The organism is Pseudomonas sp. W15Feb9B (assembly GCF_000828175.1).
Lineage (GTDB): Bacteria > Pseudomonadota > Gammaproteobacteria > Pseudomonadales > Pseudomonadaceae > Aquipseudomonas > Aquipseudomonas parakoreensis.
This window is the reverse complement of record NZ_JTKF01000045.1, coordinates 1-162,872: the sequence shown is the minus strand read 5'-3', so window position 1 is coordinate 162,872 and position 162,872 is coordinate 1. Positions and strand designations below refer to the sequence as shown.

At 61.2% G+C, this 162,872-nt stretch carries 150 protein-coding genes and 3 pseudogenes; 76 read left to right on the top strand and 77 right to left on the bottom strand.

All coding sequences use genetic code 11. From position 1 onward, the window contains the following. Positions 1–103: 103 nt before the first annotated feature. The gene (gene ftrA, locus OC71_RS22540; RefSeq protein WP_041073553.1) at positions 104–1,078 is read right to left on the bottom strand and encodes a transcriptional regulator FtrA; all 975 of its coding nucleotides are present in this window, start codon (positions 1,076–1,078) and stop codon (positions 104–106) included. Positions 1,079–1,180: 102 nt separating this feature from the next. Between ftrA and OC71_RS22535 the strand changes: the two genes are divergently transcribed. From OC71_RS22535 to OC71_RS22520, 4 genes are all read left to right on the top strand, one after another. Beyond that, positions 1,181–1,609, top strand: coding sequence for a rhodanese-like domain-containing protein (locus OC71_RS22535; protein WP_041073551.1), 429 nt, complete (start codon positions 1,181–1,183; stop codon positions 1,607–1,609). Between the two features lie 316 nt (positions 1,610–1,925). Then, a complete protein-coding gene (locus OC71_RS22530; protein WP_041073548.1) occupies positions 1,926–2,705 on the top strand; it encodes an ABC transporter substrate-binding protein in 780 nt (259 codons plus the stop codon). 186 nt (positions 2,706–2,891) lie between these two features. After that, positions 2,892–4,004: a succinylglutamate desuccinylase/aspartoacylase family protein gene (locus OC71_RS22525; protein ID WP_041073546.1), complete on the top strand. Its 1,113-nt coding sequence runs from the start codon at positions 2,892–2,894 to the stop codon at positions 4,002–4,004. A gap of 175 nt (positions 4,005–4,179) precedes the next feature. After that, positions 4,180–4,896 (top strand): alpha/beta hydrolase, encoded by a 717-nt coding sequence (locus tag OC71_RS22520; protein ID WP_041073544.1) that lies wholly within the window; start codon positions 4,180–4,182, stop codon positions 4,894–4,896. 3 nt (positions 4,897–4,899) lie between these two features. Here the strand turns inward: OC71_RS22520 and OC71_RS22515 are convergent, their stop codons facing one another. Both OC71_RS22515 and OC71_RS22510 read right to left on the bottom strand, forming a co-directional pair. After that, on the bottom strand, positions 4,900–5,466 hold the full coding sequence (locus OC71_RS22515; RefSeq protein ID WP_041073542.1) for a hypothetical protein: 567 nt from the start codon (positions 5,464–5,466) through the stop codon (positions 4,900–4,902). Between the two features lie 75 nt (positions 5,467–5,541). Further along, positions 5,542–6,336, bottom strand: a complete 795-nt coding sequence (locus OC71_RS22510; RefSeq protein WP_041073540.1) for a hypothetical protein — start codon at positions 6,334–6,336, stop codon at positions 5,542–5,544. Between the two features lie 133 nt (positions 6,337–6,469). Between OC71_RS22510 and OC71_RS22505 the strand changes: the two genes are divergently transcribed. Next, positions 6,470–7,006 carry a chalcone isomerase family protein gene (locus OC71_RS22505; RefSeq protein WP_041073562.1) on the top strand — a complete coding sequence of 179 codons (537 nt, stop codon included), beginning with the start codon at positions 6,470–6,472 and terminating at the stop codon, positions 7,004–7,006. A gap of 143 nt (positions 7,007–7,149) precedes the next feature. After that, positions 7,150–8,469: an Nramp family divalent metal transporter gene (locus tag OC71_RS22500; protein WP_041073538.1), complete on the top strand. Its 1,320-nt coding sequence runs from the start codon at positions 7,150–7,152 to the stop codon at positions 8,467–8,469. 249 nt (positions 8,470–8,718) lie between these two features. Here the strand turns inward: OC71_RS22500 and OC71_RS22495 are convergent, their stop codons facing one another. From OC71_RS22495 to OC71_RS22485, 3 genes are read right to left on the bottom strand one after another with little or no spacing between them, the layout of a single operon-like run. Then, positions 8,719–9,900 carry an acetyl-CoA C-acetyltransferase gene (locus OC71_RS22495; RefSeq protein WP_041073536.1) on the bottom strand — a complete coding sequence of 394 codons (1,182 nt, stop codon included), beginning with the start codon at positions 9,898–9,900 and terminating at the stop codon, positions 8,719–8,721. Between the two features lie 11 nt (positions 9,901–9,911). Beyond that, entirely contained in the window at positions 9,912–10,577 is a 666-nt protein-coding gene (locus OC71_RS22490; protein WP_041073534.1) for a CoA transferase subunit B, read from the bottom strand. A 24-nt stretch (positions 10,578–10,601) separates the two neighbouring features. Further along, complete coding sequence (locus tag OC71_RS22485; protein WP_003226174.1) at positions 10,602–11,300, bottom strand: CoA transferase subunit A; 699 nt, start codon at positions 11,298–11,300, stop codon at positions 10,602–10,604. Between the two features lie 265 nt (positions 11,301–11,565). Here OC71_RS22485 and OC71_RS22480 point away from each other — a divergent pair, with 265 nt between their 5' ends. Further along, on the top strand, positions 11,566–12,441 hold the full coding sequence (locus OC71_RS22480) for a LysR family transcriptional regulator (RefSeq protein WP_041073532.1): 876 nt from the start codon (positions 11,566–11,568) through the stop codon (positions 12,439–12,441). 118 nt (positions 12,442–12,559) lie between these two features. Here the strand turns inward: OC71_RS22480 and OC71_RS22475 are convergent, their stop codons facing one another. The 6 genes from OC71_RS22475 to OC71_RS22450 form a co-directional block, all read right to left on the bottom strand. Continuing rightward, positions 12,560–13,402, bottom strand: a complete 843-nt coding sequence (locus OC71_RS22475; protein WP_041073530.1) for an NAD-dependent protein deacetylase — start codon at positions 13,400–13,402, stop codon at positions 12,560–12,562. 153 nt (positions 13,403–13,555) lie between these two features. Next, positions 13,556–14,602: a class I SAM-dependent methyltransferase gene (locus tag OC71_RS22470; RefSeq protein WP_041073528.1), complete on the bottom strand. Its 1,047-nt coding sequence runs from the start codon at positions 14,600–14,602 to the stop codon at positions 13,556–13,558. Between the two features lie 276 nt (positions 14,603–14,878). Then, on the bottom strand, positions 14,879–15,907 hold the full coding sequence (locus OC71_RS22465; protein WP_041073526.1) for an NAD(P)/FAD-dependent oxidoreductase: 1,029 nt from the start codon (positions 15,905–15,907) through the stop codon (positions 14,879–14,881). Next, positions 15,894–18,074: a hypothetical protein gene (locus OC71_RS22460; protein ID WP_041073524.1), complete on the bottom strand. Its 2,181-nt coding sequence runs from the start codon at positions 18,072–18,074 to the stop codon at positions 15,894–15,896. Before OC71_RS22460 ends, OC71_RS22465 begins: the two co-directional genes overlap by 14 nt. Before the next feature lie 241 nt (positions 18,075–18,315). Next, entirely contained in the window at positions 18,316–19,629 is a 1,314-nt protein-coding gene (locus OC71_RS22455; RefSeq protein ID WP_041073522.1) for a HAMP domain-containing sensor histidine kinase, read from the bottom strand. Next, a complete protein-coding gene (locus tag OC71_RS22450; RefSeq protein ID WP_041073520.1) occupies positions 19,626–20,366 on the bottom strand; it encodes a response regulator in 741 nt (246 codons plus the stop codon). The genes OC71_RS22455 and OC71_RS22450 overlap by 4 nt, the downstream gene beginning before the upstream one ends. A gap of 297 nt (positions 20,367–20,663) precedes the next feature. Here OC71_RS22450 and OC71_RS22445 point away from each other — a divergent pair, with 297 nt between their 5' ends. The 3 genes from OC71_RS22445 to OC71_RS22435 all read left to right on the top strand — a co-directional run bounded on the left by OC71_RS22445 (position 20,664) and on the right by OC71_RS22435 (position 22,234). After that, positions 20,664–20,927, top strand: coding sequence for a DUF2790 domain-containing protein (locus OC71_RS22445; protein WP_041073518.1), 264 nt, complete (start codon positions 20,664–20,666; stop codon positions 20,925–20,927). 191 nt (positions 20,928–21,118) lie between these two features. Continuing rightward, entirely contained in the window at positions 21,119–21,391 is a 273-nt protein-coding gene (locus OC71_RS22440) for a DUF4242 domain-containing protein (RefSeq protein ID WP_041073516.1), read from the top strand. A gap of 30 nt (positions 21,392–21,421) precedes the next feature. Further along, positions 21,422–22,234 (top strand): class I SAM-dependent methyltransferase, encoded by an 813-nt coding sequence (locus OC71_RS22435; RefSeq protein WP_041073515.1) that lies wholly within the window; start codon positions 21,422–21,424, stop codon positions 22,232–22,234. A 137-nt stretch (positions 22,235–22,371) separates the two neighbouring features. On the opposite strand, the gene pcsA is transcribed toward OC71_RS22435, so the two are convergent. Continuing rightward, positions 22,372–23,094, bottom strand: coding sequence for a phosphatidylcholine synthase (pcsA, locus tag OC71_RS22430; protein ID WP_041073513.1), 723 nt, complete (start codon positions 23,092–23,094; stop codon positions 22,372–22,374). 250 nt (positions 23,095–23,344) lie between these two features. Here pcsA and OC71_RS22425 point away from each other — a divergent pair, with 250 nt between their 5' ends. Then, entirely contained in the window at positions 23,345–24,115 is a 771-nt protein-coding gene (locus OC71_RS22425) for a tellurite resistance TerB family protein (RefSeq protein WP_041073561.1), read from the top strand. Positions 24,116–24,208: 93 nt separating this feature from the next. On the opposite strand, the pseudogene OC71_RS27215 reads toward OC71_RS22425, so the two are convergent. Next, positions 24,209–24,663, bottom strand: a pseudogene (locus OC71_RS27215) (transposase). Between the two features lie 325 nt (positions 24,664–24,988). Here OC71_RS27215 and OC71_RS22420 point away from each other — a divergent pair. From OC71_RS22420 to ligD, 3 genes are read left to right on the top strand one after another with little or no spacing between them, the layout of a single operon-like run. Continuing rightward, positions 24,989–26,368, top strand: a complete 1,380-nt coding sequence (locus tag OC71_RS22420; protein WP_041073511.1) for an iron-containing redox enzyme family protein — start codon at positions 24,989–24,991, stop codon at positions 26,366–26,368. A 10-nt stretch (positions 26,369–26,378) separates the two neighbouring features. Continuing rightward, positions 26,379–27,332 carry a class I SAM-dependent methyltransferase gene (locus OC71_RS22415; protein ID WP_041073509.1) on the top strand — a complete coding sequence of 318 codons (954 nt, stop codon included), beginning with the start codon at positions 26,379–26,381 and terminating at the stop codon, positions 27,330–27,332. 17 nt (positions 27,333–27,349) lie between these two features. Continuing rightward, positions 27,350–29,935 carry a DNA ligase D gene (gene ligD / locus OC71_RS22410; protein ID WP_041073507.1) on the top strand — a complete coding sequence of 862 codons (2,586 nt, stop codon included), beginning with the start codon at positions 27,350–27,352 and terminating at the stop codon, positions 29,933–29,935. Here ligD and OC71_RS22405 read toward each other — a convergent pair whose 3' ends face one another. Together OC71_RS22405 and OC71_RS22400 are read right to left on the bottom strand one after the other, a co-directional pair. Further along, positions 29,936–30,358 carry a hypothetical protein gene (locus OC71_RS22405; RefSeq protein ID WP_041073505.1) on the bottom strand — a complete coding sequence of 141 codons (423 nt, stop codon included), beginning with the start codon at positions 30,356–30,358 and terminating at the stop codon, positions 29,936–29,938. A 68-nt stretch (positions 30,359–30,426) separates the two neighbouring features. Next, a complete protein-coding gene (locus tag OC71_RS22400; RefSeq protein WP_025111286.1) occupies positions 30,427–30,741 on the bottom strand; it encodes a DUF2388 domain-containing protein in 315 nt (104 codons plus the stop codon). 186 nt (positions 30,742–30,927) lie between these two features. Between OC71_RS22400 and OC71_RS28820 the strand changes: the two are divergent. The 3 genes and pseudogenes from OC71_RS28820 to mqo form a co-directional block, all read left to right on the top strand. Then, a pseudogene (locus OC71_RS28820) lies at positions 30,928–31,686 on the top strand (MCP four helix bundle domain-containing protein); the annotation flags it as partial. After that, positions 31,678–32,541: a methyl-accepting chemotaxis protein gene (locus tag OC71_RS28815; RefSeq protein WP_371260450.1), complete on the top strand. Its 864-nt coding sequence runs from the start codon at positions 31,678–31,680 to the stop codon at positions 32,539–32,541. The pseudogene OC71_RS28820 and the gene OC71_RS28815, both read left to right, overlap by 9 nt. A 392-nt stretch (positions 32,542–32,933) precedes the next feature. Continuing rightward, the gene (gene mqo / locus OC71_RS22390) at positions 32,934–34,577 is read left to right on the top strand and encodes a malate dehydrogenase (quinone) (protein WP_041073501.1); all 1,644 of its coding nucleotides are present in this window, start codon (positions 32,934–32,936) and stop codon (positions 34,575–34,577) included. A 70-nt stretch (positions 34,578–34,647) separates the two neighbouring features. Here mqo and OC71_RS22385 read toward each other — a convergent pair whose 3' ends face one another. Further along, positions 34,648–35,079: a nuclear transport factor 2 family protein gene (locus OC71_RS22385; protein WP_041073499.1), complete on the bottom strand. Its 432-nt coding sequence runs from the start codon at positions 35,077–35,079 to the stop codon at positions 34,648–34,650. Positions 35,080–35,596: 517 nt separating this feature from the next. Here OC71_RS22385 and OC71_RS22380 point away from each other — a divergent pair. After that, the gene (locus tag OC71_RS22380) at positions 35,597–36,808 is read left to right on the top strand and encodes a helix-turn-helix domain-containing protein (protein ID WP_041073497.1); all 1,212 of its coding nucleotides are present in this window, start codon (positions 35,597–35,599) and stop codon (positions 36,806–36,808) included. A 31-nt stretch (positions 36,809–36,839) separates the two neighbouring features. Continuing rightward, complete coding sequence (locus tag OC71_RS22375) at positions 36,840–37,472, top strand: PQQ-binding-like beta-propeller repeat protein (protein WP_041073494.1); 633 nt, start codon at positions 36,840–36,842, stop codon at positions 37,470–37,472. Between the two features lie 130 nt (positions 37,473–37,602). Here OC71_RS22375 and OC71_RS22370 read toward each other — a convergent pair whose 3' ends face one another. Both OC71_RS22370 and OC71_RS22365 read right to left on the bottom strand, forming a co-directional pair. After that, positions 37,603–38,469 (bottom strand): CAP domain-containing protein, encoded by an 867-nt coding sequence (locus OC71_RS22370; protein ID WP_041073492.1) that lies wholly within the window; start codon positions 38,467–38,469, stop codon positions 37,603–37,605. A 174-nt stretch (positions 38,470–38,643) separates the two neighbouring features. Then, positions 38,644–39,417 (bottom strand): alpha/beta hydrolase, encoded by a 774-nt coding sequence (locus OC71_RS22365; protein WP_041073490.1) that lies wholly within the window; start codon positions 39,415–39,417, stop codon positions 38,644–38,646. Positions 39,418–39,529: 112 nt separating this feature from the next. Here OC71_RS22365 and OC71_RS22360 point away from each other — a divergent pair, with 112 nt between their 5' ends. Next, complete coding sequence (locus OC71_RS22360; RefSeq protein WP_177327928.1) at positions 39,530–40,489, top strand: aldo/keto reductase; 960 nt, start codon at positions 39,530–39,532, stop codon at positions 40,487–40,489. Here the strand turns inward: OC71_RS22360 and OC71_RS22355 are convergent. Further along, positions 40,446–41,387 (bottom strand): LysR family transcriptional regulator, encoded by a 942-nt coding sequence (locus tag OC71_RS22355; protein WP_052510613.1) that lies wholly within the window; start codon positions 41,385–41,387, stop codon positions 40,446–40,448. The two genes, OC71_RS22360 and OC71_RS22355, sit on opposite strands and share 44 nt — an antisense overlap. Before the next feature lie 198 nt (positions 41,388–41,585). On the opposite strand from OC71_RS22355, the gene OC71_RS22350 reads away from it, so the two are divergent. After that, a complete protein-coding gene (locus tag OC71_RS22350; RefSeq protein ID WP_041073486.1) occupies positions 41,586–42,008 on the top strand; it encodes a cupin domain-containing protein in 423 nt (140 codons plus the stop codon). 181 nt (positions 42,009–42,189) lie between these two features. Here OC71_RS22350 and paoC read toward each other — a convergent pair whose 3' ends face one another. From paoC to OC71_RS22330, 4 genes are all read right to left on the bottom strand, one after another. Continuing rightward, entirely contained in the window at positions 42,190–44,385 is a 2,196-nt protein-coding gene (gene paoC, locus OC71_RS22345; RefSeq protein WP_041073484.1) for an aldehyde oxidoreductase molybdenum-binding subunit PaoC, read from the bottom strand. Further along, on the bottom strand, positions 44,382–45,338 hold the full coding sequence (locus tag OC71_RS22340; protein WP_041073483.1) for a xanthine dehydrogenase family protein subunit M: 957 nt from the start codon (positions 45,336–45,338) through the stop codon (positions 44,382–44,384). The genes paoC and OC71_RS22340 overlap by 4 nt, the downstream gene beginning before the upstream one ends. After that, the gene (gene paoA, locus OC71_RS22335) at positions 45,335–45,958 is read right to left on the bottom strand and encodes an aldehyde dehydrogenase iron-sulfur subunit PaoA (protein WP_041073480.1); all 624 of its coding nucleotides are present in this window, start codon (positions 45,956–45,958) and stop codon (positions 45,335–45,337) included. Before paoA ends, OC71_RS22340 begins: the two co-directional genes overlap by 4 nt. Positions 45,959–46,231: 273 nt before the next feature. Next, the gene (locus OC71_RS22330; protein ID WP_041073478.1) at positions 46,232–47,986 is read right to left on the bottom strand and encodes an L-lactate permease; all 1,755 of its coding nucleotides are present in this window, start codon (positions 47,984–47,986) and stop codon (positions 46,232–46,234) included. 244 nt (positions 47,987–48,230) lie between these two features. Here OC71_RS22330 and OC71_RS22325 point away from each other — a divergent pair, with 244 nt between their 5' ends. Continuing rightward, positions 48,231–48,437 (top strand): hypothetical protein, encoded by a 207-nt coding sequence (locus OC71_RS22325; protein ID WP_041073476.1) that lies wholly within the window; start codon positions 48,231–48,233, stop codon positions 48,435–48,437. A gap of 45 nt (positions 48,438–48,482) precedes the next feature. Here OC71_RS22325 and OC71_RS22320 read toward each other — a convergent pair whose 3' ends face one another. Further along, positions 48,483–48,755, bottom strand: coding sequence for a hypothetical protein (locus OC71_RS22320; protein WP_041073474.1), 273 nt, complete (start codon positions 48,753–48,755; stop codon positions 48,483–48,485). Between the two features lie 372 nt (positions 48,756–49,127). Between OC71_RS22320 and OC71_RS22315 the strand changes: the two genes are divergently transcribed. Together OC71_RS22315 and OC71_RS22310 are read left to right on the top strand one after the other, a co-directional pair. Further along, positions 49,128–50,207, top strand: a complete 1,080-nt coding sequence (locus OC71_RS22315; RefSeq protein ID WP_041073472.1) for a hypothetical protein — start codon at positions 49,128–49,130, stop codon at positions 50,205–50,207. 2 nt (positions 50,208–50,209) lie between these two features. Next, on the top strand, positions 50,210–50,563 hold the full coding sequence (locus OC71_RS22310) for a DUF1428 domain-containing protein (RefSeq protein ID WP_041073470.1): 354 nt from the start codon (positions 50,210–50,212) through the stop codon (positions 50,561–50,563). 118 nt (positions 50,564–50,681) lie between these two features. Here OC71_RS22310 and OC71_RS22305 read toward each other — a convergent pair whose 3' ends face one another. Further along, positions 50,682–50,876, bottom strand: a complete 195-nt coding sequence (locus OC71_RS22305) for a hypothetical protein (protein ID WP_041073468.1) — start codon at positions 50,874–50,876, stop codon at positions 50,682–50,684. A 105-nt stretch (positions 50,877–50,981) separates the two neighbouring features. Between OC71_RS22305 and thpR the strand changes: the two genes are divergently transcribed. After that, positions 50,982–51,521, top strand: a complete 540-nt coding sequence (gene thpR / locus OC71_RS22300) for an RNA 2',3'-cyclic phosphodiesterase (protein WP_041073466.1) — start codon at positions 50,982–50,984, stop codon at positions 51,519–51,521. 303 nt (positions 51,522–51,824) lie between these two features. Here the strand turns inward: thpR and OC71_RS22295 are convergent, their stop codons facing one another. From OC71_RS22295 to OC71_RS22275, 5 genes are all read right to left on the bottom strand, one after another. Further along, positions 51,825–52,922, bottom strand: a complete 1,098-nt coding sequence (locus OC71_RS22295; protein ID WP_041073464.1) for a polyamine ABC transporter substrate-binding protein — start codon at positions 52,920–52,922, stop codon at positions 51,825–51,827. A 169-nt stretch (positions 52,923–53,091) separates the two neighbouring features. After that, positions 53,092–53,967 (bottom strand): ABC transporter permease subunit, encoded by an 876-nt coding sequence (locus tag OC71_RS22290; protein WP_041073462.1) that lies wholly within the window; start codon positions 53,965–53,967, stop codon positions 53,092–53,094. Beyond that, complete coding sequence (locus OC71_RS22285; RefSeq protein WP_371260449.1) at positions 53,964–54,845, bottom strand: ABC transporter permease subunit; 882 nt, start codon at positions 54,843–54,845, stop codon at positions 53,964–53,966. The genes OC71_RS22290 and OC71_RS22285 overlap by 4 nt, the downstream gene beginning before the upstream one ends. Positions 54,846–54,874: 29 nt before the next feature. After that, positions 54,875–56,017: a polyamine ABC transporter ATP-binding protein gene (potA, locus tag OC71_RS22280; protein ID WP_041073459.1), complete on the bottom strand. Its 1,143-nt coding sequence runs from the start codon at positions 56,015–56,017 to the stop codon at positions 54,875–54,877. A 367-nt stretch (positions 56,018–56,384) separates the two neighbouring features. Next, positions 56,385–57,146, bottom strand: coding sequence for a gamma-glutamyl-gamma-aminobutyrate hydrolase family protein (locus OC71_RS22275; RefSeq protein WP_041073457.1), 762 nt, complete (start codon positions 57,144–57,146; stop codon positions 56,385–56,387). A 282-nt stretch (positions 57,147–57,428) separates the two neighbouring features. Here OC71_RS22275 and OC71_RS22270 point away from each other — a divergent pair, with 282 nt between their 5' ends. The 5 genes from OC71_RS22270 to OC71_RS22250 all read left to right on the top strand — a co-directional run bounded on the left by OC71_RS22270 (position 57,429) and on the right by OC71_RS22250 (position 63,887). Continuing rightward, complete coding sequence (locus OC71_RS22270; protein ID WP_041073455.1) at positions 57,429–58,805, top strand: glutamine synthetase family protein; 1,377 nt, start codon at positions 57,429–57,431, stop codon at positions 58,803–58,805. A gap of 257 nt (positions 58,806–59,062) precedes the next feature. Beyond that, positions 59,063–60,553 carry an aldehyde dehydrogenase gene (locus tag OC71_RS22265; protein WP_041073453.1) on the top strand — a complete coding sequence of 497 codons (1,491 nt, stop codon included), beginning with the start codon at positions 59,063–59,065 and terminating at the stop codon, positions 60,551–60,553. Positions 60,554–60,604: 51 nt separating this feature from the next. Beyond that, positions 60,605–61,888, top strand: coding sequence for an FAD-binding oxidoreductase (locus tag OC71_RS22260; protein ID WP_041073451.1), 1,284 nt, complete (start codon positions 60,605–60,607; stop codon positions 61,886–61,888). A gap of 357 nt (positions 61,889–62,245) precedes the next feature. Next, a complete protein-coding gene (locus tag OC71_RS22255; RefSeq protein WP_011333561.1) occupies positions 62,246–62,794 on the top strand; it encodes a cupin domain-containing protein in 549 nt (182 codons plus the stop codon). A gap of 643 nt (positions 62,795–63,437) precedes the next feature. Then, positions 63,438–63,887, top strand: a complete 450-nt coding sequence (locus tag OC71_RS22250) for a hypothetical protein (protein ID WP_041073447.1) — start codon at positions 63,438–63,440, stop codon at positions 63,885–63,887. 54 nt (positions 63,888–63,941) lie between these two features. Here OC71_RS22250 and OC71_RS28575 read toward each other — a convergent pair. After that, positions 63,942–64,052 (bottom strand): annotated as a pseudogene (locus OC71_RS28575) (fructose-bisphosphate aldolase); the annotation flags it as partial. Between the two features lie 220 nt (positions 64,053–64,272). Between OC71_RS28575 and OC71_RS28095 the strand changes: the two are divergent. After that, positions 64,273–64,947 (top strand): hypothetical protein, encoded by a 675-nt coding sequence (locus OC71_RS28095; protein ID WP_152620464.1) that lies wholly within the window; start codon positions 64,273–64,275, stop codon positions 64,945–64,947. Positions 64,948–65,278: 331 nt separating this feature from the next. Here OC71_RS28095 and OC71_RS28570 read toward each other — a convergent pair whose 3' ends face one another. Then, on the bottom strand, positions 65,279–65,548 hold the full coding sequence (locus OC71_RS28570; RefSeq protein WP_041073445.1) for a hypothetical protein: 270 nt from the start codon (positions 65,546–65,548) through the stop codon (positions 65,279–65,281). A 588-nt stretch (positions 65,549–66,136) separates the two neighbouring features. Between OC71_RS28570 and OC71_RS28565 the strand changes: the two genes are divergently transcribed. From OC71_RS28565 to OC71_RS22210, 7 genes are all read left to right on the top strand, one after another. Then, complete coding sequence (locus OC71_RS28565) at positions 66,137–66,562, top strand: hypothetical protein (RefSeq protein ID WP_041073444.1); 426 nt, start codon at positions 66,137–66,139, stop codon at positions 66,560–66,562. 70 nt (positions 66,563–66,632) lie between these two features. After that, complete coding sequence (locus OC71_RS22235) at positions 66,633–67,064, top strand: hypothetical protein (RefSeq protein WP_041073442.1); 432 nt, start codon at positions 66,633–66,635, stop codon at positions 67,062–67,064. An 80-nt stretch (positions 67,065–67,144) separates the two neighbouring features. Further along, positions 67,145–67,483, top strand: a complete 339-nt coding sequence (locus tag OC71_RS22230) for a hypothetical protein (protein ID WP_041073440.1) — start codon at positions 67,145–67,147, stop codon at positions 67,481–67,483. A gap of 131 nt (positions 67,484–67,614) precedes the next feature. Beyond that, the gene (locus OC71_RS22225; protein ID WP_041073437.1) at positions 67,615–68,028 is read left to right on the top strand and encodes a hypothetical protein; all 414 of its coding nucleotides are present in this window, start codon (positions 67,615–67,617) and stop codon (positions 68,026–68,028) included. Positions 68,029–68,230: 202 nt separating this feature from the next. Further along, positions 68,231–68,611, top strand: a complete 381-nt coding sequence (locus OC71_RS22220; RefSeq protein WP_041073435.1) for a hypothetical protein — start codon at positions 68,231–68,233, stop codon at positions 68,609–68,611. A 15-nt stretch (positions 68,612–68,626) separates the two neighbouring features. Then, positions 68,627–69,049, top strand: a complete 423-nt coding sequence (locus OC71_RS22215) for an HD domain-containing protein (RefSeq protein WP_041073433.1) — start codon at positions 68,627–68,629, stop codon at positions 69,047–69,049. A gap of 143 nt (positions 69,050–69,192) precedes the next feature. Further along, positions 69,193–70,212 carry an AbrB family transcriptional regulator gene (locus OC71_RS22210; RefSeq protein ID WP_041073431.1) on the top strand — a complete coding sequence of 340 codons (1,020 nt, stop codon included), beginning with the start codon at positions 69,193–69,195 and terminating at the stop codon, positions 70,210–70,212. A 160-nt stretch (positions 70,213–70,372) separates the two neighbouring features. Here OC71_RS22210 and OC71_RS22205 read toward each other — a convergent pair whose 3' ends face one another. After that, positions 70,373–71,149, bottom strand: a complete 777-nt coding sequence (locus OC71_RS22205) for an NAD(P)H-dependent oxidoreductase (protein WP_041073429.1) — start codon at positions 71,147–71,149, stop codon at positions 70,373–70,375. 84 nt (positions 71,150–71,233) lie between these two features. Between OC71_RS22205 and OC71_RS22200 the strand changes: the two genes are divergently transcribed. Together OC71_RS22200 and OC71_RS22195 are read left to right on the top strand one after the other, a co-directional pair. Then, the gene (locus OC71_RS22200; RefSeq protein WP_177327926.1) at positions 71,234–72,127 is read left to right on the top strand and encodes a LysR family transcriptional regulator; all 894 of its coding nucleotides are present in this window, start codon (positions 71,234–71,236) and stop codon (positions 72,125–72,127) included. Between the two features lie 252 nt (positions 72,128–72,379). Further along, a complete protein-coding gene (locus OC71_RS22195) occupies positions 72,380–73,165 on the top strand; it encodes a DeoR/GlpR family DNA-binding transcription regulator (protein ID WP_041073425.1) in 786 nt (261 codons plus the stop codon). A gap of 128 nt (positions 73,166–73,293) precedes the next feature. On the opposite strand, the gene OC71_RS22190 is transcribed toward OC71_RS22195, so the two are convergent. The 4 genes from OC71_RS22190 to OC71_RS22175 all read right to left on the bottom strand — a co-directional run bounded on the left by OC71_RS22190 (position 73,294) and on the right by OC71_RS22175 (position 78,917). Beyond that, positions 73,294–74,577 carry an FAD-binding oxidoreductase gene (locus OC71_RS22190; protein WP_041073557.1) on the bottom strand — a complete coding sequence of 428 codons (1,284 nt, stop codon included), beginning with the start codon at positions 74,575–74,577 and terminating at the stop codon, positions 73,294–73,296. Between the two features lie 146 nt (positions 74,578–74,723). Continuing rightward, positions 74,724–76,088, bottom strand: a complete 1,365-nt coding sequence (locus tag OC71_RS22185; protein ID WP_041073423.1) for a glutamine synthetase family protein — start codon at positions 76,086–76,088, stop codon at positions 74,724–74,726. A 526-nt stretch (positions 76,089–76,614) separates the two neighbouring features. After that, positions 76,615–77,958, bottom strand: coding sequence for a chromate efflux transporter (gene chrA, locus OC71_RS22180; RefSeq protein ID WP_041073421.1), 1,344 nt, complete (start codon positions 77,956–77,958; stop codon positions 76,615–76,617). Positions 77,959–78,023: 65 nt separating this feature from the next. Further along, entirely contained in the window at positions 78,024–78,917 is an 894-nt protein-coding gene (locus OC71_RS22175) for a LysR family transcriptional regulator (protein ID WP_041073420.1), read from the bottom strand. Positions 78,918–79,200: 283 nt separating this feature from the next. On the opposite strand from OC71_RS22175, the gene moaB reads away from it, so the two are divergent. Together moaB and glp are read left to right on the top strand one after the other, a co-directional pair. Beyond that, positions 79,201–79,740 (top strand): molybdenum cofactor biosynthesis protein B, encoded by a 540-nt coding sequence (moaB, locus tag OC71_RS22170; RefSeq protein ID WP_041073418.1) that lies wholly within the window; start codon positions 79,201–79,203, stop codon positions 79,738–79,740. Next, positions 79,737–80,942, top strand: coding sequence for a gephyrin-like molybdotransferase Glp (glp, locus tag OC71_RS22165; protein WP_041073416.1), 1,206 nt, complete (start codon positions 79,737–79,739; stop codon positions 80,940–80,942). Before moaB ends, glp begins: the two co-directional genes overlap by 4 nt. A gap of 177 nt (positions 80,943–81,119) precedes the next feature. On the opposite strand, the gene OC71_RS22160 is transcribed toward glp, so the two are convergent. The 3 genes from OC71_RS22160 to OC71_RS22150 form a co-directional block, all read right to left on the bottom strand. Next, positions 81,120–82,019 carry a bestrophin family protein gene (locus OC71_RS22160; RefSeq protein ID WP_041073414.1) on the bottom strand — a complete coding sequence of 300 codons (900 nt, stop codon included), beginning with the start codon at positions 82,017–82,019 and terminating at the stop codon, positions 81,120–81,122. A 35-nt stretch (positions 82,020–82,054) separates the two neighbouring features. Then, positions 82,055–83,053 (bottom strand): GTP 3',8-cyclase MoaA, encoded by a 999-nt coding sequence (gene moaA, locus OC71_RS22155; protein WP_041073412.1) that lies wholly within the window; start codon positions 83,051–83,053, stop codon positions 82,055–82,057. 262 nt (positions 83,054–83,315) lie between these two features. Next, positions 83,316–84,167, bottom strand: a complete 852-nt coding sequence (locus OC71_RS22150) for a CAP domain-containing protein (RefSeq protein WP_041073409.1) — start codon at positions 84,165–84,167, stop codon at positions 83,316–83,318. A gap of 199 nt (positions 84,168–84,366) precedes the next feature. On the opposite strand from OC71_RS22150, the gene OC71_RS22145 reads away from it, so the two are divergent. After that, positions 84,367–84,987 carry a cell wall hydrolase gene (locus tag OC71_RS22145; RefSeq protein WP_041073408.1) on the top strand — a complete coding sequence of 207 codons (621 nt, stop codon included), beginning with the start codon at positions 84,367–84,369 and terminating at the stop codon, positions 84,985–84,987. On the opposite strand, the gene OC71_RS22140 is transcribed toward OC71_RS22145, so the two are convergent. Beyond that, a complete protein-coding gene (locus OC71_RS22140) occupies positions 84,984–85,871 on the bottom strand; it encodes a LysR family transcriptional regulator (RefSeq protein WP_041073406.1) in 888 nt (295 codons plus the stop codon). The two genes, OC71_RS22145 and OC71_RS22140, sit on opposite strands and share 4 nt — an antisense overlap. 103 nt (positions 85,872–85,974) lie before the next feature. On the opposite strand from OC71_RS22140, the gene OC71_RS22135 reads away from it, so the two are divergent. Next, positions 85,975–87,363: an MFS transporter gene (locus OC71_RS22135; RefSeq protein ID WP_041073404.1), complete on the top strand. Its 1,389-nt coding sequence runs from the start codon at positions 85,975–85,977 to the stop codon at positions 87,361–87,363. On the opposite strand, the gene OC71_RS22130 is transcribed toward OC71_RS22135, so the two are convergent. Beyond that, positions 87,311–88,024: a murein L,D-transpeptidase catalytic domain family protein gene (locus tag OC71_RS22130; protein WP_041073402.1), complete on the bottom strand. Its 714-nt coding sequence runs from the start codon at positions 88,022–88,024 to the stop codon at positions 87,311–87,313. The two genes, OC71_RS22135 and OC71_RS22130, sit on opposite strands and share 53 nt — an antisense overlap. Positions 88,025–88,174: 150 nt before the next feature. On the opposite strand from OC71_RS22130, the gene OC71_RS22125 reads away from it, so the two are divergent. The 3 genes from OC71_RS22125 to OC71_RS22115 all read left to right on the top strand — a co-directional run bounded on the left by OC71_RS22125 (position 88,175) and on the right by OC71_RS22115 (position 92,579). Further along, a complete protein-coding gene (locus OC71_RS22125) occupies positions 88,175–89,791 on the top strand; it encodes a murein L,D-transpeptidase (protein ID WP_041073401.1) in 1,617 nt (538 codons plus the stop codon). 176 nt (positions 89,792–89,967) lie between these two features. Then, positions 89,968–90,876, top strand: a complete 909-nt coding sequence (gene glsB / locus OC71_RS22120; RefSeq protein ID WP_027611723.1) for a glutaminase B — start codon at positions 89,968–89,970, stop codon at positions 90,874–90,876. Positions 90,877–91,076: 200 nt separating this feature from the next. Beyond that, positions 91,077–92,579 carry an aldehyde dehydrogenase family protein gene (locus tag OC71_RS22115; protein ID WP_041073399.1) on the top strand — a complete coding sequence of 501 codons (1,503 nt, stop codon included), beginning with the start codon at positions 91,077–91,079 and terminating at the stop codon, positions 92,577–92,579. Between the two features lie 128 nt (positions 92,580–92,707). On the opposite strand, the gene OC71_RS22110 is transcribed toward OC71_RS22115, so the two are convergent. The 3 genes from OC71_RS22110 to cynS all read right to left on the bottom strand — a co-directional run bounded on the left by OC71_RS22110 (position 92,708) and on the right by cynS (position 94,166). Then, the gene (locus tag OC71_RS22110; RefSeq protein WP_041073397.1) at positions 92,708–93,367 is read right to left on the bottom strand and encodes a carbonic anhydrase; all 660 of its coding nucleotides are present in this window, start codon (positions 93,365–93,367) and stop codon (positions 92,708–92,710) included. Positions 93,368–93,379: 12 nt separating this feature from the next. Then, a complete protein-coding gene (locus OC71_RS22105; RefSeq protein ID WP_041073394.1) occupies positions 93,380–93,616 on the bottom strand; it encodes a DUF2790 domain-containing protein in 237 nt (78 codons plus the stop codon). A gap of 82 nt (positions 93,617–93,698) precedes the next feature. Continuing rightward, positions 93,699–94,166 carry a cyanase gene (cynS, locus tag OC71_RS22100; RefSeq protein ID WP_041073392.1) on the bottom strand — a complete coding sequence of 156 codons (468 nt, stop codon included), beginning with the start codon at positions 94,164–94,166 and terminating at the stop codon, positions 93,699–93,701. Between the two features lie 120 nt (positions 94,167–94,286). Here cynS and cynR point away from each other — a divergent pair, with 120 nt between their 5' ends. After that, positions 94,287–95,171: a transcriptional regulator CynR gene (cynR, locus tag OC71_RS22095; RefSeq protein WP_041073391.1), complete on the top strand. Its 885-nt coding sequence runs from the start codon at positions 94,287–94,289 to the stop codon at positions 95,169–95,171. Between the two features lie 73 nt (positions 95,172–95,244). On the opposite strand, the gene OC71_RS22090 is transcribed toward cynR, so the two are convergent. From OC71_RS22090 to OC71_RS22080, 3 genes are all read right to left on the bottom strand, one after another. Beyond that, on the bottom strand, positions 95,245–95,574 hold the full coding sequence (locus tag OC71_RS22090; RefSeq protein ID WP_041073389.1) for a hypothetical protein: 330 nt from the start codon (positions 95,572–95,574) through the stop codon (positions 95,245–95,247). A 511-nt stretch (positions 95,575–96,085) separates the two neighbouring features. Then, a complete protein-coding gene (locus OC71_RS22085) occupies positions 96,086–96,589 on the bottom strand; it encodes a GNAT family N-acetyltransferase (protein WP_041073387.1) in 504 nt (167 codons plus the stop codon). Between the two features lie 172 nt (positions 96,590–96,761). After that, positions 96,762–98,693 carry a DNA topoisomerase III gene (locus OC71_RS22080; RefSeq protein ID WP_041073385.1) on the bottom strand — a complete coding sequence of 644 codons (1,932 nt, stop codon included), beginning with the start codon at positions 98,691–98,693 and terminating at the stop codon, positions 96,762–96,764. A gap of 279 nt (positions 98,694–98,972) precedes the next feature. On the opposite strand from OC71_RS22080, the gene OC71_RS22075 reads away from it, so the two are divergent. Continuing rightward, positions 98,973–100,379, top strand: a complete 1,407-nt coding sequence (locus OC71_RS22075; protein ID WP_041073383.1) for a serralysin family metalloprotease — start codon at positions 98,973–98,975, stop codon at positions 100,377–100,379. 228 nt (positions 100,380–100,607) lie between these two features. After that, entirely contained in the window at positions 100,608–100,976 is a 369-nt protein-coding gene (locus tag OC71_RS22070) for a DUF427 domain-containing protein (protein WP_041073381.1), read from the top strand. Between the two features lie 184 nt (positions 100,977–101,160). On the opposite strand, the gene OC71_RS22065 is transcribed toward OC71_RS22070, so the two are convergent. Both OC71_RS22065 and OC71_RS22060 read right to left on the bottom strand, forming a co-directional pair. Next, the gene (locus OC71_RS22065) at positions 101,161–102,783 is read right to left on the bottom strand and encodes an MFS transporter (protein ID WP_041073379.1); all 1,623 of its coding nucleotides are present in this window, start codon (positions 102,781–102,783) and stop codon (positions 101,161–101,163) included. Between the two features lie 134 nt (positions 102,784–102,917). Further along, entirely contained in the window at positions 102,918–104,579 is a 1,662-nt protein-coding gene (locus OC71_RS22060; RefSeq protein ID WP_041073377.1) for a GMC family oxidoreductase, read from the bottom strand. Positions 104,580–104,712: 133 nt separating this feature from the next. Between OC71_RS22060 and OC71_RS22055 the strand changes: the two genes are divergently transcribed. From OC71_RS22055 to hcnC, 4 genes are all read left to right on the top strand, one after another. Further along, positions 104,713–105,603, top strand: a complete 891-nt coding sequence (locus tag OC71_RS22055; protein WP_041073375.1) for a LysR family transcriptional regulator — start codon at positions 104,713–104,715, stop codon at positions 105,601–105,603. A 250-nt stretch (positions 105,604–105,853) separates the two neighbouring features. After that, on the top strand, positions 105,854–106,168 hold the full coding sequence (locus OC71_RS22050; RefSeq protein ID WP_041073555.1) for a (2Fe-2S)-binding protein: 315 nt from the start codon (positions 105,854–105,856) through the stop codon (positions 106,166–106,168). Continuing rightward, positions 106,165–107,574 carry a cyanide-forming glycine dehydrogenase subunit HcnB gene (gene hcnB, locus OC71_RS22045; RefSeq protein ID WP_041073373.1) on the top strand — a complete coding sequence of 470 codons (1,410 nt, stop codon included), beginning with the start codon at positions 106,165–106,167 and terminating at the stop codon, positions 107,572–107,574. The genes OC71_RS22050 and hcnB overlap by 4 nt, the downstream gene beginning before the upstream one ends. Continuing rightward, positions 107,567–108,826: a cyanide-forming glycine dehydrogenase subunit HcnC gene (hcnC, locus tag OC71_RS22040; protein WP_041073371.1), complete on the top strand. Its 1,260-nt coding sequence runs from the start codon at positions 107,567–107,569 to the stop codon at positions 108,824–108,826. Before hcnB ends, hcnC begins: the two co-directional genes overlap by 8 nt. Positions 108,827–109,019: 193 nt before the next feature. On the opposite strand, the gene OC71_RS22035 is transcribed toward hcnC, so the two are convergent. Beyond that, entirely contained in the window at positions 109,020–110,828 is a 1,809-nt protein-coding gene (locus OC71_RS22035) for a monovalent cation:proton antiporter-2 (CPA2) family protein (protein WP_041073369.1), read from the bottom strand. 239 nt (positions 110,829–111,067) lie between these two features. Between OC71_RS22035 and OC71_RS22030 the strand changes: the two genes are divergently transcribed. After that, a complete protein-coding gene (locus OC71_RS22030) occupies positions 111,068–111,982 on the top strand; it encodes a LysR family transcriptional regulator (protein WP_041073367.1) in 915 nt (304 codons plus the stop codon). Here the strand turns inward: OC71_RS22030 and OC71_RS22025 are convergent. Together OC71_RS22025 and OC71_RS22020 are read right to left on the bottom strand one after the other, a co-directional pair. Further along, positions 111,972–112,739, bottom strand: coding sequence for a substrate-binding domain-containing protein (locus tag OC71_RS22025; protein WP_041073365.1), 768 nt, complete (start codon positions 112,737–112,739; stop codon positions 111,972–111,974). The genes OC71_RS22030 and OC71_RS22025 overlap by 11 nt on opposite strands. 11 nt (positions 112,740–112,750) lie before the next feature. Continuing rightward, a complete protein-coding gene (locus OC71_RS22020; protein WP_041073363.1) occupies positions 112,751–114,043 on the bottom strand; it encodes an MFS transporter in 1,293 nt (430 codons plus the stop codon). A 425-nt stretch (positions 114,044–114,468) separates the two neighbouring features. Between OC71_RS22020 and OC71_RS22015 the strand changes: the two genes are divergently transcribed. Continuing rightward, entirely contained in the window at positions 114,469–114,777 is a 309-nt protein-coding gene (locus OC71_RS22015) for an RcnB family protein (RefSeq protein WP_027613230.1), read from the top strand. 10 nt (positions 114,778–114,787) lie between these two features. On the opposite strand, the gene OC71_RS22010 is transcribed toward OC71_RS22015, so the two are convergent. Next, complete coding sequence (locus tag OC71_RS22010) at positions 114,788–115,867, bottom strand: sensor domain-containing diguanylate cyclase (protein ID WP_041073361.1); 1,080 nt, start codon at positions 115,865–115,867, stop codon at positions 114,788–114,790. Positions 115,868–116,030: 163 nt separating this feature from the next. On the opposite strand from OC71_RS22010, the gene OC71_RS22005 reads away from it, so the two are divergent. The 3 genes from OC71_RS22005 (at position 116,031) to dmeF (ending at position 118,094) form a co-directional block, all read left to right on the top strand. Beyond that, positions 116,031–116,369 carry an FKBP-type peptidyl-prolyl cis-trans isomerase gene (locus tag OC71_RS22005; RefSeq protein ID WP_041073359.1) on the top strand — a complete coding sequence of 113 codons (339 nt, stop codon included), beginning with the start codon at positions 116,031–116,033 and terminating at the stop codon, positions 116,367–116,369. 507 nt (positions 116,370–116,876) lie between these two features. After that, positions 116,877–117,152 carry a metal/formaldehyde-sensitive transcriptional repressor gene (locus tag OC71_RS21995; RefSeq protein WP_003223990.1) on the top strand — a complete coding sequence of 92 codons (276 nt, stop codon included), beginning with the start codon at positions 116,877–116,879 and terminating at the stop codon, positions 117,150–117,152. A gap of 12 nt (positions 117,153–117,164) precedes the next feature. Next, positions 117,165–118,094, top strand: coding sequence for a CDF family Co(II)/Ni(II) efflux transporter DmeF (dmeF, locus tag OC71_RS21990; RefSeq protein WP_041073355.1), 930 nt, complete (start codon positions 117,165–117,167; stop codon positions 118,092–118,094). Here the strand turns inward: dmeF and OC71_RS21985 are convergent. Beyond that, a complete protein-coding gene (locus OC71_RS21985; protein WP_041073353.1) occupies positions 118,091–119,194 on the bottom strand; it encodes a cytochrome P450 in 1,104 nt (367 codons plus the stop codon). The genes dmeF and OC71_RS21985 overlap by 4 nt on opposite strands. Positions 119,195–119,272: 78 nt before the next feature. Between OC71_RS21985 and OC71_RS21980 the strand changes: the two genes are divergently transcribed. The 3 genes from OC71_RS21980 (at position 119,273) to OC71_RS21970 (ending at position 122,193) form a co-directional block, all read left to right on the top strand. Then, on the top strand, positions 119,273–120,031 hold the full coding sequence (locus tag OC71_RS21980) for a helix-turn-helix transcriptional regulator (RefSeq protein WP_041073351.1): 759 nt from the start codon (positions 119,273–119,275) through the stop codon (positions 120,029–120,031). A 123-nt stretch (positions 120,032–120,154) separates the two neighbouring features. Beyond that, positions 120,155–121,375, top strand: a complete 1,221-nt coding sequence (locus tag OC71_RS21975; RefSeq protein ID WP_041073349.1) for a putative DNA modification/repair radical SAM protein — start codon at positions 120,155–120,157, stop codon at positions 121,373–121,375. After that, positions 121,372–122,193 carry a TIGR03915 family putative DNA repair protein gene (locus OC71_RS21970; RefSeq protein WP_041073347.1) on the top strand — a complete coding sequence of 274 codons (822 nt, stop codon included), beginning with the start codon at positions 121,372–121,374 and terminating at the stop codon, positions 122,191–122,193. Before OC71_RS21975 ends, OC71_RS21970 begins: the two co-directional genes overlap by 4 nt. 149 nt (positions 122,194–122,342) lie before the next feature. Here the strand turns inward: OC71_RS21970 and OC71_RS21965 are convergent, their stop codons facing one another. The 5 genes from OC71_RS21965 to OC71_RS21945 all read right to left on the bottom strand — a co-directional run bounded on the left by OC71_RS21965 (position 122,343) and on the right by OC71_RS21945 (position 128,560). After that, complete coding sequence (locus OC71_RS21965) at positions 122,343–123,362, bottom strand: branched-chain amino acid aminotransferase (RefSeq protein WP_041073345.1); 1,020 nt, start codon at positions 123,360–123,362, stop codon at positions 122,343–122,345. Positions 123,363–123,605: 243 nt separating this feature from the next. Beyond that, positions 123,606–124,979 (bottom strand): dihydrolipoyl dehydrogenase, encoded by a 1,374-nt coding sequence (gene lpdA / locus OC71_RS21960; RefSeq protein ID WP_041073343.1) that lies wholly within the window; start codon positions 124,977–124,979, stop codon positions 123,606–123,608. A gap of 4 nt (positions 124,980–124,983) precedes the next feature. After that, the gene (locus tag OC71_RS21955; RefSeq protein WP_041073341.1) at positions 124,984–126,264 is read right to left on the bottom strand and encodes a dihydrolipoamide acetyltransferase family protein; all 1,281 of its coding nucleotides are present in this window, start codon (positions 126,262–126,264) and stop codon (positions 124,984–124,986) included. Beyond that, positions 126,265–127,323: an alpha-ketoacid dehydrogenase subunit beta gene (locus OC71_RS21950; protein WP_041073339.1), complete on the bottom strand. Its 1,059-nt coding sequence runs from the start codon at positions 127,321–127,323 to the stop codon at positions 126,265–126,267. A gap of 1 nt (position 127,324) precedes the next feature. Next, positions 127,325–128,560, bottom strand: coding sequence for a 3-methyl-2-oxobutanoate dehydrogenase (2-methylpropanoyl-transferring) subunit alpha (locus OC71_RS21945; protein WP_041073337.1), 1,236 nt, complete (start codon positions 128,558–128,560; stop codon positions 127,325–127,327). A 185-nt stretch (positions 128,561–128,745) separates the two neighbouring features. Here OC71_RS21945 and bkdR point away from each other — a divergent pair, with 185 nt between their 5' ends. Then, a complete protein-coding gene (bkdR, locus tag OC71_RS21935) occupies positions 128,746–129,234 on the top strand; it encodes a Bkd operon transcriptional regulator BkdR (RefSeq protein ID WP_027613216.1) in 489 nt (162 codons plus the stop codon). Positions 129,235–129,327: 93 nt separating this feature from the next. Here the strand turns inward: bkdR and OC71_RS21930 are convergent, their stop codons facing one another. Next, complete coding sequence (locus OC71_RS21930; RefSeq protein ID WP_041073334.1) at positions 129,328–130,191, bottom strand: MBL fold metallo-hydrolase; 864 nt, start codon at positions 130,189–130,191, stop codon at positions 129,328–129,330. A gap of 91 nt (positions 130,192–130,282) precedes the next feature. Between OC71_RS21930 and OC71_RS21925 the strand changes: the two genes are divergently transcribed. The 3 genes from OC71_RS21925 (at position 130,283) to OC71_RS21915 (ending at position 132,848) form a co-directional block, all read left to right on the top strand. Beyond that, on the top strand, positions 130,283–130,624 hold the full coding sequence (locus tag OC71_RS21925; protein WP_041073332.1) for a helix-turn-helix transcriptional regulator: 342 nt from the start codon (positions 130,283–130,285) through the stop codon (positions 130,622–130,624). 169 nt (positions 130,625–130,793) lie between these two features. Then, positions 130,794–132,038, top strand: coding sequence for an FAD/NAD(P)-binding oxidoreductase (locus OC71_RS21920; protein WP_041073330.1), 1,245 nt, complete (start codon positions 130,794–130,796; stop codon positions 132,036–132,038). A 9-nt stretch (positions 132,039–132,047) separates the two neighbouring features. Further along, on the top strand, positions 132,048–132,848 hold the full coding sequence (locus OC71_RS21915; protein ID WP_027613213.1) for a sulfite exporter TauE/SafE family protein: 801 nt from the start codon (positions 132,048–132,050) through the stop codon (positions 132,846–132,848). An 85-nt stretch (positions 132,849–132,933) separates the two neighbouring features. On the opposite strand, the gene OC71_RS21910 is transcribed toward OC71_RS21915, so the two are convergent. Further along, positions 132,934–133,860, bottom strand: a complete 927-nt coding sequence (locus OC71_RS21910; protein WP_041073328.1) for a polysaccharide deacetylase family protein — start codon at positions 133,858–133,860, stop codon at positions 132,934–132,936. Between the two features lie 248 nt (positions 133,861–134,108). Here OC71_RS21910 and OC71_RS21905 point away from each other — a divergent pair, with 248 nt between their 5' ends. Beyond that, positions 134,109–135,764 (top strand): MFS transporter, encoded by a 1,656-nt coding sequence (locus OC71_RS21905; protein ID WP_041073326.1) that lies wholly within the window; start codon positions 134,109–134,111, stop codon positions 135,762–135,764. After that, positions 135,761–136,903, top strand: coding sequence for an HlyD family secretion protein (locus OC71_RS21900; RefSeq protein ID WP_041073324.1), 1,143 nt, complete (start codon positions 135,761–135,763; stop codon positions 136,901–136,903). Before OC71_RS21905 ends, OC71_RS21900 begins: the two co-directional genes overlap by 4 nt. 111 nt (positions 136,904–137,014) lie before the next feature. On the opposite strand, the gene copD is transcribed toward OC71_RS21900, so the two are convergent. Then, on the bottom strand, positions 137,015–137,872 hold the full coding sequence (gene copD / locus OC71_RS21895) for a copper homeostasis membrane protein CopD (protein ID WP_041073322.1): 858 nt from the start codon (positions 137,870–137,872) through the stop codon (positions 137,015–137,017). 3 nt (positions 137,873–137,875) lie between these two features. Beyond that, a complete protein-coding gene (gene copC, locus OC71_RS21890; protein WP_041073319.1) occupies positions 137,876–138,238 on the bottom strand; it encodes a copper homeostasis periplasmic binding protein CopC in 363 nt (120 codons plus the stop codon). A 138-nt stretch (positions 138,239–138,376) separates the two neighbouring features. On the opposite strand from copC, the gene OC71_RS21885 reads away from it, so the two are divergent. After that, positions 138,377–138,997 carry a TetR/AcrR family transcriptional regulator gene (locus OC71_RS21885; protein WP_027613201.1) on the top strand — a complete coding sequence of 207 codons (621 nt, stop codon included), beginning with the start codon at positions 138,377–138,379 and terminating at the stop codon, positions 138,995–138,997. Between the two features lie 141 nt (positions 138,998–139,138). Here OC71_RS21885 and preA read toward each other — a convergent pair whose 3' ends face one another. From preA to hydA, 3 genes are all read right to left on the bottom strand, one after another. After that, positions 139,139–140,413, bottom strand: a complete 1,275-nt coding sequence (gene preA / locus OC71_RS21880) for an NAD-dependent dihydropyrimidine dehydrogenase subunit PreA (RefSeq protein WP_041073316.1) — start codon at positions 140,411–140,413, stop codon at positions 139,139–139,141. Then, positions 140,414–141,781, bottom strand: a complete 1,368-nt coding sequence (locus OC71_RS21875; protein ID WP_041073314.1) for an NAD(P)-dependent oxidoreductase — start codon at positions 141,779–141,781, stop codon at positions 140,414–140,416. Between the two features lie 166 nt (positions 141,782–141,947). Continuing rightward, positions 141,948–143,387, bottom strand: coding sequence for a dihydropyrimidinase (hydA, locus tag OC71_RS21870; RefSeq protein ID WP_041073312.1), 1,440 nt, complete (start codon positions 143,385–143,387; stop codon positions 141,948–141,950). A 625-nt stretch (positions 143,388–144,012) separates the two neighbouring features. On the opposite strand from hydA, the gene OC71_RS21865 reads away from it, so the two are divergent. After that, entirely contained in the window at positions 144,013–145,497 is a 1,485-nt protein-coding gene (locus OC71_RS21865; protein ID WP_041073310.1) for an NCS1 family nucleobase:cation symporter-1, read from the top strand. Between the two features lie 154 nt (positions 145,498–145,651). Continuing rightward, on the top strand, positions 145,652–146,935 hold the full coding sequence (locus tag OC71_RS21860; RefSeq protein WP_041073308.1) for a Zn-dependent hydrolase: 1,284 nt from the start codon (positions 145,652–145,654) through the stop codon (positions 146,933–146,935). Between the two features lie 114 nt (positions 146,936–147,049). On the opposite strand, the gene OC71_RS21855 is transcribed toward OC71_RS21860, so the two are convergent. The 9 genes from OC71_RS21855 to OC71_RS21815 all read right to left on the bottom strand — a co-directional run bounded on the left by OC71_RS21855 (position 147,050) and on the right by OC71_RS21815 (position 156,914). After that, on the bottom strand, positions 147,050–147,259 hold the full coding sequence (locus OC71_RS21855) for a hypothetical protein (RefSeq protein WP_041073306.1): 210 nt from the start codon (positions 147,257–147,259) through the stop codon (positions 147,050–147,052). 220 nt (positions 147,260–147,479) lie between these two features. Continuing rightward, the gene (locus tag OC71_RS21850; protein WP_041073304.1) at positions 147,480–148,868 is read right to left on the bottom strand and encodes an amidohydrolase family protein; all 1,389 of its coding nucleotides are present in this window, start codon (positions 148,866–148,868) and stop codon (positions 147,480–147,482) included. Between the two features lie 13 nt (positions 148,869–148,881). After that, positions 148,882–150,237, bottom strand: coding sequence for a nucleobase:cation symporter-2 family protein (locus OC71_RS21845; RefSeq protein WP_041073301.1), 1,356 nt, complete (start codon positions 150,235–150,237; stop codon positions 148,882–148,884). Between the two features lie 192 nt (positions 150,238–150,429). Next, complete coding sequence (locus OC71_RS21840) at positions 150,430–151,470, bottom strand: GTP-binding protein (RefSeq protein WP_041073299.1); 1,041 nt, start codon at positions 151,468–151,470, stop codon at positions 150,430–150,432. 75 nt (positions 151,471–151,545) lie between these two features. Beyond that, a complete protein-coding gene (locus tag OC71_RS21835) occupies positions 151,546–152,160 on the bottom strand; it encodes a UbiX family flavin prenyltransferase (RefSeq protein WP_174377240.1) in 615 nt (204 codons plus the stop codon). Between the two features lie 11 nt (positions 152,161–152,171). Continuing rightward, the gene (locus OC71_RS21830; RefSeq protein ID WP_041073295.1) at positions 152,172–153,557 is read right to left on the bottom strand and encodes a UbiD family decarboxylase; all 1,386 of its coding nucleotides are present in this window, start codon (positions 153,555–153,557) and stop codon (positions 152,172–152,174) included. A gap of 289 nt (positions 153,558–153,846) precedes the next feature. Then, positions 153,847–154,752 (bottom strand): amidohydrolase family protein, encoded by a 906-nt coding sequence (locus OC71_RS21825; RefSeq protein WP_003224037.1) that lies wholly within the window; start codon positions 154,750–154,752, stop codon positions 153,847–153,849. A gap of 4 nt (positions 154,753–154,756) precedes the next feature. Then, the gene (locus OC71_RS21820; protein WP_007965237.1) at positions 154,757–155,686 is read right to left on the bottom strand and encodes an amidohydrolase family protein; all 930 of its coding nucleotides are present in this window, start codon (positions 155,684–155,686) and stop codon (positions 154,757–154,759) included. A 337-nt stretch (positions 155,687–156,023) separates the two neighbouring features. Continuing rightward, positions 156,024–156,914: a LysR substrate-binding domain-containing protein gene (locus tag OC71_RS21815; RefSeq protein ID WP_041073293.1), complete on the bottom strand. Its 891-nt coding sequence runs from the start codon at positions 156,912–156,914 to the stop codon at positions 156,024–156,026. 118 nt (positions 156,915–157,032) lie between these two features. On the opposite strand from OC71_RS21815, the gene OC71_RS21810 reads away from it, so the two are divergent. The 5 genes from OC71_RS21810 (at position 157,033) to OC71_RS21790 (ending at position 162,686) form a co-directional block, all read left to right on the top strand. After that, positions 157,033–157,497 carry a (2Fe-2S)-binding protein gene (locus tag OC71_RS21810; protein WP_041073291.1) on the top strand — a complete coding sequence of 155 codons (465 nt, stop codon included), beginning with the start codon at positions 157,033–157,035 and terminating at the stop codon, positions 157,495–157,497. After that, positions 157,497–159,710, top strand: a complete 2,214-nt coding sequence (locus OC71_RS21805) for a xanthine dehydrogenase family protein molybdopterin-binding subunit (RefSeq protein ID WP_041073289.1) — start codon at positions 157,497–157,499, stop codon at positions 159,708–159,710. The genes OC71_RS21810 and OC71_RS21805 overlap by 1 nt, the downstream gene beginning before the upstream one ends. A gap of 6 nt (positions 159,711–159,716) precedes the next feature. After that, positions 159,717–160,610, top strand: a complete 894-nt coding sequence (locus tag OC71_RS21800) for a LysR substrate-binding domain-containing protein (RefSeq protein ID WP_041073287.1) — start codon at positions 159,717–159,719, stop codon at positions 160,608–160,610. A gap of 187 nt (positions 160,611–160,797) precedes the next feature. Next, on the top strand, positions 160,798–162,294 hold the full coding sequence (locus tag OC71_RS21795; protein WP_041073285.1) for a helix-turn-helix transcriptional regulator: 1,497 nt from the start codon (positions 160,798–160,800) through the stop codon (positions 162,292–162,294). A gap of 134 nt (positions 162,295–162,428) precedes the next feature. Continuing rightward, positions 162,429–162,686 (top strand): DUF1652 domain-containing protein, encoded by a 258-nt coding sequence (locus OC71_RS21790; protein WP_041073283.1) that lies wholly within the window; start codon positions 162,429–162,431, stop codon positions 162,684–162,686. Positions 162,687–162,872: the final 186 nt, after the last annotated feature.

Genomic DNA, 162,872 nt, shown 5'->3' with positions numbered 1-162,872 from the left:
TAAGACAGTTGCTCCCACAGGTTTTCGGGTTGAGACAAGGTGGTGTGTACGACGCCAAACCTGTGGGAGCTGGCTTGCCAGCGAAGGCGTCCGGAAATTCACCTCAAGATATCGCTTTGACCCCACGCCCAAACCGCTCCCGATACACCGAAGGCGGCACCCCGACCACGCTGCGAAATGCCACGCGAAAGCTTTCCACCGATCGGTAACCACAGCGCTCGGCAATCTGTTCGCTGTTGTGTGCTGTGCTTTCCAGCAGTTCCCGCGCCCGCGCCAGGCGTTCGTGTTGCAGCCACGCCTTGGGCGATTGCCCGCTGGCATCGCTGAATCGCCGCAGAAACGTGCGCTCGCTCATCGCCGCTTCGCTCGCCAGATCGCGCACTTCCAGCGGTTGGTGCAGACGCTCGCGAGCCCACTGCATCACCCGTGACAAATCGTTGCGCGGCGTCGGGCTGACAGGCGTGGGAATGAATTGCGCCTGGCCGCCGGTGCGTTGCGGCGACATCACCAACCGCCGCGCCACCGAATTGGCGACCTGAGTACCAAAGTCGCGGGCCACCAGATGCAGACAGGCATCGATCCCGGCGGCACTGCCGGCCGAGGTGATCAACTGACCCGAGTCGACGTACAGCACATCCGGATCCACCGCTATCGCCGGGAAGCGCCGCGCCAGTTCATCGCTGTAGCGCCAGTGGGTGGTCGCACCGTGGCCGTCGAGCAAGCCGCTGGCGGCCAGCACGAACACCCCTGAACAGATCGATAACAGCCGCGCACCGTGGGCGTGGGCCTGACGCAATGCGCCAAGCAGGGCCGGTGGCACCGGGGCTTCGCGATCACGCCAACCGGGAATGATGATGGTGCGTGCCTGCGCCAGCAGCTCCATTCCGCCGTCGGCCAGGACTTGAATGCCGCCCATGGCGCGCATCGGCCCTGCGTCGACGGCGACGATGCGGTGCTCGTACCACGGGAAATCGAACTCCGGCCGGGCGAGGCCGAAGATTTCCACGGCAATCCCGAACTCGAAGGTACAGAGGCCGTCGTAGGCCAGAATCGCGACCAATCCAGGTGAATCAGGCATTTGGCGGAAAGTTCCCGGTGAGTGTCTTGCGCGCCACTGTAGCGCCAAGTGACGGCCCGATAAAGTCTGTTCACACCCCAACATATGAAGGAGCCACACAACATGACCAGCCTGGTTCGCGACATTCCTGCCGCACCGTCGGCCATTGCCCTGATGCATTTCAGCAACCGTCTGACGTTTGAAACCGATTGTTCTGACGTGTACAGCAGCCAGGAGGCCGGTGAAGTCGATTTTGTCCTGGTCGATGTGCGCGGGCCTTTGGCGTTCGAGCGCGGTCACGTGCCGGGCGCGATCAACATTCCGACCCGCTTGCTGACCGCCGAAGGCCTGGCGGAGTATTCGACGAGCACGTTGTTCGTGGTCTATTGCGCCGGCCCGCACTGCAACGGCGCCAACAAGGCTGCGGTGAAACTGGCGGCGTTGGGTTACCCGGTCAAGGAGATGATCGGCGGCGTGACCGGCTGGCTGGATGAGGGCTTCAGCTTGAGTACTACTCAAGCCGCCAAGGCGCCTATTGGATGTGAATGCTGAATGCTTTTGTAGGAGCTGCCGCAGGCTGCGATCTTTTGACTTTCAAGAGCAAAAGATCGCAGCCTGCGGCAGCTCCTGCAAAGGCAAATTTTGTCGTTTTCAAAGATTTGTCCTACAGTCTTTGCACCATGTCGGCGCACCGTTGATCCCGGTCAACGCGTGCGCCGATGTTCTGTAAGTATTTGTCGCCTAAACACAATTTACCCTGTGCGCGCCGCCATAGACTGCCGTCCACTTCGGTTTTTGCTACTTCATAGCCATGGCCGAACGCCAATCGAAAGCTGCCAATAAAAGCCTCCGCACACAGGAGTAATAAATGAAGAAGCTAGTGATGTTCGGTGCCCTGGCACTGTCGATGTTGTCCCTGACCGCTGTGGCTGAGGACGCCAAACCGATTCGTCTGGGAATCGAAGCCGCTTACCCGCCATTCTCGATGAAAACCGCTGACGGCAAACTCACCGGGTTCGACGTCGATATCGGCGATGCGCTGTGCAAACAGATGGACGTTAAATGCGTGTGGGTCGAGCAGGAGTTCGATGGCCTGATCCCGGCACTCAAAGTGAAGAAGATCGACGCGATCCTGTCCTCGATGACCATCACCGACGACCGCAAGAAGAACGTCGATTTCACCATCAAGTACTACCACACCCCGGCGCGCTTCGTGATGAAGGAAGGCTCTGGTGTCAAAGACCCGCTGACCGAGCTCAAGGGCAAGAAAGTCGGCGTACTGCGCGCCAGCACCCACGACCGTTATGCCACTGAAGTGCTGGTTCCGGCCGGGATCGAACTGGTGCGTTACGGCTCGCAACAGGAAGCTAACCTTGACATGGTCTCCGGTCGTATCGATGCGATGCTGGCCGACTCGGTCAACCTCAGCGACGGTTTCCTGAAGACCGACGCCGGCAAAGGTTTCGAATTCGTCGGCCCGACCTACGAAGACGCCAAGTACTTCGGTGGCGGCGCCGGCATTGCGGTGCGCAAGGGCGATACCGAGCTGGCCGAGAAATTCAACAAGGCCATCACCGAAATCCGCGCCAATGGCGAGTACAAGAAAGTCCAGGACAAGTACTTCGACTTTGACGTGTACGGCCATTAATACGCTGTAGAAAAAAGTGGTCCCGTTTGCGCGGTGGCCACTTTTTTTGTGCCCATGATTTATTCTGCCAACACCTATCCAATGTAGGAGCTGCCGCAGGCTGCGATCTTTTGATCTTGATTCTGAAAAGCAAGATCAACAGATCGCAGCCTGCGGCAGCTCCTACAGGTTTATCGGAGTTTTCCCATGCAACGCATCGACCATGTCCTGCCCTGGAGCCACTTGGGCAGCGAACGTTCCCTCAGCGTCTTCCGTTACGGCGCGGGCAGCCGCAAGGTCTACATCCAGGCCAGTCTGCACGCCGACGAACTGCCGGGCATGCGCACCGCATGGGAACTCAAGCAACGCCTCAACGCGCTGGAGCAGCAGGGCCGTCTGCAAGGGGTGATCGAGTTGGTGCCGGTGGCCAACCCGATCGGGCTCGATCAGCATTTGCAAGGCAGCCACATGGGCCGCTTCGAGCTGGGCAGCGGGAAGAATTTCAACCGCGCGTTTGTTGAACTCAGTGCGCCGGTGGCGGCGCGAATCGGCGAGCAACTGGGCAGCGACGCCGAGGCCAACATCGCGCTGATCCGCCAGACCATGGGCGAGGTGCTCGATGAGTTGCCAGCCCCGGCCTCGCAACTGGAAGCGCTGCACCGCTTGCTGCTGCGCCATGCCTGCGACGCCGACATCACTCTGGATCTGCATTGCGATTTTGAGGCGGCGATTCACCTCTACGCGCTGCCGCAACACTGGCCGCGCTGGCAATCGCTGGCGGCGCGACTGCAGGCCGGCGTTGCGCTGTTGTGTGAAGACTCCGGCGGCAGTTCGTTCGACGAGTCGTGCTCATCGCCTTGGTTGCGTCTGGCGCGGGCGTTTCCGAACGCGGCGATTCCCCCGGCAAACCTTGCCACCACCCTGGAACTGGGCAGCATGGGCGACACCCGGGTCGATCAGGCGCAGGCCAATTGCGAAGCGATACTCGGCTTTCTCGCCGAGCAGGGTTTCATCAGCGGCGAATGGCCGGCGGCCCCGAACGAGTGCTGCGAAGGCATGCCGTTCGAAGGCACCGAATACCTGTTCGCGCCGCACCACGGCGTGGTCAGTTTCCTGCGTAATGCCGGGGAATGGGTGGAGAAGGGCGATGCGCTGTTCGAGGTGGTGGATCCGTTGAATGACCGCCTCACCACTGTCCGCGCCGGTACCAGTGGCGTGCTGTTTGCGATTGATCGTGGGCGTTATACCCAGCCGGGGATCTGGCAGGCCAAAGTGGCAGGGCGTGAACCGATCCGGGTGGGCAAGTTGATCAACGACTGACAGATCTTCCGTGTTTTTGCTGGCCTCATCGCTGGCAAGCCAGCTCCCACAGGTTTTGTGAACACCACCGATCACTGTGGGAGCTGGCTTGCCAGCGATGGCGGCATCCGCGACACCACAACGTTCAGACAATGTTAGGCTGCCCCGAACCCGACACTCCGCGAAGGAAGGCTCTATGTTGAAGGCGTTTGCCCTGTTAACCCTCCTGGCGTCCAGCGCCGTCCACGCGCAAACCACGCTGCAAAGCGACTTGCCACTGAAATACATCGAACAGGTCCACCCGGACGCGAACACTCGACCACTGGTAATTTTCCTGCACGGCTACGGCAGTAACGAAGCCGATCTGATCGGTATGAAATTTCAGCTGCCGGCGCAGTACAACTACCTCTCGGTGCAGGCGCCGCTGGCGTTGGGCGAAGGGCGTTTCCAGTGGTTTCGCAAGAAGGGCGAAGGGGCCTACAACGGTGAGACCGATGATCTGCAGGCCAGCGGCCAGAAGTTGCGGGAGTTCGTCGCGCAGGCGGCGCAGAAATATCACGCCAGCCCGGACAAGGTATATCTGATCGGTTTCAGCCAGGGCGCAATGATGACCTACGAAGTGGGCCTGCGTCCGCCCGTGGCGATCGGCGGTATCGCAGCACTGAGCGGACGCCTGTTGCCGGTATTGAAAACCGAGCTCAAGGCGCAGCAGCCACCGTTGCCGCTGAAGGTCTTCATCGGCCACGGCACCGCCGATGATCGAGTGCCGTATCGCGACGGCACCGAAGCCAATGCGCTGCTGCAGAAACTCGCCTACACCCCCGAGTTTCACGCTTATCCCGGTGTCGGCCACAGCATCAGTTCCGCCGAACTGCGCGACTTGAACGCCTGGCTGCAGCAGCTCAACCCGTAGGGATCACTTGTCCTTGAGGATGGTTTTCACCAGCGCATCGTGACCGCTTTTGTCGCTGGCTCGGGAAATCACCTGGACCAGCGCCATGCGCTTGCCGGAGGCGGCGAGCAGGGTGGTATTGAGTGTCTGGCCGCCGCCTTGGGTGGCAGTGCTGTCGACCTGACGCACGCCGAGGCCGCTGCTTTTCTGGGTCAGACTCTTTTCTGTGAGCTTGTTGAAGTCCGGCAGCGCCTTGCGCTGGTCATCGATGAAACTTGCCAGGCTGCCGTCGAGAAATTCGTTGTCGTTGTCTTTGACACTGGTGCCACCGGCGATCTGGTTTTCCGCAGCGATGACCACGGTCTTGGTCGCCTGATTGGTGTACATCGTGCCTTTGGCACCGGTCGGGCCGGCCGGCAGCGGGTCGGCGGTGAAGCCTTTGGGCAGGACGAAGGTGAACTTGCCGTCGAGCATCGACACGTTGTTGGTCGAGGCCTTTTCCTTGGGCTTGGCTGCCTGGGCGTTGAGGGCGCCGAGAGCGGCGACCGCCGCCAGCAATAGGACGACGGCTTTCTTGCTGAGCAATGACATGTGAATCTCCGAGGGATGGTCGCGCCAGGGCGGCGATGATCCCACGGAGCATGCCCGGCATTCCAGCGCGGTTTGTCAGGTGTTGACATCCGCCTCGGGAATACGGTTTTTTGCCGGAACAGGTCGGGCCAGCAGTTTGCGGGTGACCCCGAGCATGGCCACCGACACCGCGACACCGACGATGAAACCGCTGAGGCCGAGGCTTGGCAGGGTCAGCGCCGACACCAGACAAAACGCCGAAAACGAGTACATGCCCGTCGCCGTCGCCCGTAGCAATGCCGCAGTAAACGCCGGGCCACGGGTCTGCTGAGAAAACACCGCCATCACACTCCCGAGCACCGGGAACACCGCGAGCAGACCGCTCCAGCGCTCGCCCACGGTACTCGCGAGCATCGTCACCAACAGCGTCAGCGCCGCGCCGGCAATCATTCGCCAGAGCAGTTTGTCCGACTTCGGTGCCGGACCGTTCAGCACCGGTTGCACGTTGGGGAACAGATACGGCGCGGCGAGCAGGGCAGTGGCCGCCGCCGCGACCGAGAACGTCAGTGACGACGGAATCAGCGACAACATTAGCGCCAGCACCGCCCAAACCGTCAGGGAAATCGTCAGCGCCAACGGCCAGTTCGCCCGCTGCGCCACCTGCGCGTAGGTGACGCAGAAGGCGATCATGGCGAACATCGCCGACAGCGCCGCGACCGCCGACTGCGCAGCAAACGATGGCCCCTGTTCGATGGCGAGGAAAAACAGAATCGGCCCGACCACTACCGGCAGCCCCGACAGCCAACCGGCGACGCTCGGTCCCCAGCGCTTGCCGGCGAGGGAAATCAGCAGCAGAAAACCGGGGATCAGCAGTAATTTGAGGATCAGCACGCGGGAGGCCTCCGGGGATGGAACGGCCAAGGTAACCGATTGGTGCGTTGATCGACAAACATTGTATACAAAGCGCTGGGCGGACATCCGCTATGCTCTGGCTATCAGGGTTCAAGCGGGAGTTATGGCGGCGATGAGCAAACCATCGAAGTTGCTGCGTGGGTGCTGTGGCATCGGCTTGTGGGCGTTGTTACTCACGCCGACCTGGGCCAATTGGCAGGACGCGGTGCCCGGTGCGCAAATCATCGGCACCGGCGATTTCAGTGTGTTCGGCTTCGACGTCTACAACGCCCGGTTGTGGAGCGCGGCACGCCCGTTGTCGACCGAACAGCCCTTTGCCCTGGAGCTGATCTACCGGCGCAAGATCTCGCGCGATGATCTGGTGCAGGCCAGTGTCGATGAAATCAAACGGCTGGCAGGCTCCGGCGTCAGCCCCGCGCAGTTGGCCAAGTGGCAAGGACAAATGCAGCAATCGTTCGTCGATGTGCAGGCGGGTACGCGGATTACCGGCGTGTACCTGCCGGGGCAGGGCGCGCGGTTTTTTGTCGGTCAGCAGTTGCAGCATGAAATCGATGATCCGCAGTTTGCCCGGGCGTTTTTCGATATCTGGCTGGATCCGCGCACCCGTAATCCCGAATTGCGCGAGCAGTTACTGGGTGTGAGTCGTTAAGATCAAAAGATCGCAGCCTTTGGCAGCTCCTACAGGATATGCATTCCAATGCAGGAGCTGCCGAAGGCTGCGATCTTTTGCTCTTCAAGGGTTCAACTGAAACGTCTAAGCTGCGTCTTTCGAACTTGTTTCTGGATGTGTGCGTGAAATTCAGCTTACCCAAAATCGCCACTGCGCCGTTCTGCCCGCCAGAAGTAGCCGGGAGCGTCGCGGTCGATCCGAACGCTTCGTTCTTCAAACGCGTGCTGCGTTTTGCCGGTCCCGGCCTGTTGGTGTCGATCGGCTACATGGATCCCGGCAACTGGGCGACCGCCATCGAGGCCGGTTCGCGTTTTGGTTACAGCCTGCTGTTCGTGGTGTTGCTGGCAAGCCTGGCGGGGATGGTTGTGCAATGCCTTTGCTCGCGCCTGGGCATCGCCACCGGTCGCGATCTGGCGCAATTGTCCCGCGAGCGCTACAGCACCCCGACCGCACGCCTGCAATGGGTGCTGGCGGAAATCTCGATCATCGCCACTGATCTGGCCGAAGTGCTCGGCTGCGCCCTGGCGTTTCACTTGTTGCTTGGCTGTTCGCTGACCTTCGGCATTGCCCTGACCGCCTTCGACACGCTGCTGGTGCTGGCCTTGCAGAACCGTGGCTTCCGTCGGCTGGAGGCGATCATGCTGGTGCTGGTGGCGACCATCGGCGTGTGTTTCTTCGTTGAGCTGGTGCTGATCAAACCTTACTGGCCGCAGGTGTTCGCCGGATTCAAACCGTCGCTCTCGGCGATCAGCGATGCTGCGCCGCTGTACCTGGCGATCGGCATCCTTGGCGCCACGGTGATGCCGCACAACCTTTACCTGCACACCTCGATTGTGCAGACGCGGATGATCGGCAAGGATCTGGCCAGCAAGCAGGACGCGGTGAACCTGGCGCGGATCGATACCATCGGTTCGCTGGCATTGGCGCTGCTGGTCAACGCGGCGATCCTGATTCTGGCGGCGGCTGCCTTTCACCAGTCCGGGCATACCGACGTGGTCGACATTCAGGACGCCTACCACCTGCTCGACCCGCTGGTCGGCGGCGCGCTGGCCAGTGTGCTGTTCGGCGTCGCGTTGCTGGCGTCGGGGCAGAGCTCGACGTTCACCGGGACCATCGCCGGACAGGTGATCATGGAGGGTTATCTGAACCTGCGGATTCCCTGCTGGCAGCGGCGTTTGATAACCCGTGGGCTGGCGCTGATCCCGGCGTTCATCGGCGTGTGGCTGATGGGCGATAACGCGGTGGGCAAGTTGCTGGTGTTGAGCCAGGTGGTGTTGAGCCTGCAACTGCCATTCGCGCTGTATCCGTTGATCCGTATGACCAGCGACAAACAACTGATGGGGCCGTTTGTGAATCGGCTGCCGACCCGGGTGCTGGCGTGGGGATTGTTTGTGGTGATCAGTGGGGCGAATGCCTGGTTGATTCTGCAGATGGTGGTGTGAGCCATGTTTTGTGCTGCCTGAACCGGCCTCATCGCTGGCAAGCCAGCTCCCACAGTGATTGAGGGTGGATTCAAATTCTTTGTACACCCCAAGACCCTGTGGGAGCTGGCTTGCCAGCGATGGGGCCCTGAAGATCGACACAAAATTCAGGCAAAAAAAACCGGTGCAACGCAAGTCGCACCGGTTTTTTTGTAGCCAGCGAGCAGTGGATGTCGTGGATCCGTCCGCCGCCTGTATTGCTCCTCTGGGTTAACCGCGTTCCAGCGCCAGCGCCACACCCTGACCGCCGCCGATGCACAAGGTCGCCAGACCTTTTTTCGCATCACGCTTGAGCATCTCGTGCAGCAAAGTCACCAGCACCCGGCAGCCCGACGCACCGATCGGGTGACCGAGGGCGATTGCGCCGCCGTTGACGTTGACCTTGTCCAGATCCCATTGCAGATCTTTGGCCACCGCCAGCGATTGTGCGGCGAAGGCTTCGTTGGCTTCGATCAGGTCCAGTTGGCCGATGTTCCAGCCTGCCTTGTCCAGGCAGCGACGGGTGGCCGAGACCGGACCAATGCCCATGATCGCCGGGTCCACACCCGCATTGGCGTAAGCAGCGATTTTCGCCAGCACCGGCAGGCCCAGGGCCTTGGCTTTCTCGGCGCTCATCAGGATGACGGCGGCGGCGCCGTCGTTCAGCGAAGAGGCGTTGCCGGCGGTGACGCTGCCATCCTTCTTGAACGCCGGACGCAGTTTCGCCAGCGACTCGGCGGTGGTATCGCCACGCGGTTGCTCATCAACCTTGAACGCCACCGGATCACCTTTGCGCTGCGGGATCAGAATCGGGGTGATTTCATCGACGAAACGCCCGGCTTCGATGGCTGCGGCGGCCTTGCGCTGCGAAGCGGCGGCGAAGGCGTCCTGCTGTTCGCGGCTGATCTCATATTTATCGACCAGATTCTCGGCGGTGATGCCCATGTGGTAATCGTTGAACGCATCCCACAGGCCGTCGCTGATCATGGTGTCGACGATTTGCGCGTGACCCATGCGCAGACCGGTGCGAGCACCCGGCATCACGTAGTTGGACAGGCTCATGTTCTCCTGACCGCCAGCGATGATCACCTCGGCATCGCCACAACGAATCGCCTGCGCGCCCAGGTGCAGGGCCTTCAGGCCCGAGCCGCAGACCTTGTTCAGGGTCATGGCCGGCACGGCGTGGGGCAGGCCAGCCTTGATCGCCGCCTGACGCGCCGGGTTCTGCCCAGCGCCGGCGGTCAGCACCTGGCCCATGATCACTTCATCGACCTGCGCACCGTCCAGACCGGTCTGTTCGAGCAGTTGGCGGATCACCGCAGCGCCCAGATCCACCGCGGACACGCTGGCCAGCGACCCTTGGAAACTGCCGATCGCGGTGCGGGTGGCGGCAACAATTACGACGTCTTGCATTTTCGAATTCCTCACTGGGCAGCGAACTGCATTTCCGGTACGTGATCCGGGACGATCAGTTTACCAGCGGTTTTGGCGACGATTTCCTCGACGCTGACGCCAGGTGCGCGTTCCTTGAGGACAAAAGCGCCATTTTCGATTTCCAGATAGGCGAGGTCGGTCAACACGCGCTTGATGCAGCCGGCGCCGGTCAGCGGCAGGCTGCATTTGCTCAGCAGTTTGGATTCACCGTCCTTGGAGGCGTGGGTCATGATCACGATGATGTTATCGGCACCGGCCACCAGATCCATCGCGCCGCCCATGCCCTTGACCAGTTTGCCGGGAATCATCCACGAGGCGATGTTGCCTTCGACGTCGACCTCGAACGCGCCGAGCACGGTCAGGTCGACATGGCCGCCACGGATCATCGCGAAGGATTCGGCGGAGTTGAAGATCGATGCGCCGATGCGCGCGGTGACGGTCTGTTTGCCGGCGTTGATCATGTCGGCATCGATGGTGTCTTCAGTCGGAAACGGGCCCATGCCGAGCAGGCCGTTTTCCGATTGCAGCATGACTTCCATGCCTTCGGGAATGTAGTTGGCGACCAGGGTCGGAATGCCGATACCGAGGTTCACGTAGTAGCCGTCCTGCATTTCGCGGGCGACGCGCTGAGCCATTTGTTCGCGGGTAAGTGCCATGTTTTTATTCTCCGTCAGCCTGAATTATTTGCGGATGGTGCGCTGTTCGATGCGCTTTTCGAACGTGCCGCAAATGACCCGGTCGACGTAGATGCCGGGGGTGTGGATCTGCGACGGATCCAGCTCGCCGGGCTCGACGATTTCTTCGACTTCGACCACGGTGATCTTGCCGGCGGTGGCCGCCAGCGGGTTGAAGTTCTGCGCGGTGTGACGGTAGATGACGTTGCCGAAATGGTCGGCTTTCCAGCCTTTGACGATGGCGAAGTCGCCGGTGATGGACTCTTCCATCAGGTACTTGCGCCCGTTGAATTCACGCACTTCTTTGCCTTCGGCAACCGGGGTGCCGACGCCGGTGGCGGTGAAGAAGGCCGGGATACCGGCGCCGCCTGCGCGCATTTTCTCGGCGAGGGTGCCTTGCGGGGTCAGGATGACTTCAATGTCGCCCTTGAGCAGTTGCTCTTCGAACAGTTTGTTTTCGCCGACGTAGGAGGCGATCACTTTGCTGATCTGGCGGTCGGTCAGCAGCACACCGAGGCCGAAACCGTCGACGCCGCAGTTATTGGAAACCACGGTGAGGTCGCGGGTGCCCTTGCGCTTGATCTCGGCGATCAGGTTTTCCGGAATGCCGCACAGGCCGAAGCCGCCGGCGATCACGGTCATGCCATCTTCAAGACCGGCCAGAGCTTCCTCGTAGGAACTCACGCGCTTGTCGAAACCTGCCATATGCACCTCTTTTATTGTTTGTCGGGCGGCTGGCTAGCCGAATGACTGGAGTGTCTCGCTGGAGGATATATTTGTTAAGTTGATTTTTAAGGTTGATTAATAGATAAAACTCAATAATTTTGACTGTTACCTGTAGGAACTGCCGCAGGCTGCGATCTTTTGATGTTGTTTTTTAGGATCAAGATCAAAAGATCGCAGCCTGCGGCAGCTCCTACAGTGGGTACGGTGTTTATCCGGCAATATCGCTAACAGGGCGTTATCCAGTATGACCATCAAACAGATCCGCGCCTTCCTCGCCGTGGCCCAGAGCCTGAGTTTCGCCGTGGCCTGCGAGCGTCTGCACCTGTCGCAATCGGCGCTGAGCCTGACCATCAAGGCGCTGGAGGAGGGGCTGGGCGGGCGGCTGTTCAGCCGCAACACGCGCAATGTGGCGCTGACCGCCGAGGGCGAATCGCTGCTGCCGCTGGCTCGGCGCCTGATCGCCGATTGGGACAACGCCGAAGACGAAATGCGCCAGCGTTTCAGCCTGCAACGCGGGCGGGTGACGCTGGCGGCGATGCCGTCGTTTGCCGGCAACCTGTTGCCGCCGATCCTCAAGACGTTTCGCGCGCGCTATCCGAACGTCAATGTCACGGTCAACGACGTGATCAACGAGCAAGTGCTGGAAATGGTGCGCGACCGCCACGTGGAACTGGGTGTCGCGTTCGAGCCGATGCAGAACACCTCGCTGACGTTCACCCCGTTGTACATGGACCGCTTTGTCGCGGTGGTGCCGCAAGATTCAGCGCTGGCCAGGCTTGGCGAAATCGACTGGCAGACCTTGCTGCAGGAACCGTTCATCACCCTGCAACGGCCGTCGACAGTGCGGGTGATGCTCGAAGAACACTTGCAGGCGCGGGGCATGAAGCTCCCGGTGGAGTTCGAAAGCCATCAACTGGCAACCGTCGGGCGCATGGTCGCCAGTGGGCTGGGAGTGAGTGCAGTGCCGGCGTTGTGTGCCGAGCAGATGCTCGAACTGGGCGCGCATTGCCTGACCTTGAATGATTCGGTGGAGCGAGCGATTGGCGTGCTGACCGAGCCAGGCAATGAACTGTCGGCGGCGGCGCAGGCACTGTTCGACATCCTCAAAGCCGAACACTGATCTTCAAACGTTGAACCCCGGTAGGAGCTGCCGAAGGCTGCGATCTTTTGATCTTGCTTCTAAAAAACAAAGCCAAAAGATCGCAGCCTTCGGCAGCTCCTACAGGGATTTTCGGCATTCAGGTAGATAGGTGTTGCGCCAGCAACGGCAGCAGTTGTTCGCATGACGCCTCGATCTTCAGATCCAATAGATCATCGGCGCGAGTCTTGCCCAGATTGATCGCCAGCAACGGCTTGCCGTGATCGGCGATCACCCGGCACAGACGGAACGCCGAATACGCCATCAGCGACGAACCCACCACCAGCAAACCCTCGGCTTTTTCCGCTGCGGCCATGGCCCGCGCCGCCGTCGGCTGCGCCACGTTCTCGCCAAAGAACACCACGTCCGGCTTCATCCGCTCCCCGTCGCAATACGGGCATTGCGGCGTCTGAAAGCGCGCCTCGAAGGCCGGATCGAGCAGGGTATCGCCGTCCGGCGCCTGCACCGCATCGACCCCGGCCAGATACGGATTCTGCTCGACCATGCGTTGCTGAATCTCATCGCGCGCGCTGCGTTGGCCGCAATCCAGGCACAGCACCCGGTGCAGGCTGCCGTGCAGTTCGATCACATCCTGACTGCCGGCCTGATCATGCAGGGTGTCGACGTTCTGTGTGATCAAGGCGCTGATCCGTCCCTGGCGCTGCAAATCCGCCAGTGCTGTATGCGCCGCGTTGGGTTGCGCCTGGCGCACCCGGGGCCAGCCGAGCATGGCCCGCGCCCAATAGCGGCGACGGGATTCGGGGGCAGCGAGAAATTCCTGATACATCATCGGCTGTCGGCCCCGGCGCACACCTTCGCTATCGCGGTAATCCGGAATGCCCGATGGCGTGCTGATGCCGGCGCCGGTCAGCACCAGAAAATCGCCATCGGCCATGGCCTGGCACAGGGTGTTGAAGTGTTCGCGGATCGGGCTGTCGAGCATGCTCAGCACTCCGGGGAGGACGGTGCTCGCAGGTTAGCATTAACCCTGTGGCGAGGGAGCTTGCTCCCGCTGGATTGCAAAGCAAGCCCAAAAACAGGCCTGCTGCGCAGTCCAGCGGGAGCAAGCTCCCTCGCCACAGGTGACAGCGGTGGTTTATTTGCGCGCCTCCAGAATCAGGTTGAACGGCGTCTGCGTCGCCCGGCGGAAGTGCTTGAACCCAGCCTCGGCAAACACTTTGCGCAAGCGCATTTCACCCGCCTGCGCACCGAGCCCCAGGCCGACTTCCTGGGACAGCGAATTCGGTGTGCAGATAAAGGTCGAGGCCGCGTAAAACAGGCGTCCGACCGGGTTGATATTGTCGTCCAGCGTATCGTTGGCAAATGGCTCGACCAACAGCACCGTGCCGTCGTCCTTCAATGATTCGAACGCATGCCGCGCAGCGCCGACCGGGTCGCCCATGTCGTGCAGGCAGTCGAAATAGCAGATCAGGTCATAGTCGTCACCGGGGTAGCTCTTGGCGGTGTTCTGGAAGAACTTCGCCCGACTGCTGACGCCGCCTTCTTCCGCGCGCTGAGTGGCGACGGTGATCGACGGTGCGTGATAGTCGAAACCGACGAAGCGCGAGTTGGGAAATGCCTGGGCCATGATCACCGTCGAGGCACCGTGGCCGCAGCCGATGTCGGCGACCTTGGCGCCGTCTTCGAGCTTGGCCACCACGCCGTCCAGCGCCGGCAGCCATTCCGCAATCAGGTGCCCCTTATAGCCGGGCCGGAAGAAGCGCTCGGTACCGCTGAACATGCACGGGTGGTGATCGCCCCAGGGCAGGGCGCCGTTGCCGCGCATGGCTTTGACCAGTTTGTCTTTGTCGTGGAAAAACGAGGCCACCACGCCGAGTCCGCCGGCGACGTACACCGGTGAGTCTTCGACGGCGAGTGCCAGTGCCTGTTCTTCCGGCAGACGGAACTGGCCATCGTGATGTTCCATGTAGCCAGACGCGGCGTGCGCGCTGAGCCATTCGCGCACCAGTCGGGGATTGCAGGTGGTTTTTTCGGCGAGGGCTTGCGGGGTGATCGGCTGACTGTCGGCCATTGCCCGGTACAGCCCGAGTTCTTCGCCAACGATGACGTTCGCCAGCATTGCGGCGCCGCCCATGTCGTTGACCAGTTTGCCCATGAATGCGTTGAGTCGGGCCTCGTCCATCACATGTGCTCCTGAAACAGGATCACAGTCCGGCGATGTTGAAGGTCGAGGCATACACCACCGGGCGGTGGTCGTGGATGCGGGCAGGGCGAGACGATGCGTCCTGCAGCCCCCTCGACTGGGTAATAAATCAGTCTAGCCGGGCTGCGGCAACCTGCAGGCTTTGTGAACCTGCAAAGACAGTGCGGTTTTATCACTGTGGGAAGAATACAGTCGGCGGCTCGGCGTTGTTGCGGCGGTTTCATGAGGACTCCGTGCTCGCCAGCTTCCTGTGAGTCATGCGACAGGCAGCCAGGACGGTGGGCAGGGATGCTGACGATAGAAATTGCGCAAGTGCGTCATATCGCGCGCGAATCCAGCGTTCAGCCAATGGCGATATTGCGCCTGCGCCGGTATTTGCAAGGCCGGTTTGCGCAGGCAATCCACCACGGCTTGCGCGGCCTGCATACCGCTCATCAACGCCTTCAGCACGCCGTGGGAGGACGCCGGGTCGAGCCGGTTGGCCGCATCGCCGACCAGAAAATAACCGGCACCGGCGGCGGTCGTGGTGATGCGCCAGGTCACATCGGCGCCTCGTATCGGCCCCACGGCCGGGAATGCATGCAGCGCCAAGGGAAGGCTCGCCGATCGGCCGTTGTTTTCGAATGTCAGGCGCGTCCAGTGCAGCAACTGGGGCTCAACCTGGGCGATCCAGGTCCACCCGTCAGGATCGGCCAGCAAATGCGCGGCCGTTGCATAGGTCGCGCTGTGGCCTTGCAAATAGCCGTAACGCGCCACCAGCGGCGGTGAACAGTGGCGCACCGGCAAACCGAGTTGGCGACCGAGCCAGCGGCCAGCGCCGCTGGCATCGATCAGGCAGGTCGCGTGGAAGCAGCCGCTGTCGGTTTCCACGCCGATCACTCGGTTGCTTTGGGTCAGTACCCGTCGTGCCCGGCAGGGTTGATTGACCTCTACACCCAACGCGGCGGCACTCGATAGCAACGCCGCATCCAGTTGTGCTCGTTCCAGATGAAAACCCTGCCAGGCGCCGCGATCATCGGCACCAAAACCATTGAAGCGCGGTGCGCCGTCCCAGTGCACCCAGTGGCCGTCGAAGCGCCGGGCCGTGCGGCCACACAATTGCTCGGCAACCCCCAGTTGCTGCAGCAGCGGTTCGATGCCCGGATGCAGGCTTTCCCCGGGGCGAAAGCGCGGGAACGCCTGCCGTTCAATCAAGGCCACACGCAGACCGTGTCGGGCGCAACTGATCGCGGTTGCACTGCCCGCAGGCCCGGCGCCGATGATCACGACGTCAAATGGCTTCATCAGCTACCTGCCATGGCAGGGTGTCGCGTTTGATCAGGATTGCATCCGCGCTGAGCAGCAGAATCACCTGCTCTTCGACTTCAACGTGGCGTAACCTGAAATCACTTTCAGCGACTTTCACGGCACCGCGCCGGTACAGCAAAAAACGCTGCACCCAGCCGTCGAGAACCCGCCCAGACTCTTCCTGCGCGGTTTCAAGTTCGGCATTCGGCCGCTGCAACTCAACGAACGACAGCAGCGGCCAGGCATTGCGCAGTGGCTTGTCGCTGGCGGCGCCGAGCACGCGGTACACGCGATACATCGAGCGCACGCGTTGCTGATACGCGGCTTGCGCGGTGTGGCCGGTCAGGCTCAGGGAAAACCGGCCATCGAGGGCCACCTGTGTGTAATCGGCATGGGCGTACGCGTGGTATTGGACGATCAGGTGCTCGTCTTCAGTGATGAGTTGCGGGGCGCGCTGATTATCCCAGGCCACGCCGCCCATGCCGATTTCCTCATCGGTCAGGGGAATGATGCTGTGCAGCGTCGAGCGCGGTTCGAAGACCCGTGCCGAATCCGGCGCGACCCCGGGCCAGAAAGAACCTAGCGCGGCGCAGATCTTGGCATCCTCGGGAAACGGACTGGCCATCTGATAACCGGCGAGGACGTTGATCCATTCGTCGTCCGCCGTGCGCTGGCGAACCCAGCCGACCTCCCAGCCCGGCCCGAACACACCGGCGGCGCCGTCGGGCAGCGAGGTGGGCCGCGAGGGTGACGTTTGTGCGCCGTTGGATTGCGGCGGGCCGAGCTGATCGACGAGGCCGACTATCGCGCTCACCCCGCGGTCAGCCGGGGAGAACAATTGATCCTGCAAGTCCAGGTTGGCGCAGTAGCGTACGTTAGAGAGTGCTTCCAGTCGGGCGTGCCAGACGCCGGCATCTGGTAGCGACGGTTCATTGCCGAGCCAGTGCAACAGCCGGCGTTGAGTGCATAACGGGTAGAAATCCGGAGGGCCAATCAGCGAATAGGCGGCTACCGTCGGCAAGCAGTTTTCCAGCATCCGGCAGCGTGGCAACACCCAGCCATCGGCGGTGCCGTCCTGATAATGCAAGGCGCGATAACCGCCCTGACGAACCAACTCGTCGACACCTTCGTGGTCGTTCAGGTCTTCGATGCTGCCATCCGCCTCGACCCGGTGACGTCCGTGCACCATACCGCCGGTATTGGCCGGCAGCACAAAGGACAACGGTTTGCCCTGGTACTCGACGGGCGCAACCAGCCGGGCTCTGGTTTCCGGCACCAGCAGACCCGGCCCGAGATCCACAGCCGACGCCCAATGCGCAAGATTGTCCGTCACGACGAAGGGCGGCTGGCTGATCTGCGGTTCCTGCCAACCGGTGCCACTGTGGCGCAAATGAATATGTCGCAGTTTTTCGTTGATCTGGTGGTTGTCCAGCGTCAGCGTCAGGTTCAGTCCCTCCAGGCACTGCGAACCATTGAACAACTTGTGCAGGGGCACCCAGAAATCCAGCCCGGGGTCGAGATCCACCTGGAAATCCATCGGCCCGAAGCGTTCGGCATCGCCCTTGAGTTGCACGGCAATGTAGGCGCTGTAGCGTACCGGCATCACCCGGATGCCGTGCGGGTCATCGTCGACAAAGGGCAGGAAACTGCGCCGCATCGCGTCATAGCGCGCGGGTGCGGTGCCGACGCGGGCGATACCGGTACGCGAGAAGCACAGGTCGGCATGCCGGCCATGCACGGTGTCGGCGGCGCAACGATATTCACTGGCGAACGCGACCACCGCCAACGGCGCGCCCCGGGCTTTGTGGCGCAGGCTGTCGAGCGTGGGCGGGATGACGCTGTAGACATAGTCGAGCACCGTCTCGATCTCGGCGGCGGTGGGAAACAGTTGCAATTTTTGCCCGTTCTCATCGCAGAGCACATCGGGTGAGGCCAGCGCGTGATACAGCAGGCTGTGCGCCGGCACGCCGGCTTCGATCGCGCGGCTGCCGGCCACTGTGAAATCGGCAAACCCGGGTATCGAGCGGTCGATGTTCAGCGGCTTTTGCAGTTCGGCAGCGAACGGTTCACCGAGCAGATCCAGGCCGTGGGCGAGCATCAGCGAATGCCAGCCGCCGGGGGCGAGGCGCGTACACACGTGGGTGACGGATTCGAGCAGAGTCATGTGGCGCCCCGACAGGTTGGACCAATCGCCATGGAACCGCATCCCGACGCTGATTCACCACTGTCAGATCTGACAGTGGTGACCAGTGGTCGCCAACGCGAAACGGACAACCTAACGATAAGTGCGACAACCCGGCGGCGCAGTCAGTGGATTGCGACAAAGGTGCAGGCATGGCGCAACAATGTGCACGTTAACCGTCAGTTACCTGTCGGCAGCGATTGAACAGAGGCCGTTGAACGGCTCAGGGCTGCAGCGGCAGCTTCAGCACGGCACACAGCCCTCCGCCCTCGCGATTGCTCAGGGTCAGCGAACCCCCGAGGGCCATGGCCAGTTGCTGGGCGATCGCCAGTCCCAGACCAGTACCGCCGGTATCACGATTACGCGAGTTTTCCACGCGATAGAACGGTTGCAGCACGTGCGCCAGTTCGGCGTCGGCGATGCCCGGGCCGCGATCCATGACGGTGATTGCGAGGCTATCCTTGTGGGCTTCGACCCAGACTTCGGCGGCACCGGCGAATTTCAACGCGTTGTCGGTCAGGTTCACCAGCACCCGCCGCAGGGCCTGGGGGCGGGTATCGATCACCGCCGCGCTCTTGCCGATCAGGCGTACATCCTTGCCCATGTCCTGGTAATCGAACACCAGGCTGTCGAGGAAGGCATCGAGGTCGGTGCGCCGGCTTTCTTCGGTCGAACCATGGATGCTGCGGGCGTAGGCCACGCCTTCGCGGACCAAGTGCTCCATTTCGCCGAGGTCGTGCCACAGTTTGTCTTTTTCCACTGAGTCGTCCATGAACTCGGCACGCAGCTTCATGCGGGTGATCGGGGTTTGCAGGTCGTGGGAAATCGCTGCCAGCAGTTGCATGCGCTCCTTCAGATACGCGGCGATGCGCGTCTGCATCGCGTTGAAGGCCCGCGCGGCGTGGGCTACTTCGATCGGGCCTTGCTCGTCGAGCATCACGGGATGGGCGTTGGGATCGAGGGTGTCCACGGCGTTGGCGAGGCGGGCGAGGGGGCGGATGGCAATGCGCACCGCCAGCCAGGTGCAGGCGATCAGCAACGCCAGTTGTCCGAGCAAAACCCCCGGCAGCCACGGCGACAAGGGCGGCATCGCCGGACGCACATCAATCGTCACCGGGCTGCCGTCGCTGAGTCTGACATGGGCCTGAAAGTGTTTTTGCTCCCCGGCAAACCGGGTGAAGCCCAGCGGGTGTGCACCGCCGAGCGCGGCGCTGATCGAGGTCACGGCCACCGGCACCTCGTCGGCCTCGGGGTCGAGCGGCGCACCGGATTCGCCGACACTCAACAGATAGTCGTAGTTGGTGCGGGACAGTTGCTTGAGCCAGGCGGGCCGTTCCTGCGCGGGCAAACGGTCGAGGATGGCGATCGACGTCGAGACGTCGTTTCGCATATTGCCCAGCATGGTGCTTCGGGCACTCTGGAAACGCTCGTAGTACTGCGCGCCAAACGACAGTGCCTGAGCGAGGATCAGCCCGACCAGAAAGATCAGCGACAAGCGTGACGCCAGCGTACGCGGCCACTGCAGCCTGAAACTCATGCCGAAGCCCCGAAAATTTCTACCGGCAGCGAGAACACATAACCCTCGCTGCGCACGGTCTTGATGTAAGCCGGTTCGCGCGCATCGTCGAGCAGACGCTGGCGCAGGCGGCTGACCAGCAGATCGATGGAACGATCAAACAGATCGGCCTCGCGCCCCTGGGTCAGGTTGAGCAACTGATCGCGGCTGAGCACCCGTTGCGGGTGATCGAGGAACACCCGCAGCAAGCGGTATTCGGCGCCGCTGAGCGCGACCAGCGTGCCGTCCTGGTCCAGTAAATGGCGGGCTGAGGTGTCCAGCTGCCAACGGCCGAAACCCAGCAGCCGACCGCTTTCGGTGACCACCAGGTTCGGCGGCAGCATCCGCGTGCGCCGCAGCACGGCGTTGATCCGCGCCAGCAGTTCGCGGGCAGCGAACGGTTTGGTCAGGTAATCGTCAGCGCCCATTTCCAGGCCGATGATGCGGTCGGTTTCATCGTTGCGCGCGGTGAGCATCAGCACCGGCGTGGCCTTGTGCTTGCCCACGCGCAACTCGCGGCACACCTGCAGACCATCGTCGCCGGGCATCATGATGTCGAGCACGATCAGGTCGACGGTGTTGGCTTCGAGAAAGCTGCGCATCTGTCGGCCATCGGCGACCACGGTGGTGCGCAGGCCGTTCTTTTTCAGGTAATTGCCAACCAGCTCGCGGATCTCGCGGTCGTCGTCGACGATGAGAATGTGATCGACATGTTCCATCGGTGCAGAACCTCTAATCAAAGGGCAATGCCATGCAGTCTATCGAGCCTGCGCCGGCTTGCCTGCCGGGGTTTGTATTGCAGTGTATCTGGCGCCATGACGGATACATACACACGCAAAAACGCGATTTTTTCAGGGTTTTGTATCGCTGTGTATCTCCGGGTGGCGCAGATACATAGCGCGTCATAACGGGCATTTCCAGACACAGACGTGATACCTCAGGCGCCTGAAATAGGCTCCATCGAGGCGCACCCAGCTTGCCTCGGCTCAACCCATCCACGCCTTGAGGTAACCGCCATGACCCGCACATCCGTGATCGCCGCCTGCCTGTTCGCCGCCCTGAACATCTGCACCCTGTCGGCCCGTGCCGAAGCCGATATTACCCCGCACACCTACACCTACGGCACGCACCTGGACGTGCAGAAAGTGCTGTCGATGACCCAGGACACCTCAGTGACCTGCGGCATTGTCGATGCGCGCATGACCTACCTCGATTCGGCAGGCAAAACCCAAGTGCTGGATTACCGTAAATTCGCCGATGGCTGCAACAACGAAAATTGATTGCTCCTCGCCATCCCGAGCAGTCTCGACAGTGTTTCGGAGGCTTTACAAAAAACCGCCATTCATCGGCCCAGCCCTTGTTTTACGTGCTCTTCGGACGATTGGCACGGACGCCATCGACCCTCGGCGCGATAGTGACCAGGCAGGGCCACTGCCGACCCTGTCCTTGATAAAAAGAACGCGAGGTTGCCATGCCGAAATTCGTGATTGAACGCGAGATTCCAGGGGCCGGAAAGCTGTCGGAGCAAGCACTCAAAGCCGTGTCGCAAACCTCCTGCCAAGTGTTGCGTGAACTCGGGCCGCAAGTGCAGTGGCTGCAGAGTTATGTCACGGCCGACAAAATCTACTGCGTGTACATCGCCCCGGACGAGGAGCAGGTACGCGAGCACGCCAGGCTGGGCGGCTTCCCGGCCAACAGCGTGGCACGGGTCATGACGGTCATTGACCCGACCACGGCTGAATGAAGTTCTCCAACCTGCTGCGGAGCACGATTGATGAGTACGCCCATTGATCTGACGGGTCTGAAGGAGCGCCAGAAAGTCGCCTGGGCCAGCGGCGATTACGCGGTGATCGGCACCACCTTGCAGATCGTCGGCGAAAACCTCGCCGAGGCTTGCGACCTGCGCTGCGATGAAGAGGTGCTGGATGTCGCCGCCGGCAACGGCAATGCGACCCTGGCGGCAGCGCGGCGTGGCTGCCAGGTGACCTCGACCGACTATGTCGCGGCGCTGCTCGAACGTGGGCAGGATCGGGCACGAGCCGAGCATCTGGAGGTGATTTTTCAGGTCGCCGATGCCGAAACGTTGCCGTTCGCTGACGAGAGTTACGACGCGGTGTTGTCGACCTTCGGCGTGATGTTTGCCCCGGATCAGGCGACTGCGGCGGCGGAACTGGCGCGGGTCTGCCGGCGTGGCGGGCGCATCGGTCTGGCGAACTGGACCCCGGAAGGGTTCGTTGGCCAGATGTTCAAGGTTCTCGGCCGTCACGTGCCGCCGCCCGCCGTGGCGCAGCCACCGTCAAACTGGGGCACCGAAGCGTGGTTGCACAGCCACTTCGATGAACGTGAATTTCTGCTGCAGGTCACCCGCCGCACGTTCAACTTCCGTTATCGCTCGGCAGCGCATTTCATCGACATCTTCCGTCACTGGTACGGGCCGGTGCACAAGGCTTTCGCGGCATTGCCGCCGGAAAGCGGTCAGGCGCTGGAGAGTGATCTGGCGGACTTGCTCAACCGCTCGAATCGGGCGGGAGCCGCTTCGCTGGTGGTGCCGAGCGAGTATCTGGAGGTGGTGATCACCAAACGCTGAATGGCGGAACAATGCCAATCCCTGTGGGAGCTGGCTTGCCAGCGATGGCGGCCGTCCTGTCAAAACGATGTCGACTGACAGTACGAAATCGCTGGCAAGCCAGCTCCCACAGGTATTCGTGTTTGGCAGGTCTGGCGCTATTTCAGGTGTGCCCCATCAACCCACTCCAGCGCCGTACGCCAGATGCAGATCCCCAGAAAGTACGCCGACATCAGCAGCCACAACCCCATTACCAGCGGATTGATCACCGGATGATTGAGCACCAGCGACAGGCTGCACAACAGCCAGATTGCCGTTACCGCGATGTTGATCGGCATGAACCGGCGCACACGGAACGGGTGCAGGAACTTCATGCGGGTGACGGTCAGCAGCGCCAGGCCAATGATGGTCAGGAAAGTGATCCACGGTCCCGGGCCAATGATGTACAGGCACAGGGCAACCACGTTCCACGCGGCGGGGAAACCGACAAAATAGTTGTCCTTGCTTTTCATGTTGACGTTGCAGAAGCAGAACAGCGACGACACCAGAATCAGCGATACACTCAGCAGCAGGGTGTAGTCGGGCAGGGGGATGTAGCGGTAGATGAACAGCGCAGGGATAAACACGTAGGTCAGGTAGTCGATCACCAGATCGAGGATCGAACCGTCAAAACTCGGCAGCACCGATTGCACATTGACCTTGCGCGCGAGCGCCCCGTCGAGACCGTCGACGATCAATGCCACGCCCAGCCACATCAGGCAATGGGTCGGCTGGTTCTCCAGCAGGGCGAGGGTCGCGAGAAAGGCAGTGACCACGCCGGTCGCGGTAAAACCATGGGCGCCCCATGCTTTGAGCCTGGCGATGTGTACGGTCGATATCACAGGGGCGTTCTCCAGAAAAATGAAGCAAGCCGGGTATCACCCTTGAGCAAAGGGCGCCGGCAAACCGGGTCGGGGTTGCAGCTATCGACCGGTTTGGCCGGGATAAGGTTCACCACTGTTGAATCTTAGCTGGCCGCTCGAAAAATACCTCGGCGAAAACCGCCGGTGTCAGCCAGACGGTGCTGGCGCGATGGCTGCGCCGGTCTATCGTTGCCTGACGCAGTGAATGCCAATGCCTGAGGACGACATCATGAACACCAGCGATTTGCTCGAACAACTGCTGCGAGGCCAGGCCTCGGCGGGACAACAACGTGCTGACTCGGCCGGTAATCCGGACGGACTCGGCGGACTGGGCGGCTTGCTCGGTGGTCTGTTGGGTGGCGGTGCAGGCCCCGGCGGCAGTGCGGCGCAGTCCGGTGGGCTGGGCGGTCTGGGCGGTTTGCTCGGTGGTCTGCTCGGCGGCGGTAGCGGTGGTGGCTTGGGCGGCGCGTTGGGTGGGGCACTGGGTGGCGGTACGCAAAGCCGCTCCGGTGGTAACAATTATGCGGCGCTGGCGTCGCTGGGGATGATGGCGTTCCAGGCGTATCAGGCCTGGCAACGCAGTCAGGCCTCAGCGGCACCGCAACAGATCCCGCCAACCGCCAACCTGCTGGCCGGGCCCGAAGTCGAGGAACACAGTCATGCCGTACTGCGGGCGCTGATCGCCGCAGCCAAGGCCGACGGTGAGATCGATACCCGGGAACAACAGATGATCAACAGTGAAATCAGCAAGCACACCGACGATCCGCAATTGCAGCAGTGGTTCGAAAGCGAAATTGCCAAACCACTGGATGCGAACGAAGTCGCCGAGGCCGCCAACGGCGACCCGGCCATGGCCGCCGAAATGTACCTGGTCAGCGTGATACTGGTGGACGATCAGCAAGACGCCGAACGCAACTATCTGGATGAACTGGCCGCCGCCCTGCAGATCGACCCGCAATTGCAGGTGCACCTGGAACAGCAGGCCAAGGGGCAGGGCTGAAGCAAAAGTCAAAAGATCGCAGCCTTCGGCAGCTCCTACAGGGGAAAAGCGCTCCAAATGTAGGAGCTGCCGAAGGCTGCGATCTGTTGATCTTCAGAGCCAGATTGCGTCCCATAGCGGGTAATCACCCAAACGCTTTACCAGACCGGCCCGCAATGGATTCATGACAATGTAGCGGGCAGCGGCTTTAAGATCTTCATCGCGACGCAGAGCTCGGTCGTAATAGCCGCGTTGCCACACCGGCTCCGAATTGCCTCGCAGCAGGTTGACCGACTACTGCGCGATTTGACACGGCACATTAATTGCGCCAAAGAGCCTTGTTTTAATTCGACCAGCCAATGGAGGTGGTCCGGCATCACAACCCAGGCAAGCGAATGAACCATTCCCGCTTGATCGGCGGCCCGCATCTGCCCTACCAATAGTCGTCCTGCTCTCCAATCCGAAAAAACCGGTCGGCGTTGCTCAACCACCGCTGTCAGCAAATAAACTCGCCCAACCTCCGAATAGCGTCCCTTGCGTAAACCGCAGGCTTTTGCAGCTTCAGGCATTCCTTTGCCCTCCGTAACCATCGTCCTTGAACACTAGCGCTCCCGAAACACTCCGCTCGGCCAAGCCTTTACACGATGTAAATGTAGGAGCTGCCGAAGGCTGCGATCTTTTGATCTTGATCGTAAAAGACAAAATCAAAAGATCGCAGCCTTCGGCAGCTCCTACAGTGACCCGACCAAGTGATCAAGTGAAAGAGAATTGGCGCTGATCGCCGTCCGTCAGGGCGTTTTTCATGTTGATTGAATTTTTCTCCGTAGCGGTTGCTCTGCTGCTGTAGAGGCGTGAAACAACGCCCTGACCGGCCAACCGAGTGAGAACACTGACATGACTGCCCTGACCCCTCTGCATGCGCCGAGTGCGCAGCAACAGCCCATCACTGCCGACGGTGACCTGCGGCGTATTTATGAGGCATTGCTGCTTGAGGATGCGCCTGACACCCTCGCGCAGGATTTTCTCGCCGAGCAGTTGCAGCGCGCCGCGCTGCTGCCCGAAGCGCTGCCGCAGGATCCGTCGGCGTGGCAGGAGTGGGTCGCCGGGCACTGCACCGAGGTTGCCCGGCAGTACGCCGATTACCTGCAACAGCGTCAGGCCGGCGGACCGCGCCAGTTCTTCAGCAACAAGGCTCACGGGTTGTACTTTCTACAAGCCGTGGCACCGACCAAACTGGTCGATGGCGCGTGGCTGTACGGCTTGTTGGCGCAATGGCGCGACCCGCGTTTTGATGGCTTGCTGTGTACCTATCTGGAAGAACTCGGCGACGGCAATCCTGCGCAAAACCATGTGGTGATCTACCGCAAACTGCTCGCTGAACACGGTTTGCAGGATGCCAGCGCCATCACCGATGAGCGCTACCTGCAAGGTGCGTTGCAACTGGCACTCGGTGCCTGCGGTGAAGCTTGTTTGCCGGAGGTGATCGGTTACAACCTCGGCTACGAACAATTGCCGCTGCACCTGTTGATCAGTGCCTACGAACTCAGCGAGTTGGGCATCGATCCGTACTATTTCACCCTGCACGTGACCATCGATAACGCCAGCACCGGTCATGCGCAAAAAGCTGTGCAGGCGGTGCTCGACCTGCTGCCGCTGGAAGCGGATCGCAGCGAGTTTCTGCGCCGGGTATCGCTGGGCTATCGACTCAACGACCTGGGGCAGGGCAGCCGCGCCATCATCGAGGGTTTCGACCTGGAACAGGAAGTGCTGGCGATGCTCGAGCGCAAGCGTCCGTTCGGTCAGCACATGCATTCCGACTACTGCCGCTTCGATGGCAAAACCGTCAATCAGTGGCTGGCCACGCCCGAGCAACTGCCCGGGTTTCTGCAGGTGATGCAGGACAAGGGCTGGATCAAGCGCAATCAAGATCCGCAGGTCAGCCGTTTCTGGCAGTTGATCGATGGCGACGGTGCGGCGATGTTCGGCGTGTTCAGTCCTTATGAAAAGCAACTGCTGCACGACTGGATTGCCGGCGACTGGACATCCTCGGAGAAGAATCCGACGCCAAGACGCAGCCGTCAGGTCGCCACCCCGGACGCCGCGGTGCCAGAACACGATCCCGATGTGCAGCGTCTGACCTCCTCGCTACAAGGCCAGGACGGTCACGGCCAGATGGCAACACTGATCCCATGGCTGTCACCCGCCCGCCATGCCCACCCGGCGGGTTTGCTGGCGACGCGCCGTTTTATCGAACTCAAATCCAGTCTGCGCTAAGGAACTCTCCATGAATCAGGAAGAACATTTGTCTGCCGACGACCTCACGCTGCTGCAACTCGGTCGACGCTTGCAGGCCGACGGTTATCGTTTCATCACGCCGACGCCTTTGACCCATCAGCGGGTCAACCAGCGGGACGAGGGGCAGGTGGCCGATACCTTGCGTGATGTCTTCGGCTGGTCGCGCCCGTTCGAACCGGGGTTGTTGTCCGCCGACGAGCAGCGGCAGTTGCAAGAGGCGCAAGTGATTGACGCCTACGACGGCCGCTTGAAAAGCCGGGTGCGCTGGTCGAGTCTGGATGACCTGTTGTTTGTGCATTCGGGCTTTCCCACCGATGCCGCCGATTCGGTGTTTTTCGGTCCGGACACCTACCGTTTCGCGCAGCTGATTCACGCGCATCTGCAGCAGAGCTTTGCACCGATCCAGCGTGCGGTGGATATCGGATGCGGGGCGGGCGTCGGCGCGATTCTGATTGCCCGCGCGCGGCGCGAAGCGCAAGTGCTGGCGGTGGATATCAACCCCGCCGCGCTGCGCCTGACCGCAATCAACGCGGCATTGGCCGAGGTCGCCAACGTCGAGGTGCAGGCCAGCGATGTGTTGCAGGGTACCGACGGCCACTTCGACCTGATCGTCGCCAACCCGCCGTACATGGCCGATCCCGCCGGGCGCGCCTACCGAAATGGTGGAGGTTCACTCGGGGCCGGGTTGTCGCTGCGCATCGTCGAACAGGCGCTCAATCGGCTGGCGCCCGGTGGCTCGTTACTGCTGTACACCGGCGTGGCCATGGTCGATGGCCGTGATCCGTTTTTCGACACCGTGGTGCCACGCCTGGATTCGGCGCGATTCGCTTGGACCTATCGCGAACTGGATCCCGACGTGTTCGGTGAAGAATTGTTGAATCCCGGTTACCAGCGTGTAGACCGGATCGCCGTGGTCACGCTGACCGTGACCCGCATTGGCTGACACAAGGCAGGTGCGCCATGAGCAGGAACCTCGATGACTACAACCGCATGCGCGATTTTTCGGCGACCTCGGAGCCCGCCGCCATCAAGCGTCGTGGCCGCAGCAAGGCGACTGAACATGCGCTGCAGTTCTGCATCCAGAAGCACGACGCTTCGCATCTGCATTATGACTTTCGCCTCGAACTCGATGGCGCGCTGAAGAGCTGGGCGGTGCCCAAGGGGCCGTCGCTCGACCCCAAGGTCAAACGCCTGGCGGTGCACGTCGAAGATCACCCGCTGGATTACGCGACGTTCGAGGGCAGCATTCCCGAAGGGCATTACGGCGCCGGCGATGTGATCGTCTGGGATCGTGGCGTGTGGATTCCACAGGAAGACCCGGCCAAGGCTTACGCCAAGGGCAAACTCAAATTCGAACTGCAAGGCGAGAAGCTGTCCGGCCTCTGGAATCTGGTGCGCACCCACATGCCTGGCAAGAAGGAAAACTGGTTTCTGATCAAACATCAGGACAGCGCTGCGCGCCCGCAAGACGATTACGATGTGCTCAGCGCCGAGCCGCACAGCGTGCTCAGCGAGCGCACCTTGATCAGTAAGCCCAAGCTCGCCGCCGAGCAAGCCAAACCGGTGAAGAAGGCCCCGGCCAAACCGCACAAAACGGTGTCCGCTACGCTCACTGGTGCGCGCAAGGCCAAACTGCCGGCGCAACTCAAGCCGGAACTGGCGACGCTGGTCGACAGCGCCCCCGAAGGGCAGTGGAGTTACGAGATCAAGTTCGACGGCTACCGGATCCTGGCGCGCATCGATCACGGCGAGGTGCAGCTGTTTACCCGCAATGGCCATGACTGGACGCACAAACTGCCACAACAGGCGCAGGCTCTGGCCAAGCTGGGCCTGGAATCGGCGTGGCTGGACGGCGAAATGGTGGTCGCTGACGAACACGGTGTGCCGGACTTCCAGGCGCTGCAGAATGCGTTCGAAGCTGGAAGCAGCGGCAACATCCTCTATTACCTGTTTGACTTGCCCTACCTCAACGGGGTCGACCTGCGCGAGGTGCCGGTCGAGGAGCGCCGCGCGGCGTTGTCCACGGTACTCGGAGGGCACGAGCAGCCCTTGCTGCGCTTTTCCGAAGCCTTCGACGAAACCCCGGATGCGCTGCTCAACAGCGCCTGCCAGATGCAAATGGAAGGACTGATCGGCAAGCGCCTGGGTTCGCCTTACGTATCGCGGCGCAGCAGCGACTGGATCAAGCTCAAGTGCAAGCATCGTCAGGAATTCGTGGTTGTCGGCTATACCGATCCGAAGGGCGCGCGCAGTGCCTTCGGCGCCTTGCTGCTGGGCTTGCATGACCGCGACAGTGGCGAATTGCGTTACGCCGGCAAGGTCGGCACCGGGTTCAACGACACCACCCTGAAAAGCATCCTTGCCCAACTCAAGCCGTTGCAGGTGAAGAAGGCTGCCGTGGTCAACCCGCCAAGCGGCTTCGACGCCAAGGGTGTGCACTGGCTCAAACCGAATCTGTTGGCGGAAGTGGCATTCGCCGAAATGACCAAGGACGGCTCGGTGCGCCATGCCGTGTTCCATGGTCTGCGCAATGACAAACCGGCGAAGGCAATTACCGAGGAGCGCGCGAAACCCGTGAAGACTTCAGCGAAAGCCACCCCATCGAAAAAGGCTGCACCGGCAAAGAAAAAGGCTGAAGCAGCACCGTCACAGCTGGGCCTCGCCAGCGGCAAGGTGCGCATCACCCACCCCGACCGGGTAATCGATGCGGTCAGTGGCACCACCAAGATGCAACTGGCCGAGTATTACGCCAGCGTCGCCGAGTGGATCCTGCCGCAGCTCAAGGATCGTCCAGTGGCATTGGTGCGTGCGCCGGACGGTATCGCCGGCGAACTGTTCTTCCAGAAAAACGCCGAGCGTCTGGCGATTCCCGGCATCACCACGCTGGACAAGGAGGTCACCGGTCAACCGGTGATGTTGATCAACAATGCCGAAGCCTTGATCGGCGCCGTGCAGATGAGCACGGTCGAGCTGCACACCTGGAACGCCACCACCATTGATCTGGACAAGCCTGACCGCTTTGTCCTCGATCTTGACCCGGATCCCGCGCTCCCATGGAAAAGCATGGTCGAAGCCACTGCGCTGACCCTGACCGTGCTCGATGAACTGGGGCTCAAGGCGTTTCTCAAGACCAGCGGTGGCAAAGGCATTCACCTGGTGGTGCCATTGACCCGCAAGCACGGTTGGGACGAGGTCAAGGATTTCAGCCATGCGATCGTCAGTCATATGGCGAATTTGTTGCCGGAACGGTTTTCCGCGGTGTCCGGGCCGAAAAATCGGGTGGGGCGAATCTTCATCGATTACCTGCGCAACGGTCTGGGTGCCACCACCATTTGTGCCTACGCGGCGCGCACCCGCGAGGGGCTGCCGGTGTCGGTGCCGCTGTTTCGCGAAGAGGTGGCGCAGATCAAGGGTGGCAATCAGTGGAACATCAGCAATGTCCATGAGCGCCTGAACGAGGTCGGCGACGCGCCGTGGGCCGACATGAAGAAAACCCGCCAGAGCATCACTGCAGAGATGCGCAAGCGGGTTGGCCTGAAAAGATGATCAGGTGTCGCGCAGCAAGTCGTGGGCGTTGAGGAGTTCGAAAGCGATTTCAGGGTGGTTGCTCAGGCCTCGACGAATGGCCGCCGGAATCGCTTTGCGCGTCTTGCGGCACAGCCCCGGCAGCGCTTCGATCTGAATCTCGATGCCGAGCATGGTGCGCACTTCATGAAAGCCCGGCGCAACTTCAACTCGCAGGCCCAACTGTTCGTGCATGCGATCTTGCAGATGGCGCAGGTCGGCGAGGTCTTTGAGTTGTTCCAGGCGGGCGAGCAGGATTTTTTCCTGCTCGCGAGTCAGGCGCAGGATGCGCAGATCGCTGCCGGGATTTTCCAGCAACGATTCGCGCCCGCAATCGCAGGCGCCGGGCGGGCAGGGTGAGCGCAAAGGCGCAGGCGGCGCAAGAGTCGTCATGGCCTCCATCATAGAGGCCGTCGGACTGTTTTGCCTATGTGCCTTCAGCTGCCATCCATCGGCCGCTGCCTCCGTGACAACTACTGATTCAGGCCTTCGTAATGCACCAGAATCGCGTTGGCAAGGTCTTCATCGCTGGCGTTGAGACCGGGGTTGTCGTGCCGGACCTGTTGCAGCACCGATTCCAGATAAACCCCTCGTATGGCACCGCCGCTGGCCACGAACGCTGACAGGTCATCGCGCGCCGGGATCACCATTTTGTGATCCTTGAAGGTCGAGTAAAGCGACGCGGAAACACCCGCCGAGGTGGCGACATCGCCGGCATCGACACGGGCCAGAGCCGAGCCGACCGGGAGGCACAGCAGGAGAGAAGAAACGAGCACTAACTTGCGCATGACGGTGTTCCTCCACAAGCGCGAAGCAAAAAGGAAGACTACATAATCTCAGAGGTGCGACCTCTGCCGGAGTTCCGTTCAAACACGCGGATACTTGCTGAAACGCTCTGAAGCGGCACATCTGCACAAATAAGCTTAACTGAACTTCTGACAGGTGCATTCGGCGCGCCTCAGGAGGAACCCACCGTGTCGATCAAATTGCGTTTGCTGTTGCTGATAGCAACCAGCCTGCTGACGGCGCTGATCGTGAGTCTGGTCAGCTATGTGGGGAATACGCGGATGTCCGCGGCGGTTGGCGACAACGCGGTGAGCATGACTGCGCTGCGCAATCACATGGAAGCCGACATGATGCACGATGCACTGCGGGCTGACGTGTACTCGGCGATGCTGGTGGGCCTGGGCAAAAGTACCGGCACGGCCGCTGAAGTGCGGGATTCGATCAACGAGCACGCGAGCCATTTTCGCGAAGTGCTGGATGAAAACCTCAAACTGCCGGTCAACCCGACAATCAAGACCGCGCTCGAACAGATCAAGCCCAGCCTGGACACCTACATCGAGGCGGCCGAGCGCATTGTCGGCCTGGCACTGGACAACCCGGACAGCGCGCAACGGGAGCTCGGTACGTTCAATACCGCCTTCACTCAGCTTGAAGAGCAGATGGCCGCGCTCAGTGAGCTGATTGAAAGCAATACCCGGGACACCAGCAAAGCCACCGACAGCGCCATTCGAAATGCCAATATCGCCCTCGGCGTGGTGCTGCTCGCCAGCCTGTTGCTATTGCTGGCGCAAGGGCGTTGGGTGACCCGCAGCATCATGGGGCCGCTGAAGTCCGCCAACCACATCGCTCAAAGCATTGCGCATGGCAACCTCAGCGAGCCGATCAGCGAACCGGCCGGCAAGGATGAAGCCAGCACACTGATCCGCAGCCTGGCGACCATGCAGCGCGATCTGCGCGACATGATCGACGTGGTGCGCCGCAACGCGCATGGCGTCAGCGGCATGAGCGAGCAGTTGAGCCACGGCTGCCATCAGGTCGCCGACAGCAGTCAGCAGCAAAGCGCCGCCGCCGGCACCATGGCCGCTGCCGCGAGCCAGATGACCGCCAGCATCGAGGAAATCACCCGCCACGCCGAACGCGCACTGGGCATGGCCAATCAGGCCGAGTCGCTGGCCAAGAGCGGCGGACAGGTGATCCATCAGGTGGTCAGCGACATGGACGACATCGCCCGCTCGGCGCAGCAGTCGGCACAGGTGATCCGCACGCTGGATCAGGAATCCGAAGGCATCTTCAACATCATTCAGGTGATCAAGAGCATCGCCGACCAGACCAACCTGCTGGCACTCAACGCCGCCATCGAGGCGGCGCGGGCTGGCGAGCAGGGCCGGGGCTTTGCCGTGGTCGCCGACGAAGTGCGCAGTCTGGCCGCGCGTACCAGCGCTTCAACCCAGGAAATCGCGGCGATGGTCGCGCGCATCCAGAACAGTACCCGCGAAGCGGTCAGCAGCATGGAGGCCGGCGTGGCTCAGGTCGACAAAGGCATGGCGGTCACGGCTGAAGTCGAGCGGGCGATCCGCGAGATCCTCGACGCCACCCTCAGCACCACGCAACTGGTCAATGACATCACCCGCACCATCGGCGAGCAAAGCCAGGCCAGCAACGAAATTGCCCATCAGGTGGAAATGATCGCCGGGATGTCCGAGGGCAACAGCAAGGTCATCGGGCAGACGGCCAACACCACCGATGAACTGTCGAGTCTGGCGGGGGCGCTGGCGTTGTCGGTGGACCGGTTTCGGTTGTAGGGCCGCTATCGCGAGCAGGTTTGCGGATCATGTTCAGCCCAAACCGGCCGATAACGCCCAGAGCGGAAAAAGACTCTCAAGTCGGGAACAGACGCGCGGGTTTGCCCTGACGTGATATTCTTCGCGCCAACTTGGTTTGACCTTATTCGGTTTGCCTGCCTTTGGGGGCGGGCTGACGGAATCCCTGTCGCTCAAGTAGCTGAAGCCAATAATGATAAAAAGTCAGTTCAGAAGGGACATTAACTGAGGTCGATGCGGTACGTCGGCCTTGTGTGCCCACCCGTCAACATTGCAGTGTGAAGGTGCCCGCGACCCTGGCCTGAGTGTCGCGACAAAGGCCCTCATACCCACAACAGCGACGGGCGGAAGGCGTTTTATCATAGGTGCAACGGATGTTTAAGAAAGTGAACACAGCCTTGCTCGGGCTGGCTTTGGCGATGGGGATGTCGTCCGCCAATGCTGCAGAAGCAAAGAAAGTCGACGTTCTGCTGATCGGCGGCGGCATCATGAGCACCACCCTGGGTGTGTGGATCAATGAGCTGGAGCCAAGCTGGTCGATGGAAATGGTCGAGCGCCTCGATGGCGTCGCCCTGGAAAGCTCCAACGGCTGGAACAACGCCGGTACCGGTCACTCGGCCCTGGCTGAGCTGAACTACACCCCGGAAGACGACAAAGGCAACGTGACGATCCCGAAAGCCGTCGAGATCAACGAAGCGTTCCAGGTTTCCCGTCAGTTCTGGGCCTGGCAGGTTCAGCAAGGCGTTCTGAAGAACCCTCGCTCGTTCATCAACACCACGCCGCACATGAGCTTCGTGTGGGGTGACGACAACATCAAGTTCCTGAAAAAGCGCTACGAAGCCCTGCAGGCGAGCCCGCTGTTCGCCGGCATGCAGTACTCCGAAGACCCGGCTGTGATCAAGAAGTGGGTCCCGCTGATGATGGAAGGGCGTGACCCGAACCAGAAAATCGCGGCCACCTGGAGCCCGCTGGGCACCGACATGAACTTCGGCGAAATCACCCGCCAGTTCGCCGGTTACCTGCAGACCAAGCCTAACTTCGACCTGAAGCTGTCGAGTGAAGTCGAAGACATCACCAAGAACGCCGACGGCACCTGGCGCGTCAGCTACAAAAACCTGAAAGACGGCACCAAAACCGAAACCGACGCCAAGTTCGTGTTCATCGGTGCCGGTGGTGGCGCTCTGCACCTGCTGCAGAAGTCGGGCATTCCTGAAGCCAAGGAATATGCTGGCTTCCCGGTAGGCGGCTCGTTCCTGGTGACCGATAACCCGGCCATCGCCGAGCAGCACCTGGCCAAGGCCTACGGTAAAGCTTCGGTTGGCGCACCGCCGATGTCGGTTCCGCACCTGGACACCCGTGTTCTGGACGGCAAGCGCGTCATCCTGTTTGGCCCATTCGCGACCTTCAGCACCAAGTTCCTCAAAGAAGGCTCGTACCTGGACCTGCTGACCAGCACCACCACCCACAACATCTGGCCAATGACCAAGGTCGGCATCAAGGAATACCCGCTGGTCGAGTACCTGGCCGGTCAACTGATGCTGTCGGATGAAGACCGTCTGAACGCGCTGAAGGAATACTTCCCGAACGCCAAAGCCGAAGACTGGCGCCTGTGGCAAGCCGGCCAACGCGTGCAGATCATCAAGCGTGATGAAGCCGCTGGCGGCGTGCTGAAACTGGGCACCGAAATCGTTGCTGCACAAGACGGCTCCATCGCCGGCCTGCTGGGCGCATCGCCAGGCGCGTCGACCGCTGCACCGATCATGCTGAGCGTGCTGCAGAAAGTCTTCAAAGACAAAGTCGCCACCCCTGAGTGGCAGGCCAAGCTGCACCAGATCGTGCCAAGCTACGGCACCCAGCTGAACAACGATCCGGCCAAAGTGGCACAAGAGTGGGCGTACACCGCCAAGATCCTCGAACTGCCAACGCCTCCGGTGATCGGTCAGGCTGCTCCGGCTGCACCTGCAGCTGAGAAAGCTGAAGCGCCGAAGGAAAATGCTGCACGTGACATGGCGCTGTAACTAGACGCCAGATACGCAAAAGCCCACTGAATCGGTAATGGTCAGTGGGCTTTTTTTGTGGCGCCTGATCCTACTGTGGTTTCGCGCTTGCCAGATACGCACCAAGCCGCCGCCCCATCTCTTCGCCGAGGGCCTGCAACCCACTCAACGGCCGCACCATCACCTCGAACTCGATAATTTTCCCGCTCTCATCGAAGCGAATCATGTCGATCCCCTTCAACTCTTTCGTCCCCACCTTGGCACTGAATTCCAGCACCACATTCAAACCATCGGCAGTCGCCAGTTCACGGTGGTATTTGAAATCTTCAAACACGTTGAGCACGGTGTTGAGGATCATCGTCACCACAGGCGCGCCTGGGTAGGGCGAGTGGGCCATGGGCGAGCGGAACAGCGCATTCGGATCAAGCAGCTCGGGCAAGGCCTTGAGGTTGCCGGTGCGGATCATCTCGTGCCAGCGCTTCAAGGATTCGGCGGCGTTGGGGTGCAGGTTCAGTTCGGACATTGACCACTCCTGGAATTGTTGTTGTTTTTCGCGCGACGGCAATCACTCTAGTTCAAAGCGGCGTGCCCTCGAATCTTTGTGTGCCGGTCTGAATATCACGCCATGTCCGGAACAGATCAGTTTGGTATCTGATCCGTATTTTTCTGTTGGATCTGCCTCTGTAACCGGCTCAGTCAGGCGCTCAGAATAGCCCGGCAATCCGGTCACCCGCGGCAGCCCTTCATCCCGAAGCGCCCGGTGCACCGCAAGCTCAACATTAAGGAGAGCAGCATGAACAAGATGGCGATTTTCCTCGGTGGTTTTCTGACGTTGACCATTCTGATCGGAATGCTTGCGACGATTTCCCCGGTCTGACCCCGGCAGCGCTCCACCAGACTCCAGCGCCCTTTCTTATCGAAGGGCGTGACTGTTTCTACTGCGTTGTCATTTCTCGCATCACACCATACTGGTGTCCGTCCGCTAACTGGACTAAACCGGGATATCCAGTCCCGGAAATGTTCACTGTGCCTGATCTGTCATGGACTCGTTGATCAACGCTGCCGGCCGTGCGCTCGCGGTGGGTGATCCGCTGGCCGCGTTGAAGCTCGTCGCCCTGCGTGAAGACCCGCCTGCGCTGGCGCTGCGTGGCATCGCCATGGCTCAGCTCGGTGATGTGTCCCGAGCCAAGGCGCTGCTGCAGCGGGCGGTCAAGGCGTTCGGCGCCAACGAGCCGTTGTCCCGAGCGCGCTGCGTCGTGGCCGAGGCCGAAGTGGCGCTGGCGACGCGGGATCTGGGCTGGCCGGTTAAAGCGCTGGAGGCGGCGCGGCAGCTCTTGCTCGATCACGGCGATCACCTGAACGCTGCGCATGCCCGCTATTTGCAAATCCGCCGGCTGTTGCTGATCGGCCAGCTCGATGAGGCGCAGGCGTTGCTCGCCGCACTTGATCCCACCGCGTTGCCCCCGCCGTTGCGGGCCGCTCATGGATTGATGACGGCCGGTATTGCGCTGCGTCAGGTGCAGGCGCACACAGCGCGGGCGGCGCTGGAACTTGCGCAACGGGCGGCGCAGCAAGCGGCTATTCCAGCGCTGACCGCAGAGACCGAACAGGCCCTGCAAATGCTCGATGCACCTGCGGCGCAACTGATTGTGTCTGGCCGGTCTCAGACCGTGACGCTCGCGCAGGTTGAAGCGTTGTTCGCCTCGCCGGCGCTGGTGGTCGATGCGTGTCGCTACAGCGTGCGCGGCGCGGGGATGACCGTGGCCCTGGCGACGCGTCCGGTGCTGTTCGGTCTGCTGCGGATGCTGGCTCAGGCGTGGCCGGCAGATGTGTCGAGAGAGGCGCTGATCGCTCAGGCGTTTCGCTTGAAACTAAGCGACGAATCCCATCGCGCACGCCTGCGGGTGGAGATCGGTCGCCTGCGTTCGGCGTTGCAGCCACTGGCGCGGATCATCGCGACGGCGCGCGGTTTTGCCTTGGTCGCCGACGATGTGGCGTTGCTCACTTTGCCGGTCGAGGACAAGTACGCGACACTGCTGGCCTTGCTCGCCGATGGCGAAGCCTGGTCGAGTTCGGCGCTGGCGTTGGCGTTGGGCTGCAGTCAGCGGCAAGTGCAGCGCTCACTGGAAGCACTGGCGCAGGCGGATAAAGTGCAAGGGTTCGGCGTGGGTCGTGCGCGGCGCTGGACCACGCCGCCGTTGCCGGGTTTCGCGACGATCTTGTTACTCCCGGTGTCGTTGGGCAATGGCTAGGCTGGACACTCCTACCAACGAGGAAGGCAGCATGAAACAGGCAAACGCAGAAATCCTTCGTGAGTACGGCCCGTTCGACGGCGTCGAACGTGTCCACGGCGTAACCTTCGACGGCCAGCACGTGTGGTTCGCCAGTGACGGCCAGCTCAATGCGCTGGACCCGGCCAGCGGCAAAACCGTGCGCACGCTCAAGGTCGGTGCCGACGCTGGCACCGCGTTCGACGGCCAGTACTTGTTCCAGATTGCCGACAGCCGCATCCAGAAAATCGACCCGACCACCGGCCGTGTGCTGAACACCGTGCCGGCGCCCGGCGGCGGCAACGATTCGGGGATGGCCTGGGCCGAAGGCTCGCTGTGGATCGGCCAGTATCGCGAGCGCAAGATCTATCAGGTCGATCCGGAGACCGGCGCGGTCTTGCGCACGCTGGCGTCAGACCGCTTTGTCACCGGGGTCACCTGGGTCGACGGCGCGTTATGGCATGGCACCTGGGAAGGCGATGAAAGTGAACTGCGCCGGGTCGACCCGCAAGATGGCGAGGTCCTGGAGCGTTTGAAGATGCCTGCGGGGACAGGCGTTTCCGGGCTGGAAGCGGATGACGGCGAGCGCTTTTACTGCGGTGGCGGGGGGAGTGGGCGGCTGCGGGCGGTGCGGCGGCCCAAGTGATGGAGGGTGCCTGTTCTGGCCCTTCGCGAGCAGGCTCGCTCCCACATGGGTTCAGCCTCAACCGGGCAAAATGTGAGAGCGAGCCTGCTCGCGAAGGGGCTAGTAGCTTCACTGAAAATCTCTCAGTGAATCAAGGCGCACCAAACACCATCGTCCAGTAAACCCCTTCATCACTGCGCGCCTCACTGGCAAAACCCGCGCCGACCTGGGTGAACATCGGGTTCATCAGGTTGGCACAATGCCCGGGACTGGCCAGCCATCCGGCCATCGCCTTGCCCGGTGAACTCTGGCCGGCGGCGATGTTTTCGCCGATCTGCCGCCCCCGATAACCTGCCGCCCGGGCGCGATCGGCCGGCATGTCGCCGTCTGGATCACGGTGGGCGAAGTAGTTGCCGTAGGCCATGGCCTTGCTATGCCCTTGCGCGGCGGCTCCCAGCGCCGGGTTCCAGCTGAGCGGGCGAGCGGCGGCGAAGCGCTGGCGTCCGCACATCCGTGGGCGTGCACGGGCGGCGTTGACCTCGGCGAGCAACGCTTTGCCGACGCTGCGGTTGTCGCCGACGCGACTGTCGAGCACCGGCTGAGCCAGCACCACTTGCCATTCACCGCGGGCGCGGCTGACGCCGATGTCGGCGTACTGGGCGTCGAGCAGGGCGGTGCAGTGGCTGTCTTGCAGCTGTTCGAAGGCTTCCTCGGCATCCCCGGCACCGACGATGCGGATGCTGCGCACCGCCACCGCCGAATATCCCGAAGACTTCAATCTTTCGCGCAAGCCACCGCCGTAGCCATAGCCGATCGGCAACGCCAGATTCGACTTCAGCGACAGTGGCGCCAGGCGCTGGGCAGGGCGACGTTCGCAGCGTTGCGGATGGGCGCGATAATCGTTGATGGCGGCCACCAGTTGCCGCTCTTCGCTGGCGTGGGCGGTCTCGGTGAACAGTGGGGCAAGGATCAGCAGGCACAGCGAAACGAAGCGTGATGAGCGAACGACATGGCGCATGGGACGGCAGACTCAGGGGAAAGGACAGTGCTGAAGTGGGCAGCCGCGGAATGCGGCGCCACTAGGACTGGGCTTTTTGCACTTGGTTCATGCTGGCAAACTGGCTTTTTTGCTGGGTGTGAAGGGGGGGGATCCTGGATTTTGTGTTGTCCGCACTGGCGCAATAATCGGCTATCAGCGATCAAGCACTGCCTGCATCCACTGCAGATACTGCGCCCGCTCGGAAATCGAGTTGTGCCCCGAATCCGGCACGACCCTGAGCGTCGCCACGCCTTCAGGGAAACTCTGCAGCAACCGCTGCGTGCTGTCCCGTGGAATCACTTCATCATCGCTGGCTGCCAGCAGCAGGGTCGGCACTTGAATGTGCGCGGCATAGCGGCCCGACTCGAAGCGATCCTTCAGCAGCCATTTCACCGGAAACCACGGGTATTGGCGCACGGCGATTTCTTCGAGGCTGTTGTACGGCGTCACCAGAATCAATGTCTGCGCCGGGCGCTGACTCGCCAGCCGCACCGCCACTCCGGAACCCAGGCTGCGCCCGACCACGGCAATCTGCGGATGGCTGGCGTAGACCCGGTCAAACAGCGCCAGCGCATCTTCGGCAATCGCTTCCTCCGAGGGGGAACCGCCGCTGCCGCCAAAGCCCCGGTAGTTCAGCAGATACACCGCGTAATCGGGAAACGCTGCGCTGAATGAAGGCAGGTTACGCGACACGTCCTCGGCATTCCCGCCGAAGTAGATCAGCGCGTTCGGACCCGCCTGTTCGCGAACGGTTATCCAGACATCGGCATCCGGCATCGCCAGTTTCAGCCGTGAATCTGCCGTGGTCACGGCACTGCCAGGCTGGGGGAAATAGATCAGCGAACGCTGAAACACGAACAAGGCCCCGCACAGCAAAACGTAGAGGGCGATGAGCAAAGCGACGACTGACATCAGAATTCTGGACATTCGGCTAACTTTAACGGGACGCGGGTGTTCGCTGTCGCAGTGTAGTCCAGCGCAGTGGAGGGCCAGCCGTCGCACACAACGTGCAACAGATTCACGCAGCAGGGGAACCAGCATGAGCCACACTGAGGGTTGCTCACGTCGCCGATTGCTCACGCTGGCTGCCGGGGTTTCGGCGGTCCTGACCTTTGACCGGGCGTTGGCCACTGCCATTACGCCGACTGCCACTTCGCCGAACCAGGCAGGAGACCAGACCATGCAGACCCGCGCCATCCCTTCCAGCGCCGAACGACTGCCCGTGGTGGGCCTAGGCACTTATCGTAGCTTCGACGTTGCGCCCGGCGAGACCGCCTATAAACAACTGCCGGCAGTGCTCGACGAGCTGTTCAGAAAGGGTGGCACGCTGATCGACAGCTCACCGATGTATGGCCGCGCCGAGCAGACCACTGGCGAACTGCTGGCGATCCATGAACCGCGTTCGCCGGCCTTTCTCGCCACCAAGGTCTGGACGCGCGGGCGCAAGGAAGGTATCGCGCAGATGGAGCAATCCTTCCGTCTGCTGCGCACCGAACGCATCGACCTGATGCAGATCCACAACCTGCTGGACTGGCAAACTCATCTGCCGACTCTGCGCGAGTGGAAAACCGAGGGGCGTATCCGCTACATCGGCATCACCCATTACACGCCCTCGGCTTACGACGAAGTCGAAGCAGTACTCAAGGCTGAGTCACTCGATTTTCTGCAAATCAATTACGCCCTCGATGACCGTGGCGTGGAAAAACGCATTCTGCCGTTGTGCCGCGAGCGCGGGGTCGCGGTGATCTGCAACCGTCCGTTTGGCGGTGGCGGGTTGCTCGAGCGGCTCAAGGGCAGGCCGCTGCCGGCGTGGGTGTCGGACGTGCAGGTCAACAGTTGGCCGCAACTGGCGCTGAAGTTTTTGCTGTCGCACCCGGCGGTGACCTGCGTGATTCCCGGCACCGGCAATCCGCGCTACATGACCGACAACGCCGGCGCCGGGTTCGGGCCGATGCTCACCGATGCGCAGCGGCATCAGTTGATTGCACTGCTGGGATAGCTGCTTGCCCGCGATACCGCAGCGCCTCGACCAGCAACGCAAACGCCGGCGCCGCCTGCCGTCGACTCGGGTAATACAGGTGATAACCGGCAAACGTCGGACACCAGTCGGCCAGCACTTGCAGCAGACGCCCGTCGGCCAGATAGGGCGCGACGATGTTTTCCGGAATGTAGCTCAGGCCAAAACCGTCGAGTGCAGCGTCGAGCAGCGGATACACGCCATTGAGGGTGACTTGCCCGGAAACCCGCACCTTGAGGCTTTCGCCGTCCTTCTCGAACTCCCAGGTGTACAGCCCGCCGTTGGTGGGCAGGCGCAGGTTGTTACAGGCATGGGCGGTCAGGTCTCGCGGTGTTTGTGGCTGTTCACGCTTGGCGAAGTAAGCAGGCGCGCCGACCACCGCCATGCGCATGTCCGGGCCGATGCGGGTGGCAATCATGCCTTGCGCGACATCTTCGCCCAGCCGCACGCCGGCGTCGAAGCCTTGCCCGGCGATGTCAACGAAACCGTAGTCGCAGATCACCTCGACGGCGATGTCCGGGTATTGGGGCAGGAATTCCTTGAGCACCGGACGCAACAGCCAATTCAGCGAATGGTCGGTGGCACTGATGCGGATCCGGCCTGCGGGCGTCTCGCGCAGGTTGCTCAGGGCCGCCAGTTCCTGCTCGATCTCTTCGAAGCGCGGGCCGATGGTCTGCAGCAGATGTTCGCCAGCCTCGGTGGGCGAGACGCTGCGGGTGGTGCGCGTCAGCAAACGCAGGCCAAGGCGCGCTTCGAGGGCGCGAATGGTATGGCTGAGCGCCGATTGTGAAACGCCCAGTCTGGCCGCGGCTTTGGTGAAACTGCGCTCGCGGGCCACAGCGAGGAAGGCGAGCAGGTCACTGGCGTTTTCACGAAGCATTGATGAGTGTCCTGCATAAGTTTTTTCGAATTCTAGTCGATTATCTGAAGAGTACGGCTCGCTAAAGTGACGCAAGTTCCCTGTAGGAGCTGCCGCAGGCTGCGATCTTTTGATGTTGTTTTTGAAAATCAAAGATCAAAAGATCGCAGCCGGCAGCAGCTCCTACAGGGAGGTCTCTTTCAGATTTGGAGTCTTGTGATGAATGCACATATCTCAGGCGTTACCGTCACCCCCAACGGCTCGCAACCGTCGGCCAAAGGCCCGACGGACTGGTTCACTGGCACCGTGCGCGTGGACGCACCGTTCAAGGGCAGCGATGCGGCGCGCGTCAGCGGCGCCACGGTGACTTTCGAGCCGGGCGCACGCACCGCGTGGCATACCCATCCGTTGGGTCAGACGCTGATCGTCACCGCCGGTTCAGGTTTTGTGCAGGAGTGGGGGCAACCGGTTCGCGAGATCCGCCCCGGTGATACCGTGTGGATCGCGCCGCAGGTGAAGCACTGGCATGGCGCCGCGCCGACCACGGCGATGACGCACATTGCGATTGCCGAGGTGCTGGACGGTGCTGTGGTGGAGTGGATGGAACAGGTGAGTGCTGAGCAGTATTTGCGATCCGAGTGACGCGGCTCCCTCACCCCAGCCCTCTCCCGGAGGGAGAGGGGGCCGATTGGGGGATGTCTGTGAGCACTACGCTGAGTCCATAATCGACACGACCTCTCATTTCGGCGCATCCCATAAGACAACTCGGTCAGTCCCCTCTCCCTTTGGGAGAGGGTTAGGGTGAGGGGCTTTTCCAGGTTGCTCAGGTCATCTCCGGCAACGAATCGAGGATCTTGTCGAGGGTGATCGGGTACTCACGCACCCGCGCCCCGGTGGCGTTGTAGATCGCATTGGCCACCGCCGCACTCACGCCGCAAATCCCCAGTTCACCTACACCCTTGGCTTTCATCGGCGATGAAATCGGATCGGTTTCGTCGAGGAAAATCACTTCCTGATGCGGGATGTCAGCATGCACCGGCACCTCGTATCCTGCCAGGTCGTGATTGACGAAAAAGCCCAGCCGTTTGTCCACCGCCAGCTCTTCCATCAGTGCCGCGCCGACGCCCATGGTCATCGCCCCGATCACTTGGCTGCGCGCGGCTTTCGGGTTGAGAATCCGTCCCGCCGCGCACACCGCAAGCATGCGCCGCACGCGGACTTCGCCGGTCGCTGCATCCACCGCAACCTCCACGAAATGCGCGCCGAAAGTCGACTGCTGATACTGCTTGGCGAGGTCGGCGAATTCGATGCTGTCCTCGGCCTCGACCTCGCCATCTTTTGCGGCATCGCGCAGCGGCAGGGTCTTGCCGCCGGCGCGGACCTGACCGTCGGCGAACTCGACGTCGCTGCCGCTCATGCCCAGTTTGCCGGCGACCGCTTCGCGCAGTTTCATGCACGCGGCGTAGACCCCGGCCGTCGAGCAGTTACCGCCGAACTGGCCGCCGGAGCCGGACGACACCGGGAAATTCGAATCGCCCAGGTGCACCGTCACATCCACCAGAGGCACGCCCATCATCTCGGCCGCGGTCTGGGCGATGATGGTGTAGCTGCCGGTACCGATGTCGGTCATGTCGGTTTCCACCGTGACCTTGCCGTCGCGCTCCAGCCGTACCCGGGCGCCAGATTTCAGCAGCAGGTTGTTGCGAAACGCGGCGGCGACGCCCATGCCGATCAGCCAGCGACCCTCACGCCGGCTACCGGGTGTGGCGTTGCGTTGGTTCCAGCCGAATTTCTCGGCGCCTGTCTGCAGGCATTCGATCAGGCGCCGCTGGGAGAACGGGCGCTCGGTTTTTACCGGATCGACCTGGGTGTCATTGAGGATGCGGAACTGCACCGGGTCGAGCTTGAGCTGCTCGGCCATTTCGTCCATGGCGATTTCCAGCGCCATCAGCCCCGGTGCTTCACCCGGCGCGCGCATGGAATTGCCCTCGGGCAGATCCAGCGGCGCCCGGCGCATGGTCACCCGGCGGTTTTCCCCGGCATAAAGCAACTGGCTCGGTTGCGCGGCGACCTCGACTTTGCCGTCCTTGAGGTTGCCCGACCAGCCTTCGTGGGCGATGGCGCTGAGCTTGCCGTCCGCCGTGGCGCCCATCCGAATGCGCTGGATCGTGGCCGGGCGGTGGGTGGTGTTGTTGGCCATTTGCGGGCGGGCGAGGGCGACTTTCACCGGGCGATTGGCCAGGCGCGCACCGAGGGCGGCGAGGATCGCGTCGGCACGAATGAACAGTTTGCCGCCGAAGCCGCCACCAATGTACGGCGAGATCAGGCGCACGTTTTCCTTGGGCAGGCCAAGGGTCGTGGCGACGTCACCGACGCTCCAGGCAATCATCTGATTGGAGGTCCACAAGGTCAGATGATCACCCTTCCAGGCGGCCAGCGTCGCGTGCGGCTCCATCATCGCGTGGGACTGATCGGGAGTGGTGTAGGTCTGGTCGAACTGCACCGGCGCAGCGGCGAAGGCCGAGTCGAAATCGCCGTGGGTCACGTCGGGCAACTCGTCGTCTTCGACACCCTGGTCGCGCACGTTGGCCAGTTCAAACTCGCCTTTGGCCGTGACGTAATCGACCTTGACCAATTGTGCTGCGGCGCGGGCCTGTTCGAAGGTCTCGGCGACCACCAGCGCCACGGCCTGGTGATAGTGCTGCACCTCGGGTCCGGCCAGCAGCGGCGCCGAGTTGTATTGGCCTTTGCCAAGCTTGCCGGCATTGGCGGCGGTGACGATGGCCAGCACGCCCGGTGCGGCTTCGGCCGCGTCGAGATCAATGTGGCTGATGCGGCCCTTGGCGATGGCCGAGCCGACCATGAAACCGTAAGCCTGATTCGCCACGGCCTGATGCTGCTCGTAAGCGTACGGCGCCTGGCCGCTGGTTTTCAGCGGGCCTTCGATGCGGTCGGTGGGCTTGCCGACGACTTTCAGTTGGTCAATCGGGTTGGTGGTGGCGGGCGTGTCGAACTTCATGCTTCATCCCTCGCTTGCGCCAACACCGAGCCGAGCGTGCGCTCGACCAGGGTCAGTTTGAATTGGTTGTCGTGGGTTGGCGTGGCACCGTCGAGCAAGCGTTCGCTGACGGCTTTTGCGCCTTTGGGCAGCAACGCGTCGGCGGCTTCCACCCGCCACGGTTTCGGCGCAATACCGCCGACCGCCACACGGCCGCTGCCGTCCTTTTGCAGGATCAGACCGACCGACACCAGCGCGAAAGCGTACGACGAGCGATCGCGCACCTTGTGATAAATGTGCGTGCCGCCAACCGGGGCGGGCAGGGTTACCGAAGTGATGAACTCGCCGGGCGTGAGGCTGGTTTCTATGTTCGGCGTATTGCCTGGCAGTTGATGGAAATCGGCGATGGCGATGCTGCGTGTGCTGCCGTCCGGCTTCACCGTTTCAACCTGCGCGTCGAGGGCGCGCATGGCAATTGCCATGTCGCTGGGGTGAGTGGCTATGCACGCGTCGCTGACGCCGATCAGTCCCAGTTGCCGACTGACCCCGCCAATCGCCGCGCAGCCGCTGCCGGGCTGGCGTTTGTTGCAGGCCTGATTGACATCATAAAAGTACGGGCAGCGCGTGCGTTGCAGCAGGTTGCCGGCAGTACTCGCCATGTTGCGCAACTGACCGGAAGCGCCGGCGAGCAAGGCGCGGGAGAGCAGCGCGTAATCCTTGCGCACGCGGTTGTCGGCGGCCAGATCGGTGTTGCGCACCAGCGCGCCGATGCGCAATCCGCCTTCAGGTGTGGCTTCGATCTGATCGAGGCCCAAGTGGTTGACGTCGATCAGGTGCAGCGGGGTTTCGATGTCGAGTTTCATCAGGTCCAGCAGGTTGGTGCCACCGGCGATGAACTTCGCGCCTTCAATCTGCGCCGCCAGCGTTGCGGCTGCGGCGGGGGAGTCGGCGCGGCTGTAATTGAACGCTCTCATGCTGGCACCTGCGCAACTTCAGTGATGGCTTCGATGATGTTCGAGTAGGCGCCGCAGCGGCAGATGTTGCCGCTCATGCGCTCCTGGAATTCGCTGGCGATCAGTTGTGGCGCCTCGGTCAGGCTGGGGCTGACGTGGCTGGGGATGCCCTCGCGAATTTCCTTGAGCACCGCCACCGCCGAACAGATCTGCCCCGGCGTGCAATAGCCGCACTGGTAGCCGTCGTGCTTGATGAACGCGGCCTGCATCGGGTGCAGGTTGTCGGGCATGCCGAGACCTTCGATGGTGGTGATCTCGCTGCCTTCATGCATCACCGCAAGCGTCAGGCAGGAGTTGATTCGGCGGCCGTCGGCGATGACGGTGCAGGCGCCGCACTGGCCGTGGTCGCAGCCTTTCTTGCTGCCGGTCAGGTGCAGGTGTTCGCGCAGAGCATCAAGCAGGGTGGTGCGGTTGTCGACCTCAAGGGCTTGGGGTGTACCGTTGACGTTGATGGTCAGTTTGGCCATGGCGGGTTGCTCCAGACTGGCCGCGTAGGCCTTGAGGCTGATGAAAGGGGGCATTGCAAACGCGGTGGCGGTCACCGCGCCGAGGATCAGGAATCTTCGTCGGGAAATCGTCATGCTTCGATTCCTCTCTGGCTTAATCAGGACGGCAGGGATTGAAGGGCCCACTCGGGCACGCCGGCATGTTTGCCGGTCTCGTTCTTGGAATGACCTGTGCGGAGGGGAAAAGGTTTTTGCGGATTTGCGCTATAGAGTTATGCGCTTGGCTCATCAATTGACTGGGCGATGCCCAACCTTGTGGGAGCTGGCTTGCCAGCGATGGGGTCGTGTCAGGTAGCCTGTTGCTTAAATGACACACCGCCATTGCGGGCAAGCCCACAGCTATTGTGTTCAATGCCCGCCAACCACCATGTGCGTGAACGGCGCCACATACGCCTGCAACGTCACCAGCCCGCCGACCAGCACCGCCAGCACAATCGAGTGGAAGAACACGTAGCGCAGAATCTCGCCCTCATGCCCATACCAGCGGGTCGCGGTGGAGGCGACCACGATCGACTGCGCATCGACCATCTTGCCCATCACCCCGCCGGAACTGTTGGCCGCCGCCATCAGCACCGGGCTGATGCCCAGCTGTTCCGAGGTCACCCGTTGCAGTCCGCCGAACAGTACGTTCGAGGCCGTATCCGAACCGGTCAACGCGACGCCGAGCCAGCCGAGCAGGGTGCCGAACATCGGATAGAACACTCCGGTGGCGGCAAACGCCAGACCCATGGTGGCGTCCAGTCCGGAATAACGCGTGAGAAATCCCAGCGCCAGCATCGCCGCAATGGTGATCAGCGAAAACCGCACCACCCACAAGGTGCGCAGGTACTGCTTGATCAGTTGCGGGATCGAATAGCCCATCAGCAGGCCGCCGACAATCGCTGCCAGCAGAATGCCGCTGCCGGTGGCAGTGAACCAGGTGAACTTGTAGATCGCTTCCTCGGCTTTCGGCGCCGGCACCACCGGCGGGACTTTCTGCACTTGCAGGTGCAGGGTGGTGAAGGTCAGCGCCGGGGAGAAAATCGGGTTGGCCTCGTTCATCGGTTTGCCTTGTGGATCAAGTTTCACCGCGTGCGTTACCGGGTCCAGCGCCGGGCGCACATCGAAGATGTTCTTGAAGCCTTGGGTGCCCCAGGCAAACACGAACACGGTGAGGATGATCCACGGCATCCACGCGCGCATCACGGCGGGGCGTGCCTGATCACTGAAGGCGGCGCTGGCGGTGACTTTTTCTTCCTCGACCCGGGAGTTGTCGACTCGCCCCGACAGGGCAGCCGAGGTGTACACCGTCGCCGGTTTCCAGACTCGCAGAAACAGGGTCAGGCAGGCCATGGAAATCAGTGCGGCGATCACGTCCACCAGCATCGGCCCGTGGAAGTTCGAGACGAGGAATTGCGGCACCGCGAAGCTGACCCCGGCCACCAGAATCGCCGGCCAGATCTCCAGCATCTTGCGCCACCCGGCAAACGCCCAGATCAGCCAGAACGGCACCAGCACCGAGAAAAACGGCAGCTGCCGACCGACCATCATCGACAGCTCCATCTCATCCAGCCCGGTGACCTTGGCCAAGGTGATGATCGGCGTACCGAGTGCGCCGAACGCCACTGGTGCGGTGTTGGCAATCAATGCCAGACCCGACGCCGCCAGCGGCGAAAAACCGAGGCCGATCAGAATCGCCCCGGTCACCGCGACCGGCGTACCGAACCCTGCCGCGCCTTCGAAAAATGCACCGAAGCAGAACGCGATCAGCAGCAGCTGCAAACGCCGGTCATCGGTGATGCGTGCGAGGGAATCCTGCAGCACTTTGAACGAGCCGTTCTCGGTGGTCAGGCGGTGCAGAAAAATGATGTTGAGCACGATCCAGCCGATCGGCAGTAAACCATTGGCCGCGCCGAACAACGCCGCCGAACCGGCCATGCTCGCCGGCATGCCGAAGGCGAAGATCGAAATCAATAATGCCGAAGCCAGGGCGAGCAGGGCGGCGAGGTGCGCCTTGACGTGAAAGAACGCCAGCGCCGCGAGCATCACCACCACCGGCACCGCGGCCATGAGCGTGGAGATCAGCGGGTTGCCGAACGGGTCGTAGATTTGCTGCCAGACCATGATCCACCTCTGCTTGTTGTTATCGAGGCGCAGATCCTTTGCGTGGGAGTCGGTAAGCAGCAGTATAGGTGGCATTTCGCCGCCGCCCGGATGCAGCAAATGGGCCGATCAACGGTCGTGCCCGGGCAGTGAATCAAAGTCCTTTTGTCCGGTCGTATCAGCAGCTGCGCGCACTGCGTCCTGTGAAGGCGTGGGCAGTGACAGCCGTTCCGTCGTCAAGACCTTGGTTTTAGGGAAGTGTTGAATGAAGCGCGCTACAACGATGCTACTGACCGTGACCGCCGCCGTATTGCTGGCTGGCTGTGTGGCGGACTTTGATGATGATCACCGCCACGGGCGGCATTACGACCGCGATCATGGCCGTTACTACGATCATGACCGACGCTGGGATGACCGCGACGATGGTCGTCGCGACGGGCGTCGTTACTATCGTGATCGCGACGATGACTGAGTAGACATCAAAAGGGCGTTCCCGCAACGGGAACGCCCTCGCCGATTAAAAATGAGCGCTCGCCCGGACGCTGGAATGCGCAGGCGCGGTGGCCTCGAGATCCAGCAAATGGGTGGCGAGTATGTCGCTCAGAAAGCGGAACTGATCGTTGATGCCGACCACTTCATTGCTGAAGTGATTGCTCGCAGCGGGCATCAGCACATCGTCGAAATCTTCGTTGAACAGCAGCGCTTGCGTCTTGCGCGAGACGACCTGCTGGTCGTAATAGTTGCTGCCGAACACCGGGAAGCTCACGGAGAGGGTGATGGTGAGAATCATGATGGTTACTCCTCGTTGCGTCTCGGATGGCTGAATCGTGCCTTCGCCGGGCGGCGGGCGGAAGGCAATCGTGGCGATGGTGAATATCGACGGCGTTGATGGTTAATAGGTGTGGTGGATTGACTGGCCTCATCGCTGGCAAGCCAGCTCCCACAGGTTTTTCGGGTGTTCATTGGATTGATGGCCACTGAAGTTTTCCATGGGGCTTACAAGCCAGCTCCCACAGGTTTTCGGGTGCTCAATGGATTGATGTTCACAGAAGGGCTCTGTGGGAGCTGGCTTGCCAGCGATGGCGTCGGTACAGCCAACATCCTCGGAAACTGACACACCTATACTCAATGCTGTCTCCCTCCATTCAAGGACTCCACCACCGTGAACCTGCGTGCGCTGAGCCTCGCCGCACTGTTTTTGCTGGCTGGTTGCGCCACCTCGGCGCGGGCCCCGGTGGCGCCGCGAGCGGTGGTGGTATCGCCTGCGACCTGGCAGCAGATCGACCGCGACATCGTCAGCGCCTCGCAGCAATCCACCGAGCAAGTCAAAGTATTTGCCCGGGGTTCGATGGAACATTGGCGCACTCGCGTCTATCAGCAAACTGAAGAAAATTTCATTCCGTGGTTCAGCAGCTACTGGACCCAGGAATGGCTGTCGATGAAGGTCAGTTGGTACACCATCAGTGCCGGCGGCGAGCAGGATGCGTCGGCCAAGCGTCTGGCGAGCTATCTGCTTGAGCAATATCAGGAAAGAGTCCTGGCACCGGTGGCGGTGGAGATCGATCCGGACGCGATCCTCGGTCAGACCACGGCGTTCTACGCGCAACTGATGGCCCAGCAGATGCCGCTCATCGCCCAGCGCTATGGCGTGCCGGTGGCCCAGCTCAACGGGCGTCTGCAGAAGGTCCCGGCCATCGCCCTCGGGCCGCCGCCGGCGCGGGATGCGTCGCTGTATCAGATCATCAGCACCGAGCCGCTGAACACCTTGCCGGCATATGCCGCGCTGATCGACAAGATCCACACCGAGGGCGGCAGCAAGGGCATTGCCTCGACCGACGCCGGCATGGCCCCTGTGGCCAAACGCGCCAGTCAACGGATGGAAGCGGAAATGGCCCCGCGCGGAGCGGCCAGTGCGGTGGCGGCTGCGGCGGGCAAGTTGGTCGGCGGGGTGATCTCGATTGGTGTGGCGGGCATCCGCGCGATCATCCAGGCCAACGACCGACCCGACAGTGAAGCGCTGATTCGCAGCAGCCTGGGCAGCACCTTCGACAAGGCCTGGGCGAAATTGCTGCAGAACCCGACCACCGGAGTCATGGCCGGAACCCTGCATATCGCCGGACAGGTCGAGGGCAGCCTTGGCGGGGGCGAACAACCGTCGGTCGGGCAGGGGCTGAATCGTGTCGAATGGCGACCTCCCGAATCGACCAATCAGCAGATCGAACCCAACGTGCAAGGAGAGTGATCATGGCTTACATCGATATTTTTGTAGCACCCGTGCCGAATGCCAATCGCGAACAGTACAAAAAACACTGTGAGATCGCCGCGAAACTGTTCAAGGAATACGGAGCGAAGGAGGTGGTTCAGGGCTGGGGCGATGACGTGCCGGAAGGCAAAGTCACGTCATTCCCGATGGCGGTAAAACTCAAGGAAGGCGAAACGGTGTCGTCCGGCTGGCTGATCTGGCCCGACAAGGCCACCCGCGATGCCGGCATGGCCAAGATGATGGAAGACCCGCGCATGCAACCGGACGTCAACCCGATGGGGTTTGATGGGAAACGGATGATCTTTGGTGGCTTCAAGAACCTTCTTGAATCCTGAAGACCAGCGCAAATCCATTGTGGGAGCGGGCTTGCCCGCGAAGAGGCCGGCACAGCCTATATCTTCATGGCTGACCCACCGCATTCGCGAGCAGGGTCGCTCCCACAATGGAATGTGGTCACTCTGGAGAGGGGGTAATGCGGCAGCTTTTGCGGTGGCGGATTTCTTCTTCCGTCGGTCGTTCGCGGACGAATTCGAAGCGTGGTTCACCTTCGCTGTAATGCACCAGCCAGCCCCATTCCAGCTCGGTTTCATCCTGCCCTGGGCTGGGTGGTCGAGCCCACCAGGGTTCTTTGCTGAGGATCTCGCGCATGGCGACCTCCAGTTGGATGGCAATCCTTGAACTATAGTCGGCTGTCGCGAGTCGTCAGAGAAGGCCGTGTAGAATCGGCCGATCGACGAGCGAAGGAGCTGGCCCATGACCGATGATGCGCGCAGGGATGAACCGTTCAAGCGACTGTTTTTCGCCCTCGACTGCCCACCACCACAACGCAAGGCCATCGCTCAGTGGCGCGCCGATCTGCGCTTGAGAACCGGCAAAGCGGTGCCGGCGGATAACTTTCACCTGACTCTGTTGTTCCTCGGCGCGGTGCCGCTGGCGCAGATCCATGAAGTCTGCGAGGCCGCTGGCAAGGTGCGCACGCCGGGTGAGCCGTTACGGATTGCGCTGGATCGTCTGCAGGTCTGGCATCGCGCCGGGATTCTGTCTTTGGCGCCGGAGCAGGCCCCGCCGGGTTTGTTGCGCCTGGTGTATGCGCTGGAGCAGGCGATGCTGCCGTTCGGCTTCGAAGAATCACCACGCGAGTTTCGCCCGCACCTGACCCTCGCCCGAGACTACCGTGCAACGGAGCCGGAAGCCGCCACGCCGCCGGAGTTTTTCCTGCGTGCCGAGCGCTTTGCCTTGTTCGAATCGCACAAGGGCCGCTACCGGATCCTGCAGGATTGGCCACTGAATTGAACCCACAAAAAAAGGCGCCCGAGGGCGCCTGAAATTCACCTGAGCCGAGGGAGCCAGGTGAGGCCGTTCATTGCAGGGTGCAGCGGTGGTAAGGCGCTGCGTGAACGGGAAACCAATGATTCTGCATTTACGAAAAAATGGTGTCTGGCACAATCTTCAATGTGAGTGCTCAACCCTGTGGGAGCTGGCTTGCCAGCGATTGGGGCGGCACATCCAACATCGTCGTTGACTGACTCATCGCCATCGCTGGCAAGCCAGCTCCCACAGGTTTTCCAGTCTTGTCACAATCTTCAATCAGCCGGATTACTTACCGAGCTTCACCCGTGTCCAGCCGCGGGTCATGATCCGCTGGGTGGCAATCGGCTGATCCGGCACCGCGTACAACGTCGCCATCACCGCCTGCGACGGGTACGAACCCGGGTCGTTGCGGATCGCTTCGTCCACCAGTGGCGTCGCCGCCGAGTTGGCGTTGCTGTAGCCGTTGCTGTTGGTGATCTCGGCGATGATGTCCGGGCGCATCAGGAAGTTCATGAACAGGTAGGCGTTATCGACGTTGGCGGCATCGCGCGGGATGGCGACCATGTCGTAGAAACTGCCGGCGCCTTCCTTGGGAATGCTGTAATCGATCTGCACCTTGTTGCCGGCTTCCACCGCGCGGGCCTTGGCCTGCAGCACGTCACCGGAGTAACCGACCGCCACGCAGATGTTGCCGTTGGCCAGGTCCGAGATGTACTTCGAGGAATGGAAGTACGCCACGTATGGGCGGATCTTCATGAACAGTGCTTCGGCTTCGAGAATGTGCGCCTTGTCCTTGTCGTTCACCGGATAGCCCAGATAGTGCAGGGCGGCCGGGATCATTTCGGTCGGCGAGTCGAGGAAGCTGATGCCGCAGGCTTTCAGCTTCTCGGCGTTTTCCGGCTTGAACAGCAGGTCCCAGGAGTTGGTCGGGGCGTTGGCGCCGAGCACTTCCTTGACCTTGTCGGGGTTATAGCCGATGCCGATCGAGCCCCACATGTACGGGAACGCGTGAGCGTTGTCCGGATCACTGGCGGAGGCGTTTTTCAGCAGCACCGGGTTGAGATTCTTCCAGTTCGACAGCTTCGATTTGTCCAGCGGCTGATAGACCCCGGCCTTGATTTGCTTGGCCAGGAAACTGTTGGACGGCACGACAATGTCGTAACCGGATTTGCCCGCCAGCAAACGCGCCTCAAGGGTTTCGTTGCTGTCGAACACGTCGTAGGTCACCTGGATGCCGGTCTCGTCTTCGAACTTCTTGACGGTGTCCGGCGCGATGTAATCGGACCAGTTGTAAACACGCAGCACCTTGTCGTTGGCCTGGACGCCCGTGGCGATTGCGCCCATTAAGGACAGTGTCAGCAGAGTCCTGCCAAACATTTTCATCGGTGAAACTCCATTCTTTTTATTCAAAAACACAACACAAAACCTGATGTACACACATCTCTGTGGCGAGGGAGCTTGCTCCCGCTTGAGCGCGCAGCGCTCACAAGCTTTTGGGTCTGCTGCGCAGCCCAGCGGGAGCAAGCTCCCTCGCCACAAGAGCAATCTTGCATTAAGCAGTCGCTGCGGATCGCTGAGGCTGCCACGCCTCATTCGCCGTCTGATCCATCGCTTCCTGAATCGCCTTCTTGCGGCTGGCCTCTGCCTTGCGGCCGAAGTACCAGACCAGGAAAGTCACCAGCGACACCGCCAGCAGAATCAGGCTGGCCACGGCGTTGATCTCAGGCTTCACGCCCAGACGCACCGCCGAGAACACTTCCATCGGCAGCGTGGTCGAACCCGGCCCGGAGACGAAGCTCGCCAGCACCAGATCGTCCAGCGACAGGGCGAACGACATCATCCCGCCCGCCGCCAGCGATGGCGCGATCATCGGAATGGTGATCAGGAAAAACACCTTGAACGGCTTGGCCCCCAGATCCATCGCGGCTTCTTCGATCGACAGATCCAGCTCGCGCAGGCGGGCGGAGACTACCACCGCCACATAGGCTGCACAAAACGTCGTGTGAGCGATCCAGATGGTGACGATGCCACGCTCCTGGGGCCAGCCGATCAACTGCGCCATCGCCACGAACAGCAGCAACAGTGACAGACCGGTGATCACTTCCGGCATGACCAGCGGCGCCGTCACCAGACCGCCGAACAGCGTACGACCCTTGAAGCGCGTCACCCGTGTCAGGACGAAGGCGGCGAGGGTGCCCAACGCCACTGCGGCAATCGCGGTGTAGCAGGCGATTTCCAGCGAGCGCACCACCGAGCCCATCAGTTGCGTGTTGTCGAGCAGGCCGACGTACCACTTCACCGACCAGCCGCCCCACACCGTCACCAGTTTCGAGGCGTTGAACGAGTAGATCACCAGAATCAGCATCGGCAGATAGATGAACATCAGGCCGAAGATCAACATGAACTTGGAAAAACCGAAGCGTTTCATCCTCGTGCCTCCATCTCTTTGGCCTGGCTGCGGTTGAACAGCAGAATCGGCACAATCAGGATCAACAGCATCACCACTGCCAGTGCGGATGCCACCGGCCAGTCGCGGTTATTGAAGAACTCTTGCCACAACACGCGACCGATCATCAGCGTCTCCGGGCCACCCAGCAGTTCCGGAATCACGAACTCGCCGACCACCGGAATGAACACCAGCATGCAACCGGCGATGATGCCGTTCTTGGCCAGCGGCACGGTGATTTTCCAGAAGTTGTTGAAGTTGCTCGAACCCAGGTCCGACGCGGCTTCCAACAGGCTCCCATCGTGCTTGACCAGGTTGGCGTACAGCGGCAACACCATGAACGGCAGGTAGGCATAGACCACGCCGATATACACCGCGGTGTTGGTGTTGAGGATCTCGATCGGGTGATCGGTCAGCCCCGTCCACATCAGAAACGCGTTGAGCAGACCGTTGTTGCTGAGGATGCCCATCCACGCGTAAACGCGGATCAGGATCGCGGTCCAGGTCGGCATCATGATCAACAGCAACAGGACGTTTTGCGCTTCCTTGCTCGCCTTGGTGATTGCGTAGGCCATCGGGAAACCGATCACCAGGCACATCATCGTGCTCAGCGCCGCGACCTTCAGCGAACCGAGGTAGGCCGACAGGTACAGCTCGTCTTCGCCGAGCATGGTGTAGTTGCCGATGTTGAGCATCAGCTGGAATTTCTGTTCGGCATAGGTGTAGATCTCCGAGTACGGCGGGATCGACAGCGCGGCTTCCGAGAAGCTGATCTTCATCACCAGGAAGAACGGCAACATGAAGAACAGGAACAGCCAGATGAACGGGATGCCAATGACGAACTTTCGCCCGCTGGGCACCAGGCGCAGGCATTGCTGATTGAAGGTTCTCATGAGCGCAGTACCACGCCGCTATCGTCTTCCCACCAGACGTAGACCTTGTCGTCCCAGGTCGGACGCGCGCCACGGCGTTCGGCGTTGGCCATGAACGACTGGACAATCTTGCCGCCCGGCAGCTCGACGTAGAACACCGAGTGGCCGCCGAGGTAGGCAATGTCGTGCACCTTGCCTTCGGACCAGTTGTAGCGAGTCTCTGGCTTGAGGGTGCTGACGAGCATTTTTTCCGGACGGATCGCGTAGGTGATCGACTTGTCCTGCACCGAGGTACTGACGCCGTGACCGACGTAGATCTTCTGCTGCAGGTCCGGGCTGTGGATGATCGCGTGACCTTCAAGGTCTTCCACCACGGTGCCGTCGAAGGCGTTCACGTTGCCGATGAATTCGCAGACCATGCGGCTGACCGGCGCTTCATAAATGTCGACCGGGCTGCCGATCTGGGCAATCCAGCCCAGGTGCATGATCGCGATACGCTCGGCCATGGTCATGGCCTCTTCCTGGTCGTGGGTCACCATCACGCAGGTCACGCCGACGCGCTCGATGATCTCCACCAGTTCCAGCTGCATTTGCGAGCGCAGTTTTTTATCCAGTGCGCCCATTGGCTCGTCGAGCAGCAACAGCTTCGGACGTTTCGCCAGTGAGCGGGCGAGGGCGACGCGCTGGCGCTGACCGCCGGACAACTGATGGGGTTTGCGTTTGGCGTATTGGGTCATGTGCACCAGGCGCAGCATCTCTTCGACGCGGGCGTCGATTTCGCTGGCGGGCAAACGGTCCTGCTTGAGGCCGAAGGCAATGTTCTGTGCCACGGTCATGTGCGGGAACAGCGCGTAGGACTGGAACATCATGTTGATCGGCCGCTCGTAGGGCGGCATGTCAGTGATGTCTACACCGTCGAGCAGAATCCGCCCTTCAGTTGGCCGCTCGAAACCGGCGAGCATGCGCAGCAGGGTCGATTTGCCCGAACCGGAGCCACCGAGCAGGGCGAAGATTTCGCCCTGATGGATCTCCAGGGACACATCGTCCACGGCCGTGGTTTCGTCGAACTTCTTGGTGACACGATCGACTTTCACCAGAACCTTTTTCGGTTGCTGGTGGCCTTCAAGTGCCTTCCGGTAAGTGCTGGAGGCGTTTGCCATGTGAAACTCCCAACAGGTTTCGTTCGCTCGGCCAACGTGGCCGGGCTTAAGTGGATTGCAAGCCTGCAGGTGCATTTCCGGTCGGATCACATTCTCTGTGGGAGCTGGCTTGCCAGCGATCGCGGTGGATCATTCCCCAACAATGTTGGAGGTGATGGCCTCATCGCTGGCAAGCCAGCTCCCACAGGGTTTTGCATTGATCTGACGGTTTTGCTCCGGCCATCCGGCTTGTTCGGCGCCGCCGTCCTGGCTGCCTGGGTCGTACTTGTTGTTATTACGGTTTGTTGTTTTCACGGATGACGGATGCGCACACGCGCAACCGCCGACCCCGTGGGGGCAGTAAACAGTTTTGAAATCCTGGGTGGTGTCAGCGCTGGTTGCGTCGCGCCGCCCGTTGCCGGCAAGCCTCACCGAACGCCTGGAAAATCTTCAGGTAGTTCGGGTTGTCCAGCACTTGCCATTCCGGGTGCCATTGCACGCCGAGGGCGAAGGTCGGACTGTGCTCGACCGAGATCGCCTCGATCAGCCCATCCGGCGCCACCGCTTCGGCACGCAGGCCGGGCGCGAGGCGGTCGATGCCCTGACTGTGGATCGAGTTGACCTGGAATTCGCCCGGCAACTCGAGCGCCTCGAACACACCACCGGCCAGCACGCTCACGGCATGCGCCGGTGCGTATTGCACGGCCACGTCCGGGCTGTCGGCTTCGCGGTGATCAAGCATGCCCGGCAACTCATGCACCTTCTGGTGCAGGCTGCCGCCGAAAGCCACGTTCATTTCCTGGAAGCCACGGCAGATGCCGAGTACCGGAACGCCCGATGCAATGGCTGCACGCAATAAAGGAAGGGTGGTGGCGTCCCGCGCCGGATCGTGATCCGTACCGGGTTCGCTGGCCGGGCCTTGATAGTGGAAGGGCTCCACGTTCGAGGGTGAGCCGGTCAGCAACAGACCGTCGAGCTGACCGAGCAGGTCTTCGATTTCAGTCAGTTTGCCAAGGGAAGGAATGACCACTGGAAGACCCTGAGCGCCAACGCTGACAGCACGTACGTACTTGTCGCCGCTGATGTGATAGGGGTGCAGGCCAATCTGTTTGACGCACGCAGTAACGCCGATCAATGGCTTGAATGCCATTTTTATTCACCTCGAAGTTTGACACTTGAACGAGCTTTTCCGGAGCTTAGCCTCGTTGATTTTAATTAACAACTGCCATGTAAAAAATTCTAAACGCCGTTCATCCAATCTTCATGATTCCAAGCCTTGCGGCGCCTGCATTGGCACGTGAGTGTTAAAAAAAGCCCTAAAAATAAACGCTGAACGGCTGGGTGTTCGCTATTGACTTCACTTTGCCTTTCGGATTGACTGGCTCGGCGAAACAGCAGTGAACATAATAATTAACAGCTAAATAGGTGCATCATGTCGGTCCCTCTGCGTGCCGTTCAACTCAACGAAGCAAACGCATTCCTTAAGAAACATCCTGAGGTTTTGTACGTCGACCTTCTGATTGCAGACATGAACGGTGTGGTGCGCGGCAAGCGCATCGAGCGCACCAGTCTTCACAAGGTTTACGAGAAAGGCATCAACCTGCCGGCCTCGCTCTTCGCCCTCGACATCAATGGCTCCACCGTGGAAAGCACCGGTCTGGGCCTGGACATCGGTGACGCCGACCGCATTTGCTACCCGATCCCCGGCACCCTGAGCATCGAGCCGTGGCAGAAGCGCCCAACCGCACAACTGTTGATGACCATGCACGAACTGGAAGGCGAGCCGTTCTTCGCCGACCCGCGTGAAGTGCTGGCCAACGTGGTGCGCAAGTTCGATGAACTGGGCCTGACCATTTGCGCCGCGTTCGAACTGGAGTTCTACCTGATCGACCAGGACAACGTGAACGGCCGTCCGCAGTCGCCACGTTCGCCGGTTTCCGGCAAGCGTCCGGTATCGACTCAGGTCTACCTGATCGACGATCTCGACGAATACGTCGACTGCCTGCAAGACATCCTCGAAGGCGCGAAAGAGCAGGGCATCCCGGCTGACGCGATCGTCAAGGAAAGCGCCCCGGCGCAGTTCGAAGTCAACCTGCATCACGTCTCCGACCCGATCAAGGCCTGCGACTACGCGGTGCTGCTCAAGCGTCTGGTGAAGAACATCGCCTACGACCACGAGATGGACACCACCTTCATGGCCAAGCCGTATCCGGGCCAGGCGGGCAACGGTCTGCACGTACACATTTCGATCCTGGACAAAGAAGGCAACAACATCTTCGCCAGCGAGGATCCCGAGCAGAACGCCGCGCTGCGACACGCGATCGGCGGTGTGCTGGAGACCCTGCCTGCACAAATGGCTTTTCTCTGCCCGAACGTCAACTCGTACCGCCGCTTCGGCGCGCAGTTCTACGTGCCGAACTCGCCGAGCTGGGGTATCGACAACCGCACCGTAGCAGTCCGTGTGCCGACCGGTTCGGCCGACGCCGTGCGTATCGAGCACCGCGTGGCCGGTGCCGACGCCAACCCGTACCTGCTGATGGCTTCGGTACTGGCAGGCATTCACCACGGCCTGACCCATCAGATCGAGCCAGGCGCGCCGGTTGAAGGCAACAGCTACGAGCAGAACGAACAGAGCCTGCCGAACAACCTGCGCGATGCATTGCGCGAGCTGGACGACAGCGAAGTCATGGCCCGCTACATCGACCCGATGTACATCGATGTGTTCGTCGCGTGCAAGGAAAGCGAGTTGGCCGAGTTCGAAAACTCGATCTCCGACCTTGAGTACAACTGGTATCTGCATACGGTGTGATGGTTTCGGCCCTCAAAAGCCAAGAGCCCCTCACCCTAACCCTCTCCCGGAGGGAGAGGGGACTGACCGGGGATGCTTGGGAAATCCTGCGACCTGAACCTGCTTTACCGAATCCATAATCGACTCGGTCATTCAGGTCGGCGCAACTCCCGAGACAACTCGGTCGGTCCCCTCTACCTCTGGGAGAGGGCTAGGGTGAGGGCAGCTATCTCAAGCCAGACACGACACCCCCAATTCCCCCTTGTCGAGCCACAACAATGACAACCACCCGCAACGACTGGGAACAACGCTTCCAGTCCCTGACCCTCGAATCCCGCGCGTTCATCAACGGTGAATATCGCCCGGCGATCAGCGGCGCCACCTTCGAATGCCTGAGCCCCGTCGACGGCCGTTTCCTCGCCTCCGTGGCCAGCACCGATGAAGCCGACGCCAACCTCGCCGTCGAAGTCGCACGCCAGTCGTTCAACTCCGGCGTGTGGGCCAACAAGGCCCCGGCCGAGCGCAAACGCATCCTGATCCGCTTCGCCGATCTGATCCTGCAACACCAGGAAGAACTGGCGCTGCTGGAAACCCTCGACATGGGCAAACCGATCAGCGATTCGATGAGCATCGACATCCCGGCGACCGCCAACGCGATCCGCTGGAGCGCCGAAGCCATCGACAAGATCTACGACGAAGTCGCTGCCACGCCGCACGACCAACTCGGTCTGGTAACCCGCGAGCCATCCGGCGTAGTCGCCGCGATCGTGCCGTGGAACTTCCCGCTGATCATGGCCAGCTGGAAATTCGCCCCGGCGCTGGCGGCGGGTAACTCGTTCATCCTCAAGCCTTCGGAAAAGTCGCCGCTGACCGCGATCCGCATCGCCCAACTGGCGCTGGACGCGGGCATTCCGAAAGGTGTGTTCAACGTCCTGCCGGGCTTCGGCCACACCGTCGGCAAGGCGCTGGCGCTGCACATGGACGTCGACGTGCTGGCCTTCACCGGCTCCACGGCGATTGCCAAACAACTGATGATTTATGCCGGCCAGAGCAACATGAAACGCGTCTGGCTCGAAGCCGGTGGCAAGAGCCCGAACGTGGTGTTTGCCGACGCCCCGGACTTGCGCGCGGCAGCCCAGGCTGCGGCCGGTGCCATTGCTTTCAACCAGGGCGAAGTGTGCACCGCCGGTTCGCGCCTGTTGGTCGAACGTTCGATCCGCGAGCAATTCATTCCGCTGCTGGTGGAAGCGCTGCAGGCGTGGAAGCCGGGGCATTCGCTTGACCCGGCCACCACCGTCGGCGCCGTGGTCGATCAGCGTCAACTCGACAACGTGCTGCGCTATATCAGCATCGGCTGCGAGCAGGGCGCCGAACTGATCGCCGGTGGCCAGCGCACCCTCGAAGAAACCGGCGGCACTTACATCGAGCCGACGATTTTCGACGGCGTGACCAACGCCATGACCATCGCCAAGGAAGAAATCTTCGGCCCGGTGCTGTCGCTGATCACCTTCGACACCGTTGAAGAAGCGCTGCAGATCGCCAACGACAGCATCTTCGGTCTCGCCGCCGGCGTGTGGACCAGCAACCTGAGCAAAGCGCACACCTTCGCCCGTGGCCTTCGCGCCGGCAGTGTCTGGGTCAACCAGTATGACGGCGGCGACATGACCGCGCCGTTCGGTGGCTTCAAACAGTCGGGCAACGGTCGCGACAAATCGCTGCACGCGTTTGACAAGTACACCGAGCTGAAAGCGACCTGGATCAAGCTCTGATTTTCTACAGCGGCGGTCGCTCCTGATGAGCGACCCTCGGAGAACAATAAAATGAAGCAACAACACGTCAACAGCTACTACGCCGCCACCCGCAACGAAGTCATCGACTTCCCGACCCTTGAAGAGTCGGTCGAGTGCGACGTCTGCATCATCGGCGCCGGTTACACCGGCCTGTCCTCGGCACTGTTCCTCACCGAGGCCGGCTATAAAGTGACGGTGCTCGAAGCGGCGAAAGTCGGCTACGGCGCCAGTGGCCGCAATGGCGGGCAACTGGTCAACTCCTACAGCCGTGACGTCGATGTGATCGAAGAACGCTACGGCGACAAGACCGCGGAAATCCTCGGCAGCATGATCTTCGAAGGCGCCGACATCATCCGTTCGCGGATCAAGGAATACGACATCAAGTGCGACTATCGCCCGGGCGGCATTTTCGCAGCGATGAACAAGAAACAACTCAACGGTCTGGCCGAGCAGAAGCGCAGCTGGGAACGTTACGGCAACAAAAACCTGAAGATGCTCGATGCTGCCGACATTCGTCGCGAAGTCGGCTCTGACGCCTACGTTGGCGGCCTGCTGGACATGCAGGGCGGCCACGTGCATCCGCTGAACCTCGCCCTCGGTGAAGCCGCGGCCATCGTGCGCCTGGGCGGCAAGATTTATGAGCAATCGGCCGCCGTGGAAATCAAGTACGGCGAGCCGAACGTCGTGCGCACCGCCAAAGGCCAGGTGCGCGCCAAATACCTGCTGATCGCCGGCAACGCCTACCTGCCGCAAGGTCTGGACAACCGCGTGACCGCCAAGAGCATGCCGTGCGGCTCGCAGATCTGCGTCACCGAACCGTTGACCGAAAAGCAGGCGCGCAGCCTGATCACCAACAACTACTGTGTCGAAGACTGCAACTACCTGCTGGATTACTACCGTCTCACCGCTGACAACCGTCTGCTCTACGGCGGCGGCGTGGTCTACGGCGCCCGTGAACCGGACGACATCGAAACCCTGATCCGGCCGAAGATCCTCAAGACCTTCCCGCAGCTCAAAGACGTGAAAATCGACTACCGCTGGACCGGCAACTTCCTGCTGACCATGTCACGCATGCCGCAATTCGGCCGCATCGAGAAAAACGCCTATTACATGCAGGGCTACAGCGGTCACGGCGTCACCTGTTCACACCTGGCCGGCAAACTGATCTCGGAAATGATCCGTGGCGACGCCGAACGCTTCGACGCCTTCGCCTCACTCCCGCACATGCCAATGATCGGCGGGCGCACCTTCTCCGCCCCGTTGACCGCCCTCGGCGCCGTGTATTACTCGCTGCGCGACCGTTTCGGCATCTAGTTACCTCCCCGGCGGCGGCCCCGCACAGGCGCCGCCGGTTTTTTCACATGACCGGCAACACCACAAACCCTGTGGGAGCGAGCTTGCTCGCGAAAGCGGCCTATCAGCAAAAGAGATGTTGAATGTGCCGACCATTCGCGAGCAAGCTCGCTCCCACAGGTCTTGTGCCTGACCCGCAATTACCCCCAGCAGGCTCATTTCACCCACCGTCCATCGAACCTGCTGAGCAACACCGGCAAACGTGATTTAATAGCCGCCTTTCACGGTTCCGGGACACGGGAGCAACGTGATCCGCGCCTTGCGCGGCACCCGCCACCCACCCCCATTACCCTTAAGTACTACTCACATAAGGCTGTCATGGATACGGGTTCTCGACTCAAACTAGTACGCGAAAGCTACAAACTCTCCCAGCGCGAGCTGGCCCGGCGTAGCGGCGTGACCAATGCCACCATCTCCCTGATCGAACAGAATCGCGTCAGTCCTTCCGTCAGCTCCCTGAAAAAGCTGCTCGAAGGCATCCCGATGTCCCTGGCCGACTTCTTCACCTTCGACCAGCCCCCGCGCGAACACCAATACGTCTTCCGCGCCAACGAACAACCCGACCTCGGCCGCCACGGCCTGCGCCTGCTGCTGATCGGCGCCTCCGTGCCGAGCCGCCAGATGCGCTTGCTGCGTGAGCAATACGCACCGGGTGCGAGTTCGGGGGAAGAGCCGATTGTGCATGCGGAAGGCGAGGAGTGTGGGCTGGTGACGCGTGGCACGGTGGAGTTGACCGTAGACGGGCAGGTGAGCGTGTTGAGTGCGGGGGATGGGTATTATTTTCCGACGACGCTGCCGCATAAATTTCGGAATATTGGGGCGGATGAGGCTGAGATAATTAGTGCGAATACGCCGGCGAATTTTTGAGAAAAACGTCGTTTTCCTCGCATTAACCGCAAACTGAAAACCGCAGAGATGCGGTTTTTTTACGACTGAAATTCTGTTCCCTCTCTCGTTTTTGAATGCTTAAAGTGATGTTTATGTGCCATCATATGGATCCAAAAAATGGAGGTGGCTCATGGCAGAAAAAAAAGACGAGAATTTAGGTGGAGCCGTTGCCGCAGGCGTTAGCGCTGCGACAGGAGCAGGCCTCGGTGCAGCCTACGGTGTAACCGCTATCGGAGTAGCCGCAGCTGAAACGGCCGCAGCGGCTGCTCTTGCGACTGCTGGATCGGCGGCAGCAACTACCGCAACGTTGGCTGCAGCGGGAGGTGGTAGCTTGGCGGTGGGTGGAACTGGGATGGTTGGTGGGGTAACGGCGATTGCGGGAAGTGCTGCTGGCGCTGCCGTCTTGCCTATTGTTGGATGCGCTGTTGCCGGAGCTGCGGTGTTAGGGTTGGTAGGCTGGGGGGCTTATAAAGTTGGTCGTAAGTTTCTTGATGATTGAACAAAATTAGTCGCAAAATATTTAAATAATTTGTTTTTTCGATGATTCATTGCGCTCGGTAATTCGATTGTATAGATCGTAGCGAGCCAAGCTTTTTGGTCTCAACAGATAAGGATGTTGCAGATGTGGTTTTTTAAAAAGGAAGGTCGTGCTACATATCTAGAGTTTTTGAGGAATTTAACTCCGCAGATTCTTCTATTCGCCGCTATCATGATTATTGGCGAGAAAATGATGAGGCAACCTCCTGAGTCTTGTGCGTGGTATGGCATTGGGGTCTTTGTGCTAGTGCTGTTCGCAATTATGTGGATTCTTGCATTCGCTGCCAATGGATCTCTTTTATATGACAAGGCATTGGCCAGTCGCTCTGACATTGAAGAGCATAAGAGCATGCTGAAAGAGGGCGGGCTCAAGGGTGGTAAGTTGGCATGGGCGTCCTTTAAATATACTGCTGGTAATCATCGGCTTTTGGTTGCTGAAGTCGTGATCATTATTTTTGTGATCTATGGTAGTACAATTTTGGCGATGATGTCCGGTGTTATAACTGCACTTGGATTTCTCAAGAATGTAAAATAAAAGTAGCTTAAAGGTGGCAGATTTATTTGTGCAAGTCCGTCACCTTCAATTTTCCTAGCCAAAAACACCAAATTCCCGTTGCTCTATAACTCGAAACACGTCACTCGCGTCCTTAATTAGAGTTCTGGCGATGATGGTGACTGTGTTGATGTCATGTTCCATGAAAAGGTGACAGATTTATTTATGTGGCAGGATACCGAAGAGCTGAAACAACGTGTTGCCGATTTCCAGAATGAATACTTCTCTGCCTGCCTGGCCCGTGCGACACAATAGTTTTTATTATTTTCTATCTATTGCGGTGGTGCAGTAGATGTTTTCTTGTGAGCAATACTCAACATTGACGGAAGTTAAATCCGTCTTTCTAGTTGTAAGTGGTTTGACGACAGTGGCTTACGTAATTTATTTAGGCGCTATGGTAGTTCTGAAGGCGCTGGGACGTGATCTAAATCGTCTTGTCAGTAATAGGTTTTTTGTGTCTCTGGTGACTTTGGCCGCTCGTCGATGCATTTGGGTCGCTGTTTGCGTATCTGTCGGAATGGCTATCTGTGGTTGGATGATATTGGCACTGGATTACCTTTTATCATTGAGATTCGGTCCCTTTGAAGAATGTACAACAGTGTACTTTCTCTATGGGTGGAAAATGTGCCTCACTGGAATGATGCTTGGATTTTTGCTTTATTTTGCGACAAAAGCTCAGCGTTTCCACATTCCGCTTGGTAAATTTACATCGCTGACCACCAGTACCCCTCGAGAATATCACCTGCATCTAAATGGCAAGATTGAGCCGGTGTCAATGGCATACGTTTATGCGCGAAACTCCATTAATAAACTTATAAAAGAACACTCTGGATTCGTGTTGGTCATGGAATCTTGGCTTTTGGCCAAAGATGCTATTCCGCCAATAGGAATAGAGGCAGTCAAGGGAACGTACTCTTTTGTTGTTTCGTGGCGTAGTCGAAGCGGGGGGAAGTTTGTTAGAGGTTTTTTGTTGGTCTGTAGACTTGTTGCAATGTTTGTCTTGGCTCCAGTGATATATAAAAATATCGTGATCTTCGGCTGAGTCCGATGACTCCATCGAGGGGTATGCAGTTGCTGTTGATGAAGTGTTCTTCCCTTAATGTCAGTTGGAGTTATAAGATGACACCATTTTTTCAGCTCTTGGTTTTAACTGCTCTGTACCCGGAAAAAATGGAAGCGGCAACAGGGTGTAGCGGAGTAATAGTTATAGAGATTTAAGCTAGAATTGCTTTTTGTTTTTGGAATTAAGAAGGTGACAGGTTTTCTTGTGTAAGTCCGCCATCTTCCAGTGCTCTATCCAAGGAGAACGAAAGAAAAGGTGACAAAGAAAAGGTGACAGATTTAATTATGTGAACCTGTCACCTTCAAATTTTCTAGCCAGGAACATCGAATCCTCGTTGCTCTACAACTCGAAATATATCACTCACGTCTTGCACCATGATCCTGGCAATGGTGGTCACAGTGTAGATGTCGTGTTCTGCATGGTCCATCAGATCCAGGTATTTGAGAACGGCGTTAAGGCGCTCACTGGCACAAGCATGGAGGTCCCGCAGTGGGGCGTCAGCGTCGATGAGCAGAACGGGTCGATCGGTAGCGGGGTGGGACATGTTCGCGCAGTGGCACATCAATTTCTGTGTCGTCATGGTGTTAATCCTTTGTTGAGAAGAATTGCCACCGTTCTGCTGCGAAACAAAATGGGTGGCAGCTATGCGCGGGTTCGCAGACCGGAGGATTAACACCAAGACCCGGCAGACCCGAAGGTCTCCCACGCACAACCGCCATAAAGATTACGCAGCCGAGAATCGGCCGTGCCAGACGGAACTGGGTGTCAATCTTAAGGGCTGCGAAACCCTATCGCCAAATTCGTTCAGCGACAGACCCACTCTAGGCACCTACTTCTACCGTCGCAACCAGCCTGTAGGACGTGAAATCACCACGTGTGGCCAGCGATTTTGCTCCCGGTTGGCGGCGCAATCGGCGTAAATCAATGGCTGCAGCGTGTCAGGGAAAAATGACTCGCCATGTTTCGACCCACTTCGCAGCCCCGCAAGAACAAGCTCCCTCACCACGCGGAGAAATTTCCTACGGCGTTTTCAGATCAAAAAAATCATCGCACATTCCAGCCCCGGAACTTTCCTCAAAACCGATGTCAATTTGATGGCGTGTCGCGACGCTCATTCATCGGCTCAAGCAGTGCCAGGCTAATTCCTGGTCAACCATGGAAGTGTGTGATGAGACTATTACTCGCAATGTTGTTGATGTTCAGCAGCTACAGCTTTGCCAGTTGCGGCAACATTGATGACCACGATCAGCGGGCCTATTGCAATGCCAGGGAGAGCGGCAGCAGTTGCGGCAATATCGACAATCACGATATGCGGGCAGCGTGTAACGCGGAGATGGGCGGCAGTTCCTGCGGCAATATCGACGACCATGACCAGCGCGCCTACTGCAACGCCAAAAAGAGCGGCAGCAGTTGCGGCAATATCGATGATCACGACTTGCGTGCGCGGTGCAACGCGGAGCAGGGCGGCAGTTCTTGCGGGAACATCGATGACCATAATCAACGAGCTTATTGCAATGCCACGACCGGCGGCGGCAGTTGCGGAAATATTGGCGACCATGACCTGCGCACCCGGTGCGAAGCCATTAAACGTTGAAGCAACAAATCGCTCAGTGATTGCATCAAGCAGAGCCAGGCTGCTTCCTGGCAACCCAGGGAAATGCGCAATGAAACGAATGCTTGCAACGTTGTTGATGTTTGCTTTTGCAGGGCAAGCATTTGCTGGCTGTATGGGGATCGCTGATCAGGATCAACGGCGCTATTGCGAAGCCAAATCGGAAGGAGGCAGTTGCAACGGTATCAACAATCAAGATCTGCGCAGAGCCTGCGAGGCGGAAACGGGGGGCGGCAGTTGCAACGGCATCGATAATCAGGATCAGCGCCGCTATTGCGAGGCTAAGACTCGCGGTGGCAGTTGCAATGGTATCAACAGTCAGGACTTACGCAGAATGTGCGAGGCAGAAACGGGTGGCGCCAGTTGCAACGGTATCGATAATCAGGATCAGCGCCGGTTCTGTGAGGCCAAGACAAATGGTGGCAGCTGCAACGGAATCGGTAGCCAGGACTTGCGTGCTCAGTGCGAAGCGATGAAGCGCTGATTCTTGCAGGTTAGATCGATTTGATGGCATTGCGATATCAGTGATAGAGTCCCGGGCCAATTTTTCAAGGAAGACCATCTGTGCTAAGCAAACGTCTTTTTACCGGTGCAGCATTACTTACCGTAAGCATCTCTGCTCAAGCCGGCATCTCCAAGGCCGAATATTTGAAAGGCTGCAATATCCTGGAAAATGCTGCAATGGTCGTCATGCAAGCGCGACAGGAGGGTGCTCCCATGGCGACGCTTTGGGAAATCTCCGAAAAAAATGATAATAAGTTCATCGCCAAGATGTACCAGAAGCTTATTCAAGACGCATTTGAAGAGCCGCGACGAGAAACTGAAGAGCAGCAAAAGGTTGCGACTACAGAATTCCAGAACAAATATTTCGCTGCATGCTTGGTCAGTACGCCAAAAGAATAAAAGCAAGTGAAAAGGTGACTGAATCATTCAAATGATTCGTCGCTTTTTGGATTTGTGTTGACGCATCGCAACACTCATTGAGTGGATCAAGCAGAGCCAGGCTGTTTCCTGGCAATCCAGGGAAGTGTGAGATGAAACTTATTCTTGCGATGTTGTTGCTGTTCAGCGGCTACGTTTCCGCCAATTGTTCCAGCATCAGTGATCACGACAAGCGCAGTTATTGCCAAGCCAGGCAGGAAGGCAGCAGCTGTTCTTCTATCGGTGACCACGACCTGCGTTCGGCCTGCGAAGCGGAGAAAGGCAGTTCGTGTTCAAGCATCGGCGATCATGACCAGCGTAGTTATTGTGAGGCCAAAAAGGGTAGTAGTTGTTCGTCCATTGGCGACCATGACACGCGTTCGGCCTGCGAAGCGGAGAAAGGCAGTTCTTGTTCAAGCATTGGTGATCATGACCAACGTGCCTTTTGTGAAGCGAAGAAAGGCAGTAGTTGTTCGTCCATCGGCGATCATGATCTGCGCAATCAGTGCGAAGCCATGAAGCGCTGATCCGTCGGCCTGAATCCAAACGCAAAAAAGGGACACCCTACGGTGTCCCTTTTTTCTGGGCGACTGAAACGCAATTCCCGGACTGCCCAGTCAAACTTTTCACTTGTCACAACCCGGTTCATCGCCAAAGGTTCCCCCCATCGACACCACGACGTAGACTGCGAAACAAGTTGTAACGCCTCGCCCACGGACGGAACCGCGCATGATCGAAATCGGCAGCCGCAACAACGCGCCCACGCCGCAGCACCCCACTCAAGACATCTATATTTTCAGCATCGACCAGTCCCGACCGGCTACACCGTTCTGCTTCGAGCAATCGATTGGCGGCGGGCATGCCGAGCAGGGCGGGGCGCGGTGGTTGGCGCTGGATGAGCTGGATGGCTGGCCCGGCGAATGGCGTGAGCATTTGAAGAAGGCCGATTGTGCGTGGGTGGCGCAGGTGATCGATGCGCATCCGGGGGCGGATCAGGCGATATTGGTTTCCGTGATTCTTGAACAACATTCCCAGCCAGTGGGGCGCTTGAAAACAATCGGCAACTGGCTCAAACGCAACATTCATGTCGGCGGCCGTTACGGCGTTTAAACCACGGAGACTCGCATGACTCAAACCCTCGAACGCGCTATCGCCATCGCTGCCACCGCCCACACCGGGCAGGTGGACAAGGGCGGTGCGCCGTACATTCTGCATCCGCTGAAAGTCATGTTGCGCATGAACTCGCTGGAAGAACGCATCGTCGCGGTGCTGCACGACGTGGTCGAGGATTGCGGCGTCAGCCTCGATGACTTGCGCAAGGAAGGTTTCAGCGAAGAGGTGCTGACGGCGATTGAGTCGGTGACCAAAGTGCCGGGCGAATCCTACGAGGATTTCGTCGAGCGTGCGGCGCAGAACCCGATTGGCCGGGTGGTGAAACTGGCGGATCTGGAAGAGAACAGCGACCTGTCGCGGATTGCCTCGCCAAGTTGGGAAGATCTGGAACGGGTCGAGAAGTATCGGCGGGCGATTGGGCGGTTGCGCACGTAAAAACGAATACCCCCCTGTAGGAGCTGCCGAAGGCTGCGATCTTTTGATCTTGCTTCTAAAAATCAAAGTCAAAAGATCGCAGCCTGCGGCAGCTCCTACAGGGGAGTGGGATACCTCAGGGAAATAGCCAGGAAGGCGAAAAAATGAAATCGATTCTGTGTTTGTTGATCGCGGCCGCCGTTGGCGCTGCGTTGCAGGTCAGCGGTGTTCCTCATGGCCTGTTGCTGGGGGCGATCCTCGTCACCGCATGGATCACCACGCGCAGCGGTTTTGCCCCCGCCACCCCGTATGGCCTGGGCTACATCCAGGTCACGCTGGGCATCGCTACCGGGCTGATGTTCGAGGCGTGGGACAGTGCGACGGCGTCGGCGATGTTGCCAAGCCTCGGCGTGTTGCTGATATGCCTGACCGTGCAGATTGCCCTCGCCGGATGGTGGCTGACCCGCGGCGCTGGATGGAATCGCACCGATGCGCTGTTGGCGGTGTACCCCGGCGCATTGGCGGCGGTGTTTGATTTGCTCGAATCGGAAAAGGCTTCGAGCAAGGTCATCATCGTGCACCTGATGCGCTTGTTGCTGATCACGCTGCTGGTGAGCTTTTTGATTCCCGGGCAGGCCTCGGTGGCAGTCGTTGAAAGCGCTCCGTTGAGCACGGGTATGGCGTTGACCGTATTCGTACTGATTGGCCTGAGCGTGGTGCTCGGGCGTTTGCTGCTGGTGATCGGCGTGCCGGCGCCGTTCATGCTGACGGCGATTTTGCTGACGGCGGCGTTTGTGAAATCGGGATGGCTGCACGGCTTTCACATGCCGGACTGGAGCCTGAATCTGGCGGCGCTGATTCTCGGTGTGCGGATCGGCTCGCGTTTTCAGGGGCTCGGTCTTGCGGAATTGGGCCGGCATGGGCGGACGGCGCTGGTGTCGGTCGGCTTGATGATCGTGGTGGCGGCGGCGTTTGCCGGAGTCGCCGCGCGCTGGCTGGGCAGTGATCCGCTGTCGCTGTGGCTGGCGTACATGCCGGGGGCGATCGAGACGATTGCGATTGTCGCGTTTGCCGGTGGGCTGAATGTGGTGTTTATCCTCACGCATCATCTGGCGCGGATGGTATTGCTGCACTTTGCGCCGGCGTTGTTGGTGCAGGTGCGACGAGCGCAGAAGGAAGTCTGAAGCACATCCCCCTGTGGCGAGGGAGCTTGCTCCCGCTGGGCTGCGAAGCGGCCCCAAACGCCGATGCCACGGTGTTTCAGGTGTACCGAAATCCCAGGTTTTGCGACGACTGCGTCGCCGAGCGGGAGCAAGCTCCCTCGCCACAAAGGTTCAGTGATCTTTACCGCGTGTGGGCGGCAAAGCCCTCTAGCCCCGGTGCAATACCTTCCTTCAACGTCAACGCCGGAATCTCATAATCCCCGGCATTCTGCTGCCGATACGCAATCGGCCGCGTGCTCCACAGCTCATCCAGACGCGTACCCAGCGCCTCGCAGGTCTCGGCAAACCGCGCTTGATCCATGCGGCTGGCGCGGTACACCAGGAAGGGCGGCACCACGTCGAAACCGGGGTAGAACAGCACGCCGTGCTGAATCGGAAACAGCAAATCATCAATCGGCCCGTTGATCCCGCGTGGGCTGTAATGCGAATCCCAGCCTCCGGTGGTGACCAGCAGCATCGCGCGTTTGCCTTTCATTTTGCCTTCGCCGTAACGCTCGCCCCAGCGCGCATCGGAATGCTCGCCGACACCGTAGGCAAACCCGTAGGCATACACGCGCTCGACCCAGCCTTTGAGGATGGCCGGCATGGTGAACCACCACAGCGGAAACTGCAGGATCAATGCGTCGGCCCACAACAGTTTTTCCTGCTCGCGGGCGATGTCGGCGGACTGCCGGCCCTGTTGGTAAGCCAGTTTCGAGTCGATCGAAGCGTGGAATGGTCGGCTTTCATCGCGACCGGGAGCGTCATCGGCGTCGATCGTGGTTTTCCAGTTCATCGCATACAGGTCGGAGACCTGCACGGTATGGCCGGCGGCTTGCAGGCGCTGGACGGTGAAGTCCTTGAGCGAGCCGTTGAGCGAAGAGGGTTCGGGGTGGGCGTAGACCAGTAGCACATTCATGTTGCAACTCCTTGGTTGAATGCAGGCAGGATCAATCCTTGATCGGTATATTGGAAATGAATGTCTGATATGTCAGGTATAGCCATGAATAATTTACGACGTCTGGATATCAACTTGCTGTTGACCCTAGACGTGTTGTTGGCAGAACACAACGTAACCCGCGCCGCAGAGCGCTTGAGCCTGTCGCAGCCGTCGGTGAGCGTGCACCTGGCCAAGCTGCGCGAGATCTTCGGTGACCCGCTGTTGCTGCCCGGGCCACGGGGCATGCGCCCGACCGTGCGGGCCGATGAACTGCGCGAGCCGTTGCGCGAGGCACTGGAAGCACTGGAACGCGCGGTGGCGCCGGCCAGCGCGTTCGATCCGGCACAGGCCCGCCACATCTGGAAAGTCGCGGCGACCGATTACGGCGAGTCGACGGTGGTGCTGCCAGCCCTCAGCGGTTTGCGCACTCAGGCACCGGGCACGCGGCTGGCGGTGCTTGATCTGGTGCCGGCGCAGTTGGCCAGGCAGGCGGAGCAGGGCGTGTTTGACCTGGCGCTGCACATCACCGAAGACGCGCCGCTGGATCTGCATCAGCGGGTGCTGTTCACCGAGCATTACGTGTTGGCCGGTCGCGTCGGGCATCCGGGGTTGAAGCGTAAGCCGACTCGCGAACAGTTCTGCGCGCTGGAACACGTGATGGTGTCGCGCGAGGGCGGGGGCTTTTTCGGGGTCACCGACAAGGCGCTGGCCGAGGTCGGTCTGGCGCGCAAAGTGGTGCTGTCGGTGCCGCATTTTCTGATGGTGATGTCGGTGCTGGCCAGTACTGATCTGGTGGCGATGCTGCCGTCACGGCTGGTGCGCGGCAACCCGGCATTGCAGGTGGTGGACGCACCGCTGCAGGTGCCGGGCTACGAAATGGCGATGTTCTGGGGCGAGCGCGCGCATCGCGACCCGGCACACAAGTGGCTTCGCGAGCATCTGGCGAAGTCGGTGTGACGGATCAGGCGTGGCCCAAGGCAATCGCAAAAGACACCACGATCATGCACGCAAACGCAAAATTGAGATTCATCAGCTGTTCATCCTGAGCCTTTTTAAAGTGAGGCCATTCTGAACAGGCGCCATGCAAAGAAAAAATTGGGCCTGTTGATTCCAATGATCGAAACAATTGATACCGGCCGGTTTGTGTTTGCCCGAGGCTTTCGCTAGTCTCGGCAAAACCTGCAACTACAAGCACAAACAGGCAAAACCATGCACGATCATTCGGTCACCGCACTGCCCTCCCTGCGCCGGCAGAAAATCCTCCTGATCCTCGAGCGCGACGGCAAGGTCATGGCCTCCGAGTTGAGCCAGCATTTCGCCGTGTCCGAAGACACCATCCGCCGCGACCTCGCCGAACTGGACAACGCCGGACTGGTGCAGCGTGTGCACGGCGGGGCGCTGCCAAGGCCCAAGGACAGCGGCAAGGATTACTTCACCCGGCTGGATGAGACCGATGAGGTCAAAGTGCAGTTGGCGCAACGGGCGGCGCGAGAGGTCGAGGACGGGCAGATTGTGTTGTTCGATTCCGGCTCGACCGCGTTGCAGGTGGCGCGTTCGCTACGGGCGGATATCCAGATCACCGCGGTAACCGCAGCGCCGATGACGGCCATCGCGTTGTCTGAGTACAAGGGCGTGAAAGTGATTCTCGCCGGAGGGCAACTGAACCCACGCACGATGTCGGCCAGCGGGCATGAAGCGGTACGCATGCTGACCGGGATCAAGGCGGACCTTGCCTTTACCGGCGTCTGCGCGATTCACCCGGAAGTGGGCATCACCTCGCTGCACTTCGATGAAGTGCCGGTGAAACAGGCGCTGCTCGACAGCGCGACGCGGGTGATTGCGGTAACCACGGCGGACAAGCTGGGGGCGGTGGAGCCGTTTGTGGTGGCGCCGTGCACGCGCCTGCATACGCTGATTACCGAGCGGCATCTGGCGTCGGGCAGTGTCGAGGATTATCGGCGGTTGGGGATTGTGGTGGAGCAGTTGCCGGACTGAGGTTTTGTGCTGAGGCTGCTGGCCTCATCGCTGGCAAGCCAGCTCCCACAGGTTTTGGTGGTGTACATAATGTTGAGTACGACACGGACACTGTGGGAGCTGGCTTGCCAGCGATGGGGCCAGTGCGATCAACGCAATTTTTCAAGCATCTGGTAATACCACATCCCCGCCGCCAGCAACGGATTGCCCAGCAAATCCCCCATCGGCACCCGAATGTGCTGGCACTGCGCAAACGTGTCGAACTGTTCCATCTGCCCGGTGATCGCGCGGCTCATGATTTCGCCCATGATGTGCGTCGTCGCGATCCCGTGTCCCGAGTAGCCCTGGCAATACCAGACGTTGTCCGAGAGCTTGCCCAGTTGCGGAATGCGGTTGATCACGATGCCCATCGCGCAGCTCCACTGATAGTCGATCTGCACCCCTTTGAGCGCCGGGAAGGTCTGTTCGATGCACGGGCGCAGTTCGGCGGCGATGTCCCGTGAATCCTTGCCGCTGTAGTTCGCGCCGCCACCGAACAGCAGGCGCCCGTCGGCCGTGAGGCGGTAGTAGTCGAGGACGAAACGGCAGTCGTACACCGCGAGGTCTTCGGGATTGATCTGCCGCGCCAGATCACCCAGCGGCGCGGTGGTGACGATACCGCCCATGGCCGGGAAAATCTTGCCCTTGAGCTGGCCCGGTTCGAGCTTGTGATAGACGTCACCGGCGAGCATGACCTGATTGGCGTCGATCTGGCCGTGGGCGGTGCGTACGCCCGGGCTCTTGCCGTGAATGATCTCCAGCACTTCACTGTTCTCGAAGATCAGCGCGCCAAGACTTTCTGCCGCCCGCGCTTCGCCGATACACAGGTTGAGCGGGTGCAGATGCATGTTGCGCGTGTTCTTGATTGCGCCGTGGTAGAGGTCGCTTTGCAGCAGGTCGCGCATTTGACTGCGGTCGAGCAGGCTGACTTCGTCGCCGAGGCCGCGACGCACGGCTTCCTCGTAATCATTGCGCAAACCGGCCATGTGGCTCGGCTTGTAAGCCGCGTGCAGATGACCGTGTTTGAGGTCGCACTGAATGCCGTACTTCTCGACCCGCTGCCGGATGATTTGATGCCCGCGCCAGCGCAGGTGCCAGATGAAATCGTCGACTTCATCACCGAGTTTCGGGCGCATCTGTTTGCGCATCGCGCCGTCGCCGGAGAGGCTGCCGGTGACTTGTCCGCCATTGCGCCCGGTGGCGCCCCAGCCGATCTTGTGGCTCTCGACGATGGCAACTTTCAGGCCTTTTTCGGCGAGTTCGACGGCGGTGGCGACGCCGGTGAAACCGCCGCCGATGATCACCACATCGACTTGATGTCGGCCTTGCAGGGTCGGGTAGTCGGTGTCCTGTTGAAGGGTGGCGGTGTAGTAGGAATTGCAGCGTTGGGTCATGTTGGTGTCCACAAAAAATCGGGAGTCAATTCGAGGTCCTTGTGGGAGCTGGCTTGCCAGCGATAGCGGCGTATCAGTCACCAGAGATGCTGAATGTGCCGGCCCCATCGCTGGCAAGCCAGCTCCCGCAGGATTCAGGGTGTATGTCAGGCTTCGGTCAGGTACCAACGCCAATCCTGCTCACCCACCTCGGCCATGAACTGCCGGTATTCGGCACGCTTCACCGCCAGGTACACGCCAAGAAATTCCTGGCCCAGGGCATCCCGCGCCCACGCGGAATTTTCCAGCGCCTGGAGCGACGTCAGCCAATCGGTCGGCAGCAGTTCCTTGGCTTGCGCGTAGCCGTTGCCCTCGACCGGCGCACCCGGATCGAGGTTTTCACGAATCCCGCGATGGATCCCGGCAAGGATCGCTGCCGCCGCCAGATACGGGTTGGCGTCGGCGCCGCAGATGCGGTGTTCGATGTGCCGGGTGTTGGCCGGGCCGCCCGGTACGCGCAGGCTTACTGTGCGGTTGTCGACGCCCCAGGTCGGCGCCAAAGGCGCATAGCTGTTGGCCTGAAAGCGGCGGTAGGAGTTGGCGTTGGGGCAGAACAGCAGCAGCGTATCGAGCAGCGAGGCGAGCATGCCGCCAATCGCCGTGCGCAGCAGCGGGGTGCCGGCCGGATCCTCGGCGGCGAACAGGTTGCGTCCTTCGCCATCGGCGAGGCTGACGTGCATGTGCATGCCGGTGCCGGCCAGATCATCGAACGGCTTGGCCATGAACGTCGCCTGCATGCCGTGCTTGTGCGCCACCGCTTTGACCAAACGTTTGTAGCGCACTGCCTGATCCATCGCGACCAGTGCGTCGCCATGTTCGAGGGTGATTTCCACCTGTCCTGGCGCATATTCCGAGATCGCCGTGCGCGCCGGAATGCCGTGCAGTTTGCAGGCGCTGTAGAGGTCGGCGAGGAACGGTTCGATCTGCTCCAGTTCGCGCAAACCGTAGACCTGAGTGTGTCGCGGTCGGCCGCCATCGGCATCCAGCGCCGGTTGCGGACGGCCGTTGTGATCGCGTTTGGCGTCGAGCAGATAGAACTCCAGTTCGCACGCCATTACCGGGTGATAACCCTCGGCCTTGAGGCCGTCGATGACCTTGATCAGCAGATGACGCGGGTCGGCGATGCTCGCTGGCATTCCCTCGGTCGGGTGCATGCTGACCTGCACCGCCGCGGTGGGAATCTGTCGCCACGGCAGGCGCACCAGACTGCCTTCGAGCGGGTAGGCGCGGCAGTCGATGTCGCCGACGTCCCACACCAGCCCGGAGTTTTCCACATCCTCGCCCTGCACGGTGAGGCCGAGGATGGTGCTGGGTAGCGGGCGACCGCTCTGGTACACGGCAAGCAGTTCTTCACGGTGCAACAACTTGCCGCGTGGCACGCCGTTGGCGTCGAGGATGAACAGCTCGATCATGTCGATATCGGGGTTTTGTTCAAGGAACAGGCGTGCGTCTTCGATGGCTGCGAATTTCATGGTCAATCACTCACGATGGCGCCGCACAGGCGCGCAGATTCGGGCCGGGCGCATTGAAGGCGTCCCGGCAGGGATATCAAATGGAGATCAGTCAGACGTGACACAGAACCTGTGGCGAGGGAGCTTGCTCCCGCTGAGGCGCGAAGCGCCTCTCGCTTTTTGATTCAAGGGCAGGGGACTGCTACGCAGTCCGGCGGGAGCAAGCTCCCTCGCCACAAATGGATTTTCTGACTGTCGGAATCAGCAGGCGATATCCGGCGGGCGTGCGGAGTGACGCAGCTTGGAACGGCGCAGGGCCATGGGGAGATTGACGATGCGATTCATGCACGGCCCCTGTGACAGGGGGCGCACACAGCGGAGACGTTCAACCTTTCTGGTTGTTGTGGTGACGTACTCATAACGCGTGTTTCCGTTGGCGGAAAACGTCGGTGGCGGGGCATACCCGCCGACCGGTGTGCCCGGATAGTAAGGGGCAATCTGCGGGCCTGTAAACCGCTGATTGCGCCCCGGCACCGTTGGACGACGTTCAGCGCAGCAGGTGAAAGCCCAGCCCGGCAAGGGCGCAAACGATCAACACTTCGATCACCCCGCGTTTGAAAATGAACAGCGCCAACGCCGCCAGCAGCGCCAGCCCGATCGAAAACAGATCCGGATGCCCGGCGAAACCGCTCGGCCAGAACACGTGATACGCGAAGAAACACGCCAGGTTGAGGATCACCCCGACCACCGCCGCGGTGATCGCGGTCAACGGTGCAGTGAACTTCAGTTCGTTGTGGGTCGACTCCACCAGCGGCCCGCCGGCGAGGATGAACAGAAACGAAGGCAGGAAGGTGAACCAGGTCACCAGCGTCGCTGCCAATGCGCCGGCGGCGAACGCATGTTCCGCGCCGAATGCCGGTTGCACGTAGCCGCCAATGAAACCGACAAACGCCACCACCATGATCAGCGGGCCGGGTGTGGTTTCGCCGAGGGCGAGGCCATCGATCATCTGCGTCGGCGTCAGCCAGCCGTAATGCCCGACCGCGCCTTGATAGACATACGGCAACACCGCGTAGGCGCCACCGAAGGTCAGCAGTGCGGCTTTGGTGAAGAACCAGCCCATTTGCGTGAAGGTGCCGTCCCAGCCGAACAGCGCGGTCAGCAGGCCCATCGGCAAACACCATAACGCCGCGCCGATCAACAGCAGGCGCCACAGCTTTGGCAGGCTGAATCGCGCATGCTCAGGCGTCGGCGTGTCGTCATCGATCAACGCCGGGCCGAAGGATTGGGCGTTGCTGCGCTGGCCGCCGTTGTTGAAGCGCTGCGGCGCCAGTCGCCCGCCGAGATAACCGATCAGTGCCGCGCCGAGCACAATCAGTGGGAACGGCAGATTGAAGGCAAAAATCGCCACGAATGACGCCCCGGCGATCGCCCACAACCAACTGTTTTTCAACGCCCGCGAGCCGATACGGTGCGCCGCGTGCAAGACAATCGCGGTCACCGCCGGTTTGATCCCGTAGAAGATTCCAGCGACCACCGGCACGTCGCCGAAGGCGATGTACAGCCACGACAGCGCAATCAGAATAAACAGTGACGGCAATACGAACAGTGCCCCGGCGATCACCCCGCCCCAGGTGCGATGCAACAGCCAGCCAATGTAGGTCGCCAGCTGCTGGGCCTCGGGGCCGGGCAGCAACATGCAGTAGTTCAGCGCATGCAGAAACCGTCGCTCGGAGATCCAGCGCCGGAGCTCGACCAGTTCCTGATGCATGATCGCGATCTGCCCGGCCGGGCCGCCGAACCCGATGCAGCCGAGCTTGAGCCAGAAGCGCCAGGCCTGGCGCAGCGTTACGGGAGCGGGTCTGGGCAAATCTTCGGGTGAGGTGTTCAAGCGCGGCGCCTGCGGTGGATGTTGTCGAAGCCGCTATCTAAGCAGTTTTTTGTTCAAGTGTGGTGTCAGTCTTGACCCTTTCCAAACAACTTGCGTGCCTCGGCGAAGCACTTCTCGGCGATCGCCGAACGCGGTTCGGTCTTGCGCATCACCAGCCCCAGCGGTGCCAGCACACTGGCATCCGGCAATTGCATGAACGACAGGTGTTCGATCGGCTCTTCCAGCCCGCTGTCCAGCGGCATGATCGAGCAACAGAAGCCCTGATGAATGGCCTGCAACAGCTGATAGGTCGAATCGCTTTCCAGGATCGGCTGCGGATTGAGGCCGCGACTGCGGAAACTCAGGTCGATGGATTTGCGGTAATGCATGCCGGTGGTGATCATCCCCAACGGCAGTTCGGCGGCGTCTTCCCAGCTGATGTCAGAGCCTTCGAAATGGAAGTGACGGTTGTCGTAAAGCAGCCCGACGCGGGTTTCGCCAATCTCGAAAAAATCGAAATAGTTGTGGTTGACGTGGTCGAGGTAGCACACGCCCAGGTCCAGTTGATTGTTGCCAAGCTCGGCGATGATCTCGTCTGAACTCCCCGACGACAGACTGAATTTCAGCTCGGGATACGTGCCGGACAAGCTCTGGATGTAATTGATCGGGTTGAAGTTGCTCAACGGCACCAGGCCCAGGCGCAGGCTGCCGACCAGTTGCCCGCGGCACGCTGCGGCTTCGGCAAACAGGCCGTCATGCGCGGCCAGCAGCGTGCGGGCCCAGGCCAGCACTCGTTCGCCGGCCTCGGTAAACCCTTCAAAGCGCTGGCCGCGATTGACCAGCACCAGATCCAGCTCATCTTCCAGATTGCGCAGACGCATCGACAGGGTCGGCTGGGTAATGTGGCAGCGGGCGGCGGCCTGGCCGAAGTGTCGGGTTTCGTCCAGCGCGATCAGGAACTTGAGTTGTTTGATGTCCACGAAAGCACCTGCTCGTTGAAATTTGAATGGGCTGTTGACGCAGAGGCGCGCCGCGCATGGAAAACGCGAGGCGCGACAATCACATTTGCCTCGGGTCGCGTCCAATCGGAAGCGTTGAAAAGCCTATCGATCAGCTCTATCGCCCATGGTTTCAAAGGCGTTGGCCAAGGTCAACGGGAGCGATAGAGCAGATCGATAATGCGGTAGGTCAGAGTGATTAGACAGTCCTCACAAGTGGCACTTAGGCTGCTCGGCAATCTGATTGACTATTGCCGGAGATTCCATGAGTGCGAAAGCGGATGCCCTGTTTGTGCCCCTGAACATTGCCGTACTGACCGTCAGCGATACTCGCGATTATGCGAGCGACACCTCCGGGCAATTGTTGGTCAGCCGTCTGCTGGAGGCCGGTCACACTTTGAGCGAACGCAATCTGCTCAAGGATGATCTGTACAAGATCCGCGCCCAGGTCGCCCACTGGATTGCCGACGACAGCGTTCAGGTGGTGCTGATTACCGGCGGCACTGGCTTCACCGGGCGCGATAGCACACCGGAAGCGGTGGCCTGTCTGCTCGACAAGCAGATCGACGGGTTTGGCGAGTTGTTCCGCGCCATTTCGATTCTCGACATCGGCACGTCGACCGTGCAAAGCCGCGCGCTGGCAGGGCTGTCCAACGGCACGCTGGTGTGCTGCCTGCCAGGTTCGACCGGTGCCTGCCGCACGGCGTGGGAAGGCATTCTTGCCGAGCAACTGGACAACCGCCATCGCCCGTGCAACTTCGTGCCGCACCTCAAATCAGTGAACGCCTGCGGGCCACGCGGATGAGCAAGGCGGCGTTGATGCCGGTCGAAGACGCCCTCGACCAACTGCTCGGCATGGCCAATGAGCAACGATTGGCCGACAGCGAAATGCTGCCGCTCGACGAGGCGCGCGGGCGGGTGCTCGCCAGTGATCTGGTGGCGACGCTCGACCTGCCGCCGTGGCCGAACAGTGCCATGGACGGTTACGCGTTGAACCTGGCCGATCTGCATCGCCAGCCGTTGAAGGTGTCGCAAAAGATTTACGCCGGCCAGGCGCCGGACGCTTTGTTGCCCGGCACCTGTGCGCGGATCTTTACCGGCGCACAGGTACCGCTGGGTGCCACTTGCGTCGAGATGCAGGAGAACGTCGAAGTGCTGGACGACGGCCGCGTGCGTTTCTTGCAGCCGCTGAAGGCGGGGCAGAACATTCGTGCACAAGGCCAGGAAAACCGCATCGGCGACATTCTCCTGCGCGCCGGCAAACGCCTCGGACCGTTCGAACTGGCGGTCGCCGCCGGGCAAGGGTTGGCGCAGTTGCACGTGGTGCGGCGCCCGCGCGTGGCGCTGCTGTCGACCGGTGACGAACTGGTCGAACCGGGCCAGCCACTGCGCCCCGGCAGCATCTACAACAGCAACCGCGTGTTGCTCGGTCATTGGTTGCGCGAGCTGGGCTGCGAAGTGATCGACGCCGGAATCCTCCCGGATCGCCCGGCGCAGACGCGGCTCAAGCTTGAACAACTGCAAGTGGCGGCCGACTTGATCCTGACCACGGGTGGCGTGTCTGCCGGTGATGCCGATTGCCTCGGGCAGGTGTTGCGCGAGGACGGCAAGCCGCTGCTGTGGAAACTGGCGATCAAACCGGGCAAGCCGCTGACCGTGGGGCATTTCGGCAACGTGCCCGTGATCGGTCTGCCGGGCAATCCGACCTCGGCGCTGGTGACCTTCGGCCTGCTGGCGCGGCCATATCTGCTGCGCATTCAGGGCGTGGAAGAGGTCATGCCGTTGAGCTTTACGGTGAATGCCGGGTTCGACTGGAGCAAGGCCGGCAGCCGGCGCGAATACCTGCGGGTGCGGTTGGAAGCGGGAAATGCAGTGCTGTACCCGAATCAAAGCTCCGGCGTTTTGCTGGGTGCGACCTGGGCCGATGGGCTGGTGGAAGTGCCGGAACATAGCACCCACCGCATCGGCAATCCGCTGCGCTTCATTCCCTTCAACGAACTCTTTTAAAGCGAAGGCTGCGATCTTTTTTGTAAGGCTTATGAAAACGTATCAACACTATCAAAATCTGTGGGAGCTGGCTTGCCAGCGATGAGGCCGTGTCAGCCAACATCAGAGTGACTGACCCGCCGCCATCGCTGGCAAGCCAGCTCCCACAGGTTTTTGAGGTGTCTGGAAAACGAAGAATCAGCTCAGCACATAGTCCACCGGCAACAACATCGGTGGCAGGTCGGTCTCACCCAGTTCGCTGAGAATATCGCGCTCAATGGTGCGCACCAGCGAGTCGGTCGCCAGGTCGTTTTCGTCGCGACCGAACGGGTCTTCCAGCTCATCGGCAATCGCGTCCAGACCAAAAAATGTGTAGCTGACAATCGCGGTAAACAGCGGCGTCAGCCAGCCCAGCGGTTCGGCCATGGCGAACGGCAACAGGATGCAGAACAGATAGATGGTGCGGTGCAGCAGCAGGGTGTAGGGGAAGGGCAGCGGGGTGTTCTTGATCCGTTCGCACACCGCTTGCGCCTGGGTCAGGCTGGTCAGGTGATTGGCCAGCAGCATGTAGCGCCACTCGCTCAGTTCGCCGCTCTGGTGCAGGTCGGAGCACTGTTGGCCGACCTGCTGCAGAATGCGCCCGCTGTAGTCTGGCACCTGTGCATCGTGCGGCGGGGTGATCCACGCATGGCTGGCCGCCGCTTCGCTTTCCCGGCGCAACCGCGCATTCAGCGAGTGGGCAAAACCGCAGAGATTGAGCAGCAACGGCTTGCGTTGCACCGATTCGCGGATGACCTGGGTTTCGCGGATCACCGAACGAATGTGCACCAGCACATCGCCCCAGGCCTTGCGCGCTTCATACCAACGGTCGTAGCAGGCGTTGTTGCGAAAACTCATGAAAATCGACAGCGACAGCCCGAGCAAGGTGAACGGCGTGGCGTTGACCTTGGTGAAGTTGCTCGGGTGGAGCATTTCCATCAGCACGATGGCGGAGGCCAGCAAGGTGACCATCAGCGTGCGCAGGGCGATGCGTTTGGCGATCGAGCCCTTGAGGGTGAAGAGAATGGCGAACTGGTTGACCTTGGGTCTGACGATCATGCTGGGCGATCCCGGTTACGCAGGGTGAGGGCGGCTCAACCGCCGGTCATGTTCATGAAGCGCACGACCTGAACGTCGTCGTTCACTTCGAAATTGTGCCGGTACGGCTTGAGTTTCATCGCCTCGATAATGGCCTTCTCCAGCCGCTGCGGTTGCCCCGGATGAGCACGCAACACGGCTTTGAGGTCCACCGAATGCTCGTTACCCAGACACAGTAGCAAACGTCCTTCGACGGTTAGCCGCACGCGGTTGCAGGTGCCACAGAAATTGTGGCTGTGCGGCGAGATAAAGCCCAGGCGAATGTCCGGTGCTTCGGCCACGCGCCAGTAGCGCGACGGGCCTTGGGTCGACTCGGCGGAATCGATCAGGGTGTAGCGCTCGGCGATTTTCTCGCGCACCTGAGCGCTGGAGAAAAACGACTCGGCGCGACTGTGTTCGCTGATGATCCCCAGCGGCATTTCCTCGATGAAGGAGACGTCGAGCTGGCGGTCGATGGCGAAGCTCACCAGATCGTTGATCTCCTGATCGTTGCGGCCCTGCATCACCACCACGTTGAGTTTGGTTCGGGTGAAACCGGCCTTGTGCGCCGCATCGATGCCCTTGATCACCTGCGCCAGATCACCGGTGCGGGTCATTTGCTTGAAGCGATCCGGGTCGAGGCTGTCGAGACTGATGTTCAGGCGCCTGACCCCGGCGTCGAACAGCGGCGCGGCGAGTTTGTCCAGTTGCGAGCCGTTGGTGGTCATGCACAGCTCACGCAGGCCGGGCAGGGCGGCGATCTGTTCGCACAGTTTGACGACGCCCGGACGGACCAGCGGCTCGCCACCCGTCAGGCGAATCTTGCGCGTGCCCAGCGCCACGAAGCTCTGTGCCAGTTGATAGATCTCCTCCAGCGTCAGCACTTGCTGGCGCGGCAGAAACTGCATGTCCTCGGCCATGCAATACACGCAGCGGAAGTCGCAGCGGTCGGTAACCGACATGCGCAGATAGTCGACACGGCGGTTGTAACCATCGATCAAGACACGCTCTGACATGACAGCCTTACAGGAGTAGAGAAGCCGCATTGAGCGGAAGGAATGGAGTGCACGCAGGTTAGGGGCAACGTTGGCAAGCGTCCAATCACTATTAGTGAATGGCTGATTGATGCGCTCGATGATGAGTGGATTGTTCAGCGGGACGACGATCCGGGTTTGAACGCCCACAGTGGGCGTGCTCGTGAAGGCGTCCGTGCAGTCGCCACCGGTGTCAGAGCACATCCACTGTCAGCTGTGATCGCTGATGTTCCATCAATCAGGGTTATGGCGCGCCGAACATCGCGGTCCAGTAAATGCCGGCGCTGCTTTTCGGGTCGGTCGCGTAGGCGGCGCCGAGTTCCTTGTATTGTGGGTTCATCAGGTTGGCGCAGTGGCCGGGGCTGGCGAGCCAGCCATCGACGACTTTGCGCACAGTGTCTTGCCCGGCGGCGATGTTTTCGCCGACCAGCTGGCCACTGTAGCCGGCCAGTTCGGCGCGGTCGCCCGGGGTGCGGCCGTCACGGTCCTTGTGGTCGAAGTAATTGTTGTTGGCCATGTCGCGGCTGTGATCCTGAGCGATGCTGCCCAGGCTCGCATTCCAGGCCAATGGCGCAGCGGCGGCAAAGGCCTGGCCGCCGCATTGACGTGGCTGGGCGCGGGCGGCGTTGAGTTGTTCAAGCAACTTCTGGCCTTCACTCTGCGCATCCGCGAGTTTTGCCGACAGCAGTGGACGTGCCAGCACAATGCGCCAGTCGCGATCGGCGCGGCTCACGCCGACATCGACGAACTGCGGATCCAGCACCACCTGACAGAAGCTCTCCTGAATCGCCTTCATCGCCGACGCCGCATCGCGTGGGCCGTTGAGGGTGATCGCCTGCACGTTGACCATCGGGTAACTGGCGCTGGCCATGGCCTGTTGCAGATCTACCGCGCCGGTGGCCGGCAGTCTCAGTCGTGGGTCGGCCGACAGCGGTGGCAGTTCATTGGACGCCTGGCTGCCGCAACGCTGCGGTTGGCTGCGGTAGGCATTGATCGACTCGATCAGTTGCGACTCGTCGGCAGCCATGGCCGAGGCGGCCACGGCCAGCCCAAAGGACAGCGCGGCAAAGCGCAAAACGGATGGCATGAAACGCATGGAAATCTCCTTGAGCGGAATGCGCTCATGATGCGCGAAAGGCCCCCGGTCCATGCAATGTCTTTTTTCTTCATCGAGCCGGTTTTTCTGCGGAACGTTACGCCGGCCTTTGCCGTCTACACTCTCCGAAGGCCCCGGGAACCGGGCGTCTCCCCCACGAAACACCTTGCCCGGAACGGGCGCTGCCGGAAGAACTGACATGGGATTGAAATGGTTGGCTGGCTGTTTCGCAGTAACCCTGATGGCTGGTGTGGTGATGGCCACCGATCAGGCCCCGATCAAGGCCAAGGCCGAAGAAAAAGCCCAGGTGCTGGAAGAGAAAGCCGCTGACAAAGTCAGCGCGGCGCCGGCACCCAAATCCGAAGCGATCACACCTACTGAAGTACAAGCCGTGGACCCCGCCGGCACCGCGCCGCTGGACGATCCGATCACCTGCCTGGCACGCAGTATCTACTGGGAAGCCAAGGGTCGCGACACTGCGGAAATGCAGGCCGTGGCCAACGTGGTGATGAACCGCCTGGGTCATGACGGCTTCCCCGACACCGTGTGTGCCGTGGTCAAACAAGGTTCTGAAACCAAGAGCTGCCAGTTTTCCTGGTGGTGCGATGGCAAGGCCGATCAGGTCAAGGAAGACGCCGAATACACCCTGGCCAAGGACATCGCCGGCAAGGCACTCAACCGCCAGTTGCCGGATCGTACCCGTGGCGCGTTGTACTTTCATGATCGCAACGTGCACCCGAGCTGGGCCAAGGAGTACAAAAAGACCGCCGCGGTCGGCAAATTCCTGTTCTATAAACCGGCCGGCGGCGATGCGCGTTAGACGCAGACTTCCCGCACACAATTGCGCAACCAGCGGTGCGCCGGGTCGGCGTCCATGCGCGGGTGCCAGAGCATCGACACGCTGATCGGCGGCATTCTGAAGGGCAGGGCGAAGCTGTGCAGGCCCATGCGCAGCTTGCTGGTGTGACGCTCCGGAACCGTGGCGATCAGGTCTGATTCGCGGACCAGCGTCAGCGCCGCCGAAAATCCGCCGAATGAAGTAACGATATCCCGCGTCAGACCCGCAGCCAGCAACGCTTCGTCCACCGGACCGCTGCTGCGCCCGCGACGTGAGATGAGAATGTGCTGGCCGCCGGCGAAGCGTTTGCTGCTGATCTTGCCCGCACTCAACGGATGGCCCTCACGGACTACACCAATCCAGTGATCCTGAAACAGGATACGGCTGTGCAGCGCCGGGTCGGTGCTGTCATCGACCACACCGGTCTCCAGATCCACCCGGCCTTCGCGTAGAAGGGTGCTGTCCTTGTCGGCCTTCTGCACAAACCGCAGGCGCACGCCGGGTGCTTCTTCGGCGATGCGCGCGAGCAGGGCGGCGGCGAAGGTTTCAACAAAACCGTCGGTGTTGCGCAGGGTGAAGGTGCGCTGCAGCTGGCCGGGGTCGAGAATCTCGGCGGGGCGCAAAGCGGCCTCGGCTTCCTGCACCAGCGTGCTGACTCGCTCACGCAACTCCAGCGCGCGCGGGGTCGGAACCAGGCCACGTCCGGCGCGCACCAGCAACGGATCGCCGGTGGTCTCGCGCAGCCGGGCCAGCGCACGGCTCATGGCCGACGGGCTCAGCTGCAGAATTTGCGCGGCGCGGGCGACGCTGCCTTCGCGCAGCAGTACGTCAAGGGTGATCAACAGGTTAAGGTCCGGTGCGCTCATGACATGGCGTTCCATGCAGGTATCAAGTGCAAAGCATGCGTCTTGCGCCTTGCCTTGTCGAGACTCAGGCTATGCCGTCTGACCTTTGCACCAGGAGCGCCCGATGCCCGGATCCCCTTTGCCCCCTCAAGCCCGCTGGGCGCTGACCAGCCTGGCGCTGTCGATGTTGATGCCGTCACTGGACACCAGCATCGCCAACGCCGGATTACCCACCCTGGCCGCAGCGTTCGATGCGACGTTTCAACAGGTGCAATGGATCGTGCTGGCGTACCTGCTGGCGGTCACCACGTTGATTGTCAGCGTTGGACGTCTGGGCGATGTGTTCGGGCGGCGGCGATTGCTGTTGATCGGCATTGGCATTTTTACCAGTGCGTCGTTGTGTTGCGCACTGGCGCCGGGGTTGGGCTGGTTGATTGGCGCCCGGGCCGTGCAAGGCCTGGGCGCGGCAATCATGTTCGCCTTGACCGTGGCGCTGGTGGCGGATGCGGTGCCCAAAGCGCGGGCGGGCAGTGCGATGGGCCTGCTCGCGACGATGTCGGCCACCGGCACCAGCCTCGGGCCGTCACTGGGTGGTCTGTTGATCGCGCATGTCGGTTGGCCGTCGATCTTTGTCCTCAACGTGCCCTTGGGCCTGCTCAACGCGTGGCTGGTTTATCGCTATCTGCCGGCGGATCGGCCGGTGCGGGCGGGTGTTGCGTTTGATTATCTCGGCAGCGCAGTGTTGGTATTGACGCTGGCGGCCTATGCGCTGGCGATGACGCTGGATGGATTCACCCTGGTATTGCTGCTGTCGAGCGTAGGCGGGGCGGGGCTGTTTATTGCGGTCGAGATCAAAGCCAGAGCGCCGCTGATTCGTTTGTCTCTCTTCAGCGATGCGCGTCTGAGCAGCAGCCTTGCGCTGACATTGCTGGTGACGACGGTGATGATGACCACGCTGGTGGTCGGGCCGTTTTACCTGAGCCGAGGCCTGGGACTGGGCAGCACCGTGGTCGGCCTGGCGTTGTCAGTCGGGCCGCTGCTGGCCGCGTGCGGCGGGGTGCCGGCCGGGCGTCTGGTGGATCGCTTCGGTGCACGGCGTGTGGTGCCGGGGGCGTTGCTCGGGATGGTCGGGGGTTGCAGCTTGTTGGCGTTGTTGCCGATGCGTCTCGGCCTGCCGGGGTATCTGTTGCCGATGGCGGTGATTGCCAGCAGTTACGCGTTGTTTCAGGCGGCGAACAATACCGGGTTGATGGCGACGGTCAGTCAGGATCAGCGCGGCGTGGTGTCGGCCTTGCTCGGGCTGTCGCGCAATCTCGGACTGATCACCGGCGCGGCGGTCATGGGCGCGGTGTTTGCCTTCGCTACTGGCAACCCGACGCAAGCCCCGGCCGACGTCATCGGCAGTGGCTTGCACAGTACGTTCGGGGTTGCGGCGGCGCTGATGGTCATGGCCCTGATCGTCAGCTGGCGTGGCTACTCAAGATACTCGCCACCTGTTGCGGCTGGCAGTTGAGGTACGGCGAGGACTTCAGCCAGCGCTGATCCGGGTACCAGGAGAACATGAACTGGCCGTCCTTGAGTTTGTCGATCACCTGCCTTGCCACTTGCGGACGCACCGCCGGGCAACCCTGGCTGCGACCGATACGGCCCTGGCGCTTGCTCCACAGCGGATTCACGTAGTCGGCGGCGTGGATCACGATGGCGCGGTCGCGGGCCAGATCATTGAAGCCCGGCTCCAGACCGTCCATGCGCAGCGAATAACCATGGGTTCCCTCGTAACTTTCCTGGGTGCGGAACAGCCCGAGGCTGGACTGGTAACTGCCTTCGCGATTGGAGAACTGAGTGGCGAAGTTTTCCCCGGAATTCGAACCATGGGCGACCAGGTCGCGCAGCACCAGTTTCTGCCTGCTCAGGTCGAAGATCCACAGTCGGCGGGCGGTGGAGGGTTGCGAGTAATCGATGATCGCCAGATGGCGTGAGGGTCGCGCGCCATTGTTGACCGCGCATTGCATGGCGTTCAAGGCGCCTTTGAGCGCTTGGGGATTGAGTTCCGGCGCGGCGTGCGCGAGGCTGGTGAAGAGAACCGGCGATGGCTTGCCGGCGGCGAAAGCTGGGCTGCTCACGGCGACGACGGTCGCGCTGGTCAGCAGAAGTCGGCGCAAAAACGTCAACATTTATACAGTGTCCTCACTGGCTACTTATTTGGCACTTTGGCTCCTGACTCCCAGTCATACCCGACAGACCCCTGTTTCGGGCCTGACTGTTCAGCGCACCTGATGTAAGGTTGACCGTCAATGAGACGGCCACGGATTGGAGTAAAGCAGTTGTTCAAAAAGTACGCATGCTACTTGAGCATTTGTTTGCTCGCTGCGCCGTTTGTCGCTTGTGCCGATGAACCCTTGCCGCCGTTGCAGACCCTGCCGACGCCGCCGGCGCAAATGCCGGTCGAACCACAAAGTCCGCTGCAATCGGTGCTGATCGGTTTGCCTCAGGCATGCCCGGCGATTGCCGCACAGTTGAGTGGTCCGGCGCTGGCGCAACTGCAAACGTTCTACCAGCAGCAGGACTGGCTGCCGGTGTGGGCCAGTGAGTCCGGGCGTTTGCCAGCGTTGCGCGCGCAGTTGCAGCTGTTGGCCGACGATGGCCTCAATCCCAAGCGCTATCCGGTGGCCGTCAATCCGCCGCAGGACGGCGAGTTGTGCGCCGATATCGACATCAGCCGCTTTTATCTGCAAGCGCTGCAAGACCTGCATTTCGGGCGTCTGTTGCAGTCGCATTTCGAGCCGCTGTGGCATGCCGATGACACCCCGCGTGATCGTCAGGCTGAATTGCTGTCGATCGCCGTACCCGGCCTGCACGACATCAAAGCCGCGTTCGATCTGGCGCGTCCGCGTCTGGCGCAGTATCAAAGCCTGCGTCATCTCTACGCCAGCCAACGGCTGCAGGCCTTGCCGCACTGGCAGTCGGTGGGCAACGGCCCGCTGCTGCGCCCGGCGATGGAGGACAAACGCGTGCCGGAACTGGCCCAGCGCCTGTTCAACGAAGGCTATCTGACTCACGTCACCGGCACGCCCGGCAATGCCTATGAAGGCGTGCTGGTGGAAGCGGTGAAGAGCTTTCAGGCCAACCATTCGTTGCAGGCCGACGGGGTGGTCGGGCCGGGAACGATTGCCGAACTCAACATCAGTCCGCTGACGCGCCGCGAGCAGTTGCGGGTCAACCTCGAGCGTTTCCGCTGGCTGGCGCAGGACATGGAGCCCGACGGTTTGCTGGTCAACGTCGCCGCCGCCGAATTGACCCTGTATCAGGGCGGTGTGCCGGTCTGGCAGACCCGCACTCAGGTCGGTCGTGCCGAACGTCAGACCCCGCTGCTCAAATCCCGGGTTACGCGCCTGACCCTGAACCCGACCTGGACCGTGCCGCCGACCATCTGGAAAGAAGACAAACTGCCGGCGATCCGCAAGGATCAGACCTTCCTCAGCCGGCAGAACCTGCAAGTCCTCGACGCCCATGGCCAGCCGTTGGCCGCGGCGGATATCGACTGGGACAACCCCGGCAACATCATGCTGCGCCAGGAGGCCGGGCCACGGAATCCGCTGGGGCAACTGGTGATCCGCTTCCCCAATCCGTTCGCCGTGTACCTGCACGATACGCCGAGCAAGGCCCTGTTCGACAAAGGCCCGCGCGCCTTCAGCTCGGGCTGTGTGCGGGTCGAGCACCCGATGCAACTGCGTGACCTGCTGTTGACCCCGGCGGAACGTACGCGTACCGACACGTTGCTCGCCACCGGCAGCACCCACGAATTCCGCCTGTCGGCCCCGGTGCCGATCCTGATGACCTACTGGACGGCGCAGGTCGGCAAGGATGGGCAAGTGCGTTATGCGCCGGATATCTACAGCCGCGACAGTGCGCTGCTCGCCGGCCTCGACGGCGCACACTGACCGATCTCCGTAGGAGCTGCCGCAGGCTGCGATCTTTTAATCTTGATTTTGAAAGGCAAGGTCAAAAGATCGCAGCCTTCGGCAGCTCCTACAGGGTTTGTGTGATTCCGCAAGCTTGCGCAGCGTCTAGCCCCAGTGTCCCCGCAATCCCATGGGGCGAGACTTCGGAACCCGGCATGCAAGCGCTGTTGAACGAGATTCTTGACGCTGTCCGGCCCCTGATCGGGCAGGGCAAAGTGGCTGACTACATTCCCGCCCTCGGCACTGTGCCGGCCAATCAACTGGGCATCGCCGTGTACGGCAACGACGGCGAAATGTATTGCGCCGGCGATGCCGAGACGCCGTTCTCGGTGCAGAGTATTTCCAAGGTGTTCAGCCTGGTGCAGGCCATCGAGCATTCCGGCGAGGCGATTTGGGAGCGTCTGGGACACGAGCCGTCCGGCCAGCCGTTCAACTCGCTGGTGCAGCTGGAGTTCGAGCGCGGGCGTCCGCGCAATCCGTTCATCAACGCCGGGGCGCTGGTGATCTGCGACATCAACCAGTCGCGATTCGCCGCGCCGGCCCTGTCGATGCGTGACTTCGTGCGGCGCCTGTCGGGCAATCCACAGGTGATCGTCGACGGCAAGGTCGCCGAATCCGAATACCAGCACCGCGCCCGCAACGCGGCCATGGCGTACCTGATGCAATCGTTCGGCAACTTCCACAACGACGTCGAAGCGGTATTGCGCAGCTACTTCAGCCACTGCGCGTTGCGCATGAACTGTATCGACCTGGCGCGGGCGTTCTGCTTCCTCGCCAACGACGGGTTCTGCAAACACAGCGGCGAACAGATCCTCACCCGTCGCCAGACTCAGCAGGTCAACTCGATCATGGCCACCAGCGGTTTGTACGACGAGGCCGGCAATTTCGCCTATCGCGTCGGCCTGCCGGGCAAGAGCGGGGTCGGCGGCGGGATTGTCGCGGTGGTGCCGGGGCAATTCAGCGTGTGCGTGTGGTCGCCGGAACTCAACGCTGCCGGCAACTCGCTGGCGGGGATGGCGGCGCTGGAGATGCTCAGCTCGCGGATTGGCTGGTCGGTGTTCTGACCCAATCTTTCAAACACTGCAAGACTTTGTGGGAGCTGGCTTGCCAGCGATAGCGGTGGTTCAGCAACGTCAATGCCGGGCTTGCCGGCCTCATCGCTGGCAAGCCAGCTCCCACAGGTTTGCTGGTGTTTGTAGAAGGTGTGTTTCAGCGCAGAATCCGCTACATTTTCCGGCCGCCCCTCATATGGTGAATCCGCTTCATGTCTCTTGCGCTCGAACGTCTAGTCGCCGGCACGCCGATCCCTTTCGCTGGTAACCGCGTGACCTTGGTCAGCCCCGAACTGGCGGCGCGGTTTCAGCCCGGTGACCACCTTTTGGTCGAGCAGGTGAGTGGCGAGCTGTTGCTGATTCCGGTGGTCGATCAACAGGCCGCTGCGGTGGCCATCGAACGCGCTGAAGCGGCTTTCACTGCCTTGTCGGCGGTGACCGACCAAGCCATCAGTCGTTTCTTCGATCTGTTCGCCCAACGTCTGGAAACCCCGGAATGCTGGAGCCTGATCGAAGCGGCGAACCTGGCCGACATCGAACGCGCCAAGGCCCGTGGTCGCTCCACCACCCGGCTGCTCGCCGACGAGCGCATGCGCCGTGACATGATCGCCGGTCTGCGCGCCTGGCGTGATGCGCCGGCCACGCGCGGCAAGGTCATCAGCAGCGTCGAACACGACGGCTGGAAAGTCGAACAAGTGGTGTCGCCGCTGGGCATTGTGGCATTCGTGTTTGAAGGACGGCCGAACGTGTTCGCCGATGCCGCCGGCGTACTGCGCACCGGCAACACCGCGGTGCTGCGCATCGGCAGCGATGCATTGGGCACCGCGCAAGCGATCGTCACTCACGCGCTGAACCCGGCGCTGGCCGATGCCGGTCTGCCGGCGGGGGCGGTGTCGCTGGTGGAAAGCGTCAATCACGCCGCCGGTTGGGCGATGTTCGCCGACCGGCGTCTGTCGCTGGCGGTGGCCCGGGGTTCGGGGCGTGCCGTCAGCCAATTGGGCAGCATCGCCCAGCAGGCGGGCACGGCGGTCAGCCTGCATGGCACTGGCGGCGCATGGCTGATTGCCGATCGTGATGCCGATGCCACACGCTTCGCCGCCGTGGTGCGCAACTCGCTGGATCGCAAGGTCTGCAACACGCTGAACGTTTGCCTGATTCAACGCGACCGTGTCGCCGAACTGCTGCCGTTGTTCCTCGATGCGCTGAAGCAGGCCGGTAACGCACGTGGGCAGGGCTGCAAACTGCACATCGTCGCGGGCAGTGAAAGCTACCTGCCGGCCGAGTGGCAGAACACAACGGTCGAGGTCTATCGCGCCGAGGGTTATCAGACCGAGGCCTTGGCCGAAGCGCTGGCGGAGTCCGATTTGGGTCGCGAGTGGGAATGGGAAGAAACCCCGGAAGTCAGTCTGATGATCGTCGATGATCTGGATCAGGCGATCGCGCTGTTCAACCGCTACAGCCCGCAATTCACGGTGTCGCTGATCAGCGAGGATGCGGCGGCCCAGGAGCGTTTCTACAACGCGGTGAACGCGCCGTTTGTGGGTAACGGGATTACCCGTTGGGTCGATGGGCAGTACGCGTTGAACAAGCCGGAGCTGGGGCTTTCGAACTGGGAGAGCGGGCGCCTGTTTGCGCGCAGTGCGATTCTTTCGGGGGATGGGGTGTTTACGGTTCGTAGCCGTATGACTCAGATCGACCTCAGCGTAAAACGCTGATCTGAACACCAAACCTGTGGCGAAGGAGCTTGCTCCCGCTGGTCTGCGCAGCGGACCCAAATAAGCGAGGGCCGCTGCGCGCCCCAGCGGGAGCAAGCTCCCTCGCCACAGGGTTGCACTGTTCTCCTTCAGGCGGCTGCGCTGGTCTTTGCCAGCACCGCACACGTCGCCGGTTGCTCAGCCAGCGGTACAAACGTACGGCGATCCGCCGCCAGCGCATCGATTGACCCGGTCTCGATGTCATAGACCCAGCCATGCAGGTTCAGCAGGCCTTTCTCCTGGGCCAGGCGCACGCTCGGGTGGGTCTGAATGTTCGCCAGTTGCGCGATCACATTTTCCCGCACCATCGCACTCAATTTCGCCGCGTCATTGGCGTGCGGTCGTGCCTCGTTCACCACTTTCGCCGACTCGGCATGTTGCAGCCAGCCGCTGACGGCGGGCAGATGATCCATGCATTTGCACTGGGCAATCGCGGTCATCGCGCCGCAATCGGAGTGGCCGCAGATCACGATGTCAGTCACCCCAAGCACCGCCACCGCGTATTCCACCGTTGCCGAAACCCCGCCCGGATGCGGGCTGTAGGACGGCACGATATTGCCTGCGTTGCGGATCACGAACAGTTCACCGGGTTCTTGCTGAGTCAGCAGCTCCGGCACCACCCGGCTATCGGAACAGGTGATGAACAAGGTCCCGGGTTGTTGAGTGGTCGCCAAGTGTTTGAACAGTTCGGTGCGTTGCGGAAACGCCTCGTTCTGGAACTTCAGGAAGCCTTCGATCAGGTTTTTCATGGTGTTGTCCTCTCAGTTCGAACAGCCGGTGCCGAATTCGCTGTATTGAAGAATGTGTTTTGCGCCGTGGCTGTCGAGGTAGGTCATCTCGACCGGTACAACGCCGCAGACGTCGGCGACCGGGGTGATGCTCATGACTTCAGCAATATCCAGCGCCATGCCGTAGCGGTAGGCAATGGCCTCTTCATCAGCCTGGGCCTGGGCGGCGAGGCCGGCGAGCAGGGCCAGGGTCAACAGAATTTTGTGCATGGGGCAGCCTCCAGGTAGTTGGGGTGACGACTTGGCAATTGAGATTTGGATGGGCCCGCACCTCTGGTGCGGGCCGGGTGGATCAGAACGGACGCAGCGGCAGGAACTTGCCGTCGAGGGTGACCACGGCGCGGGAGCCGCCTTCCGGGTCTTCGACTTTCTTGATGTCGAGCTTGAAGTTGATGGCGCTGATGATGCCGTCGCCGAACTGCTCGTGGACCAGGGCTTTGAGGGTGGTGCCGTAGATCTGGATCATCTCGTGGAAGCGGTAGATGGTCGGGTCGGTCGGCACGCCGCTGAGGCTGCCGCGCAACGGGATGATTTGCAGGGCGGCAACGGCGTCGGCGTCCAGTTCAAGCTTGGCGCCGACCACTTGCGCGGCGTCTTGCGGCAAAGGGTGCTGGCCGAGCAGGGCCGCAGTGACGTAGGCCAGGCTCAGGCCGGTGTCGTCAGCCAGATCCTGCCACGACAGATTTTTGCGGGCCTTGATGTCGAGAATGCGGGTGGTCAGGGCCAGGCTGGCATCGTTGTAAGCGTGGGACTGTTGCATGGTGTCACTCCTTTCAAGGTTGGCTTGCTGTGTGGGAGCCATCTTCTGCCGGTTGATCCATAGCGTCCAAGACCGATATACAATGCTTCGCATAAGTCCTGCCTATAGATGGTGAGCCCGATGCTGTTGCGACATTTGCGTTATCTGCTGGCCGTGGCCGACCACGGCGGATTCACCCGGGCGGCGGAGGCGTTGCACGTGTCGCAGCCGACCTTGTCGCAACAGATCCGCCAACTTGAGGAAACTCTGGGGGTGGCCCTGTTCGATCGCACTTCGCGCACGGTCAAGGCCACCGATGCCGGCGAGGCTTACATTGAGTGCGCGCGGCGGGTGCTGGTGGAGCTGGAGGCGGGCAAGCGGGCGTTGCATGACGTGAAGGATCTGTCCCGTGGCAACCTGCGCCTGGCCATGACCCCGACCTTCATGGCGTATCTGGTCGGGCCGTTGGTGCGTGATTTCGCGGCGCGCTACCCGGGTATCCATCTGCAGATTTTCGAGCTGTCGATGGACGATATCGAAGCGGGACTGGCGGATGATTCGCTGGACATCGCGATTGCCTTTACCCCGGTGCGCCACCCCGATCTCGAGTGCATTCCGGCGTTTACCGAAACCCTGGGGGTCATGGTCGGGCGTGAACATCCGCTGTACGACAGCAGCGGGGTACTGACGTCGAGTGACCTTGCACAGCTGGATTTCGCCTTGCTGGCACCTGACTTCATTACCCGGTTATCAATCGATGAATATTTTCGTCAGTTGGGGATCACGCCGCAGGTGCACATCGAAGTGAACTCGGTGAGCACGTTGCTGGAGGTGGTGCGACATGCGTCGATGGCGACGATGTTGCCCGAGGCGATTGCGACTGAAGACCGCGCGTTGCGTCGCTTGAGCGTCGAGCATGAAGCGCCGCAGCGTGGAGCGACGTTGTTGCGGCGGCGCAATAATTACCACAGTGCGGCGGCAGTGGCGTTCATGAATCTGGTGCTGGAACTCAATATCCCCCTTTAGGCAGTTTCAGGGAGCAATAAAAAGGGCCTGCTTCTTTTGGAAGCAGGCCCTTTTTATTTATTGAAGTTATAACTCAGCAAAACCGGTCAATCACCCGAACTTCATTTTTGTTCTGCATCGAATCCCACGCCTGTTTCAGCGTCTGCAGCACATTGCCGATGAAGTCTTTATCGGCCGCAGCTTTTTTGCCGACATAACCGTGGCCACGGCGGTACATCTTCAGGCGGGCCAGCAGGTTCTGGTTGCTGCGGTCGAATTCTTCTTCACCAGCGTGGGGCGACAGGCAGTCGATATGCACCTGACCCGACTTGCTGATCCAGAGAATGTGGCTGTCGTGGCTGTCTTTTTGCGCCGCGAACATACGAGCCAGTTCTTCGATAGTAGGTTGATTGTTCAGATTCATGATGTTTGCCCCTTGACCAGTCTGGTGATCTTTCAAAGTTGATTCGCTAATACAGGTAGCCCATCGGTTAGTTGATCCCTGGCACCGAAACCAGGACGTCAGCGGTCGCCCGTGAGAAGTACGGGGTCATGCGTCTGTTGCATGTAGTCGTGTTGAATAACTGCTACGCAATAGCGTCACAACGAGGAGAAGCAGCGAAAACCGGGAGGCTCCTTGACGACGTTTTCAGGGTCGACCACAAGCGTCTTGAGAATTTTCGCCAGCGCTTCTCGTCCTTGTACTGGACGTTCAGGCCAGGTCAGCTTCTTCAATCTGCCTTGTGGGCAGCGTGTATCCGGAAAAAACAACTCGGCGGTCAGACGAGTTTGCTCAAGCGTGTTACCGATGTTCCCGATCGGGGAACGTCTTCATCATGCAAAAGCAAAACGACGCCGTCAACGGTTTTGTAGTGATTATTTTTGATCACTACATATTGTCGGACAAAGCTGTTTTGGAATGAGAAAAGTTCCGTTCAGGCAACGGACGCGGGGCTGTGAAAGAAGTAGAAGGTACAGGGATAACCGTCGACCGAACGCTGCTGGCGGACGAACTCACCACCGCTCAATTTGGGGATCAACCTGGCCCAGAAGTGCCGTGCAGGCAGGTTGGCGTCGATATGGAAAATCTGCCACTGACCGGGCAAACGGCTCAAGAGGGCAGAGACGACAAACTGCGCGACGCCTTGGCCACGGAAGCGTCGAGTGAGGAAGAAGTAGCCGATGTTGTGTTCGGCGCCGTCGATGTGGGTGTCGTTATCCACGGTCACGAAGCCGGCCAGTTCACCGCCGACGCGGATCAGGAACGGTTGGGTAGCGGGATTGCGCCAATAGTCGTCTTTCTGCTGAATACTGAAGAAGCCATGTCCGCCGAGTTTCAGTGGTAGCCATTGGCTGAAGTCGTACATGTAGAACTGCATGAGGTTTTCGATGGTTTGCAGTTCGTCGCGGTGGGCGGGGTGCAGTTCGATGGTGGGCATGGTCAATGAACTCCAAAAGGGAGACTTAAGAACCCTGTGGCGAGGGAGCTTGCTCCCGCTGGGGCGCGAAGCGGCCCTAAAACCTGCAATCGCGATGTTTCAGATAGACCATAGTTGCAGGATTGCGACTGCTGCGCAGCCGAGCGGGAGCAAGCTCCCTCGCCACAAAAGCCTATTTTGTTTTGCGTTGTGTGGTGCCAGAAGTTTTACTGCGCGTCGATTTACGCTTTTTCTTCCACGGCGCGGCAGCCTTGCCGGCCGGTGGCGGGCCGCTGATGGTCAGGTTCAGGGCCGAACAGCGGGTGACCTGCTTGCTCATCCACGCCGCCTGTTTGGTGACGAACTCTTCCAGGCTCATCTCGCCGCTCTGCACCATGTCCAGCGCCTGTTCCCAGATGGCGGTGGTGCCGGGATCGGCAATCGCCCGGGGCACGGCGTCGATAAGGCTGAAGGCCGCCGGGGTCGCGGCCAGCGCCTTGCCGTTCTTCACCAGATAACCTCGATCCAGCAGACCCTGAATGATCGAAGCGCGGGTCGCTTCGGTACCGATGCCGGTGGTGTCCTTGAGTTTCTGTTTGAGCAGCGGATCTTCCACCAGTCTGGCGACGTTCTTCATCGCCTTGATCAGATCGCCCTCGGTGTAGGGCTTGGGCGGCTGGGTCCACAGATCCTTGAGGTTCACGCCGGCCACGGCGCAATCGATACCCTGGCTTAGCGCCGGCAGGGTTTGCGGGGCTGGCGCTTCACGGCCCTTGGCCGGGGCGAGGGCTTCAGGCAGGGCACGTTTCCAGCCCGGTTCGATGATCTGCTTGCCGACCGCGCGCAATGCTTCACCGGCGCAATCGAAATCGGCCTGGGTGCGATCGTATTCGTGGTTGGGCAGAAATTGCGCCAGATAACGCGCGCGAATCAGGGTATAGACCGCCCGGTGTTTGCCGCTCAGGCGTTCGAGATTTTTCGCCGCAGCCGTGGGGATGATGCCGTGGTGGGCGCTGACCTTGGCGTCGTTCCACGCTCGGGAGCGGCGCTGCGGGTCGAGGTGACCGTTCAGCGCGTCAAGGCTCGGGTCGGCCTGACGGAGTGCCGCAAGTATCCCCGGTGCTTCGCTGTGCTGGCTCAGCGGCAGAAAGCCGCAATCGCTGCGCGGGTAGGTGATGACCTTGTAGGTTTCGTAGAGGGCCTGGGCGATGTCGAGGGTTTCCTGGGCGCCGAGACCGAGTTTCTTCGAGCAGACTTCCTGCAGGGTGCCCAGATCGAAAGGCAGCGGCGCTACTTCGCGCATGCGTTCGGTGCGCAGCTTCATCACCCGCGCAGTGGCGGCATTGCTGATTGCCGCCGCCGCTTGTTGCGCCAGTGCCTGATTCAGACAGCGATCCTGATCGTCGCAAACGTCGTTGGGCGCACGCCATTGCGCAGTGAACCGCGTGCCGTCGTGCAGCAGTTGCACATCGATCGCCCAATACGGCACCGGGACGAAATCGGCGATGCTGCGGTCGCGATCCACCACCAGTCGCAACGTCGGCGTTTGTACCCGACCGACCGGCAGCACGCCCTGATAGCCGGACTGCCGGCCCAATAAGGTGAACAGGCGGCTCATGTTCATGCCGATCAGCCAGTCCGCCCGCGAGCGCCCCAGCGCCGAGTGATACAGGCTGAAGGTTTCCGCCCCTGGCTTCAGCGCGGCCAGGGCCTTGCGAATCGACGCTTCATCCAGCGCCGACAGCCACAAGCGCCGGATCGGCCCGCGATAGCGGCAGTGCTCGACCAGTTCCCGGGCAATCATCTCGCCCTCACGGTCGGCGTCGGTGGCGATGATCAGTTCGCTGGCCTCGCTGAGCAGGCGCTTGACCGCCTTGTACTGGCTGGCAGTGCGCGGCTTGACGGTCATTTTCCACTTGTCCGGGATGATCGGCAGATCCGCCAGTACCCAGCGTTTGTAGCGCGCGTCGTAGGCATCCGGCGGTGCGGTTTCCAGCAAATGGCCGATGCACCAGGTCACTGTGACGTCCGTTCCCAGCCAGCAGCCGTCGCCGCGACGCTTGGCGCCGAGCACGGCCGCAATGTCTTTGGCCTGGGAAGGTTTTTCACAGAGGTACAGCCGCATAACCACCGTCGTCAATCAGTTCACTGGAGGTGCACAGGATGGCCGCAGTTGGCGTCGGGGGCAACTTTTATCTGTATGGATATACAGATCAAAACGTTGCCGGGAATGACCGGTATTACCGGGACGTCGCGCACCACTATCGAGAAATCGAATGGTGCCGCGCTTGCCGGGCATGGCAGGTTCGTCGGGCCTTCAAGAAACGCGAGAGACAGGACGATCCCGCCAGATGATCGCCAACGTCCGAACGCACTGACTACTCTGAAACAAGGAAGTCCCACCATGGCTCAAGCCAAAGCAAAATCCAGCAGCGCCTATGACGAAGTGAACGCCTTCAGCCACCTGTACGACCGTGGCGTCGGCCTGGTGAACGGCAAACCGTCGTTCACTGCCGACCAGGCGGCCGACGAAATCCTGCGCAAAAACCTGTCGTGGCACGACAAGAACGGCGACGGCAAAATCTCCCTGACCTACACCTTCCTGACCGAGAAACCGGCGAACTACAACCCCAACCTCGGCAATTTCAGCCAGTTCAGCGCTCAACAAAAGGCCCAGGCCGTGCTGTCGATGCAATCCTGGGCCGACGTGGCCAAGGTGACCTTCACCGAGGGTAAAGGCGGCGACGGCCACATGACCTTCGGCAACTACGACGTCAGCACTGGCGGTGCGGCGTTCGCTTACCTGCCGAGCGGTGGCAGCTACGATGGCCAGTCGTGGTACCTGATCAACAACCAGTATCAGGTCAACAAGACCCCAGACACCAACAACTACGGGCGTCAGACCCTGACCCACGAAATCGGCCATACCCTCGGCCTGTCGCACCCCGGCGCCTACAACGCCGGCAACGGCAACCCGACCTACAACGACGCCAAATATGCCGAAGACACCCGTGGCTACAGCCTGATGAGCTACTGGAGCGAAGCCAACACCGACCAGAACTTCAGCAAGGACGGCAGCGGCGCCTACGCCTCGGCACCGCTGCTGGACGATATCGTCGCCGTGCAAAAACTCTACGGCGCCAACTATGAGACTCGCGCCGATAACACCACCTACGGTTTCGGCTCCAATACCGGGCGCGATTACTACAGCGCCACCTCGGCGTCGTCGAAGCTGGTGTTCTCGGTGTGGGACGGTGGCGGCGATGACACGCTGAACTTCTCCGGCTTCACCCAGAACCAGAAAATCAACCTCAATGAAGGCTCGTTCTCCGATGTCGGCGGGCTGGTCGGTAACGTGTCGATCGCCTATGGCGTGACCGTGGAAAACGCCGTTGGCGGTTCCGGCAATGACCTGCTGATCGGTAACTCGGCCGTCAACCATCTGTTCGGCGGAGCCGGCAACGACATCCTTTATGGCGGTGGCGGCGCGGATGTGCTGTGGGGCGGCGAGGGTGCGGACACCTTCGTGTTCGGTGCGGCCAGCGACTCGACCAACAACCAGCCGGACTGGATCATGGATTTCAAAAGCGGCGTGGACAAGATCGACCTCTCGGGCATCGCCGGTTTCGCCACGGGCGCGGCCACGCTGAACTTCGTCAGCGGTTTCACCGGCCATGCGGGCGATGCAATCCTGACTTATTACGCACAGAGTGGTCAGACCGGGCTGCTGATCGATCTGACGGGGCAGGGGGAGGTGGACTTTGCCGTAGGTGTGGTGGGGCAGGCGCTGGCGACGGATATCGTGGTTTGAGCTGATCCTGACTGACACCGATTCAGGGCAACTATCGTCCTGTGGCGAGGGAGCTTGTCGAATCGTCGCACCGTCCCGCTCGGCGGCGAAGCCGTCGCAAACTCGGAAATCGCGTTATACCTGACACACGCGATTCCTGGATTTAGGGCTGCTACGCAGCCCAGCGGGACGGTGCGACGATTCGACAAGCTCCCTCGCCACAGTTCATTTGTCCCTGGAGAAACCCCCATGAGCACCACCGGCCTCAACCCCGTCATCACCCTCGAAGAACTCCCCGGTTGCCTGCTGGTGAAATTCCACGGCATCCAGGTCGCGGCGTCCTCGCATGTGCTGGTCCTCCATGAGGCCAACTACCCGCCGGTGTACTACGTGCCCCGCGAGGACATCGACGAAAAATACTTCGCCCGCACCGACCACACCAGTTATTGCCCGTACAAGGGCGACGCCAATTACTTCAGCTTGCAAATACCGGGGCATGAGGCGGCGAATGCGGTGTGGACTTACGAAAATCCGAAAGTCTCGGTCGCGCCGATTCGTGACTACGTGGCGTTTTATCCGGATCAGGTGAAGTTTGAGGTGATCAAGGCGGATGCCTGACACGTAAATCTGTCACCGAGTAAATCACCTGTGGCGAGGGAGCTTGCTCCCGCTGGGTTGCGAAGCGACCCTAAACCCTGCAATTACAGTGCATCAGGTACACCACGGTTACAGGTTTTGCGACTGCTTCGCGGTCGAGCGGGAGCAAGCTCCCTCGCCACAGGTAAGCTCACTTGATCTGGAATCAGTTCTTATCGAGATCGATATTCTTCGTCTCCCGCAGACAAATCATCCCCACCACCAGGCTCACCCCGGTAATCAGCACCGGGTACCACAGCCCATAAAAAATATCCCCGGTGTACACCACCAGCGCGAACGACACCGTTGGCAGGAAACCGCCGAACCAGCCGTTGCCGATGTGATACGGCAGGGACATCGAGGTGTAGCGGATGCGCGTCGGGAACAGCTCGACCATCAGCGCGGCCAGCGGGCCGTAGCACATGGCCGAGATGATGATCAGCGCGACGATCAGTGCCACGATCATCGGTTTGTTGATCTGCTGCAGGTCGGCCTGTTGCGGGTAACCGGCGAGGGTGACGGCGCCGCGCAGGGCCGATTCGTCATAGCCGTCGATCCTCACGTCGCCGATGCTCACCTGCACGCCGCTGCCGGCCGGCGCTGCGGCGCTGGTATAGGGCAGGCCTTGCTTGACCAGGAAGGTCTTGACCTTGTCGCACGGGCTGTCGAATTTGGCCTTGCCCACCGGGTCGAACTGAAAGGTGCAGGTTGCTGGGTCCGCCAGTACAGTGATCGGCGCCTGACGGCTGGCCTGATCGATTGCCGGATTGGCGTAGTGGGCGAGGGATTTGAAAATCGGAAAGTACAGCGCCGTCGCCAGCAGCAAACCGAGCATCAACACCGGTTTGCGTCCGACCTTGTCCGACAGCCAGCCGAAAATGATGAAGAACGGCGCACCGATCACCACGCTGATGATCAGCAGGCTGTTGGCAACGGCCGGATCCATTTTCAGAAACTGCGTGAGGAAAAACAGCACGTAGAACTGCGCGGCGTAAAAGGTCACCGCTTGCCCGGCGTTGATGCTGAACAGCGCGATCAGCACGACCTTGAGGTTCTCCCATTGGCCGAAGGATTCGCGGATCGGCGCTTTCGAGGCTTTGCCTTGCTCTTTCATTTTCAGGTAGGCCGGCGACTCGTGCAGGCTCAGGCGGATCCAGGTGGAAATGCCCAGCAGCACGATCGACAGCAGAAACGGAATGCGCCAGCCCCAGACTTCAAACTGGTCACCGGTGAAGTACCGGCAACCGAGCACCACCAGCAGCGACAGCAGCAGGCCGAGGGTCGCGGTGGATTGAATCCAGCTGGTGTGGAAACCGCGCTTGCCGATGGGCGCGTGTTCCGCCACGTAGGTCGCGGCGCCGCCGTATTCACCGCCCAGCGCCAGGCCCTGGAGCATGCGCAGCACCACCAGAATGATCGGCGCGGCGATGCCGATGCTGGCGTAGTTCGGCAGCAGACCGACGCAGAACGTGGCGATGCCCATCAGGACGATGGTCGCGAGGAAGGTGTATTTGCGCCCGATCATGTCCCCCAACCGACCGAACACCAGCGCCCCGAACGGCCGCACGATAAACCCGGCGGCAAAGGCCATCAGCGCGAAGATGAACGCGGTGGTGTCGTTGACGCCGGCGAAGAACTGTTTGCTGATCACCGCCGCCAGGGCGCCGTAGAGGAAGAAGTCATACCACTCGAACACCGTCCCCAGCGACGAGGCGAAGATGACTTTCTGTGTGGCATTGCTGGTGCTGGCGCCGCTCGCGGCATCCAGCGGCTGAGCGTGTTCTGACATATCGGTATCCCTCACAGTGATTGTTTTTGTTGTTCCACTGGTGTTGCGTGTCCGGATGAAGCGCGATGCCTTGAATCGGCGGTTGATTCCTGTGGGAGCGAGCCTGCTCGCGAAAGCGATGTGTCAGTCAACTTTTATGTTGAATGTGCTACCGCATTCGCGAGCAGGCTCGCTCCCACATTGGGAATCTGTACAGGTCCAGCCAGGATAAGTTGTGCCGCCTTCTCGGCAATCATCAGCGTAGGCGAACAGGTATTGCCCGAGGTGATGCGCGGCATGATCGAGGCGTCGGCGATGCGCAGGCTGGGCACGCCATGCACGCGCAGTTGCGCATCGACCACCGCGTCAGCGTCATTGCCCATGCGGCAGGTGCCGACCGGGTGGAAAATCGTCGTGCCGATTCGCGCCGCCGCTTCGTGCAGTTGCGCCTCGCTTTGCAGGCTGTCGCCGGGCAGATACTCCACCGGTTTGAACGCTTGCAGGGCCGGGGCGCTGACGATGCGGCGGGTGAGGCGGATCGCATCGGCGGCCACGCGCAAATCTTCCGGATGGCTGAGGTAGTTCGGTTGAATCAGCGGCGCGTCCTGAGGATTCGTCGAACGGATGTCGATCCGCCCACGGCTCTGCGGACGCAGATCACAGACCGACGCGGTGAACGCCGGGAAGCTGTGCAGCGGCTCGCCAAAGCGCTCCAGCGACAGCGGTTGCACGTGGTATTCAAGGTTTGCTGAAGTCTGCTCCGGCCCTGATCGGGCAAACGCGCCCAACTGACTCGGCGCCATCGACAGCGGCCCGCTGCGGTCATACAGATAACGCAGGCCCATGCCCATCTTGCCCCACAGGCTGCCGGCGATCTGATTCAACGTGCGGGCGTTTTGCAGTTTGTAGATCAGGCGCAATTGCAGGTGATCCTGCAGGTTGCCGCCAACCCCCGGCAGCTCATGAATCACGCCGATGCCGAGGTGTTCCAGCAACGGCCGCGGGCCGATTCCGGAGCGCTGCAGAATGCTCGGGGAACCGACGGCACCGGCGCAGAGGATGATTTCCTTGCGCGCCTTGAAGCTTTTCACCTGGCCTTCGTGACGCGCGCTGACTTTGCAAGCACGGCCGTTTTCCAGCAGCACCCGATCCACTTCAACCCCGGTCAGCACCGTCAGATTGGCCCGCTCGCGAATCGGTTTGAGAAATGCTTTCGCCGCGTTCCAGCGCACCCCGGCCTTCTGGTTGACCTGAAAGTAGCCGCAACCCTCGTTGTCGCCCTGGTTGAAGTCGTCGATGCTGGCGATGCCGCTCTGCTGCGCGGCGCTGCGAAACGCGTCGAGAATCGGCCATGACAACCGCTGTTGCTCAACCCGCCATTCACCCGTGGCACCGTGAAATTCAGCGGCGCCGGCAAAGTGGTTTTCGCTCTGTTTGAACAGTGGCAGCACGTCGTTCCAGGCCCAGCCCGGATTGCCCTCGGCCGCCCAGCCGTCATAGTCGCCGGCCTGGCCGCGCATGTAGATCATGCCGTTGATGGAGGAGCAGCCACCGAGCACTTTGCCGCGCGGGTAACTCAGGCTGCGACCCTGCAGGCCGGGTTGGGCTTCGGTCTTGAAGCACCAGTCGGTGCGTGGGTTGCCAATGCAGAACAGATAGCCAACCGGGATGTGAATCCACGCATAGTTGTCGCGTCCGCCGGCTTCGAGCAGCAACACCCGCTGCTGCTTGTCTGCCGACAATCGATTGGCCAGCAGGCAGCCGGCAGGTCCGGCACCGACCACGATGTAGTCGTATTCTTCAAGGGAAGTCTGCATTCCCTGACCTCGCTTTTTGTTTTTATTGTCGGACACTCTAGTTGTTAGCTTTCGTTAAAAGAATGTTAGTTTTTACCCAGCCGCTGTGCGTTTTCGAACAGCCTGGCTTGACCCTGGCTGACAAGGACACCCCATGTTCGACTGGAACGACCTGCGGTTTTTTCTGGAGTTGCAACGCAGCGGCCGCCTGCTCACGGCCGCCCGACGCCTGAACACCACTCACGCCACCGTCGCCAGGCACATCGAGGCCATCGAACGGAGCCTCGGCACCGCACTGTTCGTCCAGCATGCCCAAGGCTACGAAATGACCCCGGCGGGGGAGGCGCTGCTCAAGCACGCCGAGGCCATGGAAAACGTCGCGCTATTGGCCCAGGAAGAGATCACCCAATCCACCGCGCCGCTGGGCAAGATCCGCGTCGGCGTCACGGAAGGGCTGGGTATCAAATTTCTCGCCAGCCGCATGATCGGCCTGTTCGAACGCTATCCCGGCCTGGAGGTGGAGCTGGTGGCCGTGCCGCGGTTCGTCAGCATCCTCAACCGCGAGGCGGAAATCAGCATCCACCTCGAACGCCCGGCTGCCGACATGCTGGTCACGCGCAAGCTCACGGACTATCGGTTGGCGCTCTACGCCAGTCAGGCCTACCTCGACAAGGCACCGCCGCTACAGAGTCGCGAAGACCTCGCCCGGCATGCGTGGATCGGCTATGTGGATGATCTGCTGTTCAGCCAGGAGCTGATGTTTCTCAATAGTTTCTGCCGCAGCCCGCGCGTTGTATTCCACAGCACCAGCGTGATCGCCCAGCAGGAGGCGGCGCGCTCGGGCCTGGGGATTGCTGTGTTGCCCTGCTATATGGCGGCGTCGGATCCGGATCTGCGGCTGTTGCTGCCGGAGGAGCGTATTGAGCGCAGTTACTGGATCAGCACCCGGCGCGAGCTGCACAAATCGGTGCGGCTGCGGGTGGTCTGGGATTATGTGGTGGGGCTGTGCGAGGCGGAGCAGGGGCTGCTCAGCGGTAAACACTGACACCTCGAGGGTTTTTCACCCGGCTCGAGATTTCACCGATCTGGATCAATATTTCCCCTTGAAATATCACCTAACTTAAAAGATCCAGGCCCTTGTTGCGGTATCGACTACAGTGCTCCGGTGCGCGATTTGCTGCGCTGATGGAGTAGCCCGGCAGCCCCCACCAACAATCACAACGGGTCGCCAGGCAGAGTGCAGCAAGGAGCTGACGTAGAACTCCCCCTGAAACTTTTCACGGATGAACATCGTAATGCACTGCCTCGAACGCACCTTTGATATCCAGCCCCTGACCCAGGCGGATATGACAGTCCACATCAACGGCCAACCGGTTAGCGCGGCCATCGGTGAAACGGTCCTCAGCGTTATCCAGTCCCTCGGTGTGCGCCAGGTCGCACGTAACGATCATGACCAGATCAGCGGCGCCTATTGCGGCATGGGCGTGTGCCAGTGCTGCCTGGTGAAAATCAACGGTCGGCACAAGCGCCGAGCCTGCCAGACGGTGGTGCGCGACGGTATGCGGATTGAAACCCAGGTCAACCGCATCAACGAGCAGGAGGTTGTATGAGCCTGCAACCGGTGATCGTCGGCGGTGGTCCGGCGGGGATGGCGGCGGCCATCGAACTGGCGCGCCATGGCGTGCGCTGTACCTTGCTCGAAGAGGCTTCGCGCCTCGGTGGGGTGGTCTATCGCGGGCCGTTGCGTGACGGCGTGCAACTGGATTACCTCGGGCCACGTTATTCCGAAGCCCTGAGCAAACTGCATGGTGACTTTCAGCAACAGGCCGGGCTGATTGACGTGCGCCTGAATCACCGCGTGGTCGGCGCCGAAGGCACCCGTGCCCTGGTGGTGCTGGATGGCGATGAGCAACTGCATGAGATCGATTATCCGCAATTGCTGCTGGCCGCCGGTTGTCACGAACGCAGCGTGCCGTTTCCCGGCTGGACCCTGCCGGGCGTGATCATGCTCGGCGGCCTGCAACTGCAAATCAAAAGTGGCGTGGTCAAGCCGCAGGGACCGGTGGTCATCGCCGGTACCGGCCCGTTGCTGCCGCTGGTGGCCACGCAGCTGCACGCATCCGGCGTCAAGGTCGCGGGCGTGTACGAAGCCTGCGCCTTCGGCAAGATCGCCCGCGAAAGCCTGGCGTTGCTGAACAAGCCGCAGCTGTTCCTCGATGGTTTGAGCATGCTCGCTTACCTGAAACTGCACGGCATCCCGATGAACTACGGCTGGGGCGTGGTCGAAGCTCACGGCGACGGCGAGCTGAAAAGCGTCAGCGTGGCACCGTACTCGGCCACCTGGGAGCCGGACCTGACACGCATCGAGTGCTTCGAAGCCCAGACCCTGGCGGTCGGTTACGGTTTTATCCCGCGCACCCAGCTCAGTCAGCAGATGGGCCTCGACCACGGTTTCAGCGACGACGGTTACCTGCGCGCCAATGCCAACAGCTGGCAACAAAGCAACGAGCCGCATGTGCACCTGGCCGGTGACATGGGCGGCATTCGCGGCGGTGAAGCGGCGATGCTCGCCGGCAGAATCGCTGCCACCTCGATCCTGCTGCAACGCGGGATTATCGAAGAGGATCTGGCTCGGGTACGCCGCGACCGTTACTTGGGCAAACTCAAATCCATCGTGCGCTTTCGTGCGGCTGTCGACCGCTACACCGAACGCGGTGTCGGCCAGACCGCTTTGCCGGCTGCTGATACGGTGATCTGCCGCTGTGAACATGCGACCCGCGCGGACATTGATCTGGCGCTGGAGCAAGGTGTGCAGGACATCGCCAGCCTGAAGATGCGCACCCGCGTCAGCATGGGCGATTGTCAGGGCCGGATGTGCGTCGGCTACTGCAGCGATCGCCTGCGCCAGGCAACCGGGCGCAAGGACGTCGGCTGGTTGCGCCCGCGTTTCCCGATCGATCCGATTCCTTTTTCCGCGTTCCAGTCCGGCGGCACGGAGGCCGTTTCCCATGAGTAAGTTCTATGACGTGATCATTGCCGGCGGCGGCGTGATCGGGGCGTCCTGCGCCTATCAATTGTCCAAGCGCGAGAACCTCAAGGTGGCGTTGATCGACGCCAAACGCCCGGGCAACGCAACCCGCGCTTCGGCCGGCGGCTTGTGGGCCATCGGCGAGTCGGTGGGGCTGGGCTGCGGGGTGATTTTCTTCCGGATGATGTCGGCCAACCGCAAACGCGAAACCCAGGGCGCGGCCGTCGCGGTGGACGCCAGCACGCCGCATATCCTGCCGGAGTCGTTCTTCGATTTCGCCCTGCAGTCCAACGCGCTTTACCCGGCGTTGCATCGCGAGCTGAAGGACAAGCACGGGATGGATTTCAAATTCGAAAAGACCGGACTGAAGTTCGTCATTTATGACGACGAGGACCGGCTCTACGCCGAGCACATTGTCAGCTGCATTCCGCATCTGGCCGATCAGGTGCGCTGGCTCGATCAGGCTGCGCTGCGCGAAGCCGAGCCGAGCGTCAGCCATGAGGCTCGTGGGGCACTGGAATTTCTCTGCGACCACCAGGTCAGCCCGTTCCGTCTCGCCGATGCCTACATGGAAGGTGCGCGGCAGAACGGCGTCGACATCTTCGTCAATACCAACGTCACTGGCGTGTTGCACCACGGCAGCCGCGTGACCGGCGTGCAGACGGCCGAAGAGGGCGTGTTCCACTGCAAAACCCTGATCAACGCCGGCGGCGCCTGGGCGGCGGATTTGAGCGAGTGGGCCACCGGTGTGCGGATTCCGGTGAAGCCGGTCAAGGGCCAGATCCTGCTGACCGAACGCATGCCGAAAATCCTCAACGGTTGCCTGACTACCAGCGACTGCTATGTGGCGCAGAAGGACAACGGCGAGATCCTGATCGGCAGCACCACCGAAGACAAAGGCTTCGACGTCACTACCACTTACCCGGAAATCGCCGGACTGGTGCAGGGCGCGGTGCGCTGCCTGCCGGAACTCAAGGATGTGAACCTCAAGCGCACCTGGGCCGGATTGCGTCCGGGCTCGCCGGATGAACTGCCGATCCTCGGGCCGATGCGTGGGGTGGAGGGGTATCTGAATGCCTGCGGACACTTCCGCACCGGCATCCTGACCTCGGCGATTACCGGGGTGCTGCTCGACAAACTGGTCAACCAGGAAGCGCTGCCGCTGGATATCACACCGTTCCTCGCTGATCGGTTTGAGGTGGCGCCGGTCAAGCAAGAACGTGAATTAGAGCTGGCCTGATCCAATCCCCTATAGGAGCTGCCGCAGGCTGCGATCTTTTGATTTTGATTTTGATTTTTAAGATCAAGATCAAAAGATCGCAGCCTGCGGCAGCTCCTACAGGGTTTTCGGTCGTTCACAAAACCTGTGGGAGCGGGCTTGCCCGCGAAGGCGTCAGTCCTGTCGGCCTGAAGTTTGAATCTGTGCAAGGAGGTCAGACCTTGCGCGCTTCCTCTTCCAACTGATCCGATTCGAACAGCCGCGCCAGCTCCGCGCGGGCTTCCTGAGCGGTCTGCAGGACTTTGGCTGCGTCGTCGTAAACGGCGTGCTGCGCCTCCAGCACCTGCTCGTCGTGGTGCTTGAAGCGCTTGATCCGCGCATCGGCCTGAGCCTGGGTCAAACCCAGGCCGACCAGGGTGCGGCGGCTCATTTCCAGACTGGAGTAATAGGTCTCACGAATCGGCTCGGCGCCGACATCCACCAGACGATGCACGTGCTGACGGTTACGTGCGCGGGCGATGATCTTCATGTGCGGATACAGCTTGCGCACGATCTCGGCGGTCTTGATGTTGGTTTCCGGATCGTCCGTGGCAATCACGAAGTATTCCGCCTCACCAACCTTTGCCGCATTGAGGATTTCCGGGCGCATCGGGTCGCCATAGAACACCGGTACGCCGCCAAAACTGCGCGACAGTTCGATGGTTTCCACTGAGGTGTCCAGAGCCACGAACTTGATGTTCTGCGCCCGCAGAATCCGCGCCACGATCTGGCCCATCCGACCCATGCCGGCGATCACCACGCGCGGTGCCTCGGTATCGATTTCGCGGAATTTCTCCGGTACTTCCACCGGCTGCACTTTCGGGCTGACCAGCCGCGCACAGATCAACAGCAGCAACGGCGTCAACGCCATCGACAGGGTGATAGTGAGCACCAGCAGGTCATACAGGCGCGGTTCGAACAGGCCCTGATCGCGCCCGATCTTGAACACCACAAAGGCAAATTCACCGCCGGCGGCGAGCACGATGCCCAAGCGAATCGCACTGACCTTGGTCAGCCCACCAGCCAGGCGCCCGACCACAAACAGCAGCGGCAACTTCAAGCCGATCAGCAACAGCGTCAGGCCCAGCACGGTGATCGGCGCACTCAGCAGCAGACTCAGGTTGGCGCCCATGCCGACGCTGATGAAAAACAGCCCGAGCAGCAAGCCCTTGAACGGCTCGATCTGCGCTTCCAGTTCATGCCGATATTCGGAGTCCGCCAGCAGCAGACCGGCGAGGAAAGCCCCGAGGGCCATCGACACGCCGACCAGATCCATCAGCCACGCCGTACCGATCACCACCAGCAATGCGGTGGCGGTGGACACTTCCGGCAGACCGGTTTTTGCCACCACGCGGAACACCGGACGCAACAGATAACGCCCGCCGACCACCACCACGGCGATTCCGCCGAGTACTTGCAAACCGTGATTCAGGCTTTCTGCGTTGCTGGTGGCATGCGCGCTGCCGGCGAGCATCGGCACCAGCGCGATCAACGGGATCGCGGCGATGTCCTGAAACAGCAGAATCGCAAACGCCAGCCGCCCATGCGGGCTGGTGAGTTCCTTGCGCTCGGCTAGGCTCTGCAGGCCGAATGCGGTGGACGACAGCGCCAGGCCAAGGCCGAGCACAATTGCACTGTTCAGCGGCTGACCGAACACATACAACGCCAGCACGCCGATCACCGCTGCGGTCAGCAGCACCTGCGCCAGGCCCACGCCGAACACCGACTTGCGCATCACCCACAAGCGGCGTGGCGACAGTTCCAGGCCGATGATGAACAACAGCAGCACCACGCCCAGTTCGGAAATATGCGCGACGCTTTGCGGATTACCGATCAGACCGAGTACCGACGGGCCAATGATCACCCCCGCCAACAGATAACCGAGCACCGCGCCCAGTTGCAGACGTTTGGCCAAGGGCACGGTGAGCACTGCGGCGAACAGAAACACGACAGCGGCTTGTAACAGGTTGCCTTCATGGGGCATGGGTTGACTCCTGACAGCGGTACGGCGGGGGGTGACAAGGATAAAGGCTGAAACGATTCAAGATCCACCGAAGATCCCCTGCAGGAGCTGCCGAAGGCTGCGATCTTTTGATCTTGTTTTTGAAGATCAAAAGATCGCAGCCTTCGGCAGCTCCTACAGTGAGCCAGTGTAAATCTGTAATAATTTGCATCAAATGGTTACATTGATAGCCTTCGCGAATCAGTCTTTCCGAGTCCGCCATGGCCATCAACTTCGATCTCAACGACCTGCAGGCTTTTCGCGCGGTGGTCGAGCAGGGCAGCTTCCGCAAGGCCGCCGACACCGTGCGCCTGTCACAACCGGCCTTGAGCCGACGCATCGAAAAGCTCGAGGACGCCCTCGGCGTAAAACTGTTCGAACGCACCACGCGCAAAGTCAGCCTGACTCAGGCCGGGCGCGGCTTCATGCCCAGCGTCGAGCGTTTGCTGGATGATCTGGACGTGGCGTTGCTGGGCATCAGCGAAGTCGCTTCGACGCGAATGGGTCACGTCACCGTGGCCTGCGTGCCGTCGGCGGCGTACTACTTCATGCCGCGCGTGGTCGCCCGTTATCACCGGCAATTCCCCCGCATCAAGGTCAAAGTCCTCGATTCCAGCGCCCATGACGTGCTCAGTGCTGTGGTCAATGGCGAGGCGGATTTCGGTTTGAGCTTTATCGGCACACAGGATGCCAAAGTCGATTTCGAACCGCTTGTGCAGGAGTGCTACGTTGTCGCCTGTCGCCGTGATCATCCGTTGGCCGGGCGCAGCAGCGTGAGCTGGGACGAATTCTATCAGCAGGATTACATCTCGCTGGACAAGACGTCCGGCAACCGGTTTCTGCTCGATCAGGCCTTGAGCCGAGTGGTGCCGCAACGCCAGAGCATCTGCGAGACGCGGCATGTGACGACGATGATTGGGCTGGTGGAAGCGGGGCTTGGCGTAGCGGCGGTGCCGCTGATGGCGATGCCCGGGCCGGATCATCCGATCCTGACCCGGGTGCCGCTGACCGATCCGCAAGTGATGCGCAGTGTCGGCATCATCAAACGCCGGGGTCGCACGTTGACCCCGGCAGCACTGGAGCTGGAACGGCTGGTGGTGGAAATGAAAGTCCAGCCGCCGACGATCAGCGCTTGACCGAATCCAGTCCGGTGGCCTGCACGTCAGCCTGAGCGGCAGGCGCGGCGAGGTAGTCGAGCAGGGCCTTGGCCTCTTTTGGATGCTGCGCACCGACCGGGATGCCGGCGGCAAAACGCGTCACCGACTGCACCGATTCAGGAATCTTGCCGACAAAACTCACCCCCGGCACCGGCAGCAATTCGCTGACCTGCTGGAAGCCCAGTTGATAATCGCCGGTGGCAACCACCGAACCGACCGGGACTTTCGGGATCATTTTCGCCTTAGGTTTCAGCTGATCTTCTACGCCGATTTTGTTGAACAACTCCTTCTCGATGTACACGCCGCTGGCACTGTCGGAGTAGGCCACCGATGTCGCGTCGAGCAGGGTTTTCTTCAGGCTTTCGACGCTGCTGATGTCCGGCTTCGGCGCGCCTTCACGCACTACCAGACCGATCCGCGAATCCGCCAGTTCGACCCGCGAGGCCGGGTCGACCTTGCCTTGTTTGATCAGATCATCAAGGGCATAGCCGACCATGATCACCACGTCGGCGTGTTCGCCACGGGCGAGGCGGTTGGGGATCGCTTCCGGCGCCTTGCCCATCGACGGGCCGAGCTGGGTGTCGAGGGTGTTGCCGGTGGCCGCCGCGAATTTCGGGCCGAGGATTTTGTAGGCGGCGGTGAAGCCGCCGGATGTCATCACGTTCAGTTGTTCAGCATGGGCCAGGGCGCTGAACGCGAAGAGGGCGATGGCGGTGAAATTGATCAGTTTTTTCAAGGTGTTGCTCCTTATGCGGCAACCGGTTGCAGACGGCCGCCTGCGCGGCGATAGAGGTACAACGTGGCGCCCAACGCGCACAGTGCGCCGACGCTCATCCAGTAACCCGGCGCGGCCTTGTCGCCGGTGTACTGGATCAGGAAGGTCGACATCGCCGGGGTGAAACCACCGAAAATCGCGGTCGCCAGACTGTAGGCGAGGGAGAAGCCGGCCACCCGCACTTCGACCGGCATGATCTCGGTCAGCGCCGGAATCATTGCGCCGTTGTACATGCCGTAAATGAACGACAGCCACAACAGCGACAGCAACATGTGGCTGAAGCTCGGTGCCTGCACCAGGTACGACAGCGCCGGGTAGGTGCTGGCCAGCGCCAGCAGCGACATCGCAATCAACACCGGACGCCGGCCGATGCGGTCGGACAACATGCCGCCAATCGGCAGCCAGAAGAAGTTCGACACGCCCACCAGCAAGGTCACCAGCAGCGCATCGGAGGTGCTCAGGTGCAGCACGGTTTTGCCGAAGGTCGGCGCGTACACGGTGATCAGGTAGAACGCGGTGGTGGTCAACGCGACCATCAACATGCCACCGAGTACCACGCCCCAGTTCTGGCCGAGGGTGCGGAACACTTCCTTCATGCTCGGGCGGTGTTTGCGTGCGGCGAATTCTTCGGTTTCCGCCAGGTTACGGCGCAGCAGGAAGATGAACGGCACGATCAGGCAGCCGACGAAAAACGGAATCCGCCAGCCCCAGTCAGCCACCACGCTCGGCGCCATCCACGCGTTCAGCGCGTAACCCAGCGCCGCAGCGACAATGATCGCGACCTGTTGACTGGCCGACTGCCAAGCGGTGAAAAAGCCTTTGCGGCCGGGCGTGGCGATTTCGGACAGGTACACCGAAACACCGCCCAGTTCCGCACCGGCGGAGAAGCCCTGCAACAGCCGTCCGACCAACACCAGCGCTGGCGCAAACAGACCAATGGTCTCGTATCCGGGCACCAGCACAATCAGGATCGTGCCGCTGGCCATGATCGACAGGGTGACGATCAACCCTTTGCGCCGACCGACGTCATCGATGTACGCACCCAGCACGATGGCGCCCAACGGACGCATCAGAAAGCCTGCGCCGAACACCGCGAACGTCATCATCAGGGAAGCGAACTCACTGCTCGCCGGGAAGAACACCGCCGCGATCTGCGTGGCGTAGAAGCCGAACAGAAAGAAGTCGAACTGTTCGAGGAAGTTGCCCGAGGTCACCCGGAAAATGGCGCCGGCCCGCGAGCCGCCGTGTGGGATTGAGGCTGTCATAGAAAAGATCTCCACCGCTTTTATGACGTGCGCGACGTGGAAGCGGCGCACGGTTGTTATTGCGGCGGATGGTCGCGCAGCTGTAACAGGATGTTAATTGCATTGTTGGCATGGATTGATGTGCAAACTGGATCAATCCCCTGAGACACCCCTACTTGTGGGAGCGAGCCTGCTCGCGAAAGCGGTGTGTCAGGTCATGAAGAGGCTGAATGTGCCGACGCCATCGCTGGCAAGCCAGCTCCCACCGTTTTTGCGGTGTACCCGCTGTTCCTGCAACACCAAGAAAACCTGTGGGGGCTGGCTTGCCAGCGATAGCGGCCTCACAGACAACTACAATCCCCGTCCAGTCCACGCAAAAAACAAGGAATGATTCCAGTCCTCCGCAGTCGGAGTTCAGGTATCACACACCTGAAGGAGGTTCACCGATGAACAGCAAAACCCTAATCGCCAGCCTGGCCCTCGTCGCCGGCATTGCCGGGATCAGCCCACTTGTTCAAGCGGCGCAAACCTCAAGCGAACCCACCGTCCAATCGCCGACCAGCGACCGTGAATTGAAGGTCAACGACCGCGCTCCAGACATTTATCAGCGCAGCGACAAGGCATTGAAAAACTGGAAACAGAAAGGCTTGAAAGCACCGGTCGACCAGGCGCAGTGGGTGCAGATCAACGACAAGTACGTGATGGTCATGATCACCAACGGCACCATTGTCGAGATGCAGCCTGTCGAGCGTTAAATTCCCCGACTCAAAGGCCCTGGGCGTGCAGCCGCGCAGGGCTCTCGCCCCCCAATCGATACTGATTATTCCCACTGCGCTTGGCCTCATACATCGCCAGGTCAGCAATGTGCAGCAGTCGGTCCATGGTCGGCGCATGGTCGGGAAATACCGCGACGCCAAGGCTGGTGCCGATGTGGCGCTGGTCGTTGCCGATGCTGATCGGCGGCGACAGTTCGATGAAAATCTTCTGACAGATGCTGCGGGCTTCCTCCTGCAGGTTGAGGCTCGGGGCCAGGCCTTGCAGGATCACCACGAATTCGTCGCCGCCAATCCGCGCGACGGTGTCGGTGGCGCGCAGGATGCGTTTCAGACGCGTCGCAGTGGTGATCAGCACGCGGTCGCCGGCGGCGTGACCGTAATGGTCGTTGATCGCCTTGAAACCATTGAGATCGATAAACACCAGTGCCACGCGGGTCAGGCTGCGGCGCGCCTGTTCCAGTGCTTCGGATAAACGCTCTTCGAGCACCAGACGATTGGGCAGTCCGGTCAACGGGTCGAAGTGGGCGAGGTGCTGGAGGTAGCTCGCCGAGGCTTTTTCCTCAGTGATGTCGCGCACCACACCCATCATCTTGATCACCGCATCGTGGTCGTTGCGCACCACATTGCCGGTTTCCCGCAGCCAGCGAATCGTGCCGTCGGGCCAGACCACGCGGTATTCCTCGTCGTGGTTTTCACCGGTCTCCAGACAGCGCAATTCACCGTCCCGCACCCTGACGCGGTCGTCCGGGTGCACGCAGGCGCAGAACAGCGCATAAGACGGTGTGATCTCGCCGATCTTGAACCCGAACATGCCGTAGATCGCGTCCGACCAATACAGCCGGTCGGTGTCGACTTCCCAATCCCAAGTGCCGATGCGGGCAAAGTACTGGCTGCGTTTGAAACGCTCGGCGTCACCGTCCTGGTGGATGTTCTGGCGTTCGGCGGCGCGGGTCAGCAGCTCGCGGTATTCGTCCAGTTGCTTGCGCAAACCGCGCTCGCGCCAGATCAGGACGACGATCAATCCAGGCATGACAACGCCAAGGGCAAGGCTGATCCAGAGCTCAGTCATTCGGGAACTGCCAGCATGAAAAATCGATCCGTGAAGTAATGGCGGTTGGCTATCTTAATGGGTTGGCAGTCACTTCGGATACAGCGCCAATCTTCGTTAATGAGTTGCGAACAGCCGCCATTTCTGGGAAAACGGCGGCCAGCTGAACAATAGAGTGAATGGCATGAATGATGAACTGCAGGTAATCGATCTCCAGGTGGGCGAGGGCAAGGCCGCCGTCAAAGGCGCACTGATCACCACCCACTACACTGGCTGGCTGGAAGACGGCAGCGAATTCGACTCCTCCCATAGCCGAGGCAAACCTTTCCAGTGCGTGATTGGCACGGGCCGGGTGATCAAGGGCTGGGATCAGGGGCTGATGGGCATGCAAGTGGGCGGCAAGCGCAAACTGCTGGTGCCGGCGCATCTGGGCTATGGCGAACGAACGATGGGCAAGATTCCGCCGAATTCGAATCTGGTGTTTGAGATAGAGTTGCTGGAGGTTTTGACGCGGGAGGATTGAGGCGGGCAACCGCCGATCAATCAATTTCCATGTAACCTGTGGCGAGGGGATTTATCCCCGATGGACTGCGCAGCCGGCCTTCTTGAGGTATCGCTTCGCGATCCCCCTCGTCACGATTACTCAGGCCACCATTGCCATCGCGTCCAGCGCCCAGTGCCGATCCCGCTCATTGAGGCCCATGGCGACTTATGCGGCGACGACGTGGGCATCTGTTTTATTGGTCATGTGAAATTCTCCTTTGCGCCGTTTTCCTTGTGGCGAGGGAGCTTGCTCCCGCTGGGTTGCGAAGCGACCCCAAGATCCATCGATCCGAATCGGATCCGGATCGGATCCGGATTTCGACTGCCCTGCAACTAGCGGGTCCACCGCCTTCGCGAGCAGGCTCGCTCCCACAGTGGGAGTGAAATCGCTTTCAGCATCCCGTTCATCCCTTGAATGCTCACCGAACTTGCGATTGCCCAAGCCATCGGCGATTATGCGCGCCATATAGGGGTAGGGGGTATAGGTATGTCGCATATTCATGAACACAAAGACGAGTTGCTCAACCGCGTGCGGCGGATTGCCGGGCAGGTGCAGGCGGTGGAGAAAGCGCTGGAAGGCGATGCCGATTGCGCCAAGACCTTGCACCTGGTGGCGGCGATTCGCGGGGCGGTCAACGGGTTGATGGAGCAGTTCATCGAGGCCCACACCCGTGAGCACGTGGCGCATCCCGACCTCACCGACGAACAGCGCGCCCAGGGCGCCGAAGATCTGTTGCAAGCCATCCGCCGTTATTCCAAATAGAGCATCCGCATCATGAGCCTGACCCCAAGCGCTGAGCGTTTCAGCCACGATCACCAGTTTCTCGGCGCATCTCACGACGAAAACGCCCGCCGCACTTTGTGGGTGGTGGCGCTGACGTTCGTGATGATGATCGGCGAGATTGCCGCCGGCTACATCACCGGCTCCATGGCCCTGCTGGCCGATGGTTTCCACATGGCGACCCATGCCGGCGCGTTGGGTATCGCCGCGGCAGCCTATGGTTTTGCCCGGCGCAATGCCAACAACCGCCGCTACAGTTTCGGAACCGGCAAAGTCGGCGATCTGGCCGGATTTGCTTCGGCGATGGTGCTGGGGCTGGTGTCGCTGGGCATTGCCGGCGAGTCGATTTTTCGTTTGTTCGAACCGACCACCGTGGCGTTTGGCGAAGCCACTGTTATTGCGATTGTCGGCTTGGGCGTAAACGTCCTCAGCGCCTTCCTGTTGATGGGCCATCACGGCCATGACCACGGCCATCAGCATGACCACGGTCATGATCATCATCACCATCACGACAACAATCTGCGCTCGGCCTACGTCCATGTGCTGGCCGATGCCCTGACCTCGGTGCTGGCGATTGCCGCGTTGCTGGCCGGGCGCTATCTCGGTTGGGTATGGCTGGACCCGGCGATGGGGATTGTCGGTTCGATTGTCATCGCGAAATGGGCGTACAACCTGATGCGCGACAGCGCCGCCGTGCTGCTCGACACCACCGACGAACCGGTGGCAGCGGAGATCCGCGAATTGCTGGAAACCTCCGACGATGTGCGCATCAGCGATCTGCATGTCTGGCAGGTCGGCCCGCAGGCGCGGGCGGCGATTGTCAGTGTGGTCGCGGCGGCGGGCGTGACGGCGGAGGCGATTCGCGAACGCTTGGCGCCAGTGCATGAACTGTCGCACCTGACCATTGAGCTGCGCAGCGCTTAAGGTCGCACTGCGCTGAACAGTGGAATCCGCCCGTTGAGGGAAGGGCGGTAATGCCACGTCAGTTGTTGCAGATTCATACCCTGATCAAGGATTTTTCTGACAGTCGCAGCGGCAATGCTCAGCGCCAGTGTCTGCCCCGGACACTGATGCCGGCCGCTGCCAAAGCTGAAACTGCGCCGGTCAGGACGATCCAGCAGAAACCGCTCGGGCTCTGCATTTAACAAGGGATCGCGGTTTGCCGAGGCCAGCAGCACCAGAATCACCTCGCCAGCCTCGAGCCGCACGCCATCGATTTCGCAAGCCTGTGCGACAAAGCGCCGAGTGTTCTGCACCGGCGGATCAAAGCGCTGAACCTCGGCCAACAGTGCGTCTACAGAGGCGCCACGTAACTCGGGCTGACGTTGCAGCGCTATCAGTGCATTGCCGATTAGCCCGGCTGTCGCCTCATATGTCTGAGAGCAGAGACCGATCAGGTTGGCGGTCAGGGGTTCTTTGTCCCCTGCGAATCGCTGCTCGATAGCCTGGAGCAAATCACTGTTGGCTTCAGCGAGCAACTCGATGAAATAACCGCGCAATTGCTCAGCCGCCGCATGCGCCGCCGCCAGTTGCAGGTCATTGCTCAACGGCGACAGGCAGGCGACGAAATCCGCCGTCAGCTCACTGATCGCCCGGCCTTGCGCCGGGGTGAAGCCGAGCAGCGTCGCGACCACGCACACCGGGCCGCGAAACATCGCCTTATATAAGCCGTCGGCGTCCGCGGTCATCAGCCGTGCTGCCACCAATGCGCGTACCTGAACGTCATCGATCAACTGCAGCGCCGGTTCCATCGCAGAGCGTGGGCAGCGCTGACGTTCGCCGTCGTTCATCCGCATCAACTGCCCGAATACCTGGCCGGCCGTCCCCGAAGCAATCGCCTTGGGCACCGGTTCCTGCAGCGGCCGCACCCGACAATCGGCATGCGTCAGCACCGCACGCACCGCTCGGGCGCTGCTGGCGACCCACAGTTTCAATCCATGATCAAAGGTCAGTCCGCCCTCGGCGCGCAGTTTGGCGTAGTAAGGGTAGGGATCGGCATGCGTCGCAGCGATGATCGGGTCCATGATTCACAACCTTGTCGTCGGGAAAGTGATGCGAGTATCTTCAGTTCGCAGCGACGACGATTCGTCGGGGAGCGAAATATGCACGCAGAACATCAAGACACCCGCGTTTCGCAGGTGGCAGCCGCCATCGCCGAACCGGCACGCACCAAAATCCTCTGCTCGCTGATGGACGGCCACGCCCGCACCAGCACTGAATTGGCCGCCGTTGCCGAGGTCAGTGCCTCCACTGCCAGCGCGCACTTGGCCAAACTCAAGGATCTGTCGCTGGTGCGCTTGCACGTGCAGGGCCGCCATCGTTATTACAGCCTCGCTGATCAACGGGTGGCGCAGGCGCTGGAAGCGTTGATGGTGATCGGCCAGAACGCCGTGCCGAGCTTCAAGCCGCACACTCCAGATCGTCTGCAATTCGCGCGCACCTGCTATGACCATATGGCTGGCACGCTGGCGGTGTTGCTGCATGACCGTTTGCTCGCGGCGGGATGGCTGGTGGAAACCGACGAGCGGGCTTATCGCTTGAGCGAGAGTGGCGAGGCGCTGTTCGTGGATTTGGGTATTGAGGTACAGGACTTGAGTACCTTGCGCCGCAAGTTCGCTTGCCCGTGCCTGGACTGGAGCATGCGTCGGCCGCATCTGGGCGGTTCGTTGGGTGCGGCGTTGTTGCAGATGGCGTTGAAACGCAAGTGGGTGACGCAGGATCTTGATAGTCGGGCGTTGGCACTGACCGTGGCGGGGCGCAAGGCAATGGGTACGCGGTTTGGTCTTGAGTTGCCGTTAGACGCGAAGGTCAAAAGATCGCAGCCTGCGGCAGCTCCTACAGTAATCGCGTACACCCGATAATTCTCGGCCCTGCCCAGTCCCTGTAGGAGCTGCCGAAGGCTGCGATCTTTTGATCCCGTTTTGCACCTTGTGCCAATCCAATAGACTCGATACTGTACGCATAACCAGTATCGAGTCTCCGCCATGCAAATCATCGACAAGCTCAGCATTCTCGCCGACGCCGCCAAGTACGACGCTTCCTGCGCCAGCAGCGGTGCGCCCAAGCGTAGCTCCGAGGGCAAGACCGGGTTGGGCTCGACCGATGGCATGGGCATCTGCCACAGCTACACGCCGGACGGTCGTTGCGTGTCGCTGCTGAAAATCCTCCTGACCAATTTCTGTCTCTACGACTGCCAATATTGCGTCAACCGCCGCTCCAGCGATGTGCCGCGCGCACGCTTCACCCCCGAGGAAGTGGTCACGCTGACCCTGGATTTCTACCGGCGCAACTGCGTCAGCGGGCTGTTTCTCAGTTCGGGGATCATCCGTTCGGCGGATTACACCATGGAGCAACTGGTACGCGTGGCAAAGCTGTTGCGCGAACAGCACGAATTTCGTGGCTACATCCACCTCAAGACCATTCCCGAGGCCAACCCGGCGTTGATCGAGGAGGCCGGGCGTTATGCCGATCGCCTCAGCGTCAATATCGAACTGCCCACCGATGCCAGCCTGCAAACCCTGGCGCCGGAGAAACAGATCGGGTCGATCAAGCAGGCGATGAACACCATTTACACCGGCGTGCAAACGGTGCTCAACGAACCGCGATCGACGAAATTCGCCCCCGCCGGGCAAAGTACGCAAATGATCGTCGGCGCCGATGACACCGACGACAGCACGATCCTGCACAGCGCTCAGTCGCTGTATGGCAACTACCGCTTGCGCCGCGTCTACTACTCGGCCTTCAGTCCGATTCCCGACAGCCCGAAAAGCGTGCCGCTGGCCGCGCCGCCGCTGATGCGCGAACACCGTCTGTATCAAGCCGATTTCCTCTTGCGCAGCTACGGCTACAACGCAGATGAGTTGCTCAAGGGCCCGGGTAATCTGGCGCTGGACATCGACCCCAAACTGGCTTGGGCGCTGCAGAATCGCGAAGTGTTTCCGCTGGACCTGAACCGCGCCGAGCCGTCGCTGATCGCGCGCATCCCCGGCATCGGCCTGCGCACTACCGAGCGTCTGGTGCAATTGCGCCAGCAACGGCGCATCCGCTACGAAGATGTGGCGCGCATGCGCTGTGTGCTGGCCAAGGCCAAGCCCTTCATCATCACCAGCGACTACCACCCGCAGCAGGCGGAAGTCACCAGCCACATGCTCTATCAGCAACTGCGCGACCGGCCGCAGCCGCAGCAGATGGGATTGTGGGGATGATCAATCTCGATTGCGACGACCTGTTCGACACCTGGCGCCAACAGGCGCGCTGGCTGCTCAGCCATGAAGTCGACCCGAGTCTGGTGAGCTGGGCGTCGGAAGGGGTGAGCGATCTGTTTGCCAGTGACGTCTCGGTGCCGGAGGGGCAGGGGCCGTTTCAGGCACGTATCCCCCGTGCACTGCTCGATACCCTGGAGCAAGCCGCGCGCTACCGGGGCGACCAGCGCTGGAGTCTGTTGTATGAAGTGCTGTGGCGAGTCAGCCACGGCGACCGCACAGCGATGATGGCCGGCGATAAACTCGGCAGCGAGTTGCAGCGGCGCATCAAGCAGGTACACCGCGAAGCCCACCATTTGCATGCGTTCGTGCGTTTCATCGAACGCCCGCAGGATCAGCCGGGCCCGCAATACGTCGCATGGCACGAGCCGGCCCACGACATCCTGCACAGCGCCAGCGAGCATTTCATCGGGCGCATGGGCCGGCATCGCTGGTTGATCGCCACGCCGCGTGACGGGGTTTATTACGATGGCGAGCAATTGATCCATCAACGCCAATGCCCGCTGGAATGGCAGCAACTGGCGCAGAACGTCGATGACCCGCACGGCGAGTTGTGGCTGACGTACTACAGCCACATCTTCAACCCGGCGCGGTTGAACGAGAAGGTCATGCAAGGGCACTTGCCGGTGCGGTTCTGGAAGAATCTGCCGGAAGGGGAGTTGATTCCCGGATTGATTACCCAGGCGCGGATGGGCAAGCAGCAGAATGGGCAGGCCAGCGGGATCGCTGCGCGAGCCGGCAAGCGGATTGCCTTGAAATAGAAAATCAAAAGATCGCAGCCTGCGGCAGCTCCTACAGGAGATCTGTGTAGGAGCTGCCGCAGGCTGCGATCTTTTGATCTTGATTCTCACAACCAAAAAGCCCCCCATCAATCACTTGATGAGGGGCTTTTGTGCAACTGGCCGTCAGATCAAACCTTGACGATCCAGCCCGCTGGCGCTTCGATGTCGCCGGTCTGCACGCCAGTCAGTTCTTTGTAGAGCTTCTGGGTGACCGGGCCGACTTCGGTTTCGCTGTGGAACACGTGCAGATGATCGTTGTAGCTGATGCCGCCGATCGGGGTGATCACCGCAGCGGTACCGCAGGCGCCGGCTTCCTTGAAGTCCGACAGTTTGTCGATCAGCACGTCGCCCTCCACCACTTCCAGGCCCAGACGGGTTTTCGCCAGTTCGATCAGCGACAGGCGGGTGATGCCTGGCAGCACGGATGGCGAGTTCGGGGTGATGAACTTGTTGTCGTGGGTGATCCCGAAGAAGTTGGCCGAACCGACTTCCTCGATTTTCTTGTGGGTCAGCGGATCCAGGTAGATGGCGTCAGCGAAGTGCGCTTTCTTGGCCTGGGAGCCCGGCATCAGGCTGGCGGCGTAGTTGCCACCGACCTTGGCCGCACCGGTGCCTTGTGGCGCGGCGCGGTCGAAGCTGGAGATCTGGAAGTTGTGCGGGGTCAGGCCGCCCTTGAAGTAGGCGCCGACCGGGATCGCGAATACCGAGAAGATGAACTCTGGCGCGGTGCGCACGCCGATGTTGTCACCCACGCCGATCACGAACGGACGCAGGTACAACGCGCCGCCGGTGCCGTATGGCGGGATGAAGCGCTCGTTGGCGCGAACCACTTGCTTGCAGGCCTCGATGAACTGCTCGGTCGATACGTGCGGCATCAGCAGGCGGGCGCAGCTGCGCTGCATGCGCGCGGCGTTCTGGTCGGGACGGAACAGGTTGATCGAGCCGTCCTTGCAACGATAAGCCTTCAGGCCTTCGAAGCACTGCTGGCCATAGTGAAGGGCCGTCGAGCCTTCGCTGATGTGCAGCACGTTGTCTTCGGTCAGGGTGCCTTTGTCCCACTCGCCATTGCGAAAGTACGACAGATAGCGTTTGTCGGTCTTGATGTAGTCAAAACCCAGCTTGTCCCAATTGATGCTTTCGTTACCCATGACACCCTCTATCACTGAACAACCGTCGAAACGGTTCAAGGCTTCTGACGTTTTTTTGGATGGGCACAACAATACTTCATTCTGGAGCGGTTTCGCAGCCCGGACGATGGGGGGAAAAGCAGATTTATTAGCCTGCTTATGAAAAATCCTTGTCCATCGCTGAAAAGATCGCAGCCTGCGGCAGCTCCTACAGAATCGGCCCCCCCCCTGTAGGAGCTGCCGCAGGCTGCGATCTTTTGATCTTTAAAGGTGCAACGCATGCCCCAACGCACGCAACGCCGCTTCCTGCACCGCTTCACCCAGAGTTGGATGCGCATGGATGGTGCCGCCAATGTCTTCCAGGCGCGCGCCCATTTCCAGGCTTTGCGCAAACGCGGTCGACAATTCGGAAACACCTGCTCCGACCGCCTGCCAGCCGACAATGACATGATTGTCGCGACGCGCGACCACGCGCACGAAGCCGCTTTTCGATTCCAGGGTCATCGCCCGGCCATTGGCGGCGAACGGGAAGCTGGAAACGATGCAGTCCAGCCCGGCAGCCTTGGCCTCGTCCGGGGTCTGGCCGACCACCACCAGTTCCGGGTCGGTGAAGCACACGGCGGCAATGGCGGTCGGATTGAATTCGCGGTGCTTGCCGCTGATCAGTTCGGCAACCATTTCGCCCTGGGCCATGGCGCGGTGCGCGAGCATCGGTTCGCCGCTCAGGTCGCCGATGGCGTAGACGTTGCGCATGCTGGTCTGGCAGCGGTTGTCGATCTTGATCGCCGAGCCGTTCATGTCCAGGTTCAGCGCTTCGAGGTTCCAGCCCTGCGTATTCGGCTTGCGACCGACTGCCACCAGCACCTGATCGGTTTCCAGATTGAGGGTGTCGCCGTTCGGGTCACGCACCTGCAAGGTGCCGTCGAAACCCAGCACGCTGTGTTTGAGATAGAGCTTCACGCCCAGTTGTTTCAGCGCTTCGTGCACCGGTTGCGTCAGCTCGGCGTCATAGGCCGGCAGGATCCGATCCTGCGCCTCGACCACGCTGACTTCGGCGCCGAGCTTGCGGTAAGCAATGCCCAGCTCCAGACCGATATAACCGCCGCCGACCACCACCAGACGTTTGGGCACTGACTTCGGTGCCAGCGCTTCGGTGGAGGAGATGATCGGCCCGCCGATTGGCAGGATCGGCAGGTTGACGCTGGTTGAACCGGTGGCCAGCACCAGATGCTCGCACTGGATGCGTGTATCGCCGACCTCGACGGTTTTGCCGTCGATGACTTTGGCCCAGCCATGGATGACCTGGACCTTGTTCTTTTTCAGCAGCGCGGCGACGCCGGTGGTCAGGCGATCAACGATGCCGTCCTTCCACTCGACGCTCTTGTTGATGTCGAGGGTCGGCGCGGAAACGCTGATGCCCAGTGCCGAATGCTGGTTGTGGTGTTGAGTCTGGTGAAACTGCTCGGCTACATGAATCAGCGCTTTTGACGGAATGCAGCCGATGTTCAAGCAGGTGCCGCCCAGCGCTTGGCCCTCGACCAGAATCGTCGAAATGCCCAGTTGTCCGGCGCGAATCGCCGTGACGTAACCGCCGGGGCCGCCGCCGATGATCAGCAGCGTGGTGTTCAAGGTTTGCATGGCGTCACTCCACAAACAGGGTCGCGGGTTGTTCGAGCAGACCACGAATGGCCTGGATGAAGAGCGCCGCGTCCATGCCGTCGACCACGCGGTGATCGAAGGAGCTGGAGAGGTTCATCATCTTGCGGATCACCACCTGGCCTTTGACGACCATTGGCCGTTCGACGATTTTGTTCACGCCGACGATGGCCACTTCCGGCAGGTTCAGCACCGGCGTGCTGACGATGCCGCCCAGCGCACCGAGGCTGGTCAGGGTGATGGTCGAGCCGGACAATTCGTCGCGACTGGCCTTGCCATTGCGGGCAGCATTGGCCAGACGCGAGATTTCTGCGGCGCTGTCCCACAGGCTGCGCGCTTCGGCGTGACGCACTACTGGCACCATCAGGCCGACATCGCTTTGCGTGGCGACGCCGACATGCACTGCGCCGAGGCGGGTGATGACCTGGGCTTCGTCGTCGTAACGGGCGTTCATCTGCGGGAAGTCGCGCAGGGCAACGACCAGGGCGCGGACGAGGAACGGCAGCAAGGTCAACTTGCCCCGGCTGGTACCGTGTTTTTCATTCAGATGCGCGCGCAGCTCTTCAATCGCGGTGACGTCGATTTCCTCGACGTAACTGAAGTGCGCGGCACGCTGGGTGGCGTCCTGCATGCGCTGGGCAATCTTGCGGCGCATGCCGATTACTTGAATCTGTTCTTCATCGTGACGCTGGGCGTACGCGGCGGTTGCCGGTGCCGAAGCGTTTGATTGACCTTGGGCCAAATAAGCGTCGAGGTCTTCGTGCAGCACACGACCGGCCGGGCCAGTGCCGCGTACCAGACGCAGCTGAATGCCCAGATCCAGCGCATGTTTGCGCACGGCCGGCGAAGCCAGCGGACGTTCATCAGCCTCGCGGGCAACCATCGGGCCTTGGCAAACCGGTGCGGAACGCGGCGCAGCAGCGGCGGCAGGTTTGCTCTCGACTGCGGCTTCAACTTTCGGCGCAGCAGGCGGCTCTTTCGCAGCAACCGGTGCTGGTGCGGCTGACTCTTTCAGGTTCCCGGCGCCTTCCACTTCGATGCTGATCAGCACACTGCCGACCGCCATCACTTCCCCTGGTTGACCGCCGAGCGCAATGACCTTTCCGTGCACCGGCGAGGGAATATCGACCATTGCCTTGTCGGTCATCACGTCCGCCAGCACCTGGTCTTCAACCACCAGATCGCCGACCTTGACGTGCCACTGCGACAGCTCTACTTCTGCGATGCCTTCGCCGATGTCCGGCATCTTGATAACGTGCGTGCCCATTCAGACCTCCATGACCCGTTTCAACGCCGCGCCCACTCGGGACGGCCCTGGGAAATACGCCCACTCTTGCGCGTGCGGGTAGGGGGTGTCCCAACCGGTGACGCGTTCGATCGGCGCTTCCAGGTGATGGAAGCAATGCTCTTGCACCAGCGCTACCAGCTCGGCGCCGAAACCGCAGGTGCGGGTGGCTTCGTGCACCACCACGCAACGACCGGTTTTTTTCACCGATTTGACGATGGTGTCCAGGTCCAGCGGCCACAGGCTGCGCAGGTCGATGACTTCGGCATCCACGCCGGATTCTTCAGCAGCCACTTGCGACACGTAAACGGTAGTGCCGTAAGTGAGCACGGTCACGTCCTTGCCTGGACGGGTGATCGCGGCGACGTCCAGCGGCACGGTGTAATAACCGTCCGGCACCTGGGCTTGCGGGTGTTTCGACCACGGGGTTACCGGGCGGTCGTGGTGGCCGTCGAACGGGCCGTTGTACAGGCGTTTTGGCTCGAGGAAGATCACCGGGTCATCGTTTTCGATGGAGGCGATCAGTAGGCCTTTGGCGTCATACGGATTGGACGGCATCACGGTGCGCAGGCCGCACACCTGAGTGAACATCGCCTCGATACTCTGGCTGTGGGTCTGGCCGCCGTAGATGCCGCCGCCGCAAGGCATGCGCAGGGTCATCGGCGCGGTGAACTCGCCGGCAGAGCGATAACGCAGACGCGCCGCTTCGGAAATGATCTGGTCGGACGCCGGGTACACGTAGTCGGCAAACTGGATTTCGGCGACCGGACGCAAGCCGTAGGCGCCCATGCCTACCGCCACACCGACGATGCCGCTTTCGGAGATCGGTGCGTCGAATACCCGCGAGGTGCCGTACTTGGTCTGCAGGCCTTCGGTGCAACGGAACACGCCGCCGAAGTAGCCGACGTCCTGCCCGAACACCACCACATTGTCGTCACGCTCAAGCATCACATCCATGGCCGAGCGCAGGGCCTGGATCATGGTCATGGTGGTCGTGGTCATGGCGGTTTCCAACTGAATATTGTTGTTGTGATCGTTCATGTCAGATCCCCAACTGCTGACGCTGGCGCTTCAAGTGCTCCGGCATCTCTTTGTAGACGTCTTCGAACATGGTCGCGGCGCTTGGAATCTGCCCGCCGGCGAGGGTGCCGTACTGTTCGGCCTGTTTCTGCGCGGCAATCACCTCGGCTTCGAGTTCGGCGCTGACGGCGGCGTGCTCTTCTTCCGACCAGTGGCCAACCTTGATCAGGTGTTGTTTCAGGCGGGCAATCGGGTCGCCCAGCGGGAAGTGGCTCCAGTCGTCGGCAGGACGGTATTTCGACGGATCGTCGGAGGTCGAGTGCGGGCCGGCGCGGTAGGTGACCCATTCGATCATGGTCGGGCCGAGGTTGCGCCGGGCGCGTTCGGCAGCCCAGGCGGAAGCGGCGTAGACCGCGTAGAAGTCGTTGCCATCGACCCGCAGCGAGGCGATGCCGCAACCAACGCCGCGTCCGGCGAAAGTGGTGGCTTCACCCCCGGCGATGGCCTGGAAGGTCGAGATCGCCCACTGGTTGTTGACCACGTTGAGGATCACCGGCGCGCGGTAAACGTGAGCGAAGGTGAGGGCGGTGTGGAAGTCCGATTCGGCGGTGGCGCCGTCACCGATCCAGGCCGAGGCGATTTTCGTGTCGCCCTTGATCGCCGAGGCCATGCCCCAGCCGACGGCTTGAATGAACTGAGTGGCGAGGTTGCCGGAGATGGTGAAGAAGCCGGCGTCCTTGACTGAGTACATGATTGGCAACTGCCGGCCCTTGAGCGGATCGCGCTCGTTGGACAGCAGCTGGCAGATCAGGTCGACCAGCGGTACTTCGCGGGCCATCAGGATGCTTTGCTGACGGTAGGTCGGGAAGCACATGTCGTCGATGTTCAAGGCCAGGGCCTGGGCGCTGCCGATGGCTTCTTCGCCAAGGCTTTGCATGTAGAACGACATTTTTTTCTGGCGCTGGGCGACTACCATGCGGTTGTCGTAAATCCGCGTCTTGAGCATGGCGCGCATGCCCTTGCGCAGGATGTCGACTGGCACATTTTCAGCCCAGGGACCGAGGGCGTTGCCCTGATCGTCGAGCACCCGAATCAGCCCACGCGCCAGGTCGGCGGTGTCGGCGGGTTCGACGTCAATGGAAGGTTTGCGCACCGTGCCGGCATCGGTCAGATGCAGGTAGGAGAAGTCGGTTTTGCAGCCTGGGCGGCCCGAGGGTTCAGGGACGTGCAGACGCAGCGGTTCATACGCTTGGGTCATGGCTTCTACGCTCGATCTTGTGAATTTCTTGTAGTGAGCTGGCAATCATTCTTGGGTGAAAGAAATCTTGTCCTACAACAATCATAGGCTCGGCCGAGAAGAATATTTCTCTCTGTTTCGTTGCACTGGAGATGATTTGCAGATAGAAATTCTGCATAAACATAAAAAACAGGTGGTTTTGTCTCATGCGCAAACTGGACCGTACCGACATCGGCATTCTCAACAGCCTTCAGGAGAATGCGCGCATCACCAACGCCGACCTCGCACGCTCGGTGAACCTGTCGCCGACCCCGTGTTTCAACCGGGTCAAGGCGATGGAGGAATTGGGTTTGATTCGCGAGCAGGTGACGCTGCTGGATGCCGATCTGCTGGGGCTGCATGTGAACGTGTTCATTCACGTCAGCCTGGAGAAACAGGTCGAGGAAGCGTTGCAGCATTTCGAAGAGGCGATTTCCGACCGCCCCGAGGTGATGGAGTGCTACCTGATGGCCGGCGACCCGGACTACCTGATCCGGGTGCTGGTGCCGACGATTCAGGCGCTGGAGCGCTTCATGATGGACTTTCTGACCAAGGTGCCGGGGGTGGCGAACATCCGGTCGAGTTTTGCCTTGAAGCAGGTGCGCTACAAGACGGCGCTGCCATTGCCGGCGAATGGGTTGACGCTGGGTTCTTGAAGATCAAAAGATCGCAGCCTGCGGCAGCTCCTACAGGGACACCGTTTATGTGTGCCCTGTGTAGGCGCTGCCGCAGGCTGCGATCTTTTGCTTTTATAGCTTGTTGATCGGCACCTTCAGGTAAACCACACCATTGTCCTCGGCCGCCGGAAAATTCCCCGCCCGCACATTCACCTGAATCGCCGGCAGCAACAGCGTCGGCATGCCCAACCCGGCATCGCGTTTGGTGCGCATCTCGACAAACGCCGCCTCGTCGATCCCGTCATGCACATGAATATTGCTCTTGCGCTGTTCGCCAACGGTGGTCTGGCACTGCGCGGCGCGGCCTTCTGGCGGGTAATCGTGGCAAACGTAGAGTTTGACGCTGGCCGGGAAGGCCAGCAGTTTGTGGATCGAGTTGAACAGCTGATGTGCGTCGCCGCCGGGGAAGTCGCAGCGGGCGGTGCCGACGTCGGGCATGAACAGCGTGTCGCCGACCAGAATCTGTTCGCCGTCGATCAGGTAAGCCATGTCTGCCGGGGTGTGGCCGGGGACGTGCAGGGCGGTGGCTTTGAGGTTGCCGATCCTGAACGACTCGTTCGGCGCGAACAGGTGATCGAACTGCGAGCCGTCGACGCAGAACTCCGGCTCCAGATTGAACAGCGCCTTGAACACATTCTGCACTTTGCTGATCGACTGACCGATGGCGATCTTGCCGCCCAGTTCGCGGCGCAGGTACGGCGCGGCGGACAGGTGGTCGGCGTGGGCGTGGGTTTCCAGCAGCCATTGCACCTGCAGGCGGTGGTCACGGACGAAGGCGATGATTTTGTCGGCCTGTATGGTGCAGGTACGACCGGCAGCGCCGTCGTAATCAAGCACCGGATCGACGATTGCACATTGCCCGCCATCGGCTTCATAGACCACATAGCTGTAGGTCGAAGAGGCGGGGTCGAGGAAAGCTTCAATCTGCGCGGGCATGGACACCAACCTGAATCAGGGAAATGGGTTGCAACACTTTATCTAAAAACATAATGTTCGCAGCTTAAGTGACGTTGAAGGCATCGTGCAAATGCAATCCAGTCTGACCGAATGTGAAGTCGCCCAACTGCGGGCGTCCGCCTCCAAGGCCTGCGCGCTGCTCAAGGCGCTGGCCAATGAGGATCGCCTGTTGATCCTGTGCCAGCTGACTCAGGGCGAACGCAACGTCGGCGAGCTGGAAAAAATCACCGGCGTGCGCCAGCCGACGCTGTCCCAGCAACTGGGCATCCTGCGCGACGAAGGCCTGGTGGCGACCCGCCGCGAAGGCAAATACATCTTTTACGGCCTGGCCAGCCCTGAAGTGATTCAGGTGATGAAGACCCTGTCCGGACTGTATTGCGGGGCGGTGCTCAAGAGCTGGGGCCACCCATAAATGTCAGCCAACACAATACAAAACCTGTGGGAGCTGGCTTGCCAGCGATGGCGGAGTGTCAGTCGCCATCAATAGCGGTTGACAAGTCCCTATCGCTGGCAAGCCAGCTCCCACAGGTTTAGTGGTTTGATTCGAAAAAATCCTTGCGTGCAGCAATAAGGAACAAGCAATGAACGATCAACACTGGGGCCCATCCATCAGTGCAGACATCGTGGTCATCGGCGGCGGCACCGCCGGCATCGGCTTCGTCGCCAGTCTGCTCAAGCGTGATCCCACTCTTAAAGTCACCGTGATTGAGCCAAGCGCCCAGCACTACTACCAACCGGCATGGACGCTGGTCGGCAGTGGCGCCTATGACGTCAAGGACACTGCGCGGCCGATGAGCAAAGTGATGCCGCGTCAGGGCACCTGGATTCAGGCGGCGGTGACAGCGGTGGATCCCGACACCCGTCAACTCACGCTCAACGATCGACGCCGCGTCAGCTACCAGAACCTGATCGTCTGTCCCGGCCTGCGTCTGGCCTGGGAGAAGATCGAAGGCCTGCAGGAAAGCCTCGGCCAGCATGGCGTGACGTCCAACTACAGCTATCAGCATGCGCAATACACCTGGGATCAGGTGCAGAAACTGCGCGGCGGCAAGGCGTTGTTCACCCAGCCGGCGATGCCGATCAAATGCGCCGGCGCGCCGCAGAAAGCGTTGTACCTGTCGTGCGATCACTGGCGCAAAACCGCTGTGCTGAACAACGTTAACGTCGAGTTCAACCTGGCCGGTGCCGCACTCTTCGGTGTCGCGACCTTCGTTCCGCCGCTGATGAAGTACATCGAGAAGTACAACGCGCAACTGGCCTTCAACAGCAATCTGGTCAGGGTCGACGGCCCGGCGAAAACCGCCTGGTTCGAGATCAAGGACGCTGACGGCAACGTCACCACACAGGCGAAAACCTTTGACCTGCTGCATGTTGTGCCGCCGCAAGTCGCGCCGGACTTCATCGCCCAGAGCCCGCTGGCCGACACCGCCGGCTGGTGCGAAGTCAATCCGCACAGCCTGCAACATCCGCGTTACCCCGAGGTGTTTGGCCTCGGTGACATCTGCGGCACCACTAACGCAAAAACCGCTGCGGCCGTGCGCAAGCAGATCGTGGTCGTCGCCGAAAACCTCTTGGCGCTGCGCAAGCGGCAGCCGCTGCCACTGAAGTACGACGGCTACGGTTCCTGCCCGCTGACGGTGGAGAAGGGCAAGGTGATCCTCGCCGAGTTCGGTTACGGCGGGAAGTTGCTGCCGACCTTCGCCCTCGATGCGACCGTGCCGCGCCGCTCGGCGTGGTTCCTCAAGGCGACGCTGCTGCCGTGGTTCTACTGGAACGGCATGCTCAAGGGCCGCGAGTGGCTGACCGGTTTGTCCAAAGTCGACTGAGAACTCCCTATGTTGCTGGCAAGTCTGTTTGGCGTGTTGATGGGGCTGATTCTCGGGCTGACCGGGGCGGGCGGCGGGATTCTCGCGGTGCCGGCGCTGGTGCTCGGCCTCGGCTGGAGCATGACCCAGGCTGCGCCCGTGGCGTTGTTCGCCGTGGGCAGTGCGGCAGCCGTCGGTGCCATTGACGGTTTGCGTCATGGCCTGGTGCGCTATCGCGCGGCACTGCTGATTGCCGCGCTCGGCGCGGTGTTTTCGCCGCTGGGGATCTATTTCGCGCATCAGTTGCCGGAGAAAATTCTGATGATCCTCTTCAGCCTGCTGATGGTCATGGTGGCCTGGCGGATGTTGCGCCGCGAGCGTGCGCAAGAGGGGCCGAGCGACCATGGCCATGCGAGCTGGGGGCAGAAGAACTGCATGCTCAATGAACAGACCGGGCGCTTCGACTGGACCGCCAAATGCACTGCGACTCTTGCGGCGCTGGGCGCGGTGACGGGTGTGGTTTCGGGCTTGCTTGGCGTCGGCGGTGGATTCCTGATCGTGCCGGCGTTCAAGCAACTGACCGATGTGCAGATGCGCGGGATCGTGGCGACGTCGCTGATGGTGATCAGTCTGATTTCGGCGATTGGCGTGATCGGATCGTTTCACGCAGGCGTGCGGATTGACGCACAGGGCGCGGCGTTTATCGTCGCCAGCATCGTCGGCATGATCATCGGGCGCAAGCTTTGTGCGCGGGTGCCGGCGCGGACGTTGCAAGTGGGGTTTGCCAGTGTGTGTCTGGTGGTGGCGGGGTATATGTTGTTGCGCGCCTGAAAAGATCGCAGCCTGCGGCAGCTCCATGGGAATGGTGTACACCTTGTAGGAGCTGCCGCAGGCTGCGATCTTTTGATTTTGCTCCTCAATCAATCAAAGGATTTTTCTCGGTCAGCACAACCTGCGCGATCTGATCCTTGCGCATGAAACTCACCTTCGGATGCGCCTGCGCATAACGAATGAACCGCTCCATCGCTTCGACCATCGCCGGCGTGCCGCCGATGCGGTCGTGCAGACTCACCGACATCATCCGTCGCTGGCTCGCGCCTTCGGCGTACAGGCGATCAAATTCCAGCACCAGTTGCTGATAGAACTGCTCGGCGGAGAAATGCCGACCCTCGATCAACACGATGTCGTTGTTGCGCAAGGTATACGGCACCACGGCAAATTTGCGTCCACGGACCATGGTCACGAACGGTTCGTCGCGGCTGACGTCATCGATGTGATAGGTGAAGTTCAGGTCTTGCAGAACCTTCAGCGTATTGGGGCTGCGCCGCAGCCAATTGGCGTTGTAACCCACCGAGCGCTGGCCGGTAAGTTTTTCCACCGCGTTGACACCGTCGCCGATGAACTGTTTTTCCTGGTCGTAACGCATGTTGTAGGAATCGGCCCAACGCATGCCATGGGCCGCCAGTTCATGGCCGCGCGCAGCAATCGCTTTCGCCAGTTCCGGGTGTTTGAGCGCCGCTTCGCCGACCACATGCGAGGTGACCTTGATGCCGGTGCGATCCCACAGGTCGAGCATCCGCCACAAGCCTTCCTTGTAGCCATAATCAAACCAGGTCTGCGCCGGCAGATCCGGATAACCCTTGGGCAGCGGCGTGCCGGAGAACGGGCTTTCCGCGCCTTCGGGCTGACCGCCGGTTTCGAATTGCATCGACACCGAGATCACCAGTTGCGAACCGTCCGGCCACGGGCGTTCCTGAGCGAAGGCGAGGGCCGGCAGCAGCAGGGCGGCCGCCACAAGGTTTTTTAAAAAGCGTGGGGAGCGTTGCCGGTGGGGCGTGGTCATAACGGGCACCTTGCAGGTTGAGAAGGGCTGCAAGGGTGGCAGTTGCCCGGCGCGGGAAAAATCCGTTGCGGGCAAGAAGACCTTTAAACAGAATTTACGAATCCACCGCGAACCAGTGGGAGCGGGCTGCCGGTCACCCTCTTGCCGAGCCGACTGCCGCCATCGCTGGCAAGCCAGCTCCCACAGGATTGTGGGTTTGCCGCAACATTTGCGGCAAACTCCCGGCAACACAAGCACAAGGTCTTTCAATGGATCGATACGCCCCGCGCAACTGGCAGCCGCACGAGAAGCCCAGTCTGCCCGGTTCCCCCTCGACGCCGCTGCACTCCAACCCCAAGCGCCTGGCCTATGCGCTGGTCGGGCTGTTGGTGGCGGTGACCGGTGGTCTGGGCAACTCGCTGGTGGTCGCCAACCTGCCTTACCTGCAAGGTGCGCTGGGCGCGACCACGGCGGAGATGGCCTGGCTGCCGGCCGCGTACGTGATGACCAACGTGTCGATGAACCTGTTGCTGGTGAAGTTTCGTCAGCAGTTCGGCCTGCGTGCATTCACCGAAGTGTTTCTGGTGTTGTATGCGCTGGTGACCTTCGGCCACCTGTTCGTCAATGACCTGAGCTCGGCCATCGCCGTGCGCGCGGCGCACGGCATGGTCGGTGCGGCGCTGAGTTCGCTGGGTCTGTATTACATGGTTCAGGCGTTTCCGGCCAAGTGGCGGCTGAAGGCGCTGGTGCTGGGCCTCGGCGCCTCGCAACTGGCTTTGCCGCTGGCGCGATTGTTCTCCGAAGACTTGCTGCAGATTGCCGAATGGCGTGGCTTGTACCTGTTCGAGCTGGGCATGGCGCTGCTGTCGCTGGGCTGCGTGTTGCTGCTCAAGTTGCCGCCCGGTGACCGCTTCAAAACCTTCGAGCCGCTGGACTTTCTGACCTTCGCCATCCTCGCCAGCGGCGTGGCACTGCTCTGCGCGGTGTTGTCGCTGGGGCGGATCGACTGGTGGCTGGAGGCCAACTGGATCGGCTATGCGCTGGCGGCCTCGATTGCCCTGATCCTCGCCGGCCTGGCGATTGAACACAATCGCAGCAACCCGATGCTGATGACCCGCTGGCTCGGCAGCGGCACGATGATCCGCCTGGCGCTGGCGGTGACCCTGATTCGCATGGTCACCTCGGAGCAGTCCACCGGCGCGGTCGGTTTCATGCAGAACCTCAATATGGGTTATGAGCAACTGCACAGCCTCTACGTGGTGATGCTGATCGGCAGCATCGCCGGGCTGGCGACCAGTGCGCTGACCATCGACCCCAAGCATCTGCTGATGCCGCTGATCATCTCGCTGGCGCTGATGGCCACCGGCTCGGTGATGGACAGTTTTTCCAACAACCTGACCCGTCCGCAAAACCTGTATTTCAGCCAGTTCCTGCTGGCCTTCGGCAGCACGTTTTTTCTGGGACCGACCATGGTTTTCGGCACCCGCAACGTGTTGACCAACCCGCGCAATCTGGTGAGTTTTTCGGTGTTGTTCGGGATCTGCAACAACCTCGGCGGCCTGCTCGGCGCGGCGTTGTTGGGCACGTTCCAGATCGTGCGCGAGAAATTCCACTCCAGCCACCTGGTCGAGCACCTGACGCTGTCCGATCCGCTGGTGGCTGCGCGCGTACAAAGCGGCAGTTCGGCCTATGGCAGCTTGCTGGCCGACCCGAGCCTGCGCAATCTGGCCGGGATTCGCAGCCTGGCGAATGCCGCGACTCGCGAAGCCAACGTGCTGGCCTATAACGATGTGTTCATGCTGATCGCCGTGATTGCGGTGCTGACCATGATCTGGCTGTCCATTCGTGCGCTGTGGCTGATGAGCACCACCAAAGCCGTCGACCCAGCGCCTTCCGTACCTCCTGACGGTGCCTCCCATTCATGACCGAACCGACCACCACAACCACCAATGCCATCGCCGCCACCCCGGAAGGCGTGGCGCCGCCGTCCTCGCCGAACACCGAGCCGCGCTCGTTGCGGGTACGGATCATCTCGTCACTGGGCTTTGCCGCGATTGCCATCGTCGGTGTGCTGATCGTGCTCTACGCCTGGCAGCTGCCGCCGTTCAGCAGTGCGGTCGAAACCACTGAAAACGCGTTGGTGCGCGGTCAGGTGACGATCATCGGCCCGCAGCTCAGCGGTTACGTGTTCGAGGTGCCGGTGCAGGATTTCCAGTACGTGAAGGCCGGTGATTTGCTGGTGCGCCTGGACGACCGGATTTATCAGCAGCGCCTCGACCAGTCGCTGGCGCAACTGGCGGTGCAGAAAGCCGCGCTGGCCAACGTGGTGCAGCAACGCAACAGCGCCGAAGCGACGATCAAACTGCGTCAGGCGGTGGTGGCCGACAGCGAGGCGCAGTTGCGCAAAAGCGAGGCGGATCTGCGGCGTAACAAGGAGCTGGTGAGTGACGGCTCGGTGTCGAAACGCGAGATGGACGTGACGCTCGCGGCCAATGCGCAGAGCATTGCGGCGGTGGCGCAGGCCAAGGCCAATCTGGAAATCGCCCGGCAGGATCTGCAGACGGTGATCGTCAATCGCGGTTCGCTGGAAGCCTCGGTGGCCAGCGCTGAAGCGGCGGTGCAACTGGCGCGGATCGACTTGTCGAATACGCGCATCGTCGCCCCGCGTGATGGCCAGCTCGGGCAGATCGGCGTGCGCCTCGGCGCTTACGTCAACTCAGGGGCGCAACTGATGGCGTTGGTGCCAAATCAGAAATGGGTGATCGCCAACATGAAGGAAACCCAGATGGACAACGTGCGTGTCGGGCAGCCGGTGCGCTTCACCGTTGATGCGCTGAACCACCGCCAGTTCACCGGGCATGTGCAGCACATTTCGCCCGGCACCGGTTCGGAGTTCGCCCTGCTGCAGGCGGATAACGCCACGGGCAACTTCGTGAAAATCGCCCAGCGCGTGCCGGTGCGGATCACCATCGATCCGGATCAGCAGGAAGAGGAACGCTTGCGCCCGGGGATGTCGGTGGTGGTCAGCATCGACACTGCAGCGGGTGACACACAACCGCATTGATCTACACAAAACCTTGTGGGAGTTGGCTTGCCAGCGAAGACGTCGGTACATCCGAAATATCTGTTCCTGACACACCGCCATCGCTGGCAAGCCAGCTCCCACAGGGGGGCTTCAGGCTGCAATCATCGGTGGCAGAGTACCGAGAAGGGAGACCGCCGCCACCGCACCCATCCCCAACAACCACTCCAGCAACACACTGCGCTTGAGTGCGCCCATCCGCTGTTCGCAATCATCAATCCGCAAGCGATTGAACAGCGCCAGCGCGAGCATGCCCAGCACCAGCAACGCCTTGATCAGCAGGATCAGGGCAAAGCCACTGAACAGCGGCGTCGGCCACCATTGCCCGGTCAGCACGCGCACGTTGATCAGTCCGGTAATCAGCAGCCCGCCGACGATGGCATAACCGACACCGCTGAAGCGTTGCAGGATCCGGCTCATCGTTTCGTCGGGTTGGCGCAGGATCAATACCAGCAGCAACAGACCGCCGAGCCATGCAGCGACGCAGGTCAGGTGAACGATCTGGTTGAGGATCAGCAGTTGCCCGCTGAGGCCGTCGAGCATCGCGCCGTGACCGACCGGCGCCAGGGTCGCCAGGAGCAGCGCGCTCAAGCCCAGACGCAGCGGCAGGCTCGATCGCCACGGCGTGAACAGCAATGCCAGCAACAGCGCGTTGATCAGCAGATGCCAGCGCCAGACCTGGCCGAAAAAGGTGTTGCCGAGCACCACGCCAACAGTGTCCGGATCGAACGCTGCCGCCGCCGAACCGGCCATGCTCGCGGTGATCAACAGCGCCCAGGTCACGCCGCTGACCAAGGCAATCGCGGTCAGCCAACGCGCCAGTCGCGCCAGATGCCGATCCAATGTCGGCACTGGTGCCTTGAGCAGCAACGGCCGAAACAGCCAGGCGCCGAACAGCATCAACACCGCGCTGAAATGCACGAAGCGGCACAGCACCAGCGCTTCACTCATGAATTACTGGCCGACCTTGAACTGGTAGGCGCCTTCGCTCTTGTGCGTGTCGACCGACACCGCATGCCATTCGACTTTGTATTCACCGGCACTGAGTGGTGCGGCGGGGGTGACGATCAGGGTTTTCTTGTCGCCTTCGGTGGTCAGCGGTTTGATCGCGACCGGGGCGCCGTCGTGGGTCAGGCTGACTTTGGTGAAGCTGGCCTCGACGCCTTCGGAAAAGGTCAGGCGCAGATCGGCCGGCGCGGCGACGGTGCTGTCGGCGGCCGGGGTCTGGCTTTTCAAGTGGGCGTGGGCAAAAACGGAGGATGCGGCGCACAGCGAAGCGAGCAGGGCAGTGGTGGTCAGGACGTTCTTGAACAGCATCGCGGGTACCTCTGAGGCAGGACAAAGAAGCGCCAGTTTAGCCATGCGCCGGCCTTCATACGAAGTTTTGTTTGCAGCGGTCGCCCCGAGGCCAGAGCGGATGCTAGTCTTCAACAACGTCGTTGTCAGGGAGCCCTCATGGGCAATCACAAGATCGAGATCCGTCGCAGTAACGTCGAGAAAATCCTGTTGGCGGCGGAAAAAGTCTTCGCCGAAAAAGGCTTCGGCGGCACCGCCATGGCCGACATCGCCGCCGAAGTGCAACTGCCGCGCTCCAACTTGCATTACTACTTTTCCACCAAGAGCGAACTGTACAGCGCGGTGCTGTTCGACCTGCTGGAGGTGTGGAAGCAGGACGCGCTGTGCTTTGAGATGTTCGACGATCCACGGGTGGTGCTCAGCAGCTACATCCGCGCCAAGATGAACCACTCGCGCAGCCGGCCTTATGGTTCGAAAGTCTGGGCCAACGAGATCATCCACGGTGCGCCGACCTTGGGTGAAGCGCTGGATCTGAGCCTGTACGACTGGGCGAAAATGAAGGAAGCGAAGATCCGCCAGTGGGTCGAGGACAAGCGGATTCTGCCGGTGGAGCCGTCGAGCCTGCTGTACATGATCTGGGCCTCGACCCAGCATTACGCCGACTTCGATCATCAGGTGAATATTCTCAACGAGCATCAGCCGCTGTCGGACATGCAGTTCGAGCGTGCGGTGCAGACGGTGACCAGTGTGATTTTGCGCGGGATCGGATTAGAACCTTGAGCCATGTGTTGTGACTGCCGACCCCTTCGCGAGCAAGCCCGCTCCCACAGGTTTTCGGGTTGTCCTCAAGTGTCATGAACACCAGAGAACCCTGTGGGAGCGAGCTTGCTCGCGAAGGCGTCTGTTCAGACGCTACCTGGCCTAGGGTGAGACATGGTACGGATTGCGCGGATCATGATTCCAGTCCAGAAACGGCTTGCCGGTCTCCATCGGCACCATCTCGATGCAGTCCGCCACCGGGCAGGTGATCTGGCACAGATTGCACCCGACACATTCCTCATCAATCACTTCATATTTATGCGTGCCGTCGGCCTGCTTGAGGCTGCTGATCGCCTGGTGTGACGTGTCCTCGCAAGCAATGTGGCAACGCCCGCAACCGATGCACGCGTCCTGATCAATCCTGGCAATGACCTGATAGTTGATGTCGAGGTATTTCCAGTCAGTGGTGTTGCCCACCGCACGCCCGGAAAACTCGGCGATGTTGGCGTAACCCTGACTGTCCATCCAGCGCGACAGCCCGTCCTTCATCTCCTCGACAATCCGGAAGCCGTGAAGCATCGCCGCCGTGCACACCTGCACCGCGCCGCTGCCCAGCGCCATGAACTCCGCCGCGTCACGCCAACTGCCGATGCCACCAATGCCGCAGATCGGCAGGCCTTGAGTCTGCGGATCACGGGCGATCTCGGCGACCATGTTCAGCGCAATCGGTTTGACCGCTGAGCCGCAATAACCGCCGTGGGTGCTTTTGCTGCCGACGGTGGGCAGGGCGACCATGTGTTCCAGGTCGACGCTGGTGATCGAGTTGATGGTGTTGATCAGCGACACCGCATCGGCGCCACCGCGATGGGCCGCGCGGGCGGCGACGCGGATGTCGGTGATGTTCGGCGTCAGCTTGACGATCACCGGCAACGAGCAATAGGTCTTGCACCAGCGGGTGACCTGCTCGACGTATTCCGGTACCTGACCCACCGCCGCGCCCATGCCGCGTTCGGGCATGCCGTGCGGGCAACCGAAATTCAGCTCGATGCCGTCAGCGCCGGTGGCCTCCACCAGTGGCAGGATGTGTTTCCACGACTCCTCCACGCACGGCACCATCAGCGAGACGATCAGCGCACGATCCGGCCAGTCCTTCTTCACCTGAGTGATCTCACGCAGGTTGATTTCCAGCGAGCGGTCGGTGATCAGTTCGATGTTGTTGATCCCCAGCACCTCGCGGTTGTTGCCGTAGTGCGCCGAGTAGCGCGACGAGACGTTGACCGCTGCCGGGTCCTCGCCGAGGGTTTTCCAGACCACGCCACCCCAGCCGGCCTCGAAGGCGCGGACCACATTGTAGGCCTTGTCGGTCGGCGGCGCGGAGGCCAGCCAGAACGGGTTGGGGGCTTTGATACCGGCGAAGACAATCGAGAGATCGGCCATTTACGCAGCCTCCACGTTGAGCATCAGTTGCGCGTTGATCGCCTCGGCGGCGAGTTTGCCGTGCTGTACGGCTTGCACGGTGAGATCCTGATCGAGGCTGGTGCAGTCGCCGCCGGCATACACACCGGGAATGCTGGTGCGCAGGTTGTCATCGACCTGAATCCGTTCGCCCTGACGCTTGAGTTCGCGGGCCAGCGGGTCGGCGAGGGCGCTGCTGTCGAAGGCCTGACCAATGGCTTTGAAGATCGCGTCGGCGGCCAGTTCGAAAGTTTCGCCCGTGGTTTGCAGGCGACCGTCGACCCGTTGCGTGCGGGCGAAACGCATGCCGCGCACCTTGCCTTGCGCATCGAGCAGCACTTCTTCCGGTTGCGCCCAGGTCAGCAGGCGTACCTGATTGGCCTTGGCAATGTCCTGTTCATGACCGGTCGCGCCCATGTCCGCCGCACCCCGGCGATACACCAGATTCACGTCACGCGCTCCGAGACGGGCCATTTGCACGGCCATGTCAATCGCCGTGTTGCCGGCGCCGAGGACGATGCAGCGTTCGGCCAGTGGCAGTTGCGTCAGGTCATCGGCCTGGCGCAGTTCGCGGATGTAGTCAGTGGCGGCGAGCAGGCCGGGGGCGTCTTCGTGGGGCAGGCCGAGCTGTTTGCTGGCATTCAGGCCGAGGCCGAGGAACACCGCGTCGAACTGCTGATGCAGCTCGCTGAGGGTCAGATTCTCGCCGAGTTTCTGTCCGTGACGGATTTCGATACCGCCGATCTGCAGAAGGAAATCCAGTTCCTTTTGCGCGTAGTCGTCGACCAGTTTGTACTTGGCGATCCCGTATTCATTGAGGCCGCCAGCCTTCTCCCGTGCTTCGAAAATCACCACGTCATGCCCGTGCATCGCACTGCGGTGGGCGCAGGACAAACCCGCTGGCCCGGCGCCGACCACGGCGATGCGCTTGCCGGTGCTGGCCGCACGCTGGAACGGGTGCTCGGTGAAATTCGCGTTGTCCACGGCGTAGCGTTGCAGCAGGCCGATCAGCACCGGCGCACATTCCTGGGCGTTGTTGCGCACGCAGGCTTGCTGGCAGAGGATTTCCGTCGGGCAGACCCGCGCACAACTGCCGCCGAGGATGTTCGCCGAAAGGATTTTCTGCGCCGCACCGGGCACGTTGTCCTGATGGATGTTGCGGATGAACGACGGAATATCGATCTCGCTGGGGCACGCATTGACGCACGGCGCGTCGTAGCAATACAGGCAGCGCGAGGCTTCCAGGTGTGCCTGCCGGGCGTTGAGCGGTGGCGCCAGATCAGTGAAATGGCCGGCGAGGGCGGCCGCACTTTCGTGCGGGTGCGGGAGATGGTTCAGGGTCTCGATCACGGTTTTTTGCCTCACGGTTATTGAGGTTCTCTGCCTCTGATGGGCAGTGGTTTTTGTGTCGCTTGGGATGGCCTCATCGCTGGCAAGCCAGCTCCCACAAGGTTTTTCGAACACCCAGAATCCCTGTGGGAGCTGGCTTGCCAGCGATAGGCCGAAGGCCTGGATTTCAGCGTTTCACAGCCGTCGGCTTATGCATCTCAGCCCGCTTGCTCAGCAAATCAAATACCGCCGGATACGCCGGTCGTTCGATGTACCGCCCGGCGCCGCGCTCGGCGCGCAGATCGCCGTCGGCCCATACCACTTTGCCCTGGCTGACGGTATGACTTGGCACGCCGCGCACGGTCTTGCCTTCGAAGATGTTGAAGTCCACCTGCTGATGGTGGGTCTTGGCGGAAATGGTGCGAGTGCCTTGCGGGTCCCACAGCACCAGGTCGGCGTCGGCGCCGACGCGAATCGCGCCTTTGCGCGGATAGAGGTTGAAGATTTTTGCGGTATTGGTGGAGGTAAGGGCGACGAAATCCTGCATCGACAAACGGCCGCTGTTGAACCCTTCATCCCACAACACCGCCATGCGGTCTTCGATGCCGGCGGTGCCGTTGGGGATCTTGCTGAAGTCGTCGCGCCCGGCGGCTTTTTGCTCGGCGCAGAAGCAGCAGTGGTCAGTGGCGGTGGTGTGCAGATTACCGCTCTGCAGGCCATGCCAAAGGGCCTCCTGATGCCCGCGCGGGCGGAACGGCGGGCTCATCACATAACCGGCGGCGGTCTGCCAGTCCGGGTGCTGGTAGACGCTGTCGTCGAGCAGCAGATGCCCGGCCAGCACTTCGCCGTACACCGGTTGGCCCTTGCTGCGGGCATAAGTGATTTCGTCCAGCGCTTCCTTGGTCGACACGTGTACCAGGTACAGCGGCGTGCCGATGGTCTCGGCAATACGGATCGCCCGGCTCGCCGCTTCGCCTTCCACCTGCGATGGCCGTGACAATGGATGCGCCTCTGGCCCGGTGATGCCCTGGGCCATCAACTTGCGTTGCAGGTGATAGACCAGCTCGCCGTTTTCCGCATGCACGGTCGGCACCGCGCCGAGTTCCAGGCAGCGCTCGAAACTCGCCACCAGCGTGTCGTCGGCGGCCATGATCGCGTTCTTGTAGGCCATGAAATGCTTGAAGCTGTTGATCCCGTGATGGCTGACCAGCTCGGCCATTTCCTCGCGCACCTGCTCGCTCCACCAGGTGATCGCGACGTGAAAGCCGTAGTCCGAGGCGGACTTTTCGGCCCAGCCACGCCACTGATGAAACGCTTCCATCAACGACTGCTGCGGATTGGGAATCACGAAGTCGATGATCGAGGTGGTCCCGCCAGCCAGACCCGCAGCGGTGCCGCTGTAAAAGTCTTCACTGGCCACGGTGCCCATGAAGGGCAATTGCATGTGGGTGTGTGGATCGATGCCGCCGGGCATCAGGTATTGGCCGCTGCCGTCGAGCACTTCGGCACCGGCGGGAATATCCAGGTTTTGACCAATGGCTTTGATCACGCCGTCGGCGCAATAGACGTCGGCGCGATAACTTTCATCATGGGTAACAACGGTGGCGCCACGGATCAACAGAGACATTCCGAGTTCCTCGCAGGCATGACCGACTTGTGCCGGTTCTCAATGTTTTATTGGTGTTCAACGCTGATCGGTATATTCCTGTCAGTGCTGTCAGGAATAGAAGCTAGTCGCAGTTATCAAATTGATCAAGATTATTTTTTATAAGCTTATTTCTGTTTTAAGTTGTTGAAAAATAACGATAAAAAATTGAAATCACCAAAATGGTGAGGCTGTTCACCATTTTGACGCACTTGACAGGATGGAAATATGAGCAAGATTTCCTATGTGAAATCAGCTGCTTGAAGTTGAGCTGCGGTTGATCGCCCGTAATGAAAAAAAAGTGCAGTGCACCAGATTGAGTCCTGACAGTTCGGACAACTTGGCAAACGTTTAGCCTGAGCGTGCAGACAGGTTTTCGCGGACTCCTCCGGTGAATAATTAAAAGCGTGAATTATCAGAAAGTTGCAATGCGTTTGTAACACCGCCTGAGCGTCAGACGGAGTACCCGGCACGTTTATTGATGCCGCCGCTGACACCATGGCCGGTGCAAGAAAGTTGTCAGTTCCTCCGGCCATCGTCCGGCTCGCACCCTGGTGTGCAGCCGCCTGATGAGCAAAAAAATAATCAGAAGAACAGTGGAGCGGCCATGCAACAGAACAGATCGCAAGTGACCGAGCGCGACGGCTTGTTCGAACTCGAAGCCGGCAGCGACGTCCTCGACAGTCCCCGTTACAACCACGATATGGCACCGACCAAGGTGCGCGAACGCACCTGGAACAAATGGCACATCACCGCGTTGTGGGTCGGCATGTCGGTGTGCGTGCCGACTTACACCCTTGGCGGCGTGCTCACCGCGTATTTCGGCCTGACCGTCGGCGAAGCGCTGATGGCGATTCTGCTGGCCAACGTCATCGTGCTGATCCCGCTGACCCTCAATGCCTTTCCCGGCACCAAGTACGGCATTCCGTTCCCGGTGTTGCTGCGCTCGTCATTCGGCGTGCTCGGCTCCAACGTGCCGTGCCTGATTCGTGCGCTGGTGGCGTGTGGCTGGTTCGGGATTCAAACGATGTTTGGCGGGCTGGCGATTCACCTGTTTCTTGGCTCGATCTTCGACGGCTGGAAATCCCTCGGTGGCACGGGGGAGGTGATCGGCTTCATGATCTTCTGGTCGCTGAACCTGTGGGTGGTGATCCGTGGTGCCGAGTCGATCAAGTGGCTGGAAACCCTGTCCGCGCCGCTGCTGGTGGCAGTCGGCATTGGCCTGCTGGTGTGGGCGATGCCCAATGTGTCGATGAGCGAGCTGCTGGCGATTCCACCGAAACGCCCCGAAGGCGCGAGCGTGGTCAGTTACTTCGCTGCGGGGCTGACGGCGATGGTCGGCTTCTGGGCCACGTTGTCGCTGAACATTCCCGACTTCAGCCGGTACGCCAAAAGCCAGAAAGACCAGATCCTCGGGCAGATTTTCGGCCTGCCACTGACCATGTTCCTGTTCGCTTCGCTGGGGGTGGTGATGACCGCTGCGTCGGTGAAGCTGGTCGGTGTCACGGTATCGGATCCGGTCAGCCTGATCGGCCATATCCAGAGCCCGCTGTGGGTGGCGGTGGCCATGGCGCTGATCATCATCGCCACGCTGTCGACCAACACGGCGGCGAACATTGTTTCGCCAACCAACGACTTCCAGAACATCGCGCCCAAGGTGATCAACCGCACCAAAGCGGTGTTGCTCACCGGCTTCGTCGGGCTGGCGTTGATGGCCCACGAGCTGCTGAAAAAGCTCGGTCTGATCGTTTCCGATGTCAGCCTGGAAACCGTGTATTCCAACTGGCTGCTGGGCTATTCGAGCTTGCTCGGGCCGATCGCCGGGATCATGGTGGTGGACTATTTCCTGATCAAGAAACAGCAACTGGAACTGGCCGGGCTGTACCGCGATGACGTTTATCCGGCGTGGAACTGGGCCGGGTTTGCCGCGTTTGGCGTGCCGGTGGTGCTGACCCTGCTGTCGCTGGGCAGCGATGCGTTCAGCTGGTTTTACAGCTACGGCTGGTTTACCGGCTCGGCGCTGGGCGGGGTGATTTATTACGGGTTGTGCGTGATGCGGGCGCAGCCTTCGGTCGTGAAATCACCGGTGTGAGGGAGGGCCTCATCGCTGGCAAGCCAGCTCCCACAAGGATCAAGTCGTACACAAACCATGAGTTCACTCAAAACCTGTGGGAGCTGGCTTGCCAGCGATGGCGGCCTGGAAAACACCAAAGAAATATCCTAAGAAACTGCCTGAGGAGATCAACATGAACGCAGCCGTAGACGTTCTGCAATCCACCCATCAGCACATCAACCGCGACCGCCTCTGGGCCTCGCTCATGGAACTGGCCAAGCTCGGTGCCACGGTCAAGGGCGGGGTCTGTCGTCTGGCCCTGACCGACCTCGATCGCCAGGCCCGCGACCTGTTCGTGCAGTGGTGCAAGGACGCCGGATGCAGCGTCACGGTGGATGCAGTCGGCAACATCTTCGCCCGTCGTCCGGGGCGTAACCCGAACCTGCCGCCGGTGATGACCGGTAGCCACATCGACACCCAACCCACCGGCGGCAAATTCGACGGCTGCTTCGGCGTGCTCGCCGGCGTCGAGGTGCTGCGCACCCTCAATGACCTCGGCGTGGAAACCGAAGCACCGCTGGAAGTGGTGGTCTGGACCAACGAAGAAGGCTCGCGCTTTGCTCCGTGCATGATGGGTTCCGGCGTGTTCGCCGAGAAATTCACCCTCGAAGAAACCCTGGCCAAGGTCGATGCCGAAGGCGTCACCGTCGGCGAAGCGCTCAACGCCATTGGTTACGCGGGGTCACGCAAAGTCAGCGGGCATAAGGTCGGCGCCTACTTCGAAGCGCACATCGAGCAAGGCCCGATTCTCGAAGACGAACAGAAAACCATCGGCGTGGTCCTCGGCGCCCTTGGGCAGAAGTGGTTCGACCTGAAACTGCGCGGCGTCGAAGCGCACGCCGGGCCAACGCCGATGCACCTGCGCAAGGACGCCCTGGTCGGCGCCTCGGTGATTGTCGGTGCAGTCAACCGCGCCGCCCTCGGCCACCAACCCCACGCTTGCGGCACCGTCGGTTGCCTGCAAGCCTATCCCGGCTCGCGTAACGTCATCCCCGGCGAAGTGCGCATGACCCTCGACTTCCGCCATCTGCAGCCAGAGCGCCTTGATTCGATGATTGCCGAAGTGAAGCAGGTCATCGACGCGACCTGCGAAGAACACGGCCTGACCTATGAACTGACCCCGACCGCCGACTTCCCGCCGCTGTACTTCGAAAAGGGCTGCGTCGAAGCCGTGCGCGGCGCGGCGAAAGGCCTGGGCTTGTCACACATGGACATCGTCAGCGGCGCCGGCCACGACGCGATCTTCCTCGCCGAACTCGGCCCGGCCGGAATGATCTTCGTGCCGTGCGAAGGCGGCATCAGCCACAACGAAATCGAGAATGCCGCGCCGGATGATCTGGCGGCCGGGTGTGCGGTGTTGTTGCGGGCGATGTTGGCGGCTTCGGCGATGGTGGCGGAGGGGCAGCGCGCGGCCTGAAGATCAAAAGATCGCAGCCTTCGGCAGCTCCTACAGTTGGATTGCATTCAACCTGTAGGAGCTGCCGAAGGCTGCGATCTTTTAGTGGCCACCTGCAGGAACGAATTGGTTTGATCATCCGGGCCGGTCATTTTTACTTGCAGTGCCCTGACGTCGGTCAGGGCCGTTGGGGTTGCCGACATCCAGCAACCTTCGTTCGACCAAAACATTCTCCAGTGCCTGACGCTCGACCGGCGCCATTTGGTGTTCACGCTTTTTCAGTTCCAGCAGAATCGGGCTGGACCAGGTGCGATAAGTCTGTTCGATGTTGCGACGCGACGTCATCAGTCTCTCCTTGATCAAGAGCCCGGTGAAGCTGGCAGGGGCTCAATCCGATGAGGGAATAACGTTAGTCGACAAACCCCGAATTCGCGAATGACTCAATGTTTTGTGGGAGCTGGCTTGCCAGCGATAGCAGTGGGTCAGTCTCTGCTGCATTGACTGAACGCCCTCCATCGCTGGCAAGCCGGCTCCCACAGGGTTTTGCATTGAATGTGAGATCGGATCAATCCTCGATATTCATCATCGCCTGCACACCTTCCCACGCCTCGACGCGCATCCGTTCGATGTCCAGCCCCGGAATCACGCCGTTATCGACCACGATCCGGCCGCCCACCAGGCTGTATTTCACCGTGATCGGTTCCCCCGCGACGACGGGTGCAACCGCGCAATCGTGGAAGCCGAAGAAGCGGGGATGGTCGAGGCTGTAGATCACCAGATCTGCCGCTTGCCCGACTTGCAGTGTACCGACCGCGCCCAGTCCCAATACCTGGGCGCCGCCCGCTGTGCCCCAATGGATCACGTCTTCGGCGGTGGTCGCCGAGGCGCCTTGTTCGGCGCGGTGGATCAGCCACGCGGTGTTGGCTTCGCCGACCATGCTCCCGGATTCGTTGGACGCGACGCCGTCGACGCCGAGGGAGATCGGCACGCCGGCCTCAAACATTTGCGGCACCGGGGCGACGCCGCTGCCCAGGCGCGCGTTGCTCACCGGGCAGTGCGAGACGCCGCTACCGGTCTGGGCGAGCATGCGGATTTCCCCCGGTTGCAGGTGCACGGCGTGGGCGAACCAGACGTCGGGCCCGAGCCATTCGTGTTCGGCGACGAATTCCACCGGCAGGCAGTTGTACTTGTCGCGGCAGAAACTCACATAGTTCTGGGTTTCCGACAGGTGTGTGTGCAGGCGCAAACCGAGGCCGCGAGCGGTGTGCGCCAGTTCGCGCAGCAGGGTCGGCGGCAGCGAAAAGGTCGGCGTGGTGGGCGCGACGGCCACTCGGCGCAGGGCGTCCGGGGTGTCCTGGTGATACAGCGATTTCAGCCGCTCGATATCGCCGACCATTTGCTCGAGGCTTTCCGGTTGCAGCGCGGTTTTCGAGAAGCCCGGGTGCGCGCTCGCCGATTCCAGTGCGCCACCGCGACACAGCACAAAGCGCAGGCCGAACTCATCGGCCAGATCGAACAGCAGGTCCCCGGTCTCGGTGGTGCCGTGGGCATGGTAGAGATAGTGGTGATCGGCGCAGGTCGTCACCCCGGACAACAGCAATTCGACCATGCCCAGCCGAGCGGCGATCCGCGCCAGTTGCGGGGTAAAGCGGTTCAACCTTGGGTAGGGCACACTCGCCAGCCAGCCTTGCAGATCCTGATTCAAACCTTCGGGTACGGCTTTGAGCAGGTTCTGGAACAGGTGATGGTGGGTGTTGACCCAGCCCGGATAGACCACGCTGTTGTGCGCATCGATCACCCGTTCGCCGGGTTGTGGCTCAAGGTCGGCGGCCATTTCGGCGATGCGTCCGTTGACCACGCGAATGTCCACCGCGCCGGCCCGGGCACGCGGACCGCGCAGGCCGGTCATCACCGCGAGCGGGTTTTTGATCAGGATGTTTTGAAGTTGAGTCATGGGCAGGCTCCAGTCAGAGAATGTGCGAGGCGGATTTGCCGGGTGTGGTGTCTGGCACGCTGACGCCATTGAGCGCTGCGTTGAGCAGCACCGACACCAGGCAGGCGATGACCACGCTGCTGTGCAGGAACGGCTGTGACCACTCGGGCAGTTGTTTGAACAGAGTCGGGGCGAGCACCGGTACCAGCGCGGCGGCGATGGTGAAACCGACGATCAACACGTTGTAGCGATTGCGTTCGTAGTCGACCTTGGCCAGGGTCTGGATACCCGCCGCCGCGACCACGCCGAACATGGCAATGCCGGCACCGCCCAGCGCCGCCGTCGGCATCGAGGCGATGATCGCCCCGGCCTTGGGCACCAGCGCAATCGAACACATCAGCAGGCCACTGACGGCGACCACCCAACGGCTGCGCACGCCGGTCAGGATCACCAGGCCGACGTTTTCCATGAAGGCGATAAACGGGAATGCGGCGAACATTCCGGCGATGGTGCTGGCCAGGCCATTGGCGCGCAGGCCGTTGACCACTTGCTGGTCTTCCACCGGTTTGTCGACGATGTCGCCGATGGCCACGAACAGCCCCATCGACTCGACCATCTGCACGATCATCACCACCACCATGGTCGCGATAGGGATCAGGCTGAACGTCGGCAGGCCGAAGTAGAACGGGTAGGGCACGGTCAGCCACGGGGCCTCTTCAACACTGTGGAAATTGCCCATGCCCAGACCGTAGGCCAGACCGGCGCCGACCAGCATGCCCACCAGCACCGCCATGTTTCGCAGCAGCGGGCTGCCATAGCGATTGACCAGCAGAATGGTCAGCAGCACCACCACCGCCACCGCGAGAAAGGCCGGCGCGCCGAAGTTGCTCGCATTGCGTCCGCCACCGACCCATTCATAGGCAATCGGGAACAGTTGCAGACCGATCACGGTGACGATGCAACCGGTCACCACCGGCGGGAAAAACCGCCGTAAACGGCCCACGAACGGCGCCATCAGCAGGGTGAAAATCCCGGCACCGATCACCGCGCCGCAGACCCCGGGGAAGCCCACCTCGGGGTTGCTGCCGATGGCGATTACCGGGCCGACGCTGCTGAACGCCACACCTTGCAGGATCGGCAGGCGCACGCCGAATTTCCAGAAACCGACGGTCTGCAACAGGGTGGCGATGCCCGAGCAGAACAGCGTGGTACTGATCAGCACCACGGTATCGGCGTGGGACATTTTTAATGCACTGGCAACGATCAACGGCACGGCGATGGCGCCGATGTACGAGACGGCCATGTGTTGCAGGCCGAGGGTGAGCATCTGTCGCACCGGCAAAACGCGGTCGACGGGGTGCACGGTGGAGGAAGGAGTGGCTGACGACATGGTGAATCACCTCTGGCTGTTTTTATGCGGTAGAGAGGGGTATTCGTCTGATGCCGATCAATTGCCTGATGCCGTGATGAGACACCTGTGGCGAGGGAGCAAGCTCCCTCGCCACAGGTACCGGGTCACCGCCAATTGATCGTTCCAGTCATTCGTGCCCGAAGCCGCCATCCACCGGCTCCGATGCCTTGTTCAGCCTGCCAGGCAGGCGGCAAAGCCCTGGTTCAGCGCCGCGCGGTCCAGGTCGCGGCCGATGAACACGATCTTGCTCGAGCGGGGCTCCGTGCCCCAGGCGGTCGAGGCGCGGAACTCCACCAGGCTGTGCACGCCTTGCAGCACGTAGCGCTGGTCTTCGTTGGCCACGGCGAGCACGCCTTTCATGCGGTAGAGGTTATCGGCCTGGGACGAGCGCAGTTCGCTGATCCAGCGGTGGAACGCCATCAGGTTGACCGCTCCATCCACGGCGATGCCCACCGATGACACGCTCGGGTCGTGTTCGTGGTCGGGCTCATCATGGTCGTGGTGGTCATGGTGAGCGTGCTGTTCAGCGCCGATTTCCATGAGCTTCTGCGTGCATTCGAAGGCGCCGATGCCGAGGATTTTCGTCAGGTCGATCTGCGCATGAGTGGAGGTCACCAGATCCGCCGTGGCGTTCAAACCACGGATCTTGCCGCGCAGAATGTCCACCTCTTCAGGGCTGACCAGATCGACCTTGTTGATGACGATGCGGTCGGCGCAGACGATCTGATCCACCGCCTGATTGTCGACGCCATCCAGTTGCAAATCTTCCAGGTGTTGGGCGATGTGCTTGGCGTCGACCATGGTCACGATCGCATCGAGTTCGACGTCCTCGGCAATCGGGTCATTGATGAAAAAGCTTTGCGCCACCGGGTACGGGTCGGCCAGCCCGCTGGTCTCGATCAGGATGTGATCGAGGCGCACCGGGCGCGCCACCAGTTCGCGGATGATGCGCACCAGATCCTCACGAACCTCGGCGGTGCAGCACACGCAGCCGTTGACCATTTCGTAGATTTCTTCGGTCTCCGAGCTGAGCACCAGATCGCCGTCGATGCCGACCTCGCCAAACTCGTTTTCGATCACGGCGATCTTGCGCCCGTGGTTTTCCTTGAGGATGTAGTTGAGCAGGGTGGTTTTACCGGCACCGAGAAAACCGGTGAGGATGGTCACGGGGATTTTGGTGTTGCGGGTTGGGGCGTTGAAGGGGGTGTTCATCTGGAGCTCCTTACCTGTGTTATTAGTCGGAGTGCGATCAACTGTGGGAGCTGGCTTGCCAGCGATGGCGGTGTGTCATTCACCAGTGATGCCGACTGACCTGTTGCTTTCGCTGGCAAGCCAGCTCCCACAGGGGCCGGGATGTTCTTGCCAGCGGGCGGCAACGCCGGCATCCAGGCCGAACAGGTCGAGCACTCTGCCCAGGCTGTGATCGACCATCTGCGCCAGGCTTTCGGGCTGGGCGTAGAACGCCGGCACCGGTGGGGCGATGACCCCGCCCATCTCGGTCACGGCCGTCATGTTGCGCAGGTGGGCGAGGGTCAGCGGCGTTTCGCGGGCCATCAGCACCAAGGTGCGGCGTTCCTTGAGGGTGACGTCGGCAGCGCGGCCGATCAGCCCGGACGACGTACCGGTGGCAATCTCCGCCAGGGTGCGCATCGAACACGGCGCGACCACCATGCCGAGGCAGCGAAACGAACCGCTGGCAATCCCGGCCGCGACGTCATCGGCGCGGTGGTAGTGGCTGGCGAGTGCAGTGACATCGGCCAGTTTGTAGTCGGTCTCGTGGGCCATGGTCAGCAGCGCGGCGCGGCTGATGATCAGGTGGCTTTCGATGTCCAGTTCGGCGAGCAATTGCAGCAGGCGCACGCCGTAGATGAAGCCGGACGCGCCGCTGATGCCGACCACCATCCGCTGGCGGTTCACAACGGCAACCCTTTGAGCCGTTGCCGCGCTCGTTCGAGCACGTCCTGATCGAGCTGCGCCTTGATCCCGTCGAAGCCCGAGCCACGGGTGGCGTCAAGACCCATGCGCGACGTGGTGCCGTTGACCGAGGACGACGGGTCCAGCGGGCTGCCGGGCAAGCCGTCGATCATGAAAATATCGAGGTGCGGCTGGAAATGCGTGGCTAGCGCCCACAACACCTGGCTGTCGTCAGTGATGTCGATATCGCTGTCCACCGCGATCACGCTTTTCAGATACGGATCCCAGCCGAGCAGGGCCAGCATGATCTGCCGCGCTTCGCCGTCGCGGCTCTGATCCAGCGCCACGTAGCAATGAAAGTGGGTGCCGGAGTTCGGGTAGTGCACGGCGGTGACGGCGGGGAAACGTGCCTTGAGCTTCTCGCTCATTTCCGCTTCCCGCGGCAGACGGGCGAGGGTCAGATGTTCGGCGTAGCGGCCGCCCATGACATCGACCAGCCAGGCGTCCTTGCGCCGCAACAGGGTGTCGACGCGCAGCACATTGTTGGTCGAGCGATCCGAGGAATAACCGCTGAACTCGCCGAACGGGCCTTCCTCGGCGTAGGCCGTCGGGTCAATGGCGCCTTCGAGAACGAACTCGGCGTATGCCGGGACGCCGATGCCGTAGCGCGGGGTCTTGACCAGTTCCAGCGGCGCACCGAACAAGCCGCCAGCGACGGCACGTTCATCGCTGCCGTAAGGCAAGCGCGCTGCCGCCGCGAGCATGAACAGCGGATGCGCGCCGACCACCATAGCCACGCGCAATTCTTCACCGCGTTCACGAGCGGTCTGCAGCATTCGCCACAAATGTCCGCGCGAGTGCAGGCTGGTCGCCAGGGACTGGCGGGCGTGGCGCATCGAGCGGTGGTAGCTCATGTTGGCGATGCCGGTCAGCGGGTCCTCGGCGATGATGATCGCGTTGGTGATGTATGGCCCGCGATCGCTGTCGAAGTGCTTGAGCATCGGCAGCAGCGCCAGATCCACGGCTTCGCCTTCGAACACTTCATCAAGCACCGGGCCGCTTTCCACGTAGCGCGGGGCGATGGGCTGGTTGGCGCGGCGCTGGAAGGTTTCGTGCAGTTGTGCAGGCGTTACGCCGAACAACCGCGCGATGCGGGTGCGGGAGGCAAACAGGTTGGTCGCCACCGGCACCTTGAGGCCGCCGACGTTTTCGCAGATCAGCAACGGATCGCGGCCCTGTGCGGCGAGGGCATCGACCAGGGCGGTGATGTCCTGATCGGCAGAAACGGGTTGGGTGATGGTCAGCACATCGTCCGGGTACTCTCGGCGATAGGCATCGATGAACACGTGAAAATCCTGAGAATCGCCGAGCGTCGAACGGGTCATGGTTTCACCTCGTAAAAAGCAGGCACGCAGGGGTGAGAAGGTGTTCGATCGAGCAGCCGTTGGCCTGCCGGTCGAGCAAACGCCGGGTCATCTTCGTGCCTGTAAAGTCGCTGTGTTGCCTCTACTGTTCACTTAGGTGCTGAGGAGATTCCTGTGGCGAGGGAGCTTGCTCCCGCTGGACTGCGCAGCAGGCCCAAGCTCATTGGGAAAAAGCGGGGCGGCTTCGCCACCCAGCGGGAGCAAGCTCCCTCGCCACAAGGGTTCAGCATGGCTTCAGCGAACAGCGGTATCAGAGGTACGTGGTCGTCAGGCGAATATCAGCCTCAACCAGATCCTTCGGCGGTGGCGTCGGTTCGATTCCGCACAACCGCGCGATGTTGTTGCCCAGGTAGTCCTCCAGATGGTCCTCGTCGATGCCCAGCCCTTGCGGTGCCGGTGAGCACAACACCTCCAGCTCGCGCAGCCACATGCCCGGTTCGTTTGGCGGCGAGTCGGTGCCGAACACGATCTTGTTGCGCGGCAGTTCCTTGGCGAATTCGACGATCCGTGACTGGAAGCACCAGCCGGATTCGCAGTACACGTTCGGCGTGTCCATCGCCATCCAGAACGCCTCGAACGAGTAGTTGCCGCCGGTCTGGATGCCGAAGTGGCCGATGATGAAATTGACCATCGGGAACTCGCGGATGATCGGGTAGAACATCGTCGGAATGGTGTACGGGCCGTCGCCGGTATGGATCAGCACCACGATGTTGTACTTGGCGCAGACTTTCATCGCCGGACGCAGCCAGTCCAGCGCCCGATCCGGGCGATAGCCGTGCATGTTGGCGTGCAGCTTGAGCATCTTGAAGCCGTATTCCTTGATGTGGAATTCCAGCTCCGCCGCACCGTTTTCCGGGCCCCAGCGCGGGTTGAAGTTGAAGTTGCCGATGAAGCGGTCCGGGTACTTCACACAGAGTTCGGCGACGTACGACATGTAGTCACGCACGCCTTCGCGGCCCCGGCGGTTGCCGTCGCGATAACCGGTGTTGCCCGGTGGCGGCTGGATAAAACCCATATCGATGCGGCGTGGCTTGCCGTTGATCATGTACGGGCCGTCCATCAGCTTGAGCATGCGCTCGCCGGTGAACGGTTCGCCGGTGTGGCGCCAGGCCTCGTCGACCAGGTTGGTGGGGTGCAGATGGGTGTCGATGATCATCGGTTCAGCTCCTGGCCAGTTGCGTGGTGACGGGGCGCTTGAGTTGCGCCTCTGCTTCGGAAACGGAACGCGGCGGCGGGGTCGGTTCGAGGCCGATCATCCGCGCGGTGTTGTTGCCCAGATACTCTTCGAGGGTGTCCTCGTCGAGGTTCAGGCCCTGCGGCGGCTCGTGGCACAGCACTTCGAGCAGGCGCAGCCACATGCCCGGTTCGTTCGGCGGGGTGTCGGTGCCGAACAGGATCTTGTGCGTTGGCAAGACCTTGGCGAACTCGACGATCCGCGATTGCAGGCACCAGCCGGATTCGCAGTACACGTTGGGCAGCTCCATCGCCCATTGCATCGGTTCGAACACGTAGACCCCGCCGGTCTGCACGCCGAAGTGGGCCATGATGAAATTCACGTTGGGGAATTCCTTGATCATCGGTACCCATTCCGAGGGGATGCTGTACGGCCCGTCGCCGGTGTGCAGCTTGACCGGAATCCCCAGCTCGGCGCATTTCTCGAAGCACGGGCGCACCCAGTCCAGCGCCCGGTCAGGCCGGTAGGCGTGCATGTTGGCCTGCATCTGCACCATCTTGAAACCGTGCTCCTTGACGTAGCGCTCGATCGCCTCCACGCCGTTTTCCACGCCGCAGCGCGGGTTGTAGACGAAGCAGCCGATGAAACGATCCGGGTAGGTCTGCACCATTTTCAGGGTGTAGGCCATGTAGGCGTCGATGGATTCGCGGCCCGAGAGTTCGCCGTCGGTCCAGGTGTAAATGGTGTTGCCCTGCGGCGGCTGGATGAAGGCTTTGTCGATCCGGCGAGGTTTGCCGTTGACCATGTACGGGCCATCCATCATCTCCAGCAGACGCTCGCCGGTGAACGGGTCACCGTCATGCCTCCAGGCGAGGTCCACGAGATCCGTGGGATAGCAGCTGATATCGATGATCATTGAAGTCGATCTCCTGATAGCGGGGAAGGGAGCCTTGCGGCTCTCGGCATCCACGCCCCGGGCAATCGGCCATTTCTATGCGCAGGTCTCGCGCATTCCCTCGCCTGTTCGCATCCGGCCCGGGTGGGTGGTTGCTGAGGGCGAGTATTGGAAAGGGGGGAGGGGTTCGTACAATACTAATTGGACGCGGTGGTGATACTTGGGCGATATGGTTTGGGTTTCAGGGTGAATGTGCCGACGCCATCGCTGGCGAGCCAGCTCCCACAGTGATCGAAGTGTTGATCCGATCTGTGTCACACCACAAAAACTTGTGGGAGCTGGCTTGCCAGCGATGGCGTCAAGTTTGTGTACGCAGGGCCAACTGTTTGATGGCTTCAACCACCGGCGCCACCCGCTCAGCCTGCCCATGCGGCCACACCGCGTAGAGGTTGTAATGCGCAGCAATCTGCGCCTCGTTCAACGCCACCAGCCGCCCACTGCGCAACGCATCGGCGGCGAGCAAACCGCGCACCAGCCCGGCACCAACCCCGGCTTCAGCCGCCGCAATCAGGTTGGCCGCATTATCGAAAATCACCCGCGCCGCTGGCTCCACCGGGGGCATTCCGGCCGCATCCAGCCACGGAATCCACGAGCGTCGCGTATAGCCCAACAGCGGCAATTCAAGGATCTGCGCAGGGCTCAACGGCAACTGCAAACCACAGCGCTCAAGCAACGCCGGCGAAGCCACCGCCAGCACCCGATCGCCACAGATCTGTGTCATCTCGCACTCATCCCAATCGCCATAGCCGTAACGCAACGCCAGATCCACCCGCTCGAAGCTGCTGCGATCACTGCGCGGCATCGACAGCAGCGTCACCTCGTAATCCGGCAGTCCGTCGAGCAATTCCGGCAGGCGCGGATTGAGCCAGCTCTGCGCCAGTTCACTGTCGACGTCCAGGGTCAGGCGCTGCGCCACGCTGCGGTTTTTCACCGAGGACAGGGCCCGGTCGATCTGCGCCAGCCCGTCCGCCAGCACGCTGGCAAACAACTGCCCGGCATCGGTGAGGTTGCTGCCGCCGCCCTCACGCACGAACAACGGCTGACCGATGAAATCTTCCAGTGCGCGAATCTGCTGGCTGATCGCGCTGTGCGTCAGGTCGAGCTTGCGCGCCGCGCTGGAAAAACTGCCGCTGCGCGCCGCGTGGATAAACGCACTCATGGACTGCACCGACGGGTATCGCTTGTACATGTTGTTAGTCCTGCTTACAGCGGTTGGCAGAAATCGTCGCTGGCCGCGGTTTGCCCGGGGTTCCAATAATCGGTCACCAGGCCCGCACAAAGACGGGCCGCTCTTTTGGAGCCTGACAATGATCGCATTCACGGTTAACGGCGAACGACGCGAGCTGGATGAAGCGTCCCCCTCCATGCCCTTGTTATGGGTACTGCGTGATCAACTGAAACTCACCGGCACCAAATTCGGCTGCGGCATGGGCCTGTGCGGTGCCTGCACCGTGCATCTGGACGGCGTCGCGGTGCGTTCCTGCCAGTTGCCGCTGGCCGCCGTCGCGGGCCACAGCATCACCACCATCGAAGGCTTGTCGCCGAGCGAGAGTCATCCGCTGCAACTGGCCTGGGTCGCCGAAGATGTGCCGCAATGCGGTTACTGTCAATCCGGGCAGATCATGTCCGCCGCCGCGCTGCTCAACACTGGCGCGGCAGTGACCGACGATTCGATCCGCAATGCGATGAGCGGCAATATCTGCCGTTGCGGCACCTACGGGCGGATCAACAAAGCGATCAAACGTGCGGCGAACGCGCCGAAGGAGGCCTGATGAGGCTGCGCGACGACACCTTGCTCAAACCGTCCCGCCGGGTGTTTCTCAAGCAAGCGGCGGCGGTGGCTTCGGGCCTGGCGATTGCCCTGTATCTGCCGTCCGGTAGCGCCGCCAGCGACTCGAAAACCCCGGCGCCGGCCACGGAATTCGAGCCTAACGCCTGGGTGCGGATCTTCCCCGACGGCACGGTAAAACTGGTGGTGCACAAGCACGATTCCGGCACTGGCACGCAAACGGCGCTGGCCGCGTGCGTGGCCGAAGAGCTGGATGTGAACCCGATGACCGTGCAGGTCATCACCCCGGAAGATCCGTTCTTCGAGACCTACATTCACCCGGTCTGGAAAGTCTTTTCCACCGGCGGCAGCACCAGTGTGTCGCTGGAATACGAGCGCTTGCGCATGGCCGGGGCCACGGCGCGGGCGCTGTTGATTGCGGCAGCAGCGAAGCAATGGAAAGTCAGCCCGGACAGCTGCAGCACCGAAGAAGGTCGGGTGGTTCATTTGCCCAGCAAACGCAGCCTCGGCTACGGCGAACTGGTCGGCGTGGCGGCGCATTTGCCGGCACCGGCCCACGTCACCCTGAAGGATCCGGCGCAGTTCAAATACATCGGCAAACTGCGGCACAAGCGCGATGCCACGGCCAAGGTCTGCGGGCGCTTCAAGTACAGCATCGACGTGCAGTTGCCGGGGATGCTGGTGGCGGTGATTCAGCGCGCGCCGGTCGTCGGGGCGAAAGTCGTCAGCGTGAATTCGGCGGCGGCATTGCAGGTGCCGGACGTGCGCCAGGTGCTTGCAATCCCCGGGCGCCCGGACGTGCTCGGTGGCAACCTGGAAGGCGTCGCGGTGTTGGCCGAGACGTTCTGGGCGGCGCAGCAGGGCCGCAAAGTGCTGGAGATCAAATGGAGCGATTCGCCGCTGGCCGGTTTCGACAGCGCGGAACTGGGCAAAGCGCAAGCGGCCGCTATTTCTGACCCGAAAAGCCAGACCATCAAAGCCATGACGCATGGCGATGTTGACGCGCAATGGTCGCAGGCGGCGCAGCTGATCGAAGCCGATTACCACATGCCGTACAAAGTGCAGAACCCGCTGGAACCGATCTGCATCACCGCACTGCTCAAGGACAACGCGATCACCTATTGGGGCGGCGTGCAGGTGCCGTCGTCGGCGCTGGAAGCCGCGCAAACGGTCTGCGGCATCGCCAAGGACAAGGTCACCATCAATGAGCTGGTGTCCGGCGGCAGCTTCGGTGCGCGGGAGGCCAAATACTGGTTGTTCGAGGTGGCGTATCTGGCGCAACAGACCGGCGTGCCGGTGAAGTTGCTCAACAGCCGCGAAGACGAAATGCACGCACTGTTCAATCACCCGGCGACGCTGCACCGGGTCAGAGGCGCGCTGGATGCCCAAGGCAAACTCAACGCACTGCAACTGCACGCGGTGTCACCAGCGTCGCCGGAGCAGTGGGAGCCGGGTTACTTCGAGCGCCCGGATCACATGGATTACAGCACCACCGAGGCGATCACCGCGTGGGACTTCGCCTACCGTCCGCCGCATCTGCAGTTGAACTGGGTCAAGCACGAAAGCCAGGTGCCCAGCGGCTGGTATCGCTCGGTGAGCTTCATTCCCAACGTGTTTGCCGTCGAGAGTTTTATGGACGAACTGGCCCACGCGGCGGGCGCCGATCCGTTGGCCTTCAGGCTGGCGAACATGCAGGAACGGCCACGGCATGTGGCGGTGCTCAAACAGGCTGCCGAACGCGCCGGGTGGGGCCAGCCGTTGCCGCCCGGCACCGCGCTGGGCATTGCGACCTTTCAGGGTTACAGCAGTTTTATCGCCGTGGTGGCGCGGGTCGCGACGGTCGATGGCAAGCCGAAAGTCGAGAAACTGACGTGTGTGGTCGACTGCGGTCTGGCCGTGTCGCCGGGCGGGGTCGAGGAGCAGATCTACGGCGGACTGATGTGGGGCTTGGGCCATGCGTTGTTTGATCGCCTCGACATCCAACAGGGCAGGGTGGTGCAGAGCAATTTCCACGACTACCGCGTGACCCGGATGTCGGACATGCCGGCCACCGATATCGTGGTGCTGGATGGCGAGCCGGGCAAACCCGGTGGCGTCGGCGAGTTGGGCAGTCCGTCGGTGGCCCCGGCGATTGCCAACGCTTTGTTTGCGTTGACCGGCGTGCGCCAGCGGTCGACACCGCTGAGCCTGGGGTAAGCCGCCATGGACCTGCGCCTGCTGCGGTACTTCATGGCCCTGGCCGATGAGTTGCATTTCGGTCGGGCTGCGGAGCGGTTGCACATTTGTCAGCCGCCGCTGAGCCAGCAGATTCGCCTGCTGGAGGAGGAGCTGGGCACGCCGTTGTTCGAGCGCAGTCACCACCGGGTCGAACTGACAGCGGCGGGGCAGATGCTCAAGGAGCAGGCGCCGCTGGTGTTCGAACAACTGGAACGGGCGCTGGATCTGACGCGCCAGACCGGGCGCGGGCAACTCGGCGAGCTGGAAATCGGCATGATCAGTTCGGTGATGGTCGGCGTGCTGCCCAAGGCCCTGCACTTGTTTCGTGAGCGTTATCCGCAGGTGAACTGGCGCCTGCATGAAATGACCCCGGCGGCGCAGGTCAAGGCATTGAAAGAGAAACGTATCGACGCCTGCGTATTTCGGGTCGGTTATGACGATCCGTTGCTGCGTAACGAGTTGCTGATCTACGAACCGATTCATGTGGTGATGCCGGCCGATCATCCGCTGGCCAGCCGCGAGCTGCTGGCCCCGGCGGATCTGGCGCAGGAACCGTTCGTTGCGCTGGAACTGAAGCAGTCGCGGTTTGCCAACTTCCTTTATCAGTGCTGCGTTCAGGCCGGGTTCACCCCGCAGATCCGCCAGCAGGTGATTGAAGTGCAGACGTTGCTCAGCCTGGTGCGCGCCGGGTTCGGGGTGGCGCTGTTGCCGGCTTCGATCGAGCAACTGGCGCCGGCAGGGCTGGTGTTTCGCAAGCTGACGCCGGCGCTGCCGGAAGTGCCGCTGTACGCGACTTACCGCGCCGATGATGCTTCGCCGGTGCTCAGGCTGTTTCTCGATACGTTGCGCGAGCTGGTGGAAACCTCAGATCAACCTTGATCCCCTTGTGGGAGCGTGCTTGCTCGCGAAGGCGGTGTGTCAGCCGACAGATTCTTTGAAAGAACTACCGTATTCGCGAGCACGCTCGCTCCCACAGGGGACTGTGGTGGAGCGCATATTTATGTTCGGCACGATCACGAACGCCTGCGGTCGTAATCTTCACACGCGCATTCCCTGTGGAGATCCAATGAGCCAGGAAGTCCTGACCACTGAAACCAATCGTCGCCAGTTGCAGCAGATTATCGCCGGGCTGTCCGACGGGGTGATTCTGCTGGAGCTCGATCAGAGCATCCTCTGGGCCAACGAGGCAGCACTGGCCATGCACGGTGTCAGCCGGATCGGCGAGCTGGGCACTAATGCCGATGAGTATGCCAAGCGTTTCACGCTGCGTTATCGCAACAATCACCTGTTGCCGCCCGAGAACTATCCGATCAGCCGCGTCGCACGCTGTGAGGTATTCAGCGATCTTTTGGTCGAAATGTCTGCCATGGATGACCCGGAACGCGTCTGGGTGCACAGTGTGCGCAGCATGGTACTGACCGACCGCGAAGGGCAGCCGGAGTCGCTGGTGCTGATCATGAGCGATGTCACCGATTGGGCCAATGCCGAGCAGCGCTTCGAAAAGACCTTCAATGCCAACCCGGCGCCGGCGGTGATCTGCCGCCTCAGCGATTTGCGCTACATCAAGGTCAATCCGGGGTTTCTGGAGATGACCGGTTATACCCGCGACCAGGTGATCGGTACCTCGGCCTATGAAATCGATGTCTTCGATCAGGCTGAGAAAAAGGATCTGGCGATTCAGCGCCTGCGCGATGTGGCGACCATTCCGCAGATGCAGGCTCAACTGCGTCTGCCCGATGGCGGCAGCAAGCAAGTGATCGTCGCCGGGCAACCGTTGGTGCTCAATGATGAGGATTGCATGCTGTTTTCCTTCGTCGACATGGAGCTGCGGCACAAGGCGGAAGTGGCGCTGCGTCAGAGCGAGGAACGCTTCGCCAAGGCGTTTCGCCTGACCCCGGTGCCGATTCTGATCTGCAGTGCTGACGAGCAGCAGGTGATTGATGTCAATCAGGCGTTCCTCGACACCCTCGCCTACGACAGCGACGAGGTGGTGGGCAAAACCGTGACCCAGCTGCATTTCATCGACGACGACGGTGCGCGGGCCCGGCTGCTGAACGCCCTGGCCAAAAGCGGTCGGATTGATCGGGTCGACGTCCGCGTGCGCAGGAAGGATGCAGAGCTGCTGGAGTGCGCGGTGTCGGCTGACACCGTGAACATTCAGGACACGCCGTGCTATCTGCTGGTGCTGATGGACATCACCGAACGCAAGCGCACCGAGCTGGAGCTGGTGGCGGCGATCGAAGAGGTTATGAAGGATGCTTCGTGGTTCAGCCGGACGCTGATCGAAAAACTGGCGAATGTGAAGAAGGTCAACTCGCCGCAGCTGCCGAGCGTGTCGTTCACTGATCTGACGGCGCGTGAGCGCGACGTGCTGGGGCTGATCTGCGAGGGGTTGGCCGACAAGGAGATCGCCGCCCGGTTGAAGCTGGCACCCAATACCGTGCGCAATCATGTGGCGACGGTGTATTCCAAGCTCGATGTGCACAGTCGCAGCGAGGCGATTGTGTGGGCGCGGGAGCGGGGTCTGTTTTCCGGCGAACGCGGCGCCAAGGGGCAACGGTAGGTGCAAATGCACTAATGGATGAGGTGCAAATGCAGGTTCTGGCGCGGTGGGGCAGTTCTTAGTCTGGTGGGGTGCGATACAAGCCTGTTGGCTTGGGATCGTCTCCCTTCGAAACAGCTAAAGGAACAAGCTCCATGATGAATCTTGCGCAGTTGCGCGCCAGCCTTGAGCAGAGTTTCTCGCCACTGGCGTGCGAGTGTTCAGTGGATGGGGATCATTCGCTGACGGTGAAGTTGTATCACCGGGAGTCGGGACAGGTGGATCTGGTGATCAGCGGGTTGAAGCTCAATGAGTTGCGTACGCCGGAGGCTGTGGCGGCGTTGATTGATGAGTTGCGGTATGAGTTGGAGAGTAATTCTTTGCGGGCTGCCCGGGATCCGGATATGGCTTAGGGTTTTTGGCTGTTTTGGGTGTGGATCCGTTACTGCGGGTGTTGCTGATCAGGGTTCCGCCCTTACGGCGGGTCACTTTGGCAAAAGCCCCAAAGTAACCAAAGGGCTTTACCCTGACGTTCGGCCCTCGCTCAGGCTCGGGTTCCTTCGCTCCGGGATTCATCCGGGGGGCAGCGCCTACGGTTT

Bases quoted from the DNA above. Each gene is read 5' to 3' on its own strand.
- ftrA (WP_041073553.1), bottom strand. From the start codon at position 1,078: ATGCCTGATTCACCTGGATTGGTCGCGATTCTGGCCTACGACGGCCTC.
- OC71_RS22535 (WP_041073551.1), top strand. From the start codon at position 1,181: ATGACCAGCCTGGTTCGCGACATTCCTGCCGCACCGTCGGCCATTGCC.
- OC71_RS22530 (WP_041073548.1), top strand. From the start codon at position 1,926: ATGAAGAAGCTAGTGATGTTCGGTGCCCTGGCACTGTCGATGTTGTCC.
- OC71_RS22525 (WP_041073546.1), top strand. From the start codon at position 2,892: ATGCAACGCATCGACCATGTCCTGCCCTGGAGCCACTTGGGCAGCGAA.
- OC71_RS22520 (WP_041073544.1), top strand. From the start codon at position 4,180: ATGTTGAAGGCGTTTGCCCTGTTAACCCTCCTGGCGTCCAGCGCCGTC.
- OC71_RS22515 (WP_041073542.1), bottom strand. From the start codon at position 5,466: ATGTCATTGCTCAGCAAGAAAGCCGTCGTCCTATTGCTGGCGGCGGTC.
- OC71_RS22505 (WP_041073562.1), top strand. From the start codon at position 6,470: ATGAGCAAACCATCGAAGTTGCTGCGTGGGTGCTGTGGCATCGGCTTG.
- OC71_RS22495 (WP_041073536.1), bottom strand. From the start codon at position 9,900: ATGCAAGACGTCGTAATTGTTGCCGCCACCCGCACCGCGATCGGCAGT.
- OC71_RS22490 (WP_041073534.1), bottom strand. From the start codon at position 10,577: ATGGCACTTACCCGCGAACAAATGGCTCAGCGCGTCGCCCGCGAAATG.
- OC71_RS22485 (WP_003226174.1), bottom strand. From the start codon at position 11,300: ATGGCAGGTTTCGACAAGCGCGTGAGTTCCTACGAGGAAGCTCTGGCC.
- OC71_RS22480 (WP_041073532.1), top strand. From the start codon at position 11,566: ATGACCATCAAACAGATCCGCGCCTTCCTCGCCGTGGCCCAGAGCCTG.
- OC71_RS22475 (WP_041073530.1), bottom strand. From the start codon at position 13,402: ATGCTCGACAGCCCGATCCGCGAACACTTCAACACCCTGTGCCAGGCC.
- OC71_RS22470 (WP_041073528.1), bottom strand. From the start codon at position 14,602: ATGGACGAGGCCCGACTCAACGCATTCATGGGCAAACTGGTCAACGAC.
- OC71_RS22465 (WP_041073526.1), bottom strand. From the start codon at position 15,907: ATGAAGCCATTTGACGTCGTGATCATCGGCGCCGGGCCTGCGGGCAGT.
- OC71_RS22460 (WP_041073524.1), bottom strand. From the start codon at position 18,074: ATGACTCTGCTCGAATCCGTCACCCACGTGTGTACGCGCCTCGCCCCC.
- OC71_RS22455 (WP_041073522.1), bottom strand. From the start codon at position 19,629: ATGAGTTTCAGGCTGCAGTGGCCGCGTACGCTGGCGTCACGCTTGTCG.
- OC71_RS22450 (WP_041073520.1), bottom strand. From the start codon at position 20,366: ATGGAACATGTCGATCACATTCTCATCGTCGACGACGACCGCGAGATC.
- OC71_RS22445 (WP_041073518.1), top strand. From the start codon at position 20,664: ATGACCCGCACATCCGTGATCGCCGCCTGCCTGTTCGCCGCCCTGAAC.
- OC71_RS22440 (WP_041073516.1), top strand. From the start codon at position 21,119: ATGCCGAAATTCGTGATTGAACGCGAGATTCCAGGGGCCGGAAAGCTG.
- OC71_RS22435 (WP_041073515.1), top strand. From the start codon at position 21,422: ATGAGTACGCCCATTGATCTGACGGGTCTGAAGGAGCGCCAGAAAGTC.
- OC71_RS22425 (WP_041073561.1), top strand. From the start codon at position 23,345: ATGAACACCAGCGATTTGCTCGAACAACTGCTGCGAGGCCAGGCCTCG.
- OC71_RS22420 (WP_041073511.1), top strand. From the start codon at position 24,989: ATGACTGCCCTGACCCCTCTGCATGCGCCGAGTGCGCAGCAACAGCCC.
- OC71_RS22415 (WP_041073509.1), top strand. From the start codon at position 26,379: ATGAATCAGGAAGAACATTTGTCTGCCGACGACCTCACGCTGCTGCAA.
- ligD (WP_041073507.1), top strand. From the start codon at position 27,350: ATGAGCAGGAACCTCGATGACTACAACCGCATGCGCGATTTTTCGGCG.
- OC71_RS22405 (WP_041073505.1), bottom strand. From the start codon at position 30,358: ATGATGGAGGCCATGACGACTCTTGCGCCGCCTGCGCCTTTGCGCTCA.
- OC71_RS22400 (WP_025111286.1), bottom strand. From the start codon at position 30,741: ATGCGCAAGTTAGTGCTCGTTTCTTCTCTCCTGCTGTGCCTCCCGGTC.
- OC71_RS28815 (WP_371260450.1), top strand. From the start codon at position 31,678: ATGCAGCGCGATCTGCGCGACATGATCGACGTGGTGCGCCGCAACGCG.
- mqo (WP_041073501.1), top strand. From the start codon at position 32,934: ATGTTTAAGAAAGTGAACACAGCCTTGCTCGGGCTGGCTTTGGCGATG.
- OC71_RS22385 (WP_041073499.1), bottom strand. From the start codon at position 35,079: ATGTCCGAACTGAACCTGCACCCCAACGCCGCCGAATCCTTGAAGCGC.
- OC71_RS22380 (WP_041073497.1), top strand. From the start codon at position 35,597: ATGGACTCGTTGATCAACGCTGCCGGCCGTGCGCTCGCGGTGGGTGAT.
- OC71_RS22375 (WP_041073494.1), top strand. From the start codon at position 36,840: ATGAAACAGGCAAACGCAGAAATCCTTCGTGAGTACGGCCCGTTCGAC.
- OC71_RS22370 (WP_041073492.1), bottom strand. From the start codon at position 38,469: ATGCGCCATGTCGTTCGCTCATCACGCTTCGTTTCGCTGTGCCTGCTG.
- OC71_RS22365 (WP_041073490.1), bottom strand. From the start codon at position 39,417: ATGTCCAGAATTCTGATGTCAGTCGTCGCTTTGCTCATCGCCCTCTAC.
- OC71_RS22360 (WP_177327928.1), top strand. From the start codon at position 39,530: ATGAGCCACACTGAGGGTTGCTCACGTCGCCGATTGCTCACGCTGGCT.
- OC71_RS22355 (WP_052510613.1), bottom strand. From the start codon at position 41,387: ATGCTTCGTGAAAACGCCAGTGACCTGCTCGCCTTCCTCGCTGTGGCC.
- OC71_RS22350 (WP_041073486.1), top strand. From the start codon at position 41,586: ATGAATGCACATATCTCAGGCGTTACCGTCACCCCCAACGGCTCGCAA.
- paoC (WP_041073484.1), bottom strand. From the start codon at position 44,385: ATGAAGTTCGACACGCCCGCCACCACCAACCCGATTGACCAACTGAAA.
- OC71_RS22340 (WP_041073483.1), bottom strand. From the start codon at position 45,338: ATGAGAGCGTTCAATTACAGCCGCGCCGACTCCCCCGCCGCAGCCGCA.
- paoA (WP_041073480.1), bottom strand. From the start codon at position 45,958: ATGACGATTTCCCGACGAAGATTCCTGATCCTCGGCGCGGTGACCGCC.
- OC71_RS22330 (WP_041073478.1), bottom strand. From the start codon at position 47,986: ATGGTCTGGCAGCAAATCTACGACCCGTTCGGCAACCCGCTGATCTCC.
- OC71_RS22325 (WP_041073476.1), top strand. From the start codon at position 48,231: ATGAAGCGCGCTACAACGATGCTACTGACCGTGACCGCCGCCGTATTG.
- OC71_RS22320 (WP_041073474.1), bottom strand. From the start codon at position 48,755: ATGATTCTCACCATCACCCTCTCCGTGAGCTTCCCGGTGTTCGGCAGC.
- OC71_RS22310 (WP_041073470.1), top strand. From the start codon at position 50,210: ATGGCTTACATCGATATTTTTGTAGCACCCGTGCCGAATGCCAATCGC.
- OC71_RS22305 (WP_041073468.1), bottom strand. From the start codon at position 50,876: ATGCGCGAGATCCTCAGCAAAGAACCCTGGTGGGCTCGACCACCCAGC.
- thpR (WP_041073466.1), top strand. From the start codon at position 50,982: ATGACCGATGATGCGCGCAGGGATGAACCGTTCAAGCGACTGTTTTTC.
- OC71_RS22295 (WP_041073464.1), bottom strand. From the start codon at position 52,922: ATGAAAATGTTTGGCAGGACTCTGCTGACACTGTCCTTAATGGGCGCA.
- OC71_RS22290 (WP_041073462.1), bottom strand. From the start codon at position 53,967: ATGAAACGCTTCGGTTTTTCCAAGTTCATGTTGATCTTCGGCCTGATG.
- potA (WP_041073459.1), bottom strand. From the start codon at position 56,017: ATGGCAAACGCCTCCAGCACTTACCGGAAGGCACTTGAAGGCCACCAG.
- OC71_RS22275 (WP_041073457.1), bottom strand. From the start codon at position 57,146: ATGGCATTCAAGCCATTGATCGGCGTTACTGCGTGCGTCAAACAGATT.
- OC71_RS22270 (WP_041073455.1), top strand. From the start codon at position 57,429: ATGTCGGTCCCTCTGCGTGCCGTTCAACTCAACGAAGCAAACGCATTC.
- OC71_RS22265 (WP_041073453.1), top strand. From the start codon at position 59,063: ATGACAACCACCCGCAACGACTGGGAACAACGCTTCCAGTCCCTGACC.
- OC71_RS22260 (WP_041073451.1), top strand. From the start codon at position 60,605: ATGAAGCAACAACACGTCAACAGCTACTACGCCGCCACCCGCAACGAA.
- OC71_RS22255 (WP_011333561.1), top strand. From the start codon at position 62,246: ATGGATACGGGTTCTCGACTCAAACTAGTACGCGAAAGCTACAAACTC.
- OC71_RS22250 (WP_041073447.1), top strand. From the start codon at position 63,438: ATGTGGTTTTTTAAAAAGGAAGGTCGTGCTACATATCTAGAGTTTTTG.
- OC71_RS28570 (WP_041073445.1), bottom strand. From the start codon at position 65,548: ATGACGACACAGAAATTGATGTGCCACTGCGCGAACATGTCCCACCCC.
- OC71_RS28565 (WP_041073444.1), top strand. From the start codon at position 66,137: ATGAGACTATTACTCGCAATGTTGTTGATGTTCAGCAGCTACAGCTTT.
- OC71_RS22235 (WP_041073442.1), top strand. From the start codon at position 66,633: ATGAAACGAATGCTTGCAACGTTGTTGATGTTTGCTTTTGCAGGGCAA.
- OC71_RS22225 (WP_041073437.1), top strand. From the start codon at position 67,615: ATGAAACTTATTCTTGCGATGTTGTTGCTGTTCAGCGGCTACGTTTCC.
- OC71_RS22220 (WP_041073435.1), top strand. From the start codon at position 68,231: ATGATCGAAATCGGCAGCCGCAACAACGCGCCCACGCCGCAGCACCCC.
- OC71_RS22215 (WP_041073433.1), top strand. From the start codon at position 68,627: ATGACTCAAACCCTCGAACGCGCTATCGCCATCGCTGCCACCGCCCAC.
- OC71_RS22210 (WP_041073431.1), top strand. From the start codon at position 69,193: ATGAAATCGATTCTGTGTTTGTTGATCGCGGCCGCCGTTGGCGCTGCG.
- OC71_RS22205 (WP_041073429.1), bottom strand. From the start codon at position 71,149: ATGAATGTGCTACTGGTCTACGCCCACCCCGAACCCTCTTCGCTCAAC.
- OC71_RS22200 (WP_177327926.1), top strand. From the start codon at position 71,234: ATGAATAATTTACGACGTCTGGATATCAACTTGCTGTTGACCCTAGAC.
- OC71_RS22195 (WP_041073425.1), top strand. From the start codon at position 72,380: ATGCACGATCATTCGGTCACCGCACTGCCCTCCCTGCGCCGGCAGAAA.
- OC71_RS22190 (WP_041073557.1), bottom strand. From the start codon at position 74,577: ATGACCCAACGCTGCAATTCCTACTACACCGCCACCCTTCAACAGGAC.
- OC71_RS22185 (WP_041073423.1), bottom strand. From the start codon at position 76,088: ATGAAATTCGCAGCCATCGAAGACGCACGCCTGTTCCTTGAACAAAAC.
- moaB (WP_041073418.1), top strand. From the start codon at position 79,201: ATGAGTGCGAAAGCGGATGCCCTGTTTGTGCCCCTGAACATTGCCGTA.
- glp (WP_041073416.1), top strand. From the start codon at position 79,737: ATGAGCAAGGCGGCGTTGATGCCGGTCGAAGACGCCCTCGACCAACTG.
- OC71_RS22160 (WP_041073414.1), bottom strand. From the start codon at position 82,019: ATGATCGTCAGACCCAAGGTCAACCAGTTCGCCATTCTCTTCACCCTC.
- moaA (WP_041073412.1), bottom strand. From the start codon at position 83,053: ATGTCAGAGCGTGTCTTGATCGATGGTTACAACCGCCGTGTCGACTAT.
- OC71_RS22150 (WP_041073409.1), bottom strand. From the start codon at position 84,167: ATGCGTTTCATGCCATCCGTTTTGCGCTTTGCCGCGCTGTCCTTTGGG.
- OC71_RS22145 (WP_041073408.1), top strand. From the start codon at position 84,367: ATGGGATTGAAATGGTTGGCTGGCTGTTTCGCAGTAACCCTGATGGCT.
- OC71_RS22140 (WP_041073406.1), bottom strand. From the start codon at position 85,871: ATGAGCGCACCGGACCTTAACCTGTTGATCACCCTTGACGTACTGCTG.
- OC71_RS22135 (WP_041073404.1), top strand. From the start codon at position 85,975: ATGCCCGGATCCCCTTTGCCCCCTCAAGCCCGCTGGGCGCTGACCAGC.
- OC71_RS22130 (WP_041073402.1), bottom strand. From the start codon at position 88,024: ATGTTGACGTTTTTGCGCCGACTTCTGCTGACCAGCGCGACCGTCGTC.
- glsB (WP_027611723.1), top strand. From the start codon at position 89,968: ATGCAAGCGCTGTTGAACGAGATTCTTGACGCTGTCCGGCCCCTGATC.
- OC71_RS22115 (WP_041073399.1), top strand. From the start codon at position 91,077: ATGTCTCTTGCGCTCGAACGTCTAGTCGCCGGCACGCCGATCCCTTTC.
- OC71_RS22110 (WP_041073397.1), bottom strand. From the start codon at position 93,367: ATGAAAAACCTGATCGAAGGCTTCCTGAAGTTCCAGAACGAGGCGTTT.
- OC71_RS22105 (WP_041073394.1), bottom strand. From the start codon at position 93,616: ATGCACAAAATTCTGTTGACCCTGGCCCTGCTCGCCGGCCTCGCCGCC.
- cynS (WP_041073392.1), bottom strand. From the start codon at position 94,166: ATGCAACAGTCCCACGCTTACAACGATGCCAGCCTGGCCCTGACCACC.
- cynR (WP_041073391.1), top strand. From the start codon at position 94,287: ATGCTGTTGCGACATTTGCGTTATCTGCTGGCCGTGGCCGACCACGGC.
- OC71_RS22090 (WP_041073389.1), bottom strand. From the start codon at position 95,574: ATGAATCTGAACAATCAACCTACTATCGAAGAACTGGCTCGTATGTTC.
- OC71_RS22085 (WP_041073387.1), bottom strand. From the start codon at position 96,589: ATGCCCACCATCGAACTGCACCCCGCCCACCGCGACGAACTGCAAACC.
- OC71_RS22080 (WP_041073385.1), bottom strand. From the start codon at position 98,693: ATGCGGCTGTACCTCTGTGAAAAACCTTCCCAGGCCAAAGACATTGCG.
- OC71_RS22075 (WP_041073383.1), top strand. From the start codon at position 98,973: ATGGCTCAAGCCAAAGCAAAATCCAGCAGCGCCTATGACGAAGTGAAC.
- OC71_RS22070 (WP_041073381.1), top strand. From the start codon at position 100,608: ATGAGCACCACCGGCCTCAACCCCGTCATCACCCTCGAAGAACTCCCC.
- OC71_RS22065 (WP_041073379.1), bottom strand. From the start codon at position 102,783: ATGTCAGAACACGCTCAGCCGCTGGATGCCGCGAGCGGCGCCAGCACC.
- OC71_RS22060 (WP_041073377.1), bottom strand. From the start codon at position 104,579: ATGCAGACTTCCCTTGAAGAATACGACTACATCGTGGTCGGTGCCGGA.
- OC71_RS22055 (WP_041073375.1), top strand. From the start codon at position 104,713: ATGTTCGACTGGAACGACCTGCGGTTTTTTCTGGAGTTGCAACGCAGC.
- OC71_RS22050 (WP_041073555.1), top strand. From the start codon at position 105,854: ATGCACTGCCTCGAACGCACCTTTGATATCCAGCCCCTGACCCAGGCG.
- hcnB (WP_041073373.1), top strand. From the start codon at position 106,165: ATGAGCCTGCAACCGGTGATCGTCGGCGGTGGTCCGGCGGGGATGGCG.
- hcnC (WP_041073371.1), top strand. From the start codon at position 107,567: ATGAGTAAGTTCTATGACGTGATCATTGCCGGCGGCGGCGTGATCGGG.
- OC71_RS22035 (WP_041073369.1), bottom strand. From the start codon at position 110,828: ATGCCCCATGAAGGCAACCTGTTACAAGCCGCTGTCGTGTTTCTGTTC.
- OC71_RS22030 (WP_041073367.1), top strand. From the start codon at position 111,068: ATGGCCATCAACTTCGATCTCAACGACCTGCAGGCTTTTCGCGCGGTG.
- OC71_RS22020 (WP_041073363.1), bottom strand. From the start codon at position 114,043: ATGACAGCCTCAATCCCACACGGCGGCTCGCGGGCCGGCGCCATTTTC.
- OC71_RS22015 (WP_027613230.1), top strand. From the start codon at position 114,469: ATGAACAGCAAAACCCTAATCGCCAGCCTGGCCCTCGTCGCCGGCATT.
- OC71_RS22010 (WP_041073361.1), bottom strand. From the start codon at position 115,867: ATGACTGAGCTCTGGATCAGCCTTGCCCTTGGCGTTGTCATGCCTGGA.
- OC71_RS22005 (WP_041073359.1), top strand. From the start codon at position 116,031: ATGAATGATGAACTGCAGGTAATCGATCTCCAGGTGGGCGAGGGCAAG.
- OC71_RS21995 (WP_003223990.1), top strand. From the start codon at position 116,877: ATGTCGCATATTCATGAACACAAAGACGAGTTGCTCAACCGCGTGCGG.
- dmeF (WP_041073355.1), top strand. From the start codon at position 117,165: ATGAGCCTGACCCCAAGCGCTGAGCGTTTCAGCCACGATCACCAGTTT.
- OC71_RS21985 (WP_041073353.1), bottom strand. From the start codon at position 119,194: ATGGACCCGATCATCGCTGCGACGCATGCCGATCCCTACCCTTACTAC.
- OC71_RS21980 (WP_041073351.1), top strand. From the start codon at position 119,273: ATGCACGCAGAACATCAAGACACCCGCGTTTCGCAGGTGGCAGCCGCC.
- OC71_RS21975 (WP_041073349.1), top strand. From the start codon at position 120,155: ATGCAAATCATCGACAAGCTCAGCATTCTCGCCGACGCCGCCAAGTAC.
- OC71_RS21970 (WP_041073347.1), top strand. From the start codon at position 121,372: ATGATCAATCTCGATTGCGACGACCTGTTCGACACCTGGCGCCAACAG.
- OC71_RS21965 (WP_041073345.1), bottom strand. From the start codon at position 123,362: ATGGGTAACGAAAGCATCAATTGGGACAAGCTGGGTTTTGACTACATC.
- lpdA (WP_041073343.1), bottom strand. From the start codon at position 124,979: ATGCAAACCTTGAACACCACGCTGCTGATCATCGGCGGCGGCCCCGGC.
- OC71_RS21955 (WP_041073341.1), bottom strand. From the start codon at position 126,264: ATGGGCACGCACGTTATCAAGATGCCGGACATCGGCGAAGGCATCGCA.
- OC71_RS21950 (WP_041073339.1), bottom strand. From the start codon at position 127,323: ATGAACGATCACAACAACAATATTCAGTTGGAAACCGCCATGACCACG.
- OC71_RS21945 (WP_041073337.1), bottom strand. From the start codon at position 128,560: ATGACCCAAGCGTATGAACCGCTGCGTCTGCACGTCCCTGAACCCTCG.
- bkdR (WP_027613216.1), top strand. From the start codon at position 128,746: ATGCGCAAACTGGACCGTACCGACATCGGCATTCTCAACAGCCTTCAG.
- OC71_RS21930 (WP_041073334.1), bottom strand. From the start codon at position 130,191: ATGCCCGCGCAGATTGAAGCTTTCCTCGACCCCGCCTCTTCGACCTAC.
- OC71_RS21925 (WP_041073332.1), top strand. From the start codon at position 130,283: ATGCAATCCAGTCTGACCGAATGTGAAGTCGCCCAACTGCGGGCGTCC.
- OC71_RS21920 (WP_041073330.1), top strand. From the start codon at position 130,794: ATGAACGATCAACACTGGGGCCCATCCATCAGTGCAGACATCGTGGTC.
- OC71_RS21915 (WP_027613213.1), top strand. From the start codon at position 132,048: ATGTTGCTGGCAAGTCTGTTTGGCGTGTTGATGGGGCTGATTCTCGGG.
- OC71_RS21910 (WP_041073328.1), bottom strand. From the start codon at position 133,860: ATGACCACGCCCCACCGGCAACGCTCCCCACGCTTTTTAAAAAACCTT.
- OC71_RS21905 (WP_041073326.1), top strand. From the start codon at position 134,109: ATGGATCGATACGCCCCGCGCAACTGGCAGCCGCACGAGAAGCCCAGT.
- OC71_RS21900 (WP_041073324.1), top strand. From the start codon at position 135,761: ATGACCGAACCGACCACCACAACCACCAATGCCATCGCCGCCACCCCG.
- copD (WP_041073322.1), bottom strand. From the start codon at position 137,872: ATGAGTGAAGCGCTGGTGCTGTGCCGCTTCGTGCATTTCAGCGCGGTG.
- copC (WP_041073319.1), bottom strand. From the start codon at position 138,238: ATGCTGTTCAAGAACGTCCTGACCACCACTGCCCTGCTCGCTTCGCTG.
- OC71_RS21885 (WP_027613201.1), top strand. From the start codon at position 138,377: ATGGGCAATCACAAGATCGAGATCCGTCGCAGTAACGTCGAGAAAATC.
- preA (WP_041073316.1), bottom strand. From the start codon at position 140,413: ATGGCCGATCTCTCGATTGTCTTCGCCGGTATCAAAGCCCCCAACCCG.
- hydA (WP_041073312.1), bottom strand. From the start codon at position 143,387: ATGTCTCTGTTGATCCGTGGCGCCACCGTTGTTACCCATGATGAAAGT.
- OC71_RS21865 (WP_041073310.1), top strand. From the start codon at position 144,013: ATGCAACAGAACAGATCGCAAGTGACCGAGCGCGACGGCTTGTTCGAA.
- OC71_RS21860 (WP_041073308.1), top strand. From the start codon at position 145,652: ATGAACGCAGCCGTAGACGTTCTGCAATCCACCCATCAGCACATCAAC.
- OC71_RS21855 (WP_041073306.1), bottom strand. From the start codon at position 147,259: ATGACGTCGCGTCGCAACATCGAACAGACTTATCGCACCTGGTCCAGC.
- OC71_RS21850 (WP_041073304.1), bottom strand. From the start codon at position 148,868: ATGACTCAACTTCAAAACATCCTGATCAAAAACCCGCTCGCGGTGATG.
- OC71_RS21845 (WP_041073301.1), bottom strand. From the start codon at position 150,237: ATGTCGTCAGCCACTCCTTCCTCCACCGTGCACCCCGTCGACCGCGTT.
- OC71_RS21840 (WP_041073299.1), bottom strand. From the start codon at position 151,470: ATGAACACCCCCTTCAACGCCCCAACCCGCAACACCAAAATCCCCGTG.
- OC71_RS21835 (WP_174377240.1), bottom strand. From the start codon at position 152,160: ATGGTGGTCGGCATCAGCGGCGCGTCCGGCTTCATCTACGGCGTGCGC.
- OC71_RS21830 (WP_041073295.1), bottom strand. From the start codon at position 153,557: ATGACCCGTTCGACGCTCGGCGATTCTCAGGATTTTCACGTGTTCATC.
- OC71_RS21825 (WP_003224037.1), bottom strand. From the start codon at position 154,752: ATGATCATCGACACCCATCTGCACCCCACCAACCTGGTCGACGAGGCC.
- OC71_RS21820 (WP_007965237.1), bottom strand. From the start codon at position 155,686: ATGATCATCGATATCAGCTGCTATCCCACGGATCTCGTGGACCTCGCC.
- OC71_RS21815 (WP_041073293.1), bottom strand. From the start codon at position 156,914: ATGTACAAGCGATACCCGTCGGTGCAGTCCATGAGTGCGTTTATCCAC.
- OC71_RS21810 (WP_041073291.1), top strand. From the start codon at position 157,033: ATGATCGCATTCACGGTTAACGGCGAACGACGCGAGCTGGATGAAGCG.
- OC71_RS21805 (WP_041073289.1), top strand. From the start codon at position 157,497: ATGAGGCTGCGCGACGACACCTTGCTCAAACCGTCCCGCCGGGTGTTT.
- OC71_RS21800 (WP_041073287.1), top strand. From the start codon at position 159,717: ATGGACCTGCGCCTGCTGCGGTACTTCATGGCCCTGGCCGATGAGTTG.
- OC71_RS21795 (WP_041073285.1), top strand. From the start codon at position 160,798: ATGAGCCAGGAAGTCCTGACCACTGAAACCAATCGTCGCCAGTTGCAG.
- OC71_RS21790 (WP_041073283.1), top strand. From the start codon at position 162,429: ATGATGAATCTTGCGCAGTTGCGCGCCAGCCTTGAGCAGAGTTTCTCG.